A 230,686-nucleotide genomic window follows, 5' to 3' on the forward strand; every position below is an offset into this window, starting at 1 on the left:
GCATTGCGGGCAAGGAGGTAAAGACATACGTTAATACTTCATTTAAATAGAATTTGTTCCATTTTAATGGCTCTTGTTAGGCTTAGCGAGCATAAATCTAACAAGTTTTACGAAGAGTTAATTGTCTTAAAAAAGATCCGTACCTAAAACGAACAAACACAGCCGCTAAGCTGTGTTTGTTTAAAAATTTGAGAAGCGGAATTTAACGTTCGACTTTTGGTGAGTAAATCGAGTAAGCGGTGATTTGCCCTGCCACGATTGCAGAGAACATGAATAACGCCGACAAACCAATACTAGGAATAGGCAGAATCGACTGTTCAAACACCGACTGGCTGGCACTTACTAATACTCGGCTACCCGGAACCAAGATGATGATCCCTTGCACGATATAAATAGAGCCCGTGAGCTCCATCTTCTTGGCAATCCAAGTTCCGTATAGAGTAATAAGAACCGTGGTTACCCAAGTGCCCACAACCCAACCACTATCAAAGCCGAGGTAGAACGGCCCCCACATGCCAAGAACCGCGACTGGTAAACCAAGTAAGATGTCTTTAGGTCGCGCATTGAACATCACACCGATAGAAACAGAGATCAGCACCAAGCCAGATATGTGCATCCACATCGGTACCGCATTGGTATAGTCGATGGAGACCGCTTGTCCCCATATCGCTTCACCGATGTTGAGCCCCATGATAATCCCGACAAACAGCTTAATCAGGGTTAAGGCGCTCTGCCCTAGCAAGCTGGTACCAGAAACCAAGTCATTAAACGCCAAACATTCTAATGCGTTAGCTATGGATAACCCGGGGACAAACAAGACAATCGAGGCGATACACAACGCCCACACCGGAATCGGCAACCCTGTGCTCGCCAGAAACGCCACGAAGATACCGGTTAGCAGTGCCGAGATGAACTCAACCGCGATAGCACGACGTGAATGAAGAACTTGCTGACATACCCACACCATCAAACCCAATAACGCAGAAAAGCCCACCGCTTCCAACGTACTGCCCACCAGCATCAAATAAGCAGGCGGAATACCCATATTGGCAAGTGCAGTCACAAATTTTGAGTAACCGACAGGTTCTGGTACAGGCTCACTGCTTGGCTGGTTAATACGAATGATCGTATTGGCCAACAAACTCAGGTTAATTGACGCAGGCTTTAGACGCTTAAGAATAACGGCGTTGTTATCGTCTGGAAATTGATAGTTAATCGCAGTTGGCGTTGCTTGGATCATCACATCCACACCATGCTTTTTTGCATAGAATTGAGTGTATTTCTCTAGCTTGTAAGGAGCACAACCACTGCGGTGAAGAGTGTCACCAATTTCAACAATTTTGTTAATTCGGAACTGAGAAGGCATGGGAATTTTAGGGGAGACAAAATGTGCGGCAAATGTACCAAACGATAGACGGAATGACGAGACTTTTGCGTGAATTATCAACTGAACTCGTTACTTTTTTCTGCAAAGGCTTATAAGTGCCTATAACTCTACTCATTTGGGATTAGTTTACTGAATGTTTTGACAGGCTGATAAGTTAAATTTATGCATTCAGATTGTTATTAGTGGACGCCAAAACACAAATAAAAATCAGTTTACGTTAACACTCCAAATTCCTTAATTTTCATGAGATTTATGACAACTAAGCACCACCAAAGCGTGTTTATAAATTGACTCGGATTTATCGCAAAAAGCAGCATGACATCTACTAATATTTCTCGCCCTCCTTTTAACGAGATTTTAGTCACGTTTTATTCACTCTGAAAGCGCCGAACATGATGGAAAAACTAGCGGAGTGGTGGTTATGCGAGCACTTAGAATAAAAATGAAAGAAAAAGGTTTCGTTTTCAGTTAGATGTGGCATTATCAAACTCGTTAAGACGATGTGCGTGCATCGTATAATGGCTATTACCTCAGCCTTCCAAGCTGATGATGCGGGTTCGATTCCCGCTGCACGCTCCAAGTCTCTTAACGCCTCAGTCTGACTCATAAGACAGTGTGCGTGCATCGTATAATGGCTATTACCTCAGCCTTCCAAGCTGATGATGCGGGTTCGATTCCCGCTGCACGCTCCAACTTCTCCTTAAGCTTCATTACGCACTTTCTTCCAGCGACACCCTATTCAAAAATTTTCGCCGTTTGCTAAGTCCATAATCATTAAATCTATACTGACTAAACTTATTTTATTTAAGCTTAGATTGACGAATCAACGCTAAGTGACCAACCAAAGCTATTAACTCCTTAAATTGCTTCGTATTTCTGACACCTATCCAAATCACACATTGCAGTTCAGCTTTTAATGATTTTCAAAATTGTTCCAATTTAATAATCTTGGTCAATATCTGCAAAAATCATTGTGGTAATGTGCGCGCATTAGCAACAACCCACAAAATAATAAAAATGTTTAAAATCAATGAGTTAACAATTAACATCGAAGCAATTAATGTCGCGTTAGCAAAAGTTGAAAATGCCAATAAAATTCAGCTAGATACATTGAAAGGTTATGTGAACAGCGAGCCTGAACAGGCTGTACTGGCTTTTCGATCGCTGAATGAAGCAGAGTCAATCGATGACAAGTTTAAAAAGATCATGGCAGAGCTACCGCATCTGAGCGGCGAAGCACACCATCTGCTTGAAACTTCTATCTTGCTACAGTGACTATAAATAAAGATAAGCCTCAGCGAATCCCTCACAGCAAAGCGCTTTAGGTATAAGTTAAGACTTATCTTTAATTTTCTAGCCCTCATTGAATTTCTAATTCAACAAAGCGCTATTGATTAACGTCTAAAGCGTTAACGACTTCACCATACCCGCTTCAGCGTGACCAGGGATATTGCACGCTAACTCTACGTTATTATCACCATAGAAATGCCACAGCAATTGCTTCGCTTTGCCCGGCTTAACTGTGACTGTACTTCCCGAGTCATGAGCGTGATTACCCATATTTTTCATCATTTCACGGTGCTCTAATTGCTCTGTTGCAGAACCAATTGAGAATTCATGATCGATCTTGCCTGTGTTCATCACAACAAACTGCACCACGTCGTTCGGCTCAATATCAACCTTGTTCTTAAATGTGATTTTCATATCGTCACTTAGCAGAACATGAACCACTTTATCCGGCTTTGCGCCTGTCGCAGGCATACCCACTTCAGACATGCCTTCCATATTCATCATCGAATGGTCCATCTTTCCATCCTTCATCATGCTGTGATCCATTTTTGAATGATCCATCTCTCCACTCTTCATCATCGAGTGATCCATATTCGAATGGTCCATTTCAGCAAAAGCCGTTGCAGTAGTTAACGTCAGTGCAATCGCAATAAGTGTCTTTTTCATGATCGTTCCTTAGATTAATTCAGTTATTTGTTTGTCTCGTTTTGGTTATGCGTAATCTCACGCTGTTTCCAGAGCTTAAAGATTGCAGGCAACACCAGTAGGGTAAGCAACAGTGCAGACGCCATTCCGCCTATCATCGGCGCAGCAATTCGCTGCATCACTTCAGAGCCTGTTCCCTCGCCATACATAATTGGAATGAGGCCAATGATCACAGTAAGTACCGTCATCATCACTGGGCGAACACGCAGTCCTGCGCCCTCACGAATCGCATCCGTTAAGTCTTCACTCTGAAGTGCTTGCTGGTTCTGCTCCGCATCCAATTTTTTGTAGTGCCATGCTTGGTTTAGGTAGACCAACATGATCACACCTATCTCAACAGCTACCCCGGCAAGGGCGATGAAGCCCACCCCCACTGCAATGGAGAAGTTGTAATTGAGGATATGCATTAGCCATAAACCACCAACCATCGCGAGTGGTAATGTCAGCATGATCATCATCACCTCACCGACACGGCGGAAACTGAGGTAGAGCAACAACATGATGATGGCGATGGTAATTGGCACAACGACACTTAAACGTTCTTTGGCGCGCTCCATGTATTCGTATTGACCAGACCATGCCAATGAATATCCAGCAGGCAAGACGATTTGATCTGTAACGACTTTTTGCGCCTCTGCCACATAAGAACCAAGGTCGCGACCTTCGATGTCAACGAACACCCAGCCATTAGGACGCGCGTTCTCCGTCTTAATCATTGGAGGCCCATCTTCATAGCGAATATCCGCGACATCAGACAAAGCAATTCGCGCTCCATTTGGTGTCACTAACGGCAGGTTCTGCAACTTAACGACAGAATCACGATAGCTTTGTGGGTATCGGACATTGATTGGATAACGCTCTAGCCCTTCAACGGTTTCGCCCACGTTCATGCCACCAACCGCAGTCGAAATAACCTGTTGCACTTCTTTAATGCTCAAGCCATATCGCGCAGCAGAACGACGTTTGATGTCTATCGTCACATAACGACCACCCGCAACACGCTCAGCGTAGACAGAAGCCGTACCACTCACGCTATTGAGGATGGGTTCAAGTTGAGAGCCAATATCCTCAATCACGCTCAGATCTGGGCCTGCGATTTTGATACCAATTGGCGTTTTAATACCGGTCGCCAACATGTCGATACGCGTTTTGATTGGCATGACCCAAGCGTTGGTCAAACCGGGGAATTGAATCAGATCATCAAACTCTTTTCGTAACGACTCAGTAGTGACACTGTCACGCCATTCATCTCTTGGTTTAAGCTGAATAACCGTTTCAATCATAGTCAGTGGCGCAGGATCGGTTGCTGTCTCTGCTCGGCCAATTTTGCCCCACGTGGTTTCGACTTCTGGAATGGTTTTGATGAGCTTGTTGGTTTGTTGCAACAACTCACGAGCCTTACCTATTGAGATGCCCGGATAGGTGGTTGGCATGTACATCAAATCCCCTTCGTCCAAAGGAGGGATGAACTCACTACCAAGCTTACTGGTTGGGTAATAAGCAGACGCCATTAAGCCAAGTGCGATAACAATCATCACCTTTGGATACTTTAGGCTGAGGTTTAGAAGCGGTTTGTACATCGCCACTAGGCTGCGGTTGACTGGGTTTTTGTGTTCAGGTAGCACGTTGCCGCGAATGAAGTAACCCATTAGCACAGGCACAAGCGTGATAGCCAAACCAGCGGCTGCGGCCATCGCATACGTCTTGGTAAACGCAAGTGGCGAGAACATCTTGCCTTCTTGCCCTTCTAGCGCGAACACAGGCACAAAGCTCAAGGTAATGATAATCAGAGAGAAGAACAGCGGTGCGCCAACTTCTTCTGCAGCCTTACCAATCACTTGCCAACGGTTTTTATCAGTGAGCGGAGTCCGTTCAATGTGTTTATGAACGTTCTCGATCATCACTATGGCCCCATCCACCATGGCGCCAATCGCAATCGCTATTCCGCCAAGAGACATGATGTTGGCGTTAATACCCTGCCAATGCATCACGATAAAAGCACCTAAAATACCAACAGGCAGACTTAGTGCGATAACCAGTGATGAACGAATATGAAACAAGAACAGCGCACACACCACGGCGACCACGATGAACTCTTCAGCCAGTTTCTTCCAAAGGTTTTCAACGGCTGAATCAATCAAAGTCGAACGGTCATAAGTCGCGACAATCTCGACACCATCAGGTAAGCCAGCTTGCAGTTCAGCGAGTTTGGATTTCACCGAGTCGATCACTTCACTGGCATTTTCACCAAAGCGCATCACAATAACACCGCCAACCGCTTCCCCCTCACCATTGAGTTCAGAGATACCACGACGCATTTGCGGTCCAAGGTTGATGTCAGCAATGTCACCTAATAGCAACGGAGTACCTTTGTCTGTCACTTTTAACGGCAAAGATTGAATGTCTTCGATGCTTGTAAGGTAACCCGTCGTACGAACCATGTGCTCGGCTTCGGCAATCTCAACAACAGACGCACCGGTTTCTTGATTACCATCTTGGATTGCCTTGTTGACTTGCTGAAGCGTTAGGTCATAAGCACGTAACTTGGCAGGATCAATCTGTACTTGATACTGCTTCACCATGCCGCCAACGGTCGCCACTTCAGACACGCCTTCTACGGTTTGCAATTCATACGTCAAGAACCAATCTTGCAAACTACGAAGTTCCGCTAAGTCGTGCTGACCGGTTTTATCTTGCAACACGTAGCTGTAAACCCAGCCTACACCGGTTGCATCTGGCCCTAGTGTTGGCTTAGCACTCGAAGGCAAGTTAGGTGCAACTTGGCTTAGGTACTCCAGCACTCGTGAACGTGCCCAGTACATATCAGTATCGTCATTGAAGATGATATATACATAGGAATCACCAAAGAACGAGTAACCACGAACCGTTTCAGCTCCTGGTACGGCTAACATGGCGGTGGTCAATGGATAAGTCACCTGGTCTTCGACCACTTGTGGCGCTTGCCCCGGATAACTGGTTTTGATAATTACCTGAACATCTGATAAATCTGGAATGGCATCGACCGGTGTATTTTTAACGCTGTATAAGCCGCCAAATACGATGGCTACAGTAGCAACCAGCACTAAGAAGCGGTTGCTAATAGACCAGCGAATGATTGCATTGATCATAGTTCGCCCTCACCCGTGCTATTCGTCGGTTCGAGAGATTTGAGCACATAATCAGAACCTTGCTTCGCCACTAGAAACCGAATGGTTTGACCCTCGGCAAACTCAGATAAATCAAGGTCATCACTGGCTTGGAAATTCATTTCACCCGCTTTCCAATTCCACTCAGGGACTGGCTGATGTTTTACAGTGATCATGCCAAAATCTGCCATCAACATGGTGATATCACCCGTACCCAAACTTCGCCGGCGATCTTGTGTTTGTTGACCTTGTAATCAACAACCTCGTACTGCCCTGACTCTGTCTTTCTCATCTCAAAATCAATCGCCTTACCACGTTTCACATCACTCATGTCTAAGCCTTCCGCAAAGGTGAAATTCATCACCATACCCGGCCAATCCCATTCAGGAACAGGCTGATGGTTAATCGTCACCATGCGACTGCCTTGCATAACATCGGAAATTTCGCCATTTGCCCACACGGTTTCAGCTTCTTCCTCAACACCATTGATGCGTGACAGATCAGCAGATTGGCTCGATTCAGAATCCAACATGAAGTGCGCAGAAGTGACAATACTCTCACCTTGCTCTAGCCCTTGAAGCACCTCTATTTTTTCGCCAGCTTCACGACCAACCTCAATACGAGCAGAGCGATACTTGCCAGAACCTTCTGACATCACCACTCGAGTCATACCACCGGAGTGAATCACCGAAGATCTTGGGATAGTAAGAACCGCTTCATCACTAATGGGTTTCAGCGCAATATTGGCAAACATATTTGGCTTAAGCTCGCCATGGGGATTGGAGAACTTCAAACGAACGCGCAAGGTTCGAGTTTTTGGGTCAAGGATTGGGTACACGTAATCGACATTACCCAGCCACTCTTTGCCAGGAATGGCATCTAGCGTCATCACCGCATTGCTGCCTGACGAGATCCAGTGCGCTTGACGCTCAAACACCTCAGCATCAACCCATACTTCGCCTAATGGACCAGCACTGATCACCGCTTGTGCAGGTGAAAGGTAACCACCTTCTCGGATATTCAAACTTGCGATGACACCATCGGCTGGCGCTTTGACTTCAATGGTTTGTGAGGCTTTGCCTTTGCGCGTAATAGAGCGGATTTGAGTCTTATCAACACCCAAGGTAATTAAGCGTTCAGTAGAGCCCTTGATCAAACCTTTACGACCCGTTTTATAAGCACTGATCAACTCTTCTTGTGCTTTAACAAGCTCTGGAGAATAGAGTGTGAAAAGCACATCACCTTTGTTTACCTTCTCACCCACAGCGTTGATGTAGAGCTTCTCAACCCAACCAGCTGCTCTTACGTTGGTTTGCCACAATGTACTTTCATCGAACGCCACATAACCCACGGTTTCAATCCGAGGAGACAGCGCTTCGAACTTAACTTTCGCTGTTTTGACACCCAGGTTATTTTCTACCGAAGAATCAATGAACACGGTACCGGGCTTATCTTTGGCTCCGCCGTTCACATCGTCAGCATACACAGGGATAAGATCCATCCCCATTGGTGACTGGCCCGGCTTATCACGCTGATAATTTGGGTCCATCGGAGCCACCCAATACAAAGGTTCATCCTTGGTTTGTTTACTTACTTCGGCATCTGTACTCGTTGCCATTGCTGACATGTCGTGTGCTGGATTAATTAGAAAATGGTTCACACCAAAACTCAATGCACCACCGACCAATAAAGCGATTGTTGCTACTTTTACTGTACTCATTGTCTATTCCCTTATTGATTGGCTGTGTGTTTAGTTACGCTTGAGTTGAGTTGTGGTTGGTTTACTTGGTATTCAAAGCCACTGACTAACGCCGCCAGTTTGCTGTTAACGATGTTGAGATCGGTGATCAAACGTTGTTGCTCTAACTTAAGCGCCAGCTCATCGGTCGTTGCTAAAATGACATCGTTAAACTGAGCGGTATTGTTTTGATAGCCCCTCTCAACCGCGCTGATTCGGGCTGCGGTTTGAGGAAGCAAGGACGTTTGATAGCGATCTAATCGCTGGATCAGATTTGATCTGTCCACCAGCAATGCGTTCACTTGCGCGTTCATTTGGGAAAGTAAGGTGTCTTTTTGAGATTTGGCCGCACCAACTTGATACTGAGCAGCCGATAAGTTTTTATCTTGTCGATTCCCCGTAAACAGCGGGATGTCGACTGTCAGATAAGCACTCACCAGATCAGAAGCTGGTTCACCCGCCATGTTATTGGCTTGACGGTGTGCATACATCACTTCCACCCCAAACTGCGGGGTATAAGCTTGCTCGGCTAACTCAACTTGAGTTTGATTGGAGGAAATACTGACATCGGAGATCTTAACCAAAGGATGGTCAGTCAGTAGCTGGTAGTGCTTGGTTGAATCGATATTGGTCGCTAATTTACTTTCTAACAATGACCAATCGATTTGGTTAGTTGCATTCAGTGTGCCCTGAGAATCAAGAACCTGAGAGCCTAGCCAATCAGCACCCAACCATTCAGAAAGCTGAGAGATTAAGCGGCGCTGAACCTGCTTGTTTGCCTGAAGTTTCTCATCAAGCTTACTCACTTGAAGCTGAGCGTTAAGCAGATCTTGCGCTTCACTTTTACCAATCGAGTAATTGGTTTGTACATAGTTTTCAAGCTCAACCAACAAACGACGATTTTGACGAATCACCGACTCAGCCTTTTGCTGATAACCTAACTCAAGCCAAAGCTGCGTCATGCTATTCGCAACCGTCAATTCTCTTGCTTGCACCTGCAAAGCTAAAGCATCTGCCTGTTGGCCTGCCTTTTTCTGTTGGAGGTTAAGCGTATCGCCACGCTCAAACTGCTGCATCAGCCCTACCGATATATTAGTCATCGGGTCTTCGTCGAATTGAAAGCTATCGACAGGCAAACCGCCAAATCCAACTTTTAATTTCGGGTCCATTAAGGTCGCGCTGGCAATGCCCGTTTCTCGCATCGCTTGAGACTGAGCAAAGTACTGTTTGCGATTTCCATCTTCGCTTAAAGCAATCTCAATCAGTGTATTGAGTTGCTGCGTCGAGCTTGCTTGGTCATGTGCTGAAATGTGTTGAGCATTTGAAGCTGACGCCGTGGTAGCCGCGAGCGTAGCACTTGAAAACAAGGCCATAGGCAAGGCAGCAGCAACCACTAAGCTCGTGTTCATGACAAACACAGAGGTTGTTGGTTTCATATTCACAATGAATGTCCATATCTAGCGCTAATTAGCGCATAAAAAAGAATGGCTTATCAGGTTTATCTAACTGATAGAGCTGTATTTTTAGATATAGATTTATGCGGAAGGTGGGCGTAGCAAAGATTGAGCGCGTGCGACTTTCTGCCCAATAATGACAGATTGAAAACGAGCTAAAGAAGAGACAAATGGATTCGCGACTTGAACAGCCTGAATTGGATAGGGACTTGCAGAACACATTGAGGCACAGCAATCGACACTCGAACAATGGTTACCCATCATCGAGCTACCGTCTTCGCTCATTGAAGACATATCGCATTGAGCCATCAAAGCATGGGCACTCATGTTAGAGTCTTCAGCGTGTACTTCTTCACTCATCACATGACACCCCGCCATTGAATCATTAACCGAAGTATCGCTGTGGTAACAAGCCGACTTGCTCGACCCCATTTCCATCATCATTACTTCAGTCATCAAGGCTGAGGAGCTTGAGGCATAGCTAGACATCAACATCGCAATGATGCTGAAAACAATAATCCAAGTTTTTCGGAATGTGTTTGTCATAGCTTACCTTTGAATTTACACCGCAACTATAAACGTTACCCTTAGGGTAAGGTCAATGCCATTGTGCCGATATTTGCCTGACCGTTGAAAAAGTATTCATCCTCTCTTTCATCAAAATGAGATAATTCTTCGACTTTGCAGTTTTTTCTTTAAAAATTATCCAATTAGCTAGCGAAACCTCTATCTGTGTATTTTACTTAAGATAGTGCAACCACGATTCACGGATGATAAAAATGGCTAACAAAAAAAACGTCGAAGCAAACAAGAAAAATACAGAAATCAAAAATAAGAAAAGTAACAAGCTAGAACAAAAGAAACCAACACAAAAAAAGAAGCGCAGACTGCATTCACATCTAAAAGTGAATATCCCACTTTTTCAGTCACTCATGATGATTTTGCCATCATTGGCTAAACACGCTGCTGCGGAAAGTATAGACAATTCCAGCGACGCTGCAGATCAAGTAACCGCAAATAACGTGACCGAAAAAGATGTCACCGATGACCATAGCAAGGCGGACTCATCAGCGGTTGCTCTCCAAGAAGCTCAGACGAGTGACAGCGACGTAAACTCCACCTTAAGTGCAAGTCATGCCGCCCATGGTTCGAGCTCTCACTTGGTTCCTTCTCATCATTTGTCGACGCTTTCTCACCCGCAAGTCCATTACATTCCTTCGGTATCGATGCCGACTATCTCCTCAGGGAGTAACGGTCAGCCGACTCATTCGAATGCGCCTACGACGCCCGCTTTACCCGTCACCTTTATGCCAGAAGTCATAAAAGGTACGTACGGAGAGCTTCATGTTGATGCAAATGGTCAATACACATTCGTATTGAATCCAAATTCTCCTCAATACATCCTGTTAAACCAGCACCAACCAGGTACTGATCATTTTGCGTTACATCTATCTAATGGCTCGAGCATCATTGTTCAGATACCGGTAACAGGTAAGCAAGACACGCCAAATATTTCTGGAGACTTAACAGGTGTGGTAACAGAAGATCACAATATTGATTCACAAGGCTTGTTACATGCGAACGGCAAAATCGATGTCATAGACCCTGACCAAAATGAAAGTTCGGTTACGCCGGAAGTTATCTCAGGTAAATATGGTTCATTAACTATCGATGCTGATGGACATTGGCAGTATCAAGTTGATAACTCGCTCTCTAATGTTCAAGCTTTAACCGCAGCCACTTCACTGCATGAAAGTTTCACAATTCACACCAAAGATGGCACACCGCAAACGATCGATATGACGATTGGCGGAAACGACGACAATGCCGTAATTACGGGTGTGGATGCTGGCACGTTAACTGAAGATTTAACGACACAAGTTCAAGGGCAGCTTTCGGTAACGGACTCTGATCTTGGAGAGGACCACTTTCAAGCCTCACAAGTGACTAGTAATTTCGGTACGCTAAGCATCACCAAAGACGGTGCGTGGACATACAGTTTAGACAACAATAACCCAGTAGTTCAAAGACTTGGCCAAGGTTCAACTGCAACAGACATCGTCACTGTTCACTCAGCTGATGGTACAGCGCATCAAGTTATGGTTACGATCAATGGCACTAATGATACTGCTGTTATTTCAGGTACAAATTCAGGGGCGGTAACTGAAGAGTCGCAACTGAAAACGTCTGGGACTCTGACTATTACAGATACCGATAAAGGCGAAGATCACTTCTCGAATACCGATATCGCAGGTCAATTAGGCACCCTACATCTTAAAGATAACGGTAATTGGACCTACGATTTAGATAACAAAAACACGGCAGTTCAAGCACTAGCGCAAGGTAAAACGGCGACGGACACTATCACCGTTCACTCTGCCGACGGCACGCCACATCAAATCACTGTTACTGTAAATGGGACTAATGACAAAGCTGTGATTGCAGGCACTAACTCTGGTGCGGTAACGGAAGAGTCGCAATTACAAACGTCTGGGACTCTGACTATTACTGATACCGATACAGGCGAAGCGCACTTCTCAAATACCGATATCGCAGGTCAATTAGGTACCCTACATCTTAAAGATAACGGTGATTGGACCTATGATTTAGACAATACAAACCCAACGGTGCAAGCGTTAGCGCAAGGCGCTAAAACCACTGACATCATCACCGTTCACTCTGCCGATGGCACGCCACATCAAATCACTGTTACTGTAAATGGGACTAATGACAAAGCTGTGATTGCAGGCACTAACTCTGGTGCGGTAACGGAAGAGTCGCAATTACAAACGTCTGGGACTCTGACTATTACTGATACCGATACAGGCGAAGCGCACTTCTCAAATACCGATATCGCAGGTCAATTAGGTACCCTACATCTTAAAGATAACGGTGATTGGACCTATGATTTAGACAATACAAACCCAACCGTGCAAGCGTTAGCGCAAGGTTCAAAAACCACTGACATCATCACCGTTCATTCTGCCGATGGCACACCACATCAAATCACTGTTACTGTAAATGGGACTAATGACAAAGCTGTGATTGCAGGCACTAACTCTGGTGCGGTAACGGAAGAGTCGCAATTACAAACGTCTGGGACTCTGACTATTACTGATACCGATACAGGCGAAGCGCACTTCTCAAATACCGATATCGCAGGTCAATTAGGTACCCTACATCTTAAAGATAACGGTGATTGGACCTATGATTTAGACAATACAAACCCAACCGTGCAAGCGTTAGCGCAAGGTTCAAAAACCACTGACATCATCACCGTTCATTCTGCCGATGGCACGCCACATCAAGTTACTATTACCGTCAATGGGACAAATAATGCGGCTATTATTGGCGGCGTTGATACTGCCTCTATATCTGAAAATACTGCTGGCGTTAACATGTCTCCCGACTATGCCCAACCTGGCATCGCCACACTTGGCAATACAACACTCTATGCGGATGGCAAGCTAACCATTACAGACCCTGATACGGGTGAGTCTATTTTTGAAAAGCAAGGTAGCAATGGTTACGACTACCACGGTACCTATGGAGATCTGATTCTACAAAATGACGGTACATGGCATTATCACGCCGATGCCGGGCATCTATCAGGTATAGGTGCTAGACCCACAACGCGTGGCACTGCAATTGACCAACTTGGTGAAGGGCAAAGCTTAACCGATACGATTACAGTCCATTCAAAAGATGGTACAACACACGATATTGTCATCACCATTCACGGCAGTAATGACAGACCTTACTGTTCATCTGAAGTGGTGCTTGCAAATGGCAGTGAAGATACACGCCAAACCTTAACCACTGCGCAACTATTAGCCAATACCGTCGATGTGGATGCCAATGACGCCGGTAAACTAACCATTGAAAACCTGCATGCTGACCATGGATCCATTCTAAACAATGCCGATGGCACGTTTACCTTTACCCCAGAAAAAGACTATAACGGCGATGTACACTTCCGCTATGACGTTAAAGATGCACACGGTGGTGTGACCCACACCGGCGCAACCACCAACTTGGCTGCAGTTAACGACAACCCTGATGTGACGCCTTTAACCGACAGTGTCAGTGAGGGGGCCGATAATCATCACACCCTCAATCTGCTAGTAGGTGCCACAGATAAAGACGGCGACGCTTTAACTATCAGTCACCTTGAATATGCCATCGATGGCCAACCTCAGTCGGGCCAACTTCCAACGGGCATTACCTTAGATGCTGATGGGCATACGTTAATTGTTGATGCCACTGATCCCGCATTTAATCATTTGGCCAATGGTCAGTCGCAACAAATCGCTATCACTTATCAAGTAGAAGATGGCCATGGTGGAAGTACGCAACAAACCGCCACGCTTACGATTGCCGGGACAGATGATAAAGCCACACTGGTTTCTAATGTCATTCAGCTCACTGAAACACAAGCGCTGGATAGCGAATTTAAATCCTATAGAGGCCAGCTTCAGCTGATTGACCCTGATAGTGGCGATAACACTCAGTTTGTTTTTAGCGGTAAATATTTAGGTCAAGGGTTTGCACCTGGTTACCTTGATGTTTGGCCTAATGGCACTTATCAATTCAGATTAAATACAGGTACCAATCATCATTCGGACGATCTAATCAGTAGCCTACATGCTGGCGAGTCGATGGAGCTCCCCTACGAAGTCGAAACCACTGATGGTCAGAAGCTCACCATTATGGTGAAAGTGACCGGTGAAGATAACCAAGCAAAAATTGCAGTGACGCCCCACTCCAGCCTAAATAATCATGTTTACGAAGATCATACTTCCTTTGGCAATACCACCAATCAGCTCAGCAGTGGTGGCACGTTACACGTCATTGACCCGGATCACGACCAAGCCGGTTTTATCGCACAAACCATCACCACCACCGAAGGTGGTCAGTTCAATATCAACGCACAGGGCCAATGGTCATACGATATTGACAATGATAAAGTCCAACATTTAGGCGCAGGGGAAAGCTTCCAGCAAACCTTTACCGTTGAATCTATCGATGGCAGTGCTAAAAAAGATATCACAGTGACCGTTCATGGCACCAATGATGCGCCAGTTGCGTCAGCTGAAGTACGTTTAGCGAATGGCTTGGAAGATACCCAGATAGTCCTCACCCCAGCACAGCTACTGGCCAATTCTAGCGATGTTGACGACAACGATATTGGCAAATTATCCATTGCAAATTTAGTGGCTGATCATGGAACGGTTATCGATAATAAAGATGGTACATTCACCTTCTCACCGGAAAAAGATTATAACGGTGCCGTGCAATTTAACTATGACATCAAAGACGCGCATGGTGGCATCACGCATACCCAAGCTGGGCTGACCTTAACAGCCTCACAAGATGCAGCAACATTTACCGGTGATAGCACTGGCGATGTACATGAAGGGCATAGTTTTACTGCTGCCGATGGAACAGTCACTAATAGCTCTGTGGGGGATCGTTCGCCCGATCATCAACATGGCAATATTGGCAAGCTTTGGAATGATCAAATCCATACCGACGGCCACCTTAATATCAACGATGCCGATAGCGGTGAAGCCCACGCTCAAACAGGTGTTTATCACGGAAGTTATGGTCAGGTCATATTACAAACAAATGGCGATTGGAGCTATTACGCATCAATAGGCCAGGATGCAACAGGCAGAGCAATTGATAAACTTGGAGAAGGGCAAACATTAACTGATACAATAACGATCCAATCAAAAGATGGTACACCCCACGATATTGTTATTACTATTCATGGTGATAATGACCGACCTTATTGCTCATCAGAAGTGGTGCTTGCAAATGGCAGTGAAGATACACGCCAAACCTTAACCACCGCGCAACTATTAGCGAATACCGTCGATGTGGATGCCAATGACGCCGGTAAGCTAACCATTGAAAACCTCCATGTCGACCATGGCTCTATTCTAAACAATGCCGATGGTACGTTTACGTTTACCCCAGAGAAAGACTATAACGGCGATGTACACTTCAGCTATGACGTTAAGGATGCACACGGTGGTGTGACCCACACCGGCGCAACCACCAACTTAGCTGCGGTTAACGACAACCCTGATGTGACGCCTTTAACAGACAGTGTCAGTGAGGGGGCCGATAATCATCACACCCTCAATCTGCTAGTAGGTGCCACAGATAAAGACGGCGACGCTTTAACTATCAGTCACCTTGAATATGCCATCGATGGTCAACTTCAGGCAGGGAAAATCCCCGCAGGTATCACCTTAGATACTGATGGTCATACATTAATTGTTGATGCCACTGATCCCGCATTTAACCATTTGGCCAATGGTCAGTCGCAACAAATCGCTATCACCTATCAAGTAGAAGATGGCCATGGTGGAAGTACGCAACAAACCGCCACGCTTACCATTGCCGGGACAGATGATAAAGCCACACTGGTTTCTAATGTCATTCAGCTCACTGAAACACAAGCGCTGGATAGTGAATTTAAATCCTATAGAGGCCAGCTTCAGCTGATTGACCCTGATAGTGGTGATAACACTCAGTTTGTATTTAGCGGGAAGTATTTAGGTCAAGGTTTTGCACCTGGTCACCTTGATGTTTGGCCTAATGGCACTTATCAATTCAAATTAGATGCTGGTACCAATCATCATCCGGACGATCTAATCAGTAGCCTACATGCTGGCGAGTCGATGGAGCTCCCCTACGAAGTCGAAACCACTGATGGTCAGAAGCTCACCATTATGGTGAAAGTGACCGGTGAAGATAACCAAGCAAAAATTGCAGTGACGCCCTACTCCAGCCTAAATAATCATGTTTACGAAGATCATACTTCCTTTGGCAATACCACCAGTCAACTCAGCAGTGGTGGCACGTTACAGGTCATTGACCCGGATCACGATCAAGCCGGTTTTATCGCACAAACCATCACTACCGCCGAAGGTGGTCGGTTCAATATCAACGCACAGGGCCAATGGTCATACGATATTGACAATGATAAAGTCCAACATTTAGGCGCAGGGGAAAGCTTCCAGCAAACCTTTACCGTTGAATCTATCGATGGCAGTGCTAAAAAAGATATTACAGTGACCGTTCATGGCACCAATGATGCTCCCGTCGCATCGGCTGAAGTGCGTTTAGCGAATGGCTTGGAAGATACCCAAATAGTCCTCACCCCAGCACAGCTACTGGCCAATTCTAGCGATGTTGACGACAACGATATTGGCAAATTATCCATTGAAAACCTACAGGCTGACCATGGTGCTATTGCGTTAAATGCCGATGGCACATTTACCTTTACCCCAGAAAAAGACTATAACGGCGATGTACACTTCAGCTATGACGTTAAAGATGCTCACGGTGGTGTGACCCACACTGGCGCATCAACGACGCTCTCGGCAGCTGGCGATGCTGCGATCTTCACCGGAGATAAAAGCGGTCAAATTACAGAAGATCGCCATGTACAAGGTGATGCTCAACATACGATATTTGTCACTGGCGTGTTGAATGTTATCGATCCTGATGCCAGTGAAGATCATTTTTACGCCACTCGTAATGCCCATGCGGTCAGTGATCCCTATGGCGGTCATCTGACCATTGGAAAAGCCGGTGATTGGGCTTATTCGGTTCCCAATGCCAATATTCAGCACTTAGCGGCAGGGCAAGTCGAGCAGGTTCAATATGAAGTAACGACCGCTGGTGGTGATAAACAAATTATTACCATCAATGTGCATGGCACTAATGATAAACCAACAGTTTCTGAAGCTATCGCAGGTGCACATAACATTGATGAAGATGCTGCAAATGCGACCTCTGGGCAAATTATTATCAGCGATGTTGATCATAGCGATCAACATTCTGTCAGTATTGATAGCCAACATCAGCCACAGTATGGTTCTGTTACCTATAATAGCAATACACAAACTTGGGTCTACACACTTAATAACAGCAATAGCCATGTTAATGCTTTAAATAATGGTGAACAATTGACCGATAAGTTTTCTCTATTAGTCGATGATGGACACGGGGGCATTACAACTCAAGAAGTTGAAATGCGCATTGATGGACACAGCGATGTTCCACCAATGCCAACCCTAGTTGCCCCTGCAAAAATTACCGGCAGTGCAGGCAATCAGGACCTGCATGCCTCAATCGGAATTCCTCCAATTATTCACCAAGGAACGCCTACGCCAATGACAGGCTGGGGAATATCAGATCACCACGGACACTCTCTCACTGCATTACACGGTCAATTTGGTACTTTGCATGTCAATCCTGCAACCGGAGAGTTGAGTTACGATTACCAACAAACTTCATCAGGCGTCGTTAAGACACATACAGGAGGCTCTTACGGTAGTGGTACAGACGAAACCGACTCGTTTGTTTTAACCCTAGGAGGCGATCAAAACTCACAAGTCGCGGTGCACCTACATTTGCACTCGCAATCCGTCCATGGAAACAGCGGACATCACATTGACCAAACCACACTAACTGGCATGGATTTATCGCCAATCGCTCCATCACCTCCTCCAGCACCCGGCATGAGCCAAGCGGATGAACCGGATGCCTCTTTCAGCACCCCTGATGAAGTTACTCTTAATTTTGATGAGGTGACGGCAAACCTAGAACATACAGCGATAGGCGAACACGAACAGCGTTCTGGTGCCCATGCTTACCTAGACGCTCTGGGTATTAATGCTGACTCGCCGTCTATAGATTCACCGTCACACAATGTACCAGTAGCGCATGATATCGATATCATTTTCAGTGATGCCGAGAGTGCTTATGGGGCTGAGCAAACTGACGATGGTATGAGTGATGGGCTGTCTCACCATACCGATAACCCATCTATTGATGATTCTTTACACCATCATAATGACGTTGACGGACTGCCTGACATAGACCCAAATAACTAGAACATCACCCCTTCGGTTAGATAAAAAAAGGAGCACGGCATGTGCTCCTTTTTTATGCAAGCCAGAGTGGAGGACTTTACCTCTCTCCAAACGCCACGCTAACATTGGTATAAATCGGTTTCCATAAGTATTGGAACACCGACTTCTCGCCAGTTGTGATGTCTACTTCACCCGTCATACCCGGCAGTATGGAAAAGCTTTCAGGGTTATCACGGAAGTAAGGCGTATCAACCGACACTACAACTTCATAATAAATCTCGCCACGTTCGCTTTGACTTGTGGTCGGTGAAATACTCTCAACCGCCCCTTTTAGCGCCCCAAAGCGGCTGTAATCGAACGCATCAATCTTGATACGAGTCGGCTGCCCTACACTCACAAAACCAATATCTCTTGGTGACAAACGCGCTTTAAAGTCGGCTTTCCCACCAACAGGAACGATTTCAACCACAGTGCCACCTGGCTGAATAACACCACCGTTTTGCGTGCTTGGCAGGCTTTGCACCAAACCTTGTAGAGGCGACACTAACATGGTGTTGGTCAATTTCGCTTGGCTTGAACGTACTCTGGCGTTCAGGGCTGACAAGTCAGAGACGGCTTTAGAACGATCATCGCTCACTTTAGCTTTCGCCTCCGCCAGAAGCTGTATGATTTTTTGGTCATTGCTGTCAGCTTGTCTAATCAATACCGACTTCTTACCACGAGCTTCTTCGATTTTCTGTTCGATACTGGCCAATTTTTGTCGCATTTCAAGCACACGTAAACGTGAAATGTTACCCGCTTTATAACCCTTCTCCAGTATGTTCAACTCTTGCTTAGTCGCATTTAACTCTTTCTCATAACTCGGCAAGGCCTTTTCTACACTACGAAGCTGCTCTGCAATTTGTTCGCTCTCTTTCTCAAGCACCACACGCTTTTGGAAGTAGAGGGCTTTTTGCGCGTTCAGCTGCGCTTTTTGTTGGCTGACGATCTCTGGGTAATCGACCTCAAACTCAGCAAGGTTAGGCTCACGTTGCTCAAGCAGCGCATTCATACGTTCCACACTGGCTAGAAGCGTCACTTGTTGGGACTTTAGCTCTTCAAGGGCGGTACGCTGGAAAGTGGCATCAAACTCAACAAGCGGCTGGCCTTTCTCAACCAACTGCCCTTCTTTAACGAGAATTTGCTTTAACTTACCGCCAATCGCGCTTTGTAATACTTGCTTCTCGCCTTCCGGAATCACAGCACCTTTGGCTTTGGCGATTTCATCAACTTGAGTGACTACAGACCAAGTGGCAAAAGCAATAACACATAAGGCAACCGACCATGTGGCCAGCGCCAATGTACGAGCCGTATTTTGTGATTCAACAAGTTCACCGTAGCGCTTGCCCTTCTCGATAGATTGTTTAGTCATTAGCGACTCCTTGCTTAGACTCTGATTGTTCTTGTTGGGCTGCATTTTGTTGAGCAGACGCCTCTTGAGTTGACGGCTGTAGCTCTTGAGATAACGGTTGCTCAGATAACTGCGGTTCTTGAGAAGCTTGAGGCTCTGAAGGCTGTCCCTGCTTCGAAGACTGTTCCGGCTCTAATGGGCCTGCATAAACCACTGCACCTTCATTTAATACCACCACTTTATCGGCAAGCTTGATTAAATCCGGATCGTGGGACGTGTAAATCACCGTTGCTTTTCCTTTTTTCGACTGCACAAACTCACCAAAGATACGTTTAGCATTTGGGTGAGCATCAGGCACAGGATTATCCATTAAGAACATTGGGTAGTCATAAACCAGCGCTTTCGCGTCAATGAGGATCTGTGCGACGCTGCCAGACAACATGTCAAAAAGGCTGTTCGGCTGAATACTGCTGATGGAAGTATCGAGCCCACCTGATAATGTCTCGAACCAACGCTTTCCGCCCACCATTTCAATTGCAGAGATCATTTTCTTATCTTCGACTTTGTGACCGTCGTTTAGCCACTCTCGAATACTCAGCGTAAGCAAATCAGGATATGCGGCTCGAATGAAACACCAGTGGCGATAAAGCTGCGGATCGTATTGAACGAGGTTAACGCCTTCAAGCTCGACCATCCCGTTTTGGATAGGCTGCAAGCCAGACAGCACTTCAATTAATGTTGATTTACCGCTCCCAGAAGGGCCGGTAATCGCGACAATTTCACCGGCTTCAATATCAAAACTCACACCATTCAAGGCCGGGCGACTCTGTTTGGGATAGCGCAGCGTCACTTGGTCTAATTTCAAGTTAGGCGCTACCACAGGTAACGGATGATGCTGGTAACTGAATTCACGCTCAGACGGCTGAGACAAAATGCGGTTCACTTGCAGCTTGGATTGATTAAAGCTATTAAAACGCATCGCACTGTTTGCCAACACCTGAGCAGGACCCGTCACCTTAGATATCAACATCATTGAAGCAATCAAACCACCAGGGGTCATCACTTGTTCAAAAATAAGTCCTATACCTAACCCCATCACGGCGAGTGTCGAGCCCACACCAATGAAATAGTAAATCGAGGTGTACCGACTCTGGAGAACCGATTGATTAAAGGTCACTGTTGAAGCAAGAAGATTGGCTTTTTTGAAACGTTGAATCCAGTGCTCTGAGAATCCAGCACTGCGAATAAAGGCAAGCTTGGATGACAGTTCATTGGTCATGTTTTGACGATTCGTACCTGCCACTGTCGATTGCATAGAGCGCTTGCTGCTAGAGCGTATCGAGCGTTTTGCTAGCAAGTAATAAAAGATTAAAGAGACGACTGGAACCAGTACCAACCACCCGCCTAAAACACCTATCGCAAGTACAAAAATAAGAATGAATGGCAGATCAAACAGCGCATTTCCTAATGGCCCCGATAGCACACCTGAAATACGCTCTGACAGCATCACTTGGTTTTGCTGACTAGAAGAAGCTGTTTGCTGATTTTGAGCATAGCTATTACGAAGCAGACGCTGCACGAGGGATTGAGAAATCTCACGACTTACTCGGTTGGAAACTGAAGCAAACACTCGGCTACGTAATGTTCTCAACCAACCCATCATCACAAACAACAACGCCGCGCCAATGGCGATACCTTGCAGCTCATGCCCTGCATCACCGCCAATCACATGGTCATAAATCGACATCGTGATGAAAGGAACGGCAAGCGCAAATAAGTTAGTGATAAAGCTGACCAATAACAATTTAGGAATGATGGGACGAAACGCATGTAACCTTTCGCCAACCCAATCAGGAGAGGCCTTCTCTAATGGTGGCCCTTCGATAACAATACAAAACTGAGGGACATCGGTGATGTCGTCATTGGCATTAAAGGCAACAAATTGCTTGGATTCTAAATGACCAGAGACCAGCTCATGTTCACCAAGTACCAGTAAGACCAATTTATGTTCACCAACTTCATCTAGGTTGGCAACCAAGCGATAAGGCAGTGCAAGCCTGTCGAACAAGGCAAACATATCGTCGATTGATTCAATGCCATTTTCATCGACCCATTGATGTGCGAACAACTGGATATTAGCATTAACTTCCAACTGCTTAAGAACGGAAAGGCTCTCGGTTTCTAAATGGTTCATCACCTCTTGTCGACCGCTGGTATCTGCACGGTTGTTCGTACCTGAAGGGTTACCAATATCTAAACGATTCATACGACGGCCTCCTGATTGCTCTCGCTGTCGACCGTAATAGCTCGACTTTCCACTGTAATGATTCGATTAGCAAATTCGCGAAGCTTCGAATGGTAGCTCACCATCAGTATCGTGCGCCCTGCCGTTACTTCTTCTTCCAACACCTTAGCTAGATTCCCAAGGGCGTCTAAATCAAGTGAAGAATCCGGCCTTTCCAACATGATTATGGGTTTATCACTTGCCAATTGAGCCGCGATATTGAGCATTTTCACGTTACCCATACTCAACAAAGAAGCACTCGTATGGCCAATTTGTGTCTCTAGTCCATCGGGTAATCGAGTAATCTCTTTGGTTAAACCCAAACGCTTTGCATAGTCACTGGCGCTTTGCGTTTTCTCAGGGTCAAAGCCACACAAGTTGTCAAGAATGGTCCCCGACACCAGTTGTCCTTTAACGCCACAGTAGGCAGCAATATTGGTTACGGATGCGATTGAAACTGCAGCTCCGTTAATGAAGCACTCACCCGCTTTTAGATCATCAATACCTGCAATCGACGACAATAAATGACTGTTGGTGTGGCGATCTTCACTCTCTAACAATACCAACTCACCTTTATTCAAGGTGATATCTGCATGAGAGAGTTCACCGTATCTTTCAACGGTCGCTTGCTGAATTTCCAACGTCTCAAAGTCAGATAAGTGGTTCTCGGCTTGCTCAGAATCTGAAGAATCCGATAGTGATAAGTCACTCAATTTTTCTATTGCCTGATTAGCACTGTGTATTGAATTAAGCTTAATTCGAACTCCCACCAAAGCACTTAAAGGTGCGACGGCTCTGCCCGATAAGATAGAACATGCCGCCAATCCACCAGTGGTTAACTGGCCATCCAACACCCACAAGCTCCCCGTAATCACAAGTAAAACTGACGTGGCTAATGCAGCAAGCTGAATACATTCTTGGGCGAAGGCATTCTGTTCTTCTTCTCTCGCTTTAGACTGAGAGCGAACATTATTGAGGGATTTAAACTGATTGAAGATTCGAGACTCAACAGCCTGGCGTTTGATTCCCTGAATGGTTTGGCTCAGTAAAATCAAGAACGCTTTTCGCTCCTGCTCATCTTGGGAAGCTTCTTCACTTAAGCTTTTAACGCGAATAGAAGATAACCAAACGATTCCGAGAGTAATCAGCCAAACTGCCAAAGGTATCGCCACCAGCTCACCGCCGATGTAAGCCACCAAGCCCAAGAAGATCAATGCAAAAGGCAAATCAATAAAGCCTGCAATCACACCACCGGAATACCAATCTTTGACTTTTGATACTGAGCCCAGCCCCTCTTCCACGCCACCAACACCAATGTGGCGAAGATGGCCTGATGAAGCCGTTGTTACTCTTTCAACCAAGGTTTGATAGGTCGCTTTCTCGGTATTGCTGGCCGCGGCTGACAAAAGCCAAGTACGCACAAACCGGATCAATGCTTCCATGGCAACAGCCAACGCTGCACCCGCCAACAACAAAGTGGCAGTACCGTAACTTTGGTTAGGTAAAATACGATCGTAAATTTGCAAAACCGTTAACGGAACGGCGAGAGAGAGAAGATTTATGAGTAAAGAAGGCAGTAGGACTTTCCCCACCACCCCTTTGTTTTTCATTGAACTTGCGGGCATACACAATCCTTATCCATGCTTATGAAATAAGATTGGTACACCATGTTGAGTATTGCAAGGTAACGGACTGATTTAACGTGTTTTTCAATATAAATATGACACAGATCTTTCTATACAAATCTGTGGCTATACCTGTACCTTACAAACGCTCGTTACAAGTGCTCCTTACAAACAATTGTCGTAATCCGTTATCGCCTGCTTTAACTTTGAAAAGTCTGAGTTACATAAATACGGTTTCAGCGCTTCAAATTTATCTGAGGGCCACTCGTATATTTTGAATGACATGAGTTCATCAATAACGGACTCATCAAAGCGGTATTTGACGGACTTTAGCTGGAGAACCACCGACAATGCTGTATGGAGCGACGTCTTTAGTCACCACACTATTCGCTGCAACCACAGCGCCTTCGCCAATCGTCACACCGGGCATCACCATCGCTCGCATGCCTAACCACACCCCATCTTCAATGTGAGTGTCACCTTTGCCAATGTAGGCATCGTCGATTACATCCATAAATGGATACAGCGAAAACCAATCAACTCTGTGGGTATGGTTGCCACCCATTAAAATCACAACCTCTGCGCCAATGCAGACATAATCGCCGATATGGAGTTCGTCGATTTCCCATCGAGGCTCCCACTGGCGGCTGACTTCGTCGCCATGTAAATAACGGACGACAGATTGCTCGAACCCATTATCCCAGCAATCGCTGTAATAACTGTGTTGACCTTTTACGTGAATATTGGGGTTGGTTACGACTTCATGCAGCAACTCGAATTTGGACCAATGCTTCTTTTGCATTTTTACCTCTGAATGATCTATTAAGTTTTATTCGTTAACTATCAAAATGTTCGACGATGCAAATCCAAGGTGCACAAACTAACGCCCTATAAACACAGGGTTCACTGGGATGAATAGTGAGTATCACGCTTAAATCATAGCAATATCGCTAAAACTAAAGAGACGTCAGTGGATTCGAGGTTGCTTAAGAAGAGGAAGTAGTTTCAAAGTTTGCTCAGTTTTTATCGATAACTTGGTTGGATAATTTACAGGCGTAGTGTAACTGTTTAGTCGCGCCAATTTGACAGGAAGATGTGATTAATAAGGTTTCAAATTTCGTTTCGTGGAATACGGAATGAACAAGAGCCTGCGCGATTACACAGGCTCAAACTTAGACTCAGCTATAAACTTCGGAGCTCGCTTGGAGCTGGGCTCAGCGACTACATGCGTGCAAGCTGTACTTTTCTGTCTTTATTCACCACGCAGAAGTTACCGCGCTTAGTACGACACTTAGAGCATCGTTCGCATTCAACAGGGCTTCTATCCCCTTCCTTCCAACGCTTCACTAAATGGGGTTCAGAAAGCAGCGGTCTTGAAAGCGCGAAGTACTCAATGCCCGTGTTGTTTGCAATCGCTTCGATAGCATCAAAATCCGTTAGACCACCAACCGTGATCACTGGGATATTAACGTCTTGGCTAATCGCGTGACCATACTCATGGAAGTAGCCTTCAGCTTGAATGGTAAAACCATCGTGCGACTCGCCAATCATAGTGTCTGCTTTGCCATGAATATTGCCTGACACGACAATGCCATCCACACCCACTTGTTCAAGCTTTTTACAGACAATACGTGTTTCCTCAAAGGTGACGCCACCTTCAAAAAACTCGGATGCCGTGAGCTTAACCAAGATAGGGAAATCATCACCCACCAGCTTACGTGTCGCGGTATAGATCTCTAACAAAAATCTCATGCGGTTTTCTAAGCTACCGCCGTATTCATCTTCACGTTGGTTGTAATAAGGGCTTAGAAATTGGTTAATCAGGTAAGTGTGAGCGGCATGAATTTCAACGCCATCAAAGCCTGACTTCTGTGCTCTCAAAGACGCTTGAGCAAACGCATCAACAATGTAGTCGATCTCGTCTTTGGTCATCGCTTTGCCTAGAGTTTGAGTTCCTTTTTCTGGAACCTCACTTGGTGCGTAGATTACTCGCTCGCCAAGGTCATGCGTGGTTTTGGTGCCACCATAAGCCAACTGCATCACGATTTTAGAGTCGTTGTCGTGCACCAGTTGAGTCAGCTTTTGATACTCTTCAATGAATGAGTCGTTATACATACCCATCATGCCTGCATTCGGCTTTTCTTCTTCAACAATGTTCGCGTAGCCCGTCACGATCAGGCCGACTTCACCTTGAGCCAACTCTTCATAGATAGCGTACAGTTTATCTGTCATATGCCCATCTTCGGTGGCCATATTTTCCCACGTTGCACTTCTCATGAAGCGATTCTTTAGTGTCATCTTGCCAATGTGGGTTTCTGTAAACAAAGTGCTCAAGTGTCTTCCTCTCAAAATCGTGTTACGCAAGTTACCCATTAAGCATGGGCACTGATTCAGGCGGATACTACAGAGAATAAGGCAGCGAAAACTTAATCTAGATTAAGAGAGCGGCACTCTCATGTGAGAAAGATATAGAAAGCATCAAAAAGAGATAAAAAAGATTGGAGAAATGGTAACAAAAGAAAGTCGCTAAGTTTTAATAAGCGACTTTGTTCAATTTAATCTGGACTAAGTCAATGGTTCTTACGAGAGGTGTCCACCTGCGAATTTCTGCCTGCTAACAGTTATTTGAACTCATAGGTGTAAGACGCGCCAACACTGTTATTTTCACCGAAATCGTCCTCAGCAAAAATAGTGAAGAAGTTGAATGATTGAGCGTCACTCAACTTGTAGCTAGCACCGACGCCTGCCCAATACCCTGAATAATCATCAGACCCCATTGAACCGCCACCGAAGCCCATGATAGACCATTCATCAGTAATCGTTTTTAAACCAAACGCACCAATGTAGCCACCGTGTGTTGAGCTCGACATCAATACATAGTCAGAACCAACATTATCATCATCGAAAACCGCTACTTCGCCGTCATTATAGCTGTAACCAGCCATAGGGAAGATTTGCCAACCGAACGGCTCAATATCGAAATAGCTCAGTGGTATAAATGTGCCAATACTGTAGTTGTTCTTATAAGCATCGTTGTCATATTCAGAACGGCTAAAGTTGAAGTTAACAATACCCATAGGCAACAGCCATGAGCCGCCTATTCGCCATTCTTCGCCATCTGCGTTAACACGAGCATTGATCATTCGTGCTTCATCAAGCCCAATAGACCCAGAGAACTGCAGATCTTCGTTATAAGCAACGCCAGCTTTGGTTACGATTTTAGTCGGATCATCAGGGTGCTTCTCTTCAGCAAAAGCACCCGTTGAAAATAAAGACACTAAAGTAATGATTAGTAGATTACGTAATGTCATTAGAAGGTCGCGCTAACACCAACAAAGTGGATACGGCCATCGAACGAACCATTCAACAGATTAACTTGACCAAATCGACCATATCGATCCATCTCAACTGAACCCAAATCAGCGTATTCATAGAACACATCAATTAAGATGTCGTCCCAGTAGGTAGATGCGCCAACTGAGTAGCGGTACTGTTCACCCACAGGAAGGTCAACCCATTGCATTGACGGATCGTCTTGCGGAGAAGTTTCGTAAGAGAAGCCAGCTTTCAAACGCCAGTCTGAATTCAATTGATAATCCGCACCTACCGCAAATTTCCAAACGTCATCCCAGTCACGCTCAATCGGAACACCATTAATTGGACTTCCTGCTATTCCAAAATCAAGAACGGTTGTATCCCATTCACTCCAACGGTGGAACTGAATACTAGCAAGCAGGTCAAGTTGAGAGTTCAAAGCATAGCTCGCACTGACATCGATGATTTCAGGTAAAGCAATATCAGTTGATAATGAATTCAATACGCCTTGGTTAATAACGCCATTTACATCATTGTTAAACTCATGCTCTAGCTTAGAACGGTAACTTGCGCCCAGCTTAAGTTTATCTGTCGGTGTGTACATTACGCCAAGGTTATAGCCGTATGCCCAGTCAGTATCTTGCTTCGCAGTAAGCATTGACGTTGTTTGTTGGAATGCAGCCCAACTGAATTGCACACCCGCGCCTACTGACCATTGGTCATTCAGCTTATAACTCAGTGATGGGTTCACTTGCATTGCAGTAAGAGTGATATCTTCTAGAAGTGCAGCACCCGCCCAATCACTGCCGTAATCAAGGCTAGAGCCGCCAACAGCGCCAAGCGCGATACCAAGGTGTAATTTGTCTGTGACTTGATGAGCGTGGAAGGCACCAAATGACGGCATTACGGAATGAGCTTTACCATCTGGATTACCACCGTTATCTTGATACTTCATTTCAAGATCGAATGCCATGGTGTTGATGGTCGTTTTGCTTTCGCCCATGTGAGACATAGTGGCAGGGTTTGTCCACATCGCCGCTGCAGATCGAGTGTAAACACCATCACCAGCGCCAGTAGTACCAGCGTTGGCAACGACAGCTTCTTGCAAAAACAGGCCACTTGCGAATGCATTTAAGCTCGTAAAAATTGCAGTGGCAGCTAGAGAGTAAGTAAAAGTTTTGTTCATCAGAGCGCTCATTTAGCCTTAGACATTAAATTGCTCTAAGGTTACCGCAAAGCTCAATAAACAAAGGGAATATCGATTATTCCTGTACAAACATTATTTGAACTTTCTTGCTAAGTAAGAGCGTGGCTTGTCAGGATGAATTTCACGCTGTGCTGCTATCGCTCGGTTCTTACCTAACCCTACTTTGATCTGATACCAAGTTTCGTAGAACACAGCCATTCCGGGGCTTGACCACCAAATCTTGTTGTAGAGCTTCTTGTTAGCAGCGACGACATCTGGCGACCGATTCGCACACTCAAGTGCCAACGCATAGGCTTCAGCGTAAGGATCTTCGGCAATCTTGGTCACCAACCCATATTCTTTAGCGGTTTCACAGTCGATCACTTTGGCCGTCATCGCCATTTCAAGGGTGTGATCTTTACGCATCAGCTCTCTAAAAGCGATAGCGCCTCCCATGTCTGGAATCAGACCCCACTTTGCTTCCAATATAGAGAAGTTCGCATCCGGGCTAGCAATTCTAAAATCACCCCCACTGACCAATTGCAGGCCGCCTCCCCAACAACGACCATGAATCGCAAAAATGACAGGGCATGGAATATCTCGCCAACCCAATGAAAAGCGTTGTGCAGCGTTAGGCAATGTCGGTAGCCATTTAAACAAGAGCTTCATCGCCCCAGATTTACTGGTTAATAGGGACTTAACATCAAGCCCTGAACAAAAATCAGAACCCTCACCTTTTACTATTACGGCACGAATCTCGGTGTTCTTTTTCAGCTGAGTCACCATGTTATTCACGCCTTGAAACATTGCCATATCAATAGCATTGAGCTTATCGGGTCGATTCAACACAACCGTCGCAATTTGGTTTTCATCGATAGAACAAGTAATACGATCGAGGTTTGGCATGGTGGCTACCTTATCAGTGGTCAGACCTTTAGGTTATACATTTTATTAACATATGCCAAACTTGCACATTAAGAAGCGAGACCTGTGTTGCTTAACGTCTTTCCCTTTACACAAACGACATCAACAAAAAAGCAGTGATGGATCGCTCCATTCACTGCTTTTCATCCGTAGCTTTTATCGCCAATGGCTTTGATTGCCAGTAGCTTTGATTAGCAATGGCTTTCGGTCATGAGCAAAACCTATGTTCTTCGAGATTTCAGTAGCAAGAAGATGAAGTAGCTACCACCAATAATTGAAACTAACGTCCCTGCTGCAAGCTGCGCTGGGAACACCACCACTTGCCCTAGCCAATCGGCGAATAGCATCAATGCTGCACCAATTAAAAACGACAAGATGATCTGCTCTCGAACCAAACGAGCCCCCACCATTGCAGCGATATGCGGAGCTAACAAGCCGACAAACGCGACAGGCCCCATGGTTGTTGTCACGACCGAGCATAAGATCGCAACAATACACAACAGTGCCACGTATGCGATATTGATATTCAACCCTCTGGCACTCGCGAACTGTCGTCCAGTCGCAATTAAGGTCACCCAACGGCTCAGTAACAGAGCAACACCAATACAAGCCGTTATCACTACTGCCATTATAGTGGCTGATTCAGGCTCCACACGGTAAGTAGAGCCGGCTAACCAAGCCAATAATGTGTATTTCCCCTCACCCACTCGCGTTAAAGAGAATTGCACCAAAGCTTCCAAGACTGCGGTCAGCGAAATACCGGTAAGGATCAAAATCGATGGCGCAAACTGATGCTTCTTGCCAAGGAACAATAATAGACAGAGTGCAATCGCACTGCCTAAGAAAGCAATCCAAGGGCTCAATGAGTGAATCGAATATCCCATAAACAAGCTGCTGAAAATCAAAGCTAGAACCGCACCCGCCGACACACCAAGAATGTCTGGGCTTGCGAGCGGGTTGTAGACCAGTCTTTGTAAAATCACACCAGCCACCGCCAAACCGCCACCAGCGAATATCGCGGTTAACATTCTCGGCCAACGAATAGACCATTCAAATGCGTCTGGGATAACAAAGTAGCTCATATCAGAAGAAGGCTGTGACAATGTACTCAACGCCAACAACCCGAAGATCATCGAGCCCAACAAGAAGTAAGCCAAAGATGAAATAGACTTCGGACCTTTAGGCATTGAGAAAAACAACTGATCTTGAGCAGACATTTGCTTTCTCGCAATAATGATCAACGCAGGAGCACCAATCACTGCGGTTGCCGTCCCTGTTGGAATCATGTCCAAAGACCATTGCGCCAAGAAGATCGCCAAGCTGTCGGTGACACAAAGTAATAGCGCACCTAATACACAACTCGCGATGAGTTCAGATTTAGCCTTTAGAAAACCTAGATGCCTAGCGATGTTCGGAGCAATCAAGCCGATAAAGCTGATCACGCCCACTGAGGTAATCGACACTGAAACCAACCAAACGCCGATTGCCATTAGCACAAAGAAGGTCGTGCCAATATTGAGCCCGCGCGCCGCAGCCCCTTCAGTGCCGATGGAAAGCAAAGTCAGAACTCGCGGAGCTAAGAAGAATATGGCAAAAATCGGCAACAGCTTAGGCATCAACCAAAGCACTTGTTCCCAGCCATTTTGCCCTAGGTCGCCCGCTCCCCATACAAACAGATTTTGTGCGTACTGATCGTTGAGCAGAATAATCGCCGTTGCAAATGCCCCTAATAACAAGTTGACCGCCATACCCGCCAATACAATTGGCAAGCCGCTCATGTTTTTGATTCCGACAATCGAAACAATCAGCCCCATCGCAAGCAGCGCACCGACCAAAGCAAACCAAACTGAATACTGAGCGACCAACATCGGCGCCACCACATTCAGAATAACCAGACCAAGCCATGCACCTGACGATGTACCTAAGGTTAACGGGGACATCATGCGATTCTGTGTCAGTTGTTGAAACAAGCTGCCGATGGTGCCAAGTGTTGCGCCAACCAAGATCGCCATCACCAAGCGAGGTAAGTTGACATAGGCTAACGCCATCAACTCAAATGAATCATCAACCATTGAGTTGAATGTCGCGATGTCACTGATCTGTGAGACTTGCTGAAGCAACTCACCAATAGGACCAAATTCCGACTGCCCTAACCATAAATGAACAAGGGCAGCACAAAGCAGCGCAGCCCCCATCATAAAACCACTGGATTTCATTACTGCTCCGCTAGCGTCAACAACGATTGCGCCATGGCTTCTGCGTTATACAAGATCGACATAGCACCGCCGTAGCTCCAACTTGCCGCTACTGGGCTAAATTGACCATTGCGAACAAAGGGCATGCTCTTCCAAACCGGAGAACGGTTTAGCTTGTCTTGATATGGGAAAGGTTCAAAGTAAAGCGCAATGCCGTTCTTCACGTTCTTAAGCTCGGTCATGCGTTTTTGACTGATGCCCCACTGACTTGCAGGAAGATCCATCGCATTGTCAAAGCCAAGCTGCTCAAGTGCGTATTGTGGAATCGAGTTATCGCCATAAATGAACACCGATGTAGCACTCGCAAAACGGAAAGAAGTGACTTTCGGTTTGTCGCCCGGATACGCTTTATCTAACTCAGCTTTTAGAACAGCGATACGCTCATCCATTGCGGCCAGCTTTTGGTTCGCTTGTTCTTCTTTACCAAGCAACTGGCCGATCTTCTTGAAATTCTCAATAGCAGCCGCTGCATTGCTGTGTTGTTCGCTGTACGTTTGGTAGTAAAGCACGGGCGCAATTTCAGAAAGTCGTTCCTGAAGATCTTTCTGAGGAGAAGCGATAAGAATCACATCAGGGTTTAGCTTTTTAAGCGCCGAAAAGTTAGGTTCAGTTCGAGTGCCAATATCCGCCACGCCTTCTGGAATCGCAGGCTGAACAACCCAATCGGTATAACCTGCAATATCAGGTACCGCTACTGGTGTAACACCGAGTTCAATCACTTGTTCGGCTATGTCCCAGTTCAGCGCAGCCACTCTAACAGGCTGAGCTTCAAGGGTTTTAACACCCTCACTGTCTTCAACTTGAAAGTTGGCCATCGCTTGAGCTGATAACAACAAGCTCAATGAGACAATGAACGAACTCACTTTAGGAAAACGAGAAGTAAAATAGTTGGCTTTCATATAATCACTGTCACTTTTTAATTGTTTATTTAACGACAAAAGCAGCCTACACAGGCTGCTTAGATTTATGTATTCAAATGAATTAGAACTCGTAGTTCACGCTGAGTTCTACTGACTGCTCTGCACCGAACCAACAGTTCGATTGGTCGTAGCAGGTGTAGTACTCTTCATTAAACAGGTTGTTAACCAGCAAGTTAGCCGTTGCACCTGACAGAGTTTCACTTGCTTCCCCTAGGTCATAACCTACGGATAAATCGACAACCGTATATGATGGTACTTTTCCTTGAGTATTCGTTGCATCCATCTCCATTTCACCCATGTAACGAGCACCTGCACTGAAGCGAGTTCCCGATAAAGCACCACCATAGACATAGTAATTGCTCCATAGATTAGCGGCATGTGTCGGTACATAGATTGGTGTCGTTCCTTCAAGGTCAGGGTTTGCATCTTCCGTTACTTCCATATCGACGTATGTATAGCTCGCGTTCACATCCCAATCTTCCGTTACAAACCATCTGCCTTCGACTTCGACACCTTGAGAACGCACTTCGCCTAACTGAATCTTAGAGCGATACGTTGGATCCGATGGATCGGCAGCAATTGAATCTTTCTTAGTAATGTAAAAGTATGATGCTGTAAGTTGCTGTGCCATATCAGCAGACAGGTATTTCACACCTAGTTCGACTTGCTCACCCAGCTGAGGTTTTAAAGAGTTACCGTTAATATCGGTACCAGCAGCTGGTTCAAAACTCGTCGCGTAACTTACAAATGGAGAGATGCCATTATCTAACTCATACAAAGCACCTACGCGGTAAGAGAACTGATTGTGATCCGCTTTTTCTGTGCCATCGCTTGTTGGATAAATGCTCGTTTTTTCGTCACTCGCTTTGAACATGTCGTAACGTCCACCAGCAAGTAAAACCAGCGCGTCGTAGCGAACTTGATCTTGGAAATACAAGCCCAGTTGCTCGGTCGTGATGTCATGTGATTCACGATAATTCTCTTGTAGCTGACTCTTATCAAGCAAGTCATTATTTGGGTTGTATGCGTTAAATCCGTAGAAACCAGCGTTCGCGGTGAACTCTTGATACAAAGAGTCGCCCGTCAGTTTTAGGTAATCGAGACCAAACAATAAGTTATGCTCTAGCCCAGCAACCTCGACGCGACCTGATACTTGGTTGTCGATAACAAAGCTTTGAGAGTCTTCATCCGTGCTATACACATTTCGAATTAAGCTACCAGTTGCGGCGTTAAAATTCGTACCGCGATGGTAGGTGTTTTCTTGATATAGCGACGCATCGGAATAACGAGCGTTCTGAAGGAAAGTCCAGTTGTCATTGATTTGGTGGTTAATTTTGTAACCTAACATCAAGACTTCACGTTCAAAAGTACTCCAGTTCTTGTCGCCCATCGACACAGATGGATCACTTGCCTTCAATACTTCGAGCGGCATTGCAGAGTTAGTACCCATTGACGGATCATTCTGATAGTAAAGATTGAAGTTAATAAGTGTTCGATCAGATACCTGCCAATCTAGCGATGGAGCAATCACATAACGCTCTTCTTCAGCGTTATCAACTTGGCTGTCTTGTTTACGAGCGAGTGCAACTAAACGATATGAAAAGTCACTGTCACCTAACTGACCTGAAGTATCAATTGACGCTTCCATCAAGTTTCTTGAGCCTGTAGATACACCCACTTTTGTCGACCCGTCTTCTTGCGGTGCCTTCGCGATCATGTTGACCATACCACCCGGCGGCATCGATCCATACAACACAGACGTAGGGCCTTTAAACACTTCAACTTGCTGAATCGCAATAGGGTCGATCTGAGGTTGCAGGTTCCATCCAGTCAGGAACGGCAGAATCAAGCCATCGTAGTAACTCTGATTGTTACTAAACCCACGAATCGAGAACGTATCGTACATGGTTACTGATGCGCCCTTTTGCTCAGTCACAACACCCGGCGCGTATCTAAGCGCTTGGTTAAGAGACTTTACACCTCGTTGCTCTAACTGTTCTTCATCAATGACTGTAATACCTTGAGGTGTTTCTTCCGGCTCAAGTGCCGATTTTGTGGCTGTATTACGATAGGCTTTACCCATAATAGTGACAGTTTCTATATTCGAATCTGCCGCAGTAACGGTTTCTTCCGCCAATGCTTGCGCTGAAAACGCAGTCAGCAACGCTACTGCCAATGATGAATACTTAAAACGAGTGTGAGTGGTCATAATTCCCTCGGTACCAATGCTTAATATAAATAATAATAAATCTCATTTGCATTGTATGTATCTAGAGGTGGGATAATTAACAATTTGGTGCAAATTCAAAAAGAACTTGACCTATTTTTAGTCGAAAACGGTCAATTGATGATTAAAAAGACAATTGACCCTATTGATAGGAAGGCTTTGCTAGAAGAGAGTGAGCGGGAATATGACTACGATTTAATAATAGGAACCCAGTACTCCATTTCAGCGTCAGAGGCATGTGCTTGATAGGCAAACGGGTACACTTCAAGCTCATATCCATCGACGCCACGATAACCTGAACTTGGCATCCAATTCAGCACAAACCAACTCAAGGTGTGTCGTAAATTCTCAATTGGACCACAGTGCTTCACTACAGCATAAGTTTGCTTAGGAACCGTCAGTACCTCTAATCTTTCAGAGATAATACTCGGTAATTGCGGGATTGAAATTCCTTCCTGAAGTTCTACCCCTGCCCAATAGTGAATATTAGTCCCGTCAAAGCAAGACTGAGTCAGGTCAACCACGCCAATGAACTGGAGCACGTTGTCGTCAGGGATCTCAACTTCACCTTCTAAACGTGACCATAGCTGAGGGACTTTCTGAGCGAAGTCTTGCGTGAGTGAAAACAGACCACTGATTTCTGATGTCATGCCTTTCACTAGGAAAGACTCTCTTTCATCAATGCGCACTTCCACAAAGCTTAACGCCCCTTTTTCAGAAGTACTCGCTGTTTCAGATACTTGTATCGGCTTTCTTAGCCCGACTCTTTTACCTGCTTTTCTATACTGACTTGGGCTAGACCCAAACATCTGCTTAAACGAGCGGCTAAAGCTTATTTCTGAATTGAACCCGAGCCCAAGAGCAATATCTATCACGCGATCTTTTCCATCAAGCAGGTGTTCTGCAGCTTGGCTTAACTTTAGCTCTCTCACATAGTTAGCCACAGTAAGCCCTGTTTCGGCTTGAAACACTCTCTGAAGCTGCCAACGAGACCAACAGCTTTGTGTCGCAATATCTTCTAACGATAGCGAGGAGCTAAGGTTCGAATGGATATAGGTTAAAACGCGACTGATACGACCAAATGCAGGTGTGTTCATATTTAAGCTTTCATATTCTCTATAGTTGACAGCGACATATTCGATTCACCAATACTTTTATCATTTAAAACGGCTTTTATCACTCAAAAAAAGAAGCGCTCATGTGTGTTCTATAAAATGACCAAAAGATAGAGGCACCGAGTAGATGCTCCATTTTGTATGGTTATCCTCGATTATGTCCGTTATGATAACGCTACTGATTCTCATTTAATGGTTTATGATGCTTTCCCAGCTGCACAATATTATCACTCGTCGGAGAGCCCCGTCTCTACATCAGAAAATCTTCGCTCACTCAAAACAAGTGACACCTTATTTAAGTGGAAGCTTTGGTGTTCTGCATAGCAAGAGCATTGCAATAACGAATGATGATAGCCATAAAGAAATCAAACGAGTTTACGATGGCCTTGCGCAGAGCCACCCTGAAGCAGGCAAAGCCTATTGGTTAACCCGAACGTGGGATCTGGTTTGCTGGCAACCAATCTACGTGACCTTTATATCTATCTACGGCCTTCACTCACTGCCTGATATTAAGAACATCGGCCAGTTTAGGTACAAAGAATTTGTCACAGGCTACCGTTTCTTTAATGGTGATCATCAACACGGTTCACCAGAAGAACTGATTCCACAAGCAGGCGAAGCTATTCTTGCACTCACAGAGTTTTATCGTAGCCAGATTAGTGAGTGGACACGTATTCGTCCGGGGTTTACCAATCATCTACTTGCTGATCTATTATTAGGCAGCTTGATAAAACTACAGCAGCACGAACCGAGCCTAACCAACGATTATATCACTGAACAAGCTAAGCTTTGGTTAGAAGCATGCCAGTTACCTGAAAATCATTTAAACAGCCTTAAAATAGACGCTGAGTCGGGGATGCTAAAACTGATCAGAATCAGCTGCTGCTTAGTTTATAAGTGCGACTCTAGAAAGTATTGCGACGATTGCCCAAGACATCCCGACAACAAAAAAACAGCTCAATAACACCCTCTATTTTTAAAAGCCAATAAAGCTCGTTTAATTTCACTGAAGCGCTTTATTGGTCTAGGCACAGGACTGACATGTTTCAGCTTTCAAACATCAAAATTGTTCGTGATGAACGAACGATTCTCTCAATCGAAGACCTCTCGATTCCGACCAACGAACTGACCGTCGTTCTTGGCCATAATGGTTCGGGTAAATCTACACTCGTTAATTTACTCTCAGGGCAGATGTCACCAGATCATGGCAGCGTGGAACTAGACGGCGCTTCCCTCTCTTCATTCAAAAGCAAAGACTTAGCCAAGCAGATTGCTTATTTACCGCAAAAACTCCCCGCTTCTGCTGGCTTAACTGTCGAAGAGCTGGTTCGTTTAGGGCGTTTCCCATGGAGAGGCGCACTAGGCCGTTGGAATTCAGAAGATAAGTCGATCATCCAGCAAGCAATGGAAAGAACCGGTGTTACTGAATTCTCACAAGCATTAGCGGATGACTTATCTGGTGGTGAACGTCAACGAGCGTGGGTCTCTATGTTACTAGCTCAACAGTCACCGGTATTGATCCTTGATGAACCGACTTCTGCACTGGATGTTCATCATCAATTTCAGCTAATGGGCTTACTGTCTGAACTCAACAAAAAAGAAGATGTTGGGGTGATCGTTATTTTACACGATTTGAACCTAGCGCTTCGTTACGCGACGCATATTGTCGCCCTGAAAAAAGGTCAGATTGCGTTCGAAGGCAGCGCGGATAAGTTACTCGATGAAGAGGCTTTGTCAGCACTGTATGAGTCCCCTATCCGACTGATCGATCATCCAGTGCCAGCCAATACTGCAGCAAGTGAGAAGGTTGCAGTCGTCTGTGAATAGTTCGGGCATTTCAGTCTAAGCTCTAAGCTCTAAGCTCTAAGCTCTAAGCTCTAAGCTCTAAGCTCTAAGCTCTAAGCATAATAAAGGCCATTGAAATCATAAACTTCAATGGCCTTTTCGTTTTTCACTCACTAGCTAGCTAAATAATTAAATAACTAGCTAAGCTGGGACTCTCTCGCTTCTTGACTACTGAAACCACGTAAAATGTTAAACAGGGTAATCAGTGTGAACAACATGATGACAAGCGATAGATGCCACGCTTCTCCTAGTCCTAACTGAACCAGCCCCATGCTCACCATTGAAGACACCACCATCTGCCCTCCGCCAGACATCGCAGCAGCCGCGCCAGCGTTCTTCTTATAAGGCAACATCACCAACGCCTGAGCACAAGGTAACGCTATACCATTGCCAAGAATCATCAAGAACTGGCCAAGCATTAAATAAAGTGGCTCAAGTGGACAAAAGAAAAGCCACAACGCCGCAGCCACATGTAATACAGGTGTGCATAACAGAGTTTTCTTGTTGCCCAGCATAGGGCGAATACGGTTACATAAGCTTGTTCCGCCGAGCATGCCTAATGCAGGAATCACCGCCCACATCGCGTATTCATCTGACGTCATGCCAATCTGATTTTGCATGATAAATGGCATCACTGATACGGTGGTGATCATCAAGCTAAAGTTAAGCCAGCCAATACTCGCAAAGCTCATAAAATAACGAGAAGTGAGTAGCTCTTTGTATTGAGAAATCATTTTCTTCGGTGAAGGGATAGCCGAAACCTTAGTGACGGTTTCCTTAAACTTGAACGCCAATACCACCCAAGCCAATGAGACATAGCCAAGTAGTGAGATAAACACCATACTCCAGCCAAAGTGGAAGTTAATAAACCCACCGATAACAGGCGCGATCAAAGGTGTTATAGAGGCAACCATCGCAATATAAGACATAGCCAAAGGCAAGTCTGCGCCGTTGAATCTATCGCGCGTCGAGGCACGAGCAAGTACAGCGCAACAGCCGGTTCCTAGGCCTTGTAGAAATCGCCCCATCACCATATTGGTAAACGAGTGGCTGAAGAAAATGATCATCAATAGTCCCAGCATGGCGATTAATAATCCGCTCAGCAGCACTTTCTTGCGCCCAAGAGCATCGGAAATAGGGCCATAAATAAACTGGGAAGGCCCAAAACCTAATAGGTACACGCTTACCAATAGCTGGGCTTGCTCTAGTGATACATCGAAGTCTTTGGCGATCCAAGGTAGTGATGGAAACACCAGTCCCATACTGAGCTGACCGATACTGATGACCAAGCACGCAAGTAAGATCGATTTAAAATCAAATCCACGACTCATCGTTTAATAGGTCCGTTCGAAGAAAAATCGTGCGTATCTAACTCACAACATAAAAACTGAGAAAATAGCGAAAATGCTGCTGGTGAGTTGTTCATAATGCTCCGACAGGATCAAATAGAGAAAGGCAGAGTAAACATACGTGAGCTTGTATAATCATACAATAGGCGTTCAACTAAATATGTGAATAGTCACTTTTCAGCAACCTCGGCTTTCCGCCTATCGGCCACAAGCGCTAGACTAACACTAGATGCTCATAATCAAGGGACTTCAATGAACACTCATCACCGTATTTTTTCATGTGCTTTGGCGCTGCTTGCCTCAGGTCCTGTAACGTCAGCCTTTGCTTGGCAGGCAGAGAAGATCACCGACGGACTCGTGATCCCTTGGGGACTGGCTTATGTCAACGATAAGTCCATGCTAGTCACAGAAAAATCAGGCGTCATTAAACATGTCGATTTAAAAACTGGCGATCAACACACACTCTTCAGGCTGCCCAATGTATGGGCGAAAGGCCAAGGTGGATTATTAGATATCGCACTTTCCCCTTTTGAAAACGGAAAGTTCTACGTCACTTACAGTAAAGACATCGATGATGAAGGCGTAACAACACTGGCTTCTGCTAATTACAGCAATAATGAAGTCATCAATTGGACAGACGTGTTTGTATCTAAATCTAGAACGGACACCGGACGTCACTTTGGTAGCCGTATCACCTTTGATGATAGCCACCTGTATTTTTCAATCGGCGACCGTGGTGATCGAGACAACGGCCAAGACACCATGACTCACGCCGGATCAATATTACGACTGAATGCCGATGGAAGCACACCAAGCGATAACCCATTCACGGATAACAACAAAGTGCTCAATGAAATTTGGAGCTTTGGCCATCGTAATCCACAAGGTCTGTATTACGATTTCCCGACTCAAAAGCTTTGGTCGATTGAACACGGCCCTCGCGGTGGTGATGAAATTAACCTAATAAAAGCGGGTGCCAACTATGGGTGGCCTGTCACCTCACACGGAAAAGAGTATTGGGGCCCTATCAGCGTTGGCGAATCGGAAACCAAAGATGGTATTGAAGCGCCAAAAAAAGTCTATGTTCCTTCAATCGCTCCGGGCAGTTTGATTGTTTACCAAGGAGACAAATACCCAGAGCTGAAAGGCAAACTGCTGGCTGGCGCACTAAAACTTACTCACATCAATATTGTGACAGTCAATGAACAAGGTGAGGCAATCGAGGAAGAACGCATTTTAGAGGACTTGGGCGAAAGGATAAGAGACATCGAAACTTCACCAAACGGAGACATCTTCTTCAGCACTGATAATGGCAACCTGTACCGCTTGAAAAAGTAGCCGAGACCTCGTTCAAGTAAAGGCACTTACCTTACAACGACATTTATAAATATAAGCCGTTAAAAGTGGGCTCAACGCCCAGTTAGCGGCTTTAAATTTGCAAAAATGAATGCGCTAAAACAGTGCATTTACTCCAAATTCGTCATCAATTTCGACCACCTTTTTCACAAAAACTACAACAAATCACCATACAACTGTAACTCCATGATATTTAAGGAATGCAAAGTTTGACTACCCCCAGGTTTCTGCAACCTTTCCCTATGTATTCGATTGACTATCCCCTGATTTGATTTAGACTCGTTCCCGGCTAGAAAGAAAGTTCTTTGTATATAAACATTTCGTTGGATTACTAGTAACCCCGTTGTGTTGTACGCAATAGCAATAAACTTTTCCGCGCTATCAGTGCCACAATTGGCTCAAAATAAAAATTTAATTTTAGGATATCATCATGTCTAACACAGTTACTGGTACAGTAAAATGGTTCAACGAAACTAAAGGCTTCGGCTTCATTCAACAAGAAAACGGCCCAGACGTATTCGCACACTTCTCTGCTATCACTGGCGACGGTTTCAAAACTCTTGCTGAAGGCCAAAAAGTTGAGTTCGTAGTATCTCAAGGTCAAAAAGGCCCACAAGCTGACAGCATCAAAGTACTTTAATTTAGTATTTTAAAGCTTTCTAAAAATAGCCAGCCTCTGCTGGCTATTTTTTTACCCGCTATTCAGAGATTTAAGGTAATATTCCCCTTCACTATTTCTACCTAAGACACCCTCTCAATGGCTCTTAAACCGACAATCTACAAGTTTCGTATCTCTTTAACCGATATGAATCGCGACTATTACGACTCTTTCAATCTAACGGTTGCACAACACCCTTCTGAAACAGAACAGCGAATGATGGCTCGAATCATGGCTTTCTGTATCAATGCGTCTCCTGAACTTGAGTTCACTAAAGGGTTGTCTAGCATTGAAGAACCCGATTTATGGCAGAAGTCGTTAGACGATCAAATCCTAGAATGGGTCGATGTGGGCGAACCCGATCCAGAGCGTGTTAAGAAGGCAACTCGCCTATCTAAATCAGTACGCGTATTCAGCTTCAACACTAAATCAAACGTTTGGTGGGAGCAGAACAAAGGTAAATTCGGCTACCTAAAAGCTCAGATCGTTCGTCTAGACAACGATGGTATTGAGCAGCTAGCGGCGATGACACAACGTACGATGGATCTTTCAGTCATGCTGACGGGTAACTCTGCTTTCATTAACAGCGATACTCAATCGGCAGAAGTAACGTGGGAAGAGCTACAGAGTAATGACTGAGCGTCCAACCCCGAATAATTCGCAAACAGCAGCTAGCCAGCTAGAAGAAGCCAAGCAACAAGCCGACGCGCAGCAAGAAATCAAAGCTAAACAACAAGCTAGAACCAAGCTTCACCAGTGTTTAAAAGAAGCAGGTTTAGGTTCAGTCAAAGCGCTCTCGACAGGCTACGAGAAAGAGCTGTCGTCATTTATTGATGAAAACCACGCTTTGTTTAAACACGCTTGCGAGAACAAGCCGGAGAACTCTGCACGTCAGACGTTGCTTGGCTTGCTAACCAAGGAACATATCGATGCAAGCTATCGCTTTGAAAGCAATAAAGAAGCGAATGAGGCGATGCAAAATGTATTCGATAATACAGTGGGAACTGAGCACAGCGACAAGTTACAAAACTCTAACGCTCAACAGTTAAAACTAGTCACGCATTTGTGGTTGTTCATTCAAGGACGACTAGGAATGGATTACAGCCTAGCCAATGATCACGCAGCTGTAGCCGCTACGCTACTGTCTCGTATATCGAGAAGCAGTGATGATGAGATTCGCGTAGAGTTCATGGCGAGTTTTTACGATGGTTTGAGCATCTATCAAGCCGAGAACAAGCCATCCGGTATTGTTCACCACTTAAAACGTTTGTTTAACCTTTCTTAAGCACTCCACCAGCGACTGATTCTAGTTACGCTCTATATGCTTTCAACAAACGTTAAGATATAGAGCGTGCTTTTTCTGCTTGGCCGCAACAGATTCCCTATTACGTTCATTCCTCACTTTAGGGAATGGCGAAAGTGAATAAGTCGCTCATTCTTCACTTTAGGGAATAACAGCATTCTCAGCCATTACAGTTGACTTCATTGCAGGCGTAAAAAAGCCCCGCATAAAGCGAGGCTTAGAATATTTTCAACGAACTTCAATTTACAGAGGCTAAATTGAATTCATCTAATAATGCAGTGAATCAACGCAGGCCGTGTAAGAACTCGTGGCGCGTTGCTGGGTTTGATCTGAAGATACCGCCCAGAGCTGTTGTTGTCGTTTCGCTAGTCGCGTCCATTACACCGCGTGATTTCACGCAGTAGTGAACCGCATCCATGGTGACAGCAACGTCATCAGTTTCGAGTAGCGTTTGCAGTGCAACAAGGATCTGCTGCGTCATACGCTCTTGAACTTGTGGGCGCTGAGCAAAGAATCGAACAATACGGTTAATCTTTGAAAGACCAATGATTTTTCCACGCGGGATATAAGCGACCGCAGTCTTACCATCAATCGTCACTAAGTGGTGCTCACAAGTACTGGTCACGGTAATGTCTTTTACTCGTACCATCTCACGAACGCCCATCTTGTTTTCGATTACCGTAATTTTAGGGAAATTGGCGTAATCCAAACCAGAGAAAATTTCATCCACGTACATTTTAGCAATACGTTGCGGTGTTTCTTCCAGACTATCGTCCGTAAGATCAAGTTCAAGGAGAGTGAGAATCTCACGCATATGGTGTTCGATTCGTTCCTTTTTCTCTTCTCGGCTAACCTGGTTTGGACTCATTGGTGTCTCTAAACCACGGCTTGCTAGCGCATCTTTAACCAACTTCGCTGATTCGCTAAGACCTGACATTGAACTTCCTCTTTTATTACCCCTTCTGGATGGCAAACAAGGATACTCGGAATTTTGAATAAATACACCCATATTTTAAGGGAGGTCATTATTTACGGGGCTTAAACTGTGCTAGAGTGGCTAGAATTTCGTTGGCGAATCAGGTGCTCTGATCATTATTTAACCACCATTGCCAACCACAAAATCAAAACAATAACGATCAAAGGATTTCAATTATGGGCTGTTGCGACGCTCCGGGCTTGATGCCAATTGAAGAAGCACTAGATAAGCTGCTATCGCCAATTCAACCTATTCGAACGACCTTATCACTGCCATTGGCAGAAGCATTGGGTTACGTACTTGCTGAAGATATTCTATCCCCTATTTTCGTACCTCCTTTTGATAACTCAGCAATGGACGGCTATGCACTGCGCTTAGCAGACCTAGAGAACAGTAAAGTGCTGCCTTTTGCGGGCAAGTCCTTTGCAGGTCAACCTTTTGAAGGTGAATGGCCAGCAAACACCTGTATTCGCATTATGACTGGCGCAAAGATCCCGGAAGGTTGTGACGTCGTAATCATGCAAGAAAACACTGCTGAAACTGACGCTGGCATTGAGATTCAGCAAGACGACATCAAGCTGAACAATAACATTCGCCCTACCGGTGACGACATCAAGCAAGGCGATATCGTTCTTAGCCGTGGCGAACGTTTAACACCTCGTGACATTCCAATGATTGCTTCGCTCGGTGTGAGTCATGTAACTGTGGCACACAAACCTAAAGTCGCTTTCTTCTCTACTGGCGATGAGCTCAAGCCATTAGGTCAGCCTCTTGAAGATGGTCAGATCTACGACAGCAACCGCTACGGCATTAAACCGCTGATTGAAGCGTTTGGTTGCGAAGCAATTGACCTAGGTATTATTCCTGATTGCCCTGCAACGCTTAAAGAAACCTTTGTAAAAGCGCAAGAACTGGCAGACGTAGTTGTCACTTCTGGTGGCGTAAGTGTCGGCGAAGCTGATTACACCAAAGACATTCTTGAAGAGCTTGGCGAAATCGGCTTTTGGAAACTAGCAATCAAACCAGGTAAACCATTCGCATTTGGTGAGTTGGATAACGCGTGGTTCTGTGGCTTACCGGGTAACCCAGTATCAGCAATGATGACTATGTATGTGTTAGTTCAACCAATGCTGGCTAAACTTGCCGGTCACACTGCGTGGACAGCACCAGAATCGATTCCTGCGATCACTAAATCTGCATTCAAAAAAGGCCCAGGCCGTACTGATTACCAACGTGGCATCTACTCGATTGAAAACGGTAAGTTTGTAGTAGAAACAACAGGTAACCAAAGCTCTGGCGCTTTCCGCTCAATGAGCTTAGCAAACTGCTTTGTGGTACTAGAGCGCGAACGTGGCCGTGTTGAAGTCGGTGAAACGGTTCAGATTCAACTGTTTAACTCCACGCTTTACTAACGAGGCTTGCTGATGGAAATACTGTCTGACGCAGAGATGCTTCGCTATAACCGCCAGATCATTCTCAAGCAGTTTGATTTTGAGGGTCAAGAAGCGCTGAAACAGAGCTCGATTTTGGTGTTAGGTGCGGGTGGTTTAGGCTGTGCCTCTGCTCAATACCTTGCGACTGCGGGTATTGGTAAGCTAATGCTGATCGACGACGATGTTGTCGAGCTTTCAAACTTGCAACGACAAGTGCTTCACACCGATGCTGATATTGGTAAGAAGAAAGTCGTTTCAGCCGCTGAATCATTACAGGTGTTAAACCCACACCTTAGAGTTGAAACGGTCGACCACAGACTTGATGACGAGGCACTAGCAAAGCTCATTGAAGCGCATTCGTTAGTACTTGATGCCAGCGACAACGTTGAAACGCGCAATCAACTTAACCGTTTGTGTTACGCCTCAAAAACGCCACTTGTATCGGGCGCTGCGATTCGCATGGAAGGTCAGATTAGTGTCTTCACTTATCAAGATGCTGACGCACCCTGTTACCAGTGTTTAAGCGCTCTATTTGGCAACGCTGCTCTAAGCTGTGTTGAAGCCGGTGTGATGGCACCTGTTGTTGGCATGGTAGGCGCGGCTCAGGCTTTGGAAGCTATCAAGGTTATTGCCAAGTTTGGACAACCAAAGCAAGGCAAACTTTTGATTCTCGATGCCATGTCTCACAGCTGGCGTGAAATGAATTTAATAAAGATGCCTAATTGTTCGGTGTGTGGTAAGTAATAAAAAGAGCCAAAGCCCATTGAGTTGGCTTTGGCTCGTTACCCTAATACGTTGTTAATGATTAGAAGTATATTCAGAAGCGACGTAATCTAGCTCCTTTTGGTCTGCGAGCATCTCAACTACAATTTCAGGTAGTGATGGAACCCCATGAAGAAAACCTTGTTGGTTAAAGCCGCCTAGAGCTTCCAGAAATGCACAGGTGTCTTTATTTTCAACACCCTCATAGATAATACGTGCGTTTTTTACCGAAACGAGCTTCTTAACTTCATCGATTTTTTGCATGTAATCAATGTTATGGCAAAGTCCCCATGTAATGGTTTTATCTATTTTTATCTCACTAATAGGCAGTTTGACAATACGTTCAATATTCGATGCTTCCATCCCAAAGTCATCTATAGAGATCTCAAAACCATTCAACCTTAGCCGTAAAATATTTGCCAACAATTCTTTTTCAATATTGCCTGAAAGCCCCTTTTCAGTCAGCTCTACAACGATAGTATGCTCAATACCTTGCTTATAGATCTCGAGTAGATTATCGACAACAGATTCATCAGTCAGTAAATTAGGATCGATATTAATTGAGAACCTCAACGATTTATCAAGTTCACTGAAGTGGAGATGATAATCCTGAATGAATTTATTTATCACGATATTGGTAAAAACCTTTTGCTTTCCTAGCTCTTCAATTACTGGCAAAAAATAGCTCGGTGGAAGTAAGGTCCCGTTTTCATCAGACCATCGTGACAACACTTCAAACCCCGAAATAACATTTATATCCGAAACAACTTGCGGCTGATAAACCAGATTGATGGGAAAATCGTCATCGATGATTGTTGCACGGTTACCAAAGCCAAGCTCGCTTTTGGTTATGGTTTCAACTTCAAGTGCTTTATCAACCAACTCACTTATTTGGTTAGCCCAAATAGGCTTTTCTAGTGAAGCGACAACATTTAACTCATAGAGCTTTCCAAGCATACTCACCGAGCTAACAATGGATTTATCCAAACCTGAAATAATGATTATTTTAGACTCAACATTTTGTTGCGACATCATACTCAAGAGTTCAAATCCATCGCCATTGGGCATCATGATGTCCATAATCACCAAATCAAATGATGCGTTTTGCATTTTGCTCATTGCATCGAACGCATTTTCTGCAAACTGTACAGATGTTTTTTTATTAGATAAAGAGACCGCATTTTTAATGACCTCTCTCGATAGTTCAACATCGTCAACAATCAATACTGTGTTATTCATTCTCTTCACCTTTATAGTTTGCAATAATATCCATCCAAGTGCGTTGTGATTTCATTTTCTTTGAATCCAAGTTCATGACCTTCATTGATCTATCGTTACTTCTTACACTTCGATACTCGCAGCCCAATGAAAAAAACAGATCAAAAATCCTTTTGCTTTTCAGTAGTATATAAAGCTCTTTATCTGGATTTAAGCTTTGTAAATACTTGTACGCCTCTCTGCCCATTGTGTCTGTAAATGACGAATAATGAGTGCAGTTAAAAGTAACAACTAAATGTGCTCTATCTTCTTTAGATACTAAGACTTGCTCCAAAAAATCTGCTGCAAGATTATAGTTAGCACTTAATAAGTGTCCGATTAATTGCCCATTAACCGTGACGAGCGTTAACTCTCCAGAATATTGATTTATTATTTTTTCAATAATTACCTTTCTACTCAGATCTAAATCTTCTAAATTACTGAGCATAACGTTATCCTCATATTCAAAGATGACATCAATTAACTTGGTAATCTTCCCAAGAAGGAATGAATTATTTGAGTTAATCACCGTAACTTCTGTTTGGACGTGCATGTTCATATCAATATAACCGTTATTATTAAATTTATTCGTTAACCCTGTGAGAACTGTTTGTGAGTCGTTTGCCTCCCAAACATCAAATATGTTGACTCCAATAAGGTCCAGTAACTCGTTTTGACGTTTTAAGTGGGGAGTTGTTACTCCTCTTTCCCAACGGCTTAGTGTCACAACGTCCAGGTTGTTAAAGTTAGAGTTACTTCTTTGAATCGCATCAACAAAATTAGTTTGAGACAAACCATTATTAACACGAAACGTACGTATAATATTTCCAAACATAGCTTTATTTTCTTATTCGTTATTGTGATTTAGCTTATTTTTAATTAAATACGAACAAAAGCTAAGGGCAAGCTGTGATTGAATAATTTGAAAATGCCCAGCTACTCTCAACACTTATTGGATGATAGTTATTTTCATAACAGTTTGGGCATTATCTTGATGACAATGCCCATAACTCTCAGAAAAACAGATGAAAATAATACATGAAGATCCGAAGATGGCTTACCCTCAGGTTATAGGTAGGAGTATTTAACTAAGTTAGCAAGTACCACCTGATAAAGCGCAATGAAGCTTTAGCTTTAGATCGCTCGGGTTGAGCGGTTTGGTTAGATAACACGAAAAGTATTGGTCCATTCGAGCCTCTTCTTGAATGGTAGCTCGTGCCGTAACGGCAATTATAGGTAACGATGGCTTACGCTTTCCCAACTCAGAAGCAAGCTCAATGCCATCCATAACCGGCATTGAAATATCCGTCAGTACAACATCAAAGTCATGTTCAGAAGCGAGTGCTAAAGCCTCCAAACCATCATTCGCGGTCATGCATTCACAACCTAGCTCGTTTAAGTGGAACTCTAGAATTTCTCGGTTGAACTCAACATCATCAACGATCAAGGCTTTTTTACTTGTGCAGTCTAAGCGCTCTCTAACGTTATATACCTGTTCAGCAACACCGTTAGAACACTCAAGAACATTCATAATTTCTTGAGCTGGGAGTGAGATAACAAAAGTACTACCGGTGCCGAGCACACTCTCAACACGCAACGAACCCTTCATTAACTCTACGATGGTTTTAGTTATCGCCAAGCCCAAGCCAAAACCAAACTGTTGGTCTTCTTGATTAACCTGTTCAAAGCCGTTAAACACCGCATCCAATTTATCTTGGGGAATACCGACTCCAGTATCGCTTACGGAGATATTGAATGCTCTATCGTCGGTTGAAACTTCTATTGTCACCCCTCCCTTGTTTGTAAACTTCAATGCGTTCGAAACTATATTATTGATTGCTTGCTTAATACGAAGCTCATCAATCATCAATGTTGTCGAAGCATCGACATTGCATATAATATCAAGCGACAATTGTTTAGACTCGCTAAGCGGAAAAAACGTATTTTCAATTTCGCGCATCAAACTCATTACTGACAGGCATTTAGGGTTTAATGAATAGCTTGCTGCTTTTACTCTTTCAAAATCCAATAGGTCATTCACAATGCCTAAAATAGTATTGCTCGCACTCGAAATACCGTTCAGCTGATGGCGATATTCGTCAAAGTTTTTGCTATGGCTTAGCATATGTGTATAACCAATAATCGCGTTCAGTGGCGTGCGAACCTCATGGGACACATTTGAAAGCAGCACCGATTTCTGTTTATTGGCCTCACTCGCCTCTTGCGCTGCTATCTCGTACAGCTTCGTTCGCTCTTCAACTTCATATTCAAGCCCTTCAATCAAATTTTGAATCTGGATCCCAGCCTCAGAATAAGCCTTTGAAAGCTGTTCAATTTCGTCTCCATTACTATAAACAGTATGTCTGGATTTATTAAAATCACGCTGCTTTAGATATTTAGCTTGTGCGATCAATTTAGAAATAGGTATCAGCATCTTATTCACCGCGATTGAGTTAATAGCTAAAAACAGACCAAGCAAAAGGATATAAGCAAAGAACAGGCGTTTGATCAACGAGTTATCACCAGATAAAACCAGCTCTTTGGTGGTCGCATAACTGGAACGAATCACATGCTCTGGCGTGACTAAAATCAACCTCCAACCGGTTTGACGGTTCTGAACAAAAGTGACATTGAAAACACCTTTTTCGCCACTTACCACAAAACTACCCAAGTAATGTGACATGATATGGCTTCCGACACTCTTTTGAATTTGTTCATCAAAAACACTTTCAGACATCAATTGGTCGACATTCTGTTGTAGATTCGACGCGATAAGCTTGCCGCTGTCGTCTACTAAGAAATAACGGTATTGGAATTCATCGATCATATTTTCAAAAGTCAGTGAACGAGAAAAATACTCTAAATCTAAATCAAATTTGAGTAACGCGTTATCCCAGTGCTCTGGACGGATATAAATGGCAAACTTAGTGACGTGCCCCACTTTAACTTCTTTCCCTATATAGAAATTCTTGTAGTGGATCATGCGACTAAAATCGACAGAAATAGAGCGGCTTACAATACCATTTTCGGTGATAGAGACTTCTTGGTTGCGTTCAGTGTCAATAAAAAGCACCTTTTTGATAAAAGGCTTACGCTCTGTGTTGATATAAGCCAGTTGTTTATTACGAAGTGCCTCGTTTTTCGATTCATTAACAAAATCATGAGCAAAATCAATCGCTACATGCTGCACTTCCTCAGTGATCAGCTCGACCTCTTTATCAAGGGTTACACTTTGAGCTTTCACAAAGGTAAGTAGAAGCTTTTTGTTATTTCCCGTAATGCTCTCCTTTATCTCTTCAAATTGGTTTTGTGAAGAAACCTGAACGATTTCGATAGCGGAGTACGTAAGCAACACCACAAATAGAACCAGTATTGTTGCGTTGGTGAAAATGATTTTATTTTTAAAAGACACGTTCATATCCTCCAACTTAAGCGTCAAAAAGTTGAATCATGGCGTTAGACACATCCATCAAAATCTTTTTTCCGGCACTTTCATTGATTACCGCGTCGTAGTGCTCCAATTTAAGACAAATTCTTGCAACCTCTGTAGCCCCGCAAGATAACGCAATGCCTTTCACTTTATGGGCGAGCGCTCGATTGGACTCACCTCCTTGAAGAATATCATCATTAACCTTGTGCAAACTTCTAATAGCAATCTGACGAAATCGAACGCCAATATCCGATTGAAAGTTACAACCCGTCGCCATTAAAAATACATTTGTGTCGATGCTATACATACCAATTTCTCCCGCCTTCGTGACCCCCCTTAATTTTGACCGTCTGTTACAAAACTGATATGGCAGATCGAGAATTTAAATAACCGGAATGCCCAATGGCATTGTCTGTTTTTTAACTTGGCTTATGCCATATTCACTGCTGGCTACATTTGGACAATAGATCACACTTTTTATGATTATCGAGTGAAAATAATGGCTCAACTTTTCAGACATACTTTTAGACGCTTGGAACAATTAGGTCGAGTGTCTATAAAACAAATATTTGGCGTAACGGCCTTCTATGTAGATCACGTTTTGCTCGTTCTACATAAAAGTGGGGAGCTGTACCTCAGAGGAACACCGGCACAAAAAGGCTACTTTATTAACAAGGGCTACCCCAAGGTGAATGCGAGCGTACTTGGAGTAAGTCAGAATGCGGATTATTACAAGTTGCCAGCAAACCCTTGGAGCAAGTATTCTTTGACTCTATGTGAAGCAGAAATCGCACTAGAGCAAATAAAGAGATCACGAAGCAGTTATATTTCTGCTCCCGAAAGGCTCAAAGACTTACCCAACATGCGATTCTCAACTGAGCAACTTCTTGAGAAAGCGGGTATAAACTCCATTGAGAAACTCAAAAACCTGGGCACGATTGGTGCTGTAGAGGCTATCCAACAGCATACCCACCATAAACCAACCATCGAGTTAGTTTGGTCGTTAGAGGGTGCAATCCAGGGTATACACCGTTCACAACTGCCGACGAACCTAAAAAATGCATTGCGCACCCAAGCTCAAAGTTATTGTTAGCCTATATTGTTTTAACGAAGCTTAGATTCTTGTTAAATCCAAATGCGGTCAATTTGATGCCGTGGCTATTCCTAGCTACGGCTCATTAGGCTAACCCGCTGTCCTTAAGTGATTTCACTCAAGTTTAACGTCTTTAAATTAGCCTCCCCTTTCATTTGATCGCCCACTCCGTTTTAATTTTCACTGCCAGCCTTTATTTTGGTTTCCTACTATTCCCTCTGCTACAAATTACCATTCAAGTTTTAATGCAACTGAATTTATAACTATTTATTTTACAACCTGCCCTATCGCTACCAAACTAGGCATATCAACACAACACTAATAAAAGGTGCCTAAATATGCGTTCATTAATCTTTATTTCAACAGCAGTATTAGCAACTCTTATCTCTTTTCAGTCGGCGGCCGCAAATGTCACTGTGCGTTGGACAGGGAAAGTACCGACTTCTGACTGCGCTTCAAACCCTATTAGCAATCAAGTCGCGTTCAACTCACAAAGCGAACGTTGTAAGGTTGAACTTAAACAAACTGAAATAACTAATACAAAAACAGCAAATAAAATGGTTTCGTTTGATGTGTGATATGAAAGGAAAACCCATTAAGTAGGCATAATAGCCAGATTAATATTCAACCTGACCTTGCATGTAATCGCAGCAAATAAATAATACGGGTATGATAATTAAACTGGCTGTTTGTTTATGCACTTAATCTTACATAAAGGGTCGCTAAGAATTTCGCTAGCCGACCACCCAACGATAAAACCCATCCAGCTCACACTCAGTGAATTTTTAGTTCTAAAAGAGTTACTCACTCATCAAGGGGAGCATTTAACCAAACACCATCTACTAAAAATGGGATGGCCCAATTCATTCGTCTGTGACAATGCATTGAATATGGTGATCATGTCTTTAAGAAAGAAGCTTCTTAGGCTCGGTGGATGGATAGAAATCAATACCATTTACAAGATAGGTTATAGTTTAAATAAAACTGACAAAATATGTGTTTTGCAGTGAATTTAAACACTCCCGTCGCTTTGTTTCCTAATTGGATCTCAGATAGAAACGGCCAGTATGGGTGATTATTAGGCTATTTCTATCGTTTTAGGCATACCTAACCCTGTGAGCTTATTCAACGCTTTAATCATGGCGTAGGTTTCACCAACCTGAGCATTATAGTTTCTTAAACTTAATCGCCCACCAAACAGTGTCTTTACACGGAACATAGCCGTCTCTGAAAGTGACCGTTTATGGTAACCGTACTTCTTTTTCCAATGTTTATTTGAGCCGTATAATTTCTGGCAAGCTACCGCCAGATTACGGGGGTGACCTCGTAACCAAAAAGCAGCACCTTCTCTCGGTGGAATAAGTGGAACAGCTTGTTTAATACGTATTGCTTCGTAGCATTGTCTTGTATCGTAAGCTCCATCACCAGATATCTCATTGATTCTACGACGAGTTTGATTCAGTAAATTAGGAAGAGCTTCACCGTCAGTGACATTCGATAAACTTAACTCAGCCGCAATGATTTCATGAGTGCCAGTGTCTACGGCTAAATGGAGCTTACGCCAAACTCGACGCTTCCCGTCAGTACCATGTTTTTTTACTTTCCATTCACCTTCACCGTAGACCTTTAGCCCTGTTGCATCAATGGCTAAATGCTGTATTGCGCCTCGGGTCTTTGTCTTGAATGACACATTAACCGTTTTGGCTCGTTTACTGATGCATGAATAATGAGGACATGACAACGGGAGTTGAGCGAGTTTGAAAACAGAATCGATGAATCCTTGTAACGCTCTCAACGGCATCGCGAATACTCGTTTAACCATGAGGGCGGTCGTAATGGCTAAGTCACTAAACAATCGAGGTCGACCTCGTTTACCTTGCTTGAGTTGCTTCCACTGTTGAATCGCTTCCTCATCAATCCAGAATGTCAGTGAACCACGATTGATTAGGGCTTGGTTATATTGTTTCCAGTTAGTTGTTCTGTAGCGAGGCTTTGGCATTGCTCTAAGTATGTGAGTGAACTTAGATGATCTGATCGTAGCTTTAAGCATTAGTTCCCTGATTTAGGAAACAAAGCCTTGTTGCTGACTAAGCTTGAGTTTTGTTTCAATATCCATATTAATCCTTACTGAGTTTAGAAAATAAACCGCTACCCTCTATAAAAAGAAAAAACGGCCCTGCGGGCCGCAAACTCTGAACGTTGAACCCTAAGAACCTGATACGCACGAAACGTAGAACGCAGTGGATGGGTTGCTGCTGCTGACGGTGCCAGAGCGGAGGTTCTTGCGGTAGTAGTTGGAACCACTAGCCGTCGACGACCAGTAGTAGCTGCCGGTCGCCCAACCCTTCGCGGTGTACATGTGATCAAAGTTATCAAAAAGACTCGTCAACTCATCTAGATTTGCTAAAGCCCAATCATCTCTCCCGTTAAGCTCAAGTGTATTATAATGTTCACAAAGGCTATGTGCTTCAGTAACACTAAACATTGCAAACGATCCTGAAGGACCATCATCAGGGATAATACCGTTGTAATTACTATAGCCAACAGCGTTTAAAAAGCTCTCACTTGGAGTACCGGTAAACAACTTTCCATCGCTTTCCGCAATTTTAACACAGGCACCCGCGGCGTTTTGTTGATCATCATCCCCAACTTGGCCACCACACAATAAGGCATGAAAGGTAACTTGGCTAATCGCATTAGTCTGTGTATTGGTTGTTGTGGTGTAAGATGACGCCACATCAAAGGTCATGGTCGTTGTTGGGGTTTGATAGTTTGTATCCCACTTTACCCGCACTTTTTGCTCACCTGATTCATCGGTTTGAGTCGTTTCCGCTTCAAGGATAGGAGTAACCATTTCTGCGGTGTCTGGGTGCTGTTCTGTACTTACCACTGAAATGACTGAGTAACCTTCTACTGGGTTGCTATTTTGATCGGTCAAGGTCGCAGTAACCTGGCCACCTTCCACTGACGTATAAGGTACCGTGTCAATCGTTGCTTCTGATGACACTGCAGCCGTCTTTTCATCACCAATAAACTTAACTTCATAGTCTTGAGTAATGCCACCCACATCAAGGGTTAATGTGACGGTTTCCGCTTTTAAACTGGTTAAGCGAAACTCGGCAATACCATAGCTGTCTGTGGTAACGTTATCGCTGTCCAATGTCACATTTGGGCTAGAGACAGAAGCCGTCACAAGGGTATCTGGTCTTACTTCTTGACCGAGTTTTAACTCAACAAATACAGAACCAACATCAACTCCATCCGCGACAACTTCCGTGCTTGAGGTAGGCAATACAGTAATTAAACCTTGCTTAACACATGTCACATAATAAGCCGATGTTGGATCGACATCGCCTGTAAGGGTGCTGCCATCTTTAAGATCCACCCACTTAACCAGATCTGCTCCGTCATCATAAGCGAGGTATTGCGCTTTAACAGGCCAGTTATGTAACGCCTGAACATCGGTATCAGTGGCCATCAGCTTAAGTTGATCAAACGTCGGCACTGAACCACCGATGGTGTCGCAGTATGCTACGGCCGACGGATAACGAAAACCAGCCATATCAATCGCTGGGCTGTAGCCATCATCGTTCAGTTTTATATCATAAGGCGAGCCTTGCCCGGCTGCATCAAGTGCGGTGGGTGGTCCAATATAGAGATCCAACAAATGAGAAATGTCGTCCCATTTTGATGACTGATTAGGATCGGTCACTTCAACACGAATCAAACCCATGTCATACACTCCATTATGATCACTAACCGCAAAACTAATATAGTGGTAACCTGGTTGTGACGCTTGAAAGACGATCGTTTTATTCTGAGTGTCCAGTGGATCTTTAGGTACCGCTTTTGCGTTAAACGATTCAACATACACCAATTGATAATCATCACTATCGTCCGAGGAAACAAAGCCGCTGATGTCGATTTCTTCATCGGTCAATACGTTGACAACAACTGGATATACAATATTATCGTCAATCGTAAAACCTTGGTTAGCTTCGTAGCCCACCGCAACATCTAAAACCCCCATCAGCACAAGGCCATTAACCGAGTCTTCTAACGTATAAAGAACACGGTCAATGCCGGTAAAACCTGACGGCGGGGTATAATCCATAGTCTGGTCATCTGTACTATTTATTTGAACTGAGCTCGAGCGACCGTACGGTAGTGTAAGCTCCGTTAATACAAACTCGTCACCTAACGTAAAGCCGACTTTCTCCAATTCGTCCTTCAGTAAAACACTCACATCTTCATTAATCAGTGTTGTTGCACTTACTGGAACCAGTTCGGTTGAGCTAGGATTACTACTTACCGCAATGCGCGTAACCGCAGAACTCGAACCTTCTGAGCTACTACTATCACTCATTGGCGCTTCAGCCATACGGCTCATTGGCGACAATGTTTTAGGAGTCACATGATATCGATAGTCACACACCTTGGTATCAAAGGCCTGAATTACAAACCCTGTTTCCGTCATACTTTCTACTTGGCAGCTATCATCATTAGACAAGACCTCGACTTCACTCAGCGCAAAGCCACCACCCGTTGATGAAAATACCTTTGACGACAGGTCAACCTCGAACGATTCAGCATAGCCAGTCGAGTAGGTAGCATTTTGAGCGGAAAGCGTCGCGCTTTGAGTATTAGGGGAAACACTTGCTGAGCTTCCTTCACTGCCCTCTCCACCACACCCAAAAAGGGTAAGCGTAGTAGCGACGACAAAACCCAGGGGAATGCTTCCTCCTGGCTTATTGCTTAAAAGGTTCATATTACTTCTCTTTACTTTTTATTGATTTCAAAATTGATTTTATGATTTGTATTTAATGTTGTATTGGGCATTTACACTTTGCTGATAACAGTGATGCCATGTAGGCTAAAATTAGCACTGAACATGGGTAATGAATGCTGATCGTCCTTGATTAGCATTAATCATTGAAGGCCTATAATTATGTCTATTTTCAGCGTTCCTATTACTGAATAGGCAGTTGCATCTCTTTAGAGTATTTTTTATCGTAAGATGTTACGGTTACATTAAGTTGTTCACTTTGCGTATATTCCGCAAGAGAAAACGTTTTATCCCGACCAGATACAACAGTGAATTTTTGTTTGCATTGCGTATTTTTTTCTGTTGTACATGAGTTAACATAAACATCAATTAGCGTATTACTATTATTATCGATGCGTAAATTCTCGCCCTGATTGTAAATCTTATAATCAAAACTTGGCTTTGTCGTAGGCAGAATATAAACCGGTGAAAAACCATAGTTTATCTCGACACCGTGAATTTTCTCTCCCTCTTCTTTATAACGACTAGGAGTAAATGGCAGCATAAACATCAAATCTTTGCTGTTATCGCAAGACGTGTTGTGACATAAGCTACGAACACCCACGTCTTTCTCTTCACCAGGTCTTAAAACTAATCTTGGGTGCGTAAGAGATATTTTCCAATCATCTAGATTGTTTCTTGTATAACTATTACGAACGATTTTGTCGCCATCAATAAACTGAATTTCTTGTACTTTTCCATTAACAAAAATCGGGTGAGACTCATCATTAATAAGTGTCACGACACCATTGCCCTTTTTATCCGCGACGACAATCATCTTGTCGACATTAAAAGCATTGGCAGCAGTAGAAGTCATTGCTGAACAAATTGCGAATACTGTTAATAGATTATATTTAATTTTCATATTTCTCTCTACTAAAAATAATAAATTTTAGGATACTACTCGTCTATTTTGCTCAGCGCGTATATAACACCAAGCGCGAAAAGAATGAGTACATACATGTTTAAAATATTTGGTCCGATCATTACTCCGCTCTCTTATATTTGACCTTCATGCATATAATTGAGGTATTAGTTTTCATATTTACGAGCCCAAACGATAAAGGTGAGTAGCTCGATTGGTGAACAGTATCGCGCGTTCAGGTTTGAAGGTATTGGGCACTCTTGAATTTCAAAAACGCAAGATGCGAGATAGCTAAACAAGTGTAGATATCATTTACATTGGCGAGATACTCTCTGCTACAAACAAAGAAACACTGCCAAAAAATTGGCAGTGTTTCTGTTTCAAGGAAGGCAATTTAATCTAAACAGCTAACTTTCGGGTAAAGTATTTTCTCTTCAGGGTAAATCAAATTCAAATCACGATTATTAAGATTTGGATTTGCTTCGACTAATTCATCAAGTGAGCTATCAAATGCTCTTGCAATTCGGAGCAAATAGTCGCCAGGAACCACTCGGTATTCAACTAAACGCTGCTGACACGATGGCGCCTTCTTAATTGGGACAATAGACGCCAATTGGGTTTTCGGCCTTGATACTTGGGTCGACTCTTCAACAAGCTGGTCAACATTGGGCCTTGGGTTAATATCTGAAAGGCCTTCTGCGGCTTCATTGCTTGAAAAACGATAAACCAACAGTGCATTAAATGCGTATAGATCGTCTTGTTGACGAGCTAAATCAAAGACGCCTTGGTAACCAAGGTCGGCGCTCCAATTTTTACTCAATTGGTATTTAAGACCAAGCGATGCCGTAAAATTGGTGTCGTCACTAGAAAACGCGCCCCCGACTCCTGCATACAAGGAGGCAAATTCACTGACGGGTAGCAATAAGTCGGTTTCAACCATTACCGCACGTAAACTATCTATTTCCGAATCAGAAAAAGCAGAATAATCAGCATAGCCAAGTTCAAATAGTACGTTTTCACTAATGTTATATCCAACCGCCGCCTTATAACCAAGTGCTTCAGTCTGTCCCATGTTGTCATCAAATGCAGAAAACGTCATGCCACCACTCATCTGGATAGGCAGCTCCTCTGCTGATACACTTATGGATAAGAACACAGCGATAATCGATGACATTAAGTTCATTTTTTTCATCTTAAATACCAGGCTCCAACATGATCGTTACTTCATCAAAATAATCTCCGGAAACAGCAGAACTGCCCTCAATATCGTAATCAAAGTCTAAAGTAAAGTTAATACTTGTTTGCACTCCAGCTCCTTCTGAAATAGCCGTTGTTTGATGCATTAATTGTCCTTCATCAACTAAGTTACCAGAGCTGCACTGATCGCAATGAATGCTGTAAGGAATAACCACACCAGGGTTACTTGAATTAACCAATTCGTATGACTGTAAGGGCATTGTTAAAACAATTCCGTCATTAAAATAGCCGTTCGCTGTAATATCAAATGACGTTGTCGATGTTATTCTTTTGCCAATTGTGTCGTAGACTGGCGTCATGACACCATCTCCACTTACAAAAACACTGTCGAGTTGAACAGGCTGATAATCAAATGAAAACAACATCACTTCATTGATGTTGCGATAAGTCATAATGCCGTCATTTTCATAGTAGTAACGAATATTTACCGGCACTGAAGCTGAATATTGCCCCTCTGGTAGCCCACTTAATGCCGACACTATTTCACTTTCGTTAATATCGAAAATAGGTCTCAGGAAAATAAATGGGCTCGATTTTTGTTTATTAATTAATCGAACAGACGAAACACAGTTTGGACCTTCAACAGTCACAATCGGTAGTGACACTTCATCAAATGAGCACCCACCACCTACCGTATTCGCTGACTGGGCAAATTCAATTCCAGTAGTATTGTATTGAACGCCCGATATATCGATCGATATTGACGGTGAAGTATTCCCATTTCCCCCAATTAAAGTCATCTCTGTTGGAGGTGTACCCGAAAATGTCGCGGCCGCCCAAGCTTCTGAAGCCTGCAACATAGGAGGAGTTTCCCACGTACTTGGCAGCATTTTGCCATTGTAACGTGTCACATTGTCCCAACGAACACCACCAGCCTTCACTTCCGCGCGAACTTCAAACGCAGCTTGAGCCATGCTTGTCGTCATTAATGCAATAAACGCTACAATATATAGGATAGGTCTAGGCATTATATTTTACCTCTCGTCACCATTTCTTTCTTTGAATAGCTTCTGTCGTGAGATGTCACGGTAATGGTCAACTCGTTATTTCGCATAGTTTCGGTTAAAGGGAACGTCTTATTCCTTCCCGATACAACCGTAAATTTTTGTTTGCATTGGGCTTTGTTTTCAGCAACACATGCATCTACAAAAAAATTGAGCATGGTATTACTTTTATTTTCGACTCTAAGGCTATCACCGTTGTTGGTTAATTCGTAAGAATAATTCGGTTGTGTTGTAGGAATAATATAAACAGGTGCGAATCCGTAATTAATTTCCACACCACTCACTACTTCACCAGGTCTGTATTTACTTGGAGAAAAAGACAGCATAAACATCAAATCTTTTGAATTATCGCATGCAGCGTTGTGGCATAAACTACGTATGCCAATGTCTTTCTCTTCACCAGGGTTCAAAACTACCTTCTGGTGCGTTAATGACACCTTCCAATCGTTTAAGTTGTCTCTTGTATATTGTTTTTTTTCTACCTGTTCTCCATCAATAATATTTATTTCATCCACCTTTGCTTGGATAAAAATTGGGTGAGACTCGTCGTTGGTTAACGTAACGATACCGTTCCCTTTATCATCAGAGACAATAACCATTTTATCTACCGTAAAAGCTTGTACACTTATAGATAACAATATAGCGGTGAGTGATACTAAATTTAGTAGAACTTTATTGGATTTCATTTCCCACTCCTTAATTAACTTGTGCGACTGGGTATGTAATGGCGTTGGTGCGATAAAGTCGTTTTGCCAACAGTTTTAACTGATCGATATCTCTTTTATGAAGCGCTATTGTTTCCGCCATGTTTATAGATTCATGCGCTATATAAATTGCCTTAAACGAACCCACTTCTTTCTGAATAATTCGATAACCGTGTAATTCGAGCTTTTTAAGCGCTTTATTCAGTTCAATCGAGCTTTCGTATGCACCTAAATACATCGCTTGTAGTCGTTCACCTGCATCAATCAAATCTATCTGCTTTTCTTGAGCTATTGGCAAACAATAGTTTTGACCAAAGTTCATCTGATTTGTTGAAGTAAATTCATAAGGCAGTAAGCATTGGCTTTCTTTCGCTGACAATTCAAAGTTCATGCCTTCCAATACGGTTACTCTATAAACACCGTCGGCCATTTCATTGACTTCAATACAACCTTCTCCATGACACTTCACTTCTGTAATCGGCTGTTCTGATATGTCATTAAAGGCGCTAACAAACGAAACGACGCGACTAACTCTTGGCTCAATAGAAGCAACCGTACCTGGGTGTGTAAACACGGTTACGTTACTATCACCAGAGTTGTAAAGATCAACGCTCTCTGAATCAAATTTCGCACGATATTGACTATAGTCTTCCAAAGGCACAACGGTTTCATCGTTATATACGATGAACTTACTGTTGTTTCGCCCTTCTTTTTTAAGAGAGAAGTAACCTTTTTCATCAAACGTCTGCTCTGTATTCTGCGACTGATGAATATCGACAAGCGTATAAGACGTTGCCGCTTTATCGGTAATATAAACGCCGTCTGTCGTCACGATTTGAGTGCTAGACAAGCCAGCATTGATACCACTCGTGCCATTGGTGGACGTATGGGCGGAGGCATTCATTCGAGCGTATTTAGTCGTGCCACTGGTCGCCAATAACGCATCTTGATACATATCATCCTGTTGTCGATCGTAGGTGTTACTCACCTCAAGCGACGTATTAAAGGAGTCTGAGTCAATTAACTGATTTCGTCTTACTGTTGTTTTAAATTGATTAATGTCATCACTATCACTCGTCAGGCCCACGATAGTTTCTACTGTGTCTGACAACGGGACACTCCATAACAAATTAACTGATATGTCGTCCGTCGCCTCAGAGTAATCGACGTTAATATTAACTCGAGAATCTAAAACTGTGGGCGTGCTGTAACCAACGGAAATAAACTGCTGTTCCTGTTCATCCGAGTTACCTAAATTGTCTAACTGCTTGTCGTTATTAAGCGAGTAAACCGCATACATAGATTGTCCACCGCGGAAGCTGTACGAAGAATTCAACGATAGACGTGAATAATCGGCATATCCGTACATATAAGAAGCAACTGGATCACCAAGTTCATTATCGAGAGACTCATAAGATAGACTTAAATAAGGGATACCGATATTAGCATTAAAGTGAGATGCGTCTTCGAATTGGCTGTACACAGCTTCAGTACTCAAATCCCAATCAATCAGATTGTATGCACCACCAACGGTGTACATAGTGCCACTGTCCGTGACCAAGCCGCCCAAGCCTACTTGCAACGAACGGGTGAGTTGGTAGTTAGCTAATGCCTTGCCATAAACATCGTCTTCAATATTTTTAATGCCATGTTCCGTGTAGTCGTAATGGCTTCCTGAAAACATACCCGCAGTGGCAACGAAATCCACTTCCCCCTGAGTCAGAGAGTCACCTTTGGTGTTATATACTTGATAAGTCTGGGTATTAACAACTTGCCCACCACTTGTCACCTCAAGTACAGCTTCATAGCGACCAGATGGTAACTTGCTGTAAGGAATTGAGTTCTGCCCTTCTGGTACGTTATCTTGAAAAATCAATCGACCATCACGAAGAACTTGTACACCGCCACTTGTTGGCGCATAAAAGCTCAATACTTTGTCGTTATTATGTCCGCCTACGAGCAACTTTTTAGAGGTACCTACCGTGAGCGAGTTTTGAGCAACTCGAGCGGTGTTATTCAGGAAGTCAGTTGAGTTAACCTCTGGCTCAAATTCAAAATGACCCGCTTTTATTGAGTAAGAATCGATATCTAAATGATATGCCGCTTCATACAATTCAGAACCGTTATCACTGTTGTTGGCATTGAAATCAGTTTTGAGGTATCCGTAAGGTAGCCCCAGTGTCGTTTCATTATTTAAAGAAACGATTGAGTCTTGATCTTGATATTCACTCACGTACAGATCAAATGAATTGATTAACCCATTGTGTTGACTCAGAGACGAGTGGTATACCAGTTCTTTATCGAGATTCGAGTATGACAACACCTGTGGAGATACAAAAAGATAGACTTCTTGATCGTTATAGTTATGAACGATCTCAAACGTTTCTGGGTACAACTCACACTCATCGAGCTTACCTAAACACTCAGACTGATCTTGTATGCCAACCATTAATTGATCTATGATCTTCTGCTGGTACTCAGCCGACACTGTATTATCATTTAAATAGTCAGATACCTGTGCGATCGCTTTTTTATTATTCGAGTCTAATTTTAACGTGTTAAACGACGTTAAAAATGGGATCGGTGAAGTAAGGGAACCATCTAAGTTACGTATACGGACTGTTGACTCTTTCAATTCAAACAGTTCTTCAAAACCTTCAAGAACATTTTGACTATAACTTGAATACGAATACACAGGCAATAACACTAAAATTGCCATTGTTATGAGTTTGAACCTGAACATTATATATCTACCTCTATATTGAACTCTATCTCACCATTACACCTCTCCGCTTGGCCCGCTGTGATGATATCTTTAAATGACTGAAAACTTAATATAATGTCATGCTCACTATACTTATTGTCGCCATCATTTAAATTGAAATTTGAAAAAGAGACGGATTCACCCTCTGACAAACTTATCCCGTCAATCGTTAATGTAACGAAATCATCCTGAACATTGCTCACTCCAGAGTAGTCCGTACAAATTGACGTATTTTTTGTTAACGTTGAAATATAAGGAATATCCGAAGACTCAAAAGGTATATCTGTTTCAATTCTTAATGTGGTATTAACATCATCAAATTTTGTTTTGTCTTGATTTGACGTCAACTCCAGAACTGCCGGAATAAATTCAACAGAATTAATTGAATTTGTATAAAGTTTGCCTACATCGAGGCTCGTAGTAATGTAAAGCACTTTGAAATCGGCGTTGGCATTCATACTCATGAAAGCCAATAGTATTAAAACTTTTTTCATATTGACTACCATCGTAGAGAAATAAGGCTCGTAATTACTACGAGCCTTTGAATCGGGAATTTTCTACAAATTAAACAAGGTCAGCCATAACCGTTACTGATGCTTGAACAGTAGTTCCACCTACTTCAGATTCAGGTAATACAGCAGTCTGCTTAACTTTAGTTGAAATAGTTTCTTCACCAGAAACAACATCACCAACGGCTACTGGTGCACCATTTACATTAATCTCAACAGCTTGAGATGGGTTTGCCACACCGTCAAAAGCTACTGATGCATCAACTAGAGTCCAGTTAGCTGAAGCTAATGCACCAACAACAGGAGTAACAGCATCACCATCATTTAAGTGAGACTCAAGTACGATAGTATCTGATTCAAACACACCGTCTGTGCTTGGAGTGATAGTACCGTTAAGCGCTGTTGTATCACCTCCTAGGCCAGTGATGATAAGTGCATCTGATGCGTTAGTTACTGGAACAGTGCCACTCCATACAACAGTAGCATTTGAAGATGCGTTAGCACCTGCACTTACTGCCATACCCATAAGAAGAACTGATGCTAGTGCGCTTTTTTTGAAGTTAAACATTTTACTTTCCTTTAAAGATTAAATATTTCATAAATTAGTAATCCCGCTCCTGCGTTTAAATTTGTTAACGCTCATCGGTGACAGGACGAAATAAATTATGCGGAACACTGGAAAAGAAATATTGGGCATTTGAAAATTCCATTTGCCGAAAATGCCGATTCGATAAAACCATCAACAGTAAAGCTAGTAATACCTACCTTCGTTTTATCTACATCTATAATAAAAACCTGCCCGATAAGCTATAGTTTAAATTCTAATAAAAGAAGATTGAATTACATAAGCAATCGAACAATACTTACCATAATAGAGATTATCGAGGACAAAGAATGCCACTCACGTTTGCACACTTCTTAGAACAAGCCAGAAAGGAGCGAGGTTTAACACAGCAGGAGATGCTTGAGTTACTGCTTGAGGCCGACCCGACATTGTCTAAGCTCGACCTCAGGGCAAGATTACGAAGCCCCTTGCCCTGCAAGGACTTGCGAAAGGTAAGCGTTATTGCGGTTCGCTTTTTTCTGCTTTCTTTTGATCCCTGCTTTGAAGCTGATTTCTTCCGTCAGCAGATTTAAAGCTATATGTCTTATAACTGCTAAATTCTCACCGGCTTGCTCTCGACGTATCCGACATTCATCTTCTTTAAAACCAACGTCTAATCGCCAGTGCATCTGATTTTCAATGCTCCAATGTGCTCGCGTGCTCTCTAGTAAAGCTTTAGCCGTTAGTTTTGCTGAGCTTATGTAGTGCTTGATTTGCATTGTTTCTGCTGGCTTATCACCTTCTTGACGAATTGAAACGACCATACCAATTGTGGAGAGTTCAGCCCAATCAAACGCTATATAGCCTAAGAAATCTGTATTGTGAACAACCATACTCAAACGCGTTTCTGTACGACCATGCCCTTTCTCTTGAGTGACGTATTTATCACCTTCAAAACTATTAATCATACTAGAATTAAACACTTGGCTAATCGCTTGCTCCAATCGTTTTTGATTACCTTTTACCGCTAAGAGATAATCTGCATCTTGAGCGACTATCTTTTCAGCTATATCCTTCTGGCATCCCATAGCATCAATAGTCACTAAACAATCTCGCAAGGAAAGCATTTCAAGCAGTTCAGGGATCGCTTTTATTTCATTGCTTTTATCCGCAGTCTTCACTTGTCCTAGTACAACTTGGTTTGCTGCACTAAAGGCACTAACCATATGGATTGCACCACAACGCTTGTCTTTGTTGTATGTGCCTCTGAGAGTTTTGCCGTCGATAGCAATCACTTCACCCTCTGTCGTCTCATGACAGTCTTTCATCCACGCAGTAAAGCATCGTTGCAGTTGCTTGGCGGAAATAAGATTGATAACTCGGGCAATGGTATCGTGTACTGGTATGCCTTGTTTGAAATCACCATACTGCCTAAGCCATTCCAAGTTATCTTCACCAAAATCTTCAATATCCTCCCAACCTTCAGCACCAGCAATCACTGCTGCAATTGTTAAGAAGATAATGTCGGTTAGCGTGTGCTCTATTTTCCAAGCTTGGCGAGGGTCTCGAATAACTGAAATATGGTCCAAAAGGCTTAATCCATTCATTATGGCTAAATATCTGCTGTTAAAAAACAGTATATGATCACACCTAAATCTGATCATCAAATCGATCTTGAATGTATTGAATTTGTTGTGACTTCAGTGTACAAATTAGTGGAAACATCACTTCACGCTACCCCTTATTCCATATGGGTTTTTCATGATCTTGCCCTGGGGTATTCCCTTTATGAATCAAACTCAGATTGTGAATTGATTAACAAAGGAAAGAGTTTACCGTTTGGAGGAGTAAAGGTTTATGGCAAGCATTTTCGATATGTCAGAATAAAAGCTAACGCTGAAAGCATTTTAGCATCCAAAGTGGTCTCAGATATTGTTCCATTCACGAGTGAATACATACAGTGCCTATTAGACAATCACTCGTAATTACCGCCTAAGCTCTTGTATCCTTAGCTCTAATCAAATAGAAATATAAAGGCCTTTGGCTATTTGGATGGCACACTTTCATATTGACACTCAAATTGGAAACTGAACTCGATAAATAATAAAAACCCATTAAATCAAACACTTAAAACTGGCACGTAACTTGATTGAATATCTAGACCTTCCATCACAAGGATGTAGATATGAGAATTACAACGTTAAGTTTGCTATTAAGTGCCCCTCTAGTCGCCAACGCAGCGCCATTCGATACCTGCCCTAGTCAAGCATACCTCTTTCAGTCGAAACCCGTTGAAGTTTGGGGTGTAAACCTAGTAACAGGTTCAACCACACTGTTAGAAGACGATACGGGTATGAATGCCAATATCAATGGTGTCGGTTTCGACTTTCAAGACAGATATATTTATGGCTATGACACCACCAACAAACGTTTAGTGCGTCTTGGTCAAGACTTCCAAGCAGAAGTTATCAATACCAGTGGCTTACCAACCGATCACACTTTCTATGTCGGCGACGTCTATGACCATGTTTACTACTTGTATCGTACAGGTAAGGGACTATTTACTGTTGACCTCTCTCCTTTAGACTCTGATCCGAATGCGACCGTCACGGTCAACAAAATCGCAGGCAGCCCTGCAACTGTAAAACTGACTGATTTTGCTTTCCATCCAAGTGATGGCTCTTTATATGGTATCGACAATAACTCGGGTGGCTTGTACAGCTTCAACCCAACTACAGGTGCAGAAACCTATATTGGTGATACCGGAGAAACAGGGACGTTTGGCGCAGGTTATTTTGATGTAAACGGCTACTATTACGTATCTCGAAATCAAGACGGTAAGATCTACCGTATCAACCTATCCCCAGATAACGCTGCAAACATCGCTGCAGGTGTCGTTCCAGCCGTTGAATTTGTTTCGAATGGCCCAGCTTCTGGTCAAAACGATGGTGCTCGTTGTGCTAATGCACCTGTTGTTGATGAAGACTCAAACATCGACTTCGGTGATGCTCCAGACAGCTACCTAACGTTACTGGCGAGCAATGGCCCTCGACATGAACTCGATGGCATCACATGGTTAGGTACAACTCCTCCAGATGCGGATTTAGATGGTTATGTCACACCTCAATCAGATGAAACTGTCGGAGTGGATGATGAATGGGCAAACGGTGGTATCGGTTTTGTTACCGCACTTGAAGCAGGGCTTGATTCAAAAGTAGTAATTGAAGCTTCAACAACCGGTTACCTTTCAGCTTGGATAGACTGGAACCAAGATGGCAGTTTCGATGGCGCCAACGAGCAAGTATTTACCGATTACCTGTTAGATGCGGGTGAAAACGATCTGTTCCTAAATGTCGATATCAACGCTCTGACCGGTACGACGTGGGCTCGCTTTAGATTCAGTCAACAAACCAACCTAAGTTACTTTGGCGGTTCAACCTCTGGTGAGGTGGTCGATATTCAAGTCGATGTTCTTAACGATGGTGCCACTGCTCGTTACTTCCCAAGTGCTTCTGGTTACGCAACGCTCGCGTACGAAGATAACTGGCCTTATAAAGCTGACTACGACATGAACGATGCTGTTCTTATGTATCGTATTACTGAAATCCTTAAAGATGGAAAAGTCGTTAAATCAACTATCGACGGCCGCCTAGCTGCTGTCGGGGCATCGTACAGAAATGGTTTTGCTGTTCGACTTCCTAACCTCGACCCGAGCTTGGTGAGTAGTGGTAGCTCTTACATGAAACACAACGGCGTATTCACTGACCTTGACCTAGAAGATGGACGTAGCGAAGCAATCTTTGTTATCGCCAATGACCTGACAGAAAAAATCAGCACTGGCTGTACCTTCTACCGCACCAGTAATGGATGTAAAGAAGATGAGCAGTTCTCGTTCCAAATTGGTATTACTTTAGCCGGTGACGGTGTGAGTACTGGCAGCTGGACCGATATGCCTTACGACCCGTTCATCTTCGCAACGCCTGGGTATTATCATGGTGAAAACCTACCTCTACATCCAGGACGCAGCTGGGAGGTTCACTTGCCAGACCAAGCTCCAACCGAAGCATTTGATACCACTAACCTCTTTGAAGCTGGTTTAGGCGTCGATGACAGTAATCCATCAACAGGTAAATACTTCAAAACAGTAGAAAACCACCCTTGGGCTCTCATAGTAACTTCGGATGACGAATGGGAGTGGCCTCTAGAGTACGTCGATATTGTTACCGCTTACCCAGGGTTTAAAGAATACGCAGAATCCGGCGGTGAAACGAACCAAACATGGTACCAATCACCTGCAGACAACCAACGTTACGAACCATAAGGAGAGACGTTATGACTATTCACACTAAACAATATCGAGACAATCATTGCGTTGATTCAAGTCGCAATCTCTTTGAGGAAAAACGTATGTCTGTACAAAGCACTTGGAACATCAAGAAGTCACTAGCCGTTATTTTAGCTGCAGCGCCATTAGTATTAGCCGGCTGTGGAGGCGGCGGTGGGGGCGGAAGTACATCTACGGCATCACCATCTACACCCTCGACACCTGCAACTCCGTCGAATCCGGTAACAGCAACGCCTTCGCCGTCTCCCGCGACAAGTGCGGTAGCAGCGCAGAGCTATACGATGAGTGATTTGGTGGTACCTGATGGATTTGACTACAACTCTGTTGAACAGTTTGATCTCAACATTGACATCAGCAGCATTTCGACAGACCGTTCTTTTGTGACCGTTTATAGCCGCTTTAGTACAAGAGATGACTCAACCTTGAAGCCGGATTACTCCAGCAAGGTCATTGCGGGCCCACTAGATAACGGTGTGTTCGCCTCCAACTTTGCAGCACCAGTAAACCATGACGCACTCTTGATAGAGATTTGGTTTTACGATGGTCAACCTCCATTACAACAAGTGGTTTCTAGCGGCGACTCTCAGATTGTCTGGCAGTAAATTGTTTAACAGCAGGTAACTTGTCGTTAGCGAGATCTCTGACGAAACAGAGTCAAAATGGATTGTTTGTAAGTAGGAAGTGAGCAGAAATGCTCACTTTTTTATTTTCGTCGAAGAGCAGTTAATTCAGCTTTCTTAGCGAGTAGCATTCACTTTACCACCAACCTCACTTATATTTTCAACATAACCTTCAAAGACTTACTCTCATGAAACAGTTAAAAATAGGTCTATTTATCTTAATGTGTGGCGTAGGCGTGTTAGTTGCCCTTGCCTATTTCCCGCTAACATCAGAGACGGGGCAACGTATTCAAGCCAAAGTAATTTCGAACACGCTTACTCAATCCTTAGATGGGCACAGGCGTTATCTGACGGTTCAGACAAAAGATAATGACGTATTTCGGCTCTCTATTGCTCCTACCACAGACTGCCCTATTGATTCTGTGGTCGCGCTTGATACATTAAACAATCAAATAACCGGACAAAGCAGTTATCAGTTCATCCACTGTCGAGCTGCACAGTAGCCATCGATGCAACAACGGTATTCGTAAAGCAACTGTATTCGCAAAAGCAACAGTAATCGCTCTACCACTGTATTCGCTAAAACAGTAAGAATCGCTAAAACAACAAGAATGGATATAACAATAATGAATCAGCCACTCATCTCACCACAACAACTTCAACAACGTTTGCTAGCAGAAGACAATATCATCATCCTCGACGCCAGCATCGAGTTTCAAATTCCAAGCGAGTCAGAAAAGATCAAAGGACAAATGATTCCTGGTGCTATTCGTTTTGACTACGACAAAGACTTTTGTAACAAGCACACTCTGCTTCCTCACATGTTTCCGAGCGAAAAACACTTCAACACTCGCACAAAAGAAATTGGCATCAATCAAGACAGTACGATTGTGGTTTACGATAACTCCGGAACCTTCGCTTCTCCTCGTGCGTGGTGGATGTTTATGGCAATGGGACACAACGACGTATTCATCTTAGATGGCGGTTTGCCAGCTTGGATCGAAGCCGGTTACGCGACCGAGACTGACTATCGCACCGAAGTAAAAGCGGGCAATTTTGAAGGCCATATTCAAGACAACTACTTTGTCAGTGCTCAGCAGATTGAAGGTTACTCAACTGACAAGAGCGCAAACATTGTAGATGCTCGTTCTCAAGCTCGTTTCGATTCAGAAGTTCCTGAACCACGTGAAGGCTTGCGTAGTGGCCATATACCGAATTCTATTTGCCTACCATTTTCCCAAGTACTCAAAAACGGCAAGTTAAAGTCCCAAGAAGAGCTTATTGATATCTTTTCAACGCTAGAATTAACGCCTTCTCAACCTATGTTCTTTAGCTGTGGCTCTGGCGTAACAGCTTGCATCATATTATTAGCCGCTAAACTCGCTGGCTATAACGGTGAAATGGGTGTTTACGATGGTTCATGGACGGAATGGGGTGCTAACGACAAACTCCCTATCGCCGTGACTAAAAAGTAATTCAACTTCGCTTAATGCAACTATTAGAATATACTGCGCATGCATAAAGAGCTTACTGATAATGATGGCCCCACGTCTCATGAAGTAAGCCTCTATGTCGCAGTCAAAGCTATGTTCATTTGAGACCAAGACTCGATTCACGCCGTTTGATTTGTAACCCACATCAACTTGCTAACCATAATTCGTGATTAATCATAAACTAATCGTTATCGACGTTATGAATACTAATTTTTCACTCAAGAATCTCTGCTCGTAGTCGTTACACTATTTAATCATTAATACTTTCATCATTGATGTTTGTATTTTTCGTTGCATGAATCGCGCTGACAACCCAATAGTTTGTCACTTGCAGTCTGTTAAAAGTAGTAACCAACAAAGGCATCTCATGGCTCTATTTAAGCAAAATATCTGGTCGCTGTACGCGTTTGTCGTACTACTGACCCTGATACTTTTCGCCGCGTTGGGAATAACAAACTGGAAAGCAAACAGAGACGACTTCATAGAGCAGCAACACATTCAGGTTGAGCTTTTTTCTAGCTCCGTCAACTCGCTGCTGACCAGTCAAGAAGCCTTATTAGAAGTGGTTGGCCATCAACTGGCTCAACAGTCTGATTTCACACGTACTGCATCTATCCAGATTAGGCCAATATTAGACAAGCTACTTGAGACCCACCCTGCGATAGCAGCGTTTGGCTTGTTGAACACCGACGGTGATTACCTCTCGATTAGCTCAAATCTCGAACTTGCGAATCAAAGGAACTTGCTGCAATACGCGCCAACCAGAGGCTCCTTCCTAGACGCCCTATCAAGCAGTAGCATGGTGCTTGGCCGTACCTATTTTCAAGATTCGTTGAATAGCTTAGTCATCCCGCTGAGAAAATCCATTTCAATCGATGGCAAGAAAACCGATGCAGTAATGACCGCAGGGCTACGATTAGACGCAACGATCGTATTTGAAAATAATGCTCACGCCGGAAGTTTCAATACACTAAGCCTGATCAGAAAAGACAGCTATCGCCAGTTTTATTCAAGTGATATTGAATCTGAGAGTGCCTATTCCTCTCCAGTCGGCAAAGATGTCATACAGCGTATTGCAAGTATCTTTACCGACCACTTCGGAATTAGCGTACAAGAAGCGATGAATGGGCAAGAAACCTATTCTTTTGTCGTCGACGATGAAGAGTACCACTCTTTGATGAGCGCGAAATACATCCCAAACTACAAATTATGGGTGGTAGGACGTACGGATCTAACTCACGTCGATAGTATATTCATACAAGAGTTCAGCATTCTTTTCGTTGCCTTTATTTTTCTTCAGTTTGGTTTCTACTTTTTGGTTAAGTCGATTGCCAAGAATGAACAACGGACTCGTAGCCAACTCATTTATCAGGCGAACCATGACCCTTTAACCTCTCTGCCAAACCGTTTGTACATGCGTAGAAACATTGGTAAATGGATTGACGATGAGTCAGAGCCGTTTTCGCTGTTGTTTATCGATATCGATAACTTTAAATGCGTCAATGACACCCACGGGCATGACTTTGGAGATAAGGTTCTCAAACAGATCGCTTTGCGTTTGATGAGGTTCCGATCTCGCCTCAGCCTATTGGTACGTGAATCCAGTGATGAGTTTTTGTTCTTGACGCCCTTGTCGAATGAAGCTGAAATTAAACGACTCGCCAAGCGCATTATTGAAGTGCTTTCTCAACCTTATGAAGTTGAAAGCGCTCAGTTTTTGTTAGGTTGCAGCATCGGCGTAGCGCGTTTCCCAGAACACGGAAAAGATCTGGATAGCCTGTTACGTTCTGCCGATATTTCAATGTACAAAGCGAAACAGCAGCAAAACTCGTACAGTATTTTCACAACGGAAATGCAAGATGCTCATCTCTACAAAATGAAAGTAGAACAAAGGCTACGCATCGCTATCGAGAAACAAACGCTGTTCATGGTTTTCCAACCGCTGGTTCGTGCAAATGAAAGTATTCATGGTGTAGAAGCACTCGTGCGCTGGATTGATGAGGAATTGGGTTTTGTTCCGCCAGATGTCTTTATACCGATAGCAGAGAACACGGGTTTAATGCAAAAACTGGGGACTTTTATTATTGAGTCCAGCATTATGCAGATCGCCCACTTGCACCGAACAACAGAACAAAAGATCGGGCTGTCGATCAACATATCAGTGCGTCAGTTTTCTCATCAATCCTTCTCTGAGCACTTGTTCGCGACACTAGAAAAGTATCAACTCTCTCCTAGCTGTTTAACGCTAGAAATTACCGAGAGCTTGTTCATTGAAGATGTGACTTTGGTGAAACCGACTTTTGAAGCCCTCAAAGAGAAGAATATAAAGATCTCTTTAGATGATTTCGGGACAGGTTATTCATCACTAAGTATGTTGAAAGCACTGCCTATCGATGAACTTAAAATCGATAAGAGCTTTATTGAGAACATTGCTGTCGATCAGCAGTCACTCACCATGGTGCAAAACATCATCGCAATCGGTAAGAACTTCGGCATGGTGGTATTAGCAGAAGGCGTAGAATCAAACGAACACTTCGCAATTCTAAAGGCATGTGGATGTGACTTAATGCAAGGCTATTACTTCTCTCGCCCTATTCCTTATGATGAGCTGGCTACTCACCTAAACAAGAAAGTGACCGAGCACGCGGAATGTTCTGTTTAAGAACGTGAGTTAAATAGACGAGCTAAATAAGGTAGGCGGCTAAACACCTACCTTATTTTCTAGGTATTTTCTGTTCAGTTATTTATTCATTTCACTTTTTATTCATTTCACTATGCATAACATCGATCAACTGCCCGGAAGGATCTCCTGATAATTCCCAAGTAAAAATGCCGCCTAGGTCTGATTTCTTCGCCCATTCTGCCTTTGCTTTAATAGAACGCTGATCTTCAAAAGATATGAATACTTTTTTATCTGGGTTCCACAAATAAGGTGCTTGAGCTTGCTCATCATACTTATACTCATAACCTTGTTTACTACTGTAGTTATTCATAAGATCCCAAAACATGAAGTAACCGTTTTCACCGGTACCAAACTGCGCCCCTTGTTCAGAAACTAGGTCACCTTTAGGCAGCTCTCCAGCAAAGTCTTTTGTCCCTTGCCAACCTCGACCATAAAAAGCCGCCCCGATCACGAGCTTCTCGCTAGGGATACCTTGCTCTATCATCTGATTAATGAAGACATCAGCTCCCATTCCCCACCAACTACGCTCGGTGGCATGTAAGTTTGTTGTGTGACCTGTTTGAGTTCCCCAGCCTCCGAGGAAGTCATACGTCATCGCAAACATGTTCGTCAGATATGGGCTAGCTGCGTTCCAGTCAATTTGAGCTGCCTTAGCACCAACACCGACAGCCGTTGAAAGCTCGTAATCTCTTTGAGTCGTCTTTGATAGAGCGTCCAAATCACTTCTGATTGTTTTTACTAAAAGAGTAAAAGCTTCACGCTCTAGCGCTTTTTGCTCATCCGTTAGTTTCGTCTCTGGGTTCCAAGGCGAAGTGGTTAAGCCGCCGCCTCCTGGGTATTCCCAATCAAGATCAATACCATCAAAGAAGTCGTATTTTTGGATCAATTCAACAGCAGTTTTTGAAAAGTGCGCAATGGCTTGAGGATCTTTCGCCATCGCATGGAAAGGTTCAGACATTGTCCACCCTCCAAATGAGGGCAAAATTTTGATATTTTGATTGTCGGCCTTCAGTTGAGCTAACTGGGCAAAGTGACCTTTATAGGCGACATCAACACCCACGTCTCCGAAATCGACTTCTAACGCAGCTTCTTTATCCACAATAATCGCGGTATATGGTTGTTTGTCTGCACATTGCTGCTGAATTTGTTTTTGGACGGGCTCACCAGCACCGCTATGAGGACCACACATGCTCAAGAAGGCGTAAATAATATGTGAGAGCTTGTCTGCAGGTATGTCGTCAACGGTATAAGGGTTGTCTTTATTCAGATATTGCCAATCTGCAAAATACCCAGCGACGACTTTATCATCAGCATGTGCCGTAGGCGTGAGTATACAAGCAGCGGCTATTAAGCTAAGCGCACTGATAGAATTAAATTTAAAGATAGAACTTGATTGGTCACTGTTACTAGAAATAGCTTGTGTGATAAATGACAGTTTCATAATTATCTCCTTTAGTGTGGCTTAACATTAAAGAGTGATAATTCTTTCAACCGCTGAACAAATTCACTATTCGAGTCATGTCTAATAGTTATCCCCTTTATTGCACTGGTTTCATTAGGGGGAATTACCATCATTGCTCAAATAGTGAATTCAACGAAGCATGAGTATCTTACTATTTACTGCTGTTTGGTTTATTCACGCTAAGTTGTTCATCTAAGTTAAGTACCGTCAAAGCATTACTTACGCTGGTCGCTATCACATCGACCACACCGGTCCTTAGTGCGCCTAATAGAGCTAATGGCTTACTGTTCTCGGCTGCAATGGCAATGACTTCTGCAATTGGGCGGAATTCTTCCAAGGCCAAACCAATCACACGGTCACTCATTACTGTGTTTGCTGTTTTACCGTGAACATCGAAAAAGTCATAACCCGCAAAGTCACCGACGACTCCTTGCAATAAACGAGATTGAACGACCTCACCTGCGGTAAACCAACCTAAGTCGACCATATAGCTGTTTTCACTCATATCACCGATACCGACTAATGCAACATCGGCTTTTCGAGCGAGATCGAGTGTCTGCTTAACGGTGCTGTTTTCCATAAATGCGGTTTTTTGCGCTTTATTCTCGGCATAAGCCGGCGCGTATAAGGTTTCAGAAGATCCACCGTACTTTTTGGCTAGCTGCCTGCATATATGGTCGGCATTAAACATACCGCCTCTTGGGTGAATACCGCCGATACCACACACGAATTTACAGTCTCGTGGCGTAATTACGCCAGTGTGGTGAGCAACAGACGATACGTTTCGCCCTTGTCCTACTGTCACCACCATACCGTTTTTCAGTGTACTGGTAAGATAATTAGACACTAAACCAGCAACCTGTAATCGCTGCTTCTCTTCATTTGGTTGGTCTAGTGCTACAAGAGCACGCTTTACACCAAATCGTTCGATCAAACGTTGCTCGATCTTCGCACTAAAGACGGGGTGATATTTCACGGTGATCTCAACAATGCCCTCATCTCGGGCTTGCTTGAGCATTCGACCAACCTTTGCACGGGAGATAGAGTACTTTTTAGATATCTCTTCTTGCGTGGCACCATCTTGATAATAAGCAACCGCTACTTCAGTGAGGAGATCAGTGTTTTCTTCGGAAACATCTTGGATATTCTTACTCATATACCACTCAACCAATATTTAACAATTATTTTACCTGCTTGAAGAACAAATGTTCGATGCTTAAGCAAGTGATACACAAGTTTACACCCCGAACATATGTAACAGCAAGGTACATTTGCTCATAGTCATAACCATGGTTTTGTTGTTGATTAATTCACCTCACTTTGCTCGTTAAACGTTTGCTTGCATAGCCCATGATTACTAGAGCGAAATATATTTGACTGAAGTCACCATACAGTACTATTTACCGTTGACTTTGGGGCTAGATCGGATAAATATGGCTACATCATTTACTCATCGAGCGATCAAATGTTCTGTGCAAATGTTCGTTCGGAGAAAAATTTAAATTAATGTAAGTTTGGCTCACTGGTACAACCATTGAGAACTTCATTAGTTAGCTTGCAAATGCCCACACCTCTCCCATTAATGAGGTGTTATGCGATACATAGGATGATCAAAATGAGCAATAAATTAGAGCAACTTCGTAAACTAACAACTGTTGTAGCTGACACTGGCGATATCGAAGCTATCAGCAAGTACACTCCTGAAGATGCAACAACTAACCCATCTCTAATTCTTAAAGCTGCTCAAATTGCTGAGTACGCTCCTCTAATCGATGCTTCTATCGAATACGCAAAAGCGCAAAGCGGTGATAAAGCACAGCAAGTTCAAGATACTTGCGACATGCTTAACGTGAACATCGGTAAAGAAATCCTAAAAGTTGTACCTGGCCGTATCTCTACTGAAGTCGATGCTCGTCTTTCTTACGACATGGAAGGCAGCGTTGCTAAAGCTCGTCAACTTATCAAAATGTACAACGACGCTGGTATCACTAACGACCGCATCCTTATCAAACTGGCTTCTACTTGGGAGGGCATCCGTGCTGCTGAAATCCTAGAGAAAGAAGGCATCAACTGTAACCTAACGCTTCTATTCTCTTTCGCTCAAGCTCGTGCTTGTGCTGAAGCTGGCGTATTCCTAATCTCTCCTTTCGTAGGTCGCATCATGGACTGGTACAAAGCGAAAGAAGGTCGTGATTTCGAAGCTTCAGAAGATCCAGGTGTAATCTCTGTTTCTGATATCTACAACTACTACAAAGACCACGGCTACAAAACTGTTGTTATGGGCGCAAGCTTCCGTAACATCGGCGAGATCCTTGAACTTGCTGGTTGTGACCGTCTAACTATCGCTCCGCAACTTCTAGCAGACCTAGAAGCAGCAGAAGGCGAAGTAGTAGAGAAGCTTATCGACTCTAACGGTACTAAAGAGCGTCCAGCAGCGATGACTCACGCTGAGTTCCTATGGGACCACAACCAAGATGCAATGGCTGTTGAGAAACTGGCTGAAGGCATCCGCAACTTCGCCGTTGACCAAGGCAAACTAGAAGACATGATCGCAGCTAAGCTGTAATCACTCTTACCAAATTCAAATAGGGGAACGTTCAGTTCCCCTACTTTTATCAATTTTGTTTTTCTTAATTTTTATTCGGAAGTTCTTATGAATCAATCTCCTCAAAACAGAAAGCATCTAGCTAACGCTATTCGTGCTCTAAGCATGGACGGCGTACAACAAGCAAACTCTGGTCACCCTGGCGCACCTATGGGCATGGCTGACATCGCTGAAGTACTTTGGCGCTCTCACCTAAACCACAACCCGTCAAACCCAGAGTGGGCTGACCGCGACCGTTTTATCCTGTCTAACGGCCACGGCTCTATGCTGATCTACTCTCTGCTTCATCTAGCAGGTTACGAGCTTTCAATTGAAGATCTTAAAAACTTCCGTCAACTGCATTCTAAGACTCCAGGTCACCCAGAGTACGGCTACGCACCAGGCATCGAAACAACGACTGGTCCTCTAGGTCAAGGCATCACTAACGCTGTTGGTATGGCTATGGCAGAGAAAGCGCTAGCAGCACAGTTCAACAAAGAAGGCCACGACATCGTAGACCACTACACTTATGCATTCATGGGTGATGGCTGTCTGATGGAAGGTATTTCTCACGAAGCATGTTCTCTAGCAGGTACGCTTGGTCTTGGTAAGCTGGTTGCTTTCTGGGATGACAACGGTATCTCTATCGATGGCGAAGTTGAAGGTTGGTTCTCTGACGATACACCTAAGCGTTTCGAAGCTTACGGCTGGCACGTAATCCCAGCGGTAGATGGTCACGATTCTGACGCTATCAACGCAGCGATTGAAGCGGCTAAAGCAGACCCTCGCCCTACTCTAATCTGTACTAAAACAGTGATTGGCTTTGGTTCTCCAAACAAAGCAGGTACGCACGACTGTCACGGTGCTCCACTAGGCGCTGAAGAAATTGCAGCAACACGTAAAGAATTAGGTTGGGAGCACGGTCCTTTTGAAATTCCGTCGGAAGTTTACTCAGAGTGGGATGCGAAAGAAGCAGGCGCAGCTAAGGAAGCAGCGTGGAACGAGAAACTTGCAGCTTATGAAGCAGCATACCCTGAGCTGGCAGCTGAATTCAAACGCCGCGTAAACGGTGACCTACCAGCTGAGTGGGAAGAGAAAGCATCGGCAATCATCGCTGATCTTCAAGCTAACCCAGCAAACATCGCATCACGTAAAGCATCTCAAAATGCTCTAGAAGCGTTCGGTGCTATGCTACCTGAATTCATGGGCGGCTCGGCTGACCTTGCGCCTTCTAACCTGACTATGTGGTCTGGTTCTAAGTCTCTTGAAGCAAACGACTTCTCTGGTAACTACATCCACTACGGTGTACGTGAATTCGGTATGACGGCTATCATGAACGGTATCGCTCTGCACGGTGGTTTCGTACCATACGGCGCAACGTTCCTAATGTTCATGGAATACGCGCGTAACGCTATGCGTATGGCTGCTCTGATGAAAACTCAGAACATCCAAGTTTACACGCATGACTCTATCGGCTTAGGCGAAGATGGTCCTACTCACCAACCGGTTGAACAGATCGCTTCTCTACGTCTAACTCCAAACATGAGCACATGGCGTCCATGTGACCAAGTTGAGTCTGCTGTTGCTTGGAAACTAGCAATCGAGCGTAAAGATGGTCCTTCTGCACTTATCTTCTCTCGTCAAAACCTTGCACAACAAGATCGTGACGCTGAGCAAGTAGCAAACATCGCTAAGGGTGGTTACATCCTGAAAGATTGTGAAGGCAAGCCAGAGCTTATCCTTATCGCAACGGGTTCTGAAGTTGAGCTAGCGGTTAACGCTGCTGCTGAGCTAACGGCTGAAGGTAAGAAAGTACGCGTAGTTTCTATGCCTGCTACTGATGCGTTCGACAAACAAGACGCGCAGTACCGTGAGTCTGTACTTCCATCTGACGTAACGGCACGTATCGCTGTAGAAGCTGGCATCGCTGACTTCTGGTACAAGTACGTTGGTTTCGGTGGCAAGATCATCGGTATGACAACGTTTGGCGAATCTGCACCTGCAGGTGAGCTATTCAAGATGTTCGGTTTCACTACTGAAAACGTAGTAAACACAGCGAAAGAGCTTCTAGCTTAATCTTGAATACATTGTCTCGCCCTTCAATGGGTTGATGCATACAGAAAGCCCCGCATGAAAATGCGGGGCTTTTTTTGTCTTTTCTCTCATTCGGATTAAATCTAACGGCTATTTTTCTTCGAAACGCTTTGCCAGTTGGTAGAACTCATTGACTCGTTCTTTTAGCTCTGTGGAGTGGTCTTTCACAGAATGCGTTGCCACTAAGTTTTGTTCTGCGGTCGAGGCGATAGACTGCATATGCAGATTGACTTCACTCGACAGCTCACGTTGCTTATGAGCAGAACTTTCAACAGACTGCATGAGTTCATTCATGGATTGCATTAGGTTTTCGACTTCCGACAAGCGCTCTGCACTCACCTTCGCAACATCACCACATGCGTCCGTTTGCTTACGGTTCGCCAGAATATCTTTTTGCCACCCTTCAATCGTCGTTAGCATGGTATCGATGCTCTCTTTGATCTGAACCGTAGCCTTTGAGGTTCGACCCGACAATGCACGGACTTCGTCGGCAACAACGGCAAAGCCTCGTCCTTGCTCGCCCGCTCTCGCCGCTTCAATCGCAGCGTTCAGGGCCAACAAGTTGGTTTGTTCGGCGATTCCACCAATCTCTTCCATTATCTTGCTTACGCTCTGCGCTTGATCGCTCAGTTGGTAAGTCGTTTGAGTCGCCTTTTCAGCCTGAGAAGCTAGGCTCTCTAAGTTTTGATGAGTTTGATTAATGCTTTCTTTAGCGCCAGCACAGGTTTGCAAAGTCACATCAACAATCTGGTGCGCTTCTTCTGTGCGAGAAGAGACCTCATTGGCGGTGACTTCAACCTCTTCAGTCGCCTCTCGTACTTGAAGAATGTCTTTTGTTTGTTGATCTAAGGCTTCTGATACTTCAAATGACGTCGCATTTAGGTTGTCAGCCAAATCTTGTAACGGCTTGGCTGAGTCTGTCATGCGACCTAATACGGTGTGGATTCTTGCAGACAATAGTTTTAAGTGAAAATCGGCAATAGAGAACTGACTATTACCTGAATAAACAAGACGACTAACACTATCGAATTTAGATTGCAGCTTTTTCAACTGCAGTGGAGTATCAATCAGCTCTTGTCGGAAAAGCAGTGCTAATGCTGAAACAGGAAGTAGGCTCAACAACCATTGTGATACTTGCCCTACTTCAATGAGATTTGAAATTAACGGCGCAGCCAAAGAGCCTAGCAACACGGCGTAACGAACACTGTCACTGATCTTTAATGACCATTGGCGACCCGACTTTTCAGCCTTCAAGAGGCCTTGGTAAGCCTTATCTGCAACTTGTATCCATTCATTCTTTGGCTTAACACGAACAGATTGGTAGCCACTCACCTTACCATTGTCGTAAATTGGAGTTACATAAGCATCGACCCAGTAAAACCGACCAGATTTGGTTTTGTTTTTTACGATGCCACGCCAAGCTTTACCTTGCTTTAGGTTAACCCACATATCAGCAAAAGCGGCTTTCGGCATATCGTTATGCCTTACGATATTGTGGTGTTGCCCTAGCAATTCTTGTTGGCTGTATTCCGCTATGCGACAAAAAGCATCATTACTGTACGTAATCACGCCTTTTAAATCAGTGGTAGAGACAAGTTGTTCGTTTTCGCTTAGAAGCGTTTCACGAGATTGAGTAGATGAGCTGACAGTCATTATATTAACTTAGGTTAATTATTATTTTAGGCGAGGAATATATACAATTATTAAAGTTATGACAAAATGTGAACGTCACATTTTGTGTAAATGCCTGCTATTTATACAAATATTAGCTAAGTACCTCACAAAGCTAATAACTTCACTATCTTCTCATGCCAACAGTCACGACTCATCTAAGTTTACGGCAGTGGTAAATTTCACGGTTCTCATTGAGACAGAGGTATGGAATTTACGAATATTCAGATCTTTGCGTAGTACTCGCTCCACAAAGTCTTCGTAGGCTTGAATGTCTTTGACCGTCACAATCAGCATGAAATCAAAGCTGCCTGATATCTGATAGCACTGCGTGACCTCTTCTGCCTTTGAAATAGAATGGCGAAAGATTTGGTAAATATCCCCTCGATCACGCTCCATTTCCACGGACACAACCAAAGTCATCTTACTGCCGGTCAGTTCTGGATTAATGATGGACACACCACCGACAATCACGCCCTCTTCTCTCAGCCGTTTCACTCGCTTTAAGCAAGCAGGCGGTGACAACCCGACCAGCTCTGCTATTGTTAAATTTCACGTCATTGAAACACTGAAAGTTACTCTCAATACCCTAATTATTGATATTTTGAGTAAAAATAATTTGAGCATGGGTATTTACTAATGACTCAGTTATTACATGCGTATTTTAAAACACCGATAATAAAAAATTATCTTATTAGTTAGAACCCAACGCCTTGTATAAAGCGCCCTCCAGAATAATAACCACGACCTAATCAATGTTATTAAACATCCAAACTATCAACTATTCATTCAACAAAACCCATTAAATAACTGACAATAGAATAAATAACACTCCTTATTTTATATTAACTCTAAATGTTGAAACCGGAACGAATAATTAATTGTAATAATTATCCATTTGATTGGTAAAATTTATAAATATATTTTGTTACATAATCAAAACTGATGGCTTGATATAATAATGTCACACAAAACAATGGCTTTAATGGTTCTAATTTTTTCCTCACTGTCACAGGCTTCCACTATTGAGAACGACGAACTATTGCTGAAGTCATTGATAAAACAAGGTGTTATCTGTTCAGGCTTAACCTATGAGGAAAATCAAGAAGCTTTGCGTATCTATCTCAACGCTAAAAAAGTGAAGAGCACTCCGTTTGATTCAAAAAATAGAAAAGAGACAACCAATACAAAAGAGATAGAAGATAAAAAAAATACAACAAACACACGTCAGTTAAATAAGACACCACAAGAGTGTATTAGGCCAAACTCGGACAACAGATCCGAATAAGGCAAGTTGATACTGATATCGACATGGAAATATAAAAAGGAAATATAATGAAAATGATGAGAAAAACATTGTTGGCTTCAGCAATGCTTACTCTATTTAGCGTCAGTGGTTATGCAAAAACACCTATTGATTTAGGCGTAGTTAATGAAGACAAACTCATTGAAATGCTAGTTAGACAAGGCTTAGTCGACCAAGATGCAACCGATGTGGCAAAGCAGGATGCGCTTGACCGTTACTTGAAAAATAAAATCAATTCCGGTTTCAAAGGCGATGCTCAATTCGGAAAAAAAGCACTTGAGCAACGCGCAAAAATACTCAAAGCCATAGAAAAAGGGTCTGGCGTTAAAAAAGTGAGTGTCTTTGCTTTAGAAGTCGGCACCAAGCGCACCGATAAAGTACTCGCTCTATTGGTCGATTTCCCTGATTTGAACTGGGATGACAACAAGTTGACCGAAGAGCACACGCAGATGCTCTACGAGAGCTACAACCCTGAACATTATCAAGAGTTGTTGTTTTCAAATTCTGGCTACACAGGGCCAAATGGCGAAAACCTAATCTCGATGCGCCAATATTACCAAAGCGAATCAGGCGACAGTTACAGCGTTTCAGGTCAAGCGGCAGGTTGGTATCGCGCCTCTAAGCCTGCGTCATTCTATGGTGGCAACTCCCCTACCACCGACAACGACCTAAACGCCCAAGAACTGGTTCGTGAAGCGCTGAATCAACTGGCTCAAGATCCGAGTATCAACCTTGCCGATTACGACATCGAAGATCGTTACGATTACGACGGTGACGGAAATTTCCGCGAACCCGATGGTGTGATTGATCACCTGATGGTGTTTCATGCATCGGTAGGCGAAGAAGCCGGTGGTGGCGTGTTAGGCCCTGATGCGATTTGGTCTCACCGATTCAACCTTGGTCGCATTCATGTACTTGAAGGCACCTCTAGCTCGCTTCCAGATCGATTTGGTGGCCAATACGCGGCGTTCGATTACACCATTCAACCGATTGATGCGGCTGCAGGTGTTTGTGCCCACGAATATGGTCATGATTTAGGCTTACCAGACGAGTATGACACGCAATACACAGGCAGAGGCGAACCGGTTTCTTACTGGTCAATCATGTCTTCGGGCAGTTGGGCTGGTCAAATTGGTGGTACACAACCAACGGCATTCAGCTCTTGGGCAAAACACTTCCTACAGAAATCGATTGGCGGACGTTGGGTTAACGATGATCAGCTCTCGATTGATGACCTAGAAGACAATCCACAAGTGTATACGCTGTTCCAAACAACGGATAACAGTCGTCCTAACATGATCAAAGTGGATCTTCCTGAAAAGCAGATTGAAAGTCTGAAACCCTTTGAGGGCGAGTATTCATTCCACTCTCAAAAAGGCGATGATCTGAAAAACAGTATGACTCGCAAGTTGATGATCCCAGCGGGTGATTCTGCACTGCTGTCTTTCAAAACTTGGTATGAGATTGAAAAAGACTACGACTTTGCTCGCGTGCTAATCAACGGACAAGCCATTGCAGGCAACATTACCTCAATGGACGACCCATACAACACGGACCTCGTTCCTGCTATTGGCGGCGAATCTGGCGGATGGGTTAACGCTGAGTTCGACGTTTCACAATGGGCAGGACAAGAAGTTGAACTTTCATTTGAGTACATCACCGATGGCGGCTTAGCAATGGAAGGCTTCTATCTGGATAACCTCAGTGTTGTCGTTGATGGTGAAGTCACCTCAATAGATGATGCTGAGAGCAACTCCACCTTCTCCCTTAATGGTTACAAGCTGAGTAATGGATTCCATCAAGCGCAGCACTACTATCTATTGCAATGGCGCAGCCACATGGATGTTGATGAAGGCCTAGCGAACATCAAACGCATGGGACAACTGATGTCATTCGACCCTGGCTTGATCATTTGGTACGTCGACGAATCACTAACCGACAACTGGGTAGGTAAACACCCTGGTGAAGGTTGGTTAGGCGTGGTCGATGCAGACCAAAATGCCATGGTGTGGGCAAACTCTGGTGAAGCGGCTCAAACACGCTACCAAGTTCGAGACGCAGCGTTTTCACTCAAAGATCATACTCCAATGCGTCTTGTAAACAGCGACAACGATGTACTCGAAGATACCAGTTTGGTTGGCAATGCTAGCTTCTCGGATGACCAAGATTACACATCGCCTCAAGCACCAGATTCAGGACGCATCCTGACGGAGTTTGGTTTAGCGGTCGATATTGTGAATCAGAGTGATAACAACGAATACGGTGTGGTTCGCTTATCTAAAGTAAGCCAACACAACATCGTTCCTACTGCGAACTTCGAGCTTAATGTGACTGGTCTGACTGTTTCTGCAAACAACTTCAGCTCAGACCAAGACGGTGAGATCGCCCGTTACCTATGGGACTTTGGGAACGGCACAACAAGTAACGAAGTGGCACCAACTTGGTCTTACGAGCAAGCGGGCGAATACACGGTGAACTTGACTGTTGTCGACGACAAAGGCGCTACCGCTTCATTTAGCTCCGTAGTGAGTGTTGAATCTCCAAACGCCCTTCCAGAAGCGAGCGCGAAGTACATTCACTTGGGCCGCTGGGTAACCATGTGGTCTACAAGTTCAGACAGCGATGGTCGTATTGTTGATACCGAGTGGACACTTCCAAACGGAAAGGTGAAACGAGGTCGCACATTCACGTCAATCTTCCCTTCATACGGAAAGCACGAGGTGACACTGAAGATAATCGATGACCAAGGTGGGATTACCACTAAGACAATTTTGGTCGACCTGTAAATCATCGCTGGCTCTGTCATGCGTATTTACAACACAAGCTTAAGTACTGTTGTCACAGGATATAAGCCACGACAGCAGTTTTAAGAAAACGTTATTATTTAAGCCGTAAGCAAAGGCCCTACCGATTTGGTAGGGCTTTTTATTGGTCGCAGTTCGAGATACTAGGGTTTTAATTACAGTAACAAATTTACTGAACCACCATTCGATGAGCCATTACACAGGCTGCTTTTGAATACGCGATTTACGAGCACTGAATGCGAACAGCAAGATAACAGCTAACACGAATGGTAATACGTAGATATTGAGGTTCTGCCACCCTGCTGTCGATTCTAGCCAGCCAGAGAGCATCGCTGTAATCGTCACACAGCCAAAGACAATAAATTCATTAAACGCTTGTGCCTTAGCTTTATTCTGCGATTGGTAGGACTGACTAAACAAACCTGTTGCCGCGATAAACATAAAGTTCCAACCGACACCAAGCACAACTAGAGCCGCTCTGAAGTGCCAGATAGATTCGCCATGAATGTTAATCGCGATACAGACGACGAACAGAACCCCGCCTGCCAAGATCATCATTCTTGAGCCAAACTTCTCGATAAGTGAACCAGTAAAGAATGCAGGAACAAACATCCCCAATACGTGCCACTCAATTACGCCCGCTGCTTTGGTAAAGTCAAAGCCACAACCAATCATTGCCAATGGCGTTGCTGTCATCAGGATATTCATCACCGCATAAGCGACCATGGCAGCAAACACTGCGCCAATAAAGTTAGGCGCTTTTACTATCACACTGAGAGGATCGGATTTAGGTGCCTGACTATTAAAAGAGACTTTTGGAAACTGAATTGTTTGTAAGATGAGTAACGCAAGAATGTTCAATCCAATCAAAGAAGCAAAAGCACCAATGTACAAGCCATCTTGCGACCACTGTTGCGACATAATCGCCAAATTTGGTCCTAATACCGCGGCTAAAACGCCACCAGCCATCGAGATAGAGATCGCTCGGTGACGGGCATTTTCATCACACACCTCGATTGCAGCAAAACGATAAAGCGTGCCAAAACCTATGCCTATCCCAAGTAAGAACGTAGCGAAACAAAACAAATAGAAATGTTGTTGAGACAGTGCGTAGGTGGCAAGACTAGCTCCTGTAATGCCAACCACATTACCAATGCTAAATCCTCGCTTTCTCCCTAACTTGCCTGAAATTAAAGATGCTGGAATAGTGGCTGCCATTAAACCCAAAAACTGCAGTGCAACCGGCAAGGTGATCATGCTGACACTGGGTGCAATCTGCTTACCGATCAAACCAATCACAGAGATCAGTAATATGTTACCCGTCATCAACAAGGCCTGACACAGTGAAAGCAGCCAAACATTTCTATTCATCTTCGTTCCTAAATATGAGCACAGTTGGTCAATAGACCAAAAATTCAACAAAGTCGCAACACTTTGTTACTCATAGCAACTCTACAAAGCGGCCAATATAAAGTGCTACCACCACATGACTTTGATTAGCGTTACTTAAGACGCTAGAGTTGAAATTATCATTACTTAAGATAATAATAATTTTCTGTTATTTATAGGCTTTAGTATTTGAAGGTGAGTATGATTAATCCACTTTGGCTCAATACATTTAAGACTCTGGTTGAAGTTGGCCATTTCACCCAAACGGCAGAAAAGTTGTATATGACACAACCTGGAGTCAGCCAACACATCAAGAAGCTTGAACAAGCTTGTAATTGTGACCTGCTATCTCGAGAAAACAAGAGCTTCGAACTGACCGAACAGGGTCGGATTATGTATCGCTATGCGATCAAACTAGAGAAAGACCAAGAAGATCTTTTTGAGTCTCTGAGTTTTGATAACCCTTATGCTGGGCAATGTCACTTGTCTTGCTCTGGCTCACTCTCTTTGCGTCTGTATCCCAAGCTTCTTGAACTTCAACAGCAACACCAAGAGCTCAGCATTAACTTAGAAGCCGCTCCAAACAAAAAGATATTGAATGACCTAAGCGAAGGCACTACCGATATCGGCATTGTTAGGCATTCCCCGAACGACAGCTACTACCAAAGCCAAGTCATCGGCAAAGAAGCACTGTGTCTTATTGTTCACCACAGCCTTGCTGATTTAGAGATAACGCCGCAAGTATTGAATGACATTGGCCTGATTGCCCACCCAGATTCTGCACACTATCTGTCTTTGTATTTCGACCTTTGCGGAGATAAAGACTTAGCGAACATCAACGTTAATGAGATACCAAGATCTGGCTACATCAATCAGCTTCACCAGATCTTGCTACCCGTATCAAAAGGATTAGGTTTTACCGTGTTACCGGCTGGCGCGGTTGAACACTTCCCAGATAGAGACAAGCTACACGTTGTGCCGCCAAAGGTAGAAGTAGAGGAAACGCTGTATCTGGTTCAAAAACGAAACCGAAAACTGCCGCACCGATACGATACGGTTGTTGAATTGATCAAACAGAATGTGAGTGGTTAGTTCGGTATAGATAGATTTAAAGCCTTTAGCTAGCGCGTTATTTCGCTGTAAGAGCTAAAGGCTTTAATGTTGAAGTGATATTTATAAAAGACAACTACTCAGAAGCGCCAAGCCCCTCTTTGGCTCGTTCAAAGTCATAATTATCTAACGCACTTTGAACATCTTTAAGAACAACAGAATGTGGATACTGTGCCAGTAACTCAGTCACATATTGAGTTGCATCGTTATCATACGCATCCAGCAGTGATAGCAACTGAGCATGCTGTTCTGACGTGATGCTCGGTGAGTCAGAGGTATCAGCAAGACTCACATCGGCTACTTCAGAACTTGTCGTATTAGATCCTTTGGCACCAGGCACATCAAAGCTGATCTCAACTGCTTTAATCAGTTCAATTAACCCAAGCTCACCTTGTTTAAGATCCTCTTCATCACACGCCTTGTTATGAGCTTTGCTTTCTAAATCACTGAGTAACTCTGCCAATCGCAACCCACCAATCGAAGCTGCCATGCTTTTTAAGGTATGTAGATTACGCTCTAACGTCTCCCATTCGCCTTGTACTAAGCTATCAAAAGCATCCGACATCATGTCTGGTGATCCTTTGCAGAACCTATCAAGCATTTTGGCTTGCAGTTTCACATCATGATAAGTCAGTTGCTCAAACCTCGACTGAGAGAAAACAGGCGGTTTTATGTGAGTATCAGAGTGTAATTCCGCACTCTCATCAGAATCACCTGTCTGTATCGCATCTGAATGCGTTCTACCTTCAACTAATACCTCAGGAACAATGTATCGAGTAATCAGAGACATCGCTTTATCAATAACAATAGGCTTGTCTAAGAAGTCCGTGACACCCGCTTCCCTCGCTCGTTGTTTCGCATCAGCAAAAACATTGGCTGACATTGCAATAATCGGTACATCTATATCGAATTCACGAATCAAACGGGTAGCTTCAAAGCCGTCCATAATCGGCATTTGAAGATCCATGAAGATTATTTCGTAGTCGTTGTTTTTAGCTAACTCCAGCGCTTCCTTTCCGTTTTCAGCAAGATCGGCATTTAATTTAGAGCGACTGAAAAATGCTAAGGCTAGATCTTGGTTCAGCTCATTGTCTTCAACCAATAACACTCTTTGGCCTTTGAACTCTATCTGGTAATCCAGTTGCAGTTCTTGGGCTTTGAAGTCGGCTAACGCATCCGAGCTTGATCGTGGCAATGTCAGTACAAAGGAGAACTCACTGCCTTGCCCGTAAACACTCTCCACCGTAATTTGACTGCCCATCGCATGCACTAATTTCTGGCTAATGTTGAGTCCAAGCCCTGTACCGCCAAACCGACGTGTCGTTGTGGTATCCGCTTGGCTAAAGGCTTCAAACAGCTTGTGACGGTTCCCATCCGAGATGCCTATCCCGGTATCCATCACACTCACCTTCATGGTTAGACTGCTATCGTTCGAGTCAACATGCTCCACCGTTAACGCTACGCTGCCTTTTTCCGTAAACTTAATCGCGTTACCCACAAGGTTGAGTATGACTTGGAACAACCTCAATGGATCGCCTTGCAATGGCGTGTCTAACTCAGAGTCTATGACCATCGACAAATTGAGCTGCTTCTCAGCCGCTTTCGACTCCATCAGCTCAATCACATCTTTAAAGGTCGTTACGGGATCAAACGGGACGTTATCAATAACAAGTTGTCCAGCTTCTATCTTTGAGAAATCAAGGATGTCATTGATGATACCGAGTAACGAATGGCCAGAACGGTGCACTTTCTCAATATAATTTCGAGCGACAGGATTAGATATTTCGCCAATCGCCAGATAAGACAAGCCAATAATGGCATTCATTGGGGTTCTTATCTCATGGCTCATATTAGCTAAAAATTCCGATTTAGCTTGGCTCGCCAAATCGGCTCTCTGTTTTTCTTCTTCCAATTGTTCGTTAAGGCGCTTCATTTCTGAAATATCGAATGCCCAAAATAGTGTGGCGACTTCCCCATCAATCTCAAAAAGATAGTAACTGACCAAAGCAACAAATCGGGTTCCATCAGACTTTCTGAGTACCAACTCCCTATTTTCAACTTTACCGTTAAGGTCGAGCTCTTTATGCACGCCATCACGAACGCTCAGCGAGTCATGGATAGCAGCGACGTCGATAGAAGACAACGCCTGATTATCCACGCCAAACAAACGTTTCGCCGTATCATTCGCGTAACGAACCTCTTCTTCAAATACCACGCTGGCTGCAATTGGAGAGCTATTTAGCATGTTGTAGAGTTGGTTCTGCGCCTTTTCCAGAGCTTCGGTCGCTTCCTTAGCAATACTGATCTGCTTCGCTAATTTACGATTCCAGAAAATAATAAGAAGAAGGATCACCAGAGAAAAAACCGAAATGGTGTAAACCAATTGATAATCAACTCTTTCTATCGCTTTGGGTGCAGCCCATTTTGCAGAGATCTTCTGGTGTTCTTCAGCTGAGATACTGCCTATCGCTTTGTTCACAATAGACAACAGCAAAGGTTCAGATTTGATGACATGCAGAGTTGGCGACAGGAAGAAGTCTAATCGACCGATGATGCCAATTCCTCGATAGCCAAATGAGTCGATTAAGTAATTTAAGACGTCAACGGTATCAATCATCGCATCAAACTCACCCGATTCGACGAACTCTAATCCATCATTAGTCGATGACACCATCGACCAATTGATCTCAGGGTAACTATCCACAATAGCTTCTGTGTTGGCTCCCCCTTCTAAAATGCCTATTTTCCAACCTGCAGCTTCTTCTAAGACAAGGCTGTTCACATCTCGTCTTGAGGCAATAGCCAAACGACTAGAAAATAACGGCTTACCCGCCTTCACGCCCTCGCCAAGCGAACGATTCTCCACAGCGGCCGACACAAGGTGCACTTTTCTATGGTCAACGAGTCGTCGAGTCTCCTGCCAACTGCCGACATCAACATGTTCCAAGCGTAAACCTGTTTTCTGCTCGATCAGCTTTAGGTAATCATCGATCATGCCGATGTATTCCCCTTTGCTCGATACGGCTTCATAAGGCAAAGAGTTAGGATCAATACCGATTTTCAATACTGGATGAGATTTTATCCACTGACGTTCATTTTGACTAAGATTAAGAAGTTCACCGGCTAAACTGTTCGATTGATAAACATCTGAAATATAACGTTTTGCACCATCTCCGAATGAATCAAACTGCTCAATGGCAGGGAAATAAACATAACTTCCTTCCACGGAATCCACATCGAAATAGAACGTCATAAACCCAGCATTGGTGCTGCCCGTCTGCGTTTTATAGCCAACGCCTTTCGTTACGGATGACAATTTAGAGGTGTTTTTCTTGTCCAATGATGGCGTTGATACATCTCCTAGGAACCAAGATTCAAGCGGTCGCTTATTATTATCAGCCAGTGCCGAAATAACCATGAAAGTATTATCTGCATCAAATATGTCAAAAATCTTAGGCAATTCGTCAAAGCGATCATTAACAATAAAGTACGCTGAGATTTGAGCAATAATATCGGCCTTCTTCAGAACCGGAGTCAGGTCGTTCTTAATTTGTCTTCTAAGAATTGGCTCAAACTCCCCGTCTTCCCTTTTCAGGTTTGCCAATGCGGCATTGAAGCGGTCTCTTAGCTCAGCCTCCCTGAAATCCACGTAGATGGGATAACTGACTTTATAATCTTCATGGATCTGAATCTCGCGCATTTCAATAAACCGGGTATTGGTGACAAACCAGGTTAATACGCGCCTTTCTACCATCAGGAGATCAACATTTTGAGCTCTCAGTTGGGAAAACGCCGACTCTAAGCTGTCGAGATCATCTATCCGATCAATGCTCAATTGGCTTTCCAACACTTCTACGGAGTTTTTAATCGGCGATGTTTCATCGAACAACAATGCACCTAAGGACAAATTTTTTGCCGACTTCAAATCCAGCTTACGCCTCTTTAATGACACTGGCACAAAATCAACATCCATCACCTTGTCACTGACAAAGTGCAATGAAGAGTCATCAAGTTGAACGCCAGAAACAAATGATATTGAGTTGTTGTTATCGATAGCTTGACGAGCTGCAGTACGAGGCAAAGTGACAACGTCACCCAATCGATACCCCATATCGTTCAATGCCCTTTGCATAATGTCATGCTCTAAGCCAACAGAAGTACTGTCTGGATACATGTAAGGCGGGTTGCCGAATCCAAATACACCTTTAATGGGAGAGCGATAAGGCGAGTCATCTAACCATTTAGATAAAATGCGGTTCTTTTTACTGATATCAAACGTTGCAATCTGTTGATTCAATAAGTTAAGCAGCTCATTGTCGTTTGAACGAATAACCATGGCTGCTTTGATGTTCTTCCAGCGATCAAGTACATGGTTGACCGCTAAATTCTCGACTCCGCTTTTATGAGCAAGATCCATGGTGGTTACAGGTTCAGCCAGTAAGCCATCAACCGACCCATCTTCTAATGCACGAATAGCATCAATGGCCGTATCGAATTCAACTCTCTCAATCGAACTAAGCTGCACGCCAGATCGCTTTAGGTCGATGCTTTCTCGAACCATAGCAATTCGCCTTTTGGCCTCTTGCTCTATTTTATTATTGAGATGATCTTCGGTAGGAAGAATGACGGCAATTTGGTACGAGATATAAGGATCAGTTTGAAGGAAACGTCCTCCTTCGCTGGGATCAAACTGTTGAAACGGAAACACATCGCCTTTCCCGTCTAACAAAGCTTGCTTTGCTTCAGCATGAGAATCTACGCTGATGAAGTTGGTTTTTACGTTGAAACGCTCTTCAAGATCGTAAGCCCAATCTCGAATAATCCCGTCGACTTTTCCGTCATCACCAATAAATGAGTAAGGATAATGACTGGATAGTGTAACAAACGTGATTTCACGATCAGGATCTTGCCATAGGTTTGGTTGTTGATCCGGAGCAGCCTCAGCGTTAACGCTAGCGGCACGAACAACGAATACAACAAACAAAATTATGGCGATGACATAACGCTTACCCCACTTACCCCACATCTGCCAGAGGTCACTCATCTTTGAACTTCTCTTTAATCTCTAGAGTCTCAGGTAACTTTAGAAAAAACATATCGACGATAGTCGGATCAAAATGCTTGCCTTTCTGTTCTTCAAACAAGCTCAGTGCCTCATCGACACTCCAAGCTTTCTTATAAGGACGCTCTGCTGTCAGGGCATCAAATACGTCAGCAACGGCCGCAATTCGTCCAACCAATGGAATATCTTCGCCGGCTATCTGCTTTGGGTAACCACTGCCATCCCACTTTTCATGGTGATACTGCGCGACTTGAATGGCCATACGCATCAGTTTGGAATCGCCCTGCCTACCAAGGATTTCAACACCGAACTCGACGTGTTTCTGCATGGTAGTCCATTCATCGGCATCCAATTTCCCTGGCTTCAGTAACACACTGTCAGGAATGCCAATCTTGCCAATATCATGCATTGGCGCGGCATCACGCAAGGTCTCGGCATCTTCGTCTGTCATGCCCAAGGCTTTGGCTAATATCTCGCAATAATGGCTCATGCGCATAACGTGCATGCCCGTCTCGTTATCTTTAAATTCAGCAGCTCTACCCAGTATGTTCAGTGTTTCTAGCTTACCGAGATTGATCTCTTGAGTTTTCTCTTTTACCTGACTAAACAACGCGCGTTGTTGGTCATAAAGTGCGATATGCGTTTTCACACGCTGGAGTGCAATTGCAGGGGTTATCGGCTTGGTTAGGTAATCGACAGCCCCCAAGGAGAGCCCTTTTACTTCGGCTTCTGGACCAATTGTGGCGGTCACGAAAATGATAGGAATGTGAGCCGTATTCGGCTGAGCTTTAAGTTGGCGACATACCTCGTAACCATCAATGTCAGGCATCATGATATCAAGGAGGATAAGGTCTGGCTGCGGCACCATCTTCGCAATTTTGATACCAATTGTGCCGTTAATCGCTACTTTCACTTGATAAGTATCTTTGAGTATTGCAGTTAACACATCCAAGTTACTTGGGGTGTCATCCACGACTAACACTATGGGTTTCCGACTCATTGATACCTCGTATACAAATCAAACAGTTATAACCATAGTGTAGAACGGTTTTCAGAGGTTAAGCAGAAAAAAAGCAATTGATTTTCAAAAATGAAGAGTAGATCTGTGAGTGACTTCAAACTGGCGTTATTAGAAGTACGACCAGTCAATATTACGTCAGTTAAGTTATTATTATACAAGGGGAATTACCTTTGCATTGCAACATTTCACTAACAACACAGATACTATCCGAAAACAAAAAGAGCTCCTCATATGGGAGCTCTTTTCGTTCAACGGCTAGAAAGCAAAACAACCGAGTTATTCAGTAATCTAACGACCAGAATAATACATACAGATTCGAACACCATCGAACTCACGAATCTCAAATGGGATCTCGTAGATAGACTCCATCACTGATTTTTCAACCACTTCCGAAACCTTACCCGACTTAACCACTTTACCTTTCTTCATCGCGACAATGTTATCCGAGTAGCAAGAAGCGAAGTTGATGTCGTGAATCACGATAACGACCGCTTTATTGAACTCATGCGCCAAACGACGCAACGTCTGCATGATTTCAACCGAGTGTTTAATATCAAGGTTATTCAGAGGCTCATCTAAGAACACATAATCCGTATCTTGCGACACAACCATCGCGATAAACGCCATTTGACGCTGACCGCCACTCAACTCATCAAGGTATTTATTTTGGATGTCAGTAATGCCAAGGTGTTCTAGTGCTGTATCGACGATTTTATGATCTTCGTCTTTCAAGCGACCTTGAGAGTGTGGGAAGCGACCAAAACAGACCAACTCACGAATCGTAAATCGCATATTGATGTTGTTTGATTGTCTTAACACGGCAAGGTGCTTAGCTAGCTCTTTGGTATCCCACTCAGCCAGTAACTTATCGCCAATGACCACTTCACCTGCGTCACTGTCGGTTAAGCGGCTCGCCATTGAAAGCAGTGTACTTTTACCCGCACCATTTGGGCCAATGATAGAAGTCACTTCGCCTTTCGGGAACATAGCACTGGCATCATCCACCACGAGTGACTTGCCATACTTCTTAGTTAAACCTGTTAATTTAATCACTACTTACTACCTTTACTGAATTCTGGTGCGTAACAACAAGAACATGAAATACAAACCACCGACCAAGTTAATGATCACACTCACTGTGGTTTCAAACGCCATTACTTTTTCGATAAACCATTGGCCTGAAACCAATAGAACGACCGCTAACAAACTGCTTGCGATGATAAGCACACGATGTTGATAAGATTTGAATATCTGACGAGCTAAGCTCACGGTGATTAAACCAAAGAACAGCACTGGGCCAACCAAAGCAGTCGATACCGCGACCATCACTGACACAATCACCAAGGTAATCTGAGTCAGTCGTTTGGTGTTCACACCCAAGCTTGTTGCGTTATCAACACCAAGCCAAAGTACATCAAGCTTAGGCGCTAACAACCAAAGGCCAAGCAAGCTCAAACCCAAAGGAATAAGGCTGAGGTAAACCAACTCGCCTTTCACGTTATTGAAACTTGCGAACATCACATTCTGCAGCACCGCGAACTCGTTCGGGTCAATCAACATCGCCAAGAAGTTAGACAAACTCGAGAATACGCTGCCACATACGATGCCTATCAACAGCAGTGTGAATACGTTGTTTCGCTTGCTCTTAAAGTAGAAATGGAACAGAGCAAACGAGAACAAGATCATCACAGTCACAGACATCGAAAAGTTTGCGATCGAGTCAATCACCCAGAAGCTAGCACTGCCAAACACAAACAGAAGTACCGTTTGTACCAGCATATACAAGCTGTCAAAGCCCAAGATGGAGGGGGTTAGAATTCGGTTATTAGTAATGGTTTGGAAAACCAATGACGACGCCGAGATCGCTACCGCCGCCAACACAATCGACAGCAATTTTGGTAGGCGCAGAGACAAGAAGAACTCGTAGTTATCCCACGTCAGCCCCTGCCCGATGAATAGCGCTGTCATACCCAAAGACGCGATAGCCAGAATCGCAATTTTTACTGAATCACGCATTCGACTTGTCTCTCATGATTAGGTAAATAAAAATCATGCCACCAAAGATGCTGATTACCATCGAGATTGGAATCTCATAAGGGAAGATGACGATTCGAGCTAGCAGGTCACAAGCCAACACCAAGATCACCCCCCAGTAGGCAGTCCAAGGCAGAATCTTCTTCATGTTATCGCCCATCATCAGCGACACGATATTCGGCACGATAAGGCCAAGGAATGGGATAACACCAACGATCATCACCACAGAGGAGGCACTGATAGCCACTAACGCAACACCAATGAAGACGATCTTCTGATAATTCAAACCGATGTTTTTCGCGAAGCTCTCACCGATACTCGCCGCACTGAACTGGCTCGCGAAATAGTAAGCCAATACACAAGCAGGCACCGCGAGATAAAGGATTTCATAGCTGCCCTGCAACACGCTCGCAAAGTTCGCCATAGTCCATGCCGACATGGTTTGTACTAAGTCGTACTTATAAGCAATAAAGGTTGTTAGAGACGAAACAACGTTGCCATACATAATGCCAATCAAAGGCACCAATACCGCGTTCTTAAACTTGAGGTGTTGTAGGAAGCGAACCAATAGCATGGTGCCAAACACTGCAAACGCGAAGATAAAGCCTAAGTAGCTCCATTGCGCAGCATTGCCTAGCACTAGAATGCCGACAATGTAACCCAACATCGCACAGTCAATGGTGCCCATCGTCGAAGGCGCGGCAAACTTGTTCTGTACGATTTGCTGCATGATCAAGCCAGAAACACTCAATCCCGCTCCGGCAAGCACGATCGCGAGTAGTCGAGGAATCCGACTAACAATATAAATAGAATTGGCGTGTTGGTTGCCATTGAAGAAGTCACTAAAACTGATTTCAGCGACTCCAATCATCAATGACGCAACGCATAACACAACAAGAAATACAGCAGCTGCAATGGGTTTCAACATAGGAATAATACTAAAGATAGGTCTCGGGTAGCCCGTATAAAAAAGTGAAAAAGGGCTTATAAGAACACTCTTATAAGCCCGAAAATCTGATGGTTAGTAACTATTGAATCGTACGTTCAATGTCACTAAGCATTCTATGAATCGCTGTCACACCGCCACCCGCCAAATACCAAGCACTTGAATCAAGGTAAACGATATTGCCGTGCTGCGCTGCAGGTGTTGCCGCAACCAGTGGGTTATCAAACAGTTGTTGTGCGCGTCCTTCTGATTTACCAATCGCTTTTTCGCGGTCAAGCACGTAAAGCACTTCAGGTTTTGCATCAGCTATGTATTCAAAAGAGATTAGGTTGCCGTGTGTTCCTTTAATCGGAGCCACGGTTGCACTCTTTGATTCCACGAAACCAAAGTCATCAAAGATGATAGAGAAACGGCTGCCTTTGTTGAACATCGCAATGTTGTTGCCGTTGTTCATTAGCATCATTGCTGAAGTTTCGTCAGACGCTACTTTGTCGTTTACCGCTGTGATAGAAGCTTGAGTCTCTTTAATGATCGCTTCGACTTCAGCTTGCTTACCAAAGATGTCGCCTAGCACACGCCAGTTTTGCTGAGCATCAGCCCAGTACTTGTCGCCTTCAATAGAAAACATGACAGTAGGAGCAATTTGTGCCAGTTTGTCGTAAACCTTAAGCATGCGGTTTTCCGCGATGATGATGTCAGGCTTCAACATGTAGATAGCTTCAAAATCAGGTTCGCTTAAAGAGCCTGTATTTGCCGTCGTATCTTTGTACGAAGCTAGGTAATCAGGCAGCAAGCTATGAGGCGCGCCAACTGGCTGTACACCAATTTTATCGAGCACGTCTAAGCTACCGTGGCCTAGAACCACCACTCGCTGTGGTACTTCAGTAAACTGCGCTGTGCCTTTCACATGCTCAATGGTGACGGTTTCCGCATGCGCGGTCATCATGAATGATGATGCTAGAACGATGGCAAGCCCGCTCAATAAATGGCGAACTGAATTGATTGTTTTCTTCATGTTTCTTCCTTTGCCATTGATACAAACCACCACTCATGACAATGAAAGTCACATTACTCATAGACGAGCATGGGGCGTACACAACTGCTAAATAACGATAATTTAAAGTCTGTCATTGGATTGACAACAAACTTGTAACGCAAGTGAGAACTATTATCAATTATATTTGCACTAAATTGGCGATACAACAACTTTATTATTCAGAAACGTAAAAGTGAGTATTCATATTTTGCGTAGTCAGGAGAGGTATTAGGAATCAGAAATATCAAAAAGACGCGAAGAGGAAAATACTCATCAACCTGAAGAAAAAAACAGATGGGGAAAGCACCCAAAAACCCTGTAATTACAACGCTGAACCCCAAAATCATGGATTGTAATTTACAATGTAAAGATCATATACAACAGAGACTTAATCATCACCAAATTAGCTGATCAATTAAACCCACTAATGACAACGAATACGAACAGCTGAAAAGCCAAGACTCAGTCAGATATCATGGTCAAATCCCTGACCTTCGCTCATTTAACCTTCAGTAACCGATGGTAAATCACCCAAAAATATTTTTGAATTTAATTGAAATAGGGTTGTAATTTTGAAAACTAGGCGTATAGTTCGCCACCTGGCTCTAATCTATAGAGCTGTTAATGCTAAAGTAAGTCCAAGTTCCACATAGACAGTTCTCGATTCCCTCGTTACACCATCTCTGCGTCAGCTTTCACCCAGATAGTCATTCAATAGCTTTTAAATTCGATCCTACTACCGATCTATCGTCATTTGCTCTTTTGTCAGCGAAGTCAGAATAGATCGAGCACTTAAATACAAATGTAATAAACACAAGGCACAGTTATGTCACGCAGAACAACACGACAAACCCATTGGTACCAACTATCACGCGAAAAAACAGTCAATAAACTAAAAGGTAATAAATGCTCAAGATTAAAATAGATTTACACAAAGAAGAGATTTCATGGGTCACCGAGATTCGACAGCTCAATAGCGATATACTCCACCGCCACATATTGCCCAAGCTACAACATCACAGCTATCTCATTGACTTTGAATTTAATGAACGAGAAAGCATCGGAACTATCGTTTCAGGCAACGGAAACACCCTAGGACATTTCACACTCCTATAGCGTTTCCCAAAGGCTACAAAAGAAACACCATCTAGTCCCAAAGATGTAAAAGATGTCACCCTCAATTCGCTCTAGCAGAACAAAATAGAGTAGAAGTAAAACAGATCTGAAACCTAGCCCTTTTTGCATTTCACACGCGGCTAACGCTAGCTAGGTTATCGTACTTCTATTGAAACCAACTTATATCAAACTCTAAATCACCATTGAGTCATTATCAGTGCATTCATGGACTAATAAGTTAACGGCATCGACCTTAACTTCTGATCAAGAGTATATAAGTGTTCTGCAGCTTGCATGTGTTGAGGGTAATCACTGAACTTCTCACGATTCTCCTCATTCATCTTACATGTCTCATCCACCAGCATTAACTTCCAATACAGCTTCGTTGTATGCAACATCGCCAGTAACGGTTTGAACACCTCTTTCTCATAAGCTTGAATCAACTCTTCAATCAACTCGTCACGTTCGTCTTCGCTTGCGATTGAACCCTCGGTTGCCGACAACACTTTTTGATACTTCAGGTTTTGTTGCAGCTTATCCATGACCGTTTGGTTTTCTTCCGCTAAGTCAACAAGCTTCGACTTAATGATGTTTACCCAATTCGCTTGGCTCAGTACTGTGTCATCAACGCTGGTAAAATCTTCTCGTATTTGTCGTTCAACATCTTTTTGAGCTTTCTTTAAAACCGCACGCACCTTTTGGAAAGGCAGCTGATACTCCTTACTTAGCTCGATAATCAGTTTATGAAAACCACCATTTGGAAGGTGTAAGTTTTCTTTAAACGTCGCCATTGCAGCTTCTTGCTGTTCGGTAAGGTGAGTCATTCTGTTTCCTATTCTTTATCACTTATGGTGCTGAGCCCGCGATCATACCATTATTACCCTCGTTTTTTCGGTAACTTGATCAGTTACACCTCGCTATGCCGTTAAATACACCCAACTCTTTACCTTTTGCCTAGTTATTAATCCATATGGCATGAAATGGTAAATCCCTACCGGTGAAAGTTCGTACATTACGCGCTCAGGGTATATCGCCAGACAGGAGTCGTTACTTACATATGAAAGACAACCGCGAGAAATGAGAAAACAGATGACCTATTCAGAATACAAAGAATCCGATTTGCATAAGTGTGTAAGCATTGGTGCAGAAGCAATGGTATCCATTGCCAAGTTTGCCTTTAAAGCCACCACCCTTTTATTTCGATTTTTCCGCTGGCTTGTCGTATCGGCTTATACCTACGTGATGAAGTAATTCTATATTGGAGTGGTTGTTTTCATTACGACTTATCTAAATACCCCAAAGCGCGCCCTATTAGGTCGAGCTTTTTTTTGTGCCCAGTTTTATACCTAGCTTTATGCCAAAAATCCGAGTGCATTTTATATCGTCAGTGGCGCTAAATGGTAAAACTGACCATCGAATAAAAACCATACTACACCTGTTCCAACGAAACAGACTTCTAACTTATACAGGTACTAAAATGAAAAAGATTGCACTTAAAATTGTAGGACTAACGGTTTTGGCTTCTGCGCTAACTGGTTGTATCGGTAGTAACGCCGTAACAGGGAAAGTGATGAAATTTAACGTTGAAGTTGTCGATAACCGCTATGCTCGTGCAGGTGTAAACTTCTTATTAGCGCCTGTATACGGTATTACTACCGCAGCAGACTATGTGGTATTCAACTCACTTGAATTCTGGACAGGTAAAAACCCTATCAGCGGTTCACCACACGTATTTGATACAAAAACAGACACGCACTTCAAAGTGAACGATGAGCTGGACCCAAGCCTGAAAGAAGCCCCTGTCGGCCCAATTTCTAACAATCGCACCATTGAAACGGGTGAGATGATTAAGATCGACGAAAACACGATTCAAATGGACATCGTCTATACATCTGGTGAAACAGCGACTCTAACGGGCATCAAAGACGGTCAAAACGTTACCTATTACATGGATGGTCAGCTTGTATCGCAAACAACTATCGCTGAATTAGAGAAGATTCAAGGCACTGAAGCTTAAGGTTCATCGCCCACACAGAGTTCAAACTTAAAGAGACTTTTGAGCTCATAAAATAGAACAAGCCCGGCGATTGCCGGGCTTGTTTGTATGTGCTCTATTATTTGTAAATGCTCTATTGGGACTGAGACTGTGCAAGTCGAATGCTCACCAAACTCGCCACCATGATAGCTAAGTAAAAGCTGCCGATAATGGATTCCATAAACACAAAGAATTGAGCAATAGGTAGAGCTGGTGATATGTCGCCGTAACCAACTGTGGTCAAGGTGATGAAGCTAAAGTACATCGCATTGAACAAGTTCGTTAACCAGACTTGCTCTTCTAACCCGTTAAAGGCATTCAGAAAGATCTCTAAAATTAACAAGTAGATGGTCGACCAAGCAAACCCTAACAACAAGTAGATACAGATTGAGCCGATGATGTGATTGGGTGTCACCGTTTTGGCTTTCATCACCTGCTTCAACGCCGAGTAAATGTGTGAAAACAAGAACACAGCCAACGCCGATAGCGTCACTATCGACAGGTTATAGCCTTCCAAAAATGAAAACACGCCAGACACGAGCGCCGTAATCAATAACAGCCCGTACCAAGAGCGATACAAGGCTCGCTCTTTATGAATACCGGCAATTGAACTCGCCAACGTAATAATGATAAGAAATAGGATTGTTTTCTGGCCTTGCGGATAAAACTGCTGCATCACCGCGCAACCAAAAAACAACACCAACAGCGCATAGAATAAGAAGTAGAAGTTGTCGTCTTTAGAGACTGGCTTCATCTATTTTCCCTCGACCTCTGCAGGTTTTTTCTCAGTTTCTTGTTGATTTTTCTCTTCAAGTCCAAGCCACGCCATCATCAGCTCATAACTTAAACTCAGTATCACAGCACCGACAAACAGACCGACGATGCCTGACATCGCCATTCCGCCCAGCGCACCCAATAGAATTACCAACATTGGAATGTGAGAGCCACGGCTCAGCAGTACTGGCTTCAAGATAGCGTCACTGCCGCTCACTAAAATACACCACACTAAGAACAAGCTCGCCGCCAGTGTCGATTCAACGCTGAACATGTAGATGATCGCAGGTAATAGAGCAAGAATCGGTGGCAGTTGGATTATCGCAATGAGCAGCACAGCTAGCGCCCAAAACGCAGCCGCAGGAACGCCTGCAATCACCAAACCGATTGCCGACATCATGGATTGAATCACAGCCACACCAATCACACCTTGCACAACGCTTCGCACGGTCGATTTAGAAAGCTCTACCAATTCTTCACCTTTACCGCCCGTTAAACGCGCCACTAAGTGAGTCACACCAGTTTTGCATTTATCCGCATTGCTCATGAATGCACCAGCAATGATGGTAGAGATAATGAACTGAATGAAGCCACCACCTAACGAGCCAAGAACAGAAGCGGCTTTCGTCGCGAACTGTTTAACTTCGTCTGCATACTTTATGAAAGTGCCTTCAATATTGTTCGAGGCGGCAACCAAGGTTGAATAAACCTTTTCCCCTATTAATGGAATATCTTGTAAGGACTCTTTCGGTTTAGGCAATGACAATGTGCCATCTTGAAGGCCTGTCATCAGGTCAGTCGCGCTGGTGTAGATACCAGAAGAAAGCGCCGCCAAAGGAATAAATAGAAGAATCACACCAATAAAGCTCAGCAATGCACTGGCTTTACCTTTCGACATCCCGGTTTTATTTGAAATGGCGACCGCCACTGGATACAACGCAGTCGCAATGATCGCACCCCATATCACCAAAAGAATGAATGGGCGCAAAATCGAAAAACACCAATACACGAGCATGGCAATCGCTGCGATCTTGATGGCAGCGTCTATCGCCTGTTTTGAAAAATCATCGGTTAACTTCATGAGACGTCCTTGTTAGACAAAATTAAGGCTGATTTTGTAGGAACTTCCAATTCCGTGTTTCTAGGAATAGAGAAGCCAAAATCATATATATGCCAATTAACACTAATTGGAATATGCGTATAAGGGTGTTGCTATCGATATCACCGGAGCTCATCAATGTGCTACCAACAAGTACGAGCAACGTACTAAATGCAGTGGCGAAAATAGGTGCTTTTTCGGGAACCGTGTAGATCTTGGTAGCCATAAGAATGGCAATAAGTCCTATAAACAAAGAATAGAAGACAATGTTGGGTACTATAGAAAGAATTGAAAAAGCAGCAATCGCCAGCAATCCCCCGATACCGTTACTTATCACCAGAAAAGCGCTCAACTTTATCGACTTCTCTGACGTAATCATCAACGATAACAACGCAATGAACATCATTGTCAGCAAAGCTTCAGATATTTGAAAAATAAAGAAAAAACACACCACTGGATAGGAGATAATCATCGCTCTAAAGGCCGCATACCAACGCTGTTTCTTTTCGAGTGGCGCAGCAGCGAAGCCAGAGAACGCCGATTTAGGCTCAGGGAAAAACACATGCACTAACGCCAAACAGGAATGTGTGTAACCATAACGCTCTGCCAGGTTAGAATAATGTTTTAAGTCGTTATCAAAGCGGCGTCGATTCCAGCACCCTGTCAGTGAATCCGTTTCCACCAGCATTCTTAATCGACGCTCCAATATCTTGCGTCGGCTAATATCCGTAAAGGTCACCACGTACTTGTTATTGTGCGGCAGAATTTCAGTTAGCTTTTCCACCACAACGTTTACGGTAAACTGCTCACCAAGTCGACTGACGCCACTCAACTCACCTTTCCATCTCTGGTTTTCCTTCAGTGAGCGAGTAATGGTCGTGATTAGGCTGCTGTTATTCATAAAACAGAGATCAGAAATCGGACGAGATTCGACTTGGTCAAAGGCATAACCTGAAACCCGAGAGAATTGTTGATTCACTTGTATGACCCTCAATTGACTATCGAGGACAATAAAACCTGCGACACCATCAATGATCGCTTCCGACAAGTTATTCTTGCTTTGAGCCATTTCATGTCGATAAAGGCGTGCGGTAATAAGAGTGCTAAGTAAAAACAACGCACACACCGAAAAAAACATGGCTGGCGTAGAAGCAATACTCAGCAACCACAAGCTAAATGCCATATTGAGGACAAGTGCAGACACCACGTATAGCGGCATTTTTCGGTCATAACTTAACTTGTTCATAGTTTGCTCTGGTGATGGGCGAATGACTATGATGGCTAAGTTTTAATTAAGATATTTACCATTTTACGACACATACAAATTCAAATTACATATCGAACAATAAGTGCATAGGGTTACACTAACTATTAAGCGGAAGAGATTGAAAAGATTCGAGACCGCCACTTTGAATGCCAACCAGTGCCGGGTTACCTAGGCCTACTAACCGAATATCTCCGTCAAAATAACGAATAAACAAACGGTTAGTGGCCAAGCTCGTGTTTACTGACTTGGTAGATTACTGAACGGCTAGCTCCCCTCTGCGTACCCAGAATGCTCGAACATGGTCATAAATCAGATTAAACACAAACGCGTAAATGGTAATAAAAATGGTCACGCCGATGTCCATCAAAAATGCCTGCCATAACCCCACGTTAAGTAAGTATGCCATCACAGGGATTGTCGCCACCAGCAAGCCTGCCTCAAATAGCACAACATGAAAAACACGTAACTTGAGTGAACGCTTAGATTTTTCACCCGTGAAGTAGCGATCAAAAATGCGGTTGAAACAGTAGTTCCAAATCATCGCGATGGTCGCAACAACTATCATGGTTCCTGATAAGGCATTCACATCATGATCAGTAAATATCGCTAAGCCTATAATTGATAGTGTTACGGCCAGTACTTCAAATAACACAGAGTGGAACACTCTTTCTAACGTACTCATACATTCCTCTAAATAATCTATTACGTGTTGGATTGGTCGAGATTATGTCACCTGAAATAATAAGAGAAAGTTAACAGCCATCACGAATAGTGATAGCCTAGGAGTTATTACCCCCTTTGGTATTGAGCGAGAGATAACATGTACAGTTTTGAGCAACTAAAAGTCTTCGTCACGGTGTGTGAAAGTGGCTCTTTCTCTGCCGCCGCTCGCAAACTGAAACGAGCTCAGTCTGGGGTAAGCCAATCGATAGCCAACCTCGAAATTGCCATTGACCAAGAGCTGTTTAACCGAGAGAAAAACATCCCCGTTTTAACCAGCAAAGGTAAAGCGTTATTGCCTGTGGCTAAGTCCATTCTTGACCAGCAAAAGTACTTCGATCAAAAAGTAGAATCGCTGACCCAAGAAGATGAGCACGAACTGATCATTGCGGTTGATGAAAGCATCATAGATAAGAACTTCATTAAGATAATCAGCTCACTCGCCGATCAATTTCCAATCACACACTTCGATATCATTACCACCTCAACCTTTGATGTTGAAGACCTAGTAAGACGAGGAAATGCACAGATTGGCATCATCTACGCGGATGGCGAACTGAAGGTCGATATGGATTTCTTTTTGCTGGGCCAAGCGCGTTTCCTAACTGTTAGCTCTGCCACTCACGAACTGAGTCGCATGTCCGTTGTACAAGACTCAGACCTAAAGCGCTATCGCCAATGTGTGCATCGCAGCTCAAAGCAGCGCGAACTGTGGTTCACCTATGGTATTAGCTCGATGCGTTGGTATGCGAACAACCACAAGAACATTGTTGATCTCGTTGAACAAAACGTGGGTTGGGCAAATGTGCCCGAGATGATGGTGATGGAAGGCATTCAAAAAGGCGATATTGTGGCGTTGCCTGTTTCGCACGAGCATGGTGGTTGGATTACTCCAGTGGGATGTTTGGTGTCTCGCAGCCACATCAACGGCCCAGTTCTCACCAGCCTTATTGAGCAGCTTAAGGGGCACTCACTGCAGTACAATCAATGGCAAGCCAACTAGCCTCCCCTGTTTACAAAACATCTCCATTTTCAAAACATCGTCAATTGAGATTCAATATCGGCATGGAACACACCACCGCTACCTCATTTCTGCTTATCTTGCCGATAAATATCTTTGTCGTGTGGATAAAACACCCTAGTTGATGTCCCAAAGTGACATAACTACACTGCGATCCCAACGGGTTTGTCTTTTCAAACGAATATAGACAGGCCCAAATCGCTCTTTAACACCACTGACCCAACTTCAAATCTCCCAGATAAGCGCTCAGCCTTGCCGTTGCTTATATCGGTTTCAAATAGATCACTTTTTGAATATTAATTCGCACCCAGTTTATGAGCGCTCTTTGAGTGCTTTTTTATATCTAAATGAACCTTTTGGAAAATTTGTCGTGAACGTTTTAAGAAATATTTGCCCTGAGAAAGTGGGTAAAGAGCGTAACAAACGAGAGTATGATTTACGCGTACTTAATTGTGTCAGTGAAAGCGAATATGAATCGCGTATGGCAGTTTGGAATAGCTTAACTTTGGTTGCTACTCCGTCTGCTTCGGAAACAAAGGGCTTCATCGATGAGTCTTTCAACAAGCTTCAACAAGACCTAAAAGAAGCTAGCCGTGAGTTATCGATTAACTACACGGACTTCATCGCAATGGCGCATGAAGAGATCAACTACATTAAGGTGTTTGTGGCTGATAAAACAGCACAATACGGTTGGTACGCTGCGATCGTTCTTATGGTCATCGGCACGGTTGCGCTTTGCATTCAATAGACCAAACGATGTGTTAGATAGAGCAGCTTAGATACCCTATCGATAAGCACATCTAGCACGACTCCGTGCTTGTGCTTTCACTAGAAAACAGATGACCAACCTCATTTGTTTTCTAGTTCTACTCCCCTTCACTCTCCCATCAGAGATAGCAGTTCCTGCGTCGCTTGTTTTGGGCTTTCAGCGTGACATATCGCTGAGACCAAGGCTAATCCATGAATACCTGTGTTAACCAACTGCGGAATGTTCGACTCGTTGATTCCACCGATACCCACAATCGGCAACTTCGTTGTTTCCAAAGCCATTTGAATGCCTTCATAACCCCAATGTTTCTTTAGATTCGTCTTGGTCGGTGTCGCAAAAATCGCACTAAGGCCAATGTAATCGATCGGCAAACTATCTGCTTGTTGTAGCTGCTGTTCAGTTTCAATTGATAACCCAAGAATCTTATCCGGACCAATCAACTGACGTGCTAACTCCGCAGGCATATCCGATTGCCCCAGATGCAAACCATCGGCATCAACGGCTAATGCCACATCGACTCGATCATTAATGATCAGCGGCACACCTGAGCCAGCCAGAATCGACTTAACCGCTTGTGCTCGTTCAATGAAGGCTCTTACGTCCCCATGTTTTTCTCTTACTTGAACCATAGTGACGCCACCAGCAACCGCTTGTTCAACCACGAATTTAAGCGTTTCTAGATCTTGTTGGTCGTCAGTCACCAGATAAAGTTTATAAGGGTTCATCGCGTACCTTTGAAGTCGATTTCTAAAATTGGTTTTCTACCATTTTACCGACAAATCACATCCTATGCATGGAAGTTAGCACTTAATTCCTTAAGTTAGGCGGTTGAATTCAAATACGCAACTCGTTGAAAGCATGTCGAAAAACCCGATTTTTCTAACAAAAGCGTTACTTATTACACAAACTATTCGCTCTAGCATGCCCAGAATGCTGTTTTATGAAATACTCCCCTATGAAGGAATCAGGTAAATATAGGGATAGTTATGCGCCACCTTTCTATAGCGCTCAAGATCAAGCTGGGTTATGCCATCTGCTTGCTCTTTTTCGTCATTTCAGGCCTTGTGAGTTACAAAGGTATTCAAACCTTGTCGAACGGCTTTAGCCAGTACAGTGAACTCAGCCACAAGGCGACATTGTCAGGCAACATTCAAGTGCACTTTCTTCAGATGCGTTTAGCTTCTGAACGTTACTTAGAGTCATTGGATGATCAATACGAAGCGAATTATCAATCGAGCAAACTTGCGATTGATGAACTGCTGAACAACTTAATCCAAACCACCACCAATACTGATAGCTTGTCGAGCCTGCAATTAGTGCAAGACAGCGTTGCAGCTTTTGATGCGGCTTATGGATCAATGAAACAGAGCCAACTGCTCATTGACCAACTGGTCAACGTTGAGATGGTCACACGAGAAACTAACGCACTAAAAGCCGCGCAGAGCTTGTTGTATGAGTCTTACAACAACAACGATCCAAACGCGAGCTTATATGCGGGCATGTTGATGGAGAACTTCCTCGCCGCCAAGATCACTGTACTGAGTTACTCGAACAACAACGACCTCAAAACCTACGAAGCCGGTAAAGACATCTTTGAATATGCTCTGCCAGGTATCGAGGGCGATATTGAGTCTCTTAAATCATCTCCTTATCAAAGTGAATTGATTGAAGATTTCTCTAACCAACGGGAAGCGTACGCGAAGGGCTTTGAGCAAGTTCATCAACAGATGATTGAGAACACGCAAAGAACCGCTACCCTCGCCTCTATTGGTGACAGCTTAGCGATTTCGGTAGCTGATGCTCAGAGCATTCTAGAACAACAGAAACAAGCATTAACACCAGAACTGCAAGCCAGCGAAAAGCGCTCGATTCAAATCATCATATTGCTGACGGGTGTGGCTTTAGTTATTGGCATGACGAGCGCCGTGTTGGTGACTCGCTCTATTACTAAAGGCATCGCACAGGTTAAACAGATCACCAACGAGCTTTCTCAGGGCAACCTGAATGTGGAAGTGAACATTGAGAGCAAAAATGAGATTGGCGAACTGCTGACTAATATGGAGATCACCATTGAATCTCTGCGCGATATTGTTGGCCAAGTGAACCGTTCTAGCGTGCGTATTGGTGAGATGTCGGAGTCACTCAATCAAGTGACCAATAACAGCTCGACCAACGCAACACAATTGAATAGCGAGATGATAAATATCTCTTCTGCCGTTGATCAATTGGCTTCCAGCACATCAGAAATTGCTGCAAGTGCTAACCACGCGTCTCAAGTTGCTAACCAAGCAACCGAGAATGTGGCGATGGGACTCAAAGAAGTAGACAAAACACTGCATGAAATTGGCAGCGCCGATGAAAGCATGCAGGTCAGCAGCCAGAAAGTGACTGACCTACACAAAGAGTCGATGAACATTGGTGCCATTCTTGAAGTAATCAAAGGCGTTTCTGAGCAGACCAACCTGTTGGCATTGAATGCGGCTATTGAAGCTGCGCGCGCAGGTGAACAAGGTCGCGGATTTGCAGTAGTAGCCGATGAAGTAAGAACGCTCGCTAAACGTACCCAAGACTCTGCTAGCCAGATTGATGAGCTCATCACCTCACTACAACGTGGCGCTAAAGATGCGTTAGAGTCTATCAAAGAGAGCCACAGCACGGTTTCAGACGCTTCAACGCAGGCGCAGCAAGCTTCTCAGAATTTACATGTGATTAATCAACACATCCAAGACCTGAACCAAGCCAACAGCCAAATCGCAGTGTCAGTTGATGAGCAGGATCGTCTCACTAAATCACTCGGTGAGAACGCGCAAGGTGCAAACACCATCGCGCAAAGTAACCAAGAATCAGTCAGCAGCATTTCAGGTGCAGCCAGCGACTTAACTGAGGTTGCTCACCACCTAGAGAGCCAAGTGAATCGATTTAGAACCTAGCCAGCTAGTCCATACACAGCTGGCACAGTTCCAAAGCAATAATAAAAAGCCCCCAGCACATAAGTGTCGGGGGCTTTTCTTTATCTAAAGAGATTTAAGTTAGGCTTGTGGCTTAGAGTTCGGTTAACCCTACTGAATCTTCAATCGTTGAATCAGAGTCTCTTCATCTAACTGGTACAACTCATCAAGCAAGTTAATTTGCAAGCTACCTGGGCCGCGAGAGTTTTCAGCCGCGATTTCACCAACCACGCCTAATACCGCTGCTGCAGCTAAACCACTATCATCACCAACAGCCGCGAAAGCACCCGTCAATGCAGTTAAAGTACACCCCATACCCGTCACATACGGCATCATTTGGTGTCCATTGTTTAACGTCACCACGCTGTCTTTGGTGACAACGTAATCTGTCTCACCAGATATCACCACATTTGCACCGTATTCAGCCACTAAGCACTGTGCAGCACCTAACGCAGCATCACTGCTATCAAGCGCATCAACGCCTTTGCTCTGCGCTTGTTCGCCCGCTAACGCGATAATCTCAGACGCGTTACCACGAATGATCAACTTATCGGCTAAGCGTGCAATTTCACGAGAAGTCTCGGTACGCAACGTACTTGCCCCACAACCCACAGGGTCAAGAACCACAACCTTGTTGTTCGCGTTCGCTTGCTCAACAGCAAAACACATTCTTGGCGTCCAAACACTGTCGAGCGTGCCGATGTTAATCACCAAAGCACCAGAGAAAGACATCATCTCTGCCAGTTCTTGTTGCGAGTGCGCCATAATAGGCGAAGCGCCAATCGCCAATAACGCGTTGGCCGTGTTGTTCATCACTACATAGTTAGTGATGTTCACAACCAGTGGTTTTTGCTCTCGTACTGCGCGTAGCGATTGAATAATTTGTTCAGTAAGCATGGGTAAATCCTTATTCGTGAAAGTCGCTTTTAAGCCGCTGTTGAATCATCAAGAGCGTTCAGCCCTTGCTGCCAAAAAGCCACTTCCATACGCGTTGCGGTTTTGAAGATATGAACGATGTTCTGACCGCGTTCGCTGTTGATATCAATTTCAGCAAGCAACTGATTGAAGTATTCCGCGCCCGTTGCTACGCCAGACTGGAACTCTTCACTGCCATACAGTTGCAGCCAGCTTGCGTATGGGTTGCCTTCCAAAACAGTATCACTGCTTTCTAACAGCGCTTTACCAATCACGGCATAACCGATTGAACACGGAGCCAGTGCCGCATATAAGTCGACAAGATCACCCGTCATACCCGCATCTAGAACGTAGCGCGTGTAGGCAACAGTGCCGAAATCTTCAGGTTCGTTTTCTAAATCCGATTCGGTTAAACCCCACTGACCACAGTAAGTCACATGGTGAGAGATTTCAGAATCTAGCAGCGCATGAACACTTGGCAGTGCACGACGCATATCAGCCAAGGTTTTAGCCTTGTAAATTGCCAATGCATAAGCGCGGGCATACTGCTTTAAAAACAGAAAATCTTGCTTCAAGTAATGCAGAAAACACGGCTGAGCGAGTGTGCCGTTTGCCAGCGTTTTAACAAAATCATGCTCGGTGTAGTCTTGCCAATCTTGTTGACAGGCTTGGATTAAGTCTTGGTATTTCATGAGATTCCTTAGTCAAAAGTCGGTACGTAGTCAGCGGCTTTCGGTAGTGATTTGATAATGCCTTTGTCGAACATGAACTGTGCGTAATCGTCGTAACGCTTCATATCTACAGCAGAAGGGCGAAGTGCAAAGCGAGTCAATGTGTCGTTCCATGCGCGTTGGTTAAGCTCGTTATTCAACGTATCTGGTGAATACGCCACAAACTCACTCCATGACTCTTGGGGGTGGTTCACAATGTAAGTCGTTGCTTGTTCCAATGCTTTGTTGAACGCTTTGATCGCTTCATCATCGTGTTTCTTTGCGTTCGCAACAAAGATAAGCTCGTCGTAAGCGGGCACACCGTGCTCTTCAGGGAAGAATGCTTTCGCTTTAAAACCTTCAAGTGCTAACTGGTTGGTTTCGAAGTTCCGTAAGCCACCCCAGATTGCGTCTACCTTGCCCGATGCCAATGAAGATGAAAGTGCCCAACCGACATTGATGGTTTGCACATCTGTAAATGCAACATTTTCTTGCGCTAACATAGTGCCGATAGTCGCTTCTTCGTTACCCGCAATCGCAATACCGATCTTCTTGCCTTTCAGATCCGCTAGCGAATCGTTCTTGCCGTTATCCAGTACCATTAGTGTGTTCAGTGGCGTCGCGATAAGGGTTGATGCACGAACTAAAGGAAGACCCGCTGCCACATCCATGGTTAAACTTGGTTGGTAAGTTACCGCTAAATCGACCTTACCTGCCGCGACCAATTTTGCTGGCGTGCTTGGGTCTGCTGGTTCTTGGATTTCAACCTCTAAGCCTTGGTCAGCAAAGTAACCACGCTCTTGAGCAATCACAATCGGGCCATGGTTCGGGTTCACAAACCAATCCAACATCAGCGTCAGTTTCTTCTGTTCAGAGTCCGCTAGAGCATGACCTGAAACCAATGAAGCAAGCAGTGCCACTGCACCTATCAATTTTGTATTTTTCACGGTTAACCTTTCCTTTTGAATATTATTCTTATGTTGAGCGAAGCCATCATTGGTTTTCCCAAGGGATAGCTTTTTTGAGTAATTTATCTGTAACGAAGTAGAGCGAGATAGACAGCACCGCCAAGATGAACAAGGCAGCAAACATCTCATCGATGATCATGCGCGCGTTGGCCTGCAGCATTAAGTAACCCAGCCCCTCACTCGAACCAACCCACTCGCCGACAACCGCTCCAATTGGCGCAATCACCACAGCCACACGAATGCCAGACGCTAAGGTTGGCAGTGCGGCAGGAAGTTGGATATGACGTAGCAATTGCCACTTCGATGCACCCATCGTCTTGGCAAGATCGAGATAACCTGTCGGTGTATTGCGTAGACCGTCGTAACAACAAGTGGTTACTGGGAAGAAGATAATGATCGCCGCCATCACCACTTTTGATGCGATGCCATAACCTAGCCACAGCATCAGTACTGGCGCGATAGCAAACACAGGGATCGCTTGGCTGGCAATTAAGATAGGCAATAGCCAACGCTTTAGCGGATCAAACATCAGCATCTGCAGGGCGAAAAACAGCCCCATCGACAAACCGAGTAACAAGCCAAGTAGGATCTCTTGCGCAGTCACCCATGTGTGTTTGAGTAACACATCGTAACGTTCAATCAGCTTTAAAAAGACTTCTGCTGGCGTGGGCAGAATGAAGCTCGGCATCTCGAAGATAACCACAACTAACTGCCATAAACCGAGAATCACAGCACTGCTGATCAGCAAACGCATAACGGGATTCATCTGACAAGAGCGCTTAGTTGTGATCTGTGTGTTAGTTAAACGAGCCACAGCTTCGCTTCGCGTTAGATCATTCATAATCACGCTCCAACTGGTCTAAGATCGCTTGTTGCAACTCAGCACATTCACCATCTAACACTCTTGGTGTGGCAGTGAGAGGCACAGATAAAGACTGAGCGTTCGCCGGTGTGCCTTGCAACACATACAAATTGTCCGCCAAACGCACCGCTTCTTGTGGGTCATGGGTGATCAACACAACGGTTTTATCTCTCAACAGCTCACACGCTAAGCTCTGTAGTTTGTGTCTCGTTACCGCATCCAGCGCAGAGAACGGCTCATCCATCAGCACCACTGGCTTGTCTTGCATTAAAGTTCGAGCCAAAGCGACACGTTGACGCATACCACCAGACAACTGATCCGGCATCGCATTCGCATAATCAGCCAAACCAACCGCAGCGAGCAACTCGAGTGCTTGATTGGTTTGCAGTGCTTTGTCAGAAGCTGAATTTTGAAAACGATGACTCAGACATACATTGTCGATAACCGACAGCCACGGCAGTAACAAATCCTGCTGCGCCATGTAAGCGATGCGATCCGTTAAAGGCAATTCATCAGAGGTTGTCAATGTTCCCTGCCACTCCACCTTGTCGTCCAACAAGCCTGCCAGATAACGCAATACCGTGGTTTTCCCGCAGCCACTTCGACCTAGCAATACCGTCCACTTACCTGCGTTTAAGCTAAGCGACAATCCCGATAAGGTTGCGTGCTCACTGTCGTTATAACGTAAAGAGGCATTGCTGAGCTGAACACCCACCGTATTAACGGACATTCCCGTGCCCAGCGAAGAAGTGATTTACGGGCCCATGACCTTGGCCGACTTGCAACTCATCAGCATGAGCAATCGCGCGCGAAATGTATTGTTTGCCTAGCTCAACAGCCTCTGACAGCGTGTTGCCTTGCGCTAAGAAAGAAGCAATAGCAGATGAAAGCGTACAACCCGTACCGTGGGTGTTTTTGGTAGGAAAACGCTTCGCACTAATCAAAGCAGACGTGGTTGGCAGAATCAGTAAGTCGTTACTGTTCTCATCCTTCTCTAAATGACCGCCTTTGAGAAGAACGGCTTTAGCACCTAGTGCACGCAGGTCTTCAATCATATCCTGCATTTCGGCTTCGCTTTCAGGCACAGCTTTGCCCGTTAGTGCTGCGCCTTCCGGCAAGTTAGGCGTAATGATGTCTGCGAGCGGAATCAGTTCTTGTTTTAGCGTGGTGATCGCCGAGTTTTCTAAAAGAAGGTCGCCACTTGTCGCCACCATGACAGGGTCAATCACTAGGTGTTTAGGTTGGTATTGTTTGATTTTGTCCGCGACGACTTTGATGATTTGCGAATCCGCCAACATGCCGACTTTTACCGCCACGATATTCAAATCGGTAAACACTGCATCTAACTGACTAGCGACATGCTCTAGTGGGATTGGAAATATAGCGGACACGCCTTGGGTGTTCTGAGATGTAATCGCGGTAATTACCGAACAAGCGAAGCTACCCGTTGCAGACATGGCTTTAATATCAGCTTGAATGCCCGCGCCACCACCACTGTCAGAACCCGCAATGGTCAAAACAATCGGAGTATTGATCGAAGAAGATTGGTTTTCTGGTGTTTGAGTGCTGTTAGGTGATACTTGAGAATTGGAATGCTGTGTCATGGTCGCTCCTACTGTCTTACAAGACGTAGGAGAACGAACACCGATCGAAGGAGAAGTCGCAATAGATTCATGAAGAGTCTTCATGAGTGCAGACGTAGATCGAGTGCTTATAGTTCCCTACGCCAGTGTTAACTGAATCAGGTTCAACGGGTCTCGAATAACGATCTCAGCAAACACCAACTAAGGTATATGCCCCCCGACTATTGATAACGATAGTAACAGCACTCTCGCAACTGAGATACTCATTTTATTCAATTATAAGAATCACGCATGAATTTAATTCAATTAATCCCGTTTTAACAAATACTTATAATGGCTTTTTAGTTGGCTGAGATTGGATGAATAAACACATCACTATCAAGAACATACCTAGCCATCCAACCAATGGAATAAGCTCACCCACAATACACACGGCCAACACGGCGGCAACGACTGGCTCAAGTAAGGTAATCAAGTTGGCGCTACTCGCTGTGACATGGCGTAGCCCAAAACTGAAAGCGATATAGCCTAAACATTGAGGAAGTAACACCAAGTAACTCACCACCAATATATTGGTATTCGATGCGAACAAGTTATCCCCCGTAAACCAAAGCGTTGGCAGTAGCAACATCGCTCCTAGCCCAAATATGCTGCCCATCGCTGCTTGCGACTTAATGCCTTCGTCTATCAGAGCTTTTGTCGCCCATGAATAAATGGCGTAACACAACCCAGCAATCAACCCTAATCCAATGCCCAAAAGCTTCAGATCGTCACCAGAATCATTCGCTGATGATGATTCTGAAAATACCAGTAGCCCAATACCAACCACGCCAATGGCAAAGCTCGTTAACCAACGTTTGTTGATATTATTCTTTTTGCTAATAAGACACTCTAAAAGTGCAGAAAAGAAAGGAGCAGTAGCTATCGACACCACTGTGCCCATTGCGACACCCGATAACTTCATCGAAGAGTAAAAAGCCAGAGGATAGATCGCCAAAGCCAGCGCACTCGCCGCTAACAACTTTTTGTTGAGCAAAAGCTTATCAAGTGAAGATAAGATCTTTCGATACGCCAAGACTGCTTGCATTAAGCCGCCGACGCCCATTGAAAAAGCACCAATCGCTAATGGGCTGAGATCAGGCGCAAAGCTTGCGGCGGTGCCTGTCGTGCCCCATAAAACAGAAGCAAACACGATGGCTAAAGTGCCCGTTTGGAATTCGTTAACGCGATTGATGGCAAGATTCATTTCTATTACCTAGTCTATTTTCATTTCTGAAATAGATAATAGTGAACATATACTAAGTTGAGTTTGCCAAAAGGACGCTATTCTTGTTTTGGAAGACTCTCTTTCATCGAGCCCAAAAACGCCCTTGGAGACATGCCAAAGTGCTGAGAGAAGCGTCGACTGAATGCAGACAAGTCACTATAACCCACATTTTCTGCGACCAATTGAACGGGTAAATCGGTATGGCTAAGCAAGGCTTGAGCTTTCTCCATACGATAGCGAGTGATGTACTTAAGCGCACTGATTCCAAAGCACTCTTTAAAGCGCTTCTTAAATTGAGTGGGGCTCAAGCAAGCCGTTTCTGCAAGCTGAGAAATAGAGAGAGGCTGGGCGTAATTATCCGCAATGAGCCTTTGGACCGCTCGAATACGAGGGTCGATGCTCTTGCTGACTTTTTGTTGCTCTAATAACAGTGAAAACACATCCAAGATGGATGATTCAATGCCACTGTCCACTTGGTATTCCAACTGCTTTTCAACAAACAGCAAGAAGCTCATTAAGGGTGGCGTGATAGTAAACACCGAGAGCTCATGCTCTAACAAGTGCTGCGGTAACTCTGCCATATCTGCGACAATAAACCGCGCTGCTTCATCCGCCTTAAACGCATGCGCTGTGGTTACCGGAATCACCACGCATTCGCCCACGGCCACCTTGCCGACATATCCCACCATTTCAATACTAATACTCCCTTGAATAGGCAGCACGAGTTGATGGTAGCCATCATGGGCATGAGTATTAAATTGCTTGGTGTAAGATCGAATGCTTAGGCTAGATTTCATGAGCAACGCCGGAATTCAGTTTATTGAAACATGAGTGTTAAAAAGAAATTACATGATTTAAGCGAGGGAGTCACATCGGACTAGTATTTTTGTCGTATCTCTTTCTAGCCTTTCTAAGTCGGATCAAAAAAGCCGTTTAAGTATTGATACTCAAACGGCTTTTTACTCAAGTCTAATTCGCAATCTCAAGAACAGTTAACCGAATCGGCTATCACTTCCTAACAAAATCGCTCATTCAGACTCTATTATTTTTGAAGTTGCTCTTTAGCGGCTTCAACCTTAGAAAAATCTAGGCCAAGCTCTTCAACTGCTTCTTTGATTAGCGCAGGGTTTTGCATTACCTGGCCCATCAGCATTTGAAGTTTATCTTGTGGTAAGCCAAGTTGGCTGATCGTCGCCATTGCTGCAAGAGGGTTCTCGGTCAACGTCTTGAATAGCTCGCTGATCTGCTCGTCGCTAATATTGTTCTCTTTCAACATTGCTAAAATCGGGTTCATTTTTTTGCCTTTGAAACACTAAATTAAGTAGGAGCACAGCATACCATCTAGCTGTGCTCGATTGTACTAGCAACTTATACTTTGCCTACTGTGAAGTAACCCTAAGCCTAGCGAGACTCTAATGGGTAAGAGCGGTAGCTCCACATACCATAGGTTCTAAGCGCATCTCGGTAGATACCTAGTAGCTCACCATCACTTGCCTTCTTAAGATCTGCGAGTGGCTTGTCTGGGTAAGAAACCGTATCAAAAGTAATGCCCTGAGGGCCGGTTTGCCAGCTAGCGATTTCAAACAGAGTTTGACCACGACGAACATGGCTTGCCGAGCTAATAATGGTCGCGTGCTTAATATCATGGCGAGCAAGTGCGTAGCTACTGAATAAGGCATTGCCTACCGTGCTGGTCGCGTAATTCTCTTCGATGATGCGATCTTTGCTTACCCCTTTCTCGATAAGCCAATCCGCCATTAACTTACCTTCAGTCTTGTGGTTCTTGGGCACGCCACCCGTTAACACGATCATCGCGTCTGGGTTAGCTTTCGACATTGCTAATGTGGTTTCAAGACGTTCAATCAAGATCTCATGCATAGAACCATCAGGGTTAAGCGCATAGCCCAAAGTGACAATCGCGCCATGATGATCAAGCAAGCCTTTATCCGCAGACTCTTTCAACGGTGTTTCTAACACGCGGTCGACCGTAGCAAAAATGCGTTTGATGTCTTCTGCTTTACCTTTGTTCAGGCTTTCCAGTTTCTCCATGTGCTTATTGGATTCACTTTCATTGCCTTCAAATCGCTGCCAAACCGCAAGGTAAGCATGAAGATCAACATCGTCTGGTGCAACCGTCAGCGCTTGCTCAAACAGCTCAATAGCGCGCTCTGCATTCTTGTTGTAGATCTGAGCGTTCGCTGCCGAGATAAGCAAATCAGTACGGTAAGGTTCTAGTTGGTAAGCTTCTAACAATCGGTTAGTCACAATTTCCATGTTGCTTGGCATTTTAGCCGTAAAGCCCGCGTGAGAAATTCTTGCCGGAGACTTAAACGCCTGCAACGCATCAAGAAGTAATTGGTCGACAACTTGTCGCTTAGTCACCAACTGCGCGTAATCCGCAGAAGCCTGTACTGCGCCGTCGTTAGCAGCAAAAGAATAAGGTGTTGCGCCAAAAGCCAGCATGCCACCAAGAGCGAGGGCGATAATGTTCTTTTTCATGAAAAGATCCTGTGTCGTTAAGTGTTCACATCAGATTTGCTCACCAATGTAAGTCCCTAAGATTAAAAAACCGTGAAGCACACCTTAATCTCTAACGTTTATATTCATTTGTTGCATAAGGTGTGGCAGCAGATCACGATTTTGAACTTACCAATAAGCCTGTGCATCCAGATAATTCTGGTTTGAACCAGTGCTCAACGTTTTTGTTGGAATATCTGACTGCGGATTTCATACGCCCTATCCCGCCAAAAACCACCCATCACAAATCCGAACTCCGCATAAAGCAACGAATCAAAAAAACCACTTTAAGCTCATTTTTTCAACAACTTAAAATCCAACACACTGAATCGCGCGATTTTACCCCTCGCTCAAATAACGAGGTCTTCAACACATAGAGTTGGAATGCGAGTCAGAAGATCTTCAAATAATTCAAAATCAACCATTGAACGATCGTTCAAGTGGTGCTTTAATAAATGACCAATACAAGGAGTTACCCCATGCTTAAGTTCTATTTTCACCAAACACCAAACCCAATGAAGATCGCTCTGTTTTTGGAAGAGACAGGCCTAGATTTTGAACTTGTTCCTGTCGATACCTTAAAGGGTGAGCAGCATTCACCGGAATATCGTTTAATCAATCCAAATGGCAAAACGCCTGCGATTGAAGATGAAGGACAACGTGTATTCGACTCTAACGCTATCCTTCTGTATCTCTCAGAGAAAACAGGCAAGCTTGGCGGTCAGCCAGAAGACAGAGCTGAACTACTCTCTTGGATGATGTTTATCGCGAGTGGTCTTGGTCCATATTCAGGCCAATCGGTACACTTCCGCCATGCTGCACCAGCAGGCTTAGACTACGCTGTGAACCGATACCTACGTGAAGCACAACGTCACTACGAAGTGTTAGAGAAGCATATGGAAGGTCGTGAGTTTATCGTCGGAAATGAGTACACGATTGTCGATGTCGCTGCATGGGGCTGGATTGATAAAGCACCTGTCGTGCTTGGTGAAGAAGGCTTAGAACCCTACCCGAACTTGAAGCGCTGGTTTAACGCAATCAACACTCGCCCTGCTGCACTGCGTGCTCGCGAAATCGGCAAAGGCATTGAGTTTAAAACCGAACGTGATGAAGAAGCGAAACGAGCACTGTTTCCTTCGAATTTCCCAATCAACGAATAATTCAGCATGAAGTAAACGATGTGGAGCGAAAGCTCATTACTGGGCGAGCTATCTAAAAATCAATAGTATTGTTTCTATTAACTGATACCACACTAGTTAAAATATCAATACTATTGATATAGCTATTGTAAGAACCCTTACCGACATCTGATGGTGTCTCTGTCGGTCGTGCCGGGGAAAAGTCCTGAATCAATTACTCTGGATCGCAGCGAATTTGTAAAGCATATGTTAGGCATGAATTAAACTTCGACTACAAAGCATAAACTTATTTTCAAGATACCAAATGAAAAAACAATCATGTGACAATCAACTAAAGAGACGATAAATGAGTTTTACAAAGACTAATAGCATTTGAAAGTAATATTAATTTTTGAATGCTAATTCAAATAATTAGGCGTTCTGATAGTTTTGCTTTTTTCGTTAATATTCTAGGCAACAAAATGAGATCAGGCTGCCTTAGTGCTTTACTTGTTACAATATCTGGTACGTGCTATCTGTCTATAGGTTTTTCAGGACTTGAGAATCAGTTTGGTATGGTATGGGCAGGAGCTGCGTTAATCGTCTTAATCGTGTTTAATTTGACGCTGCCACTCTCTTTAGGCGCTTACTTTTATACTACAAGTATATTAGGTTGGCACTGGTTTGAGGCATCATTATTCACGTTAGTACTAATAACCATCATAGTTCCTGCGATCATTAAATCTGTTAGTCACATTCTAAATCCAGCGTCTTCTGAAAATTAGACAGATTATTAGCGCGCAGGTTTAATGACATTGATTTTATCAATTTCACGTAAAAAAAGAGCCGCTTTAGCGGCTCTTGATTTTCAAACTATTCGAATCAGTTCAGATTACTCTTTACCGAATACGTTGTTCTCTTGCTCTTGTACACGGATGAAAGTCGTACGCTTAGTTAGCTCTTTAAGCTTTGCTGCACCTACGTATGTACAAGTTGAACGTACACCACCAAGGATGTCAGAAATTGTGTTGTGAACAGAGCCACGGAACGGAAGTAAAACAGTTTTACCTTCAGCAGCACGGTACTTAGCAACACCACCTGAGTGCTTGTCCATAGCCGACTGTGACGACATTCCATAGAACTTCATGAATTGCTTACCGTCTTGCTCTACAACTTCGCCGCCTGACTCAGAGTGACCTGCTAGCATGCCGCCTAGCATTACGAAGTCAGCACCGCCGCCGAACGCTTTAGATACGTCACCCGCACATGAACAGCCACCGTCACCGATGATCATGCCGCCAAGGCCGTGTGCTGCGTCGCCACACTCGATGATTGCAGAAAGTTGAGGGTAACCTACGCCTGTTTTAACACGTGTAGTACAAACAGAACCAGGGCCGATACCAACCTTAACGATGTCTGCGCCAGCTAGGATTAGCTCTTCAACCATGTCACCCGTTACAACGTTACCAGCAGAGATAACTTTAGTCGGGAATTCAGCACGTACTTTTTGTACATACTCAACTAGGTGCTCTGAGTAGCCGTTAGCGATATCAATACAGATAAATACGAATTCGTCGCTAAGCGCCATGATTTGCTTAGTTTTCTCAAACTCAGCTTCAGAAGTACCTGTTGAAACAAATACGTTGTTCAGCGTTTTCTTGTCTGCTGTTTTTGCGAACTCAGCCCACTGCTCTACTGTGTAGTGCTTGTGTACTGCAGTCATAACACCGTGCTCTGCTAGAGCAGCTGCCATTTCAAAGCTTGCTACCGAATCCATGTTCGCTGCAATTACTGGAGTACCAGACCATTGACGACCGCTATGCTTGAATGTAAAATCGCGGGTTAATTCAACTTGAGAACGGCTTTTAAGGGTAGAACGCTTCGGACGGAAGAGTACATCTTTGAAACCTAACTTAAGTTCTTGTTCGATACGCATGGTGTTTTCCTTGATTCATAAAATTATGTGTCTCTCGCGAAATGCGTAGTAAAACCGTTGGCAGACGAGTTTACTTTTCTTCGGACACAAAAAAACCGGAGCGTTGGCAGACGCTCCGGTTTTCAGCATTATAGGCTGTGATTTACTAACAGCAAGTCTGATATTTCATTTTTTTTTGTGCTATCCTCTCAAAGATTCCATATCTGGTAAAAGCTTCCCGCCCGTCATTTCCTACTAAATTCATATTAATTAATAACTTAACAACATATTCACGCAAACGCTGTCGGTTTATTGCGCAAACGTTTCCCTTGCAAATTCGGCGAAAAAATCTTCGATAAGGCAAATTTGTGAAAAAAGTGCCCTTTAATCACATAAAAATCACACTTTTCTTGAATCAAAAAATGCGTTTTTTCTTAAATAATTTCATTTTTTTCTGACTTTTTTCGCTTCGAGTGCCGATCTCAGCCCTCTTTCATTAGCCCTGAAATTTATAAAGTACAAAGGCAAGATCGATTAGCACGTTCGAAACTTGGATGAGCGGGGTAAAGTCCACAAAATATGGCAGGTTAGGTGCGCTTATTTATGAGAACCCAGCGGATACAAGCCGCTGTTGATAGAGCCTAACAACAACTCGACTAAAGTTAACGAACACGGAACGCCTTTCTTTAGTTCGAACTCATTACTACAGGATCAGATACAAAAATGGCCAAGGGGATTAACCTTGGCCATTTTTATTTGGTTTTCAGAGTGCTCTTATAAGGCGATTCAATTTTCACCTTAAGGTACGTCAAGCCTTTTTCTGAGACATCAGAGCTTCAGCAGTCGCATCTTGAATCGACAAGAACAAGGATGTCACTTGCCCAGTTGGAGAACGCATCGGGTTAAGCGTGACGTTCTGATACATAAAGTCGGCTTGCTGAGTTACTGGCCTCACGTTGCGACATTTAAACAGATAAGGCCTTTGTTGCCATGTAATGAAGCTACGGCAACCTAGGTCATAGACTGGCTTGGTTTTGAGCCTAAACCACTCTTCTGGGATTTCAGGGAACAGTTCAAAGATCGACTTACCGATCGCATCGTGCGATTGCTTACCGCTATGGTGCGTCATAAAGCCATTCCAAACTTGTACCTGAAAATCACGGTTAATAACCACCAGCCCCATATCGACGTTTTGAACCATGTCGACCATCCAGTGGAACTGTTCAAATTCAGCAGGAAGATTCAGCATATTAAAACTCCTCCATTAGGTAGGCCAATTTGTTGTCTAGAAGAGGCAGAGACTCATCAACGAACATAAACAGAAGGTCACAACGGGTAGAAGTGCCATCAATGTTGTAGCTAACTTCAAAGGTCATGGTCTTTTTGAACGAGCCGCTGGTATTTTCAATCACAGAATCGATCGAGATATGTTGACCTAGCAGTACAGGAGAGCTCTGGAAGAAACGAACTTCAGATTGCTCCCCTAACCCATTCAAGAATGAGCCGACTAAGATGTTCGATACATCCATCAACAGCTCTAGTTCTTCTAGCTGCTCGCTCTCTGTTGGCACCTTCATGAGCTTCTTAAGATCGCTCACACTGGAATCACTCAACAAGACTAATGCTTCGCCTGCAATGCCTTCTCCACTAAAGCCTTGGCAAACACCCGACACTTGGTCGTTGTCGGCTAGGTCGCGAAGTGCCATGTGCAATTCACTCACTTCGAAGATGTTGACGTTCGGCAGCGGTAAATGAACAAACACATTAAAGTGACGAGCGAGTGCATCAGCGGCACGGCCTATCGCCACGTTCGCGACTTCCATATAGATATCGCGTCTGCGAAGTATTGGCAGTTCTAAGGCGGTTGGAGTAATGATCTGAGGCTGTTTTGGCGGCTCAACATGCTCACGTAAAATAGCTTTTAGCGCTTCTTTATCGATTGGCTTTTGTAAAAACGCTTTGGCGCCGAGATCTAGCACCTTCTGTTGTGCTTTTGGTTGTATGTCACCCGAAACAACGACAACAGGCGTGGTATCACCCAAACGTTGCATCTCTTCCAATGTGCCATAGCCGTCTAATTCCGGCATGGTTAGGTCGAGGAACATCAGTTTGAATTGGTTTTGAGCGAGCTCTTCAAGTGCATTAAGCCCATGAACAGCAAAAGTTATATCTGCATTTAGAGAACTAGGCAGTGACCGAGCCATCTGCTTCCTTGCTAACGCAGAATCATCACATATAAGAACTGGGAACGACATAAATGCACCACTGACAAATTAAAGCTAATTCGACCGAGTGTAACAGAACATTATGGTATCAGGTACGGGGTGAATGGATTTATGTGCAGATTATTAGTAAGAATGATGAAACAGGTGGGTAAGCTATTATTTCGCATTATTCTTCATGAAAAACAATATGCTACAAAGGTAATAGCCAATCCTTGCTGTTGAGTAATAGCACTATTATATTTGACAGCAGCCTTAACAAGCGGGTTTATTAAGGCTCGACTGACTCATTCATTGAACGTCTTTATGTAGCCATGATAGAGAGCTATCCAACAAAGCTAATGCAAGAGAACTAGAACTGATATGAAGGCCATAAAATCAGTAATGCGAAACGTATGATCACAGCAAATACCAATAACGCGATCCCCAGGCGATACCATTTGTATTCGGCGATGTTCATTGGGATACGCTTGTAGAACATCGTAATCACGCCTTTCCAATCGCTACTGCGTCTTCCGTACTGCATCATGCTCGTCAAAACAAACAGTGCGCCAAGCACTAACATTCCTTTTTCAGCCCAGAACAATCCAACTTCCATTTGTGTATTCCTTGATAAAACGGTGAGCAACTCAAATCATTCTAGTCACCTTTTAGCTCGGTTTCTGTAAGACCAAGGTCTAAATTACGAAGTACGCAATTCAGGGCTTATAGGTCATTGTTGGTAATTGATAGTTCTCGGTCAGCAATACAACGTTTATCGTTCAAGGTTCCATGGTAAAGGCGAGCATCACAAGCAAATCACGTATAAGCATGATTCGACAAATCTGGAGATTGGTTGTTCTTTTGAATGACACGCATCAATTGGATAAGCAGCAGAATACCTGTCACGCCTAAGCCAACACCGATTCCGCCCCAAATCCCTGCCAATTCGAACTTAGGCATCAAATACCAAGCCGCAGGCAAGCCAAATACCCAGTAACCGATGGCAGTCATCACGGTTGGCATAGAGACAATCTTCATGCCTCTTAGCAGGTTAATCGCCAGTAGCTGCCAAGCATCAACAATAAAGCACAAAGCAACGACCCAAATCACAGAAGCCAGTAGTGAAGTCATAGCACCCGTGCCATCGTCTAACTTGAAGATAGAAGCGATCATCTCAGGCCATATAATGAACACGGCCGACAACGCCACACTCAACACCGACACCAATATGAAGCTTTGAATCGAGGTTCTTTTTATTCCTTCGTAGTTACCCGCGCCAAAATCACGACCAACCAAAATCGCCGCAGCTTGTGAGAAGCCGAAATTGAAGTTCCAAGTAAAGCTTAAGCATTGCAGCAAGATTTGGTGCAGCGCTAGAGAAGCAATACTGATCGTCCCTGCCATCAAAGTGCCGCCGTAAATAAGGCCATGCTCAAGTAATGCTGCCAAGCCGATAGGTAGACCCATCAACAACAATGGGCTCATCAGCTTGATGGAGTACTCTTCTGTATTTAGCCAAGGGGCGAACTGCTTAAACTCGTCACGCTTAAATACCCAAACCGTATATCCAACCATCACGATAAATGCCGCGATAGCCGTACCAAGCCCTAAACCTGTTAAGCCCATGTCTAATTGGAAGGTGAGAAAGTAGCTGACTGGCACATTCAGAATTACGGTGATAATCGACATCACAAGAATGGAGCGCACGTTGCCAAACGCACTGGTTAAGCCACGAAGCACCAACAAGATAAGCGAAGGCAACATCACCCACTTCAAAGCATGGACATATTCCATGGCTAAAGTGATCACTTCTGGTGGCTGTTTGGCTGCTTCTAATACCAACGGAGCAAACCAGAAGCTGGCCATTAAGGTCACGCTGAGCACGAATGCCAACATGGTTGCGCCTTTCACCGCCAATCTGATTTGTGTATTACCAAACTCAGGGCGAGCGACGCGCTGACCATAAGCAATCGCAATCAAGTTCGCGACACAACCCACGGTGCTGCTCGCAATAATGAAGATGAAAAAGTAGATTGAGGCACCTAAGCCACCAGCCGCAAGGGCTGACACACTGATACGCGACATCATCCAAACATCAGTAAGGACTAAAGCCATAGAGATCAGCTGTGAAATGATCAAAGGGAATGCAAGAGTGAGTATTTTTTTCATGAGCGCCTCAGTTAATTTCGCCCAAAATACGATCGATGAGGCTGGCGTTCAATTGATAAATTTGCGACTCTAACATTCCATAAACTCATGCGAACGAATTATGACCCCATATCCTAGCTTGCCATCATCACATAATGGCTTAAAAGCCTTTGAAGCTGCCGCAAGGCTGATGAGCTTTACTCTGGCTGCCGAAGAGCTGCATGTGACACAAAGTGCGATCAGCCGACAGATCAAACAGCTTGAAGATGAGTTAAACGCATCACTGGTTATTCGTAAGCATCGAGCCATAGAATTAACGGTACAAGGTCATGATTTGTATGTCGCTTTGCGAGAAAGCTACGGTAATATCGAAGCTGTTATCGCCTCTTGGAGTGAGCCCAAGCAGAAGCGTATCGTGATCAAAGCGACTCTGAGTTTCGCGACGCGAGTATTGATCTCCAAAGTTCGGGAATTAAACGAGCGTTATCAAGATCATGAGATAGTCATTGTTCCTGTGATTGAGGAAGACGAATCGATTAATAGTAGTGAGTATGATCTACTGATCTTCCACACGCGTTTCAAAAAACGCTATGACAAGGCACCTGACATTACCTTCTTGCGTGAAGAGTTCATGGCGCCGGTTTGCTCTACTAGTTTAACCACCAAAGACACCGACCTTGATTCAATCTTAACCTTGCCAAGGCTGCATCCAACCTTAGATCATCACGACTGGAAAGTGTGGCTGGCCGATGTTGAATTCCCACCAAAGAAACCTGTCAGAAATACCAGCTTCTTGTCTTTAGATATGGCGCTCAGTGCCTGTCTATCCGGTGAAGGGGTTACGGTCACGGATCTGTTGTTAGTTCAACAAGATCTCCAACGAGGCTTCTTGTACTGCCCTAGAAATGCAAAAATCCAACACAGTGCTTGGACTTACTTCATGCACCAGCGTAGTCACACGCCTATCATCAACGACCTTATTGAATGGCTTAGAGAAGAGACAACAAAAGAGATCGAGTTGCTGAAAGTACTCGCACAGCAATATCAATGGTTTGGTGTAATAGAACAGGACAAAGACTTTGGTCGGCTCTTCTAAACTAAGTTATGATTCCTGTTCCCTCAACCGATTGATATTTTTATGTCTTCTTTCTCTTTTTCACAAATCCCTGTTGGGGTTCGATTCATGATCCTCTCCGCTTTTGGATTCGCACTGATGTCAGCTTGTGTGAAATACATCAGCAATTATGGCATTCCTGTATTCGAAATCGTTGCAGCAAGAGCGTTGGTGTCTTTGATCATCAGCTACATCGACGTAAAACGAAAAGGCATTTCGATCTGGGGTAATAACAAACCTTTGTTGTTTGTTCGTGGCGCAGTAGGTACTGCAGCACTGATGTGTGTTTACTACGCTGTAACCACTCTTCCGTTAGCAGAAGCGACCATTCTACAATACGTACATCCGGTCTTTACCGCGTTGCTCGGTGTGTTGTTCCTGAAAGAACGCGTCCAGAAATCGACCATGATCTGCATTGCATTCTGCCTAGCGGGATTATTGGTGATGGTTCAACTAAGCATGAACAGCGGCGCGAGCAGCGAGTTACCGCTATTCAGCATTATGGTGGCGTTATGTGGTGCGTTTGGTAGCTCAATTGCTTATGTGATTGTGAGAAAGCTTAGCCAAACGGAAGATAGCTCAGTGATCATCTTCTACTTCCCTCTGGTTGCTCTCCCAATCTCAACCGCCCTTATCTGGAACGACTTTGTGTGGCCTAGTTTGTTCTTAACCATGATGTTGGTTCTGGTCGGGATTTTCACACAAATAGGCCAATACGGTTTAACCAAAGCGATGCAAACCCAAGCAGCAGGCAAGGCTTCAGCTTACTCTTACGTTCAGATCGTATTCTCAGCACTGTTAGGCGTGTGGATCTTCAATGAGATTCCATCAATTTGGACTTATCTAGGCGGTGGCCTGATTGTGACTGGCGCGCTGATTAATGTGTTTGGCAAACAACTGTTGGTGCCTTTTAAGGCTAAATAAACAACCCAACAACTGAGCTAAACATCAGCTAAATAATCAGCTATTGCATAGACCTAAAAAGGGCATTGCGGATTATTCCACAATGCCCTTTTCTATAAATGCTCTCTAGCGCGCTTTCATTCAGCTAACCAACTTTAACAAAGCGGCGTATTACGTAACTAACTCGTGGCATTTCGTAACTTAGGATCATCACTCAAATACTCAACAAACTCGATCTCAAAGCCTGCAGGATCCACAAAGTAGACATTTTTTCGATAAGGTTCTTCGGCACCGGGTTTGGCAATTGGAAAGCCCGCATCAACAAGGCGTTGAGTGACACTTTCGATATTATTGGTCACATAAGCGAAGTGTGCGAGACCAACAGAATGCCCAGCCAAATCTCTATTTTCACCTTCACCGTGATCACTTATTGCTATGTATTGGTACTCGTCGCCAAAATGCAGCCAGTTACGTGGCTTACCTGACCACTCCCCTTTTCCCTCATCACGGACATACCAATGAGGGAACGCCGCTTTATAGAAAGCCAGCATTTCTGGGATATCTTTTACCACTAAATTCACATGTTCAAGTTGGATCATTCTTCTCTCCTTAAAGTATTCTCGTAAGCAACGTTGCATATCCTAATACCTCAAGTTAAGTTGAGGTAAAGCACTAATTTGCATTTATTTCGAGAACGTCTTTAGAGCCCAAATTGTCGTATTTGATGCGATATAAGCTTTAAGTTTAGACGACCTAATCCAATGTGACTCAACTCAACCACAAGAGTTAGCAAACCCATGGTGTATCACTGAGATAAGACGACCCAACAACTGCTTCTTGCTCAATATATACACACATTAATATCCCCTTACTGACTGATACATCAAGTTACAATTCGATTTCATATTAGCCAACAACACTGATCTGGGTTAATAAACTAGTTTCACAATAACCTTATTTTTATTGGGGTCAGATAATTAATAAAAAGGAAGTTAAAGTGAAAAAATTATTAGCACTTGGTATCGCAGCGGTAATCTCGGCTCCAGCAGTAGCCGACCACAACACAATCAATGGTATGGATTTTGGTCCACTCGCAAAGTTAGTCGGCACATGGAAATCAGTCGAAACTGGCGGCGTTGATATTTCTCCAGGCCAAGAAGGCACAGAAGTGGGTGCAGGTGGTCCCGCGGTTACACCATTCTATGAAGTAATGACGTTTGAGGTTGCGGCAGATGCAACCAATGCCAGCGATCAATATCTGGTTGCTCTGTACTACAAACAAGAAGTATTCAGAAAGGCCGACGACTCTAAGTTCCACGATCAACGTGGCTACTTCATCTACGACCAAAAAAATCAGGTCGTCTACAACTCTTACTGCGTACCACGCACCACATGTGTCACCGCAGAAGGCCCTGCTGGCGATACAATGACGTTAGTTGCGTCTAAGCGTGGCATCGCTGAGTCCGAATACATGACGGACAACGCAACCACCACGGGCTTCACGATGAACATTAGCATTTCAGACGATACGCTGACGTACTCTCAAACAACAGGCTTAGAGATCTACGACAACGCATTTGCTCATACAGATTCAAGCACTCTAATTAAAGTGAAGTAGATTCAAATACAAACGCCTTTCACAGCGAAGTGAAAGGCGTTTTTCTGTTGTACTTGTAACAACAAACAAGTTTAACTAGATTGTGTATCAACCTTGGCGTAACGGTTGGCTAGCACTGCACAGTAAAAGATCTGAATCGGGTGATAAAGCATGATTGGTAGTAATATCATCCCTAGATTAGGGTTGTGAGCAAAGATCACCTTAGCCATAGGAATACCTGCCGCTAAGGTCTTCTTAGTACCACAGAATACTGCCGCGACTTCATCTTGATGATTGAATCCAACCTTTCGGGCACTCCATTGAATGCCGTGTACCATCACCATCAATACCACTAAACAAATCACCGCTGACAGCAACAACAGCATTGGTGAAAAGTCGCTCCAAATACCGTGTTCAATAGAGTCACAGAAAGCACTGTAGACGATCAGAAGTATCACGTATTTATCTAACTTATTGACCACTGACTTGTGTTTCTGAGTCCATTCAAAAAGTAACGGGCGCATCAACTGGCCGACAATCATTGGCAATAGCAGCATTTTAGATATAGAGATCACCGATTCCATCAGGTTTAGCTCTGCACCTTCCAACCCCATAAAGAGCTGGATCAGTAGAGGCGTAATGAACACGCCTAAAATACTAGAAAGTGATGCATTGAATATCGCACCCGGTAGGTTTCCTTTTCCAATCACCGTCATCGCGACCGAAGACGAAATCGTACTCGGTAATACGAAGAGGTAACAGAAACCAAAGGCCAGAGCTGCTGGCATATAAGCGACAAAGCCTTGCCCGAATATCACCCAAAGCAGTGGGTAAACTAAGAATGTCGCGCTTTGTACAAAAACATGCAGCTTCCAATTCGAAAGCCCCTCAAGAATGGCTTTGGGAGACAAACCCAAACCGTGTAAGAAAAACACCAAAGCGATGCCGAGAACAGTCACCGTATCGAGATGAAGTACCCCACCCGATTTGCCCCAATCCGGCGTAAAAACAGCAACGACCATAGCCACCACCATCCCTACAAGAAACCATTCCTTTTTCAGTTTTTCTATCATGTTGACACGCACTTTCTATAGATTCTATTTCAGCCAATAACCCGGCTCCGACGCTATTTATCCTATCGACTCTAATTTTAATTAACCACCATAAACGCAAATTAAGCTCGTCTTTATCTTGAGGGTTAACGTTGTTATTCGAGTTTGTTACGCACGCTTCGCTCTGGATTGAACAGATGTATGGAATGATGATGAAATATTAGAAAACAGCGGTTTATCGAGAAGGTAAGACCCTTTCAGTGATCGGGGCACAGAGGTAAGCCGTAAGGATATGAAAGAAAGACGTAGGCAATCTAAACACCAAAGATCAGCCTATTCTCAAAGATGACGCAGCGGGAGTAACACATGGACAACAGAATCACCATTATTGAATTTCTCAGAGTATTTGAGTTTATTCGCTCTTCCGGTGAGCAACGGGACAACAAATATCTAGTTGGCGAAATGACGGCTTGGCACGATTACGATGGTTACACCTGTTGGCTAAGCTATAAAGACGTCACGGTGACGCTGATGCTTCACGGTTCGCTAAAAATTGAGTACGACAACGCTTCAAATTACTCTGAATTTATTGAGCGTTGTCTGGGTATGCTTGCCACTGAACCTTCTCCATAAAACGCGAACAGACTAACGGCTAACGGCTAACGGCTAACGGCTAACGGAGACAATCATGAACGAAACGGCTTCATTGCTTAAGCGAAGACACCCTTTGTGGCTAGTAATCAGCCTCTCCTTTTTATGGTCTCAAGTATCTGTAGCAGGCATAGGTATGATTGATTTTATACAACCGAACGAACACAAGAATTGGACAGCGACCAACGACGATGTAATGGGTGGCATCTCAACGGGCGGGCTCATTTATCTTGATGATATGAGTCGATTTAGGGGCGAGCTATCGTTAGAAAACAATGGTGGTTTCAGTTCTGTAAAGCGCTCCATTGAATCACCAGCCCATGAAATAGATAGCGCAGAGCTAGTTTTCGTTGGTGATGGTCGCACCTACCAACTGAGGCTCACAACATCGAAAGATGGTAATCGAGTTCAATACAAACACGATTTCGATACGATAAAGGGAGTGCGGCTTAACAAGGTGTTCCACTTCAATGATTTTCAAGCGGTGTTCAGAGGTCGGCTACTGAGCGATGCGCCGGAACTTAAGGCACGAGACATCAAACAAATATTTTTTTTGATTGCGGACAAAGAGCCCTCGCCTTTTGAGCTAGACCTAATACAGCTTCACTTCAGAACATCGAAACCTATCACATCACCAGAAGCTGACTAAACTGACTAAACTGAAAACAAACAAAAGCCCCTGAAACCTTTTGACTAGCAATCAGATATCAGGGGCTTCTTCTATTTAAACCGTCAACAATTCAAAACAACGGCGGATTAAAACATCAGCAATTAGTATTTGATAGCTGTTTTACCAATCGAGGCACTGCTTTCAATACGTTGGTGTGCATCTTTCAGTGTTTCCACACTAAAGCCATTTAGGGTCGAGGTTAGCGTCGATTTAATACGGCCCGCATCAATCAGATTCGCGGCTTGGAATAGGATGTCTTGCTGCTTCTGGATATCTTCGGTGTTAAACAGTGAACGTGTAAACATCAGCTCCCAAACAAAGCCTGCTGATTTGCCTTGCAGCGCTGACAAGTCAATGCCACCATCAAATTCAACAATCGAACTGATCATGCCTTGCGGTGCGATCAATTCAACCATCGCATCCCAGTGCCCTTTTGTATCCGCAACATTGAAGATGTAGTCGACGTGTTGAATGCCTTGCTCTCGCACAGACTCGACAAGGTTACGGTGGTTCACCACATGATCCGCACCCATATCCCTTACCCACTGCTCCGTTTCAGGTCTTGAAGCTGTTGCGATAACATTTAGGTTGGTGAGTTGCTTAGCCAGTTGAATCGTAATTGAACCAACGCCGCCCGCTCCACCAATGATCAGGATAGATTTTTTCTCTTCAGGACGAACTCGCAGGCGGTCAAACAACGCTTCCCATGCCGTAAGCGTTGCTAGTGGCATAACGGCTGCAGCTTCATCAGAAAGGCTCTTCGGCGCTTTAGCGGTAATACGGTAGTCCACAGCTTGGTATTCTGCGTTAGCACCCATGCGTGTTACGTCACCCGCATAGTACACACGGTCACCGACTTTGAAGCCTTCAACGTCAGCACCTTTGCCAACAACTTCACCGACTGCGTCATAGCCCAACACTTTTGGTTGTTCGAGTGTTTTGTCTTTGGCACTACGAATACGAATTTTTGCGTCAGCAGGGTTAATAGAAGTCGCGCTCACTTTTACTAGCAAGTCATTATTTTTTAGTTCTGGCAGACTCGTTTCAAACTCAAATAAACTGTCTTGCTCTGTAATCGCAAGTGATTGAGTAAATCCGATAGCTTTCATTTTTGATGGTACTGACATTGTGCTTTCTCCTTGAATTAGACGAGTTAATCTTAGTCAATTCTCACTCTAGATAAACCGCCTAATATTTGAATTATTATCAAATGATTTTTGATAATAAGATGTATATGCGCAGGAAAAATACTAAGATTAGCAATTTGAAAATGCCTAATTTATGGGTAACCGAACAACCGATTCAAGGTTCAGAACAGGGAAACGAAATGCTTCTTGAAGACTTACAGGTCATTTTGAAAGTGGCGGAGTTTCGCAGTATCACCGCTGCAGCCACCAACCTCGATATGCGTACTGCCACAGCAAGTGCAGCGGTAAAACGTGTTGAAGCGGCACTCGGTGCGGAGTTATTTGTAAGAACCACGCGCCACCTAAGGCTCTCTTCAGCTGGCGAGCGTTATTTACCGGAATGCGAACAAGCCTTAAAGATGTTGGAGCAAGCAAAGCTCAATATGCGCGAAGAGCTCGGTATTCTTGACGGTGAAATTCGCATAGCGCTTTCATCGGATCTAGGACGCAACCTAATCACACCTTGGTTAGATGAGTTCTTGCTTGAATACCCAAAGGCGACGCTTCGCACTAGCATCAGCGATAGCAATATCGACTTCTACCGAGATTCCGTCGATATGGCGCTGCGTTACGGCTCCCCGACCGATGCCAATATGTATGGTTTTAAGATATGCGATGTGCCGAGGATATTGTGTGCGGCTCCTGACTACTTGGCTGAAATGGGAACACCAAAACACCCGAGTGACTTAGCGCAGCACAATGGTTTGCTTTACCAACTCCATGACATGTTGCAAGACGAGTGGGTGTTTAACGATGGTACTCAAGATCATAAAGTGAAACTAAAAGGAAATCGCGCTTCGAACGACGCAGACCTTGTAAGACGTTGGTGTATCGCGGGTAAAGGAGTGGCAATAAAATCTTGTTTAGACATGTCACCTCATCTGCTTTCAGGCGAAGTGGTTAAAGTTATGCCTGAGTTTAAGCCGACCCCTACCGAGCTGTGGTTAGTGTGTCCAAGTCGTCAATCCATCACCCCGACTGTGCGTCTACTGAGAGATTTATTCAGAGAGAAGACCGCTGAGATCCTTTCGCAACTGAGCAAACAAGGCATCATAGAAAGCACAACATCTTAAGATTGAATGCCGCTTAAAGATAAGAAACAGAGAGACAAAAAAGGCGTTAGCGAACTCAATTCGCTAACGCCTTTCATCATTAGAACATCATAGCTTCATGATGAACCTTAATAAGAGTACTTAGTTTAATACTCTTAATACAAGAGCTTAGTTTGACTCGTCTTCAACATCGCAGTCTGCACAGCACTGAAGAGCAATCTCATGTTCGAAGGTGATGGTGTCTTTACCTTCTTCTACTAGCTCTGCGATTTCGTCTACCACTTCTTTTTCATCATCCGCTTCGATTCCGCTTGCTAGCTCTTCTTCTGAATAACCGAAGAAGTTCAGTAGTAAATACTCACGCGCTTCATCTTTCGTACAAACCACGTCCGCTGAAAGATCAGGAGTGACCTCGCCTTGTGCAAGTGTTGCTGTCACTTGTGCGATAGCATCGTCTTTCATCGCAGGCGTTAACCAACCAAGATCAGTACTTACTGTCGTTTTTTTACAGTCGAAGCAAGGCAGTTGGTGAAAGTAGTATTGAAAGGTAGTCATAGGTAAATTCTTCTTTAAATGTTGTATAGCGAGATTATGCGCGTTTTGTAGCAAAATACTATCTCAATCACAACCTGAAACCGCTTCGTTCTAAGTATTTTTTCAAGCTCCGCGCAAGCTGATGTGATCATCCTATAAAAGCGCTGTTTTGCGCATGCTTACTCAGCTTTACGCTTGTTTACATTTGTACGGGTAATATATGCCTCATCAAATAATAAGCGTGGTACCTCACAATTGCTTTGGCTCTTGCTTAGTTTCGTCGTTCCAGCTATCAGCTATGAGTTCACGGCTTACTTAACTACTTAGCTACTTAGCTACTTAGCTCGGATTTGTTTGAAATAGCTTTGTTTTCAATTAACTTACTTGCACTTGGCTTATTTTGAACCACGCTTATTTAAATCACCCATTTAGGATACCCAATCAATGATCATCAAAAAATATCAAGCCCTTGCCCTTTCATCGGTTGCTTTGCTCGCTACAGGCTGCTCACCATCATCAGATACGCCTTCGGTCAGCAACATCAGTGATTACCAAGGCTCAGCGAGTATTACTCAAGGTGTGGCGACCACTGTTGAATCGAATCTCTTTGAGTGTGCAAACGGACGTAGCCGAGTGGCGGGCGTCGGGGAAATTATGGACTCAGAAGGAAAGGTTTGGACGGTTCCAGCCAAGAACAACTTTGCGACAGGGCCAAAAGCCTTTGATCTTTATGAAGAGTGCTCAAACACCACACCAAGCAGCCTAGCCGAAGTCGATCAAAGCTCTGTACCTGTAGCGATAGTGGATCAAGACGGTGAAGAAATAACAGGTTATATTTTTGCCGATAACTATTTCGAACTTTATATCAACGGCCAGTTAATCGTGGTAGACACCGTTCCTTTCACACCGTTTAACTCAAACATCGTCAAATTTAAGGTGAAGAAGCCTTACACGATTGCGGTGAAAGTGATTGATTGGGAAGAAAACCTAGGTCTTGGCAGCGAAGATAACCGCGGAAAGGCATACCACGCTGGCGATGGTGGCTTTATCGCGAGCTTTAGTGACGGAACCGTGACAGGACCAGAATGGCAAGCACAAACCTTTTATACCTCACCGATTTATGACCTGACTTGTTTGAGTGAAGTGGACGGGAAGCGTCTTTCTGAAAGCTGCACCACGGAAGGAACTGACCACGGTCAAGATGCCTACGCCGCTCATTGGGAAACACCAACCAACTGGATGAACCAAGAGTTCGATTCAACATCTTGGCCTCAAGCATCAGTATATTCAGAAGACGATATTGGCGTGAACAATAAAAAAGCGTACATGAACTTTATCGAAAAATTCAGTGGTGCTGGCGCAAGCTTTATCTGGTCGACAAATGTCGTTCTCGATAATGAAGTGCTACTGAGATACGAAGTTAAGTAGCTTTATTCCTTTGTAAGCAAGCCCAGTCACAAGTATGACTGGGCTTACTACTCAAACAACTTGCTGGTGTTTCTAATTCACAGCGAACCTGATCATAATCTTGAGTCGTTTCATTACGACGAAGTTTGCGAAGTCTTGCTTGCTCCACGTGACTTAGCTTTGTAATTGTGTAACCAGCAACAAAACAACCCGATACACAAACCCCAAAATGCACTGCCGATTCCCAGTAAATTAGTACCAGAAGCAGTGAATAAGAAAGTAAGCAATGCGGGTTCTCGGTAATGACTGTCTGCCATTGATACCGCAAGGCAATTCATCAAGGTCGGCATCACCGCTAAGCCAGCAACCGCAATGACAATCTCGGAGGGCACGGCGCTAAACAGCGACACAAATGACATCCCCATCACGCCAGCTAACAAGTAAAACCCGCCCATACAGATCCCCGCCATGTAACGTGTCTTTGGATTGCCATCCGCATTCGGGCCCATGCAAATAGCGCCCGTAATCGCAGCAAGGTTATACGCAAAGCCACCAAACGGCGCGAAGATCAAACCTGTCACCCCAGTGGTGGTAATGATCTTCGATGAATCGACCTGGTATCCGTTCGCTTTTAGAACCGCAAATCCCGGTAAGTTCTGTGAAGCCATCGTCACTATAAACAATGGGATACCTACACTGAACAACGAAAAGAACTCAAAATCGGGCGTAATGAACATCGGGGTCGTTAATCCCATAGTTACCTGACTGACATCGAGTTTGCCAAACCCCACACACATAACCAGTGCGATAATGAAAATACTTGGGATCAGTAAATTACCTAACCGCGCTTTCGCCAGAATAAATACAGCGAGCATGACCGCTACGACTTGTGCCTCTTCCATTAACGACGTGAACAAACCCAAACCGAATTGCAATAGGATCCCCGCGAGCATCGCAGAGGCAATCGATGTTGGGATCTGTTTTAGGACTTTCTCAAATATCCCCGCTAATCCAACTAACGTGATCAACATCGAACTGAACAAAAACACGGCCACAGCCTGATTCATTGTCAGCCCTTCAAGAGATGTGATTAACAACGCCGCTCCAGGCGTCGACCACGCTGTAACCACAGGCTTCTTGTAATGAAACGAAAGCAGTATTGTGGTTACGCCCATGCCAACTCCCAACGCCCAAAACCATGACGCCACTTGTTCTTCGGTTGCTCCAGCACTCATTGCCGCTTGGAAAATAATCGCCGCAGCGCTCGCATAACCAATGAAAACAGCGATAAAGCCGGTACTGACGTGAGAAAATTTTAGCTTAGTCATGTTAATCTCTTCTTGCGTGCGTTATAACGTCCATAGACCAAACCTAGCACTGTGCGCTATAACGCACAACTTATTTGTAAAAACTTTTAGAGAAAATATGCAAACAGAAATTAAAGTTGGTGTTAATTTGAAACGCCTTCGCCAACAAAAAGGCTGGAGCTTAGACAAAACAGCGAAAGAAACTGGCGTAAGCAAAGCAATGCTAGGACAAATTGAACGTGGAGAATCCAGCCCGACAGTCGCTAAGCTCTGGCAAATAGCTTCTGGGTTCGAGGTGTCACTTTCAAGCTTTATCACTGCTAGCCCAAACAGTGAACTGACGAGTTTATTCAGAGACGCAAACGAACTAAGACATGAGGAATACAACATTGGCTTTTTCGTCAGTTTGTTGTTTCCTTTTGAGGAAGCACTAGGATTTGAAATATTCGAACTCACCCTAGCACCCGATTACCAGCATGAATCCGCCCCACATAACGCAGGCGTCACTGAGCACATCTTATGCATTTCAGGAGAGATGGCCGTGATGTTTGATGATGAGTGGCATACGTTACGCGCAGGACAAGCCGTTCGCTTCAATGCCAACCAGACCCATGCCTACAAAAATATCGGTGAAGGAAACGCCGTATTTCATAATGTGATTCACTACCCTAATAACAAGCAATAGTGCCGGATTTGGTGCTAACGGATGTTTAGCTCTAACCGGATGTTCAGCGCTAACGAAAGAGCTGGCAGACCACTGGCTGTTACTAACTTAAAGCGACTATACGTTGACGACCATACTGCCATCTTCGGCTTGATAACGAGCCCATAGTTGAGAGAGGTTTTCTTTATTAAGCTGTATCTCTTTTTCTTTCAGAAACGTTTCGTTGTGCAGCTTCGAATACGAGCGCTCAGCAAGGTCACAGCTAAATGTAACAATGGTTTTCCCTTTCCCCATTCTAGCCGCAGCGTATAGTGCACCTGCTACGTTCAGCGATGAACTGCTTCCTAGAAGAATACCGTCATGCTCCGCAACAAGGCGGGATATCGTCACCAAATCCTGATCGGGAAGCGTGATAGCACGATTGATTTTTGCCTGCCTGAAATTTTCAACCGTTCGCATGATCCCTATGCCTTCCGTGAACGAACTTCCCGTTGATTGATAGTGTCCATTACGTAGAAACGAATAAATGCCGGACCCATTTGGGTCAACTAACCAAGTTTCGAGATTGGGTTGCTGCTCAGATAGATAGTGTGAGTTTCCGGCAATGGTTCCACCCGTCCCCACCACTGAAACTAGAGCATCAATATTCCCCTGTGTTTGCTGCCAGATCTCAGGTCCAGTATTTAAATAGTGCGCTCGATAATTACTGAGATTTTCAAACTGATCTGCCCACCAATAACTCTCATTTTCGACACCAATCCGCTTAGCCGTGTGGTAAAAATGTTCAGGGTTTGCAAAAGGACAAGGGTCGACCAATAACAGTTCAGCATTATAAAGCGAGATCATGCGCTCTTTCTCTTGTGCCTGCCCTTTTGGCATCACCACCAACATTTTGTAACCAAGGGATTTAGCGACCAGAGCAAGTCCTATTCCCGTATTACCAGCAGTACCTTCAACGATTGTCATTCCCGGCTTAAGCTTACCGGCTTCTATTGCATCCATAACCAACTGAAGTGCCGCTCTATCTTTAATCGAACCACCCGGGTTCTGGTGTTCGCACTTAATAAGAATCTCACAACCTGATATCTCTGAAAGACTGTTGATTCTAACAAGATCGGTATCGCCAATCAGTTCACTGAGATTGTTTGCAATATGGGCAGATGACATCGCGACTCCATTTATTTGTTGAGGATAAGTTTGTTCATCGATTGGGTTGTCGATGATCATAAGCGTAGCTCTGGGGTCTGCTTAGTCAAGAAGTGCCGGAATTGAAAAGACTCTCATTTTCCAAATAGCAATTATAATTTGGGGTGACCGATTAGATTGAGGGCAAAAAAATGTTTCTAAAAGAGAAAAAACCGGTGACCTCGTTGATGTAACTGAAATGACCAAATTAACCAACTTATTTCAAGACAGTATCGAAGGTCGGTTTCAAGCAGGCGAAGAACAGCAAGACCCTGAGATGTTTAAAAAGTCCGAACTGATGTTTATGTCAGGGGAAGAGTTACCTCGATGCTGGACAGATCCAAACTACCGCTCAGGGACTAAATAACCTTAGCGCTTCCAGATCACCCGATGAGTCGCAATTTAAGCTCTGTTCTAAAACTGTTTCACGATCGCCTTGTAGGCTATCCCCCTGTTAAAACATTCAGACGCATCTTTACTAGACACAAAAAGCGAGCCACTTGGGCTCGCTTTTGATTGTCTTTTTCTTGCTTAGACTTCAGTTCAGATTACAGAAGTTCTACCGACTGTTGAGCAATCACGAATTCTTCGTTGGTTGGCAAGCTATTATAATCGCACCTATTAACACGGGTTTGGACAGAAATCATTTAGACTATTTACTTAAATCGGGAGTCACCGGATTAGTTCAGGTATCTAAAACTCCAAGGTCTCACCATCAGCAGGAATAAGGACTTTATCTGACAAACCGTTTTTATCAATTGCTTCTTTAAGAATTGGTCGAGTCACTGCACAGTGATTGAGTGCCTCCATATGGTTCGCAACCACCTTATTAGGGGAAAGGCGAATAAACTCCATGACCTCATCAATAGACATCAATAACGGTTGACCAACGTCCATACGAGCACGACCTGCCGCGACTACTGTGATATCAGGTTTCAACTCAGTCAACGCTCGTTTTACATCATCGGTTAGAACTGTATCACCGCTAATGTAAATAGAAGGCTCATTGGGGAGCTCCAAGAAAAATCCAACACCATTAGCCATTACCTTGTGAATCCATCCATGGCCGTGCAAAGCCGGAACCGCGGTGAGCTTTCCGTCTAGAAAGTCGATAGTTTGCCAGTCTTCAATTCCCCAATTTACCGTTAAGTCATATTTGTCTAGGTAAGCCTTATCTTTGGCTGGTGTCGCAACTGGGATATTACGACTTGTTAAAAACGTCTCACCTGCCGGATCTAGGTGATCTCCATGTTGTAATGCCTTGATACCAAGTGTTTGACTGTGAGTAATTAAGGTATGAGTAACCTTGTTTAGTAGCTCATCGGCATTACTTGGCATCTCAACGGTTGGATTTTTCGCGGCCTTAGCCTTAATGACTGAAAACGGAGGCATAGAGCCTTTTTTCCCCAACATAGGATCAATAAGGATAAATGTTTCGCCAGATTCAATGATAAAAGTTGCGCTACGTAGGTGGTGGATCTTCATAATGCCTCTCTAAACTCACTAAGAAGTCATGTTCTCTATACGATTTAGTATGCTACTTTCCGACTTCTTATGATACTGTCTTGAAAGTCAACGTTCGCGCAAATCGAGACACTCATGAACAAATCAAGCGAGTTAATTAAAATTACTATGATAGCCTTCGAAGGCATCAGTGCTTTTCATCTCTCTGTGCCCTGTCTGGTGTTTCAAGATATCTTTTTCGGTCAGCCGGTTCGGTTTAACTTGAGGACCTGTAGCGAAAACAGCTTGCGGTTTGAAACAAGCTCTGGATTTGGTGTGGTTGTCGATAGCGATCTAAGTGCTACCCAAGAAGCCGATATTATAATTATTCCAAGCTGGCCAAATGACCTGCCAGAGCCAAGTGAGCGACTTCTAGAGGCGTTAATAGATCATCATGATAAAGGGAAGTTGCTGGTAGGGCTCTGCCTTGGTTCTTATGTTCTCGCGTGTGCTGGCGTTCTCGATGGCAAACGAGCCACAAGCCACTGGGCATTTACCGAACAATTTCAGCAGCAATTTCCTAAGGTGAATTTTGACCCAAACCCTCTATTTGTTGAACATGAGACTATCATCACCTCTGCTGGAGTAGCAGCTTCACTCGATTGCTGTCTGCACATAGTGCGCCGTTTGTGTGGTAGTGAGCTTGCGAATGATCTCGCTCGTAAGATGGTGACTGCACCATCTCGTAATGGTGGGCAGCAACAATACATACCAGCACCAGTCAACATAAAACCCCTCACAGAGACAAGTATTAACCTTGTGATTGAGCAGGTTGAGCAGAGTCTCAATCAGTCTCATTCACTAGATGAACTCGCTGAGCGCTGTGCGATGAGTAAACGTACCTTTACACGCCAGTTTAAATCCACCTATGGTTGTACATTTGGTGAATGGCTGCAAAATCGACGTTTGGTGTTTAGCCAACGTCTATTAGAAACCACGAAACTATCGATACCTCAAGTTGCAGAGCAAGCGGGTTTTGGCTCTGACAGTGTATTCAGAAAGCACTTTAAATCGGCTTTTCATGTATCGCCGATTCAGTGGCGCACTACATTCAAGCAATAGTCTTAATTTCATTGAGGGCGATGGGGCTAGATCGTCGCATCTATTACTTTTTGTATCTGAAACCTTGCAAGTTCAATTCTAGGCGTTTTTGGGGCATCACAAGCCAGCCCTAACATCACTAGTTTGAAGCTACAAAATGATTTGCCGAAATCAATAGAATGAGTTTTGACTATCTCGCTATAAGGCCACTTAGCGATGGTCTATCCAACATATGAGCACAAAAAAAGCGAGCACTAAGCTCGCTTTTAACTATCTGTTTTTGAAAAAATTACAGCAGTTCAACCGACTGCTGGGCGATCACGAATTCTTCGTTGGTTGGGATAACCATTGCTACTGCGTCTAACATTTCAGACTTAGCGATGATCCCTTCAGCACCAAAGCGAGCAGATTCGTTACCTGCTACATCTTCAACGAAACCTAGAATCTTAAGGTTGTTTAAGATCTCACGACGAATTGGTAGAGAGTTCTCACCGATACCACCAGTGAAGATGATACCGTCTAAAGAATCTAGCGTTGCTAGGTAAGAAGCAACGTATTTCGCTACGCGGTAAGTAAACACCTCAAACGCAAGCTTAGCGCCTTCGTGGCCCTCTTCCATTGCTTCTAAGATGCCACGAGCATCGCTCGTAAGACCAGACACGCCAAGGAAGCCAGACTCCTTGTTTAGAGAGTTAAATACTTGCTCTTGTGACCAGCCTTTCTTAAGTAGGTATTCGATGATGCCTGGGTCTAGGTCACCACAACGTGTGCCCATCATTAGGCCTGAAAGTGGTGTGAAGCCCATAGAAGTATCAACACTGTTACCATCTTTAATAGCACATACAGATGCGCCGTTACCTAGGTGAACAGAGATGAAGCTCGATTTTTCGATTGGCTTGTTAACCATCTTCGCAGCTTCACGGCTAACGAAGTAGTGGCTAGTGCCGTGGAAACCGTAGCGACGTACGCCGAAGTCTGTGTATAGCTCTTTTGCGATTGCACCAGTGAATGCACGTTGAGGCATTGTTTGGTGGAAAGCAGTATCAAATACAGCGAACTGAGGTAGAGAAGGGAAAGCTTCAATTGCAGCACGGATACCGATAGCACCTGCTGGGTTATGAAGTGGAGCTAGGTCAGATAGGCTTTCAATTTCGTTCGTTACTTCTTCAGTAATGCGAACCGTTTGAGTGAACTTCTCACCGCCGTGAACGATACGGTGACCGATAGCCACGATATCAGCCGTGAAGCCTAGGTCTTCCATCAGGCCAACCAATTTGCCAATGGCAATTTTGTGGTGGTTATCTTCACCTTGAATGGCAATTTCAGTTTTCTCGCCTTGGAATTTCCAGCTCATACGAGCATCTTCAAGACCAAAACACTCCCCTAGGCCACTTAATACTGCTTCACCAGAAACAGAATCGATTACAGCAAATTTTAGGGATGAACTACCCGAGTTAATAACCAGAACAAACGAATTAGACATTGGATATGGATCCTGTTTCAGTACGAATTGGATGAAGTGTTTACTTCAATTTTAGTTAAGCCCATTATTCAATAATTTTTGAATCTTTCAACTTTTGTTTTGAAAAAATCACTAAATGAACACAATTAAGTTGATCTTGGTCATTAAATTATTTATTTCGAGAGCGGAATTAAAAAATAGTTGAATAAGAAAATTAATGAACAGGTGACGCAAACGAGTGCTCACGTTATTTTTAACTTGATTCAGTTAATTAAAGCGACTCGAACAAATGCAGGTGATCCGCTTGAAAAACAACCACCCTTCCCTTTCGTCTGCTTATCATTACCGATAACTTTTTGCTTGATTTCTCAATTGCTCAGTGTTTGCATCAAAAAGCTCACTGAAGTTGAGAATAGTGATCTGATCTTATTTTGATTGCCTTCGAGCACAACTCTACGAATAGATGCACTGTAACGACGCTTAGATAGCCTTCACTCTTTGTTTCAGCATCTTGTAGCACGTTCTTTTAGTATAGGCTTAGAACGCGATACAGCTAAGTTTTGGCACTAACATTCGTTCTAGGCGCGATGCTTAGTTTCATGGACGAAGCATAGTTACAGGAACGAAGCTTGATTAAAGTAAGTTAGCTACGAATATCGAGCCAACCAAAGCTTAAGTTCAAATAGCAGGCACAAAAAAGCCGAGCATTATGCTCGGCTTTTAAGTTCAGTGTCTAGACCTAAAGCGTCTAAGCGACAGGTTGATTAACCTTCGTTGCGCTCTGGACGACGACCACGGTTACCACCGCCATTGCCGTTACCATGGCCACGTTCGCCACGGAAGTTACCACGGTGATCGCCACCACGGTTACGGTCGAAACGACGTTCGCCATCACGTCCGCCAGCAGAGTTACCATCGCGAGCACCATCACGGTTGCCACGGTATCCACCACGACCGCCTTCACGGTTACCACCTTCGCGGTTGCCGCCTTCACGGTTACCACGGTAGCCGCCACCATCACGACCGCCACGGTTGCCACCACGGTTGCCATCACGACCGCCGCCGCCACGACGAGGCTCACGGAAGTCATTGAAATCAACAACTACAGCGCCAGCTTCTTTTTGACGAATGCGAAGTTTGCTTAGCTTACCAGCAGTTTCAGAGTTCATTGCTTTTGGCAGTTGAACGTAAGTAGAACCTTGGTCTAGCTTGATAGCACCGATAGAACCTTTAGTTAGGCCAAGTTCGTTTGCTAGTGCGCCAACGATGTCTTTAACCTGAACGCCTTGCTCACGGCCAACTTGTAGTTGGTAAGTATCCCAATCTTGAGTATTGAAGTTGCGACCACCACCGTCACGGCCGTTGTCACGATCTTCACGACGCTCTTTGCGACGGTTCTTATCACGCTCAATAGCAGCGATCATTGGGTCTTCGCCAACGTAGAATAGTGGGCTCTTACCTTGCTGACGCTTAAGAAGCATTGCAGCTAGAGTAGCAGCATCAACTTCTAGAGACTCTTGAAGAGTAGAGATAAGACCTGCAAAGTTTTCTAGTGCTTTGCTTTCTTTCTCAGTTTCAAGTTCAGCGCCAAGCTTAGCAACACGTGCAGCAGCAACTTGGTCACGTAGAGGAAGTTGAATTTCTTCCATTTGAGACTTAGTTACGCGCTCGATTGTGCGAAGCATGCGAATTTGGTTAGTGCGAACTAGTAGGATCGCTTTACCTTTACGTCCAGCACGGCCAGTACGACCAATACGGTGGATGTAAGATTCAACATCGAATGGGATGTCGTAGTTGAATACGTGAGTGATACGTGGAACATCAAGACCACGAGCTACAACGTCAGTTGCAACTAGGATGTCGATAACACCTTGTTTGATGTGATCAACAGTACGCTCACGTAGAGACTGAGGAATATCACCGTGCAGTGCAGCAGCTTTGAAGCCACGTGCAGATAGCCAATCAGCTAGACGCTCAGTGTCTTGACGAGTACGTACGAATACGATTGACGCGTCAGTTTCTTCGGTTTCTAGAAGACGAGACATTGCTTCGTCTTTTTCTACGCCTTTAACAACCCAGAAGTTCTGCGCTACTTTATCAACTGTGTGGTTAGTACCAGCAACGTCAACTCTAGCCGGGTTACGTAGGTAACGGTCAACAATAGTCTTAACCATTGGAGGCATAGTTGCAGAGAAAAGTACACGTTGTGCAGATTCTGGAGCTTGCTCTAGGATCCAAGTAACGTCATCTACGAAGCCCATTTTCAGCATTTCATCTGCTTCATCAAGAACAAATGTGTGTGCTTCATCTAGGTGTAGACGGTCACGAGTTAGTAAGTCTTTAACACGACCTGGAGTACCAACAACAATGTGAGCACCGCGGCTTAGAGCACGCATTTGGTCAACAATTGAAGCACCACCGTAGATTTCAATAACTTTAAGACCTTTGATATCACGGCCAAGGTTTTTGATTTCCGCAGCAACTTGAATCGCTAGCTCACGAGTAGGAGCCATGATGATTGCTTGTGGTTTGTGTTGGTTCAGGTTGATTTTGTTAAGTAAAGGCAGAGAGAATGCTGCTGTTTTACCAGTACCAGTCTGTGCTTTACCTAGTGCGTCACGGCCTTCAAGAAGAAGAGGAATAGCTGCTGCTTGGATTGGAGTCGGAGAAACGAAACCCATGCTATCAAGAGCTGAAAGAATGTTATCGTTTAGGGCTAATTCATTAAATTGAATTACAGATTCGGACATTGGGATCCCACTATATATAAGTAAACAAAAGGTCCCGGGAGCTCTATCAATTCCAATACTGATCCAATCAGATACTGATTCCATTCAGAGTTACGAAGCAGTAATAAAACACTTCAAGCCATTAGGGACGTCTAAGGGAGGCGGATTATTCCCTAAATGCATAAAAAAATCCAGAAAAAATTGAAATACATCACATATTTTTCGCTTTTACATCAATACTGGTTATCATATCGTCAAAACTTGATGAATATCTCGTCACAGCACCCATCTCCTAGCAAATTGACCTAGTTAAATAAGAGGGCAATTAATTAACGCTCACTTCGCCTTTAAGTAGTAATCAAGCCTCGCAATGATTATAGTGTGCTCAATTGTCCTCGATAGATAAAAGTCAAAATGTTTCAAGATAATCCTCTACTCGCTCAGCTCAAGCAGCAAATCCAAGAAACCCTCCCTAAAAAGGAAGGTACCATCAAAGCCACTGAAAAAGGTTTTGGTTTTCTCGAAGTTGATAGCAAAACAAGCTTCTTTATCCCGCCTCCGTACATGAAGAAATGTGTGCACGGTGACAAGGTGATTGCCATCATTCGCACAGAGAAAGAGCGCGAAGTAGCAGAGCCTGAGGAATTGGTTGAACAAGGTCTTACTCGCTTTATTGCACGAGTTAAGCTTTTCAAAGGCCGATTGAACGTTGTTCCTGATCACCCGCAGCTCAAAAAACTGCAACTTAAAGCGAAAGCAATGAAGGGTCTAAACCCTGAAACGCTTAAAGAAGGTGACTGGGTTGTTGCTCATATCGTTCAACACCCATTAAAAGGTGACAATGGTTTCTTGGCTCAGATCTCTGAGAAAATCACAGACGCTGACGACAAGATTGCACCTTGGTGGGTAACGCTGGCACAAAACGATCTACCAAACAGCGAGCCTGAAGGCATCGACAACTGGCTAATCAACGATGACGCCGATCTTGAACGTGTAGACATGACGCACGTCCCTTTTGTGACTATCGATGGCGAAAGCACAAAAGATATGGATGACGCGCTTTACGCGAAGAAGAAAGAGAACGGTGATTTTGAACTGACTATCGCAATTGCTGATCCAACGGCTTACATCTCTCCAGATGATGCGATGGATAAAGTGGCACGCGAGCGCGGTTTCACTATCTACCTTCCTGGTCGCAACATCCCAATGTTGCCTCGTGATCTTGCTGACAACCTATGTTCACTGATCGAGAACGAAGTTCGTCCTGCACTTTGCTGCACAGTAACGGTATCTAAAGATGGCGTTATCGGTGATGACATTAACTTCTTCGCTGCAAACATCAAATCTCATGCTCGTCTTGCTTACGACAACGTATCAGACTGGCTAGAAACAGGTGCATCAGAGAAATGGCAACCATCAGAAGAGATTGCTGCAATTGTTTCTGATCTTCACCAATTTGCTCAAGCACGTTCAGCATGGCGCTCAGCAAACGCTGTTGTGTTCCCAGATCGCCCTGACTACCGCTTTGAACTGAGCGAAGATAACGATGTTGTCGCTATCCACGCTGACATGCGTCGTAGCGCAAACAAGCTGGTTGAAGAATCAATGATCAGCGCGAACATCTGTGCGGGCCGAGTACTAAAAGAGAGCTTCAACCAAGGTGTGTTTAACTGCCATTCTGGTTTCAAGGCTGAGAAAATCTCCGACGTTCTTGAACTGGTAAACCCGCAAGCGGAAACGCCGTTCACTGAAGAGCAAATCATTTCTCTAGAAGGTTTTGCTACTCTACGTCGTTGGTTAGGTTCTTTAGATAACAGCTACTACGACAACCGTATTCGTAAATTCCAAGCGTATAGCGAGATCAGCAATGAGCCTGCACCGCACTACGCGATGGGATTAGATATTTACGCAACTTGGACTTCTCCAATTCGTAAATATGGCGACATGATTAACCACCGTATGCTTAAAGCACACATCTTAGGTAAAGCGCCAATTCAAACACCAGATGAAACTATCGGTGATGAACTTGCCCTGCACCGCCGTCACCACGGCATGGCTGAGCGTAATGTTGGCGATTGGTTGTATGCTCGCACTCTAGCCAATGCTCCAGCAGAAGAAACTCGTTTCCAAGCTGAGATTTTCGATATTAACCGTGCAGGTATGCGTGTACGTTTACTTGAAAATGGTGCTGCTGCATTTATCCCTGGATCTCTCATTCTTAATAATAAAGAAAGAATAGAGTGCAACGGTGATATGGGTACTGTATCTATCGATAAAGAAATGGTATACAAACTGGGAGACGTTTTAGAAGTAGTTCTCTCTGAAGTTAATCAGGAAAGCCGTAACTTAGTAGCAAAACCTACTCAAGTATTTGCGGACTTGCCTAGCGAGCCTGAAACGACAAACGAAACCGAAGCTTAAAGGCTTTAACAGCTACAGCTTTCAAGGTTACGGCTTTCAAGGTCAAAGCTATCAAGGTCAAAAGCTTCAAAGGTTCACTTCTAAAGGCGCTAATTATTAGCGCCTTTTTTGTAAATGTCTCATGCTTAAACAATACTTAAAAAAAACAATCAATAAGCAATCAATTTACAACGTCAAAGAAGCTCACTATGTCATCAATCACAGTTACTCAGTTCAGAAACTTCATTCCCAGGAGACGAGAACGTTATCCTGCCTCTAAAAACGGTATCTTTATAGTGTCGAAAGGCAGCATTTCTTTTGTGTTGCCCAATGGTACTCAAGCCTCGTTGCAAGCGGGAGATTTCACCCTTTACAATTCTGGTCAGATTAAAGACATCACGGTTAACACTGAAAATGGCGAATTCAGCGCAACCTGCTTAGATTTTGATTTGGCTATCTTTCAAAAGTTCATTAATCAGTTCAGCGATTTAGAGTCCGCTCGAATCCCAGACAAGTACATTAAGTTCAATCAAACGGATACTGAGCTCTGTCAGTTGAAAGATCTCATCATGTCACTGGCCAACTCTTCTTCTCAGAATGACTACGCACTCACTCAATTAGGCTTAAGTTTGCTGTCTTTGATGGTGGAACAGTACCCAGCTCTATTGGCTATTATTGCTCGAGCTTCAAGGTTAACCGTGACCCAAAGAGTCATTCATTACATCGAGCAAAACATTGAAAACAATATCTCTTTGGATACGCTCGCCAGTTACATGGGAATGTCACCGGCTACGCTTAAACGTCGCTTATCGGCTGAAGATCTGTCGTTCTCAAACTTATTAAAGATAAAACGTATTGCTCATGCAGCCACTCAGCTAAGAACATCGGATAAGTCGATCACTCAAATCGCGTATGAGTCAGGCTTTAAAAGTGCCGCTCACTTCAGCACGGCCTTTAAAACGTATCACGGAAAAACACCAAAAGACTTCCGATCGCTAGTGGCACAAGCACAACTGCAGAGCGTAAAGCCGCAAGTTTAAAGAAACAAAGCGATAGATTGATGTGGACGTCTTAGTTGGGAACTGGTGTAAACCAAGTGGCTTCAATATTAAGCCACTTGGGTGTGGGATGAGATGATTTGGCTTTGGGATTCAGTGGTTGAGTTTTGATACTCATTGATTCAGCTTTGCGAGCAGGCCACCAGCAAACGTGAAAACAGAGTGACTATGACCAGAAGTACGATTTAGGGTCTTTTTCTATTTCCGCCAAAATAGCATCAAGATCCTTCGATTTAGGAAGGTACGGATACGGCCCCCAATTCACAGAGTCGGTTTCGACATCCCCTTCAAGCGGCACCATCACTAACCAACAAGACAGCGACTCATCAAAAGTCACGCAGACGATCTCGTTTGTATAATCACTGTGAGATGAGTCGAGTAGATAATGCGCCTGAGAAAACAGCACACCACCCTCACACTCTTCATATAGGGATTTGCCTAGCTCGACAGGTAAACTTCGATTTCGAGATGTACAGAGCCTCTCGGCCCCAATTAAAAGACGATTCAGCTCGATATGAATGACGGACATAACACCCCTTGCAACTTCATAGAAACTTCTAAGTAGTGAATTCCTCTACTTAGCTTAGGACTCAACAAACATTTTAGCGAACAAGCGTAATCAAAATACCTGCCCTGCTCCCAGAAACGAATCTTGCTTTCGGAAACCCAGAAAGCTACGACTCATCAAGCGAACAGCTATACATCGAGAGTATGGAATTTCACAAAAGTGTCATATAACCGACCTATCATATGCGACAAATGTTATTAACTAGGAGTTGTTTATGTTACGAGTCGCGCTTGCCTCTCTTTTATCCTTAGCCCTGTCTTCTCATGCTGCTTTAGCACAAGAAACCACTATTTCGGGCTCCACTTCAGTATCACGAGTGATGGATGTATTAGCTGAGGAGTACAACAAGACTCACCCTGATAACTATATTGCGGTTCAGGGCATTGGTTCTACAGCAGGTATTACCATGGTTAATAAAGGTGTCTCTGACATCGGTATGAGCTCGCGTTATTTAACCGACCGCGAACAAGACGAGAAGTTGAAGGTATTTCCAATTGCCTTTGACGGCCTAGCTGTAGTAACTAACCGCTCAAACGCTGTAAGCAACGTTACACGTGAGCAGCTGTTCGATATCTACAAAGGCAAAATCACGAACTGGAAAGCTGTGGGTGGCGCAGATCAGCCTATCGCAGTTGTCACTCGCGAAGCGTCTTCTGGCTCACGCTATAGCTTCGAAAGCTTGCTTGGTTTAACGAAGATCATTAATGACCGTCTAGTGTCTGACATCAACCCAAATAACTTGGTTGTAAACAGCAACAGCATGGTTAAAACGATTGTTAACCATAACCCACACGCGATTGGTTTTATCTCTGTTGGTTCAATCGACCGTTCGATTAAAGCAATTACATTTGAAGGCGTAGAGCCAACATCTAAGAACATTGCTAACCACAGCTATGAATTGGCTCGCCCATTCTTGTTGCTGCACAAGACAGACTCAGTTTCTGACGAGAGCAAAGACTTCATCAAGTTCGTGAAGTCAAAGCAAGGGCAAGACCTTATCGAAGAGTACGGCTACACTCGCATTAAATAAGTGAGTGAGTTTTATCTTATGAAAAAAAAGAGAGAGCATTAAGCTCTCTCTTTTTTTTGGAATCTATATGGTTCGTTTAGAAGTGAAGTTGAATCACTGAAACGATCACAGCGCCAGGACGACGAATACCTTCGATTTCGACGCGAATTTCGCGTTCAATCTCTAGGCCTTTCTTAATTGGCGTTACTTTTGTTAGCGTACTTTTAGCACGAACATTACTGCCCGATTTAACAGGGTATGGGAAACGTACTTGGTTAAGACCAATGTTTACGACCATCTTCGCTGTTGGGAATTGAGACTTGTCAGGGTCAACACTGTCAGTCAATCGAGGAAGCAGAGATAAAGTTAAAAAACCATGTGCGATGGTTGTTTTGAACGGAGAGTCTGTTTCCGCTTTTTCAGGCTCAGTGTGAATCCACTGCATATCTTCAGTAACAAGGCCGAACTGGTTAATACGGTCTTGACTTACATTGATCCAGTCGCCAGTATGGATGACTTCACCGATCTGTTGATTAAGCTCATCAAACACAAGTTGTGCTTCTGGCTTAAGTACGATCGGCTGTTCCATCGGCATCTCTGGTGCATCTTCATTGACAGCAGGTTTATGGTGATCACGAACCCACGCAAAGAAATGGCTATTTTGCGTACGATTAAGAAAGTCGCCCCAGTAATCTCTAAGAGCTGGAGACATCCATTGCATAAACTCTGAGTGTTGCGAAGACATGCTATCGCCTCGGTGTTTAAATAAATCAATGACTTTCATAAGAACCTCAATGCACAAAAAATTTCAATATAACTTCGTAATTTTGAAACACTTCACACTATTGTGCAAATGTTTTCGAGCATACAACCGTTAGCTGAACCTTGTTAAAATCATATTAAACATATACTTACCAATAAAACATCATTTTATTACAAAACCCAAATTAGAGTGTTAGCTCTATCACATGACAAACATTTGTTTATATAAAAGGCGTTTTTATTCATAAGTGGAATAAAAAAAGGCTTAGCGCAATGCTAAACCTTAGTTTTTACAAGGAATTAGTTTTCCGAGGGTTGGTCTTGTAAGAGACGAATCTTACAAGACACTCAATCCCCTATTCGTCATCAAGCGGAACCAGCTTGGTATTACCACCGTGTGCTTTCTCACGCTTACGTTGCACGAATGCGTAGAAGCCAGGGATTAGGAACGTACCCGCCAGTAACACACATAACAGGCCGCCGATCAGTGAAATACCCAAAGAGTTCTGACTCACGTGACCTGCGCCCGCAGCAAAGATAAGCGGGAAGATACCTAAGATGAACGACCAAGACGTCATGTTCACAGCACGGAAACGCAGTGTACCGCCCTTCACCGCTGCATCTTCAATCGGTGCGTCTTTCTCTTCACGCTCTACCTTTGCGAATTCCACAATCAAGATTGCGTTCTTCGCGGCCAAGGCTATCAAGAGAACCAAACCTATTTGTGCATAAAGGTTCAGCGGAGTGCCCGTTAGATTCAATGCCAAGAAGGAGCCTAAGGTTGCGACAGGTACCACGAGGATAATCGCAATCGGAATTGTCCAACTCTCGTATTGAGCCACCATAAACAGGTAGATGAAGATCAGAGCCAGTGCGAAAGCAAAGATCGCTTGGTTACCTGCTAGTACTTCTTGGTAAGCCATGCCTGTCCATTCGTACTGATACCCCTGAGGCAATACTTCTGCAGCTACGCGTTCCATTGCCGCAATCGCATCACCACTTGAGTAACCTTCTGCAGGTTGACCTTGAATCACGGCACTGCGGTACATGTTGTAACGCCATGCTACATCTGGTTCGAAGATCTGATCGTAAGTCACCAATGTGCTTAACGGGATCATCTCGCCATTAGACGAACGAACGTGGAATCGTTGTAGGTCGTCCATGCTGCTACGGTGTTCACTGTCAGCTTGCATGGTTACGCGGAAGTTCTTACCAAACATGGTGAAGTCGTTCACGTACAACGAACCAAGGTTACCTTGTAGTGTTTGGAAAATTTCCGACAACGGAATACCTAATTGCTGCGCTTTCTCACGGTCAATATCGACATAGTAGTGAGGTACGTTCGCACGGAAAGTACTGAATGTGTGTGAAATCTCAGGCTGTTTGCTCGCCTCAGCTATCACGTCATTCATCACCATAGCAAGATCAGTACGGCTTCGGCCTAGCGTATCTTCAAGTACAAACTCGAAACCAGACGCGGCCCCCATGCCCGGAACTGCAGGAGGCCCCATCGCAAACACGACAGCTTGAGGAAGTTCAGTCGCAGCACGACCATTAATACGCTGTGAGATAGCCTGAGCAGAGTGTTGACCATCCAGTGCATTACGCATGTCCCAATCGTGAAGCTTGATGAACATTGACGCACCATTCGACGCAGAAGCGCCCGTCATAAATGCGTAGCCGTTAACCAGTGTTACGCCATCAACACCCGGCTCTTGTTCAACCATTTCAAGCAGCTGCTTAGTCACTTCTTCGGTTCGAGACAAGGATGCCGCGTCAGGAAGCTGAACGTTAACCAGCAAAATGCCTTTATCTTCTTGAGGTACAAACGCCGTAGACGTTGTCTTCGCAAAATAAGTCACAGCCGCCAAAGCCACAAAGAAGAAAGTGAACAGCAGAACGCCTTTCTTAACTAAGAAGCCAGCCACTTGACCGTATTTGTTAGTAACAGACTCTAGACCACGGTTAAATGCTTGGTACCAACGCGCCGTGTTACCACCACCCTGCTTAAGAACCAGTGAACACAATGCAGGTGATAGCGTTAATGCGTTAATTGAAGAGATAACAACCGCGATACAGATAGTCAGAGCGAACTGACGGTACATGATGCCAGTAATACCAGGAAGCATTGCAACAGGGATGAATACCGCAAGTAGAACCAAGGTCGACGTAATGATCGGCCCCGTTACTTCTTTCATCGCAATAAGCGTGGCTTTACGCGGTGAAATGGTTGGGTCTTTAGCCATTGTGGTATCAACGTTCTCGATAACCAAGATCGCATCATCTACTACGATACCAATCGCTAGTATCAAACCAAACAGGGTTACCGTGTTGATGGTGAAACCCGTCATCTGCATGATGGCAAACGTACCAATCAAAGATACCGGAATCGCAACTACAGGAATCAAGGTTGCACGCGCACTACCCAAGAACAGGTACGTTACCGCAATAACCAGCAAGATGGCTTCGATTAAGGTCTTTACTACCCCTTTGATCGACTCAGCAACAAACAGTGTAGTGTCGTAACTTGCTTCATACGCCACGCCTTCTGGGAAGTTCTTGCTTAAGTTTTCCAGCATCGCCATCACAGCTTTGCCACTTTCCAGCGCGTTAGCGTCTGATTGAAGTGACAGCGTTACGATCGACGCATCTTGACCACGGTATTTACCATTACCGTCGTAGAACTTTTTACCAAGCTCAACACGTGCAATGTCTTTTAAGTAAACCGTTGAACCGTCTTGAGTTGCACGAAGAACAACATTTTCAAACTCATCAGCTGTTTCTAATCGGCCTTTTGTTACCAAGTTGAACTGCACTTCTTGTGCGTTGTTATAAGGTGCAGCACCAATACGGCCTGCAGCAACTTGAACGTTCTGCTCTACCAACGCGCGATTCACGTCTGAAGTGGTGATATTGAGGTTAGCCATTTTCTCAGGATCTAACCAAACACGCATCGCGTATTCACCACCACCCAACACGTTAACTTCACTGATGCCCTTCACACGAGCCAGTTGGTCTTTAATGTTTAGGTTAACGTAGTTGATCAAGAATTGATCGTCGTACTCACCGTTTGGCGAATAGAAGTTCAATACCATCAAAAGGTCTGGTGAACGCTTTTTAACGGTGACACCCACCATTCGAACTTCTTGCGGAAGCTTCGATTCGATTTGAGCAACTCGGTTCTGAACGTTGACCTGAGCCATATCTGGGTCAGTACCAACATCAAAGGTCACATTAAGGTTGTATGAACCATCGTTAGCGCTTTTAGAAGACATGTAGATCATATCTTCAACGCCGTTAACCGACGTTTCTATGGGGTCGGCTATCGCCTGTTCTACTACTTCAGCACTTGCACCTGTGTAGAATGCGGTAACACTTACAGAAGGCGGGCTGATTTTTGGATATTCCGCCACTGGCAAGATAGCGAGAGAAATCGCACCCGCCAGCGTTAAGATTATGGATATGACAAGGGCAAACTTGGGCCTTTGAATAAAGAAACGACTCAACATAAATAAGCCCCTTACTCAGCTTTTTCAGCAGCAGGTTGAATGCGAACGGACATACCATTACGCACACGCTGTAAGCCTTGAGTGATCACTGTGTCATTCTTCTCCAGACCGGAATGAACAATCACACCACCTTCAACCTGACGACCCATCTCGATGTTTCTGCGCTCAGCAACGGGTTCGGCTTCTCCTTCAACTAATACCATCACGAAGTCGCCTTCGAGGTCGGTTTGCACTGCACGACGAGGAATAGTCACAACATCAATAGGTTGTTTTTCACGTAGATCAACGCGAACGTGTTGGCCTGGAAGTAGTTGCTGATTCGGGTTATCAGCAATCGCACGCATCGCGATCGTACCAGTATTAAGGTTGATACGGTTGCCCAAGAAGTCAAGCTGACCTAGATGTTCGAACGCTTCACCGTTCTCAAGCATGATCTGAACTTCAACACCTGCAGAGTCGCTGCTGCCATCGCCTTCGATGCGGTCCATACCCAGCTCAATACGCTCACGCTCACTGATGCTGAACGATGCATGGATTGGGTCTAGGCTAACCAAAGTTGTCAGAACACCTGAAGACGGTGAAACTAGGTCACCTTTACTTACTTTAGTGTCACTGATTCTTCCAGAGAAAGGCGCGATAATTTTGGTGTGAGAAAGTTGGACATTCGCGGCGTTTAACTGAGCTTGGCTTGCTTCTAACTGTGCTTGAGAACCTAATAGGTTTGCCGTTAATGCATCAAATTCAGATTGAGAAATACTGCCCTTAGGAAGTAGGTTCTTACCACGATTGAAATCAAGTTCGGCTTTTTTAAGGTTGGCATTCGCTTGAGCAACAGCCGCTTTCGCGCTTGCTACTTCTGCTTCAAATGATGAAGGCTCAATTGAGTAAAGCAATTGCCCCTTCTCGACCATTTGGCCTTCTTTGAAATGGCGGCTTTGCAGGTAGCCAGAAACTTGTGCAGTAATTGCCGTGTCTTCAACGGCTTCAATACGACCGATGTACGACTTACTTTGTTGGTGAGAAACGACGCTAACATCCTGTACAGCTACGAGAGGTAAAGGCGCTTGCTTGGCATTCTGAGCATCTTGCCCACATCCAGCAAGAATAAGAGAGCTTGCAAGAGCAGTAAGGATCAACTTTTTACGCATGGTTATACCGTCACTTATTAGTATTTGAACAGCATAAAATTTACGTAACACCTCTGTTACCATTGTCCGAGGAATATCAATTATAACTGGCCAAAGTGTATCAATATGTTAATTGAAACCAAGTGCTTATAAAGTGATTACAAACACGCTACAATTCCTAAGTAAATCAATCTCTCAGCTTTTGTTCTCTATGGATATTGTCTAACATAATGTATTGTCAGACAGATAAGCATTCACATTTAATTGTTAAGGAATTCTCATGATTTCAAAATGGGCTAAACGTTTCTATCAAATGGCGGAATTGGTCGGTTCTTGGAGTAAAGATCCTTCAACTCAAGTCGGCGCCGTAATCACTAAGCACAACCGCATTGTTTCTGTTGGTTTTAATGGCTACCCACATGGCGTGTCTGATAGTGCGGATACTGATGACAGAGAGATGAAGTACCTCAAGACACTTCACGCTGAAGAAAATGCGATCTTATTCGCCAAGCGTGATTTGGACAGCTGTGAAATCTGGGTGACTCACTTTCCTTGTCCAAACTGTGCAGCCAAGATCATCCAAACAGGAATTTCAGCAGTACACTGCCCAGAGCAAAGTGAAGACTTTCTTTCGCGTTGGGGCGATAAAATCAAAGTGAGCCAAGATATGTTTGAACAAGCAGGCGTAAAAGTCGATTGGTTGCCACTGGCTGACCTAGATTAAACGAACAGATAGCAAGAACAAAAAAGCCGAGAGTCGATCTAATCGCTCTCGGCTTTCTTTTGTTTGGACTTATAGTTTGGACGCTATAGTTTGGACGCTATAGTTTAGAGACTATAGCTTGGTCACTGTAAACTGATGAGCAAACTAAGCGCTCGTTGGGAATGCTTCCGCGTACGCTTCCATAAAGTCTTTACGAATATCTTGCTCTAAATGAATCGCTTTTTCGGTCGGACAGAAGATCATAAAGTGCACTTCTTGCTCACCTGTCGAACTGCTTGTGATATGGATGTGAGGCTCAGAACCCGGAAGGTCAACACCAGCGTGCTTTTCGATCACACCGTTGTAACGGCGAGCAACATCGATAAACTCTTCGCAATGCTCTTCAATTTTCACAATAAGACCCGACAGCATAGGGTATAGGTTTACAAAGTCTTTCACCGTCACAAAAAAGTTATGATAAACATAACGCTTCATGAAGTTGAGGTTCTTAACCGGATAAGTGAAGAACATGCTATTAGGCAGCGTGGCTGTCTTGCCAGTGAAGTGATATTGCCCATGATACAAATCGATTTCTTGAATCACGGTCGCCATCAGATTGTGCTCAATCACTTCACCGCTGATTTTACCCACTTCGATCCAGTCGCCGATTCTAAATGAACGAGAACTCGCACGCTGAATAGAACCGGTGAAACACAAAATGATCTCTTTTGAAGCCACTACTATCGCAACAGCAATGGCCGTGACAGATAGCGCAAACTCGCTGATTTCGGATTTCCACAGCACAAATAACGTCACAACAATAATCGCGAATGTGCCGTTTTTGGTTCGTGACATCCAGTTACGTTGGTCTTCACTAAGGAAAGCAACATCACCTCTTATTTGAGATAAGGTGATTCGGCGAATGATTAAAATAATAGTGATAATCAACGCACTAAAAATAAACTTATGAGCGAGTAGAAAATCAATTACTTGCCACACTTTTTCCATTACTTATTCCTTAGCATTACAACGACGAGCTTTACAACGATTAGCGGAGACTTCGCTATGAAAAAGCGCTCAAAAATAGAGCGCTTTTTTACGTGCCTAAATCAGCTATTGGTAAGGCTATCATTTTATCTTGGCAGAAGTAATAAATTGGCCAAAAGTTTCACACCAAATCACAACCGTATTAAATCGATTAAGATCAGTACCTTCGGGAAGCTCAACCATAAAGCGGTCGAATGTTTTCACATCTCCGACTCTCAATAACTCGTTCTTGCTGTCATTGAAAGCGTGCTCGGTTTCAATGAACTTAGGCGAGAGATAAACCTTGTAATCAGGTCCCGGCGCCAATTCACCTTCAAAAGCGATCGCACTTTCGGATACTGAGACGATGCCTTCTCCCCAGTGCAAGAAGTCACTGTCTTGTCGATCTTTAGTGAACTCGCCCGTGTAGATAGCCTGCTCACTGATCGCTTCAACAGAACTTGAGGAAGGAGAATCAGGCTCAATCAAGATAGGCAATGCGTAAACACCTAGCCCAAAACCAACAGCACCCACGGCTAAGTGGGTGCAAAGTAAAACTAACTTTTTCATCGCGTACTCCCTTATGCTTAAAGAGAGTATTATTGAATACTCTCAAAAATACAAAGAGATATAACGCTCTGATGTTCTATTTTTGGTAATGCGTTGCTGTACGTTGAGACAATTCGACAATCACTTTTACCGCTTGCTCCATGCCTTGAATGGTAATGAACTCATGAATACCGTGGAAGTTGTAACCGCCAGTAAAGATATTCGGACATGGTAGCCCCATGAAAGATAAGCGAGCACCGTCTGTACCACCTCGGATTGGTTTAACCATTGGCTCGACATTGCACTCAATCATCGCCTGCTTGGCCAATTCAATAATATGTTGATGCGGTTCAACCATCTCTTTCATGTTGAAGTAGCTATCGGTTAGCACCAGCTCAACACGGCCTTTCTCAAGGCGCTCATTCAGCTCATCGACTTTCTGTTGCATGAATGCTTTACGCGCTTCTACACCCTCACGTTCAAAATCACGGATGATGTATCCCAGTTCAGAGCGAGCCACACCCATTTCCGCCGATTTCAGGTGGTAGAAGCCTTCATAACCTTCTGTGCACTCTGGTGTTTCTTGCGCAGGCATCATCAATTGGAATTGCGCTGCAATGTTCATCGAGTTCACCATTTTATCTTTTGCGGTGCCCGGGTGAACGTTCACGCCATGACAGATAACATCGGCGCTCGTGGCATTGAAGTTCTCAAATTCCAACTCCCCTACTGGGCCACCATCGATGGTGTACGCCCACTCGGCGCCAAATTTTTCAACGTCAAACAGGTTCGCACCGCGACCAATCTCTTCATCCGGCGTGAAACCAATGCAGATGTCGCCGTGTTTGATGTCTGGATTCGCTTTCAGGTAAGCAATTGCACTGATGATTTCAGCGATGCCCGCTTTGTTGTCGGCACCAAGCAGAGTTGTGCCGTCAGTCGTAATCAGGTCGTGACCATGTAAAGAATCAAGATCTGGATACTGGCTTGGGTTCAAACTCTCGCCACTTTCCCCTAATTCAATCGTTCCACCTCGGTAATCTTTAATCACTTGTGGTTTCACGTTGGCGCCTGATGCGTCAGGAGCGGTATCCATGTGCGCCACAAAGCCAATCGCAGGCACATCGTAATCGACATTCGACGGCAGTTTCGCCATCAAGTATCCATTGTCATCTAAAGACACATCAACTAAGTCTAATGCCACCAATTCTAACTTTAAGGCTTCAGCAAAGGTAATTTGACCCGGTGAACTTGGGCATTGCTGATTAGAAGGATCGGATTTGGTATCAAAAGTAACGTAATTCAGAAAACGTTCTACAAGCTTTTCCATAATTCATCTCACCATGGATTAAGTAATTGATTTACTGACTTAATTATTATGTCGATAAGTGATACATCGTTAAATAAATACGAGCACAGAGTCAGTAGCGAGGGTTTTCATCTTACGCCCCTGACCATGTATGTAATTGCTCTAAATCATTATTGTGCGAAATTAGATGCGCTTCCTATACTTGAAAACAGAGGGTTTCGTCAGTTAAACATTGCATACGGATGATAAGAGATCGCTTTGTACGCATTCTACGCCCTCCGCTCTCAGCCTAACAAAAGTACAAAGTGGATGATGATCACAATTTATCCTTGATGCAGAATCTGTCATACGTTGCACGGAGACACAGTTATGACGATTAATAAATATTTCATTTTCTCTCCTCAAGCCTCTGAGGAAACGCTTCGACCAGTATTAACTGAGAAAGAAGTTCAAAGGCAGGAAGCTCTAAGACAGGCGCAGATCCAGGGTGGATTAGACACAAACGCGACCTCGTAACTCAATGAATACCTAGCACTATTAAGACCCCTATAAAAAAGCTCTACGCTCTATCCGGTAGAGCTTTTTTTATTTTTGATCTGTTCTCCTCTCCCCCACTCCCAAACAAGCTGAACATTAAACCTTCGCTCATTGCTTGTTGTTCTTCACTTCTCGATCACCAATTGGCTCATAGTTTCTCGCGAATGTATTTTCACGCATTGCACACACTAGCTTTCAGCGCTGAGAAATGACTCACTAAACTCCCCGATGCCATACCTTGTCGTGTCATTTTGTGCTAATAATTCATATTCGTTTTCATTCCTCATTCGCCCTCTTTTCAAAACTATAATGCGAGTACCAGAGAACCTAACCACAGGAACCCCGAATTCAATGGAATATTCAAAGCTAGGAAGTAGTCAAATTCCCGTTTCCCGTATCTGTCTTGGCAGCATGACTTGGGGGCTACAAAATACGCAGCAGCAAGCCGACCAACAGATCGAATACGCATTAAGCCAAGGTATTAACTTTATCGATACTGCAGAGATGTACGCGGTTCCACCTTCTCCAGATACCTACGGAAAAACAGAAGCGATCATTGGTAACTGGTTATCGCGTAACCCACAGCGTCGACAAGAGTTGATCATTGCGAGCAAAATTGCCGGGCCAGGGCTTCCTTGGGTTCGAGATGGTGGGCCGATAACAGGTGAAGCCGTGATCGCAGCCGTTGATGCATCATTAAAACGCCTACAAACAGACTATATCGACCTTTACCAACTTCACTGGCCAAATCGCACTACACCTCACTTTGGTAAGCATTTCCCGAATCACATTCGATTTAGTGATATTGACCGAAAGCAGCATGAAGCTGAGATGTTGGAAATCCTACAAGCACTGGCAAGCTGTATTAAGGCGGGTAAAATTCGCCATGTCGGGCTTTCAGATGATTCTACTTGGGGCATTAACACTTACCTCAAGCTGAGTGAAAAACACGATTTGCCACGTATGGTTTCGATTCAGAATGAATTTAGCCTACTGCACGCAAAAGACTGGCCATATCTGATTGAGAACTGTGTGCATGAAGATGTCGCTTACCTGCCATGGTCACCTTTAGCTGCAGGCATGTTGAGTGGAAAGTACATCGATGGCGCAAGACCGGAAGGCAGCCGTTGGACTTACATGCAACGTAAAGGCATTTTCCGTGACACTGAATCTGCCAACGAAGCGGTTAAAGGCTATGTTGAAGTAGCAAACGCTCATGGATTTACTCCGAGCCAACTGGCATTGGCATGGTGTAATCAAGTTGATGGGGTGACGTCCACCATCATTGGTGCAACTACGATGGAGCAGCTAAAAGAGAACGTAGCCGCTTTCAGTAAACCGCTATCAGAAGAGATCCTGACTGATATCAACACAGTATTTAAACGCTACCCGGCTCCGTATTAGGCTGTCAGTTCAACTTAACTTAGGTGAGTAAATCCCATAAGAGCGCGCTATTTAGTGCGCTTTTCTTTTTTAAGTAGGTTGCTTTTGCTTTTTATATGGATCGCATTGAGTCATCACGCTTTTGGTTCGCTAACCTTTGCTCTATAATGCGCGGGCTTATATCTAGGATAAAAACATGATTTCAAAAAACCAATTAAAACTCCTTCGTGCTTTGGGCCAAAAGAAACAACGTAAAGCCCACGGCCTGTTTCTAGTTCAAGGTGAAAAGAACGTTCTTGAGCTGTTCAATAGTGACTTAGTCGTGAAGAACGTCTTTGCTACCGCTGATTTCTTATCTGAAAATCATGCTTCACTGATTGAGTTTGATTGTGTTGAAGCCTCGCTGGATGATCTAACCAAAGCAAGTACTTTGGTAAGTAACAATGCCGCGATTGCAGTTGTTGAGATCCCAACGTTTGAACTACCAGAAGCAACAGGACTGATGATTGCGCTTGATGGCGTTTCAGACCCTGGCAACCTAGGTACGATTATTCGCGTAGCAGACTGGTATGGCATCAAGCATATCGTTGCGAGCAGTGATTGCGCAGACCCATACAACCCTAAAACTATCAGCGCGACTATGGGCAGCTTTGGCCGAGTACACGTAAGTCAAACTGACTTACCAGCTTACTTAGAGCAAGCGAATCTACCGGTTTACGGTGCATTTTTGGAAGGCGAAAGTGTTCATAAGACTGACTTCACTGCAAATGGCATTTTGCTGATGGGCAGCGAGTCTCACGGTATTCGTGAACACGCCGCTAAATACGTGACAGATAAGATTACGATTCCAGCATTCGGTGGCGCAGAGTCTTTGAACGTTGCAATGGCGACTGGCATCATTCTCGACAACATGCGTCGTCAGCACAGCTAGACCTCTAAGCTAACTAGCCAATCGACAGTGTTCAGATATTAAAAAAGGCGTATTGATTAAATCAGTACGCCTTTTTATTTGAGTTCTTTTCAACAATTACTTTTCTAGCATTGCCAACTTATCACACACACCATTCCACTTTTCAGCGTCATCCATTGGTGCTTTTACTTCCGTTTGCACAGGCCAAATCTCAGCGAGCTCTGCGTTCACTTCGATGAAGATCTTTTGATCTTCTGGCAGTTCGTCTTCTTGGAAGATCGCTTGAGCATCACATTCAGGTACACATAAACCACAATCGATACATTCGATCGGGTTAATTACCATGAAGTTTGGGCCTTCATGGAACGCATCTGCGGGGCACACTGCCACACAGTCTGTGTATTTACATTGAATACAATTATCGCCTACGACAAATGCCATGATGCTCTGCTCTATAAGTTAGTCAAAATTGAAGAATGGGGATAATACTCATCCCAAAGCAAAATTCAACATCATACGGCTCTAATATCGTGTCTATTTGCTCCATGTTTCCAAATTAGTATGACAGATAAATCAATTTCTCGTAAAATGCGCGCCATTGTGAGCTTATCGCTTCTTTCAACATCAGCGTTTTCATCAAACTCTGTATAAAGAAACGAACTAGCTAAGACACCTATAAAAACGAGACATCGAAATGATACGTTTAACCGAAATTAAACTCCCACTAGACCATGAAGAGTCTGCTATTCAAGACGCTATTGAAGCGAAACTTGGTATTAACTCTGATCAGGTACTCTCTTTTAATATCTTTAAACGTGGCTACGATGCTCGTAAGAAATCAAAGATCTTACTTATCTACACGCTTGACGTTCTCGTTGAAAACGAAGCTGAGTTGTTAGAACAATTCATTAGCGACCCGCACGTAAAAGTGACTCCTGATATGGAGTACAAGTTTGTTGCTAAAGCGGTTGAGAACCAAACTGAGCGCCCTGTGGTTATCGGTTTTGGCCCATGTGGTCTATTCGCTGGCCTAGTGCTTGCTCAAATGGGTTTCAACCCAATCATCGTTGAGCGTGGTAAAGAAGTTCGTGAGCGTACGAAAGATACCTTTGGTTTCTGGCGTAAGCGTACGCTGAACACAGAATCAAACGTACAGTTTGGTGAAGGCGGCGCAGGTACTTTCTCTGACGGTAAGCTGTACAGCCAAGTTAAAGATCCAAAGCACTACGGCCGTAAAGTAATTGAAGAGTTCGTTGCTGCGGGTGCACCAGAAGAAATTCTATACGTAAGTAAGCCGCACATCGGTACCTTTAAACTGGTTACCATGATCGAAAAGATGCGCGCTTCTATCATTGAACTTGGTGGCGAAATCCGTTTCAGCACTCGTGTTGACGACGTTCATATGGAAGATGGTCAAATCACTGGCCTAACGCTTTCTAACGGTGAAGAGATCAAATCTCGTCACGTGGTATTGGCTGTTGGCCACAGTGCTCGTGACACGTTTGAAATGCTGTACGATCGTGGCGTTTACATGGAAGCGAAGCCTTTCTCTGTTGGTTTCCGTATCGAACACAAGCAATCGATGATCGATGAAGCTCGTTTCGGTAAGAACGCAGGCAACCCAATCCTAGGTGCTGCGGACTACAAACTCGTTCACCACTGTAAGAATGGCCGCACTGTATACAGCTTCTGTATGTGCCCAGGTGGTACTGTGGTTGCTGCAACGTCTGAAGAAGGCCGCGTAGTAACGAACGGCATGAGCCAATACTCTCGTGCAGAACGTAACGCAAACAGCGCGATCGTTGTAGGTATCGACCCAGAGCGTGATTACCCAGGTGACGCACTGGCTGGTATCCGTTTACAACGTGAACTAGAAAGCGGCGCTTATGTTCTTGGTGGTGAAAACTACGATGCACCAGCTCAAAAAATCGGTGACTTCTTGAAAGGTCGCGATCCAAGTGCAATCGGTGAAGTACAACCGTCATTCACGCCGGGTATCCACCTGACTGATATTTCAAAAGCGCTGCCTGATTTTGCTATCGAAGCGATTCGTGAAGCAATCCCAGCGTTCGAGAAGAAGATCAAAGGTTTCTCTACGCCAGACGGCCTACTTACCGGTGTTGAGACACGTACGTCTTCTCCTGTATGCATCAAACGTGGCAAAGACTTCCAAAGCATCAACCTTAAGGGCTTCTTCCCGGCTGGTGAAGGTGCAGGCTACGCAGGCGGTATCCTGTCTGCTGGTATCGACGGCATTAAGGCCGCAGAAGCGCTAGCACTATCAATGGTAGAGCAGAACCAAGCTGAGAAGATTGAGATCGCTTAAGCGCTTTCGATAAAGCAAAGCTAGATCGCGATCAACCAAAACTAAAAATCCAGTGCCTTGTCGACACTGGATTTTTTTATGTGCATGTGACTAGCGGTGAGCAAGCAACATGGTAGAATGCCGCCATTAATCTTATCCTTGTATAAGATTGTTAAACCTTTCCATCGCTATTTAGCCAAATCATACCGAGAAACTTATGCCATTTTCCAAGCTTGGATTAAGCTCACCTATTGTTAAAGCCGTTGCAAAACAAGGCTATGAAAAGCCAACCTCTATTCAAGAAAAAGCAATTCCGATTGTTCTTTCTGGTAAGAACCTTATTGCTGCAGCACAAACAGGTACAGGTAAAACTGCGAGCTTTGTTCTCCCTATCTTAGAAATGCTAAGCAAAGGTGAAACGCAGCGTAAAAAACGTATCCGCGCAGTTATCCTGACACCAACGCGTGAGCTGGCAGTTCAGGTTGAACAGAACATCACTAAGTACGCGAAGTTCCTAAACCTAACATCACTAGCGATGTACGGTGGCGTGTCTTACCAACACCAGAAAGATCGTCTTATTGAAGGCGTGGATATTCTTGTGGCAACACCAGGTCGTTTGATCGACATGTACGGACAACGTGCCGTTCACTTTGATGAAGTGGAAGTACTGGTTCTAGATGAAGCTGACCGCATGCTAGACATGGGGTTCATTGAAGACATCAACAAGATCATCGCGCGTCTACCACAAGACATCCAAAACCTGCTGTTCTCGGCAACGCTTTCAACGCCAGTGCGTGCACTAGCGAAAAGTGCAATCAGTGAAGCGGAAGAGATTTCGATTGCCAAGACTGATGCGTCTAAAGCGAACATTGAGCAATGGTTGGTAACGGTAGATAAAGACCGTAAGTCAGCACTATTGAGCCACATGATTACCGAAGGTAACTGGGACCAAGCGCTTATCTTTATCGAAACCAAGCACGGCGCGGCTAAGTTGGTTGCTCAACTTGAGAAACGTGGTATTCAAGCGGAAGCTTTCCACAGTGGACGTAGCCAAGCGATTCGTGAAAAAATCTTGGCTGACTTTAAGAAAGGTCGCCTAAAATACTTAGTCGCGACGGGTGTTGCTGCTCGTGGTATCGATATCGACAACCTAAGCCGCGTAGTGAACTACGACATGCCATTCCCAGCAGATGATTATGTTCACCGTATTGGTCGTACAGGCCGTGCTGATGCATCTGGCGAAGCGATCTCTTTCCTATCAAAAGATAACTTCAAAAACCTGTGCATTATTGAAAAGCGTCTTGGTCACTTGATTGAACGTCGCGTTGTTGAAGGTTTCGAACCACGCAAAGAAGTGCCAATCTCAGTATTGAACTTCGTTCCTAAGAAGAAAAGAGAACAGCAACAAGACTAAGTAATTTCAGCGACAGAAAATGCAAAGTTGCATTAACCAAAAGAAAAGTCGCATTAGCCAAAATGAAAATAAAACGAAGCCCTATGCGGCTTCGTTTTGTTCTTTGATACACAGATAAAACAGAGGTATGAGATGATCACTCCTATCGCAACGAGATTAACCCGCGGCCAAGACCTAAAGCTAGAGATCCAGAGGCTAGTGACAGCGCACAATATCTCCGCGGGCTCTATTGCGTCTTGTGTCGGATGTGTTTCTCAACTCAATATTCGCTTAGCTAATGCCAACAACACCAAGCTAGTTCAAGCTCCGTTCGAAATAGTCTCGGTGATGGCAACGCTAACCCCAAACCACCAGCATATTCATATCTCCGTTGCTGATGAGAATGGCAATGTAATTGGTGGGCATTTGCTTGAAGGGACGATTATCGCGACCACGGCTGAATTGATTGTTCACCGCTACGATACCTTGACCTTCAACAGAGAGCATGACGATTCGACGGGTTACACTGAACTTACTATCAGCAATAGCCAATAACTGATTGACCCATAGCAACACCAAACGCCCCATGTAAAGCGATACTACCAAACAGCAATTAGGAAACACGATGGCTCCAAACTCCGCAGATTCCGTTATCGTTCTCGATTTCGAGACCACAGGCTTATCACCAAATATGGGCGACCGAGCGATTGAGATCGGTGCGGTTAAACTCGTTAACGGCGAAGTCGTCGACACCTTCCAGCAGCTCATGAACCCGGGATTTCGTGTGAGTGGATTCATTGAAGGTTATACCGGAATCAGTAACCGTATGTTAAGCACAGCGGCCAGTTGTAGTGAAGTGATGGATGAGTTTGCAGACTTCATTCAAGACAGCCAACTTGTCGCTCACAATGCCTCATTTGATAAGCGCTTTCTTGATGCGGAATTAGATAATATTGGTCGCGATTACAATGGACAGTTCGCTTGCTCAATGTTGATAGCTCGTCGTCTAATCCAAGACGCACCAACTCATAAGCTAGGCGACCTTGTGCGTTTCAAAAATATCGACAACGACGGTACTTTCCACAGAGCGTTAGCCGATTCAGAAATGACAGCACGGTTGTGGTTATTGATGATTGATGAATTGCAAAGTGATCACGGCATTCAACAGCCAAGCTTTCAACTGATGCAGAAAATATCGAAGACAGCCAAAAGTTCGATTCCAAAACTACTGATGAGCAACAGGGGTTAGGTTCCGAAATTCAGTTTGATGAAAGTCTAGCTCGATAATGACCGCTAGCCTTTAAAAAGAACGCTCTACTCTTGCAATGACTCCAACGTTCCTTTGAGGCTTTCTAACTCATTCATAAAATACGCCCACTGCTTGTTACTGCTGGTCGCGGCCATATCTACTAAAAACTTGGCTGATGTTTCCATATTTTGGTTAAGCTGCGGCTCAAGTTCAGCAGGATAATAAGCTTCATTGTTTAAAAGCAACTTCATAATAATTGGCTGAGCAATATGTAGGTCGCTCTTCTTTGCCATCAGCGTCGTTAGCTCTTCATAGATGTTGTTTTGATATTGTCGCCAACTGCTATTGGTATTTACCCACTCTTTAGACCAAGCCAAAATAATCTGTTTTTGTTCTTTCGATACTGAACCTAACCACCGTTCTGCACGCTCTTCTATTCTGTTTCGGTATCGCTCTCTCGAATCGTCATCGTTCAACGACAACCTTTCTTCATAATAGTCTTGCTGCTTTTCACGAAAGTTCTTTAAAAACTCCCTGTCTTGCTTAGGGCTAAGCTGCATACTCAAGGCGTAAATATCTGGAGCGAACTTATTGACGATTGTGCGAATATGCTCTTTCGTTTGTTCACTTTGGCCCACAATAAAAGCGGGATTCATATCCGACCGATCTACGTTTTGAATCGCTTCTAATTGCGAGATGTACAGAGGTAGCTGAGTTTCTTTATGCCATTTCTGTAATATATCTAATCGCTCTTCAAGCTCTGATTCTTGGCTATTTGAGAGGGAAACAAAATCTTCTATATAGCTAACGACAAACCAACCTATATTGTTATAGGCGAACTTGGTCCCGCACCCAGTAAATAGAAAACAGATCACTAAAACTAACCACCGGCACTTTCTCATTCTACCCTCTCACGACATTCAACAAAGCCACAAACCGATTAACTCATCCCTTTAAGGTTAGCCCAGTTTTTATAACGCTAATTCTAGCTCTTATAAAAGTAGTCTTAATAAACAGTGGTCGTAAGAACTTTGAGATAAATTGAGACCCAAACTTGCTAATCTAGCTATTTAGGCAAATGATTAAACTAAAAATAATTAATGGCAGTGATGTGACTTGATTTTATTACTCATTTGACGTGATACGAACCCTATAAATGAGTTGGGTTGACGTATTTAAAATGATTGATATTTGGGAGGGAAGCTATGGCCGCTATTCCTGATCATCCAAGCGATTTAGAATATGAGCTTTGTTATTTTGATGATGGTTCAATAACCACAATCACGATATTGGTTCACAATCGACAGGAAGCGATGACTTGGTATCTTAGCGAAGGAAAACATATCAACGATCTTTATTCGATAAGACCCGATGAATAATGCTTTGGTATAGAGGACTAGGTCGATAAACCTAAGATAAGAAACTTAAGTGGCATTTTGTGGAACACCCTTTACTGCAATGCCATTAATTAGCAATGTCGTTAATTAGACATATCGCAGCAAAGGGATTCAGTCTCGAATTACTTCAGGATTCGGGCGCGGAATTGACGACCCTTCATTTTACCTGATTCGATTTTGTTCAGTGCTTTTTTAGCCACAGATCTTTCTACCGCTACGTAAGCACGCATTGCAAACAGATTGATCTTACCTACTGATTTACCATCAATGCCGCCTTGGCCCGTCAGTGCGCCAAGAATATCACCAGCACGAAGCTTAGCTTTCTTACCGCCATCAATTTGGATGGTAACCATGTTTGAGTAGTACGGCTTAGCAATTGGTTTTGCTGGCAGTTCAGATGGCTCGATTGGCATGTCCATGTACTCATCAATTTGAGCAACACGGTACATCTCTTTTTCACTAAAAAAGCTGATCGCTACGCCTTTGCTTCCTGCACGGCCAGTACGACCAATACGGTGTACGTGAACTTCAGGGTCGCGAGACAATTCAAAGTTGAACACAGCATCTAGGTTATCAACATCAAGACCGCGAGCCGCAACGTCTGTCGCCACTAGAATCGAGATGGTTTTGTTTGAGAACTGAACCAAAGCTTGGTCACGTTCACGCTGTTCCATGTCACCATGAAGTTCGATAACACTGAAACCGCGGTGGCTTAGCTCATCGTTTACGTTCTGCACTTCTTTCTTAGTGTTACAGAACACAACCGCAGACTCCGGTTGGTGATGAAGTAACAGCAACTCTAGAGCGTCATCACGAGCTTCAGAACCTTCTAACTTGTAGAAGTGTTGTTGGATGCTTGAGTGATCGTGTGTTGATTCAACCTTCACCATTTCTGGATTGCGCATAATGCGGTCTGCAACAGATTTGATCTGTTTAGGGAAAGTCGCACTGAATAGCAGAGTTTGGCGTTCTTTTGGCGCCGCTTCAATCACAGCATCCAAAGCGTCTTGGAAACCCATCTCTAGCATGCGATCCGCTTCATCTAACACAAGTGTGTTCAGCTCAGACAGGTCAATGCGGCCTTTCTCTAGGTGATCAAGAATACGACCAGGTGTGCCCACAAGAATGTGTGCGCCATGCTCTAGTGAACCAATCTGTGGGCCCATTGGCATACCGCCACATAGTGTCAGCACTTTAATGTTGTGAATACCACGAGCAAGAGTACGAATCTCTTTTGCTACTTGGTCTGCAAGCTCACGAGTCGGACATAACACTAAAGACTGAACACGGAAACGCTTAACGCGTAGGTTCTGCAGCACGCCTAAACCGAAAGCAGCTGTTTTACCTGAACCCGTTTTACCCTGACCGATAACGTCCTTGCCATTTAGGATAGTAGGAAGACTTAACGCTTGGATCGGCGTCATTTCAGTATAACCAAGAGAATCTAACGTATTTAGAAGCTCTGGTTTAAGGGCGATTGAAGAGAATTTTGAAGTGCTCAATGGAAATATCCAACTGGTGAAAAACAGAGTGCATTATGAGTGTTTTTGAAAATTATTCCACCTTAATCACAGTTTTGGAGAAACATGTTAGGCGAACACAAAAAAGCCAGCTTACTTAGCTGGCTTTGACTTCTATACGAATTGCTTTCTATGGCACACCGTGACCTTTAGATGCCACCCATACGCGATACCACTGTTCGCGCGTCAGCTCGATTTTCAGTGCATCAACGGCCGTCTTCACACGCTCAATCTTACCAGAACCAATAATTGCAATTGGACTAGATGGTAAACGACGAACCCAAGCGTAAATCACTTGATCAATGCTGTCTGCACCGACTTCTTGACGAATCGCCTCTAGCTCATCACGAACGCGAACCGCTTGCGCTGAATCACCACTGAAGATGCTACCACCACCGAGACAAGACCACGCCATCGGGCGAATGCGGTTCATCTGCAGTTGATCTAGCGTGCCATCATGAGCCACTTCGAAGTTCAATGGGTTGATTTCAACTTGGTTGGTCACTAACGGCTTACCGAGTCGAGATTGAAGCAGTTCGAACTGACGCGGTGAAAAGTTAGAAACACCGAAGTGCTTAACTTTACCTACTTTGTGTAGCTCTGCGAACGCTTCTGCTACTTCATCGGCATCCATTAACACGTCAGGGCGGTGAATCAACAATACATCGATATCGTTAACACCTAAGTGCTCTAATGAGTTATTTACTGATTGGTAAATATGCTGCGCGCTGGTGTCATAGTGATTGATCTTACGATCTGGAGTGTGGTCACCACATAGGTTGATATCGCACTTGGTGACGATTTGAATATCATCACGAAGGCTTGGTTCAAGCGCTAACGCCTCACCAAACAACTTTTCACATTGGTAGTTACCGTAAATATCCGCGTGATCAACAGTTGTGATGCCAAGATCAATATGTTGCTTCAGGAAAGTCAGGCGTTGTTGCGGGGTCATGCCCCACTCTGCTGTACGCCAGTATCCTTGCACCAGCTCAGAAAGTTCTGGGCCTTGTGGCGCTATCGTTACTCTTGCAACCATGGGTTGTCTCCTTTATCAATACTGAACGTATCCTAAGCTCGTTTTACCGAAGGCTCAACGTATAACAAATGGCAAAGCTAAACGCTTATTAAAAATGTGAGAGCCGCAGAAAAACGAACACTTAAATGAATTATAACTTGCTGTCTGCCCGCGAGCCGTTCTCCTGAAAGGCTTGTTTAGCCTAATAAATAACGAAACTATCTATAAATTTGAGCAATTAAAAACGATTAAGTTCAACCGTTAAGTTGTCACCATCACTCTGTAACTGAATCCAAGGAGAAGTAGAGCTAGAAGAAGATAAGCTAGGCACATTCCACACACTCAGTTGCTCTGCTGAACCGTGAGGCGCGTTGATGAATTCGACCAGCTGTTTATCCACCTTATCGAAACCAACACCTTCATTTCGAGCTTGTTCGAGTTGAGCTGTAACATCGAATTCATCTTCACCAATACGAATTGAACTGAGAGCAAAGCCATCTTGGCGAAGGTATGCCTGAAGCTTTGTGTAACTTAGGTCCGAATATGGCAGGTTTAAGCGAACCGTTTCGACACTTGAGTCCCCCAACTCCAGTTCAACATACACATCCAGGTCGTAATATTGGGTTAAGTCACTGCACAACAAAGTACCTTCGATCTCACCACAATCCATCAACTCGATATCATTAATATAGTTTTGAGAATTCGGCAGACTTGGGCTGCTGTTAAATACTGTTCTTAGCCACCAGCTTTCGGTTGCTTGCGCTGAAAATGAAATAGCATTGAGGGACAGCATTAGAGGCAAGATTAGAACTTGAAAGATTTTCATCGACTGGGCTTATTTAGCGCTATATGAAGTGTCCATTATACGTGACCAAACGACAAACAACTGCTCGAGTCGCAAATTTTAGGCGAAAAAAAAACGGGCATACATGCCCGCTAGATAATTTCATCACCGAATAACGTAATCCGTCACGTTGAGAACCATTACGAAAGAGAGAATATCACTCTCCCACAACAGTTACAACATAACATACCCATTACTTGTAGCCACCTTCAATAGCAGGCTCTTCAAGCGACAATCTGACTTTGTTACGTTGAATAGCTTCTGGCGGCAAGCTGATGAAGCCGTATTGGTTCAAAACGACTTGATGATCTTGTGACAAGGTAAGCCCAACAAAAAACTCCTCTTGTTCCGTAAAGCCTTTGCGATGCGCTGGAATATTCAAGTACATGTAATAAACCGTAGCTAACGGGTAACGACCAGAGAGGATCGTTTCTTTGTTTAGGTCGTAGTTCACACCTAGGTTATCAACCACGCTCAACCATTTCACATCAGAGATCTGATCTGAGTAAACGGTGTAACCAATGGCGGCATCTTCGTCTTCAATCTTATTAATCAGATCAGGTAAATCCGCTAAGAACTGAGTATGGGCATATTCTCCTTCTGTTCCACATTCGACCCAACTTGAAAAGGTAGTATGGCCTTTCAGGTTGTGATCAATGGCAAAGGGCAACATATGAGTATCTAGGCTTTCACCGTTACGAATATCACTACTTGCTGACCATTTTGGATGTTTAGGATCGTTAGAACAACCAAACACATCAATTAATTCAGCGACGGTGATTGATGTCGCAGGGTTATTTTCATTGGCTAGAATCGCAATCACGTCAGCGGTAAACATCAGCTCTGTTGGCCTATAACCGTAACGCATATCAAACCTTGCCATCTCTTTGTCAGTCCACTTTTTGGAAGTGATACCAACACGCGAGCGCTGCATGATCATCTGTTCTGGGACGCTGTCACTCAACAAGATTTCTAAGTCGATCTCTTGGCTCTTAAGCAGATCTTCTACAAGCCCCTGCATATTCGGCTCAATCGCGACCAAACCAATGTCACTGGCATCATTCGCAAATGTCGATACAGAGAACAACGCAGGTACAGCAGCAAGCAGCAAGCCCGATTTATTAGCTAGACATTTCATTACTGGCCTCCTACTGGATCAATCGACGTTTTAGACTCAACATCGCTATTACTATCGAGCTGCATTTCTGAAGTGAAGATGTTCCAAGATGGGTTCACTTCCATGCTTTCTGTTTTAATCACCGCGATCGTTCTACGCTTACGCTTGTGAAGATGCTGAGTCAAGCTGGTTATCTGAGTAAACTCTTGTTCAAAGATTCGCTCACCATTGATGCCTCTATCAATCAATGCGTCTCGAATCACGCCCGTTCTTTTCTTGGCCAATGCTTTGTTATACACGTTTGTACCTTCAGCACTGGTATCTCCGACCAAGGTAACCGAAGCATCAGGCTGCTCTCCTAGTAAACGCACCAACTCATTTAATACAGCGGTATGATCAGGTTTAAGGTCATACTTATCAAAATCAAATGCCACACTTAATACTTCAACGTCTTCGACAATTTTCCAATTGGCACACCCTTTAATGTCTACCGTTACACCTTCTGGCGTATCGGCACATAGATCTCGCTGGTTAATCACACCATCTCGGTCATTATCCGCTAAGTCATCAATTTGGTGGCGTGTCATTGTCGTATCAGGCGTTTCTGCACATCCCATTAGCAAGATAGAGCTAAGTAGCGCTAGTTTAAAATATCTCATTACTTATTCTCCCCTTGCCACTCTTCTGGATGTTCAATCCTCAACGCATACGTCAACATACCCATCGCATTTAACACTCGATAAGCCGCTAACGTTTGATCATATTCAGTGCTGATGAAGTTTCTTCGAGCCAAAAACACTTCTACTTTTGCATCCAGTACATCAAGAAGGCTTCGTCTGCCAACATTGAATTGCTGGATATAGCCAAGCTCTGCAATTTTCGCTGCATCAACATTCTGTTGAAGTAAGGATTTTTGCTGCTCAAGCATTTTGTAAGCGTTCCAAGCCAGTTGTGTACCTTCTCGAACCTCACGCTCTGTTCGTAATCGGATCGCCCTTGCCTCTTCCACTCGCCAAGCTGACGATTCAACCCTGGAGTCGGTAGAGAAGCCATTAAACAGGTCATAATCCATCGTCAACATGATACGTGCATCTTCATCGACACCGCCTGGCGGGTTAGATACGTTGTCATTCTTATTGGCATGAAGCTCAAGTTTTAGTTCTGGGTAGTAATCCCCTTTCTCGCGGCGCATCTCTTTACGAGCCGCGTCGATATCAAGCAAAGAGGCTTTGATTTCAGGGTGATTCTCGACAGCTTGTTCAAGTGCGACCTGTGCTGAGCTTGGTAATAGAGCGTAATCAAACCGGGGGTAAACCAAGTTCACCGCAGGTTTGCCAACCAAGCGTAGATACTGAGTTTGCAAATCAAACAGGTTGTTCTGAGCGGCGATAAGTGAAGACTGCGCGGTCGCGACACGGGCGGAGATTTGAGCCAGATCCGAGTTGCTACTCAAGCCTTTGCTCTTTTTATCTTGGATATCTTGATAGATCTCTTGGTGCTCTTTTACATTACGCTTAGACAATTCAAGTAGCGTCTCTGCTTTTAGGATATCGAGGTAATTTCTCACCACATCTAACGATACGTTTTCAGCTCGCGAAATCAGAGTTAGACGCTCAGCTTCTGCTTCGAACGTCAGTCGATCGACATTCGATGTGGTTTTAAAACCATCAAATAGTAACTGGGATACTTTAACGCCAATTTCCGTTCTCGTTAGGCCTCGATCATCGGTATCAAGTTTGCTACCACTGTTGTAGCGCGTTTCTTCATAACCTGCTGCCGCGTACAAGTTCACTTGCGGCATATACAAACCACTCGCCGCGTCTCCGTCTCTGACCACCGATTGGTATCGGGAGTATTGCGCCAATATCTCTGGGCTATAGTCGATGGCAAAGGCCACGGACTCTTCTAATGAAGCTGCTTGAGACAGCCCACTCATTAGCAAGCAAGAAGAGAGTAAGAATTTTGAATGCATTACACTTCCTTTTATATTTATGCTTTAACCCACTTCATCGTTCACGAAGTGAGTTTTCCTTAGCTCGTAAAATAGGTTTTAACCAATAACTCAATACTGTTTTCTCTCCGGTTAATATATCGACCGCGACTTGCATCCCTGGGATAATGCTAAAGGCAGAGTTTTGTTGCTGGTCTTCGTTTAACTGAATATGGGCACGATAATAGGCGTTTCCGTCTTCCGTTTGTAAGGCGTCGGCACTCACGTAAATCACCTCGCCTTTAAGTCCGCCATAAATGACGAAATCGTAGGCCGTGAATTTCACTGTTGCACCTAACCCGTTATGAACAAACGCAATATCTTGCGGAGAGATTCTCGCTTCAACAATCAGGTCACTGTTTGATGGAATGATCTCAATGATCGGCTCGCCGGGACGAACTACACCACCAATGGTACGCACAAAGATCTCTTTGACTGTGCCATCAACGGGCGCGACAATTTCAGTACGCTTGAGTTGGTCGGCTATCGCCTGTTGGCTTTCATTCAATTGCGCTATTTTGCTGGCAACTTCGTTCAGTTGGCCTTGTACTTTGGTACGAAAATCTAAAGCGATACTTCGATGATCCGCTATCGACTCTGAGTAGGCAGCTATCTGCTTCTGCGCTGCTACTTTTGAGCTAGCAATATCACCTTTGAGTTTGACTACATCACGGTTGAGTTTAAGTAGCTCAACTTCCGCAACAGCACCGCTCGCTACCACGTCTTTCAGCATGTTGCGCTCACGAATCACAATCTCGAGGCTGCTTTCAAGAGTCTGGATATTGTTAAACGTATCGACACGAGCTTGGTCTTGTTGCTCGATACGAAGTGCCGCCTCTTCCAGTTCAGACTTCAACTGTCCTAAACGTTCTCGGTAGTTCGCCTTGGCATTCATTAACGCAGGGTGGCTTGATACATCAACCGCAATATCTTGAGGCACCAAGACCACTCGCTCATACCACTCTTTCGCATCGTTATTTAAAACGACCGTCGACAGCTCAGCCTTTAATCTTAATTGCTGAGCAAGCAAGGTATCCGCTTGTTGAGCCGACTCTAAAAACGCCGCCTTAAAACGTGTGTCTTCTAACTTAGCTAGAGGTTGCCCCTTCACTACAGATTGGCCTTGTCGCACCATGATCTCTTGAACCAGTCCACCTTCTAAGCTCTGAATGGTTTGCACCGAAAGACTTGGAACGACTTTACCTTCACCGATCACGACTTCTTCTAATGTTGCCCACGTAGCCCAACCGATAATTGATACAATGAGTAGAGCACTCAACCAAATCAGCTTTCGAGAGCGGAATGCTAAGTGGTTGTTGGTCCATTGAATATCATTACTCATGACGGCCTCCCTTCACCACTGAAACCGTCTTAAATCGACTCGCCCCTTTGGGTACACTTTTCTTCTGTAGAGAGAGGATATCTTTTGGCTCACCCTCAGCTACGATTTGACCTTTATCCAACACAACCACTCGGTCACACATCATCAAGAATGAAGATTTGTGTGAGCTGATCAGCATTGAAGTTTCTCTTGGCATACTTTGAAGTGCATTGAAGAACTGTATCTCAGCTTGATTATCTAGAGCACTAGTAGGTTCATCCATAATCAATAGTTTTGGACAGCGATACAATGCTCTCGCTATTGCCACAGCTTGTCGTTGGCCTCCTGAAAGCAATCGACCACCCTCGCCGACTGGCGTTTCTAAGCCGTTGCTCAAGCGCCCCATATAACCGTTGAGCCCTGACTGTTGCAGCGCTTGTCTTAGCTTTTCTTCATCAACGTTAGTCGCACCTAATGTGACGTTGTCGTAAACACTACCAAAGATAAGATTAGTGGTTTGCCCTACCCAACCCATGCCACTACGCAGAACGCTGGTTGGCCATAATTGCCCATCGATTTCTTGATAGAAAGCTTGTCCTGTTGTTGGCAAATACTGGCGCGCAACAATCGATAGTAGAGTTGTTTTACCCGCGCCTGCCGCACCGACAAGACCAACTCGCTCACCCGGTTTGATCTCTAGGGAAATCTCCTTTAATGCAGGGCTTTGAGTCTCTGGATAAGTAAACGTCACTTCATCTAACCTAACCCCACCATCAAAGTCTCCTTTGTCGATAACTTGGTGTTTGGACTCTTCCTGAGGTAGCTCCATAATCTGATTCAGCCCTTCAACGGCCGAACGTGTTTGCTGGAACCTCAGCAATAGAAGAGAAAGCTGGTTCACCGAACTTGCAGCGCGCCCACTCAACATCACAACGGCTATCAAACCACCCATACTCAGCAAGCCTTCAGAGATCTGATACACGCCGAAGATGATCAGAGTGATGGTAACGATCTGCTGACTGGACTGAATAGAGTGCGTCACGATATTGGAGTAATGACGAGATTGAGTCTGCCATTGAGAGAGCGACGAAATCGTCTGTTCCCAACGCTTCTGGGTAATACCCTCAGCATTGTTTTGCTTGATATCCGGAAGGATTGTTAAGCAATCAAACAGCTGGGCTTGTCTTTGTGTCGAGAGACGTGCGGTTTCATCGAATGTTTTCTCGACCTTGCCTTTCATCGCGATGCTCAGCACAATCAAAACAAGCATGATCGCGACAGGTATGAACATCATTGCGCCACCGAGCCAGCCGATAAGCAGTAGGAATAACAAAGTGAATGGCAGATCGACTAAAGTGACTAACGAGATAGAAGTGAAGAAATCTTTCACGCTATCGAAGTCTTGAAGCTGTCTGGCAAATGCGCCTACCGATTGAGGTCGATTTTCGAGCTTCATACCAAGGACTTTCGAGAACAGCTGAGAAGACAACTTGTTATCAATATAGCGCCCAGCCATATCAGTCACAGAGCTTCGTGAGCTTCTCAATACCCAATCAAAAATAACAACGATACCAACGCCTGCTGCTAATACCCAAAGCGTGTTAAACGCTTGGTTTGGCACAACACGGTCGTACACATTCATGGTAAATAACGGAACCACTAGCGCAAGCACGTTGATCAAGAACGAAGCGATAAACAGATCGCGATACCAAGGCTTCACTTCTTTGACCACCCGCCACAACCAACGGGTGTTGGATTTACTGTCATTGCGCTCATGTGCCTGAACACGGGCGTCATCAAGCGCTTGAGCACCCACTTGCCAAACAAATGCATCCACTTTAATGACTAAGTCTTTAAGGAGAATTTGTTGGCTTAAGTTGGATTCACAATTCAATACTTGAAAGTCGCCAACGGAGCTTTGGGTTACGACAAGAGGAGACCCTGTCGCGGACTCAACAGCAACAACAGGGAACTGACATTGATTCAATAATTCTTTTTTAACGTGGCTCAGCGTTAACCCCGATTTCTCAATCGCTCTTGGAAAAAGGGATTCATTGAGCCTGCCTTCATTTAAAGGTAGGCCAGACTCTATTTTGGAAGGGTGACTGCGAACATTAAAATGCTCACACAACCACTCAACACAAGCTAGCCAGCTGTCTTTTTGTTCTACCAATCTAAACTTCCTTTTATAGACTGTACATCTAACTTACAGCGTTAAATTATTGTCTTCTATCATTTTTTGTAAAATTTGTGCTTCTAATGCACTGCTACTGTCACCTTGATACAGATCGTCGTACGTGACATCAGCTAGCAAGATGTTTTGTTGAACGTCTTCGTCACCATTAGGTTTAATAGAAATGGTCACACCTTCACCAGATTCTTCTAAATCTAGATATTGTGTTGCCCCTAGCCCTGTATTAAGCCCTAGGCTTCCCAAAATACCCGAGAGGTCAATTGCATCAGTGTCTGGAGACGCATCAAAATCTTGAATCACATCGTAGCTTGGTGCTTCTGCACTCCCTAAGCCTGAAGATTCGAACACAAAATTGTCAGAGCCTGTACCGCCAATCAACAGATCGTTATCATCTGTCGCGGTAATCGTAGAATCCCCTTCAGCGACAAACTCAATCGATACGGTTTGGGGTAACCCGACCGCTTGGTTATTGCCTATCTCTGCAGACGGCTCTATCGTTAGGTCAAATTGATCACCACTGTTGTAGCCCCCGGTAATCGCTAGGTTAGGCACATCTGCCAAGTCCACCACATATTGACCATAGACCATAGAGCCGTGTGAGAACGTCAAACCTGCGGGAATATCATGAATTGTAATGAAGCCCACTTCTGAATCAGCAGGGTTTACAAGAGAAAGGTCTAAACCAAGAGGAATCGTGCCACTTGCTTCTGCCACGATCGAAGAATATTCAACGCTCAATAACGGTGCATCAGGCTCTGGTGTGATAATAAGCGTCATGTCTTGCGAGCTCGGGTCACCCGTGTCGACCACTAACTCACCGAGTACCGTATTTTGATCAACCGTTCGGCCGGTAATCGTAATATCGAGGTTACCAAACGCATCGCCTGCAAAGAATTCGAGCTCATCAACAGAACTTGCTTTAACGAGGATCGTCGCCTGTATGATGCCACCAACACTGGTGAAAGAACTGGTTTCTGATCCAATTCGAATTCGGTCTAACCCAACTAACCCTGATGGGTCCGAAGTTCCATTCACTGTTACCGTAATTGCTAAAAACTCATCACTGTTAGTTTCAAAGCTATTGGCATCAAGAGGAATCACGATGCCATCATCTTCACTTCCAGTGAGCTGTTCAGGTAAATTGAAGAACTCAACTTTGTCACCTATAGGGTTAACACCTACAGTAAATTCAGATTGTGTATAACGGATATCCGTCGTACCAATTTCTTGAGTAATCGCCTCTAGAGACAGATTAATGTCACCACTAAAGTCTCTTGGTGGCAGAATGACTAGATTAGATAACTGACTTGGATCTAACTGCCACTCATAGGTAGGGTTTCCATCGAAGGTACCGCCATCAGCACCATTGTTTGGAACCAACTCATAGTTGTCTCCGATTTTAATCGCGACAACTGCGCCTTCAGGAACTCCCTTTAACGAAAGCGACATGTTTTCAGAACCATCTTGGTCAATCAGCTCTGCGCTAAGTGATGACAACGAAATGTAATTATCTTCATCTCCGATAATATCCTCTGTTATCAAGTTCGCCGCATCAGCGACTGGCTCAACAGTAATAGTCACGACCGTCGTTTTATCTTGCGTATCCGTTTCTGTCACGCAATCCGCTTCATCGGTAATATTTGCTGTCACAGTGAGGGTAATTTCACCACTGTAATGCTCAGGTGGCGTAACTAACACATCACTCAAACGGCTAGGATCGGTTACGGTCCAAGTACCATCGCCGTTATCAACCAACAAGCCAGTATCAGCAGGACTCTCCGATAGCGTACCGCCATTTGATACCGTAATCGTCAGAGAGTTAACGGTTTCTTTACCAGTAGCGCTATTACCTTCACCCGTAATTAACTGACCATCTTCAACGCTATCGCCAAGAACGAGTTCGAGATTAAGGTCTGTCGCGATATCTTCTTGGATTGTTGTCGAATCTGTAGCCACGGTAATGTCATCCACGACTGGTAACACCTGAATGCTAATCGTCTGTTGTGTTGTTACGGTGTCGCCGTTACACGGTGAGGTTTCAATCGTCTCTATCGTGAAATCAATACATCCAGCGAAATCCTCATCCAATCCAGTTAACGTTAGCTTCGAGAGACCATCGGCAGTAATCGAGTAACCAACAACTTCGCCAGACGCGTCATATTCAGCAATAACGCCATCTCCAGAAATCTCAACGCCCTCAGGAAGCGAATCAGCAGGGATGTAGAAAGAAATCGAGTTATCTGGATCACTGGCGACATTAGTATTGAGCAAGCCAGTAAGGTCGATATCTTCCCCTTCTGGTGTCTTAATCTCACCATCCGGTTGAATCGGGCTTGGTGGACCTACAGGGTCACAAGTACCGCCACCGCCGTCATGGCCAGTGATCTGAATTTGGAATGAAGTATCTATATACTTTGAATCTTCTCCATCGATAACACGAGCACGCACCACAATATCTAAAACAGGTGTATCGCTTGGGCTAGAGATCGTCATACCGCTCAAGATCTCTTGCGCCAACTCTTGAATAGAGTCACTCGTCAGGCCATTGGCAGAGATAATCCAGTTTCCTGAAACATCTTGAGCGGCTCCGTTGGGGTGATCGACAATCAGCGAATAGCCATCAGGCACATCGATCAAGATATAATCTAAGTACTCTGAGCCATCCATATCTGCGTCAACAAAAGTAACCGCATCCGACACGTTGACTGGAGAACCGTCATCACTGAGGTATAGCTGACCAGAACTTTCCAAACGAGTATCTGACTCAACCCTCGCATCAACAGTGACACTGATTGAACCAGAGATATCTTTTACATCAGTCGCGCCTGTTGGCGATGTATCGGTAACTTCATAGGTAATTGGGATCGAAAATGTACCGCTCAAATCTTCAGTAGCGGTGACTGACAGTCTTCCGCTACTTAAAAGCTCGGACAGTGTTGGCGTCGTAGAGTCTAATAAACTTTCTAAATCTAACCCTGAAAGCGGCACATCAATAACACTACCATCAAAATAAAGAGTCAGATCAGCAGGAAGACTGTCAATCACATACCCCGTTAAAGACTCACTCCCATCCACATCTTGATTCACTGATGGCTCTAGATTCAATCCAATTTGACTGTCTTCAATACCTTGAGTGCTGACTGTTTGACCATCTTCTTGATCAACAACGGGCGCTAACTCTACTTTCAACGTCATCGGGAACTCACCCGAATCACCATCAGGCTCTGTTGAAATAGCAATAACAGTTAGCTCTAACTCGCCACTGAAATCAGTAACAGGCTTGAGGTATAGGTCATTCAGTTGAGCATTAGAGACTTGGAATACTGGCCCTGTTACATCATCAACATACGCGATCGTTAGTGACACTGGCTCACCCAATGAATCCACTAGCAAGGTGCCATCAGGAATATTGGTCAGGAGTATATTGATCTCTTCTGAAACGTCGTCATCAGAAGTTTGAACCACAAAATCAAGTCGAATCAAACCATCTTCATTGAGAACAGATTGATTGCTGATGACTTTAGTATCACTGTCATATTCCCAGTGAGCATTACCACCATCGACAACGATCGGCTCATCGACGACACCCTTCAGGAAAATATTGATGGTTTGGGTGTCGCTAAGTGCGGTGATATTAACAGGGTCAAGTGAATCAACCGTCGATTCTGTGGCTACCGCAGTTACCTTGATAAACAGATCTTCAGTAAACGAACTGATGTCTTCTTTTGGTAGCAGATAAGCCACACCATTCTCGATGGCCTCCGCAGATACTAAATAAGTGTTAGGGCCAATTAGGTCAAACAATCCGCCTTGAATAGACCAACCATCTTGCACTTCGATTTGGTAGCTTAGAGATTCAGAACCGTCGGTATCAGTTAGCGATCCATCAATCACGTTCTTGAGGAAGATGGTTTCATCTTCTAGGCCTTTGTAGTCCTTAACAGATACATGTGGAGTATCAGCATCCGGCGAAATCTCGACAACGACGGTATTAACAATATCGGCCGTTTTATCATCGGGGTCAGCGAAGGTGTTTCCCGCTTCGGTTGCAATCGCAGTGATATCAAACTCGAATCGACCCGCAAGGTTTTCATCGGCTCTAATTTCCATCTTATCGATTTGAGCTTGGGTATACTCTTTGCCCTCTTTAACCGCGTTACCGTTCAAGGTGATATTAAGCCCATCTGGAATGCCACTAATGGTGTAAGACAATTCTTCAGATGTGTCTTGGTCAACCAACTGAGCGGTGATATCCAATTTAATTGGGTCTGCGTCATCTTCTACGGATTGGTAGGTAAATACAGAATCTGACCAATCCGGCGCATCTGCCACGGGTAAAACAGAAACAGCAACGTCAGCGGTCAACTCTTTTGGAACCGTGTCAGTACTAATGATCGCGTTGATCGCTAGAATAACCGTTGAGGTCGTATTCGATTCATGAAGTGCTGGTCGATAAGTCAACTCGCCATTCGGGCCGGTAAACTGACTGTCAATCGCTGTTAACTGATTGCCTGAAAGCGTCACCTTGCCATCAACCACTTGAAGCAATACGCCATCTAAATACAGGCTACCGCCTTGCAAAGAATCTTCTGAGAATTCAATAGCAGCAACAGTTTCGCTTTGGTCCACGTCTCCAGTAGAAACACTCACAACAATAATGGCGTCGTTATCTTCTGTGGTTTCTGAATCTTCATAACGAATAAAGCCTTCGTTATCATCCAGTATGAGCTCCGCGTTACTTACCACTTCATCGCCGTCGGCATCTCGCACCAAATAATCAATATCATCGACGATCTTAGGATCGGCAGGATTGGTCGTTACATTGGGATTCGTGGTTAGTTGATAGCTACCATCAGGTGAAAGGGTAAATTGGCCGTATACGCTACCACTGTCAAAATCGTTGATTAGATCAATGGTTATTGGAGTATCAGCATCCACAAAGGTGTAGGTAGTACCGCGATAATCGAAACTTACAATAGTTGCTCCATCGGCACCTGCGAACTCTTCGGTTAGGAACTGTCCATTGAGGTCATCACCCTCAACCATTTCAATAGAACCGCTTCGTGAAGTTGGAATGGCATCCGTGACATTAACTATATAAATGGCAGGATCAGAACTGTCTCCATCCGCATCGTTGACTGTCAGTTCGAAATTGAGGGCTAGATTATTCTCTCCATCAGCATTTGCATGATCAAGAGGTGCATATAGGTTGAACTCTGTTGTGCCATCGTTGTTAAAACGAATTCGGAAGATATCGTTACCCGACGAATCTTGAGCGTAATACCAACCATCGGCATTCACTTCTTGCAAGGATATCGCTCGCCCACCACTGCTATAACCAAGCGCATCAAAAGCAGCGGTATTAATTGACACTGATGCTATATCATCTGAGCCTTGGATAATTGATATCGATGGACTCGGCTCTTCAGTACCAGGTTGTTCATTGTCACCAATGAGGCCGTCTTCATCGACAGATATACTACCTACAATTGAGAATGCAGGGTCCTTACCGTCGTATATTTTGATGTCGGATTCTTGAGTTGAACGCGAACCATCAGAATCAATAACAACCACTGTGGTCGGTATATTTAATTCAGTATCTTTTAGCCCTGTACCGTGGTCAATGGAGCGATATAGATCAATCTCAACAGCAACCGTTCCGGAGGCATTGGCTTCGAGGAAATAATCAGAAGGTAGGCGAATCTGAAGAATGACATCGCCATTACTCAATATCGCATCAAAACTACCATTGCCGTTATCTCTCCAGGATAAAGCCTCACCATTGTGCGTAACCGCTTCACCATCACCATCTAAAACAGCCTGACCGTTTGTCACATCAATACCAAGATAGACGATCGGGTCATGAGAAGCTGTTATATCTAAGTTCACCACTGCACTTTGTTTTACGCCGTCAGGAGTGGTATTTGCGATAGGGTTTTCGGACAATTCAACCGTGCCACTCCCAATAGAAGGCTCACCACCATCGGTAATAGTGACATCAAGATCTAGTTTGGTTTTATCATTATCGGAATCACGAGCAGTGACAGTAAAAGGAAGCGAATCCGTACCATTGGTTTGATCTAAGCCTTTATAAAGAGTGAATACATAATCCACGCTATTGTCTACATCACCAGAAACGGGGGCAGTGAAACTCACTGTAAATGCCACATCTCCACCCACTACTGGCCCTGCATAGCCAGTCAAAACGGTGCCGTCATCAGAGACAGTGTAATAAATCTGTTCACCGCCGCTGAAGAGCTGAGGTTGATCTGCTAAATCAAAGTACACACTGTCTAGGTAGTCACTACCAATCCCAACACTGAAGGAGCCCGTGCTGCTCACTTCACCGACAGGAGTATTACTTAAATCCGATTCGGTGACAGCCGCATTCGAATCAAGAACTAAGCTCGGATCGTCACCGTCTTCGATTACCCATGAAATCTGGCCGCTTTCTAAAGCAGTACCATCGGTATCAGTACCAACAATATTTAATGGAATAGTCAGTAAGTCGCTAGTGAGTACATGATCTAACGGACGCTCAATAACCAATACAATATCGGCAAGTACATTATTCCCGTCGACGGTTGTCGTCATTGAAAACGAGAACACATCATCATCATCACCTTGCTTAGCTGTAATAGTACGACCATCTGCGCTTAACGTATAAGTAAGTGCCGTGGAGTCACCACCTGAAGTAATACCTAACGCTTCTAGTTGCGCTACGGTCTCTGCGCTGAATGTTATAGAGTCGGGGTCTGGGTTATCCGAACCACCTAATATCGTAAATTGAGCATTGATGGTTTGCGAACCAGAGGTCACGTCGACTTCCGTCACCGTTTTCGAATCATCCAATATCTGTCCTGCCGCACCATCAGTGATATCAATGGTCGCCGTTGCAGAACCAAAATCACCACTAGAGTCAGCGGCAACGTAATTGAAGGTAACGGTATGTTCTTGGTTATGATCTAGATTTCGATTTGCTTCAAAGGTCCACTGTCCATTGGCAAATACGGTCAATACCCCATCCCCGGTATTAAACACCGCAGGAGTTGCACCTGAAATGTCTTTACTGATTCCCCCTACTTCGACGCTACTAATCGTCAGTGCGGTATCAAGGTCAATGTCATTACTGAGAACGTTGCCTGACGATGTTTCACCTTCAACCATCGAGTAAGACTCGCCGAACAGCAAAGGTTCAGAATCTAGAATCGTGATCGGTAATTCGCCTAAAACGAGCTCAGTGGTTCCATCATCATCAATCTGAAGACCTTCGATAATGATCGCCGTTTGAAGTAACTCTTCACCAGCCTGTTGGTCAACCGCTTGGTAGAAAGTGATTTCAACGGTATCTCCAACAATCTTAGCTTCGAAAACCAGTGTTCCATCGGTTCGTGTTGCTTTGAGCACTTGGCCGTCAGACTCTAATGCAATAGCGATAGATTGACCTTGAGACGTCACTCCCTCGGCAGAGACTTGGTTTGCACTAAAAGCGAACTCGTCAGCAAACTGAATATTGATGTCAGCGACTTGGGTTTGATCTCCAAAGATACCAACCGTACTTTCAGAAAATGAGACTGAATCTGGCAGTATAATACTTGGCATGTCATCACTGACTTCATTACCAATCGAGTTAACAACTCTCGCATCGATAATCCACTCAGTAGATGGGTCTAAGCTAGAGACATCAATATTCTCAACTAGCCAGCCACCGGACGCATCAACTACACCTTCAAAAGTCAGCGTTTGCGTACCATCATTGATCTCTATGTAGACAGGTAAACCTTCGGAAACATCGGTCGTACCCTGCATGGTGGTTAAATCACCACTACGAAAATCTAAGATGTTGAAACCAGATAAGGTATCAATATCGATAACAGGTGGGACGGTATCAATTTTTCCTGTCGAGTCTGTGCCCGTTGTTTCATTACCTGCAATATCAACGGTAACTGCTTCTACGGTAATGTTGCCATCCGCAAATGCAGACAGATCGACATCATCGATGCTCCAAGCCCCTGCAACAACTACGGTTTGTAACGTGATAGATTGATTATGACTATCAGTGACAGTGACATCTACGGTTTGACCATCTTCAACGTTTTGAACCACACCCTGAAGACGAACAGATTTCACTTCTTCAGTATTGAGTATGTTATCGGCATCATCAAATTCTGCGGTGATGCTAGCCAGCGTATCCTTAACGATCGTATCGCTAGAAGTGACCGTATTTCCCGCAACATCCGTAACACTTGCTTCAACGGTCAAAATACCTTCTGCAAAATCCGAATAGTCTTGGCCTGTCAGTGTCCAGTTTCCGCCAGCTACTGTGGTCGTATAAACTTGGGAGACATTAAGGCTATCGGTGATAGTAATAGTGATCGTTTGACCATCTTCAACGTCTGCGACCGTTCCAACCAAGGCACCATTAGTAATTTCGGCTAAGTTGTAGTATTCATCATCTGATGCAGAGAAATCGACATCGATACTGATAAGCGTATCTTTGACTATGGTGTCACTTGAGGTTGCAGTATTGCCCGCAACGTCCGTAACTGTGGCTTCAACCGTCAAAGTGCCTTCCGCGAAATCAGAATAGTCCTGATCTGTTAGAGTCCAATTCCCCCCCGAAACCGTGGTTGAATATTCTACTGACGTACCAGCACTATCTGTGATGGTAATTGAAATCGTTTGGCCATCTTCCACATTGGCAACCGTACCAACTAAGACACCATCAACTACTTCAGATTGGTTATAGTACTCATCTCCAAAACCATCAAAATCAACATTGATGTCAGCTAAAGTATCTTTGACTATCGTGTCGCTGGAGATCGCGACATTCCCTGCAACGTCCGTAACCGTTGCCTGAACTGTTAAAATACCTTCAGAAAAAGAAGAGTAATCTTGACCTGTCAGTGTCCACGTACCACCAGACACAACCGTGGAATAATTAATAGAGGCGCCAGCGCTATCCGTTATAGTAATGAAAATGGTTTGCCCGTCATCAACATCAGCCACTGTTCCGACCAATGAGCCGTTGCTTACCTCTGCAAAGTTGTAAAACTCATCATCAGATGCGGAGAAATCGACATCAATACTGGCTAGAGTATCTTTGACGATCGTATCACTAGATGCTGCGGTATTACCTGCTTTATCAGTAACACTAGCTTCAACAGTTAATTCTCCTTCTGCAAAGCTAGAATAATCTTGTCCCGTAAGAGTCCAATTGCCACCTGACACGATTGTTGTATAAACTTGAGACACATTTAAGCTATCGGTTATCGTAATGGTAATTGTCTGACCGTCTTCAACATTTCCAACACTCCCGACTAATGCACCTGCATCTACTTCGGTTTGGTTGTAAAACTCATCTCCAAAGCCATCAAAATCAACGTCTATATCAACCAACGTGTCTTTAACTATTGTGTCACTGGATGTCGCAGTATTTCCTGCGACATCGGTAACCGTCGCTTCTACTTTCAAGGTGCCTTCTGCAAAAGCGGAGTAATCTTGATTGGTGAGAGTCCATGTACCACCTGACACGGTTGTAGAGTAATCTACTGATGTTCCTGCACTGTCAGTGATGGTAATTGAAATTATTCGACCGTCTTCAACATTAACAACCGTACCCACTAGTGCACCGTTGCTTACCTCAACTGAGTTGTAATATTCATCATCCGACGCAGAGAAATTGACACCAATAGAAGCTAGCGTATCTTTAACTATCGAATCCGTGGAGGTTGCAGTATTTCCCGCGATATCAGTAACGCTAGCTTCAACTATTAACTGACCTTCAGCAAAAGCAGAGTAGTCTTGTCCGGTTAGAGTCCAATTACCACCGGATACCGTCGTTGAATAATCAAGGGATTTTCCTTGGCTATCCGTAATAGTAATTGAAATAGTTTGACCATCTTCCACATTTGCCACGGTGCCAACCAATGCCCCATTCGAGACCTCTGATTGATTATAAAACTCATCATCAGAAGCCGAAAAATCAACACCAATGTTCACCAAAGTATCTTTAAGGATGGTATCTGTGGACGAAATCGTATTACCCGCTACATCTGTTATGCTCGCGACAACGGTCAGCTCACCCTCAGCAAAACCAGAATAATCTTGGTCTTTCAAACTCCATAGGTTGCCAGATACCACTGAGGTATAATCAATAGACAAGCCATTACTGTCAGTAATTGTAATGTTTATTGCTTGGCCATCTTCGATATTAAAAGTGACACCAATAAGAGCGCCTTTACTCACTTCATTTTGATTGTAATAGTTGTCGCCAAACCCATCGAACCTGACAAGGATTCGATCGAGCGTGTCTTTTACTATGGTGTCTGTCGCTGAAGTAGGGTTTCCGGCAATATCAATGGTGCTTGCAACAACAGTGAGTTCACCTTCGGCGAAATTGGAATAGTCTTGGTTTTCGAGCGTCCAGCTATTTCCAGAAACGACTGTTGAGTAACTCACAGACAGGCCTTTACTATCCGTAATCGTGATGGAGATAGTTTGACCATCTTCTACATTTTCGACAGTACCTAATAAGGCACCACTCTCGACTTCAAACTTGTTGTAAAACTCGTCACCAAAGCCATCAAAATCGACATCGATTGTGGCTAGGGTGTCTTTGATTGTGGAATCGTTGGCTGTAATGCTATTACCAAAGTCATCTGCAATAATCGCATCGACCTTAAGGTCACCTTCCGCGAGCGAAGAAAGATCGACGCCGTCGACGACATAAGCTTCGTCATTTGTGATTGCGGAAGTGGTGACTGTGTTGCCATTAACATCGGTGATGGTCAGAACAACAGTACGCCCGTCTCGAACATCCACAGCCGTGCCCGTAATCGTGACACCTGGTACTTCAAACTGGTTTTCGTAACCGTCACCACCATCTAAAATATCAACGGTTAAGAGTGCACTAGGTAACAAAATATCAAGGTTACCCTCATTCGAGGTTGTATCTTCGTCGACATATTCTGTAGGACGCGTATCAAAACCCGCCTCTGCAAGCGTTTCATCTAAGGTGGAACGAACATAAGCAATAAAAGAGGCACTGGAACTAGGTTGGTCATTTACTGAGTTAGGCTGTTGAGGTGCGCTTTGAATGTTATTAACGAGTTCGGTGACCACCTTTTCCAACTGTTGTTCAACTGCGTCTATTTGTGGCTCAGTTAAGGGCTGAGCCTCTTGTAAATTCTGAGGTTCAATGCTGACGACTTGCACGCCTTCAACTTTTGGCTGCGTAGCAGGTAATTGAAGCCAAGTACCATCAGGGAAGACTTGCCAAACAACACCACCAACTTCGATATATAAAATAGGATCCATCCTAAACCTCTTCCTTACAAAAGCGCTGACCTTGAGTACATCCATTTACTCAATAAAAGGCTGGAGAAATCAGCGAACTATTTCAAATTAATACTAGCAAACAACAAACCATTAACAGTTAATTAATTATAAATCATTAACAGTTAATTAATTATCACTAATACGCTGTAAAGTAAACCGATAGGCTGTGACTTGCATTCAGTTATATCTATCATCACAAAATACATTCAATGAATGTGTCATAATGTTGAAATTACTGGTTAATTTTCAAGGAATGTCATGACTGCAACGAACTATCTCAACCAATTGAATCAAAAGTATCTTGCGACTCATAAAGCGAAAGAAGACTTCTTTTGGGATACATATATGGGGATCAGTGACGACCACGATGGTTCGACACTCGCGCAGACTCAGTGGACGGAATTTCTTAGCTCTGCCGAACAGATTACTGCTATCGAAACGCAACTCGCTGTTATCGATGAAATTCAAGATCCCCTCGAAAAAGAGAGTACACTGACAGGCTTGAATGGTTGGTTAGCGACCTTTAGATCTCATGCTATTGAGTCTGAGCAGTCACAGAAGCTTAAAGCCGATCTCATAAAGTTTGAGGCTGAACTGTTTGAGAAAAAACAAAATCATGTGATGACTTACGTAAATGAAACTGGTGATGAAACAGAAGGGTCACTGCCCGTTTTAGGTTCAGCCGTTAGAAGTAATGGTAATGAACAAGTTAGGCTTTCTGCACATCAAGCATTATTAGATTTAGAGCAATGGCTGCTGGCTAACGGCTTTATTGAGCTGATCAAAAAACGTAACCAATTTGCTCAATCACTGGGGTTTAAAACCTTCTTTGATTACTCAGTGCTGAAAACCGAACAGATGACGACAGAACAACTGTTTACGATTCTGGATGACTTCGAAGCACGTACACGCGATAGCCATCAGCAAAGCCTAGCCAATTTGGCAGAACAGAAAGGCGAGAATGCACTTCAAGCCCATAACTTTACCTACTCTTTTGCAGGTGACGTTATGAATGATCTTGATCCTTATGTTCCATTCTCAAAGTCACTTCGACGCTGGATTGAATCTTTTGGCCGCCTGAATATCGAATACTCTCAAGCGACATTAAAATTGGATCTGCTTGATCGCAAAGGTAAATACCCTAATGGTTTCTGTCACGGGCCTATTCCTTCTTTCTATGACCAAGACACTTGGGTGCCAGCTCAAGTCAACTTCACGAGTAATGCTAAGCCCGATCAGGTAGGCAGTGGTTATGATGGGATTAACACCTTGTTCCACGAAGGTGGTCACGCTGCTCACTTTGCCAACGTGAAAATGAACGCGCCGTGCTTCTCTCAAGAGTTTGCACCGACCTCGATGGCTTACGCGGAAACTCAGTCTATGTTCTGTGATAGCCTGTTGAATGATGCCGATTGGCTCAAACAATACGCGCTTAATGCAGATGGCCAAGCAGTACCTGACGAGTTAATCAAAGCAATCATCGATAACAAACAGCCCTTCAGAGCTTATCAAGAGCGCAGCATTTTAGTGGTTCCGTATTTCGAGCGAGCACTTTACGAATTGGCGGATGAAGATCTGACACCTGAAAAGATCACTGCTCTGGCTCGTAGCAGTGAGAAAACGATTCTTGGATTAGCTTGTAGCCCTCGCCCATTAATGGCGATCCCGCATCTATTGTCGGATGAAGCATCTTGCGCGTATCAAGGCTACCTGCTGGCTCATATGGCGGTGTATCAAACTCGTGCGTATTTCACTGATAAGTTTGGCTACTTAACGGATAACCCAGAGATCGGCCCTTTGTTAGCTAAGCACTATTGGTATAAAGGCAATAGCGTTAATCACAATGGAACGATAGAGAGCCTGACTGGAGAAGGTTTCAATGCCAAATACCTTGCTGACGAGTGTAACTTATCGCCAGAGGAAGCTTGGGCGATTGAGGAGCAAAAAATCAAACAACTGTCGACAAGAGAACGTGCACCAGTCTCTGATTTGAATGCGAAGATATCGATCGTTGATGGGGCTACCGAGTTGGCGAATAATGACAAATCAAATCATCAGATGTGTGATGAGTTTGAGAAATTCATTGTTGGGCAATACGGTCGATAGATTGAGTTTTAATGCTAATGAAAAAGGCAAAAATGAGTAGTGACATAACTCATTTTTGCCCCATTGTGTGTTCACTTCGATGAGTGAACTACATCGGCAATCTATTTTTACAATACATAAACTAATGGTTAGGAAAAGGCCCGACACATTTTCTTTCTTCACTCTAGGTAGTCAGCATATTTAGATAGTATGGACAATAGGATAGAGTCAGACCATATTCCAGTCAAAAAGCTCATCGAAGCGATTCAAGATCTTTAAAGGTTACGGAGACTGAATAAGAGTCAATTTGATTGTTGGTTACTCTGTGACCGGGGGGAGGTGAGAGTGCACGAGGGGTCAGCGTTTTTGAATGAACTCTTCAATACCTTTACAGTTGAAGTATAAAATGAGGCGGCCAAATAGCCGTCCCAGACACACCATCTGACTTGTTTATCCACTCATTCCTTTAAGCCAAAAATTAATTCAATTTCATCATCAAGTCTTCTGCCCGTTGGTATAAAACCAAGCTTTTGATAAATAGAGAGCGCATTGCCTTTTTCTTTATCCATCGTGGTCAGGGAGACGCCTTTTAAACCGGTAATGGAAGCGTATTTCTTACTGAAGTTAATCGCTTGACTCCCCAATCCTTTTCCTTGGAAACGATGGTCAATCATGACGCGCCATACATATAAATGCTCCTTTTGAAAGTGTTCATCGTGTGTGTCCAGTATTCTAGGGTCAATCAGAGAGATTAGCCCCGCAGGTTTATTGTTTAAGTAAATACCATAGTTGATACTATCGTCGTTAAAACTGGCTTCTGCAAGCCACTCTGCGTTGTTAGCAATGAGTTGTTTTTGAGACTCTTCCACTGAGAGATCAATAATGTCATTGATAATGGTATTGTTTATTTTTAAAAAGCTAATTTTATTCATGCTTATTTACCTTGGGTAGGTGTTTCATTAAAAGTAACTGGCCAATGTAAGGATCTTGATAAGCTAATCTTGAGTTATCAAAATGGTAATGTCGCTTTTGCTCCTGTCTTTTAACATAGACTCTTCAAGTATCTTATAGATCTCTTTATCTGGCGCATATTAGAACGCGCCAATTTTTTTAATTAAGGTATATGTATGTCTTAATTAAAAACGATGATGGAAGTTATTGTTTCCTTTTTGCCTGCCCCCATGACAGAAATATTAGTTCCAAGCGTTGCCCACGATGATTCAAAAATAGGGTACGTATAGTATTTTTACAATAGTGCCGTCACAAAACCCAAAACAAACTCCCTGATAGAATGCTGACGAGTGTGATTAAAGATAACTTTAATGTGTTCTCAGCCAGCTACATTTTGTATATCACTTATCAGCTAAAATGGTGGCCAATATCTTATCGCCTTTGAATTCAACACTGACGTTCATTCCATTGACGAGTGCTCTCTCATTAGGCGCACTTGCTCTCATATCGAGTCCACTTGTTTAAATTTGGACAACTAGTTCGGTAAGCGTTAAAGAAAGAGTGCTGGTTACCCTGAAGTTTTAGTGTAGGCCACATCTTGATGTTATCGAAGATGGCCAATCGCAATGCAAAAATAGACACAGCCCTGGAATATTGAAGCTAATGTTATCGAAAGCTTTTCTGCACTATTTTTTTAGTTTGCGTAATTGGTGTAGCCAAACTTAACACCAATGATACGAACCGCCATATAAGTTTTAACTCATACCATTTGACGTATTATTGCGGAATCTTTTGTCTATGACAGTATGACTTTGTAAGTAAAATCATTACATAATGAAAGCGTATTTATTAAGTTGCCAGTTCAAACCTTGATGTATTGTTTTCATAAAGTTCAACGTTAATGTCGGTTTTATCTAATAGTCATAAGATGTTGCTCCTAATGAATTGATAGCAGCGTAGCTTCTTACGTCTAAAGCGGGACTGTATTGGATAAACCTGTGATAAAAATACAACGATTCACAAAAATGCTGTGCTTGGCCGACATATCACTCAGATTGACATCACTCATGGAAGTTGATTAAACGACTTTATATACTTGTAGTAATTCATTGTTTACTAAATTAGTAAAATCACTGACACGCTTTTGTCCAATAGTTACTTAGGACAAACCAACATACTACAATAGGAAATTTTTCCGGCTTAGTTATTCGTTATCTTCACTCAATGCAAATTTGATCTCGTCAGAAGAGAACCCCTTTCGACTTAGCATCGCGTAAGCCTTAGAGCGTTCTTTATGATCGTTTAGGTCATAAGACTTCTTCTGCAACTGTTCTAAACAAGAAGAATAGAAATCTAGCTGCTCTTCATTAATCAATCGGTCGATGAGCGATGACAGCTCACTGGTGTCGATTTGTCGTTGTCTCAGTTCTTGCTGTATGGCAGTCAGTCCCTTGCCTTTACGAGCATACTTGAGCACCTCTTTTTCCAAGTCGGCTTTCTCGGCCTTAATTTGAATGTTACTTTTCAGTTGATGCGCTTGTGGGTGCTGGTCAATCGCTACCTTAACTTGTTGATAGCTAAAGCCACGCTTTTGCAGTGTCGCAACCAGCTTTTCACGGCTCATGGTAAAGCTTGAATAGTAGTGGTTGATTCGGTCTATCAAGATGGTTTGTTCATCAATAGACTTTTCGAACGACACTTTATGGATTGCATCAGAAATCACTGAATCGGTCAGCCCCTTCTTCTTCAGTTTTTCGACAATGTATCGAGAACCGAATTCACCAGAGAAAGCTTGTTCCACGAATTGTTCTGCAAACACTTGGTCAGACTTGAGATACCCGAAGCCTTTCAATGTCCCTAGAGTTTCATCGATCCATTCTTGATTGTCGGTTTTCACTTTGAGCTTCGCCACTAACTCGCTTTCCGTCATGTCTCTCTGAGTTAAATGCCACATCGCAGAGTTCATAACACTTTCAATTCGCGTCGCTTTTCTTACCGTTGTATTTCTAGTATTCGTTTTTTGCTGTGAATCGTCCATTCGATTTCAACTTTCCAGATTAAGCCTACCCCATCATAACGTAATTCTAAGGTGGTTGAGTGACATAAAAGAATGAAGCTCAACATAAGCGGCAGCCAATAAAAATGGACGCTTATTCAGCGTCCATTTGATATCACATTAAGAATAATGGCTCTAAGCCATGCTTAGCTTTTTCGTATTAGCTTTTTTCGTAATAGCTCTATTCGAAATCGCTTTTCGTACTAGCTCTTTCGCTTAGCTCTCTTCGTGATTGTAAATATGCACATCTCGTTGAGGGAATGGGATCGTGATACCTTCTTCATCGAAGCGTTTCTTCACGGTTTCCGTCACATCCCAATACACATCCCAATAGTCATCGGTCTTAACCCAAGGTCTGACGACAAAATCAACAGAAGACGTATTCAAGGTATGAAGCTTGATCATATGCTCCGGTTTTTTCAGTACTAGAGGGTGCGCAAGAATGATGTCGTTCAATACCGCTTTCGCTTTATCGATATCATCTGAATAACCAATACCGAAAACCATATCAACACGTCTTACACGTTCTGCCGTGATGTTGTTGATCACGTCACCCCAAATCTTGTTGTTTGGGATCACCAAGCGTTGGTTATCAATGGTTTGAACAGTCGTCGATACTAAGCTCATGTCTTTTACCGTGCCTTGCACGCCTGCCACTTTAACCATGTCACCGACGTCATAAGGACGGTAGATCAAGATCATCAAACCCGATGCAAAGTTAGATAGTGTGTCTTGCAATGCGAAACCAATGATGACACCGGCTACACCGAAACCAGTAAGAAGAGGTGCTAGCTCTATCCCTATTTGAGACAGTGCGATAAGCAAACCAATAAACACGACCGCTTTAGATGCGATGGATACAAAGAAGTCCTGCATCAATACACTGAAGTCCATTTTAGAGTGCGAAACACTCTTACGAACGGTTTTGCGAGCCACGTTAGCAATAAGGCGAGTTACATACAAAATACCGAGAAACAGAGCAAGTTTAACGATAAAAGAAGGGGTATTTTCAAAAGCCCATGAACTGAACGAACGAAGCCAACCATCCAACAGCTCCAGTGCAACATCAACATCCAACACATCGGCGTTAATGTCACCTGTCGTCGCTAGCAAAACACGTTTGTACGAAGTCACATCCACGCCAAACGGTTCCATTAGCGTGATGGTTTCTTCTAAGCTCGCCACCATGACACTGGTTCGCTCACTGAAGCGTTCAAGCTCAGTTTTAATCGTCGCTTTCTCTTCTTCACTTACATAAGATAACCGGCGTTCTAAATCTTGACGTTGTGTATCCGTGTATAGAATTGCATTAGTAAGATATTGAGAACGAGAAACAAGTGCCGTTTTGAGCTCACCTTCAGGAACCGCAACATCAACATCACGCTCTTTCGACCAATCTAATGTCTTAGCAAGCTGCTGATAATAGACATCCATCATTCCGATTCGTTTTTGAATGCGTAATTCAAGGCGTTTTTTAGCATCACCTTCAGCGGAACGGTTTTCTTTGCTCATTGAAACGATTTTAACTTCATTCAATGACAGCAATTTTTGCAGTAGTTCAACCTGCTGAGCAAGAGTGACATCCAGCCCCTCTTTTTTATCTGACGATAGCTGTGAAAAAATCTCTTCGCGTAGACTCTGATTCTTACGCCTTAAGATATCTTCAAGAAAGGGTTTTTCAGCATCGTGCGCCGTTTCTAGTGTTGCCAGATCGAGCATTAACTGATCTTGTACTTCTGCTATTTTTTCCACGCTTTGCGCAAAACTTCCGAATGTCACAAACGCCAACATTAAAAATAGACAACGCCAAACCTTCATCATATTAATTCCTATTAATGTCTAAATTGACCCTATAAATAGTAGTAAAAAGAATATGGATAACAAGCATTTAAACGTATGTTATGTTAAAAATTCGCAAATTATCAGCCTTCTTCTAATATTTGAGAGTTCCAATCCCCTCTTATGACCTGTAGAGTACGCATCCAACAAAGAACAACAGCCAATATCTTCATTCGAGCACAGCACTAAAGCGCCCTAAATACGATGTTGGCTCACAGCAAGAGAGCATAAAAATGAACAACGAACTTGATATTATTGAGTCTCTAGAAGAACTAGAGCAATTCCTAATTTCAGTGGAAGCTGGCGGTTTAGGCCTTGAAGGCGTTGAAGGTGTAGGCATGGCAACCAATAATTCAGATGGTCGTCACTTCGTTGCTGTATTCAATAGCAGCCATAAAGTTCTGCTTGCTCGCTGGATCACCAAAGAGGTGTTTGATAACGGTAAAGACTTGGTACGTAACGGCCCTCGCCGCACTCACTAAGCCTTTCCAATAGCACCAATGATTAAAGCCCAACACGTTCACTGACGATCTGTTGGGCTTTTTTGTATCGCCTGTCCCGTCCTGATAGTTAATAAACCACTCAATACAGAATAATTAGCGATAACTTTCAGTTGTTGTGAACTTTAGCTACAGCTCAATGTCGTATTCGCGTGAATTGGTGTTTATGCGTCTTTTATCGTGTATCTGCCGTTTCCCGCATTTATACATAGTTTCACTTTAACCATTTTATGACTTGTGGCACGAAGAGAACTTATCTAAGCTAACCACAATTCAATGAGCTTGCTTTAATGACTAACAGATTTGATTACTGACTAATTTGCTGAACACATCGCTACTTTTCTTATCCACACAGAACCGCCGACAAAAGCATTCGCTTTGGGCGCTCTTCCTTACCGGACTGGTTATCGTAACTTGTCTGGCGAGCACTCTGGCCGTCAAGAAAGTATCGTTATCTGCATCCGCTAATGGCCAATCAGTCCTAGTTGGCACACAAACTCATACAGAAACCAGTAATCCCCAAACCAACATCGCTTCTTCAGAAAAAATGGCTGCTCTATACGCCAGCGTTTTCGGCTTAGAAGCCTCAAAAATGTTAACGTCCCCCAATTCAAATTCATGCAGCCTAAGTTCGAAAATGCTGACCTTTGCCGCCCCAAAAACCGGCTGGCTGATCCCATTCGTACTTATTATTGCTGTTGCGTTTAACTTACCTCCTCACATCTCGAGATTATCTAGAGACAATCATCGCTCTACTCGACCGACAAAACACCGATTGCATCTAAAGCACTGTATATTTAGAGAGTAAATAACCGGGCTACTACACCCTTTTATTTATTTTTTGGAGATACATTTGTGTACAACACACTACTAACTAAGTTTGTCGATTCATTGGCATTCTCTATGCGTACATGCGCGAAAACCTTAGTCACTGCCCTTTTGGTTATGACGTCATTTACCGCCTTGGCACAGACAACGGGCTGGCTTAGTGTGCCTGAGCATCCGCCTGTTAAAATGCGAATGATGTCGACGGGTGAACAGTCGGATAACGGCGGTACCGTTCAAACTGTATTGGACGTTACACTCGACGGTGACTGGAAAACCTATTGGCGCAGCCCAGGTGAAGGTGGCATTCCGCCAAGCTGGGATTGGTCTGATTCAACTAATATAGAGTCTGTAGATTGGCATTGGCCGATCCCTAAATACTACGAACAACTTGACGTAATGACGCTGGGCTACAAAAAGCACGTAAGCTTTCCTGTCACCCTAACGTTGAAAGACAAAACGCAACCTGCTGTATTTAGGGCTTCTCTCTCGTTCCCGTCGTGCACCAATATTTGTGTTTTGACTGACTATGACATCGAACTCCCTATCGACACGCAGCAATTGCAGTTCGATGAAGAAGCGATGTTCTTGTTCAACCAAGGCATGAGCCAATCTCCAAGAGAAGCGAACCGGACTTCAGTGAACGGTCTATTTTGGGACAAGAGCAAGCAGCAACTGGTTACTCAGCTGACAAGTAAAAATGGCTGGGATAAGCCGATGGTGTTGATTGACGGGCAAGAAGTGATTGATGACTTCTTCTCTCAACCAAGCGTCCACATCACAGACAATACAATGACGGCCGTATTTGATGTGAGCAACTGGATAGGTGAAGTCGACTTAACGGACCGTAACGTGAGTGTCACCGTTTCAGACACTAATTTCGCCGAAGAGATGACGGCCAAAGTTGGCTCAGAACCGATCGCTTACCAAACAAGCAACAACGGCTTTTTGGCAATGATAGGCTTCGCTTTAATTGGTGGTTTGATCCTCAACATCATGCCATGTGTGTTGCCAGTCTTAGGAATGAAATTAAACAGCATCATTCAAAACCAAGGTGCATCTAATCGTCATATTCGACTCTCATTCTTAGCTTCTGCTTCAGGTGTCATTACATCATTTGCGCTGTTAGCCCTAGGTATGACCGCTCTAAAAATGGGTGGTAATGCAATTGGCTGGGGAATCCAGTTCCAAAATGTTTGGTTCATCGGGTTCATGCTGATCATCACTTTGCTGTTTTCGATTAACCTGCTTGGGTTATTCGAATTCAGACTACCATCAGGTTTAAACACCTGGATGGCAACCAAAGGCGATGACTCACATTCAGGCCACTTTGTTCAAGGCATGTTTGCAACGCTGTTAGCAACGCCGTGTAGCGCGCCATTCTTAGGAACCGCTGTCGCGTATGCACTTGGAGCAAGCTACCAAGAGTTATGGGCTATCTTCATCACGCTTGGTATCGGTATGAGTGCGCCTTGGTTGATCTTTGCGCTATTCCCAAGCCTAACCAAATTGCTTCCAAAGCCTGGGGCATGGATGTTCAAAGTTAAGCTGGTATTTGGCTTAATGATGTTCATTACCAGCCTATGGCTAACAAGCCTCCTTAGCCCATTCATTGGTAAATTCCCAACTATCCTGCTGTCGCTATTTATCGTGATTTCAGTATTGATTTGGATTGGCCGTAAGTTGGGTCGCAAGGTGCTTATTCCTATCGTCGCAACCACAACCTTGGTGTTTGGTGCTGCATTGATCGTCGGTAGTGTCACCGCTGATAACTGGGCGACTCCGATTGTTGACGATCTCGCTTGGCAAAAGCTGGATGCGAAGCAAATCCCTCAGCTCGTTGATGAAGGCAAAACGGTGTTTGTTGATGTGACTGCTGATTGGTGTATCACTTGTAAAGCCAACAAGATCGGCGTCATCCTTCAAGACCCTGTCTACAGTCACCTACAGCAAGAAGACATTGTTTTGATGAAAGGTGATTGGACAACACCAAGTGAAAGTGTCACTCAATACTTACAAAGTAATGGGCGATTTGGTGTGCCATTTAATATCGTCTACGGCCCGAGCTATAAAAGCGGTATTCCACTGCCTGTCATTCTCAACAGTGACACTGTCGTTCAAGCCATCGACGCTGCGAGATAACTGATGAAGACTCCCAACAATGAAGATAAATCTAGCACGATTGAAGACGACGCTGTAAAGGGTGAGGCCAAAAAGCCAAGTCGTCTTAAGAAGTGGGGAAAGGAACTGGTTTCAATGATATTGATCGTTGGCGTGGTTTCATTTGCCATGGACTTTTATCACAGCAGAAGTATGCCTCAGGGCGATGCGGTTCCAATTGTGGGTCAATCGCTCCAAGGCGAAGATATTGATGTTATCGAGCTAAGCAAAAATGGTAAGCCAGTCATTGTCTATTTTTGGGCGACTTGGTGTGGTGCCTGCAAATTTGTAAGCCCAACCGTCAATGGCTTTAGCGATTCCCATCAGGTGGTTTCAGTCGCTCTATCGTCTGGTTCAGACGAACGTGTCCAGCGCTACTTGGATGCAAAAGAGTATGACTTCCCTGTTATCAATGATCTTTCTGGATCAATCAGCAGAAGTTGGGGCGTTAATGTCACGCCAAGTATTGTCATCATCAAAGATGGAAAGATTAGCAGTATCGCAACCGGCGTTACATCCCCTATCGGCCTGTGGTTAAGAACCTACTTTGCCTAAATCGCTCACAAAGAAAAACAGAGCAAAGCTAAGTAAATAAACCGACTCAGCCAGTTTAACAAACAATATTAATGTGAGCGCAACCTAATAAGCGCTCACGATTATCACGAATTTGAGAAAAGACAATATGAAAAAGCATCTGATAAGCGCACTGATTATAGGCTCATTAATGAGTACTAATGCCTTCGCAGAATTAAACAAAGAACAAACTCAACAACTTGAAGAAATTAATCAATTCCTGAAGGAAAATCCATCGACGATCTCTGGATTGCATACCAGTTTAGAGCAGTACGTAGCAGGTCAAGAGCAAACGAAAAAAGCCCAAGCGGAAAGCCATGATTGGTTATACAACAATGACGCCCACCCAATCACGGGCAATCCGGATGGCAAATCGGTCATCATTAACTTTACCGACTATAACTGCCCTTACTGTAAGCGCTTGGAAAAAGGCTTGGTTCAATTAGCCTCTGAAAACAGCGACATTAAAGTGATCAACGTGTACTTATCGTTTAAGCAGCAACAGGTTTCGGGGCTAGACACCAACGCGGCGCTATACGCGATGAAAGTATGGAAAGATAACCCAGAAGCATTCCCTGAAGTTGATAGATTGCTGATGGCGAAAAGCGGTATTCACTCGAAAAGCTCACTAGAAGCCGTTGCCAAGAAGACGGGAACAGAGGCGGAACTAAAAACAACTCAAGAACAAAACCAGGTTCTAAACACTAACCATCAAACGTTCAGTGCACTCGGCTTAACGGGCACTCCAACCATGATGATGAACGGAAATGTTTTACCAGGGTATGTGCCTTACGACCGACTTAAAGATATCGTGGATGACGCTTTTTAGTCGAGTGTAGATAGAGATAAAGACTCGAAAGAGAAGTGAATAAAAGCCGACTCGCGCAACCCGCAGTCGGCTTTTTCATTGCTTCGAAACAATAGAACACTTTGAAACGACAGTTTTGAAGTCATGGTTTTGAAACAAAAAAAGTCGAAGTGTCACCATCTCGCAATAGATTCTTAATTTACCCTCGCTACGCTAAAAGCAGTTCTGTCGATGAGTCAAAGACGTGTTAACTCAAGACAACTGTCCTTTGACCGAGCCTTGCTCGGTCTTTTTTTTACGTGTTTTAGATAGCAACACAGTGTATTAGCACAGAAACGTCCAACCGACTAAGCCTAACTTAGCAAGCGACAAACAAGCGCACCCGGCTCCCTTAACGCATCCACGTTGTAGCTAAGGACACGTCCAGCAGACGGCGCGTGATAACGGCGACACTCATTACCAAAAGCGTCATATTGAATAGCCAATAAATCATCTTGTTCTACGCTCTGCAGAAGCTCAACCTGCGGCAATACAAAACCACCAATATCAGCGCGGATAGAAACCACATCATTACCCTCTATCCAATCCATTCTCGGCAGTTGCATTTTGTCTGGGTTATTTAGGTTAATTTCGAACATTTCATAATAAGACAGCATGTTAAAAACACCGTCTACCGCACGTTGAATCATGTCAGGCTGAGTAAATTTCCCCATACCAACTTCCACCGTGATGCTCGGAATTCCACTTCGATTCCAAACCGTTTCTAAGATACCTGGATCGCCTGGGTCATTCAGAACACAATCGGGCTGCATCAACCTCGCCATCTCCAAACATTGTTCTATGCGGTAATCAGAAAATACATAAAGTGGGTAGACTGCGCCACGAGTTTGAGTGTGGAGATCAACGGCGAAGGTGGCATTATGCTTAAGCAAACGCTCCCACAAAGACGCAACAAAGCGCTCTGCCGCTAAGCCATTCGCATCACCCGGAAAGAGTCGATTAAGGTTGGCAGGGCAAGAGCCCGGATCCGAAGAGATAAAATCGCGGCTGTGGTTAAGCAAACCCGACAAGTTCACAGTAGGCACTATCGTGACCGTGCCTTTGAGAGTTTTACCGACTAAGTCTCTGATAATTTGCTGAGCAGCCAACACACCGTTGAGCTCATCACCGTGAATACCAGCGGTGATCATCAACTTAGGACCTGCTTGACTGCCTTTGAAAACAGAAACCGGCATGTTCTTGGGTTGCCCTAGCCCATCACTGGTTACTTGAAACCAAAACTGGTGCTCTCCAACGGGTAGGTCTTCAACATTCAAGGAGCCAATAACCTGCCTACCTTGTAAAACATCGCCTAAGTACTCTGTTTTCATCCAACGTCTCCATCTTGTTGAGCAAAATCTATTCTCTTCTAAGTTTTTGCATCATAGAGGATATCTTAATCAGTACAAACAGTTAATAAGATGAACAAGCTCTGACTTTCCCATAATACTCACGCATATCATCACTTCCCCTAAATAAAAGCTTGTGAAAGTCTGCACTTAAGAACCGATAAGTTATATAACCATTCACAAACCACTCAGTCTATTGAAATGAAAGTGCAATAAAATCAACACTTAAAAAGTTCCCTATTCACGAAAATGTAATTTTATAGAAATGAAAGCTTAATTTAGCTGCTCTAAATTAGCTTCATATCGAAACGGAGAGCACATTGCTCACGGATTTTAAAATACAAGGTAAGTGATTATGAAAAAGGCAGTTCTAGCTTCTGCAGTGGTAGCAGCACTAGTTTCAGGTTCTTCTCTAGCAGCAACAGTTTACAGTTCTGATGGTACAGAACTTAAAATTGGCGGTCGTGCGGAGGCTCGTTTCAACGTATCTGACAACAACGAAAGCGCATCTGACAGTTCTTTCAAAGACAAGTCACGAGCTCGTGTGAATATTTCAGGTAAATCTGAACTTTCTGACGGTTTATATGGATTCGGTAAGTATGAAGCAGAGTTCACTAGCGCATCAACAACAGAGTTCGAAGACGGAAGTGGCAATACTGTAAAAATTGAAAATGAATCTCTTACCAATCGCTACTACTACGCAGGTTTAGGAACCAAATTCGGTGAGTTCTCATACGGTAAGCAAGATTCTTCACAGGTAATGCTGACTGACATTACAGATACAATGGCAACATTTGGTGCAGATGCTGCTGATGCCGTTGATGGCAACAAAGATAAGCGTGAGAATAACTTCCTTTACTCTGGCGAGTTTGACGCGTTGACGGTACAAGCTAACTACATCGCTGCAAATGAAAAAGATGCAGATAGTTTTGGCCTTGCTGCTATGTATAACCTAGGCGCTTTTGACCTTGGTGCGGGTTATGTTTCTCAAAAGAATGGTAACTTCGATGACGATCAAATCAACCTTGTAGCTCAATTTTCTATGGATGCGTTTACGGTTGGTGGTCTATACACAATGGCTTCAGTTGCAGATAAAGATTACACAGGCTACGAGCTTTCAGCTATCTTCAAAGCAACTAAACAGCTATCACTAATTGGCGTATACAACTACGGCGAGTTCGATAAAGCGGCTGACGAAGAAGCAAATAACTTTGCTATTGAAGCGGTGTACAAGTTTAACGGCCACATTCGCACATATGCTGGTTACAAGTTTGAACAGCGAGACAATAAAGATGACCAACTACAAGCGGGCATCCGTTACGACTTCTAATCTAAATCGACTTTAGATACAGACTAAAAGGTTGGGCAATAGCTCAACCTTTTTTCATATTCAAATATTCTGACTGACTTCATCAATGCTTTTTCTGGTTAAGTGGTGCTAAATCCGTATCATAGGTGTACCACATCAAATAATTAGAAGCATCATGTCACAACACCATCCGATCCAAGGCGCTAGCTGGATGCTAACCGCAGGCCTAGCCTTTGCCGTTATTAACAGCCTAACTCAAATTGCTAGCATTCATTTCGGACTTACTTCTACCACCGTTGCCGTCATTCAATACGCCATCGCGTTGTTCGCTATTCTTCCTTATCTGAAAACGCTGGGCATTCGTCGCGCACTAAAAACCGACAACCTCAAATTGCACGTATTCCGTGTCTTCTTGTCTGTTATTGGTATTCAACTTTGGATATGGGCACTGGCTTACCCAGTACCAATTTGGCAAGGCATTGCCCTTCTCATGACATCGCCATTGTTTGCAACCATTGGTTCAGGGCTTTTCTTAAAAGAGAAAGTTGGGGCTGCTCGCTGGGGCGCGACCTTAGCAGGCTTCGTGGGTGCGATGGTGATTCTAGAGCCGTGGGCTGAAGATTTTAACTGGGCAACGTTATTACCAGTCGGTGCCGCTTTCTTCTGGGCATGCTACTCACTGATGGTGAAAAAACTCTCTTCGCAAGACAGTCCTTCAACCATGGTGGTCTATCTTCTACTATTAATCACACCATTTAACATCCTGCTTGCTGCGCCAGATTGGCAAACGCCAAGCGGCGGTACAATCTGGGCTATATTGATTGTTATCGGTGTTATGACGGCACTCGCTCAATGGGCGATAGTAAAAGCCTACTCGGTCGCTGATGCTTCGTTTGTGCAACCTTTTGACCACGCCAAATTACCGCTAAATGTTTTAGCAGGTTGGATTGTATTTAGTTGGGTTCCACCGGGTCGTTTATGGCTAGGGGCTGCTATTATTATTGCGTCAGTTGCATTTATAACGCACTGGGAAACTAAAAAACCTTCAAAAGTGAAGAAAGTTTAAGGTTGGTGAAATAAATAGTTCGACAGTCCGTTCTATATGGATAAGAGAATTCAAACGAGGCCGTAACCATGAAGAAACCAGTCAAGATTACACTATACCGTTGGGCAGGCAGTTGGGGTCCATTTAAAGTTAATATCCCATGTGGGGAATGTACCCTTACCAAAGACATTATTAAGGATACTTTTGAGAATGAGTTATCAGATGTCGATGTCGAACTGGAAGTGAAAGATTGGTTGTCTCACTGGTGGGAGCCTCTAAAACTTGGCTCTTGGCACGCCCCAATCCTTGTTGTTGAAGGCAAGGTTGTCAGCCAAGGTGAAGCGCTTAATCGCGGTGTGTTAATCCAATCCGTGATCAAAGAGTGGACCAAACGAGACAGCTTAAAAGGCAACATCGTTTATGGTAAGGCGACCTGCCCATTCTGTGTTAAAGCAAAGAAAATGTTGGATGAAGCGGGTGTTGAATACCAATACCACGATGTCGTAAAAGATAGCGCCGCTTTGTACCGTATGATTCCAGAGGTAAAAGCACACATTGGTGAGAAAACACCGGTCACCGTCCCGCAGATCTGGCTTGATGGTAAGTACATCGGTGGTGCCGATAACTTAGAAGCGTGGATGAAAGAGAATGGCTTAGATAGCATCCCTAATAATGTGGTCGACTTATCCAATCAATCTGCTGGCTGAGTTCATTAAAAGCCATTAGTCAGAAGCTTAATTAGTGTTTTTTGTGTCCATCCACAACAAAACAAAGCGATAACTTTCACCAATCGCTAAAACGAAAAAGGCCTTAAACTTCATCGAGTTTAAGGCCTTTTAAAATTCCGTTTTTGAAAATGCTTATTTAGCCATTTTCTTCATCATTCGCTTAAAGAACGATGGTTTCTTTGGCTTTGAAGTGCCGTACAATGCTTCGTGCATCATGTTTTTTGCTGCCATTTGACCAAGGTATGCGTGGCCTAGTTCGTAATTCATGCTTATCTCCGCACATAATCAACTTTCTTTAGCGCGGATTTTACACTTAAAACGCCCAAAAACAAGATCTAAATCACACTTTAATGCAATATTAAGCATCCATTTGCAATTAGCCTAATTTTGTCTCTGTGCTAATCAGCATTGTTTTTGTATATCAATGAGTTAACCTAAATTCTGGTTTGAGCTTAATGCTCCATTCCTAATAACAACCCAAGACATTGATTTAGACACTGATAAAAAAAGCAGCTCAATAGAGCTGCTTTCTAAAATGCTTTACTGAGAAACCTAGCTGCGCTTTGGCTGTCTGTAAGTTTTACCGGCAATTTGGTATGTGTCTTTTTGCTTCAATTCAAACATCGTTTCAAAGAACCAAGCTGCAAATTTGATTAAGTCATCGCCTTCATTCATAACATGTTCGATGTACTCTTGCTCTTCGCCTTGTTCATTTTCTTGAAGCGTCACGTGGTAAATACGCTTTTCGCCTTCCACTTCAGCAAGTGCAAATTGACCAGTCAGTGATGCAGCAGCCTCAGCGACTTCTGTATCCTCATTGGATTTCAATAGCTCAAGCGCTTGAGGCAGGCCATCTAGTGCGCAGATAGCTTTTACCAGTACTTCAAATTCATTTTGCTGCATTTTGTTTTTACCTATTCAATGGACCGAAGCATTGTAGAAAACCATCAGCACAAATACAACGTATTAACGATGGTGCGTTGAACGATAGTGAATTTGGCATTTAGCTATATTCCACTTCAACAGTATCGCCTTTCTTGTTCATTTTGGTTGAAGACCAAAGCACTCCGCCCATGGCTGCACCAATAATGAGGTAGAACACGCCTAATTGAAGATGAGTCGTGACCCAACTCTCTACAAGATACCCACCCAATAAACCCGCTAAACACATCTGAATTGAACCAGACAATGCCGACACTGCTCCCGCTTGTTTCTTATGAGGTTCTAATAACATGCTGATTGATAATGGGAACGAGATGCCTTGTGCTATCGCCAACCAAGTAAACGCCCAAACTAAGTTAAAGATGGATAACTCATGAGTAAGAAGCCAAGTTCCCGATGCCAAGATAATCAAAATAGCTAGGCTCATCAGTTGGGGCGTACTAAACCTACGATTGAGTAAGTTTAAAGCCACGCTACCTATCAGTAAGCCTGCCGAAGGGACAATCATCAATGAACCATACTCAGCGGCGGTCAGCCCCAATTGCTCTTGCATTAAGAATGGAAACAGCGATAAAGATACCAAACTCGCCATGTAGCTCATCCAGTTGTAACTGGCACTGGTCAACACTTGGCGATTGGTCAACAAGCGTCCGTAGTTCTTCACCACTTGGCACGCATCAAAGCGGCTCTTTCCGTATGGCAAAGTTTCATGCAGAACAAAGTAACCCAGTGTGAATATCGCTAGTAGATACAATAAAACGAACAGGAACACCGCCTGCCAACCGAGGTGAAATGAAATCCAACCACCGAATACCGGCGCAATGATCGGCATGATCGAAGCGGTGATAGAGATATAAGACAACGCTTTGGTAAGCTGTGAACCATCATAGCTGTCACGAAGCACACTTCGCCCAAGAACCGAGGCACTACCCGCCCCTAAACCTTGCAGCAAGCGACCAACTTCTAGCGCCGTCATATTGTCAGAAAACACAACACAAACGACTGTACCAATCAAATAAACACCCTGACCTAACAAGAAGATAGGTCTTCTTCCCACCGCATCGGACATCGGTCCGTAAAATAGCTGAGACAAGCCAAAACCCACCAGAAACAGCGTGACGAGAAGCTGTACATCTACTTGAGTAGCACTTAAATCAGAAGCAATTAACGGTAATGCTGGCAAGTAGATGCTCACACCCACCTGCCCCGTAGCAATAATCATCATTGCTAAGAGTAACGGTGTTTTTTTAAAGGTCGATTGGCTCAAAAAATTCCCTATTCGTTTGATATTTGTTCATTAGACGAGTTTACATTCAAAACCAATAATTGATAATTAGCTAAATTGGAATTTTATTAAGTCCCAACAGGAAATAATATGGATTGGATTCTTAACGTAAAAAGCTACGTCAGAGTAGTCGAAGAAGGCAGCTTCAATGGTGCTGCTCGAAAGCTGAACACCACCAGCTCGGCGATCAGTAAAAGAGTGAACTGGTTAGAAGAGCGCATCGGCACCCAACTGTTAAAGCGAACGACTCGCTCGATTAGCCAAACCGAAGCAGGTGCGCTCTTTTACCTGCGAGCCAAGGATCAGCTCGACAATTGGCAGTCCATTATTGATGAGACTCGCTCGGTTAACCAAACCCCAGCAGGCCTATTAAAGATTGGCGCTACGATTGCTGTTGGCTCTAAGTTTCTGGTGCAATACATGGACGACTTCTTAGAAAAGTACCCTGATATTAAGGTACAACTCATCACCACTACGCCCGGTCAATTACCCGAGCTTGGCTTGGACTTGGTAATCAGTCGTGAACTAGAACAACTCAACTCATTAAGCTTCAAGAAAACACCGCTGTTTGAACACAGAGCTAGCTTTTATGCCGCACCAAGTTACTTGGCTAAACATGGTTATCCCATCAACGAGCAAGACTTAGAGCAGCACAACTCCTTAATATGGGGAGAGCGTCCTATTCGTGAAGTCACACTCACCAAAGGGCAGCGAATAACGTTAAACGGTAACTTTGCGACCACCAATCCAGAGGCTTTGTTTCATGCTGCGAAGCGAGGAATGGGCGTACTGTTAACCATCAAAGCGATGATCAAAGAGGATCTAAAGCAAGGGACATTAGTTCCAGTATTGCCAAATATTACCGCCGACGAAGTGATGGTTTACGCGTACTACCCTAAGCTTGATTACTCGCACACGCGAACCAAGCTCTTTTTGGACCATCTGAAAGACAGGCTAGACAAAGAGCGTAGCACGCAAGCTCTGTGAAATAAGTCACGTTTTAATTTGAAAAGTTATACAACACGGTCAATAATAAACTTGACGCATATGGATTATACAAGTTCGCACATATACAAGATAATACGTATACCGCTTACACAGTGAATCTGGTTAACTAGGGGTGGTGGCTATGACTCAACATACGCACAATAGCATGATAGACACAGAGCGCATTGGCCGTTTGCTGAAATTGGAAGGTATCGACCTTTTAGAGTCAGCTGTGCTTACTTTACATCAGACCTTTGATACTCAATACACTAGCATCATTGAGAAGAAGTACTTCCCTGACCAAACCGTTCCTTTGGTGATCGCCCATTCTGATCATGTATTACATGACAAAATCAATGCGCGCCATGGTCACATCTACCAACAAGCCGTCAATCAAAGACACCCAGATTGCTCATTTGCTCAGTACATCGTCCAGTCATTGCCAACATCGGCATTTAGGCAGGAAATCACCTCACAAAACTCCATCGCGATCCCGACTCGAACTCAAAGTGGCGAAGTGATGGGCGTGCTGTTTTCAACGTTCACCTCGCCTCTTAGCCCTGATCAGCAACAAGACGTGGTAAAGCACCATCAATTGTTCGCCGACATCATCATCCACACCTTGCGTGAAATGTGGTTTAACGATCGTTCCGAACAACTTGTAAATCAGCTTAGTTATGAGGTGTCACACGACAGCCTAACCGGGTTACTCAACCGAAGCTGTTTATCAGATACCTTAGAGTCGATTACTCAACAGAGCGTCACTCCGTTTACATTGGCTTTACTCGATATCAATAGCTTCAAAGCCATTAATGACATGCACGGCAATTATATTGGCGATAAAGTACTTCAATTTGTCGCAGAAACCTTGCGGAGAACCTTACCCGAAAGCAACCTGACTTTTCGGACTGCTGGCAACGAGTTCGCCTTCATCACCTACCATTCTGATCCGATAGCCGTGTGCGAACAAATACTGGCCAAAATTAAGCAGGGCTACAGTAGCGTTGATATCAAGATAGATTTCGACGTCAGCATCGGTATTGCCAGTTCGGATGGAGACAACAAAGACGTTGAGCAAATCATCTTCAATACCAGCTTGGCGCTTAAAGAGTGTAAACACAGCCAAGATACTCATATTCAATGTTATGACACTCACTTAAGAGTTCGTTACCAAAGAAAAACCGAGCTAGTCGCAGCGCTACGAAGTGAGCTGGAAAACCCAATTTCACAAAGCTATATCCCCGACAGCAATGGAATGTACGTAGTGGTACAGCCGATTGTGGGTCAAGGTGAAACGCAATGGGAATATTTCGAGGTACTGACTCGCTGGAAAACCGCCAGACATGGAGACATCTCACCCGTAGAGTTTATTCAAGTGGCAGAAGAGTCAGGGCTGATTGTCGAATTAGGTGAACGCATTATTGAATTGGTGTGCCGCGCTAAAACCACACTAGAGCAAGGCTTGGGCTACAAGGTTAAACTTGGAATCAACTGCTCTGCGCACGAGCTTACTGATTCGAAACGTTATATATCCTACCTGACTCGAACCATTGAACAGCACCATTTTAAGGCGAATGAGTTTGTTATCGAGTTAACCGAAACCGTTCTGTTATCGCCAACACAAGAGACAAAATCCGCGCTTAACTTTCTGAGAGGACAAGGCTTCACGATTGCACTCGACGACTTTGGTACAGGCTACTCCAGTTTGAACTACATCCACAGCTACCCTATCGATTGCATTAAAATTGATGCGACCTTTATTCGAGACTTGTTAACTAGTTCGACCTCAGAGAGCGTAGTATGGCTGATTGTTCAACTGGCCCATAGACTCGATGTATCTTTGGTTGCGGAAGGTGTTGAGAAGCGTGAGCAATTAGAAAAGCTGCACGCGATGGGATGTGACAAGATCCAAGGTTACCTCTACTCACCTCCAATGCGACCTGAAGCTATCGTTAGCTATGTCGCGCACTCAGAGCCTTTAGTTTAAACCCTTACCGAACCTTCTATTGAGAACTAAAAAGCCGCAAGAGCATCACTTAACACTGACTGTGCTTTGTGATGCTCTTGCGGCTTTAAAACAGTTTAATGGCTAGCTACTTACTAGCATTATTAACCATTGCTAGATTGCGCGTTTCTAACGCTGCCTTCAATAGCTTGTCGGCTTCATCTCTCGCGGCTGTGAATGTCGCTTTTTCCTTTTTAGGCACAGAATCGGCCATTGGGATATTCGCTTTCATCGCATCAACAGGGCGACCACGTTCGATCAGTTCATAGTGCAAGTGAGCACCTGTCACTCGACCCGTTTTACCCGATAGGCCAATACGTTGACCACGAGATACCGTTTGTCCTTTACGAACAAGGATCTTGCTTAAGTGCAAGTAGCGCGTTTTATAAGTGCTACCGTGTTGAATCACCACATAGTTACCCGCATAAGGGTGTTTACGCGTCATGATCACTTTGCCATCACCCGTTGCTTGAACAGGTGTGCCAATTGGTGTCGCGAAATCCGTACCGTTGTGCGGTGAGATTCGGCCAGTCACAGGGTGTAGACGTTTAGGGTTAAATTGAGAACTCTGACGCCAGCTACTGCTCACTGGGTAACGTTGGAAAGCACGTTGAAGGCTATCGCCATTAGCATCGTAATATTGTCCGTCGGTGTGTAAGTATGCTGACACAACGCGGTTACGATTCATGATCTTAATTGCTTCAATTTCACGTTTTCCGGTTGCAACACCATCAACATATTGCGCTTTTTGAAGCACTTCAAACTGATCGCCAGCACGTAGGTCGCGGCTGAAGTTCAGCTTGTCTTTAAGAAGAGTCACAATATGGTCAATCTCAAGGCTGTTCAGGCCAGCTTTATTCGCCGACATTGAGAAGCTGCCATGAATATCACCCACGAGAGGTTTTTGCTTCCATTCACCAGGAATAGAGATGTCTTCGAATTCGTAGCTGCCGTCATCAAGTAATCGGTAAACCACTTTGTCCGCGACGCTAAATTGAAGTTCCATTTTAGAAAGGTCGCCGGTCGCTTCATCACGCCAAAAGCGTAATGTATTACCCGGACGAAGCGTATCTAAAGCAAGGAAGTTCAAATCAGTTTCCATCACGCTCATCATCGATTTGTAAGAAAATCCAAGCTGAGTGAAGATGCTACTCAAGTTATCGCCAGATTGAATTTGGTACTCAAACGTTGGCGGTTCGATAACAGTAACAGAAGAAGGTGACAGAATTGACTCAATCACGGTTGAGTCGGGCAAATCAAGATCGATCGTTTTCGTCAGATCCGATTGTGACGATTGCAAAGCAACACCAATCGCAGCAATAAGTGGCAGTCCCAAAATAGCTACTTTTTTTACAGGTGAAAGCTCAGCAAACGGAGAGGGAAATATTTTTGAATACACGGTAAACAGGTCTTTCTACGATATAAAGGCATAGGATATGCTTTTCAAACGCATAAATCATCAATGCATTGTCATAATATGATGTGAATCTTCCCAACTTAGCCTAAGTCATTGAGTTGCCGTAGATGAAGAGCCACTAGATAAGAAATAAAATTAACCGCTAAATTTAAAAATAAAAAAGCAGAAACGGCTAGTTTCTGCTTTCTATTGGTTGACGTTATTCCGTTTCGAATAATTAATAAACGAAGCGAATTAGTCGCTGGTTTTAAGAAAAGATTATGCGTTTACCGTCGACACTAGGCAGTTGTCTTCACCAAATTCATTTGGGATGTAACGATCGGCATTCGCATCGTTCACCCATTGTTGGTCATCAACTAGGTAGCGGAATTGAAACTCGCCATCTTTAGGTAGGCGAGTTTTAAACTTGTAAACCTTACCTTTGGCCAGTTTTTTCATTGGGGTGGCTTTCCAATCAAGAAAGTCAGCAACGATGGATACAGAGTTCGCTTCTTGAGCTTCTAGCTCGAAGGTCACTTCAACTTCATCTTTCGTCTTAAAAAAACGTTTATTAATCATTCGCAAGCTCCATTTGTAATAATAAGCGGACACAAAGCTAACTGTGTCTAAATTTCATTCATCTAACTAAGATAATATGTAATTTGGCTCACATAAACAACAGATCCTTACATTCACGAAAACGTTATTGCTTACCAATTGATTGCGTATCAAAAGAAAAACTCATTAACACCTTTTCAGAAGGGGGTTCTGCAAATGATTGTTCCGCAGAATGCTGAGTAAAGCCGATAAAACCTTCCCCAGTAAGTTTATTCTGTGATTGCGAACCTGGCTGCTGAGCTACCTCCAATGTCTGAATTTGTATACGATCACCCAGTAAAAGTTGGTCGACTAACACCACACGGCTTCGTTGCTGGTCATGCTTAAACAGGCCTAGATAATAGAAAACACCGCTGCCTTGGTTAGATATCCACATCGGCGCGACAAAGAAACTCGCCTTGCCCAACGTGGCGGCTGAAAGATTATTAGTGTCTACCATTACCACACCGCGCTCAACACCTGAGTCATAGCGTCCAAACGCGATGGCTCTAGGCTCATCAACTTCATTGATAAAAGCGTAGGCGTTAGTCTCAGGAACTTTAATTGTCCATGGATTGGTCGTCTTCAAATCAAAAACGGTTTCTACGACTGGGTCATAACTCACTTGAGAAGAAGGAAACTTCGCCAAGATCTCTTCATCACTTAAGCTAAAGCGATAAATACCCGCTACTATCACCACAACCAGCATGACAATTGGAATCAGTAGAATCAGAGGGATAGGTAAGATTTTCTTTTTCATGGGCAATTATATTCTTTTGTTTTCATCCAGTTGTGCAGACCATAAAGGGCTTTAGTATAATTATCAATACAGGGTTAACCAGAAGTGGAGCATGGATGGATATCAATCATATTAAAGATAGAAATATCAGAAGTTGCGAATGCCGCTGTGGAGCAGTCAACCTAGTATGCCGAGGTGAACCTCAACGTACATCTGTCTGCCATTGCTATGAGTGTCAGAAACGCACCGGAAGTGTGTTCGGCGTCCAGGCTCGGTTCCCAATAGAACAAGTTACACTCAGCGGTGAAGTGACCTCTTTTTCACGCATCAGCGATACGGGTAATGAAGTCACCTATCAGTTTTGTCCCAAGTGTGGCACCACCATGCTTTTGCAGTCGGTTGCCGCCGCTGATTTTTATATCGTCCCGCTCGGATTATTTAAAGAGCAAGACTTCCCACTGCCGAGCTTTTCGGTTTATGAAGAACGCAAACACGGTTGGGTTAAGTTCGACCACCAAATGAGCCATTACAACTAGTTCGTCATTGAGCGTTATCTTTATCTCGTTATTGACCGTTATCTTTATATAGCAACAGTATTAAAACAAACTGCAATACTGTTGCCTAAGATCAAATATCAACGCTTCACAGCGCTAGCGTATCTTTTGTCTAGCGTTATAATCTTGCTCCTCTATTTAACCCAGGGTGAACCACATGATTTCTAAGTTACCTCGCTGGGTTGAATACGGCGCCCTTTTGTTAGCTGGTCTTGCTGGCAGTGTTAATGCTATCGGCTTACTTGGCTTCCAACATCAAGCTATCTCCCATATCTCCGGCACCATGTCTTTGCTAGGCAGTAGCCTGCTTACACCGACCTCGGCTTCCGTTCACCTCCTATTGGTGATCATGAGCTTCATGTTAGGTGCGGCGTTCAGCGGGTTCTTTATTGAAAACCAAGCATTGAAGTTAGGACGCCGTTACGGTGTTGCACTATGTATTGAGGGTGGATTGCTGTTTTTGGCGCTGTGGACACTGTTGCAAGGCTATACTTCAGGTCAGTATTTCGCTTCAGCCGCGTGTGGTTTGCAGAACGCGATGATCACCACTTACAGCGGGGCAATCATTCGAACAACACACATGAGCGGGATCATTACCGATCTTGGGATCATGATTGGCGCTCGCTTAAAGGGGATGCCTTTTGACTGCCGTAAAGCCAAACTGCTAATTTTCATTGTGGTTGGCTTCCTGTTTGGCGGCTTAATTGGCGCTTGTCTGTTCCAACGCTTCGAAATCTTGGCATTGGCTTTCCCTGCCTCTTTTGCTTTCATTATTGCGTTTAGCTACTGGTTATACTTGACCTATCGAACTGAAACCCCAGTCAATTTATAAATATCTGGCAATATAACCTCAAACTACGTAACATCCGCAACACTTTATTCTAAACTCTTAATACGTTGCAGAATAACCAGTATGAATATTTAGCTATATTTGATGAATAGTATTGCAAGCGATATTAATACTGGGTAATCTTGCACCCAATGAGAAAATACGGACGTTTAGTGAATAAAAATGCCAAGGATGTGGCTTTTTTACGTGTAGAAATTCGAGAACAATAACATGTCTAACAACAAGAATACTGCTCAAACAGAGAAATCTAAAGGCAGTTTCTGGGTTTTCTTAATCCCATCATTGATTGGTTTATTCCTTTTCATGGCGCCAATCAGCTATCAAGGTGATCTAACCATCCCTGTAGCTATCTTAGCCAAATCAATTCAAGCGGTTTTCGGTGAATATCTAGTTCCTATCATCACTGCGATCGTTGCTTTCATGTCTGTAGCTTCAGTTTTAAGCACCATTTTTAAGCCTACATTCATTACATCAAATTCATTTTTAAACGGCCTTTTCAACCCATCTCCACTGTGGTTGCTGGTTCGTTTAATTGGTGGTGCTGCAGCCGTTATGGCTTTCTTCCAAGTTGGGCCTGAGGTTATTTGGGAAGAAAATACTGGTGGTCTGGTTCTAGAAGGCCTGCTTCCGACACTGTTCTCAGTATTCATCTTTGCTGGTTTGCTACTTCCGCTTCTACTTAACTTTGGTCTACTAGAGCTGTTTGGCACGCTACTAAGTAAAATCATGCGTCCAATCTTCAACCTACCAGGCCGCAGTGCTATTGACTGTATGGCTTCTTGGTTGGGTGACGGCAGTGTTGGTATCCTGCTTACAAGCAAACAGTACGAGAAGAAATTCTACACTCAGCGTGAAGCTGCGGTTGTTGGTACGACTTTCTCAGCAGTATCTATCACATTCAGTCTTGTGGTTATTGCTCAGGTAGAACTAGAGCACCTGTTCCTACCTTTCTACGCAGCAATCTGTTTAGCGGGTATTGTGGCAGCGGTGATCATCCCTCGCCTTCCACCACTAAGCATGAAGAAAGATACTTTCATTGATGGCAGCAAGCCGCACAAAGACGCTGACGCGATCCCAGCAGGTCACTCAACGTTCTCTTGGGGTCTTGAGCTAGCGGTAAATAAAGCATCTCAAGTAAAGTCGGCTAAATCTGTATTTGGCGAAGGCGTTCGTAACGCCGTAGATATGGTATTTGGCGTACTGCCTGTTGTTATGGGTTTAGGTACAATGGCACTGGTTATTGCGGAATACACGTCTGTGTTCTCAATCCTAGGTCAGCCTTTCATTCCATTCCTAGAGCTACTTGGTGTTCCTGAAGCGGTTGCAGCATCTGAAACGATTGTTGTTGGTTTTGCGGACATGTTTATCCCAGCAATCCTTGCGGCTTCTATCGACAACGAGATGACTCGCTTTGTTATTGCAGCAATGTCGGTAACTCAGCTGATCTACATGTCTGAGGTGGGCGCTCTACTTCTAGGCAGTAAGATTCCAGTGAACATCTTAGAACTGTTTATTATCTTTATTCTACGTACGTTAATTACGCTTCCAGTTATCGCTGGTGTAGCGCATCTAATATTCTAAATTAGATACTACTTATGTAACTCAATAAAGATTCAGTTTATAAAGCCTCACTTTTGTGGGGCTTTTTATTTGCGAAAATATATACACAGTATTATTTGGAGTTCAATTAATTTATAAGCTCTGCATGTCATTTGATTTCATATCATTTGTTCACCCCGCCTCTTTTTAATAGAAAACTGAACGCATAACTATCAAATTAATACATTCTTAATTCCTCCTTAAACTCCGTCTAGCCCCATTTCCCAACTCATTGAACCAAATACTAAAAGCAACAAATATGCGCTTTAGTGAATTTTGCATTGTTTAGGTTGTTGTATTTTTGTAGTCTATTTTGTGAAATTACATTCAAGTAAAATCCAATCTAGTCGATATATATAATTACAAAAACACGATTAACTTTAGTCTTCGCAAAGCCTGTGAGAAGGGGAAAACTCAATGAAATTTAGCCATAAGGTGGTTGCTGCATCATCAGCCTTGCTGCTAGTGACAGTATCATTGCTTTCAATACAACAACTTTACACTGTAAGAAGTGCAGTAGAAAACCACGTCAATGCGAGCCTGAAAGAGATGGTCTCAGGCGTGAAAAATACCGTCGTATCGGAGATGAACGCCAAGAAAGCGTTGGCTCAATCGACGACTGAAGTCATCGAGATCAACCCTGAAGATCGCGCTTACGTTAAAGAAATCTTAGAAAAGCCAAAGCTTAAAAACAGCTTCCTAGCGGTTGGTTTTGGTTATGAAGCAAACGGTTTCGTTATTGAAAATGATGATGGTTGGGATGCCGGTCCAGACTACGACCCACGAATTCGTCCTTGGTACATTGATGCTAAATCCAAAAACAGTTTAGTTGTTACCGCTCCTTATGTGGATGCATCAAGTAAGAAAGTCATCATATCAGTAGGTACTCCAGTTAAAGACAACGGCCGCTTTACTGCGGGTATGTTCTACGACCTAGAATTGACGAACCTTGCTACCTTGGTCAACCAAGTGAACTTGTTTGATGCGGGTTACCTGTTCCTAGTAACAGCCGACGGCACCACGATTGCTCACCCAAATGCGAAAAACAACGGTGAAACGCTATCAAGCTACATGCCACAAGCGACTATTCGTGAAGGCTCTCAAGAAATTGAAGTCGACGGCAAAATGTTCCTAGTTAATTTCACCCACATCCCTAGTGAAGATTGGTATATAGGTGCAATCCTCGATGAAGAGATCGCGTTCCAAACCGTTGAAGAATTGAAGAACAGCTCAATGATCTACTCGTTGATTGCAGTTATTCTCAGCATCATTGCACTGACTGTTCTGATTCGTGTGTTAATGCGTCCACTGGATGCGCTTAACCAAGCCATTCAAGATGTGGCGAGCGGTCAAGGTGATTTAACTAAGCGCCTAGATACCAACACAGACCAAGAGTTCTCTGACCTAGCGAAAGGTTTCAACACCTTTACTGAAAACCTGCAAAATCAGATCATTCAATCGAAAGCGATTGGTGTTGAAATTAAGCGTGGTACTGAAATCACGGTTAAAGGTGCAGGCGAATCAGCGAAAGCGATGAATACCCAACTGGAAGAGCTTGAACAGTTAGCGACTGCAATGAACGAGATGGCGGTTACTGCAACTGAAGTTGCAAACAATGCTCAAGGCGCAGCAGCGGCAGCCCGTGAAGCAGACGAAGCAACGCTAGACGGCACATCTGTCGTAAGTGACACCACTCAAGCGATTGATAACCTTTCAGCACGTATCGACCAAGCGGTTGCCGAAGTACAAGTACTTGAATCAGCAACAGCCAACATCGAAACAATTCTAAAAGTAATCAACGATATTGCAGACCAAACCAACCTACTGGCATTGAATGCGGCTATTGAAGCGGCGCGTGCTGGTGAATCAGGCCGTGGTTTCGCAGTCGTTGCCGATGAAGTTCGTACTCTGGCACAACGTACTCAAGAATCAACTACGGAAATCCGCAACATGATCGAGCAGCTCCAAGCGGGTGCAAGCTCAGTATCGAACGCGATGAACCAAAGTAAAGACACAGCCACTGACGCCGTTGAACGCGCTCAGCAAGCGAACTCTTCACTTGACCGTATCCGTGACGCGATTCAACGCATCTCAGATATGAACATCCAGATTGCTTCAGCGGCAGAAGAGCAGAGCTTAGTAGCGGAAGAGATCAATAACAACACTGTTAAGATCAAAGACCTTTCAACACAAGTATCAACAGCGGCCCAAGAAGCGAATACCGCAATGCAGCAGCAAACTGACAATGTTCGCCAACAAGACGAGCTATTGAATAAGTTTACGGTTTAACCAAGGTTTGGCTCAGTTGCCGTTTGGCTGAGTCGCCATTTGGTTTAGTTACCGAGCAATAGCTTAAAATAAAAAGCCCCGATTACTGATTGCCAGTAAGCGGGGCTTCTCTTTCTAGTCTATCCAAGTTAACTCGTGACAGGCTTCAATTCATTCGTCGTTAACATCATACATTGGTTCGATTCCACCTTGATGGTTAAATCCTTACCAACACATTCAAACACATCATCCGACAGTAAATCGGTTACCGCACCAGTCCAATTTAATGAGGCTGTTTTGCTTCGCTTCGACTTGTTGATCACCACAATGCCTTTATCGCCACGGACAAACACCAACAAATCATCATTCGCTTCAACCACACGCATCGCTTCGCCATGAACATGGTTATGGAATTGAATCATGCTTTTCATGTAAGGCGCTTGCCAGTCGTTAAGCCAACGAGGCTGACCGCTCTTGTCCAGAATACCGCTGGTGCTCAGTTCACTGTAAACAAGCGGCACACCGCCGTCTCGACCAAGAATGAAAGCATGAGCCAATCGCTCATCCACTTCATCCATCACATGCTCCAAAAACACCTCGTTATTGGGAATATCATGAGTGACCGCAAACGTGATCGCTCGCATATTCGACAGAGCCTGACCAAAACAGTATGGGTTAATCAAAGACTTAAAGCTGCCCTGCTCTTCAAATGCTTTGAAGATGGTGTTGAACAACGGGAAATCGTAAGCGCCTAAGCGAGTGTGTTTAAGATAAGGCTCAAGGAACAGCTCATACTCTTCTTCTGTCGCGCCGCCATCGGTAATGATCTCACCGAAGATGTGCATTTCTTCGCAGATGTCATCCGTCCACACCTTGCGTAGGTGTGCCAGTGTCATATGCTTTGCCGCATCAATGCGAAATCCTTTCACACCAATCTCTTTCAGTGCTTTTAGGTAGGCTCTTTGTTGTGCCACCACATTATCGTTATCGAGTAGCGTTGGCAGGCCAGGATCGCTGGCGCCACCGGTAATACGCCCGTTTTGCACTTCCCACGTGTCTTTCCAGTTCTTGATACCAAACGCTTCCACGAAGTCGTTCTCATCAAAAAGAGGCTCAGAAAGGTCACCAAACAAACGTATGGATTCATAATAGTCAGCATCTTTTTGATAAGACGCCATGTCTTGCTGATTGGGATACGTTAGATCACCGCGGATACCCGATTCGTTGGCCATGTGGTTAAACACCACATCCACATAAGTACGAAGCCCATGTCGCTTTAACGTGTCGACCATCGCTTTAAAATCTTGTGTGTCACCCAACTGATTATCGATCACACGATAGTCTTGGGGCTGATAGCGTTGCCACCATTGAGTACCAGAATTTCGATCGCAACCTTTAGGGCCGCGCAGCGATTTCATCGCCGGTGATACTAAAACAGATTTATAACCCAACTCTTGGATCAGTGGGGCGTTCTTCATTACGTCAGCGTAGCACCAGTCAAAGGCATGCAATATGACATCTGTCGCTGGTTTGCTTAACATAGCTGAACTCTCCATGTTGTTCTCCTACCAAACTCGTTTACAGCTTTTTAGAAAAGGCAAAGGCTAAAAGGCAAAGCTGCAATAAATTTCCTCAAGAATGGCATTTATTATATGAGTTACTCATTAAAAACCCTCCTCCTCCTACCAATTACTCACGGTGGATGGTTGAGGGCGTAGCACCAATTATCGCATAACGTCTGGGATGAACACTCAACCGTAGTGCTTTAAAACGCGCACAAAAGTCACAAAAAAGGAGCGTATATACGCTCCTTTTATTCAATCTAACACATATTTATAACTAAGTTCTGTAAAGAACCTTCACGACGTGCCAGCCAAATTTTGTTTTCACAAGGTGTGGTACAAGCGTCTCGCCAGAGAAACAAACCTTATCAAACTGAGGCACCATTTGACCTTTTTTGAACTCACCTAGGTCGCCGCCCTTTTTACCAGATGGACAGGTTGAATGTTTCTTCGCTAGCGTTTGAAATTTAGCGCCCTTTTTAAGCTGCGTCATGATGTCTTCTGCTAGTTCTTTATGCTTCACCAAAATATGAAGCGCTGCTGCTGTTCTTGCCATGATAATTCTCAGTTTGTTGCTGCCAGTTTACTTACGACGATTACTTAGAACATCGCGAATGAACTGACTGTTGTAAATCTGTTTGCCGCTAACGGCTTATCGACATAAATTCATCGACAGCCAGCGTTTAGCGTGATTTTAACCCAAGAACCGCTATTCTTCACTCTATAACCGAAAACAACTGCCTTAAAGGCCATTAAAAACCGCATCGCGACTTGCTGCGGCTTCCATTTCCCTTTAAATTAATCCTTATAAATTAAGCGCGTATTAAGTAGGAGCCACTTATGGCCAAACCGATCAGTAAAGCGAGTCAGTCACAGGGAATGTTGATGTTCAAGTTGTCCCTCACTCAAAGTTTTGCGATTGGCACGCTTAAGGTCAGAGAAATCGTCCCTTTTCAGCCGATGACTCAGATCCCCTACTCCCATCATCACGTGATTGGTACAGTGACTATCCGCGACCTTACAGTTCCTGTGATTGATATGTCCGCTGCGATTGGCTTCCGTCCGATAACACCCGCTGAATACCAAGATTGTGTACTCATCGTTACTGACTGTTTGAGAACAGTTGTGGCGTTCTTGGTTCGTTCAATTGATAAAATCATTGAATGCGACTGGAAGAGCATTGAATCTCCACCCACCAGTGTGGGTCGCAATGTGTTTGTAACGGGTATTACACGTTTTGAAGACCGTATTGTGCAAATGCTCGATGTGGAACTGCTGCTTTCTAAGATCTACCCAGCTTATGAGAATGCTCATATCCCGATGCTGACCGATGTAGAAAGGGAACGCCTCAAAGCATTGAACATCTTATTAGTGGATGACTCTTTGATTGCACGTAAACAGTTATCTGATGCCTTAGACAGCATCAACATCCCTTACAGCATATGTAACAACGGCTTAGATGCCATCGACCTAATGCGACGCCAAGCCAGCGCTGGCAATGCCATTGATCTTCTGGTGAGTGATATCGAGATGCCGGGATTAGATGGTTATGAGCTTGCATTTGAAGTGCAAAACGACAGCGCTTTAAGTCACGCTTACTGTATTTTGCATACCTCACTGTCCAGTGAGATCTGTGTCGACCGTGCTAATCAGGTGGGGGCGCATGAAGCGCTTGAGAAGTTCAACGCGGGTGAATTAATCGAAGCTATGCTACGCGGCGCAAAAGTCTTAAACGGCGCCTCTACGGCTGCTTAGGCTCTGTTATAGAAGCTAAACCTGGCATAGTGCTCAATGGTTTAGCTTCTTAGTCTCTTCTTTCTTCAAATCTTAATAAGAATAGAGCTAACCGTTAGTCTTTGTTTTCTGGCATAGACTTTTTCGGCATAGAGTAGCTCTTACTCACAAATTCCACTTCCTCGACTTCATTCACATGATTGGTAAAAGAGGCCAATGCATAGAGAGTGTTCGCGACTAGGTTGGCGTATTTAAAAAGAATCGGGTCTGGCGACTTTTTGCTTTCATGATGTTCAATACTCACCAAAGCTCGCACAACTTTCTTAGCCTGACAACGACACAAGTGAAGTTCACTAGACACTCGGTGTCCACCGGGTAAGACAAAGCCTTTAAACCCCCCTTCTAACTGCTCACGGATACGATGATAATCTTGCTTGAGCTCGACCAATTCAGACTCGGTGATGGCAAGCTTACCGCGCACAGAGCCATTCAAATGGTAGATGTTTGGCTGCAAGCGTTGCAGGATCTCACGAACCTGAGGCTCTAGCTCTAAAGACAACACCAATCCAACTCGGCAACAAAGTTCATCCGACAAAATCTCAAAATCACAGATAGGACTGTCTTCATAAATAAACGGGTAACAGAACTCGTCCCAATCTCGACTTACTGGTTTCACGTACCGATCCTTACATATAAATAGTCATCAAACGCCAATATACCAAACTCTTTGATTTAGACATAAAAAAGCCCTCACATTGGAGGGCTCCTAAAGAAATCGATTAAACGAGATTACTCGTTAGATACTTTTTTGTGACCTTCTTGTAGGTGAACGAAATCCACCAGATCGTCGCCTGACACTTGGTATGCCTGACCAAAGCCTTTAACGAACAGGCCGTTCTCAGCTTTAAGGTTAAACAGAGAGAAGTCTTGAAGTTGGCTCAAACCATCAATGATTTCACCAAAACGCTCTTGCATCTGGCCAATCACTTGAGTCCAAAGTTCCGTTTCACGCTCCACAACACTTGCTTGAGCATCAAACGTTAAACGTTTACGTGCGTAAAGTTGCTTCGAGCTCTCTTCGTCTTCAATCATCATCAAAGAGACCTGAGGGTTCGCTTTCAAGTTGCGAGCATGACGAGCAATATCAGAAATTAGAACAAAGTAACCTTCTTGGTTCTGAACGAAAGGTGCGTAACTTACGTTCGGGCGACCTTCTTCATCAACCGTTGCAAGTTGAAGGGTACGGCGCTCTTGGCGAAACTCTTTAATTTCTGGACCTAGGCGACCTTGTAGACGTTCTTGTTTTACTTGCTGTTCCATGGGTAATTCCTTTCTTCACTTTCTCTGATTTATTATTTTTGCCCAAGGTTGAGCGATCATTAGCGAACTAAACGATCCTCGAGCATTGATGTCTTGTTTAAGCCAGTTGGCAACCCTATGTAAGATTGCTGCTGATTATTTACTGTAAATTGAACTTAAGCTTGTTCTTTTAGCGCTTTGAAGCGTTCTACTTGGTCGGCAATAAGCTCACGCTTTTCGTTGCGGCCTAGGTAAATCTTAAAAATGTTCTCACCGGTTTCACTGAAGAAGCCGAAGTAATGACTTTCACGACCCATGAACGCCTTGCTCACCAAACCGATATGTTTAACGTTATCAAGTTTAAGGTGACCATGAAGCTCGCCCTCTTTGCCCATTAGGTTGTAGTAACCACGCGCTACCTTACCTTTCGGGAATGGCGCTTTAACTTCAAAGATAGAACCAAATGAATGCACGATAGTGGTCACAGGGCCCCAACCCACTAATCCTTCTAGAATCTCTTGAGCACGGCTGCCATCTAGCATTACCGCCATGTCGTTTGGAAAAGCAGCAACCACTTCAACCTCTGAAACACCTAGCTTCTCAGCAATTGCTGTTGGCAGTAGTTTTGGCTCTTCTTCTAAAATTAGAGCTACGCGTTGTTCTAGAGTTTCTGTCATTTCTAATGTTGTATCTGTCATTGAATATGTTCCGTATAAACGAGTAAGTTATAAACTAAAAATTCGATATTAAGCGTGCTTCAAACTTGCATGCGGGTGTACGCCCGAACCTGACGCTTTAGGCGCTGGGTGCATAGCTTGGTATTCAGCGTTAAGCACTTGAATCACACTCTGCGCTAGGCTTACCGCCCAAAAGCTGCCAGCAATAGTCAGGCTCAGATAATCTTCCGAAAGCTCAACTAAACCGTTCTTTTCCCAATGCGCGAACAAAGGCTTGAGGTAGTCGAACGTATCTTGCCCCATAAATCTCGGTAGCGTACTTCTTCTAACAACACCAGAATCGAAACCTGCCTTTAATGTTGAGAAGATAGGCTCTAATGAGCTTTGCTTAGTCATCATGGCAATAGGTAATTGACCTTGCTTTATAGACTCCATGTAGCTGTCTAAAGTTCGATGCTGCATCACACCATGACCGCCGATGTTGCCACCAGCGCCACAACCAATGGGTAGAACTTCGGCATAAGTTTTCGCTAAGCTGTTGTAAATGCTGCGTTCGCGGTTATCACGAGTCCAGTGGTTTACGCTCAGTTGCTTGACCTTATTTTTTGCCATGAACTCCACACCCGCCAAATACATGCTCGCCTTATCTGGCGTATTCGCAGGCGGTGGGATTTTTCCTTTCTCAACAAGATTAAGCATAGGTGCATTGCCCGCAACAATCAGTTGGTAGAGGTCAATGCCGTGTGCGCCAGTAGACATGTAGTCTTCTAAATCTTGTTGGAACACTTCCATAGATTGGTGTGGTAATCCGTATAACAGATCAAGAACGATTGGCGCTTGCTCGGTGCGGCTTAGTGAACTGATACGTTCTAGCACAACCTCTCGGTCATCTAGGCGCTTAGCACTACGTCGAACCTGAGTATTGAAACTTTGAATACCGAACGAGAAACGATTGAAGCCACCTTCAAGCGCACGATCAAACATCTCGTCACCAAATCGATTGATGCGCCCTTCCAATGTCATCTCAACATCGTTTGCTAGTGGGAAATATTGACGAATCGCTTTACCCAGCTGCTCAACTTGTTGAGACGACAAATCGGTGGGAGTTCCGCCACCAATATAGACGGCGTGAAATAGTCCAGACTGAGCCCAAGGTGTTTTAGCTTTCTGCTTTAGCTCGACCATCAGTGCATCGAAATACTCATCCACTAATTTACGGCTTGCGGCATTTTGGAAGAAATTGCAGAACGTACAACGCACACGACAGAAAGGAATGTGGATATACAAGCAACGCGTATCCTGTTTTTTCCCTTCACTCAGCATCAGTTCGTCAAAGAGTTCTAACTTCTTACTGGGGTCGACCGGAATTGAACTTCCTCCGGCGTGTGCAGAATGCTTTTTCGCAAACGCAAAACGAAGCGGATCAGGGCTAGAAACGCCCAAGATTGATTCGTCAAATTTATAAATATTAAGACTCATATAATCTCTCTAAACACTTACATAGCAAAGTCTGGAAGACTATTCGCTAAAAACTGAGAGAATCATAAATACACGCAAATGATAATGCAATTGATAATTGATCTTATTTAGATTCTAAGCAATAATCCGATACAGAATTTTGATTTGGTAAAGGATTGATTGTGAACGTTCCTAGATATGTTATTGCAGGCGGTGCATCGTTAGTGATTCATGCCGCGTTGTTGTTTGTCGCTCAAGAATCCAAAGTATTTGCGATGCCTGCAGGTAGCCAATCGAACACGGTATCGATCAACTTCACTCCTAAGAGCGTTCCTTCACAAGCTCAGCAAAAAACAATCACAGAGCCAGTTAAACCTGAGCCAATAAAAGAAACCGTCTCACAAGCCGAACCAAAAACGGTTGAGCCAAAGCAAGCTAAGCCAACCCCAAAGAAAAAAGCGATCACCAATAAACCTCAACCAAAGAAAGTTGAGAAAAAAGTGATTGAGCAAAAGGTTGTCGAGAAGAAGCCGGTTCAAAAGAAACCAGTAACTGAGAAAAAGGTAGTTAAGAAAGAACGCCCAAAACCAGCCACTCAACCAGAGAAACTGGCCGACAAGAAAGTCGATAAGAATATGGACGAGTCTGCCAACCAGCCTCAGGAAGTAAATCAAGGCGTATCAAACCAAGAGCCGGTTTTAGTCACTAAGCCTTCGTTCTCTGCGCGTCCTACCCCACCGAATTACCCTCGCCAAGCAAGACGTCGTGGCGTTGAAGGTGTCGCGACTTATGAGATCTGGCTAGACGCTGAAGGCAAACAAATTAAACAAGCATTAGTAAATTCATCAGGCGCGCTAATGCTCGATAACGCCGCATTAGATGCCATTAAACAATGGAAATTCTCACCTCACACTGTCAATGGTCGAGCGATTGCTCACCGAGTACAAATACCTGTTCGTTTTAGGTTGGATTAATCATGCAACAAATCAGTTACTTACAAGATCAACTTGGCTTAATGACTTGGCCTCTTCTTATCTGCTCAGCATTAACAGCAATGATCATCGCTGAACGTGTCTTCCAAGTCATGCTCAGCATTGGTGTGGGCAAACGTGCTATTCGTCGTGAGCTTAACCAAATTTCACCAACCAACAGCAAAGAGATTGAAGCGCTTGCTCAGTCGATTTCAGGTAAACGCCCGCTCTTGTACAAGGGCGTGTCAATGTTGCTTGCTCACCACTCTTTCTCAAAAGGGTTACGTGAAGATGCCGCTGGGATCTGGCTACAAGAAAAACGCCACCAGCTTCATGCAGGTTTAAGACTGCTTGGTTTGATCGGCGTGATCAGCCCACTCATCGGCTTGCTTGGTACGGTACTTGGTCTTATTGAGATGTTTAAAGGCGTTGCCGCGACAACAGGCAGCATCACGCCTAATGATTTGGCAGACGGTCTTGGATTAGCAATGCGAACCACAGCAGCAGGTTTGATGATTGCGCTTCCTGCTATTTCTGGTGCTCAGCTACTAGGGCTATGGGCCGATCGAGTGCTGGCTCAATTGGAGCATACATTGAACTATGTGAATGTGTGGCTAGAAGGCATGTCGATTCAAACCAATCAGTCTGATGATACTCAAGGTAAGCCTATCAACAAAACCTCTATCGGTGATGTGAGTCAAGCATGATTAAAACGCCCCACTCATCTCACACACAGAGCCTAGCGCCAGACTTAACACCGCTGCTCGACATCATTTTTATCGTGATGGTTTTTCTATTGCTTACGGCATCAGTAAAGCTGGAGTCACTGGAAGTTGAGCTGCCAAGCTCGGATGTCAAAAACGTTTCTGAAGTCCACAAGGATTCGATTAGCGTCAATATTTTAGACCGCGAACCCTACTGGGCAATTAACGGCCAAGAATACATCGACTGGGAAAATTTCAAGATTGCCCTGTTAGAAGAGACTGGTTCAACGGATAAAAAACCGATCATCATTGGCGCAGATAAAGCCGCTAACGTGGAGAACCTAGTGAAGTTGCTTTCATTCCTTCAAGAAAACGGAATACCAGCGACTCAACTGCTCACGGACGATGGCTAGAGCGACACTCAATTTTCACGAGGTTTGGCTTCTGGTTGATAAAACTAAACAAGCAGACTAAGCCTCTCTATCGATTCGAACTCACAATGCGAACGGACTGCTCACTGAGTATCTTCGCGATACAAAAAGAAAATATTAAGAACTTATTATGAACAACTTAAACGTGCTCAATAAATTAAAGACCAAGACACCTCTTCTTTCATTAGCTGCAATCAGCCTGGCACTTAGCGCACCCGCAATGGCCAACGACGCTGAACAACCTCGAATCATCAGTGCTGGCAGTGCCGTTACTGAATTGGTTTTGGCATTAGGTGCCGAAGAGCAGTTAGTCGCGATTGATGTGACCAGCCACTTCCCTCAAGGAGAAAACCTGCCAAAGATTGGTTATCACCGAAACCTGTCTGCGGAAGGCTTACTTGCCCTAGAACCGACCACGTTGATTGGCTCGGATGAAATGGGACCAGACAACGCTATCTCTCAATTAAAATCGGCAGGCGTCGATGTAGAGATTGTTAACACTGAAGCAAACGTGGAAGGGCTATTAAAGCGTATCGACCAAATCGCAAAGATCACCCATACCGAAGACCACTCGCAGCAAGTGAAAACCGATGTGAATCAAAAGATCGCAGCACTGAAAGCGAACCAAGTACCAAGCAACGAAGCGAAGAAAGTTCTATTCCTGTTGCTGCATGAAGGTCGCCCTGCCAACGTTGCTGGCGGTGAAACATCACCAAACGCAATCATCGAGTTAGCTGGCGGTATCAACCCTGCCGCTCAGAGCTTAACGTCTTACAAGCCACTTTCAATGGAATCACTCGTTGAGATGCAACCTGATGTCATTTTAGTAAGCGGCCGTAGTTATCAAAAAATGGGCGGCGCAGATGCCATCCTGAAATCACTGCCTATGCTAGCGGCAACGCCTGCAGGTATGAACAAGCAAATCATTACCGTAAATGGCAGTGCTTTGGTTGGCGGGCTTGGCCTAGAAAGCCTCTCTGAAGCAAAGCGTCTAAACGCACTTATCTACCCGCTATAACTCAACCACCCTATTTCTGCTATCGCTAATTCGCTTCCCTCACCAACTGACTCACGCTGTTGTTGAAGGAGGTCGAAGTTAGCGATAGATATTGAGGCCCTTTATGTTGTTACGCTCCGTCCCACTGAAAACGTCGATGTTAGCTCTAGGTGCAACCCTAGCTTTTGTCGCGCTGTACTCGATCACTGTTGGGCCAATGAACATTAGCTTAGCGGACAGCGCCACAAGCTTAATTAAACCAAACAATGACTTAGCACCTCACATCAACTTAGTGATTCAAGAGATCCGCTTACCTAGAACCATCTTGTGCATGCTGATTGGTGCGATCCTCGCCTTGTGTGGTGCAGTGATGCAGGGTTTGTTTCGAAACCCACTTGCAGAACCTGGCATCATAGGCGTATCTGCTGGTGCGGCGCTAGGTGCAGCACTGGCCATCGTGCTTTTCTCTGAGCTATCGCTTCAATACCCTGCTTTCATGAACTTTGCTGCAGTTCCTGTGTTCGCTTTTCTTGGTGGCGCTTTAACCACACTGTTGGTGTATAAGCTGGGCACGGGTAAATTCGGCACCTCTGTCACCATCATGTTGTTGGCGGGTGTGGCGATCAGTGCGCTCTCTGGCGCTGGTATTGGCTTCTTGAATTTCATTGCTGATGACCAAATGCTGCGCGATCTTTCATTGTGGTCGATGGGTTCATTGGCGGGCGCTAAGTGGTCAGGGATTTTGCTGGCAGCTGTCACGCTCGTTGGCTTGTTTGTTGTTTTCTACCGACAAGCAATGTCATTGAATGCTTTGCTACTAGGCGAGTCAGAAGCACAACACCTTGGCATCCCAGTACAAAAGCTGAAACGAAAGCTGATTCTACTGACGGCTGCAGGCGTTGGTATCACGGTTAGCCTGTCTGGCATGATTGGTTTTATTGGATTGGTTATCCCGCATTTAGGTCGTATGTTAGCAGGCCCTGACCACCGAGTTCTGTTGCCACTATCAGCGGTACTAGGCGCACTACTGCTAACCGCCGCAGACATGTTCTCACGTGTGGTACTTGCTCCGGCAGAGCTGCCTGTAGGTATTGTCACTGCAATTATCGGTGCTCCATTCTTCTTGTATCTACTATTTCAACAGAAAGGGAGAATCCTTTAATGTTTCCTTCAGCTTTAAAAGCGACCGATATCGAAGTGAAGTTCGGCAGTAAAGTGATATTAGATGGCGTTTCTATTGAGATTGAAGCGGGAAAGGTAACCACACTGCTTGGGCCAAATGGCGCAGGTAAAAGCACGCTGCTTAAAGCTTTGTGCCAAGAGATATCAAGCAACGGCGATATCCAGTATTTTGGACACAGTA

General features: G+C 44.1%; 179 protein-coding genes, 2 tRNA genes, 5 pseudogenes and 1 riboswitch (2 of these 187 cut by a window edge). Of the genes and pseudogenes, 75 read left to right on the top strand and 111 right to left on the bottom strand.

The features are described from left to right. Both BCU07_RS12330 and BCU07_RS12335 read right to left on the bottom strand, forming a co-directional pair. A protein-coding gene (locus BCU07_RS12330; RefSeq protein ID WP_004731484.1) for a zinc ribbon domain-containing protein YjdM crosses the window boundary here: on the bottom strand, positions 1-27 show its 5' end (the start). 312 nt of this gene lie to the left of the window's left edge; only the first 27 of its 339 coding nucleotides appear in the window; its start codon is at positions 25-27; its stop codon lies off the left edge, out of view. 175 nt (positions 28-202) lie between these two features. Then, entirely contained in the window at positions 203-1,366 is a 1,164-nt protein-coding gene (locus BCU07_RS12335) for a threonine/serine exporter family protein (RefSeq protein ID WP_004731486.1), read from the bottom strand. A 525-nt stretch (positions 1,367-1,891) separates the two neighbouring features. Between BCU07_RS12335 and BCU07_RS12340 the strand changes: the two genes are divergently transcribed. The 3 genes from BCU07_RS12340 (at position 1,892) to BCU07_RS12350 (ending at position 2,662) form a co-directional block, all read left to right on the top strand. Continuing rightward, positions 1,892-1,966 (top strand) — tRNA-Gly (locus BCU07_RS12340). Between the two features lie 38 nt (positions 1,967-2,004). Continuing rightward, positions 2,005-2,079: transfer RNA gene (locus BCU07_RS12345), tRNA-Gly, on the top strand. A 325-nt stretch (positions 2,080-2,404) separates the two neighbouring features. Continuing rightward, positions 2,405-2,662, top strand: coding sequence for a hypothetical protein (locus tag BCU07_RS12350; RefSeq protein ID WP_102428568.1), 258 nt, complete (start codon positions 2,405-2,407; stop codon positions 2,660-2,662). Positions 2,663-2,788: 126 nt separating this feature from the next. On the opposite strand, the gene copI is transcribed toward BCU07_RS12350, so the two are convergent. The 5 genes and pseudogenes from copI to BCU07_RS12375 all read right to left on the bottom strand — a co-directional run bounded on the left by copI (position 2,789) and on the right by BCU07_RS12375 (position 10,266). Further along, positions 2,789-3,343 carry a copper-resistant cuproprotein CopI gene (copI, locus tag BCU07_RS12355; RefSeq protein ID WP_102428569.1) on the bottom strand — a complete coding sequence of 185 codons (555 nt, stop codon included), beginning with the start codon at positions 3,341-3,343 and terminating at the stop codon, positions 2,789-2,791. A 23-nt stretch (positions 3,344-3,366) separates the two neighbouring features. Continuing rightward, positions 3,367-6,510, bottom strand: a complete 3,144-nt coding sequence (locus BCU07_RS12360; RefSeq protein ID WP_102428570.1) for an efflux RND transporter permease subunit — start codon at positions 6,508-6,510, stop codon at positions 3,367-3,369. Further along, positions 6,507-8,248 (bottom strand): annotated as a pseudogene (locus BCU07_RS12365) (efflux RND transporter periplasmic adaptor subunit). The gene BCU07_RS12360 and the pseudogene BCU07_RS12365 overlap by 4 nt, the downstream one beginning before the upstream one ends. An 11-nt stretch (positions 8,249-8,259) precedes the next feature. Beyond that, positions 8,260-9,702: a TolC family protein gene (locus BCU07_RS12370; protein WP_102428571.1), complete on the bottom strand. Its 1,443-nt coding sequence runs from the start codon at positions 9,700-9,702 to the stop codon at positions 8,260-8,262. A gap of 99 nt (positions 9,703-9,801) precedes the next feature. Continuing rightward, positions 9,802-10,266, bottom strand: a complete 465-nt coding sequence (locus BCU07_RS12375; RefSeq protein WP_102428572.1) for a hypothetical protein — start codon at positions 10,264-10,266, stop codon at positions 9,802-9,804. A gap of 233 nt (positions 10,267-10,499) precedes the next feature. Between BCU07_RS12375 and BCU07_RS12380 the strand changes: the two genes are divergently transcribed. Further along, complete coding sequence (locus BCU07_RS12380) at positions 10,500-18,635, top strand: VCBS domain-containing protein (protein ID WP_413286168.1); 8,136 nt, start codon at positions 10,500-10,502, stop codon at positions 18,633-18,635. A 76-nt stretch (positions 18,636-18,711) separates the two neighbouring features. Here the strand turns inward: BCU07_RS12380 and BCU07_RS12385 are convergent, their stop codons facing one another. From BCU07_RS12385 to BCU07_RS12440, 12 genes and pseudogenes are all read right to left on the bottom strand, one after another. Further along, a complete protein-coding gene (locus BCU07_RS12385) occupies positions 18,712-20,025 on the bottom strand; it encodes an HlyD family type I secretion periplasmic adaptor subunit (protein WP_081230386.1) in 1,314 nt (437 codons plus the stop codon). Then, the gene (locus tag BCU07_RS12390; RefSeq protein ID WP_102428221.1) at positions 20,018-22,270 is read right to left on the bottom strand and encodes an ABC transporter transmembrane domain-containing protein; all 2,253 of its coding nucleotides are present in this window, start codon (positions 22,268-22,270) and stop codon (positions 20,018-20,020) included. Before BCU07_RS12390 ends, BCU07_RS12385 begins: the two co-directional genes overlap by 8 nt. Continuing rightward, on the bottom strand, positions 22,267-23,913 hold the full coding sequence (locus BCU07_RS12395) for an ABC transporter ATP-binding protein (RefSeq protein WP_102333670.1): 1,647 nt from the start codon (positions 23,911-23,913) through the stop codon (positions 22,267-22,269). The genes BCU07_RS12390 and BCU07_RS12395 overlap by 4 nt, the downstream gene beginning before the upstream one ends. 165 nt (positions 23,914-24,078) lie before the next feature. After that, a pseudogene (locus BCU07_RS12400) lies at positions 24,079-24,715 on the bottom strand (CatB-related O-acetyltransferase). A gap of 419 nt (positions 24,716-25,134) precedes the next feature. Next, positions 25,135-26,247 (bottom strand): NADH:flavin oxidoreductase, encoded by a 1,113-nt coding sequence (locus tag BCU07_RS12405; RefSeq protein WP_032546839.1) that lies wholly within the window; start codon positions 26,245-26,247, stop codon positions 25,135-25,137. 287 nt (positions 26,248-26,534) lie between these two features. Further along, positions 26,535-27,224, bottom strand: a complete 690-nt coding sequence (locus tag BCU07_RS12410; protein ID WP_102320576.1) for a hypothetical protein — start codon at positions 27,222-27,224, stop codon at positions 26,535-26,537. Next, complete coding sequence (locus tag BCU07_RS12415; RefSeq protein ID WP_017064441.1) at positions 27,224-28,414, bottom strand: OmpP1/FadL family transporter; 1,191 nt, start codon at positions 28,412-28,414, stop codon at positions 27,224-27,226. Before BCU07_RS12415 ends, BCU07_RS12410 begins: the two co-directional genes overlap by 1 nt. 93 nt (positions 28,415-28,507) lie before the next feature. After that, positions 28,508-29,320, bottom strand: coding sequence for a crotonase/enoyl-CoA hydratase family protein (locus tag BCU07_RS12420; protein WP_017066674.1), 813 nt, complete (start codon positions 29,318-29,320; stop codon positions 28,508-28,510). Between the two features lie 239 nt (positions 29,321-29,559). Next, on the bottom strand, positions 29,560-31,554 hold the full coding sequence (gene fhuB / locus BCU07_RS12425) for a Fe(3+)-hydroxamate ABC transporter permease FhuB (RefSeq protein WP_102428220.1): 1,995 nt from the start codon (positions 31,552-31,554) through the stop codon (positions 29,560-29,562). Beyond that, a complete protein-coding gene (locus tag BCU07_RS12430; protein ID WP_102428219.1) occupies positions 31,554-32,492 on the bottom strand; it encodes an iron-siderophore ABC transporter substrate-binding protein in 939 nt (312 codons plus the stop codon). The genes fhuB and BCU07_RS12430 overlap by 1 nt, the downstream gene beginning before the upstream one ends. A gap of 82 nt (positions 32,493-32,574) precedes the next feature. Further along, positions 32,575-34,722, bottom strand: coding sequence for a TonB-dependent siderophore receptor (locus BCU07_RS12435; RefSeq protein ID WP_102333676.1), 2,148 nt, complete (start codon positions 34,720-34,722; stop codon positions 32,575-32,577). A 206-nt stretch (positions 34,723-34,928) separates the two neighbouring features. After that, positions 34,929-35,837: an AraC family transcriptional regulator gene (locus BCU07_RS12440; RefSeq protein WP_017086415.1), complete on the bottom strand. Its 909-nt coding sequence runs from the start codon at positions 35,835-35,837 to the stop codon at positions 34,929-34,931. A gap of 220 nt (positions 35,838-36,057) precedes the next feature. On the opposite strand from BCU07_RS12440, the gene BCU07_RS12445 reads away from it, so the two are divergent. Both BCU07_RS12445 and BCU07_RS12450 read left to right on the top strand, forming a co-directional pair. After that, positions 36,058-36,819: a siderophore ferric iron reductase gene (locus BCU07_RS12445; protein WP_102428218.1), complete on the top strand. Its 762-nt coding sequence runs from the start codon at positions 36,058-36,060 to the stop codon at positions 36,817-36,819. Positions 36,820-36,896: 77 nt separating this feature from the next. Further along, the gene (locus tag BCU07_RS12450; RefSeq protein ID WP_102333678.1) at positions 36,897-37,682 is read left to right on the top strand and encodes an ABC transporter ATP-binding protein; all 786 of its coding nucleotides are present in this window, start codon (positions 36,897-36,899) and stop codon (positions 37,680-37,682) included. 155 nt (positions 37,683-37,837) lie between these two features. On the opposite strand, the gene BCU07_RS12455 is transcribed toward BCU07_RS12450, so the two are convergent. Next, positions 37,838-39,031, bottom strand: a complete 1,194-nt coding sequence (locus BCU07_RS12455) for a multidrug effflux MFS transporter (RefSeq protein WP_065583717.1) — start codon at positions 39,029-39,031, stop codon at positions 37,838-37,840. A gap of 270 nt (positions 39,032-39,301) precedes the next feature. Here BCU07_RS12455 and BCU07_RS12460 point away from each other — a divergent pair, with 270 nt between their 5' ends. From BCU07_RS12460 to BCU07_RS12475, 4 genes are all read left to right on the top strand, one after another. Continuing rightward, entirely contained in the window at positions 39,302-40,387 is a 1,086-nt protein-coding gene (locus BCU07_RS12460) for a PQQ-dependent sugar dehydrogenase (RefSeq protein ID WP_102393098.1), read from the top strand. Between the two features lie 448 nt (positions 40,388-40,835). Continuing rightward, on the top strand, positions 40,836-41,045 hold the full coding sequence (locus tag BCU07_RS12465) for a cold-shock protein (RefSeq protein WP_010430417.1): 210 nt from the start codon (positions 40,836-40,838) through the stop codon (positions 41,043-41,045). Between the two features lie 117 nt (positions 41,046-41,162). Next, positions 41,163-41,702, top strand: a complete 540-nt coding sequence (locus BCU07_RS12470; RefSeq protein WP_017061727.1) for a YaeQ family protein — start codon at positions 41,163-41,165, stop codon at positions 41,700-41,702. Next, positions 41,695-42,348, top strand: coding sequence for a hypothetical protein (locus BCU07_RS12475; RefSeq protein WP_241910045.1), 654 nt, complete (start codon positions 41,695-41,697; stop codon positions 42,346-42,348). The genes BCU07_RS12470 and BCU07_RS12475 overlap by 8 nt, the downstream gene beginning before the upstream one ends. A 301-nt stretch (positions 42,349-42,649) precedes the next feature. Here BCU07_RS12475 and folE read toward each other — a convergent pair whose 3' ends face one another. Next, positions 42,650-43,303, bottom strand: a complete 654-nt coding sequence (gene folE, locus BCU07_RS12480) for a GTP cyclohydrolase I FolE (protein ID WP_017061725.1) — start codon at positions 43,301-43,303, stop codon at positions 42,650-42,652. A 215-nt stretch (positions 43,304-43,518) separates the two neighbouring features. Here folE and moeA point away from each other — a divergent pair, with 215 nt between their 5' ends. Further along, the gene (gene moeA / locus BCU07_RS12485; RefSeq protein WP_102428217.1) at positions 43,519-44,754 is read left to right on the top strand and encodes a molybdopterin molybdotransferase MoeA; all 1,236 of its coding nucleotides are present in this window, start codon (positions 43,519-43,521) and stop codon (positions 44,752-44,754) included. 12 nt (positions 44,755-44,766) lie between these two features. Further along, positions 44,767-45,519, top strand: coding sequence for a molybdopterin-synthase adenylyltransferase MoeB (gene moeB / locus BCU07_RS12490; RefSeq protein ID WP_065583719.1), 753 nt, complete (start codon positions 44,767-44,769; stop codon positions 45,517-45,519). Positions 45,520-45,573: 54 nt separating this feature from the next. Here moeB and BCU07_RS12495 read toward each other — a convergent pair whose 3' ends face one another. From BCU07_RS12495 to BCU07_RS12510, 4 genes are all read right to left on the bottom strand, one after another. Beyond that, a complete protein-coding gene (locus tag BCU07_RS12495) occupies positions 45,574-46,776 on the bottom strand; it encodes an EAL domain-containing protein (protein WP_102428216.1) in 1,203 nt (400 codons plus the stop codon). Then, on the bottom strand, positions 46,769-47,629 hold the full coding sequence (locus BCU07_RS12500) for a helix-turn-helix transcriptional regulator (protein WP_102333684.1): 861 nt from the start codon (positions 47,627-47,629) through the stop codon (positions 46,769-46,771). The genes BCU07_RS12495 and BCU07_RS12500 overlap by 8 nt, the downstream gene beginning before the upstream one ends. Before the next feature lie 258 nt (positions 47,630-47,887). Next, the gene (locus BCU07_RS12505) at positions 47,888-50,212 is read right to left on the bottom strand and encodes an ATP-binding protein (RefSeq protein ID WP_102428215.1); all 2,325 of its coding nucleotides are present in this window, start codon (positions 50,210-50,212) and stop codon (positions 47,888-47,890) included. A gap of 10 nt (positions 50,213-50,222) precedes the next feature. Further along, the gene (locus BCU07_RS12510; RefSeq protein WP_017061719.1) at positions 50,223-50,531 is read right to left on the bottom strand and encodes an Hpt domain-containing protein; all 309 of its coding nucleotides are present in this window, start codon (positions 50,529-50,531) and stop codon (positions 50,223-50,225) included. A 192-nt stretch (positions 50,532-50,723) separates the two neighbouring features. On the opposite strand from BCU07_RS12510, the gene BCU07_RS12515 reads away from it, so the two are divergent. From BCU07_RS12515 to BCU07_RS12525, 3 genes are all read left to right on the top strand, one after another. Next, positions 50,724-51,317, top strand: a complete 594-nt coding sequence (locus BCU07_RS12515) for a TfoX/Sxy family DNA transformation protein (RefSeq protein WP_065583723.1) — start codon at positions 50,724-50,726, stop codon at positions 51,315-51,317. A 338-nt stretch (positions 51,318-51,655) separates the two neighbouring features. Continuing rightward, entirely contained in the window at positions 51,656-51,895 is a 240-nt protein-coding gene (locus BCU07_RS12520) for a hypothetical protein (RefSeq protein WP_017061717.1), read from the top strand. A 117-nt stretch (positions 51,896-52,012) separates the two neighbouring features. After that, positions 52,013-52,327, top strand: coding sequence for a winged helix-turn-helix domain-containing protein (locus tag BCU07_RS12525; RefSeq protein ID WP_017061716.1), 315 nt, complete (start codon positions 52,013-52,015; stop codon positions 52,325-52,327). Between the two features lie 68 nt (positions 52,328-52,395). Here BCU07_RS12525 and BCU07_RS12530 read toward each other — a convergent pair whose 3' ends face one another. The 10 genes from BCU07_RS12530 to BCU07_RS12575 form a co-directional block, all read right to left on the bottom strand. Next, positions 52,396-53,316: an IS5 family transposase gene (locus BCU07_RS12530; protein ID WP_029236538.1), complete on the bottom strand. Its 921-nt coding sequence runs from the start codon at positions 53,314-53,316 to the stop codon at positions 52,396-52,398. Positions 53,317-53,523: 207 nt separating this feature from the next. After that, complete coding sequence (locus BCU07_RS12535; RefSeq protein ID WP_102428214.1) at positions 53,524-56,085, bottom strand: Ig-like domain-containing protein; 2,562 nt, start codon at positions 56,083-56,085, stop codon at positions 53,524-53,526. A gap of 202 nt (positions 56,086-56,287) precedes the next feature. Continuing rightward, the gene (locus tag BCU07_RS12540) at positions 56,288-57,007 is read right to left on the bottom strand and encodes a hypothetical protein (protein ID WP_065583727.1); all 720 of its coding nucleotides are present in this window, start codon (positions 57,005-57,007) and stop codon (positions 56,288-56,290) included. A gap of 394 nt (positions 57,008-57,401) precedes the next feature. Beyond that, positions 57,402-58,199 carry an outer membrane beta-barrel protein gene (locus tag BCU07_RS12545; protein WP_102332842.1) on the bottom strand — a complete coding sequence of 266 codons (798 nt, stop codon included), beginning with the start codon at positions 58,197-58,199 and terminating at the stop codon, positions 57,402-57,404. Position 58,200: 1 nt separating this feature from the next. After that, the gene (locus BCU07_RS12550) at positions 58,201-59,232 is read right to left on the bottom strand and encodes a hypothetical protein (RefSeq protein WP_102428213.1); all 1,032 of its coding nucleotides are present in this window, start codon (positions 59,230-59,232) and stop codon (positions 58,201-58,203) included. After that, complete coding sequence (locus tag BCU07_RS12555; RefSeq protein ID WP_102321099.1) at positions 59,232-59,954, bottom strand: hypothetical protein; 723 nt, start codon at positions 59,952-59,954, stop codon at positions 59,232-59,234. Before BCU07_RS12555 ends, BCU07_RS12550 begins: the two co-directional genes overlap by 1 nt. Positions 59,955-59,964: 10 nt before the next feature. Then, positions 59,965-62,715, bottom strand: a complete 2,751-nt coding sequence (locus BCU07_RS12560) for a TcfC E-set like domain-containing protein (RefSeq protein WP_102332845.1) — start codon at positions 62,713-62,715, stop codon at positions 59,965-59,967. Further along, complete coding sequence (locus tag BCU07_RS12565; RefSeq protein ID WP_065583732.1) at positions 62,715-63,230, bottom strand: hypothetical protein; 516 nt, start codon at positions 63,228-63,230, stop codon at positions 62,715-62,717. Before BCU07_RS12565 ends, BCU07_RS12560 begins: the two co-directional genes overlap by 1 nt. A gap of 70 nt (positions 63,231-63,300) precedes the next feature. Next, positions 63,301-63,813: a hypothetical protein gene (locus BCU07_RS12570; RefSeq protein WP_065583733.1), complete on the bottom strand. Its 513-nt coding sequence runs from the start codon at positions 63,811-63,813 to the stop codon at positions 63,301-63,303. A 452-nt stretch (positions 63,814-64,265) separates the two neighbouring features. Then, on the bottom strand, positions 64,266-65,396 hold the full coding sequence (locus tag BCU07_RS12575) for an ISAs1 family transposase (protein WP_102332848.1): 1,131 nt from the start codon (positions 65,394-65,396) through the stop codon (positions 64,266-64,268). Between the two features lie 578 nt (positions 65,397-65,974). Between BCU07_RS12575 and BCU07_RS12580 the strand changes: the two genes are divergently transcribed. The 5 genes from BCU07_RS12580 (at position 65,975) to BCU07_RS12600 (ending at position 72,909) form a co-directional block, all read left to right on the top strand. Then, positions 65,975-68,110, top strand: a complete 2,136-nt coding sequence (locus tag BCU07_RS12580) for an LruC domain-containing protein (protein ID WP_102429002.1) — start codon at positions 65,975-65,977, stop codon at positions 68,108-68,110. Between the two features lie 11 nt (positions 68,111-68,121). Continuing rightward, entirely contained in the window at positions 68,122-68,736 is a 615-nt protein-coding gene (locus BCU07_RS12585; RefSeq protein WP_102429001.1) for a hypothetical protein, read from the top strand. Positions 68,737-68,942: 206 nt separating this feature from the next. After that, on the top strand, positions 68,943-69,257 hold the full coding sequence (locus BCU07_RS12590; protein ID WP_017061706.1) for a hypothetical protein: 315 nt from the start codon (positions 68,943-68,945) through the stop codon (positions 69,255-69,257). Between the two features lie 123 nt (positions 69,258-69,380). Beyond that, complete coding sequence (locus tag BCU07_RS12595; protein WP_102429000.1) at positions 69,381-70,229, top strand: sulfurtransferase; 849 nt, start codon at positions 69,381-69,383, stop codon at positions 70,227-70,229. A gap of 385 nt (positions 70,230-70,614) precedes the next feature. Beyond that, positions 70,615-72,909, top strand: coding sequence for a putative bifunctional diguanylate cyclase/phosphodiesterase (locus BCU07_RS12600; protein WP_017068242.1), 2,295 nt, complete (start codon positions 70,615-70,617; stop codon positions 72,907-72,909). Between the two features lie 91 nt (positions 72,910-73,000). On the opposite strand, the gene BCU07_RS12605 is transcribed toward BCU07_RS12600, so the two are convergent. Both BCU07_RS12605 and BCU07_RS12610 read right to left on the bottom strand, forming a co-directional pair. Continuing rightward, positions 73,001-74,371, bottom strand: a complete 1,371-nt coding sequence (locus tag BCU07_RS12605; RefSeq protein ID WP_198599066.1) for a glycoside hydrolase family 18 protein — start codon at positions 74,369-74,371, stop codon at positions 73,001-73,003. Between the two features lie 172 nt (positions 74,372-74,543). Further along, positions 74,544-75,548 carry a sugar-binding transcriptional regulator gene (locus BCU07_RS12610; RefSeq protein WP_102428999.1) on the bottom strand — a complete coding sequence of 335 codons (1,005 nt, stop codon included), beginning with the start codon at positions 75,546-75,548 and terminating at the stop codon, positions 74,544-74,546. Positions 75,549-76,007: 459 nt separating this feature from the next. On the opposite strand from BCU07_RS12610, the gene tal reads away from it, so the two are divergent. Both tal and tkt read left to right on the top strand, forming a co-directional pair. Further along, positions 76,008-76,958, top strand: coding sequence for a transaldolase (gene tal / locus BCU07_RS12615; RefSeq protein ID WP_009845571.1), 951 nt, complete (start codon positions 76,008-76,010; stop codon positions 76,956-76,958). A gap of 87 nt (positions 76,959-77,045) precedes the next feature. Further along, positions 77,046-79,052: a transketolase gene (tkt, locus tag BCU07_RS12620; RefSeq protein ID WP_102428998.1), complete on the top strand. Its 2,007-nt coding sequence runs from the start codon at positions 77,046-77,048 to the stop codon at positions 79,050-79,052. A 108-nt stretch (positions 79,053-79,160) separates the two neighbouring features. Here tkt and BCU07_RS12625 read toward each other — a convergent pair whose 3' ends face one another. Together BCU07_RS12625 and BCU07_RS12630 are read right to left on the bottom strand one after the other, a co-directional pair. Next, the gene (locus BCU07_RS12625; RefSeq protein ID WP_102428997.1) at positions 79,161-80,723 is read right to left on the bottom strand and encodes a methyl-accepting chemotaxis protein; all 1,563 of its coding nucleotides are present in this window, start codon (positions 80,721-80,723) and stop codon (positions 79,161-79,163) included. Between the two features lie 165 nt (positions 80,724-80,888). Further along, positions 80,889-81,293, bottom strand: a pseudogene (locus BCU07_RS12630) (Lrp/AsnC family transcriptional regulator); the annotation flags it as partial. Between the two features lie 409 nt (positions 81,294-81,702). Here BCU07_RS12630 and BCU07_RS12635 point away from each other — a divergent pair. Next, positions 81,703-82,029, top strand: a complete 327-nt coding sequence (locus BCU07_RS12635) for a hypothetical protein (RefSeq protein WP_102428996.1) — start codon at positions 81,703-81,705, stop codon at positions 82,027-82,029. Positions 82,030-82,076: 47 nt separating this feature from the next. After that, on the top strand, positions 82,077-84,833 hold the full coding sequence (locus BCU07_RS12640; protein WP_102428995.1) for an immune inhibitor A domain-containing protein: 2,757 nt from the start codon (positions 82,077-82,079) through the stop codon (positions 84,831-84,833). 213 nt (positions 84,834-85,046) lie between these two features. On the opposite strand, the gene BCU07_RS12645 is transcribed toward BCU07_RS12640, so the two are convergent. Next, positions 85,047-86,222, bottom strand: coding sequence for an MFS transporter (locus BCU07_RS12645; protein ID WP_017061890.1), 1,176 nt, complete (start codon positions 86,220-86,222; stop codon positions 85,047-85,049). A 219-nt stretch (positions 86,223-86,441) separates the two neighbouring features. Between BCU07_RS12645 and BCU07_RS12650 the strand changes: the two genes are divergently transcribed. Next, entirely contained in the window at positions 86,442-87,332 is an 891-nt protein-coding gene (locus BCU07_RS12650) for a LysR family transcriptional regulator (protein ID WP_102428994.1), read from the top strand. 94 nt (positions 87,333-87,426) lie between these two features. On the opposite strand, the gene BCU07_RS12655 is transcribed toward BCU07_RS12650, so the two are convergent. From BCU07_RS12655 to BCU07_RS12680, 6 genes are all read right to left on the bottom strand, one after another. Then, entirely contained in the window at positions 87,427-92,394 is a 4,968-nt protein-coding gene (locus BCU07_RS12655) for an ATP-binding protein (protein ID WP_102428993.1), read from the bottom strand. Beyond that, complete coding sequence (locus tag BCU07_RS12660; RefSeq protein ID WP_102428992.1) at positions 92,387-93,412, bottom strand: HD-GYP domain-containing protein; 1,026 nt, start codon at positions 93,410-93,412, stop codon at positions 92,387-92,389. The genes BCU07_RS12655 and BCU07_RS12660 overlap by 8 nt, the downstream gene beginning before the upstream one ends. Positions 93,413-93,721: 309 nt before the next feature. Continuing rightward, positions 93,722-94,486, bottom strand: a complete 765-nt coding sequence (locus BCU07_RS12665; protein WP_065585089.1) for an ABC transporter ATP-binding protein — start codon at positions 94,484-94,486, stop codon at positions 93,722-93,724. 12 nt (positions 94,487-94,498) lie between these two features. Continuing rightward, positions 94,499-95,449, bottom strand: coding sequence for an iron chelate uptake ABC transporter family permease subunit (locus BCU07_RS12670; RefSeq protein ID WP_017068462.1), 951 nt, complete (start codon positions 95,447-95,449; stop codon positions 94,499-94,501). Beyond that, positions 95,442-96,395: an ABC transporter permease gene (locus tag BCU07_RS12675; RefSeq protein ID WP_017061896.1), complete on the bottom strand. Its 954-nt coding sequence runs from the start codon at positions 96,393-96,395 to the stop codon at positions 95,442-95,444. Before BCU07_RS12675 ends, BCU07_RS12670 begins: the two co-directional genes overlap by 8 nt. A 100-nt stretch (positions 96,396-96,495) precedes the next feature. Next, complete coding sequence (locus BCU07_RS12680) at positions 96,496-97,428, bottom strand: siderophore ABC transporter substrate-binding protein (RefSeq protein ID WP_102428991.1); 933 nt, start codon at positions 97,426-97,428, stop codon at positions 96,496-96,498. Positions 97,429-98,355: 927 nt separating this feature from the next. Between BCU07_RS12680 and BCU07_RS12685 the strand changes: the two genes are divergently transcribed. Beyond that, positions 98,356-98,565, top strand: a complete 210-nt coding sequence (locus BCU07_RS12685) for a hypothetical protein (protein ID WP_004731601.1) — start codon at positions 98,356-98,358, stop codon at positions 98,563-98,565. 230 nt (positions 98,566-98,795) lie between these two features. On the opposite strand, the gene BCU07_RS12690 is transcribed toward BCU07_RS12685, so the two are convergent. Continuing rightward, positions 98,796-99,389, bottom strand: coding sequence for a hypothetical protein (locus BCU07_RS12690; protein ID WP_017061898.1), 594 nt, complete (start codon positions 99,387-99,389; stop codon positions 98,796-98,798). A 253-nt stretch (positions 99,390-99,642) separates the two neighbouring features. Between BCU07_RS12690 and BCU07_RS12695 the strand changes: the two genes are divergently transcribed. Together BCU07_RS12695 and BCU07_RS12700 are read left to right on the top strand one after the other, a co-directional pair. Then, the gene (locus BCU07_RS12695) at positions 99,643-99,816 is read left to right on the top strand and encodes a hypothetical protein (RefSeq protein ID WP_193841499.1); all 174 of its coding nucleotides are present in this window, start codon (positions 99,643-99,645) and stop codon (positions 99,814-99,816) included. 226 nt (positions 99,817-100,042) lie between these two features. Further along, positions 100,043-100,582, top strand: a complete 540-nt coding sequence (locus BCU07_RS12700) for a DUF3332 domain-containing protein (protein WP_017061899.1) — start codon at positions 100,043-100,045, stop codon at positions 100,580-100,582. Between the two features lie 112 nt (positions 100,583-100,694). Here the strand turns inward: BCU07_RS12700 and BCU07_RS12705 are convergent, their stop codons facing one another. From BCU07_RS12705 to BCU07_RS12725, 5 genes and pseudogenes are all read right to left on the bottom strand, one after another. Next, positions 100,695-101,354: a potassium channel family protein gene (locus tag BCU07_RS12705; RefSeq protein WP_102428990.1), complete on the bottom strand. Its 660-nt coding sequence runs from the start codon at positions 101,352-101,354 to the stop codon at positions 100,695-100,697. Next, a complete protein-coding gene (locus BCU07_RS12710) occupies positions 101,355-102,455 on the bottom strand; it encodes an AI-2E family transporter (protein ID WP_017061901.1) in 1,101 nt (366 codons plus the stop codon). A gap of 22 nt (positions 102,456-102,477) precedes the next feature. After that, a pseudogene (locus tag BCU07_RS12715) lies at positions 102,478-103,044 on the bottom strand (hypothetical protein); the annotation flags it as partial. Next, positions 103,039-103,719 (bottom strand): annotated as a pseudogene (locus BCU07_RS12720) (PAS domain S-box protein); the annotation flags it as partial. The pseudogenes BCU07_RS12715 and BCU07_RS12720, both read right to left, overlap by 6 nt. Positions 103,720-103,993: 274 nt before the next feature. Continuing rightward, positions 103,994-104,422, bottom strand: coding sequence for a PACE efflux transporter (locus BCU07_RS12725; RefSeq protein WP_102428989.1), 429 nt, complete (start codon positions 104,420-104,422; stop codon positions 103,994-103,996). Positions 104,423-104,560: 138 nt separating this feature from the next. Between BCU07_RS12725 and BCU07_RS12730 the strand changes: the two genes are divergently transcribed. Both BCU07_RS12730 and BCU07_RS12735 read left to right on the top strand, forming a co-directional pair. After that, positions 104,561-105,463 (top strand): LysR family transcriptional regulator, encoded by a 903-nt coding sequence (locus BCU07_RS12730; RefSeq protein WP_102393602.1) that lies wholly within the window; start codon positions 104,561-104,563, stop codon positions 105,461-105,463. Between the two features lie 421 nt (positions 105,464-105,884). After that, positions 105,885-106,229 carry a thiamine-phosphate diphosphorylase gene (locus BCU07_RS12735; protein WP_102429004.1) on the top strand — a complete coding sequence of 115 codons (345 nt, stop codon included), beginning with the start codon at positions 105,885-105,887 and terminating at the stop codon, positions 106,227-106,229. Between the two features lie 128 nt (positions 106,230-106,357). On the opposite strand, the gene thiE is transcribed toward BCU07_RS12735, so the two are convergent. Continuing rightward, the gene (gene thiE, locus BCU07_RS12740; RefSeq protein WP_102428988.1) at positions 106,358-106,975 is read right to left on the bottom strand and encodes a thiamine phosphate synthase; all 618 of its coding nucleotides are present in this window, start codon (positions 106,973-106,975) and stop codon (positions 106,358-106,360) included. A 261-nt stretch (positions 106,976-107,236) separates the two neighbouring features. Between thiE and BCU07_RS12745 the strand changes: the two genes are divergently transcribed. After that, complete coding sequence (locus tag BCU07_RS12745) at positions 107,237-109,180, top strand: methyl-accepting chemotaxis protein (RefSeq protein WP_102428987.1); 1,944 nt, start codon at positions 107,237-107,239, stop codon at positions 109,178-109,180. 129 nt (positions 109,181-109,309) lie between these two features. On the opposite strand, the gene thiM is transcribed toward BCU07_RS12745, so the two are convergent. The 10 genes from thiM to BCU07_RS12795 all read right to left on the bottom strand — a co-directional run bounded on the left by thiM (position 109,310) and on the right by BCU07_RS12795 (position 118,002). After that, the gene (thiM, locus tag BCU07_RS12750) at positions 109,310-110,095 is read right to left on the bottom strand and encodes a hydroxyethylthiazole kinase (RefSeq protein ID WP_017064406.1); all 786 of its coding nucleotides are present in this window, start codon (positions 110,093-110,095) and stop codon (positions 109,310-109,312) included. A 29-nt stretch (positions 110,096-110,124) separates the two neighbouring features. After that, entirely contained in the window at positions 110,125-110,805 is a 681-nt protein-coding gene (gene tenA, locus BCU07_RS12755; RefSeq protein ID WP_017061912.1) for a thiaminase II, read from the bottom strand. 8 nt (positions 110,806-110,813) lie between these two features. Further along, positions 110,814-111,770 carry an ABC transporter substrate-binding protein gene (locus BCU07_RS12760; RefSeq protein WP_102428986.1) on the bottom strand — a complete coding sequence of 319 codons (957 nt, stop codon included), beginning with the start codon at positions 111,768-111,770 and terminating at the stop codon, positions 110,814-110,816. A gap of 46 nt (positions 111,771-111,816) precedes the next feature. Then, a complete protein-coding gene (locus tag BCU07_RS12765; RefSeq protein WP_102428985.1) occupies positions 111,817-112,632 on the bottom strand; it encodes an ABC transporter permease in 816 nt (271 codons plus the stop codon). After that, the gene (locus tag BCU07_RS12770; protein WP_102428984.1) at positions 112,625-113,383 is read right to left on the bottom strand and encodes an ABC transporter ATP-binding protein; all 759 of its coding nucleotides are present in this window, start codon (positions 113,381-113,383) and stop codon (positions 112,625-112,627) included. Before BCU07_RS12770 ends, BCU07_RS12765 begins: the two co-directional genes overlap by 8 nt. Next, positions 113,373-114,257, bottom strand: a complete 885-nt coding sequence (gene thiD / locus BCU07_RS12775; RefSeq protein ID WP_017064402.1) for a bifunctional hydroxymethylpyrimidine kinase/phosphomethylpyrimidine kinase — start codon at positions 114,255-114,257, stop codon at positions 113,373-113,375. Before thiD ends, BCU07_RS12770 begins: the two co-directional genes overlap by 11 nt. A gap of 97 nt (positions 114,258-114,354) precedes the next feature. Then, a riboswitch (TPP riboswitch) is annotated at positions 114,355-114,466 on the bottom strand. A 98-nt stretch (positions 114,467-114,564) separates the two neighbouring features. Then, on the bottom strand, positions 114,565-115,482 hold the full coding sequence (locus BCU07_RS12780) for a DMT family transporter (RefSeq protein WP_017061917.1): 918 nt from the start codon (positions 115,480-115,482) through the stop codon (positions 114,565-114,567). Positions 115,483-115,559: 77 nt separating this feature from the next. Next, positions 115,560-116,300, bottom strand: a complete 741-nt coding sequence (locus tag BCU07_RS12785; RefSeq protein WP_102428983.1) for a helix-turn-helix domain-containing protein — start codon at positions 116,298-116,300, stop codon at positions 115,560-115,562. A gap of 245 nt (positions 116,301-116,545) precedes the next feature. Next, positions 116,546-116,797, bottom strand: coding sequence for a DUF2999 family protein (locus BCU07_RS12790; protein ID WP_004731647.1), 252 nt, complete (start codon positions 116,795-116,797; stop codon positions 116,546-116,548). 107 nt (positions 116,798-116,904) lie between these two features. Further along, a complete protein-coding gene (locus BCU07_RS12795; RefSeq protein WP_102428982.1) occupies positions 116,905-118,002 on the bottom strand; it encodes a YdcF family protein in 1,098 nt (365 codons plus the stop codon). Between the two features lie 497 nt (positions 118,003-118,499). On the opposite strand from BCU07_RS12795, the gene BCU07_RS12800 reads away from it, so the two are divergent. Next, the gene (locus BCU07_RS12800; RefSeq protein WP_017061920.1) at positions 118,500-119,180 is read left to right on the top strand and encodes a glutathione S-transferase family protein; all 681 of its coding nucleotides are present in this window, start codon (positions 118,500-118,502) and stop codon (positions 119,178-119,180) included. A gap of 850 nt (positions 119,181-120,030) precedes the next feature. Here BCU07_RS12800 and BCU07_RS12805 read toward each other — a convergent pair. The 5 genes from BCU07_RS12805 to BCU07_RS12825 all read right to left on the bottom strand — a co-directional run bounded on the left by BCU07_RS12805 (position 120,031) and on the right by BCU07_RS12825 (position 125,426). Then, positions 120,031-121,074, bottom strand: a complete 1,044-nt coding sequence (locus tag BCU07_RS12805) for a GMP reductase (protein WP_017062429.1) — start codon at positions 121,072-121,074, stop codon at positions 120,031-120,033. Between the two features lie 787 nt (positions 121,075-121,861). Continuing rightward, positions 121,862-122,302, bottom strand: coding sequence for a PAS domain-containing protein (locus BCU07_RS12810; RefSeq protein WP_017062430.1), 441 nt, complete (start codon positions 122,300-122,302; stop codon positions 121,862-121,864). Position 122,303: 1 nt separating this feature from the next. Continuing rightward, positions 122,304-123,308, bottom strand: coding sequence for a response regulator (locus BCU07_RS12815; protein WP_102428013.1), 1,005 nt, complete (start codon positions 123,306-123,308; stop codon positions 122,304-122,306). A 319-nt stretch (positions 123,309-123,627) separates the two neighbouring features. After that, positions 123,628-123,873 carry a hypothetical protein gene (locus tag BCU07_RS12820; protein ID WP_010430578.1) on the bottom strand — a complete coding sequence of 82 codons (246 nt, stop codon included), beginning with the start codon at positions 123,871-123,873 and terminating at the stop codon, positions 123,628-123,630. Between the two features lie 200 nt (positions 123,874-124,073). After that, positions 124,074-125,426: an MATE family efflux transporter gene (locus tag BCU07_RS12825; RefSeq protein WP_017062432.1), complete on the bottom strand. Its 1,353-nt coding sequence runs from the start codon at positions 125,424-125,426 to the stop codon at positions 124,074-124,076. A gap of 100 nt (positions 125,427-125,526) precedes the next feature. Between BCU07_RS12825 and BCU07_RS12830 the strand changes: the two genes are divergently transcribed. Next, positions 125,527-126,501 (top strand): LysR family transcriptional regulator, encoded by a 975-nt coding sequence (locus tag BCU07_RS12830; RefSeq protein WP_017068435.1) that lies wholly within the window; start codon positions 125,527-125,529, stop codon positions 126,499-126,501. A gap of 42 nt (positions 126,502-126,543) precedes the next feature. Continuing rightward, positions 126,544-127,443: a DMT family transporter gene (locus BCU07_RS12835; protein ID WP_102428012.1), complete on the top strand. Its 900-nt coding sequence runs from the start codon at positions 126,544-126,546 to the stop codon at positions 127,441-127,443. Positions 127,444-127,601: 158 nt separating this feature from the next. Here BCU07_RS12835 and BCU07_RS12840 read toward each other — a convergent pair whose 3' ends face one another. Then, positions 127,602-128,021, bottom strand: coding sequence for a VOC family protein (locus BCU07_RS12840; RefSeq protein WP_017072063.1), 420 nt, complete (start codon positions 128,019-128,021; stop codon positions 127,602-127,604). 398 nt (positions 128,022-128,419) lie between these two features. Between BCU07_RS12840 and BCU07_RS12845 the strand changes: the two genes are divergently transcribed. Next, positions 128,420-129,040 carry a heme-binding beta-barrel domain-containing protein gene (locus BCU07_RS12845; protein WP_017062436.1) on the top strand — a complete coding sequence of 207 codons (621 nt, stop codon included), beginning with the start codon at positions 128,420-128,422 and terminating at the stop codon, positions 129,038-129,040. 71 nt (positions 129,041-129,111) lie between these two features. Here the strand turns inward: BCU07_RS12845 and BCU07_RS12850 are convergent, their stop codons facing one another. Then, positions 129,112-130,092, bottom strand: coding sequence for a bile acid:sodium symporter family protein (locus tag BCU07_RS12850; RefSeq protein WP_032545880.1), 981 nt, complete (start codon positions 130,090-130,092; stop codon positions 129,112-129,114). Positions 130,093-130,437: 345 nt separating this feature from the next. Here BCU07_RS12850 and BCU07_RS12855 point away from each other — a divergent pair, with 345 nt between their 5' ends. Both BCU07_RS12855 and BCU07_RS12860 read left to right on the top strand, forming a co-directional pair. After that, positions 130,438-130,704: a DUF3081 domain-containing protein gene (locus tag BCU07_RS12855; RefSeq protein ID WP_102428011.1), complete on the top strand. Its 267-nt coding sequence runs from the start codon at positions 130,438-130,440 to the stop codon at positions 130,702-130,704. Positions 130,705-130,759: 55 nt separating this feature from the next. Then, on the top strand, positions 130,760-131,371 hold the full coding sequence (locus BCU07_RS12860) for a CIA30 family protein (RefSeq protein WP_102428010.1): 612 nt from the start codon (positions 130,760-130,762) through the stop codon (positions 131,369-131,371). A 122-nt stretch (positions 131,372-131,493) separates the two neighbouring features. On the opposite strand, the gene BCU07_RS12865 is transcribed toward BCU07_RS12860, so the two are convergent. Next, positions 131,494-132,519 carry a zinc-binding alcohol dehydrogenase family protein gene (locus BCU07_RS12865; RefSeq protein WP_102428009.1) on the bottom strand — a complete coding sequence of 342 codons (1,026 nt, stop codon included), beginning with the start codon at positions 132,517-132,519 and terminating at the stop codon, positions 131,494-131,496. 200 nt (positions 132,520-132,719) lie between these two features. Between BCU07_RS12865 and BCU07_RS12870 the strand changes: the two genes are divergently transcribed. After that, positions 132,720-133,652 (top strand): LysR family transcriptional regulator, encoded by a 933-nt coding sequence (locus BCU07_RS12870; protein WP_102428016.1) that lies wholly within the window; start codon positions 132,720-132,722, stop codon positions 133,650-133,652. Between the two features lie 147 nt (positions 133,653-133,799). Here the strand turns inward: BCU07_RS12870 and BCU07_RS12875 are convergent, their stop codons facing one another. After that, positions 133,800-134,186, bottom strand: a complete 387-nt coding sequence (locus BCU07_RS12875) for a hypothetical protein (RefSeq protein ID WP_102333936.1) — start codon at positions 134,184-134,186, stop codon at positions 133,800-133,802. A gap of 423 nt (positions 134,187-134,609) precedes the next feature. Here BCU07_RS12875 and BCU07_RS12880 point away from each other — a divergent pair, with 423 nt between their 5' ends. After that, positions 134,610-135,593, top strand: coding sequence for a hypothetical protein (locus tag BCU07_RS12880; protein ID WP_102428008.1), 984 nt, complete (start codon positions 134,610-134,612; stop codon positions 135,591-135,593). Positions 135,594-135,706: 113 nt separating this feature from the next. Here BCU07_RS12880 and BCU07_RS12885 read toward each other — a convergent pair whose 3' ends face one another. After that, the gene (locus BCU07_RS12885; protein ID WP_102428007.1) at positions 135,707-136,900 is read right to left on the bottom strand and encodes a benzoate/H(+) symporter BenE family transporter; all 1,194 of its coding nucleotides are present in this window, start codon (positions 136,898-136,900) and stop codon (positions 135,707-135,709) included. 97 nt (positions 136,901-136,997) lie between these two features. Between BCU07_RS12885 and BCU07_RS12890 the strand changes: the two genes are divergently transcribed. Then, positions 136,998-137,564, top strand: a complete 567-nt coding sequence (locus BCU07_RS12890) for a helix-turn-helix domain-containing protein (protein ID WP_102428006.1) — start codon at positions 136,998-137,000, stop codon at positions 137,562-137,564. Positions 137,565-137,660: 96 nt separating this feature from the next. Here the strand turns inward: BCU07_RS12890 and BCU07_RS12895 are convergent, their stop codons facing one another. After that, positions 137,661-138,710, bottom strand: coding sequence for a cysteine synthase A (locus tag BCU07_RS12895; protein WP_102320367.1), 1,050 nt, complete (start codon positions 138,708-138,710; stop codon positions 137,661-137,663). A 217-nt stretch (positions 138,711-138,927) separates the two neighbouring features. Between BCU07_RS12895 and BCU07_RS12900 the strand changes: the two genes are divergently transcribed. Next, positions 138,928-139,095, top strand: coding sequence for a hypothetical protein (locus tag BCU07_RS12900; RefSeq protein WP_017062447.1), 168 nt, complete (start codon positions 138,928-138,930; stop codon positions 139,093-139,095). Positions 139,096-139,421: 326 nt separating this feature from the next. On the opposite strand, the gene BCU07_RS12905 is transcribed toward BCU07_RS12900, so the two are convergent. Continuing rightward, the gene (locus BCU07_RS12905) at positions 139,422-140,213 is read right to left on the bottom strand and encodes an MBL fold metallo-hydrolase (RefSeq protein WP_102428005.1); all 792 of its coding nucleotides are present in this window, start codon (positions 140,211-140,213) and stop codon (positions 139,422-139,424) included. A 114-nt stretch (positions 140,214-140,327) separates the two neighbouring features. Here BCU07_RS12905 and BCU07_RS12910 point away from each other — a divergent pair, with 114 nt between their 5' ends. Then, positions 140,328-141,293 (top strand): GlxA family transcriptional regulator, encoded by a 966-nt coding sequence (locus BCU07_RS12910; protein ID WP_102428004.1) that lies wholly within the window; start codon positions 140,328-140,330, stop codon positions 141,291-141,293. A gap of 268 nt (positions 141,294-141,561) precedes the next feature. Here BCU07_RS12910 and BCU07_RS12915 read toward each other — a convergent pair whose 3' ends face one another. Both BCU07_RS12915 and BCU07_RS12920 read right to left on the bottom strand, forming a co-directional pair. After that, the gene (locus tag BCU07_RS12915; RefSeq protein WP_017064366.1) at positions 141,562-142,755 is read right to left on the bottom strand and encodes an acetate/propionate family kinase; all 1,194 of its coding nucleotides are present in this window, start codon (positions 142,753-142,755) and stop codon (positions 141,562-141,564) included. A 743-nt stretch (positions 142,756-143,498) separates the two neighbouring features. Beyond that, positions 143,499-145,568: a DEAD/DEAH box helicase gene (locus BCU07_RS12920; protein WP_081325397.1), complete on the bottom strand. Its 2,070-nt coding sequence runs from the start codon at positions 145,566-145,568 to the stop codon at positions 143,499-143,501. A gap of 309 nt (positions 145,569-145,877) precedes the next feature. Here BCU07_RS12920 and rnb point away from each other — a divergent pair, with 309 nt between their 5' ends. Further along, complete coding sequence (gene rnb / locus BCU07_RS12925) at positions 145,878-147,884, top strand: exoribonuclease II (protein ID WP_102428003.1); 2,007 nt, start codon at positions 145,878-145,880, stop codon at positions 147,882-147,884. Positions 147,885-148,072: 188 nt separating this feature from the next. Further along, positions 148,073-148,903: a helix-turn-helix domain-containing protein gene (locus tag BCU07_RS12930; RefSeq protein WP_017064362.1), complete on the top strand. Its 831-nt coding sequence runs from the start codon at positions 148,073-148,075 to the stop codon at positions 148,901-148,903. A 184-nt stretch (positions 148,904-149,087) separates the two neighbouring features. Here the strand turns inward: BCU07_RS12930 and BCU07_RS12935 are convergent, their stop codons facing one another. Beyond that, positions 149,088-149,450 (bottom strand): DUF3024 domain-containing protein, encoded by a 363-nt coding sequence (locus BCU07_RS12935; protein WP_017059495.1) that lies wholly within the window; start codon positions 149,448-149,450, stop codon positions 149,088-149,090. A gap of 253 nt (positions 149,451-149,703) precedes the next feature. Between BCU07_RS12935 and BCU07_RS12940 the strand changes: the two genes are divergently transcribed. Continuing rightward, on the top strand, positions 149,704-150,519 hold the full coding sequence (locus tag BCU07_RS12940) for a phosphate ABC transporter substrate-binding protein (RefSeq protein WP_017064361.1): 816 nt from the start codon (positions 149,704-149,706) through the stop codon (positions 150,517-150,519). A 76-nt stretch (positions 150,520-150,595) separates the two neighbouring features. Here BCU07_RS12940 and BCU07_RS12945 read toward each other — a convergent pair whose 3' ends face one another. From BCU07_RS12945 to BCU07_RS12955, 3 genes are all read right to left on the bottom strand, one after another. After that, entirely contained in the window at positions 150,596-151,282 is a 687-nt protein-coding gene (locus tag BCU07_RS12945; protein ID WP_102428002.1) for a MaoC family dehydratase, read from the bottom strand. A 334-nt stretch (positions 151,283-151,616) separates the two neighbouring features. After that, on the bottom strand, positions 151,617-154,769 hold the full coding sequence (locus BCU07_RS12950; protein ID WP_102428001.1) for an efflux RND transporter permease subunit: 3,153 nt from the start codon (positions 154,767-154,769) through the stop codon (positions 151,617-151,619). An 11-nt stretch (positions 154,770-154,780) separates the two neighbouring features. Continuing rightward, entirely contained in the window at positions 154,781-155,917 is a 1,137-nt protein-coding gene (locus tag BCU07_RS12955; RefSeq protein ID WP_102428000.1) for an efflux RND transporter periplasmic adaptor subunit, read from the bottom strand. Positions 155,918-156,176: 259 nt separating this feature from the next. Between BCU07_RS12955 and BCU07_RS12960 the strand changes: the two genes are divergently transcribed. Then, positions 156,177-156,620 (top strand): dCMP deaminase family protein, encoded by a 444-nt coding sequence (locus BCU07_RS12960; protein WP_017059490.1) that lies wholly within the window; start codon positions 156,177-156,179, stop codon positions 156,618-156,620. A gap of 144 nt (positions 156,621-156,764) precedes the next feature. Here BCU07_RS12960 and BCU07_RS12965 read toward each other — a convergent pair whose 3' ends face one another. The 3 genes from BCU07_RS12965 to pepT form a co-directional block, all read right to left on the bottom strand. Beyond that, positions 156,765-157,607, bottom strand: a complete 843-nt coding sequence (locus tag BCU07_RS12965; RefSeq protein WP_102427999.1) for a mechanosensitive ion channel family protein — start codon at positions 157,605-157,607, stop codon at positions 156,765-156,767. A 120-nt stretch (positions 157,608-157,727) separates the two neighbouring features. After that, positions 157,728-158,195, bottom strand: coding sequence for a DM13 domain-containing protein (locus tag BCU07_RS12970; protein ID WP_017064357.1), 468 nt, complete (start codon positions 158,193-158,195; stop codon positions 157,728-157,730). Positions 158,196-158,271: 76 nt separating this feature from the next. Beyond that, positions 158,272-159,504 carry a peptidase T gene (gene pepT / locus BCU07_RS12975; RefSeq protein WP_017059487.1) on the bottom strand — a complete coding sequence of 411 codons (1,233 nt, stop codon included), beginning with the start codon at positions 159,502-159,504 and terminating at the stop codon, positions 158,272-158,274. A 348-nt stretch (positions 159,505-159,852) separates the two neighbouring features. On the opposite strand from pepT, the gene BCU07_RS12980 reads away from it, so the two are divergent. The 3 genes from BCU07_RS12980 (at position 159,853) to BCU07_RS12990 (ending at position 162,334) form a co-directional block, all read left to right on the top strand. Next, positions 159,853-159,999 (top strand): hypothetical protein, encoded by a 147-nt coding sequence (locus BCU07_RS12980; RefSeq protein WP_017059486.1) that lies wholly within the window; start codon positions 159,853-159,855, stop codon positions 159,997-159,999. A gap of 372 nt (positions 160,000-160,371) precedes the next feature. After that, complete coding sequence (locus BCU07_RS12985; protein ID WP_032545660.1) at positions 160,372-161,424, top strand: aldo/keto reductase; 1,053 nt, start codon at positions 160,372-160,374, stop codon at positions 161,422-161,424. Positions 161,425-161,599: 175 nt separating this feature from the next. Further along, positions 161,600-162,334 carry an RNA methyltransferase gene (locus tag BCU07_RS12990; RefSeq protein WP_065584752.1) on the top strand — a complete coding sequence of 245 codons (735 nt, stop codon included), beginning with the start codon at positions 161,600-161,602 and terminating at the stop codon, positions 162,332-162,334. A gap of 96 nt (positions 162,335-162,430) precedes the next feature. Here BCU07_RS12990 and fdxA read toward each other — a convergent pair whose 3' ends face one another. Next, the gene (gene fdxA, locus BCU07_RS12995) at positions 162,431-162,754 is read right to left on the bottom strand and encodes a ferredoxin FdxA (protein WP_065584753.1); all 324 of its coding nucleotides are present in this window, start codon (positions 162,752-162,754) and stop codon (positions 162,431-162,433) included. 253 nt (positions 162,755-163,007) lie between these two features. Here fdxA and BCU07_RS13000 point away from each other — a divergent pair, with 253 nt between their 5' ends. The 4 genes from BCU07_RS13000 to BCU07_RS13015 all read left to right on the top strand — a co-directional run bounded on the left by BCU07_RS13000 (position 163,008) and on the right by BCU07_RS13015 (position 167,260). Continuing rightward, entirely contained in the window at positions 163,008-164,639 is a 1,632-nt protein-coding gene (locus BCU07_RS13000; protein WP_048606003.1) for an NAD(P)/FAD-dependent oxidoreductase, read from the top strand. A gap of 196 nt (positions 164,640-164,835) precedes the next feature. After that, positions 164,836-166,032 carry a DEAD/DEAH box helicase gene (locus BCU07_RS13005; protein WP_017064352.1) on the top strand — a complete coding sequence of 399 codons (1,197 nt, stop codon included), beginning with the start codon at positions 164,836-164,838 and terminating at the stop codon, positions 166,030-166,032. A gap of 132 nt (positions 166,033-166,164) precedes the next feature. Next, complete coding sequence (locus BCU07_RS13010) at positions 166,165-166,566, top strand: PPC domain-containing DNA-binding protein (RefSeq protein WP_102427998.1); 402 nt, start codon at positions 166,165-166,167, stop codon at positions 166,564-166,566. 70 nt (positions 166,567-166,636) lie between these two features. Then, on the top strand, positions 166,637-167,260 hold the full coding sequence (locus BCU07_RS13015; protein WP_102427997.1) for a PolC-type DNA polymerase III: 624 nt from the start codon (positions 166,637-166,639) through the stop codon (positions 167,258-167,260). Positions 167,261-167,325: 65 nt separating this feature from the next. Here BCU07_RS13015 and BCU07_RS13020 read toward each other — a convergent pair whose 3' ends face one another. Further along, a complete protein-coding gene (locus BCU07_RS13020; RefSeq protein ID WP_102320724.1) occupies positions 167,326-168,162 on the bottom strand; it encodes a DUF6279 family lipoprotein in 837 nt (278 codons plus the stop codon). A 303-nt stretch (positions 168,163-168,465) separates the two neighbouring features. Here BCU07_RS13020 and BCU07_RS13025 point away from each other — a divergent pair, with 303 nt between their 5' ends. Next, positions 168,466-168,639 carry a hypothetical protein gene (locus BCU07_RS13025; RefSeq protein ID WP_017064349.1) on the top strand — a complete coding sequence of 58 codons (174 nt, stop codon included), beginning with the start codon at positions 168,466-168,468 and terminating at the stop codon, positions 168,637-168,639. Positions 168,640-168,779: 140 nt separating this feature from the next. Here the strand turns inward: BCU07_RS13025 and dbpA are convergent, their stop codons facing one another. The 9 genes from dbpA to BCU07_RS13070 form a co-directional block, all read right to left on the bottom strand. Further along, a complete protein-coding gene (gene dbpA / locus BCU07_RS13030; protein ID WP_017064348.1) occupies positions 168,780-170,159 on the bottom strand; it encodes an ATP-dependent RNA helicase DbpA in 1,380 nt (459 codons plus the stop codon). A gap of 148 nt (positions 170,160-170,307) precedes the next feature. Continuing rightward, on the bottom strand, positions 170,308-171,216 hold the full coding sequence (locus BCU07_RS13035; RefSeq protein ID WP_017064347.1) for an aldo/keto reductase: 909 nt from the start codon (positions 171,214-171,216) through the stop codon (positions 170,308-170,310). A 217-nt stretch (positions 171,217-171,433) separates the two neighbouring features. After that, positions 171,434-172,021 (bottom strand): hypothetical protein, encoded by a 588-nt coding sequence (locus BCU07_RS13040; RefSeq protein WP_017071598.1) that lies wholly within the window; start codon positions 172,019-172,021, stop codon positions 171,434-171,436. Between the two features lie 211 nt (positions 172,022-172,232). After that, entirely contained in the window at positions 172,233-173,177 is a 945-nt protein-coding gene (locus BCU07_RS13045) for a PstS family phosphate ABC transporter substrate-binding protein (RefSeq protein WP_017059474.1), read from the bottom strand. Then, the gene (locus BCU07_RS13050) at positions 173,177-173,815 is read right to left on the bottom strand and encodes an OmpA family protein (protein ID WP_017059473.1); all 639 of its coding nucleotides are present in this window, start codon (positions 173,813-173,815) and stop codon (positions 173,177-173,179) included. Before BCU07_RS13050 ends, BCU07_RS13045 begins: the two co-directional genes overlap by 1 nt. Continuing rightward, positions 173,815-175,128, bottom strand: coding sequence for a TolC family outer membrane protein (locus BCU07_RS13055; RefSeq protein WP_017059472.1), 1,314 nt, complete (start codon positions 175,126-175,128; stop codon positions 173,815-173,817). The genes BCU07_RS13050 and BCU07_RS13055 overlap by 1 nt, the downstream gene beginning before the upstream one ends. 34 nt (positions 175,129-175,162) lie before the next feature. Next, positions 175,163-176,488: an HlyD family type I secretion periplasmic adaptor subunit gene (locus BCU07_RS13060; RefSeq protein WP_017059471.1), complete on the bottom strand. Its 1,326-nt coding sequence runs from the start codon at positions 176,486-176,488 to the stop codon at positions 175,163-175,165. Beyond that, positions 176,481-178,640: a type I secretion system permease/ATPase gene (locus BCU07_RS13065; RefSeq protein WP_102427996.1), complete on the bottom strand. Its 2,160-nt coding sequence runs from the start codon at positions 178,638-178,640 to the stop codon at positions 176,481-176,483. The genes BCU07_RS13060 and BCU07_RS13065 overlap by 8 nt, the downstream gene beginning before the upstream one ends. 33 nt (positions 178,641-178,673) lie before the next feature. Continuing rightward, positions 178,674-189,980: an Ig-like domain-containing protein gene (locus BCU07_RS13070; protein WP_198599048.1), complete on the bottom strand. Its 11,307-nt coding sequence runs from the start codon at positions 189,978-189,980 to the stop codon at positions 178,674-178,676. A 279-nt stretch (positions 189,981-190,259) separates the two neighbouring features. Here BCU07_RS13070 and BCU07_RS13075 point away from each other — a divergent pair, with 279 nt between their 5' ends. Next, complete coding sequence (locus BCU07_RS13075; protein ID WP_102427995.1) at positions 190,260-192,107, top strand: M3 family metallopeptidase; 1,848 nt, start codon at positions 190,260-190,262, stop codon at positions 192,105-192,107. A gap of 437 nt (positions 192,108-192,544) precedes the next feature. On the opposite strand, the gene BCU07_RS13080 is transcribed toward BCU07_RS13075, so the two are convergent. From BCU07_RS13080 to BCU07_RS13090, 3 genes are all read right to left on the bottom strand, one after another. Further along, on the bottom strand, positions 192,545-193,018 hold the full coding sequence (locus tag BCU07_RS13080) for a GNAT family N-acetyltransferase (RefSeq protein WP_004734802.1): 474 nt from the start codon (positions 193,016-193,018) through the stop codon (positions 192,545-192,547). Positions 193,019-194,241: 1,223 nt separating this feature from the next. Further along, the gene (locus BCU07_RS13085; RefSeq protein ID WP_017068390.1) at positions 194,242-195,075 is read right to left on the bottom strand and encodes a regulatory protein RecX; all 834 of its coding nucleotides are present in this window, start codon (positions 195,073-195,075) and stop codon (positions 194,242-194,244) included. Positions 195,076-195,309: 234 nt separating this feature from the next. Beyond that, complete coding sequence (locus BCU07_RS13090; protein WP_102427994.1) at positions 195,310-196,914, bottom strand: mechanosensitive ion channel family protein; 1,605 nt, start codon at positions 196,912-196,914, stop codon at positions 195,310-195,312. Positions 196,915-197,165: 251 nt separating this feature from the next. Here BCU07_RS13090 and BCU07_RS13095 point away from each other — a divergent pair, with 251 nt between their 5' ends. The 4 genes from BCU07_RS13095 to BCU07_RS13110 all read left to right on the top strand — a co-directional run bounded on the left by BCU07_RS13095 (position 197,166) and on the right by BCU07_RS13110 (position 201,819). Continuing rightward, the gene (locus BCU07_RS13095; protein WP_017062732.1) at positions 197,166-197,414 is read left to right on the top strand and encodes a hypothetical protein; all 249 of its coding nucleotides are present in this window, start codon (positions 197,166-197,168) and stop codon (positions 197,412-197,414) included. 921 nt (positions 197,415-198,335) lie between these two features. Then, a complete protein-coding gene (locus BCU07_RS13100; protein WP_102428014.1) occupies positions 198,336-200,399 on the top strand; it encodes a protein-disulfide reductase DsbD family protein in 2,064 nt (687 codons plus the stop codon). 3 nt (positions 200,400-200,402) lie between these two features. Then, entirely contained in the window at positions 200,403-200,972 is a 570-nt protein-coding gene (locus BCU07_RS13105) for a protein disulfide oxidoreductase (RefSeq protein ID WP_102427993.1), read from the top strand. Positions 200,973-201,099: 127 nt separating this feature from the next. Further along, positions 201,100-201,819 (top strand): DsbA family protein, encoded by a 720-nt coding sequence (locus BCU07_RS13110; protein WP_102427992.1) that lies wholly within the window; start codon positions 201,100-201,102, stop codon positions 201,817-201,819. 332 nt (positions 201,820-202,151) lie between these two features. Here the strand turns inward: BCU07_RS13110 and BCU07_RS13115 are convergent, their stop codons facing one another. Continuing rightward, positions 202,152-203,168 carry a succinylglutamate desuccinylase/aspartoacylase family protein gene (locus tag BCU07_RS13115; protein ID WP_017067413.1) on the bottom strand — a complete coding sequence of 339 codons (1,017 nt, stop codon included), beginning with the start codon at positions 203,166-203,168 and terminating at the stop codon, positions 202,152-202,154. Positions 203,169-203,541: 373 nt separating this feature from the next. Between BCU07_RS13115 and BCU07_RS13120 the strand changes: the two genes are divergently transcribed. From BCU07_RS13120 to BCU07_RS13130, 3 genes are all read left to right on the top strand, one after another. Continuing rightward, positions 203,542-204,516 carry a porin gene (locus BCU07_RS13120; protein WP_017064330.1) on the top strand — a complete coding sequence of 325 codons (975 nt, stop codon included), beginning with the start codon at positions 203,542-203,544 and terminating at the stop codon, positions 204,514-204,516. A gap of 154 nt (positions 204,517-204,670) precedes the next feature. Continuing rightward, complete coding sequence (locus BCU07_RS13125) at positions 204,671-205,561, top strand: DMT family transporter (protein WP_017062738.1); 891 nt, start codon at positions 204,671-204,673, stop codon at positions 205,559-205,561. Positions 205,562-205,629: 68 nt separating this feature from the next. Further along, complete coding sequence (locus BCU07_RS13130; protein WP_102427991.1) at positions 205,630-206,247, top strand: glutaredoxin domain-containing protein; 618 nt, start codon at positions 205,630-205,632, stop codon at positions 206,245-206,247. A 153-nt stretch (positions 206,248-206,400) separates the two neighbouring features. Here BCU07_RS13130 and BCU07_RS13135 read toward each other — a convergent pair whose 3' ends face one another. The 3 genes from BCU07_RS13135 to BCU07_RS13145 form a co-directional block, all read right to left on the bottom strand. Continuing rightward, complete coding sequence (locus BCU07_RS13135) at positions 206,401-206,535, bottom strand: hypothetical protein (protein WP_010431176.1); 135 nt, start codon at positions 206,533-206,535, stop codon at positions 206,401-206,403. A 285-nt stretch (positions 206,536-206,820) separates the two neighbouring features. Then, positions 206,821-207,171 carry a hypothetical protein gene (locus tag BCU07_RS13140; protein ID WP_017057980.1) on the bottom strand — a complete coding sequence of 117 codons (351 nt, stop codon included), beginning with the start codon at positions 207,169-207,171 and terminating at the stop codon, positions 206,821-206,823. A gap of 100 nt (positions 207,172-207,271) precedes the next feature. Next, positions 207,272-208,477, bottom strand: a complete 1,206-nt coding sequence (locus BCU07_RS13145; RefSeq protein WP_102427990.1) for a multidrug effflux MFS transporter — start codon at positions 208,475-208,477, stop codon at positions 207,272-207,274. Positions 208,478-208,585: 108 nt separating this feature from the next. Here BCU07_RS13145 and BCU07_RS13150 point away from each other — a divergent pair, with 108 nt between their 5' ends. Further along, a complete protein-coding gene (locus BCU07_RS13150; RefSeq protein WP_102427989.1) occupies positions 208,586-209,482 on the top strand; it encodes a LysR family transcriptional regulator in 897 nt (298 codons plus the stop codon). A 142-nt stretch (positions 209,483-209,624) separates the two neighbouring features. Then, complete coding sequence (locus BCU07_RS13155; protein WP_065583705.1) at positions 209,625-211,469, top strand: putative bifunctional diguanylate cyclase/phosphodiesterase; 1,845 nt, start codon at positions 209,625-209,627, stop codon at positions 211,467-211,469. Between the two features lie 106 nt (positions 211,470-211,575). Here the strand turns inward: BCU07_RS13155 and BCU07_RS13160 are convergent, their stop codons facing one another. From BCU07_RS13160 to BCU07_RS13170, 3 genes are all read right to left on the bottom strand, one after another. Continuing rightward, positions 211,576-212,886: a peptidoglycan DD-metalloendopeptidase family protein gene (locus BCU07_RS13160; protein ID WP_029235892.1), complete on the bottom strand. Its 1,311-nt coding sequence runs from the start codon at positions 212,884-212,886 to the stop codon at positions 211,576-211,578. Between the two features lie 276 nt (positions 212,887-213,162). After that, a complete protein-coding gene (locus BCU07_RS13165) occupies positions 213,163-213,462 on the bottom strand; it encodes an isoamylase early set domain-containing protein (protein WP_009845720.1) in 300 nt (99 codons plus the stop codon). Between the two features lie 124 nt (positions 213,463-213,586). After that, positions 213,587-214,240 (bottom strand): hypothetical protein, encoded by a 654-nt coding sequence (locus tag BCU07_RS13170; RefSeq protein ID WP_102427988.1) that lies wholly within the window; start codon positions 214,238-214,240, stop codon positions 213,587-213,589. Positions 214,241-214,272: 32 nt separating this feature from the next. Between BCU07_RS13170 and BCU07_RS13175 the strand changes: the two genes are divergently transcribed. The 4 genes from BCU07_RS13175 (at position 214,273) to BCU07_RS13190 (ending at position 219,511) form a co-directional block, all read left to right on the top strand. Beyond that, the gene (locus tag BCU07_RS13175) at positions 214,273-214,755 is read left to right on the top strand and encodes a GFA family protein (RefSeq protein WP_170926836.1); all 483 of its coding nucleotides are present in this window, start codon (positions 214,273-214,275) and stop codon (positions 214,753-214,755) included. Between the two features lie 175 nt (positions 214,756-214,930). After that, a complete protein-coding gene (locus BCU07_RS13180; protein ID WP_102427987.1) occupies positions 214,931-215,605 on the top strand; it encodes a YoaK family protein in 675 nt (224 codons plus the stop codon). A 228-nt stretch (positions 215,606-215,833) separates the two neighbouring features. Next, the gene (locus BCU07_RS13185; protein WP_017067418.1) at positions 215,834-217,204 is read left to right on the top strand and encodes a YjiH family protein; all 1,371 of its coding nucleotides are present in this window, start codon (positions 215,834-215,836) and stop codon (positions 217,202-217,204) included. A 435-nt stretch (positions 217,205-217,639) separates the two neighbouring features. Continuing rightward, complete coding sequence (locus BCU07_RS13190) at positions 217,640-219,511, top strand: methyl-accepting chemotaxis protein (RefSeq protein ID WP_017062748.1); 1,872 nt, start codon at positions 217,640-217,642, stop codon at positions 219,509-219,511. A gap of 128 nt (positions 219,512-219,639) precedes the next feature. On the opposite strand, the gene BCU07_RS13195 is transcribed toward BCU07_RS13190, so the two are convergent. Continuing rightward, a complete protein-coding gene (locus BCU07_RS13195; protein ID WP_017062749.1) occupies positions 219,640-221,046 on the bottom strand; it encodes an alpha-amylase family glycosyl hydrolase in 1,407 nt (468 codons plus the stop codon). A 283-nt stretch (positions 221,047-221,329) separates the two neighbouring features. Further along, on the bottom strand, positions 221,330-221,611 hold the full coding sequence (gene ppiC, locus BCU07_RS13200) for a peptidylprolyl isomerase PpiC (RefSeq protein ID WP_258185064.1): 282 nt from the start codon (positions 221,609-221,611) through the stop codon (positions 221,330-221,332). A gap of 281 nt (positions 221,612-221,892) precedes the next feature. Between ppiC and BCU07_RS13205 the strand changes: the two genes are divergently transcribed. Then, the gene (locus BCU07_RS13205) at positions 221,893-222,807 is read left to right on the top strand and encodes a chemotaxis protein (protein WP_017062751.1); all 915 of its coding nucleotides are present in this window, start codon (positions 221,893-221,895) and stop codon (positions 222,805-222,807) included. A gap of 94 nt (positions 222,808-222,901) precedes the next feature. Here BCU07_RS13205 and BCU07_RS13210 read toward each other — a convergent pair whose 3' ends face one another. The 4 genes from BCU07_RS13210 to hutW all read right to left on the bottom strand — a co-directional run bounded on the left by BCU07_RS13210 (position 222,902) and on the right by hutW (position 226,241). Next, positions 222,902-223,462, bottom strand: coding sequence for an ATP:cob(I)alamin adenosyltransferase (locus BCU07_RS13210; RefSeq protein ID WP_048610703.1), 561 nt, complete (start codon positions 223,460-223,462; stop codon positions 222,902-222,904). Between the two features lie 113 nt (positions 223,463-223,575). Beyond that, positions 223,576-224,106: a heme utilization protein HutZ gene (gene hutZ, locus BCU07_RS13215; protein ID WP_004731858.1), complete on the bottom strand. Its 531-nt coding sequence runs from the start codon at positions 224,104-224,106 to the stop codon at positions 223,576-223,578. Positions 224,107-224,261: 155 nt separating this feature from the next. Further along, positions 224,262-224,783: a heme utilization cystosolic carrier protein HutX gene (hutX, locus tag BCU07_RS13220; RefSeq protein ID WP_016784265.1), complete on the bottom strand. Its 522-nt coding sequence runs from the start codon at positions 224,781-224,783 to the stop codon at positions 224,262-224,264. Positions 224,784-224,831: 48 nt separating this feature from the next. Further along, entirely contained in the window at positions 224,832-226,241 is a 1,410-nt protein-coding gene (gene hutW, locus BCU07_RS13225) for a heme anaerobic degradation radical SAM methyltransferase ChuW/HutW (protein ID WP_017062753.1), read from the bottom strand. Positions 226,242-226,402: 161 nt separating this feature from the next. On the opposite strand from hutW, the gene BCU07_RS13230 reads away from it, so the two are divergent. The 6 genes from BCU07_RS13230 to BCU07_RS13255 form a co-directional block, all read left to right on the top strand. Beyond that, complete coding sequence (locus BCU07_RS13230; RefSeq protein WP_017062754.1) at positions 226,403-227,194, top strand: energy transducer TonB; 792 nt, start codon at positions 226,403-226,405, stop codon at positions 227,192-227,194. Between the two features lie 2 nt (positions 227,195-227,196). After that, a complete protein-coding gene (locus tag BCU07_RS13235) occupies positions 227,197-227,898 on the top strand; it encodes a MotA/TolQ/ExbB proton channel family protein (RefSeq protein WP_017064315.1) in 702 nt (233 codons plus the stop codon). Beyond that, positions 227,895-228,308: an ExbD/TolR family protein gene (locus BCU07_RS13240; protein ID WP_017062756.1), complete on the top strand. Its 414-nt coding sequence runs from the start codon at positions 227,895-227,897 to the stop codon at positions 228,306-228,308. The genes BCU07_RS13235 and BCU07_RS13240 overlap by 4 nt, the downstream gene beginning before the upstream one ends. Before the next feature lie 148 nt (positions 228,309-228,456). Then, complete coding sequence (locus BCU07_RS13245) at positions 228,457-229,344, top strand: heme/hemin ABC transporter substrate-binding protein (RefSeq protein ID WP_017062757.1); 888 nt, start codon at positions 228,457-228,459, stop codon at positions 229,342-229,344. Between the two features lie 103 nt (positions 229,345-229,447). Next, positions 229,448-230,485 (top strand): FecCD family ABC transporter permease, encoded by a 1,038-nt coding sequence (locus BCU07_RS13250; protein WP_017064312.1) that lies wholly within the window; start codon positions 229,448-229,450, stop codon positions 230,483-230,485. After that, a protein-coding gene (locus BCU07_RS13255) for a heme ABC transporter ATP-binding protein (RefSeq protein ID WP_017062759.1) crosses the window boundary here: on the top strand, positions 230,485-230,686 show its start. The gene runs 581 nt beyond the window's last position; the window shows 202 of its 783 coding nt (coding positions 1-202); its start codon is at positions 230,485-230,487; the stop codon falls past the right edge of the window. The genes BCU07_RS13250 and BCU07_RS13255 overlap by 1 nt, the downstream gene beginning before the upstream one ends.

The sequence above is a fragment of the Vibrio sp. 10N.261.54.E10 genome (assembly GCF_002877735.2).
GTDB lineage: Bacteria > Pseudomonadota > Gammaproteobacteria > Enterobacterales > Vibrionaceae > Vibrio > Vibrio crassostreae_C.

Coding starts and splice junctions, on each gene's coding strand:
- BCU07_RS12640 (WP_102428995.1), top strand. CDS start 82,077: ATGAAAATGATGAGAAAAACATTGTTGGCTTCAGCAATGCTTACTCTA.
- tenA (WP_017061912.1), bottom strand. CDS start 110,805: ATGAAATACCAAGACTTAATCCAAGCCTGTCAACAAGATTGGCAAGAC.
- BCU07_RS12435 (WP_102333676.1), bottom strand. CDS start 34,722: ATGACCACTCACACTCGTTTTAAGTATTCATCATTGGCAGTAGCGTTG.
- BCU07_RS13120 (WP_017064330.1), top strand. CDS start 203,542: ATGAAAAAGGCAGTTCTAGCTTCTGCAGTGGTAGCAGCACTAGTTTCA.
- BCU07_RS12810 (WP_017062430.1), bottom strand. CDS start 122,302: ATGCTGAATCTTCCTGCTGAATTTGAACAGTTCCACTGGATGGTCGAC.
- folE (WP_017061725.1), bottom strand. CDS start 43,303: ATGTCAGGTCTTAGCGAATCAGCGAAGTTGGTTAAAGATGCGCTAGCA.
- BCU07_RS12525 (WP_017061716.1), top strand. CDS start 52,013: ATGCACTTAATCTTACATAAAGGGTCGCTAAGAATTTCGCTAGCCGAC.
- BCU07_RS12705 (WP_102428990.1), bottom strand. CDS start 101,354: ATGAAGCCAGTCTCTAAAGACGACAACTTCTACTTCTTATTCTATGCG.
- BCU07_RS13105 (WP_102427993.1), top strand. CDS start 200,403: ATGAAGACTCCCAACAATGAAGATAAATCTAGCACGATTGAAGACGAC.
- copI (WP_102428569.1), bottom strand. CDS start 3,343: ATGAAAAAGACACTTATTGCGATTGCACTGACGTTAACTACTGCAACG.
- BCU07_RS12540 (WP_065583727.1), bottom strand. CDS start 57,007: ATGAAAATTAAATATAATCTATTAACAGTATTCGCAATTTGTTCAGCA.
- BCU07_RS12915 (WP_017064366.1), bottom strand. CDS start 142,755: ATGTCTAATTCGTTTGTTCTGGTTATTAACTCGGGTAGTTCATCCCTA.
- BCU07_RS13115 (WP_017067413.1), bottom strand. CDS start 203,168: ATGAAAACAGAGTACTTAGGCGATGTTTTACAAGGTAGGCAGGTTATT.
- BCU07_RS13005 (WP_017064352.1), top strand. CDS start 164,836: ATGCCATTTTCCAAGCTTGGATTAAGCTCACCTATTGTTAAAGCCGTT.
- moeA (WP_102428217.1), top strand. CDS start 43,519: ATGGGCTGTTGCGACGCTCCGGGCTTGATGCCAATTGAAGAAGCACTA.
- fhuB (WP_102428220.1), bottom strand. CDS start 31,554: ATGAAATCCAGTGGTTTTATGATGGGGGCTGCGCTGCTTTGTGCTGCC.
- BCU07_RS12575 (WP_102332848.1), bottom strand. CDS start 65,396: ATGAATGGATTAAGCCTTTTGGACCATATTTCAGTTATTCGAGACCCT.
- BCU07_RS12840 (WP_017072063.1), bottom strand. CDS start 128,021: ATGATCCAACTTGAACATGTGAATTTAGTGGTAAAAGATATCCCAGAA.
- BCU07_RS13085 (WP_017068390.1), bottom strand. CDS start 195,075: ATGGACGATTCACAGCAAAAAACGAATACTAGAAATACAACGGTAAGA.
- BCU07_RS12430 (WP_102428219.1), bottom strand. CDS start 32,492: ATGAAAGCCAACTATTTTACTTCTCGTTTTCCTAAAGTGAGTTCGTTC.
- BCU07_RS12505 (WP_102428215.1), bottom strand. CDS start 50,212: ATGAACGTGTCTTTTAAAAATAAAATCATTTTCACCAACGCAACAATA.
- BCU07_RS13035 (WP_017064347.1), bottom strand. CDS start 171,216: ATGGTTGCAAGAGTAACGATAGCGCCACAAGGCCCAGAACTTTCTGAG.
- BCU07_RS12585 (WP_102429001.1), top strand. CDS start 68,122: ATGACTATTCACACTAAACAATATCGAGACAATCATTGCGTTGATTCA.
- BCU07_RS12420 (WP_017066674.1), bottom strand. CDS start 29,320: ATGCCAAACCTCGATCGTATTACTTGTTCTATCGATGAAAACCAAATT.
- BCU07_RS12390 (WP_102428221.1), bottom strand. CDS start 22,270: ATGAATCGTTTAGATATTGGTAACCCTTCAGGTACGAACAACCGTGCA.
- BCU07_RS12530 (WP_029236538.1), bottom strand. CDS start 53,316: ATGCCAAAGCCTCGCTACAGAACAACTAACTGGAAACAATATAACCAA.
- BCU07_RS12385 (WP_081230386.1), bottom strand. CDS start 20,025: ATGACTAAACAATCTATCGAGAAGGGCAAGCGCTACGGTGAACTTGTT.
- BCU07_RS13100 (WP_102428014.1), top strand. CDS start 198,336: ATGCGTACATGCGCGAAAACCTTAGTCACTGCCCTTTTGGTTATGACG.
- BCU07_RS12875 (WP_102333936.1), bottom strand. CDS start 134,186: ATGACTACCTTTCAATACTACTTTCACCAACTGCCTTGCTTCGACTGT.
- hutZ (WP_004731858.1), bottom strand. CDS start 224,106: ATGGAACAGCAAGTAAAACAAGAACGTCTACAAGGTCGCCTAGGTCCA.
- BCU07_RS12550 (WP_102428213.1), bottom strand. CDS start 59,232: ATGCCTAGACCTATCCTATATATTGTAGCGTTTATTGCATTAATGACG.
- BCU07_RS12335 (WP_004731486.1), bottom strand. CDS start 1,366: ATGCCTTCTCAGTTCCGAATTAACAAAATTGTTGAAATTGGTGACACT.
- BCU07_RS13000 (WP_048606003.1), top strand. CDS start 163,008: ATGATACGTTTAACCGAAATTAAACTCCCACTAGACCATGAAGAGTCT.
- hutW (WP_017062753.1), bottom strand. CDS start 226,241: ATGAGTCTTAATATTTATAAATTTGACGAATCAATCTTGGGCGTTTCT.
- BCU07_RS12960 (WP_017059490.1), top strand. CDS start 156,177: ATGATTTCAAAATGGGCTAAACGTTTCTATCAAATGGCGGAATTGGTC.
- BCU07_RS12895 (WP_102320367.1), bottom strand. CDS start 138,710: ATGTCATCTGCCCATATTGCAAACAATCTCAGTGAACTGATTGGCGAT.
- thiE (WP_102428988.1), bottom strand. CDS start 106,975: ATGAACCCTTATAAACTTTATCTGGTGACTGACGACCAACAAGATCTA.
- BCU07_RS13250 (WP_017064312.1), top strand. CDS start 229,448: ATGTTGTTACGCTCCGTCCCACTGAAAACGTCGATGTTAGCTCTAGGT.
- BCU07_RS12535 (WP_102428214.1), bottom strand. CDS start 56,085: ATGAACCTTTTAAGCAATAAGCCAGGAGGAAGCATTCCCCTGGGTTTT.
- BCU07_RS12380 (WP_413286168.1), top strand. CDS start 10,500: ATGGCTAACAAAAAAAACGTCGAAGCAAACAAGAAAAATACAGAAATC.
- BCU07_RS13090 (WP_102427994.1), bottom strand. CDS start 196,914: ATGATGAAGGTTTGGCGTTGTCTATTTTTAATGTTGGCGTTTGTGACA.
- BCU07_RS12625 (WP_102428997.1), bottom strand. CDS start 80,723: ATGACTGTCAGCTCATCTACTCAATCTCGTGAAACGCTTCTAAGCGAA.
- BCU07_RS12510 (WP_017061719.1), bottom strand. CDS start 50,531: ATGTATAGCATCGACACAAATGTATTTTTAATGGCGACGGGTTGTAAC.
- BCU07_RS12970 (WP_017064357.1), bottom strand. CDS start 158,195: ATGAAAAAGTTAGTTTTACTTTGCACCCACTTAGCCGTGGGTGCTGTT.
- BCU07_RS12495 (WP_102428216.1), bottom strand. CDS start 46,776: ATGAATAACACAGTATTGATTGTTGACGATGTTGAACTATCGAGAGAG.
- BCU07_RS13025 (WP_017064349.1), top strand. CDS start 168,466: ATGGCCGCTATTCCTGATCATCCAAGCGATTTAGAATATGAGCTTTGT.
- BCU07_RS13205 (WP_017062751.1), top strand. CDS start 221,893: ATGGCCAAACCGATCAGTAAAGCGAGTCAGTCACAGGGAATGTTGATG.
- BCU07_RS12450 (WP_102333678.1), top strand. CDS start 36,897: ATGTTTCAGCTTTCAAACATCAAAATTGTTCGTGATGAACGAACGATT.
- BCU07_RS13080 (WP_004734802.1), bottom strand. CDS start 193,018: ATGAATAAAATTAGCTTTTTAAAAATAAACAATACCATTATCAATGAC.
- BCU07_RS12800 (WP_017061920.1), top strand. CDS start 118,500: ATGCTTAAGTTCTATTTTCACCAAACACCAAACCCAATGAAGATCGCT.
- BCU07_RS12795 (WP_102428982.1), bottom strand. CDS start 118,002: ATGAAAAAGAACATTATCGCCCTCGCTCTTGGTGGCATGCTGGCTTTT.
- BCU07_RS12410 (WP_102320576.1), bottom strand. CDS start 27,224: ATGACATTACGTAATCTACTAATCATTACTTTAGTGTCTTTATTTTCA.
- BCU07_RS12955 (WP_102428000.1), bottom strand. CDS start 155,917: ATGCGTAAAAAGTTGATCCTTACTGCTCTTGCAAGCTCTCTTATTCTT.
- BCU07_RS13045 (WP_017059474.1), bottom strand. CDS start 173,177: ATGAAATGTCTAGCTAATAAATCGGGCTTGCTGCTTGCTGCTGTACCT.
- BCU07_RS12945 (WP_102428002.1), bottom strand. CDS start 151,282: ATGAAAGTCATTGATTTATTTAAACACCGAGGCGATAGCATGTCTTCG.
- BCU07_RS12445 (WP_102428218.1), top strand. CDS start 36,058: ATGCTTTCCCAGCTGCACAATATTATCACTCGTCGGAGAGCCCCGTCT.
- BCU07_RS12600 (WP_017068242.1), top strand. CDS start 70,615: ATGGCTCTATTTAAGCAAAATATCTGGTCGCTGTACGCGTTTGTCGTA.
- BCU07_RS12655 (WP_102428993.1), bottom strand. CDS start 92,394: ATGAGTGACCTCTGGCAGATGTGGGGTAAGTGGGGTAAGCGTTATGTC.
- BCU07_RS12350 (WP_102428568.1), top strand. CDS start 2,405: ATGTTTAAAATCAATGAGTTAACAATTAACATCGAAGCAATTAATGTC.
- BCU07_RS12880 (WP_102428008.1), top strand. CDS start 134,610: ATGATCATCAAAAAATATCAAGCCCTTGCCCTTTCATCGGTTGCTTTG.
- BCU07_RS12965 (WP_102427999.1), bottom strand. CDS start 157,607: ATGGAAAAAGTGTGGCAAGTAATTGATTTTCTACTCGCTCATAAGTTT.
- BCU07_RS13245 (WP_017062757.1), top strand. CDS start 228,457: ATGAACAACTTAAACGTGCTCAATAAATTAAAGACCAAGACACCTCTT.
- BCU07_RS12835 (WP_102428012.1), top strand. CDS start 126,544: ATGTCTTCTTTCTCTTTTTCACAAATCCCTGTTGGGGTTCGATTCATG.
- BCU07_RS12700 (WP_017061899.1), top strand. CDS start 100,043: ATGAAAAAGATTGCACTTAAAATTGTAGGACTAACGGTTTTGGCTTCT.
- BCU07_RS12910 (WP_102428004.1), top strand. CDS start 140,328: ATGAACAAATCAAGCGAGTTAATTAAAATTACTATGATAGCCTTCGAA.
- BCU07_RS12675 (WP_017061896.1), bottom strand. CDS start 96,395: ATGTTGAAACCCATTGCAGCTGCTGTATTTCTTGTTGTGTTATGCGTT.
- thiD (WP_017064402.1), bottom strand. CDS start 114,257: ATGACACAGCATTCCAATTCTCAAGTATCACCTAACAGCACTCAAACA.
- BCU07_RS12500 (WP_102333684.1), bottom strand. CDS start 47,629: ATGTTTGGAAATATTATACGTACGTTTCGTGTTAATAATGGTTTGTCT.
- BCU07_RS13125 (WP_017062738.1), top strand. CDS start 204,671: ATGTCACAACACCATCCGATCCAAGGCGCTAGCTGGATGCTAACCGCA.
- BCU07_RS12825 (WP_017062432.1), bottom strand. CDS start 125,426: ATGAAAAAAATACTCACTCTTGCATTCCCTTTGATCATTTCACAGCTG.
- moeB (WP_065583719.1), top strand. CDS start 44,767: ATGGAAATACTGTCTGACGCAGAGATGCTTCGCTATAACCGCCAGATC.
- BCU07_RS12745 (WP_102428987.1), top strand. CDS start 107,237: ATGCGCCACCTTTCTATAGCGCTCAAGATCAAGCTGGGTTATGCCATC.
- BCU07_RS12605 (WP_198599066.1), bottom strand. CDS start 74,371: ATGAAACTGTCATTTATCACACAAGCTATTTCTAGTAACAGTGACCAA.
- BCU07_RS12440 (WP_017086415.1), bottom strand. CDS start 35,837: ATGAACACACCTGCATTTGGTCGTATCAGTCGCGTTTTAACCTATATC.
- BCU07_RS12670 (WP_017068462.1), bottom strand. CDS start 95,449: ATGCGTGATTCAGTAAAAATTGCGATTCTGGCTATCGCGTCTTTGGGT.
- BCU07_RS12820 (WP_010430578.1), bottom strand. CDS start 123,873: ATGGAAGTTGGATTGTTCTGGGCTGAAAAAGGAATGTTAGTGCTTGGC.
- BCU07_RS12560 (WP_102332845.1), bottom strand. CDS start 62,715: ATGTTCAGGTTCAAACTCATAACAATGGCAATTTTAGTGTTATTGCCT.
- BCU07_RS12855 (WP_102428011.1), top strand. CDS start 130,438: ATGGACAACAGAATCACCATTATTGAATTTCTCAGAGTATTTGAGTTT.
- BCU07_RS12635 (WP_102428996.1), top strand. CDS start 81,703: ATGTCACACAAAACAATGGCTTTAATGGTTCTAATTTTTTCCTCACTG.
- BCU07_RS12695 (WP_193841499.1), top strand. CDS start 99,643: ATGAGAAAACAGATGACCTATTCAGAATACAAAGAATCCGATTTGCAT.
- BCU07_RS13165 (WP_009845720.1), bottom strand. CDS start 213,462: ATGATTAATAAACGTTTTTTTAAGACGAAAGATGAAGTTGAAGTGACC.
- BCU07_RS12865 (WP_102428009.1), bottom strand. CDS start 132,519: ATGTCAGTACCATCAAAAATGAAAGCTATCGGATTTACTCAATCACTT.
- BCU07_RS12725 (WP_102428989.1), bottom strand. CDS start 104,422: ATGAGTACGTTAGAAAGAGTGTTCCACTCTGTGTTATTTGAAGTACTG.
- BCU07_RS13190 (WP_017062748.1), top strand. CDS start 217,640: ATGAAATTTAGCCATAAGGTGGTTGCTGCATCATCAGCCTTGCTGCTA.
- BCU07_RS12370 (WP_102428571.1), bottom strand. CDS start 9,702: ATGAAACCAACAACCTCTGTGTTTGTCATGAACACGAGCTTAGTGGTT.
- BCU07_RS13050 (WP_017059473.1), bottom strand. CDS start 173,815: ATGAGATATTTTAAACTAGCGCTACTTAGCTCTATCTTGCTAATGGGA.
- BCU07_RS13040 (WP_017071598.1), bottom strand. CDS start 172,021: ATGAAAATCTTTCAAGTTCTAATCTTGCCTCTAATGCTGTCCCTCAAT.
- BCU07_RS12685 (WP_004731601.1), top strand. CDS start 98,356: ATGCTCAAGATTAAAATAGATTTACACAAAGAAGAGATTTCATGGGTC.
- BCU07_RS12905 (WP_102428005.1), bottom strand. CDS start 140,213: ATGAAGATCCACCACCTACGTAGCGCAACTTTTATCATTGAATCTGGC.
- BCU07_RS12395 (WP_102333670.1), bottom strand. CDS start 23,913: ATGCCCGCAAGTTCAATGAAAAACAAAGGGGTGGTGGGGAAAGTCCTA.
- BCU07_RS12990 (WP_065584752.1), top strand. CDS start 161,600: ATGATTTCAAAAAACCAATTAAAACTCCTTCGTGCTTTGGGCCAAAAG.
- BCU07_RS13015 (WP_102427997.1), top strand. CDS start 166,637: ATGGCTCCAAACTCCGCAGATTCCGTTATCGTTCTCGATTTCGAGACC.
- BCU07_RS12985 (WP_032545660.1), top strand. CDS start 160,372: ATGGAATATTCAAAGCTAGGAAGTAGTCAAATTCCCGTTTCCCGTATC.
- BCU07_RS12930 (WP_017064362.1), top strand. CDS start 148,073: ATGTCATCAATCACAGTTACTCAGTTCAGAAACTTCATTCCCAGGAGA.
- hutX (WP_016784265.1), bottom strand. CDS start 224,783: ATGACAGATACAACATTAGAAATGACAGAAACTCTAGAACAACGCGTA.
- BCU07_RS12805 (WP_017062429.1), bottom strand. CDS start 121,074: ATGCGTATCGAACAAGAACTTAAGTTAGGTTTCAAAGATGTACTCTTC.
- fdxA (WP_065584753.1), bottom strand. CDS start 162,754: ATGGCATTTGTCGTAGGCGATAATTGTATTCAATGTAAATACACAGAC.
- BCU07_RS12770 (WP_102428984.1), bottom strand. CDS start 113,383: ATGTCCGTTAATACGGTGGGTGTTCAGCTCAGCAATGCCTCTTTACGT.
- BCU07_RS12785 (WP_102428983.1), bottom strand. CDS start 116,300: ATGAAATCTAGCCTAAGCATTCGATCTTACACCAAGCAATTTAATACT.
- BCU07_RS12415 (WP_017064441.1), bottom strand. CDS start 28,414: ATGAACAAAACTTTTACTTACTCTCTAGCTGCCACTGCAATTTTTACG.
- BCU07_RS12980 (WP_017059486.1), top strand. CDS start 159,853: ATGACGATTAATAAATATTTCATTTTCTCTCCTCAAGCCTCTGAGGAA.
- BCU07_RS12940 (WP_017064361.1), top strand. CDS start 149,704: ATGTTACGAGTCGCGCTTGCCTCTCTTTTATCCTTAGCCCTGTCTTCT.
- tal (WP_009845571.1), top strand. CDS start 76,008: ATGAGCAATAAATTAGAGCAACTTCGTAAACTAACAACTGTTGTAGCT.
- BCU07_RS13075 (WP_102427995.1), top strand. CDS start 190,260: ATGACTGCAACGAACTATCTCAACCAATTGAATCAAAAGTATCTTGCG.
- BCU07_RS12545 (WP_102332842.1), bottom strand. CDS start 58,199: ATGAAAAAAATGAACTTAATGTCATCGATTATCGCTGTGTTCTTATCC.
- tkt (WP_102428998.1), top strand. CDS start 77,046: ATGAATCAATCTCCTCAAAACAGAAAGCATCTAGCTAACGCTATTCGT.
- BCU07_RS12650 (WP_102428994.1), top strand. CDS start 86,442: ATGATTAATCCACTTTGGCTCAATACATTTAAGACTCTGGTTGAAGTT.
- BCU07_RS12950 (WP_102428001.1), bottom strand. CDS start 154,769: ATGTTGAGTCGTTTCTTTATTCAAAGGCCCAAGTTTGCCCTTGTCATA.
- BCU07_RS12900 (WP_017062447.1), top strand. CDS start 138,928: ATGACCAAATTAACCAACTTATTTCAAGACAGTATCGAAGGTCGGTTT.
- BCU07_RS13170 (WP_102427988.1), bottom strand. CDS start 214,240: ATGAAAAAGAAAATCTTACCTATCCCTCTGATTCTACTGATTCCAATT.
- BCU07_RS13110 (WP_102427992.1), top strand. CDS start 201,100: ATGAAAAAGCATCTGATAAGCGCACTGATTATAGGCTCATTAATGAGT.
- BCU07_RS13240 (WP_017062756.1), top strand. CDS start 227,895: ATGATTAAAACGCCCCACTCATCTCACACACAGAGCCTAGCGCCAGAC.
- BCU07_RS13020 (WP_102320724.1), bottom strand. CDS start 168,162: ATGAGAAAGTGCCGGTGGTTAGTTTTAGTGATCTGTTTTCTATTTACT.
- BCU07_RS12555 (WP_102321099.1), bottom strand. CDS start 59,954: ATGAAATCCAATAAAGTTCTACTAAATTTAGTATCACTCACCGCTATA.
- BCU07_RS12565 (WP_065583732.1), bottom strand. CDS start 63,230: ATGAAAAAAGTTTTAATACTATTGGCTTTCATGAGTATGAATGCCAAC.
- BCU07_RS12870 (WP_102428016.1), top strand. CDS start 132,720: ATGCTTCTTGAAGACTTACAGGTCATTTTGAAAGTGGCGGAGTTTCGC.
- BCU07_RS12830 (WP_017068435.1), top strand. CDS start 125,527: ATGACCCCATATCCTAGCTTGCCATCATCACATAATGGCTTAAAAGCC.
- BCU07_RS12780 (WP_017061917.1), bottom strand. CDS start 115,482: ATGAATCTTGCCATCAATCGCGTTAACGAATTCCAAACGGGCACTTTA.
- BCU07_RS12515 (WP_065583723.1), top strand. CDS start 50,724: ATGGCTCAACTTTTCAGACATACTTTTAGACGCTTGGAACAATTAGGT.
- BCU07_RS12765 (WP_102428985.1), bottom strand. CDS start 112,632: ATGAATGATCTAACGCGAAGCGAAGCTGTGGCTCGTTTAACTAACACA.
- pepT (WP_017059487.1), bottom strand. CDS start 159,504: ATGGAAAAGCTTGTAGAACGTTTTCTGAATTACGTTACTTTTGATACC.
- BCU07_RS12465 (WP_010430417.1), top strand. CDS start 40,836: ATGTCTAACACAGTTACTGGTACAGTAAAATGGTTCAACGAAACTAAA.
- BCU07_RS12690 (WP_017061898.1), bottom strand. CDS start 99,389: ATGACTCACCTTACCGAACAGCAAGAAGCTGCAATGGCGACGTTTAAA.
- BCU07_RS13130 (WP_102427991.1), top strand. CDS start 205,630: ATGAAGAAACCAGTCAAGATTACACTATACCGTTGGGCAGGCAGTTGG.
- BCU07_RS12570 (WP_065583733.1), bottom strand. CDS start 63,813: ATGTTTAACTTCAAAAAAAGCGCACTAGCATCAGTTCTTCTTATGGGT.
- BCU07_RS13055 (WP_017059472.1), bottom strand. CDS start 175,128: ATGCATTCAAAATTCTTACTCTCTTCTTGCTTGCTAATGAGTGGGCTG.
- BCU07_RS13155 (WP_065583705.1), top strand. CDS start 209,625: ATGACTCAACATACGCACAATAGCATGATAGACACAGAGCGCATTGGC.
- BCU07_RS12520 (WP_017061717.1), top strand. CDS start 51,656: ATGCGTTCATTAATCTTTATTTCAACAGCAGTATTAGCAACTCTTATC.
- BCU07_RS13195 (WP_017062749.1), bottom strand. CDS start 221,046: ATGGAGAGTTCAGCTATGTTAAGCAAACCAGCGACAGATGTCATATTG.
- BCU07_RS12920 (WP_081325397.1), bottom strand. CDS start 145,568: ATGGAATCAGTATCTGATTGGATCAGTATTGGAATTGATAGAGCTCCC.
- BCU07_RS12680 (WP_102428991.1), bottom strand. CDS start 97,428: ATGAAGAAAACAATCAATTCAGTTCGCCATTTATTGAGCGGGCTTGCC.
- BCU07_RS12375 (WP_102428572.1), bottom strand. CDS start 10,266: ATGACAAACACATTCCGAAAAACTTGGATTATTGTTTTCAGCATCATT.
- BCU07_RS12580 (WP_102429002.1), top strand. CDS start 65,975: ATGAGAATTACAACGTTAAGTTTGCTATTAAGTGCCCCTCTAGTCGCC.
- BCU07_RS12710 (WP_017061901.1), bottom strand. CDS start 102,455: ATGAAGTTAACCGATGATTTTTCAAAACAGGCGATAGACGCTGCCATC.
- BCU07_RS13135 (WP_010431176.1), bottom strand. CDS start 206,535: ATGAATTACGAACTAGGCCACGCATACCTTGGTCAAATGGCAGCAAAA.
- BCU07_RS12660 (WP_102428992.1), bottom strand. CDS start 93,412: ATGAGTCGGAAACCCATAGTGTTAGTCGTGGATGACACCCCAAGTAAC.
- BCU07_RS12860 (WP_102428010.1), top strand. CDS start 130,760: ATGAACGAAACGGCTTCATTGCTTAAGCGAAGACACCCTTTGTGGCTA.
- BCU07_RS12590 (WP_017061706.1), top strand. CDS start 68,943: ATGAAACAGTTAAAAATAGGTCTATTTATCTTAATGTGTGGCGTAGGC.
- BCU07_RS13010 (WP_102427998.1), top strand. CDS start 166,165: ATGATCACTCCTATCGCAACGAGATTAACCCGCGGCCAAGACCTAAAG.
- BCU07_RS12455 (WP_065583717.1), bottom strand. CDS start 39,031: ATGAGTCGTGGATTTGATTTTAAATCGATCTTACTTGCGTGCTTGGTC.
- BCU07_RS13185 (WP_017067418.1), top strand. CDS start 215,834: ATGTCTAACAACAAGAATACTGCTCAAACAGAGAAATCTAAAGGCAGT.
- BCU07_RS12460 (WP_102393098.1), top strand. CDS start 39,302: ATGAACACTCATCACCGTATTTTTTCATGTGCTTTGGCGCTGCTTGCC.
- BCU07_RS12850 (WP_032545880.1), bottom strand. CDS start 130,092: ATGATAGAAAAACTGAAAAAGGAATGGTTTCTTGTAGGGATGGTGGTG.
- BCU07_RS13095 (WP_017062732.1), top strand. CDS start 197,166: ATGAACAACGAACTTGATATTATTGAGTCTCTAGAAGAACTAGAGCAA.
- BCU07_RS13180 (WP_102427987.1), top strand. CDS start 214,931: ATGATTTCTAAGTTACCTCGCTGGGTTGAATACGGCGCCCTTTTGTTA.
- BCU07_RS13060 (WP_017059471.1), bottom strand. CDS start 176,488: ATGAGTAATGATATTCAATGGACCAACAACCACTTAGCATTCCGCTCT.
- BCU07_RS12885 (WP_102428007.1), bottom strand. CDS start 136,900: ATGACTAAGCTAAAATTTTCTCACGTCAGTACCGGCTTTATCGCTGTT.
- BCU07_RS12645 (WP_017061890.1), bottom strand. CDS start 86,222: ATGAATAGAAATGTTTGGCTGCTTTCACTGTGTCAGGCCTTGTTGATG.
- BCU07_RS13235 (WP_017064315.1), top strand. CDS start 227,197: ATGCAACAAATCAGTTACTTACAAGATCAACTTGGCTTAATGACTTGG.
- BCU07_RS13140 (WP_017057980.1), bottom strand. CDS start 207,171: ATGCAGCAAAATGAATTTGAAGTACTGGTAAAAGCTATCTGCGCACTA.
- BCU07_RS12815 (WP_102428013.1), bottom strand. CDS start 123,308: ATGTCGTTCCCAGTTCTTATATGTGATGATTCTGCGTTAGCAAGGAAG.
- BCU07_RS12610 (WP_102428999.1), bottom strand. CDS start 75,548: ATGAGTAAGAATATCCAAGATGTTTCCGAAGAAAACACTGATCTCCTC.
- rnb (WP_102428003.1), top strand. CDS start 145,878: ATGTTTCAAGATAATCCTCTACTCGCTCAGCTCAAGCAGCAAATCCAA.
- BCU07_RS12470 (WP_017061727.1), top strand. CDS start 41,163: ATGGCTCTTAAACCGACAATCTACAAGTTTCGTATCTCTTTAACCGAT.
- BCU07_RS12790 (WP_004731647.1), bottom strand. CDS start 116,797: ATGAACCCGATTTTAGCAATGTTGAAAGAGAACAATATTAGCGACGAG.
- BCU07_RS13070 (WP_198599048.1), bottom strand. CDS start 189,980: ATGGATCCTATTTTATATATCGAAGTTGGTGGTGTTGTTTGGCAAGTC.
- BCU07_RS12475 (WP_241910045.1), top strand. CDS start 41,695: ATGACTGAGCGTCCAACCCCGAATAATTCGCAAACAGCAGCTAGCCAG.
- BCU07_RS12890 (WP_102428006.1), top strand. CDS start 136,998: ATGCAAACAGAAATTAAAGTTGGTGTTAATTTGAAACGCCTTCGCCAA.
- BCU07_RS12730 (WP_102393602.1), top strand. CDS start 104,561: ATGTACAGTTTTGAGCAACTAAAAGTCTTCGTCACGGTGTGTGAAAGT.
- thiM (WP_017064406.1), bottom strand. CDS start 110,095: ATGCTTACTGAACAAATTATTCAATCGCTACGCGCAGTACGAGAGCAA.
- BCU07_RS12935 (WP_017059495.1), bottom strand. CDS start 149,450: ATGTCCGTCATTCATATCGAGCTGAATCGTCTTTTAATTGGGGCCGAG.
- BCU07_RS13150 (WP_102427989.1), top strand. CDS start 208,586: ATGGATTGGATTCTTAACGTAAAAAGCTACGTCAGAGTAGTCGAAGAA.
- BCU07_RS12360 (WP_102428570.1), bottom strand. CDS start 6,510: ATGATCAATGCAATCATTCGCTGGTCTATTAGCAACCGCTTCTTAGTG.
- BCU07_RS12595 (WP_102429000.1), top strand. CDS start 69,381: ATGAATCAGCCACTCATCTCACCACAACAACTTCAACAACGTTTGCTA.